Here is a 226144-nt window from a genome sequence, read left to right as displayed (position 1 = left end):
GTCAGCTGGGCGAACTCCACCGCCCAGCTGAAGGCCAGCGCCACCCCCGCCACCGGCAGCGGACGCGCCCTCGGTGCGACGATCACCACCAGGACGTGGATCAGCACCGTGTACAGCGCGTCCCCGGCGTACTTGGCGACATCCCCGCCCGCCGCCGACCGGATGCCGAGCCCGGCGGCCACGGTGAGCACCGCGCCACCCGCCGCCAGCGCCCTCGTACGCGCGGCCGACGCCCGCCCGGCCACCGGCGCCGTCATCCGATCCGCTCCAGCCGCCGGATCGGCCGCGCCATCAGCAGCACGCCCACCACCAGCATGTTGATCACCGCGCCGGCCAGCAGCACTTCCGGTGCGCCCACCGCCTCCGCCACCGGTCCGGCCAGCGCCCGGCCCGCCGCCACCATCAGGAGCGAGCCCGCCACGTCGTAGGCGTGCAGACGGTTCAGGGCCTCCGGCGGGACATGGGTCTGCACCGTCGTCGACCACATCACCAGCCAGAACGCGAACGCCGCGCCCGCCACGAACTGTCCGGCCCCCAGTGCGAACACCGGTGTCCCGAGCGCCAGCACCACCAGGTTCACCACCACGGCGGACAGCGCGAGGGCCCCTGCCGCGAGCGGTCTGCGCGGGCGCAGCCGCAGGGCGAGCAGCCCACCGGCCACGCTGCCCGCGCCGTTCACCGCCATCATCACGCCGTACGTCCCCGAGCCGTGCTCCTCGGTGACCAGGACGGCGGTGAGCGGGAGCATCGGGCCGAGCACCATGAACCCGTACACCGTCCAGATCGCGATCACGCCCCACAGCCAGGAGCGGGCCCGGAACTCCCGCCATCCGTCGGCGAGCTCCGCGACGAACGTGCCGCGCACCGCGTCGTCGGCCGGGGCGGGGGCGAGCCGCATCAGGAAGAGGCAGATCCCGGAGACGGCGAAGGTCGCCGCGTTCGCCAGGTACACGGCCCCTGCGCTGGCCAGCCCGACGAGTACGCCCGCGAAGGCCGGGCCCGCCATGGTCATCAGCGCCTCGGAGACCCGGAGGACCGCGTTGGCCCGCTGGATGTCGGAGGAGACCCGGGGCACGGTCGAGGCGACGCCCGGCTGGAACAGTGCGGCGCCGACCCCGGCGACGGAACTCAGCACGTAGACCGACCACAGCGGCGGGTTGCCCGTCGCGAAGGCCACCGCGAGCACCGACGCACCGGTCAGCCGGAGCGCATCGGCGATGATCATCATGCGGCGCGGGGTGAAGCGGTCCGCCAGCACCCCGCCGAACAGCACGAAGAACGCCAGCGGCCCCATCCAGGAGGCCAGCGCGAACCCGACGGACGACGTGGGGCGGCCCGCGCCGAGCAGACCCGCGGTGAGCGCCACGGGGATCATTCCGTCGCCGAAGAGCGCGACGGTACGGGCGACGAAGAAGTACCGGAAGTTTCGGTTCCAGAGCTCGCCGGGACCAGAGCCGAGCCCCGCGCCGAACCCGGATCCGGAACCCGCGCCGGGACCCGCGCCGACCGTCACCCCCCGCAGCGCGAAAGGCGTGGGCGGCGGAACTATGCCGTCCGGTGCGTCGGGAACGGGCGCGGTTTCTGTGGGCTTCTCCATCACAGCAGTGACATGTATCAGCTTTTGGTCTATACCAGCTAGTGAGTTATAGGAGGTCCGTCATGCCGCACCGTGTCGTCGTTCTGGCCCTCGATGGGCTGCTCCCCTTCGAACTGGGCATCGCCCAGCGGATCTTCGGCCGGTCGCTCGGCGCGGAGCCCCGCAACAAGGGCAAAAAGCTGTACGAGGTCGTGACCTGCTCCGTCCGCCCGCCGGGCCCGGTCCACACCGACGCGGACTTCACGATCACCGTCGAGCACGGGCCGGAGGCGCTCGCCACCGCCGACACCGTCGTCGTCCCCGCCTCCTACGAGCTGGGTCCCGTCCACACCGAGGGCAGACTCACCGAGGAGCTGGCCGCCGCGTTCGCGCTCGTCCGGCCGGGCACCCGGATGGTCTCCATCTGCACCGGCAGTTACGTCCTGGCCGCCGCCGGATATCTGGACGGCCGGCCCGCGACCACGCACTGGTCCTCCGCCGAACACTTCCAGCGGATCTTCCCGAACGTCCGCGTCGACCCGGACGTCCTGTTCATCGACGACGGCGACGTCCTCACCTCCGCCGGGGTCGCCGCGGGGATCGACCTCTGCCTGCACATCGTGCGCCGCGACCACGGTGCCGCCGTCGCCAACGAGATCGCCCGCCGCACCGTCGTCCCCCCGCACCGCGACGGCGGGCAGGCCCAGTACATCCACCGGCCCGTCCCCGAACCGCAGTTCGCGACCACCACCGGCGCCCGCGCCTGGGCGCTGGGGCGTCTGGACCGGCCGATCCTGCTGCGTGACATGGCGCGGCAGGAGGCGATGAGCGTACGGACGTTCACCCGCCGCTTCCGCGAGGAGGTCGGGGTCAGCCCCGGCCAGTGGCTGGCCCAGCAGCGGGTGGAGCGGGCCCGGCAGCTGCTGGAGTCCACGGACCTCTCGATCGACCAGGTGGCGCGGGACGCGGGCTTCGGCACGGCCACCTCGCTGCGCCAGCACCTCCAGGCGGCGCTGGGCGTGCCACCGACCGTGTACCGCCGCACCTTCCGCACGACGGCGGACCAGGGCCACTGACCCACAACGGCGCGGGCGCCGCACACTCCGGCGCAGCACACCCGGCGCCCGCCGGACGCGACGCGCTCCCCCGGCGCCACGGAAGCCGCGCGGGCGCCACGCGGAAGCCGGGCCCGCCACGGAAGCGGCGCGGACGCCACGCGGACGCCACGCGGAAGCCGGGCCCGCCACGGACGCGACGTGGACGCGTCGCGCCGCGTGGCCTCTGCCTCAGAACACCAGCACCCCCCGCGCCACCCGCCCGTGGTGCGCGTCGTCCGCCGCCTTGTCGAAGTCCTCCACCGGGTAGGTCCTGGTCACCAGCTCGTCCAGGAGCAGCCGCCCCTCGCGGTAGAGGTCGGCGTAGAGCGCGATGTCGCGCTGCGGGCGCGACGATCCGTACCGGCAGCCCAGGATCGACTTGTCCAGATACATCGACGAGACCAGGAACGACGCTTCGGCCGTCGCCGCCGGAACCCCGAGCAGGATCGCCTGGCCGTGCCGGTCCAGCAGGTCGATCGCCTGCCGGATCAGTTCCGTGCGGCCCACGCACTCGAAGGCGTGGTCGGCGCCGGCCGGCAGGATCTCGCGCACGCCCTCGGCCGAGGTCAGGAAGTGCGTGGCGCCGAACTGCCGGGCCACCGCCTCCTTCGCCGGGTTCGCGTCGACGGCCACGATGGTCAGGGCGCCCGCGATCCGCGCCCCCTGGATCACGTTGAGACCGATGCCGCCGGTGCCGATGACGACGACCGTCTCGCCGCGGTCGACCCGCGCCCGGTTGAGTACGGCGCCGACTCCCGTGAGGACCCCGCAGCCGATCAGCGCCGCCGAGGTCAGCGGGATCTCGGCGGGGATCTTCACCGCCTGTACGGCCTTGACCAGGGTGCGTTCGGCGAACGCGGAGTTGGAGGCGAACTGGAACAGCGGTGTGCCGCGCCGCGAGAAGGGGCGCCCCGGCATGCCGATCGCCTTGCGGCACATCGTGGGCCGGCCCCGGTCGCACTGGGCGCAGGCCCCGCAGTTCGCCAGCGTCGACAGCGCCACATGGTCCCCCGGCGCCACATGCGTGACACCCGCGCCGACGGCCTCCACCACCCCGGCACCCTCGTGGCCGAGAACCACCGGCGCGGGGAAGGGGATCGTGCCGTCGATCACCGACAGATCGCTGTGGCACAGGCCCGCCGCGGCCACCGCGACCAGCACCTCACCGGGCGCCGGATCGCGTATCTCCAGGTCGTCGATGACCTCGGTCCGCTTGCCGTCGAAGACGACGCCTCTCATCTCGGCTCCCTCGGTAGGCCGAGCACCCGCTCGGCGATGATGTTCCGCTGGATCTCGTCCGAGCCGCCGTAGATGGTGTCGGACCTGGTGAAGAGGAACAGGCGCTGTGCCTCGTCGAGTTCGTACGGGCTCCGCTCGGACCAGGCGGCCGGCCCGACGGCCCCCGCCGGGCCCTTGATCCGTACGGCCAGCTCGCCGAGCCGCTGGTGCCAGCCGCCCCACAGGAGCTTGGCCACGCTGGGGGCGCCGGGGTCGCCCGTCGTGCCGAGGGTGCGCAGCGCGTTCCAGCGCATGGTCCGCAGCTCCGCCCACTGCCGCACCAGCCGCTCCCGTACGACCGGGTCGGTGACGGCGCCGCTGTCGACGGCGGCGCGCACCACCCGCTCCAGCTCGGCGGCGAACCCGATCTGCTGGACGAGCGTGGACACCCCGCGCTCCAGGGCAAGCAGCCCCATGGCGACGGTCCAGCCGTTGCCCTCGCCCCCCACCACCTCCTCGGCGCGCGCCCCGTCGAAGAAGACCTCGTTGAACTCGCTGGTCCCCGACATCTGGCGGATCGGCCGCACCTCGACGCGGCCCGGCTGGTCCATCTCGACCAGCAGGAACGACAGCCCGTGGTGGCGCGACGATCCGGGCTCGGTGCGGGCCAGGACGAAGCACCAGTCGGCGTCCCGCGCGAGTGACGTCCAGATCTTCTGCCCGGTCACGGCATAGCCGCCCGCCCCCTCCCGTACGGCGGCCGTGCGCACCGAGGCGAGGTCGGAACCGGCGCCCGGTTCGCTGTACCCCTGGCACCACAGCGTCTCGCCGCGTGCGATCCCGGGCAGGAAGCGCCGCCGCTGCTCCTCGGTGCCGTACGCGATCAGGGTCGGGGCGAGGAGGTTCTCGCCGATGTGGCCGACGCGTGCGGGGGCGGCGGACGCGGCGTACTCCTCGGCCCAGAGCACCTGCTGGGCCGGGCTCGCGCTCCGGTTGCCGTAGCCGGGGGCCGGGGTCTCCCAGCCGAGGCCGATCCAGCCGTCGCGGCCGAGGGTGCGTTCCCAGGTGCGGGGGGTGGTGGCGGTGGGGAGGTTGGCCTCCAGCCAGCCGCGGGCCCGTGCGCGGAACGCCTCGTCCTCGGGACCGGAACGGAAGTCCATGCGTGCCTCCTGCTTCTCTCCTGGGGGCTCCGCCCCACGGGCGGGTCGGGCGTCGGGCCGGGTGCGGCCCCTGGGGCGGTCAGGCGTTGGGCCGGGTGCCCGCCCTGGCCGCCGCCGCCATCTCCTCCAGCCGCGCCAGCATCGGCATCGGGTCCACCCCCACCGTCCCCGGCAGGAAGTCGGCGATCTTCTCGGGAGTCCAGGCCCCGTCCGCGTACCCCGCGCGCAGTTCCCTCGGCTGGGCCCAGACCGCGATCTTCGGGCCCGCGATCGTGTACACCTGACCGGTGATCCGCTCGGCGCGGGCCCGTTCGCTCAGCAGGTACACGACGAGCGCCGCCACGTCCTCCGGCTCCCCGATCTCCGCCAGTTCCATCGGTACGTTGGCGGACATCCGGGTACGGGCCACCGGGGCGACGGCGTTCGCCGTGACGCCGTACTTGTGCAGGCCGAGCGCCGCGCTGCGGACGAGCGAGATGATCCCGCCCTTGGCCGCGCTGTAGTTGGCCTGGGCCACGCTGCCCTGGTGGTTGCCGCTGGTGAAGCCGATGAGTGTGCCGCCGCCCTCCTGCTTGCGCATCACCGCGGACGCGGCGCGGAATACCGTGAAGGTGCCCTTGAGATGGGTGGCGAGAACCGGGTCCCACTCCTCCTCGGACATGTTGAACAGCATCCGCTCGCGCAGGATCCCGGCGACGCACACGACCCCGTCGATCCGCCCGAACCGGTCGAGCGCCGTGTCCACGATCCGCTGCCCGCCCGCCATCGTGGAGATGTCGTCGGCGACCGCGACCGCCTCTCCGCCCGCCGCCTCGATCTCCTTCACGACGGACCGCGCGACATCGCTGCTCGGCTCTCCGCCCTCGATGGAGACGCCGTAGTCGTTGACGACGACCCGTGCCCCCTCGGCGGCGGCGGCGCGTGCGACCGCCCGCCCGATGCCCCGGCCGGCCCCCGTGACGGCGACCACCTTGCCTGCCAAGAAGTTCCCCATGCCCGGCCCCTTCCCGCGGTTTCTGACGGACCGTTAGATTTTATGGGTAGTCGGATGCTCCGGCACAAGACCCAGGAGGCCCCCATGTCCCTGCCGGCCGAGTTCCACGAGATCGCCAAGCGCGTCAACAACTGGGGCCGTTGGGGCGCGGACGACGAGATCGGCACGCTCAACCTGATCACCGACGCGGTCGTACGGGAGGCCGCCGCCACCGTCCGCACGGGCCGCCGGATTCCGCTCGCGCTGCCGCTCCAGCAGGACGGCGTACAGAGCGGGCTGATCCCGGGACGGGTCAACCCCCTGCACACCATGGTCCAGATCAACCAGGAACTCTTCGGCCCCGGCACGGTCGCCACCAGCGACGACGCCGTCACGATGGGACTCCAGGCGGCCACCCACTGGGACGCGCTCACCCATGCCTCGCACAGCGGGAAGATCTACAACGGCCGCCCCGCCGCCACCGTCACCGCCCATGGCGGCGCGGAGTTCAGTTCGATCGCCGCCGTGCCGCACCTCGTCTCGCGCGGAGTCCTGCTGGACGTGGCCCGCGCCCGGGGCGTCGACCGGCTGCCGGGCGACCACGCCGTCACCCCGGAGGACCTGGACGCGGCGGAGGATTTCGCGGGCCTGCGGGTCCGGGCCGGAGACATCGTGCTCGTACGGACCGGGCAGGTGCAGGTCTACCTGGCGGGCGACAAGCACGGCTACGGCTATCCGTCACCCGGCCTCTCGGTGCGGACGCCCGAGTGGTTCCACGCACGCGATGTGGCCGCGGTCGCCAATGACACCCTCACGTTCGAGATCTTCCCGCCGGAGACCGAGGACCTGTGGCTGCCGGTGCACGCGCTCCATCTGGTCGAGATGGGCATGCTCCAGGGCCAGAACTGGAACCTCGAAGCTCTCTCCACCGCCTGTGCGGAGGAGCGGCGCCACGCCTTCCTGCTCTCGGCGATGCCGGAGCCCTTCGTCGGGGCCACCGGCACCCCGGTCGCCCCGGTCGCCATCCTGTGACGGCCGGAGTGCCGTGGCGCCGGAGTCCCGTTGGCGCACGATGTCCCGCGGTGGCGCCCGTCGCTGCCGCCCGTGCCGCCGGCGCCCCTTCTACAGGAAGGGGGTGAAGACGGCGCGGGACGGTTCGCGCACCCCGGCACCCTGTGCGCCGACGCTCTGCGCGCCGACACCCGTCGCTCCGACGCCCTGCGTGCCGACACCCTTTGCTCCGACGCCCTGTGCTCCGATGCCCCCGGAGGTGACCCCGGCCCCGGAATCCGCGACGGCGCCCGGTCCGGACAGGTCCTGGAGCACCGGGACCAGCACCGGGCCGCCCCGGTCGACCTCGCACCAGATCCGCTTGCCCGCGCCCTCGGGCTGCCAGCCCCAGCGGTCCGCGAGACCGTCCACCAGCTCCAGACCGCGGCCGTTGGTGTCGTCACCCTCGGCGTGACGCTGGAGGGGCGGGCGGGCGCTGGCGTCGGCGACCTCGACGCGTACGGTCCCGGCGGCGCAGGTGCCCCCGGTCGAGCCGAAGAGCATCCTCAGCACGGCCGGACAGCCGGTGTGGACGACCGCGTTGGTGACCAGCTCCGAGATGAGCAGGATGAGCGTCTCGGCAAGCGGCTCGTCGTCCCCCATCCCGGACCCGACCAGGCGCGACCGCGCCCATCTGCGGGCCCGCCCCACCTCCGCGGGATCCGGCCCGACCTCCAGCTGAACCTGAAGCACCTGCACCGCTCACACCATCCGAACCGGCGGACACATCGCCTCGCGCCTCCTCAGGGTCACGGAACGTGATTCCCTCGGGATACAGCATGGTTGACGTACAGTCACCGCAACAAGCGCTTCGGGCATATTCCAGCGCGAAGGAGTACGCGTGGTGCATACTGTGCGACGCACGTTGCGGGGAGTCGAACAGGAGCGCGTCGACGCCTCGGGAATCGCTTCCCGGACAGGCCCCGCCGATCTCCTTGAGGTATGCGCGGGGCATCTCTCCCGGTCCGGAGCAGCCGCACAGGCCGCACCCGGATCGCCCGGTTCCAGAACCACTCGCATCCCACGGAGCGTACCCGAGCCCGGCGCCGACTCCGGCCGGTGACGAATCACGCAACGGACACAACCCGGTCTCGGCACGGTCCGGCTGCGCTGAGTCACCCCTCACCCGCAAGCTCGGATGCCTCCTACACGGGTATCACCGGGGCCCGGTCCTGCGGTCCGCCACCGCCCAGATCGGCCGCCAGAATCTCCTCCGCGGCCGCCGCCGTGAGCCACCGGGCCGAACGCACCCAGGCCCGTTTCAGGTGGAGGTGAACATCTGCTTCCCAGGTGAAGCCCATGCCGCCGTGGATCTGGAGGCAGTCGCGCGCATTGCCGACGGCGGCCTCGTCGGCGAGCAGTTTGGCGCCCGCGATCTCTGCGGGGTCGCCCGTCACGGCCGCCGCGTACACGGCGCAACGCGCCGGTTCGAGCCGGGCCAACATCTCGGCGCAGAGATGTTTGACCGCCTGGAACGACCCGATCGGGGTACCGAACTGCTCACGCTCACGGGCGTGTTGGACGGCCATTTCCAGGGTGCGGGCGGCACTTCCGAGCTGTTCGGCGGCGGTGAGCACCGCTCCCTCGCCGCGCAGCCGCGCCGCGTCGCCGGGCAGCGGCTCCCCCTGTCCGGCCAGGTCCGTCGACCGGTGGAGCGGGGTGAACGGATCGAGCGAACGTACGGGGCGGGCCCCGCGCACCACGGCGCGCAACGGCTCCCCGGTCAGCACCCGCACGCCCTCCCCCAGGACGAGCACCGCGTCGGCGTCCGCCAGGTCCGCCACCGGACCGTCGCCGTCCGCCGCGGTCACCGCGGTCCGCCCCTCCGCGGCCCCCTCCACCGCACCGGCGGCGAGGTGGGTGGCCACCAGCGGTCCGGGCAGCAGCACCCGCCCCGCCTCCTCGAAGAGCAGCGCGGCCTCGGGCAGCCCGAGGCCCACCCCGCCGCTGTCCTCCGGCAGCCGCAGCGCGAAGAACCCGGCCGCGCCGAGCTCCCCCCACAGGCCCCGGCCGGGGCCCTCGCCCCGGTCCAGGGCGGCCCGCATCCGGTCCCTGCCGAAGCGTCCCGCGAGCAGGTCGCGCACCCCTGTCCGCAGCGCCCGCTGATCCTCCGAGAGCTGGAAGTCCACAGTCCGCTCAGCGCCCCTTCGGCAGGCCGAGCATCCGCTCGGCGACGATGTTCCGCTGGATCTGCGAGGTGCCCGCGGCGATCGTGTACGAGAGGGAGGACAGCCGGTCCAGGACCCACTCCCGGTCCAGATCGAGGCTGTCCGCACCGAGCACCTCGGCCGCCGCCCCGTACAGCTCCTGGCGGGCCTGCGAGTAGCGCAGTTTGAAGACCGATCCGCCGGTGCCGGGGACGCCGCCGCTGCGCTGGGCCTCGCTGACGTTCCACTGGGTGAGCCGCCACAGCGCCCGGAATTCCGCGTTCAGCCTGCCGAGCCGGCGGCGCAGCACCGGGTCGTCCCAGCGGCCGTTCGCCCGCGCGGCCGCCGCCAGTTCACCGAGGGTGCGGCGGCAGGCGACGACCTCGCCGACGAAGGCCGTACCGCGTTCGAAGGAGAGGGTGACCATGGTGACCCGCCAGCCGTCGTTCTCCGCGCCGACGCGGTGGGAGACCGGCACCCGGACCTCGTCGAGGAACATCTCGGCGAACTCCGTGGACCCGGCGAGGGTCCGCAGCGGGCGGACGGTGATCCCCGGCGCGTCCATCGGCAGGGCGAGCCAGCTGATGCCGCGGTGTTTCGGCGCCTCCGGATCCGTACGCACGAGCAGTTCGCACCAGTCGGCGACCTCGGCGTGCGAGGTCCAGATCTTCTGTCCGCTCACCACGTAGTGGTCGCCGTCCCGTACGGCCCGGGTGCGCAGCGCGGCCAGGTCGGAGCCCGCGTCCGGTTCGCTGAACCCCTGGCACCAGATCTCGTCGCCGCGCAGGACGGGCGGCAGCCAGCGGGCCCGCTGACCGGCCGTGCCCTCGGCGGCGATGGTGGGCCCGGCGTGCAGCAGCCCGACGAAGTTGGCGCCGACGTACGGGGCACCGGCCCGCTCGGTCTCCTCCAGGTAGATCAGGTGCTGGGTGGGGGTGGCGCCCCGGCCGCCCGCGTCGAGCGGCCAGTGCAGACCGGCGTACCCGGCGTCGTGGAGCATCCGCTGCCAGGCGGTGTCGTACGCGCGGCGGGCGGGCCAGTCGTCGGGCGGGGGCTTCGCGGGCAGCCCGGGGAGCACCGAGGCGAGCCACTTCCGCAGCCGCGCCCGGAACTCCTCCTCTTCCTCCGTGTACGTGAGGTCCACGGCGCGGCCGCCTACTCGACCCGGTCCCGGTCGAGATCCAGACCGAGCATCCGGATCGCGTTTCCGCGCATCAGTTTGTAGACGGTCTCCTCGTCCAGTCCCTTGACGTGGTCGAGGGCGACCTCCTTGGTGTGCGGGAAGGTCGAGTCGACGTGCGGGTAGTCGGTCTCGAAGGTGGCGTTGTCGCGGCCGACGACGTCGAGGGACGCGATCCCGTGCTTGTCGCGGAAGAAGCAGCAGAAGATCTGCCGGTAGTAGTACGTGGACGGCGGCTCGGGGATCAGGTCGCGCACCCCGCCCCAGGCGCGGTGCTCCTCCCACACGTCGTCGGCGCGCTCCAGGGCGTACGGGATCCAGCCCATCTGGCCCTCGCTGTAGGCCAGCTTGAGGTGCGGGTGCTTCACCAGGACCCCGCTGAACAGGAAGTCCATCATGGAGGCCATGGCGTTGTTGAAGGAGAGCGACGCCTGGACGGCGGGCGGGGCGTCGGGGGAGGCCGCGGGCATCTGCGAGCTGGACCCGATGTGCATGTTCACGACCGTTCCGGTCTCCTGGCAGACCGCGAAGAACGGGTCCCAGTACCCGGTGTGGATCGAGGGCAGACCGAGGTGGGTGGGGATCTCGGAGAAGGTCACCGCCCGCACCCCGCGGGCGGCGTTGCGCCTGATCTCCGCGACGGCCAGGTCGATGTCCCAGAGCGGGATGATGCAGAGGGGGATCAGCCGGCCGCCGCTGTCGCCGCACCACTCCTCGACCATCCAGTCGTTGTAGGCGCGCACACAGGCGAGGGCGACCTCCTTGTCGTGGGCCTCGGCGAAGGTCTGGCCGCAGAAGCGCGGGAAGGTGGGGAAGCAGAGGGACGCCTCGACATGGTTGAGGTCCATGTCCTTGAGGCGCTCGGCCGGGTCCCAGCAGCCGGGCCGCATCTCCGAGCGGGTGATGCCCTCCAGGGTCATGTCGTCGCGGTCGAAGCCGACGGCGGCGATGTTGCGCTTGTACGGGAACTTCAGGTCCTCGTAGATCCACCAGTCGGTGGGCGGTCCGTCGGGGTCCATCGTGATGACGTACTTGCCTCCCGTGTACGCCAGCTCGCCGATGCCCGCCGTCAGCGGCTGCGGGCCGCGCTCGCGGTACTTGGCGGGCAGCCAGGTGGAGAAGAGGTGCGGTGGCTCGATCACATGGTCGTCGACGCTGACGATCCGAGGCAGTTCCGTCATGGTGTCCCCTTCGGCGCACTCGGCCAATATCTGATGACCCGTCAGATTCACTTCGGCACCCAGGCTAGCCCCGCACCCCTGGACCGACAAGGCGCAGCGCTCTACGCTCTCCGCACTATCTGACTATCCGTCAGTTCAGAGGGGATCACCGTGGGAGCCGTGAACGACGGGAACACCGGAGACGCACCGGCGGGGGACGCGTCCGCGACGGAGATCGCGCACGGCCTGGGCGCCTCCCGCACCTTCTGGGAGCTGATCGAGCGCCGGGCCGCCCTGACCCCGGACCGTCCCGTACTCCTCCAGGGCGACCGCGGCCTCACCTTCGGCGAGCTGCGCAACCGCGCCGAACGGGTCGCCGCCGGACTGTACGAACTGGGGGTGCGCTCCGGCAGTGTGGTCGCCTGGCAGCTGCCGACCCGGCTGGAGACCGCCCTGCTGTCCTTCGCGCTGACCCGGCTCGGGGCGGTGCAGACACCGGTCATCCCGTTCTACCGGGACCGCGAGGTGGGGTTCGCGCTGCGCGAGTCACAGGCCGCCTTCTTCGCCGTACCGGGCCTGTGGCGCGGCTTCGACCACACGGCGATGGCGCACCGCCTCGCCGGGGAACTGAAGCGCCCGCCGCTGGTCTTCGAGGCGTACGGGACGCTCCCGGACGCCGATCCGGCGCTGCTGCCGCCCCCTCCCGCGCCCGCCGACGGGACCGCGGTGCGCTGGATCTACTGGACCTCGGGCACCACGTCCGACCCGAAGGGCGTGCTGCACACCGACCGCAGCCTGATCGCGGCCGGCTCCTGTCTGGCGCACGCCCTGCACCTGTCGGCGGACGACGTGGGCTCGATGGCCTTCCCGTTCGCCCATGTCGCCGGGCCCGACTACACCGTGATGCTGCTGCTGTACGGCTTCCCCGCGGTGATGTTCGAGCACTTCGCACTGCCGGACGCGCTGGCGGAGTACCGGCGCCACGGGGTGACGGTGGCGGGCGGATCGACCGCGTTCTACTCGATGTTCCTGGCCGAACAGCGCAAGGACCCGGACCGGAGGCTGATCCCCACCCTGCGGCTGCTCGCGGGCGGCGGGGCACCGAAACCTCCGGAGATCCACCGTGCGGTCGTCCACGAGATGGGCGTCGTGCTGACCCACGGCTACGGGATGACCGAGGTCCCGATGATCACCATGGGCACCCCGGACGACACGGCGGAGCACCTCGCCCTGACGGAGGGCCGCCCCCCGGCGGGCATGGAGATCCGGATCACCGACGAGCGGGGGACGCCGCTCCCGTACGGCGAGGAGGGGGAGGTACGGCTGCGCGGCGAAGCGGTCTGCCGGGGCTATCTGAACCCGGACGCCTCGGCCCCGGCCTTCGACGACGAGAACTTCCTGATCACCGGAGACGTCGGCCGGCTCCAGGAGAGCGGCCACCTCACCCTGACCGGCCGCCTCAAGGACATCATCATCCGCAAGGGCGAGAACATCTCCGCCAAGGAGATCGAGGACCTGCTCCACCGCCACCCCGGCGTGGCCGACGCGGCGGTGATAGGGCTGCCGGACCCGGAGCGCGGGGAGCGGGTCTGCGCGGTGGTCGAACAGCCCGCCGGGGCGCCGGTCCTGACCCTGGCCGAGCTCGCCGGACACCTGCGCACCGAGGGCCTCTCGGTGCACAAGGTGCCGGAACAGCTGGAGGTGGTGGACGCTCTGCCGCGCAACGAGACGCTGCGCAAGGTGCTCAAGTACAAGCTGCGGGAGCGATTCGCCTGATCCGAGCGGGACCGGACCGGCCGCCCGCGGGCGAACGTCCGCTACAGGGATTCCAGTTCGGCCTGGAGGTCCGGGTCGTCCAGGCCCGGCAGGGTGTAGCCCACCGGCTCCTGCCACTCGACCGCGCCGTCGTCGATCGCCACGCGCCACTCGGCGTCGGGCACGGCCCGGCGCAGCTCGGTCATGGAGCCCAGCAGATGGCGGAGCTGCGGGAACATGCGGGCGGGTTCGAAGGAGAGCTTGGTGGATCCGGCCAGGATCTGCCCGGGCTCGTCCCCACCTGTGTCGTACAGGTGGAGTCCTTCCTCGTCGTCGTAGGGATACGTGGCTCCGCGCACGGTCACGACCCGCTGGACGGCAACGGTCTCGGCCGGGCTCAGGGGCGTGTCGCGGCGGGCCGAGTAATAGAGGGAGACGCTCATGGGTGGAGCGTAAAACGGGGCACTGACAATGCCCGGGTCCGGGCGCACGGGGGCGGGGCACGGACGGCGGCTCGGCACGTCCGCACCCCGCCCCCGGCCGGAAAGCCGGAAACCGGGAATCCGGGAATCCGGGAATCCGGGCGGGGAAGACCGGGAAGGGGGCAGGGGAAGGGGTTACGCGTCCGGCTCGATCACCGTGAAGTAGCTGGCGAACGCGGCCACCGCGTCGCTCTCGGCGACCCGGCCGTCCCGGTCGGTGTCCAGGCTCTGGGCGGCGACGCTCGCGATCTCGCCACTGGCGCCGAGGACTCTCAGCGCCCGCTCCACGGCCGCCACCGAGGCCGCCCCGCCGTTCTCGCCGTCCGCGACGGCGATGGCCGCCCGCAGGAAGGGGCGGGCGATCTCCGCGAAGCGCTCGGGGTTGTCGCGCAGCCGTTTCACGGCCCCGCCCACGAACTCCTCACGGGTGACACGCTGGTCCCCGTCCACATCGGCGATCCCCGCCATGCCCTGCCAGAACGCCTCGGCCCCGGTGTAGAGCGCCTGGCCCTTGTCGCAGCGGGCCGTCGTACCGAACTCGGCGAGCAGACGGGCCGCGGCTGCGTTGAAATCGGCGCGATCGATGTATCCGTTGCCGTCCTGGTCGAAGGCGGCGAACCGGTGCGCGATCTTGCGCTCGTACTCTGCGCTGTCCATGCGGGGAGCGTACGACGCCCGGAGCCCTCACGTGTCACTAACGCACGCCACCCATGTGACAACCTGGTATTCACCAGGGCTTCAGGCGGAGAGCGGCTGGGCTTCCTCGTCGACGGCGGCCGCCGTGTCGGAGAAGACCGCGAAGAGCCGGCGCACCCCGAGCGCGGCGAGCACCCGGTTGACGTGGGAGCCGTCCTCGGCCCCCCGGGCCGGGAGAATCAGCCGCAGCCGGCCGCCGCAGGACTTCATCAGACGGCGCGAGGCGATCAGCACGCCGACCCCGCTGGAATCGCAGAAGAAGACGTCCGACAGGTCGAGCACCACGTCGTGGCGGCCCTCGGCGACCGCGTCGTGCACGGACTGACGGACGACGGGTGAGGTCACCAGATCCAGTTCACCCCGGATCCTCAGCACGGTCCACGCGCCCTGTTCGGTCTCGTCCACCTTCAGTGTCACGCGGCTGGACCTCTCGTTCCGGGGGGCTCCCGACCATGCGGAAGTTTCCGTTCCTCCTCGCGGCTGCCCCACCGCTCATCCATGAAACACCGACCCACTCAAAAAGGAACAGAGGGTTTCCTGCGGAAATGATCACTTCGGGTCCATTTCTCCCGCCGAGAGCACGGGCGGTTGACACATTCCCTACCATCCCTGGCCCTTCACCGTGCGGAGTTGAGGGAAACGTGCGTGATTGAGCGGTGCCGCCGACTACATTCGGAGTGACGAGCGGCACAGGACAGGGCAGATCAGGACAGAGCAGGGCACGGAGCAGGGCACAGGGCTGGGGGTTTCATGGCGAAGGACGCACCTCCCCGCTGGGACCGCAGGATGCAGCAACGGCTGGCACGCGGCGAGGCGGCGGCACTCGGCGAGCTCTACGACCGGTTCGCCGCGCTGGTCCACAGCCAGGCGAACCGGATGCTCGACGACGAGGACGCCGCCGACCTGGTGACCCGCGAGGTCTTCGGCCAGGTCTGGGAGAACCCCCACGCGTACGACCCCCAGCAGGGCTCGATGCGGTCCTGGGTGGCCCGGCTCACCCACCGCCAGTCCGTGAAACGGCTGCGCACGACGGAAGCCTCCTCCTACGAGGAGGAGCACGGGCACGGCGCCGTACTCGACCCGGAGGAGCTGGAGCGGCGCGTGCGCAGGGCCACCGCCGCGGCCCGCGCCGACTACATCGTCGCCTCCATGCCCGCACCCCTGCGCGCCGCGCTGGAACTCGCGTACATCCAGCGCCGGGACTACCGGCAGACCGCGGCCGACCTCGGAGTGACCGAGGACGAGGCCAGGCGACGGCTCCGGCTGGGACTCCAGCTGCTGTCCACCGCGAACGCCCGGCCACTGGAAGGGTCCTCGCCACCCGGATACGGTCGGACACTGTGACCGGCGAAGACGACAACGGCCGCGAGAGCCGCGGGCGCGACGACGAGGTACGGGGTGCGCCGCGCATACCGGCACCCCGTGGCGCAGCGGACGACCTCGACGACCTGGACCTCGCCGCCGTCATGCGCAGGGCCGCCCTCCAGGACGTACGGCGCGAGCCCCCGCCGGAGGAACCCGCGCCCGAGGAGCCCGCGCCGCAGGCGCCCCCGGCCGTCGAACCCGTGCACGAGGCGCCGCCGGCCGCGGCATCGGCGCCGGTCTGCCCCGCGCCGGACGAGCACCCACCCGAGGCGCCCTCGGCCGAAGCGCCCGCCGCCCCTACGGAACCGGAGCCCGAGGTGATGTCGGCCGCGCCGGTCCTCTCCCACCAGGTCCTCAAATCCCTCCTCGGCGCCTGGGCCCTCTCGGCCTGCTCGGCCGGGGAGACCGCGGCCGTCGAGGATCACCTCACCGAGTGCGCCGTCTGCGCGGACGAGGCCCTGCGGCTGCGCGACGCGGTGGGGCTGCTGCACACCGACCGCTCCCTGGACCTCGACCCGACGCTGCGTTCCCGGGTGATCGACGGCTGCCTGGGGCGTCGTCCGGCCGAGATCCCCGTACCGGGCTGGGCCGCACCGTACGACGCCGAGACCGCGCGGCTGGATGCCCTGCTGCGGGACATCGGCGACGCGGAATGGCACGCCCCGGTGCGGCTGAAGTGGTTCGAGAGCGAGCGCGCGGTCCACCGCAGAACGACGGTCGCCGGGGTGATCGGCCATCTCATGGCCGTCGACGGGCTGGTCTCCGCGGCCCTCGGCCTCGACGACCCGGTCGGGACCGGCGACGTGCCGTTCTCCCCCACCGAGCGCACCGAGACGTACTGGTCGGCCGCGCGCCTGCCACCCACCCGGACCGTCCGTGAACCCTGGCGCGACCAGACCCACGAGCTGATCCGCACGGTGTCCTTCGCCGGCCGCGACATCGCGGACCACTCCGTCTCCTACGGGGACTTCGCCCTCCCGCTCCGGGACTCGCTGCTGGACCGGGCGTTCGAGTGCTGGATGCACGGCGGGGACATCGCCGACGCGGTGGACTACCCGTACGGGGCACCGTCCGCCCCGCATCTGCACCGGATGATCGACCTGGCGGCCCGGCTGCTCCCCGCCGCGCTCGCCGGTCGCCGTCGTACGGGCCTTGCCGCACCGGCCAAGGAACTGGTCATGGCCGGTTCACCGGGCCGCTCGCTCCATCTGGAGGTCGAGGGACACGGCGGCGGCAACTGGTACATCGCACTGGACTCCCCGGCCGCCGTCGGCTCCCCCGATCACGCGGTGGCACAGGTCGCGCTCGACGGGGTGGAGTTCTGCCGGCTGGTCGCGGGCCACATCTCCCCGGTGGACGCGGCGGCGGGCCAGGAGGGCGACCGCGAGGCGATCCGCGACGTACTGTTCGCGGCGGCCTCGCTCAGCCGCCTGTAGACAGCCCCGCTCCCCGGAGCCCGACCGACAGGCGCGACCGGCCCGACCGGTCGAGCCGTTCGCGCCGGTCACGGTCCCGCTACGCGAAGACCACCGTACGGCGGCCGTTGAGCAGAATCCGCCGTTCCGCGTGCCACTTCACCGCGCGCGCGAGCGCCTGGCACTCCACGTCGCGGCCGATCGCCACGAGCTGGTCCGGCGTCACGTCGTGACCGACCCGCTCGACCTCCTGCTCGATGATCGGGCCCTCGTCGAGGTCCGCGGTCACATAGTGCGCGGTCGCGCCGATCAGCTTCACACCGCGCGCATGCGCCTGGTGGTACGGCTTCGCACCCTTGAAGCTCGGCAGGAACGAGTGGTGGATGTTGATGATCCGGCCGCTCAGCTGCTTGCAGAGGTCGTCCGAGAGGACCTGCATGTACCGGGCCAGGACGACCAGTTCGACATCCTCCTCGCGCACCAGCTCCAGCAGCCGCGCCTCGGCGTCCGCCTTGTTCTCCCTGGTCACCGGAAGGTGCCGGAAGGGGATGCCGTACGAGGCGACGAGCTCGGCGAACTCCGTGTGGTTGGAGACGACGGCCGCGATCTCGACCGGCAACGCGCCGATCCGGGAGCGGAACAGCAGGTCGTTCAGGCAGTGCCCGAACTTGCTGACCATCAGCACGATCCGCATCCGGTCCGAGGACCGGTGGATCTGCCAGTCCATCCGGAAGGAGTCCCCGATGGCCGCGAAGCTGGCCCGCAGCTTGTCCACCGTCACCGGGGAGTCCGCCGAGAAGTGGACGCGCATGAAGAACAGACCCGTGTCGTGATCGCCGAACTGCTGACTGTCCTCGATGTTGCACCCGGTCATGAAGAGGTAGCTCGACACGGCGTGCACGATGCCCTGTTTGTCGGGGCACGAAAGAGTGAGGACGTACTGCCCGGATACGGCGTCCGAGGCGGCGGGAGAGGCGGGCTGCGGCGCGGTCATCCCCGTAGGGTGCCACACCCGCCCGGTCTCAGGCGGCCCTGGTCATGATGCGGATGACGTCCAGGGAACGGGGCGGGATGTCCGGATCCTCGGCGTCGTTCGTGGCGAGCATCACATGCGCCTCGCGGGCCGCCCGGACGGCCTCCGGCCAGCCGTGATGTTCCAGATAGGCGGATACGGGGGCGTCCGCGCCGACCTGGTGCATGATGCGCAGCACCCGCAGCGCGGCGACATCGACGGCGGCGGCCTCACCGGAGTCCCGGAAGATCGTCCCGACGTATTTCTCGGCGGACCAGTTGTCGAGCCAGGTGTCCTCGACCAGGCGGTACACGGCGTCGGTGACGTCCCCGTACCCTTCCCGGCCGGCCAGCCAGCACTCGTGGTGGAAGGTGGGGTCGGAGAGCATGTGCAGCGCCGAGCGCACGTTGGTGCGCCAGCGCCACCACGGCATGTCATTGAGCGGCATGCCGCCCATGGTGGAGGAGCGACGGCCGCGACGGGAAGTGTTCTCCGAACCTTGCTGCACGGTTGTCGATCGTACGTTCCCTTTTCCCGTGTGCGTACGGGCCCCCGCAATTCACCTCGATGTCACCGAGCGTTGAACGGAGCACTCTGCGGCGTTACCCGAGGGGCGGAAATGTACAGACCTATGACCGGACGGCGACGCCCCACCTCCCCCCGCCCCTACAGGTTCCTCACATGTACGGCGGCGGCCGGGGCAGTGCTGATATCCGGCTGCGGTGTGCTCCCTGGGGCCTCGGGGGGCTCCAGGGAGCCCGTCACCGTGATGACGTGGGCGCCCGACCGTTCGGACGACGCCGACGCGGTGAACATGTCGGGGATGCCGGCGATGGCGAAGACGTACGCCCGCTGGGTCAACGAGCGGGGCGGCATGGGCGGGCACGAGCTGCGCGTGATCGTCTGCAACGAGGGCGACACCTCCGTCGGCGCGGAGAAGTGCGCCCGGGACGCGGTCCGGCGGAAGGTGACCGCGGTCGTCGGGTCCTACAGCCGGCACGGGCGGTCCTTCATGGCCCCGCTGGAGGCCGCCGGAATTCCGTACATCGGTGGGTACGGCGCCTCCGACGAGGAGTTCACCAGCTATGTCTCCTACCCGGTCAACGGCGGCCAGTCGGCGCTCCTGGCGGGCAACGGCAAGCAGCTGGCGGCCGGATGCGGCCAGGTGTCGCTGGTGCGGCCCGACTCGATCGCCGGCGACGGCATGCCGTCGCTCCTCAACACCAGCCTCCTGGCGGCCGACCGGCCCGAGTCCGTGGACATCCTGGCTCCGGAGACGGCCACGTCCTACGCCGACCAGGCGACGAAGGCGCTGGAGCAGGCGGGCGACGGCTGTGTGACGGCGGTGCTCGGCGAACGCACGGAGACCTTCTTCGACTCCTTCCGCCGACTCGAACCGGAGGGCAGCGGGGTGCGGATCTCCTCCGTGCTCGGCAGCGTCGGCCAGCCGCTCATCGACCGCACGGGCGGCCGGAACAGCCCGTTCGAAGGGGCCTACGTCACCGGCTGGTACCCGGATTCGGGCGACGCGCGCTGGGACGGGATGCGCGAGGTGATCCGGAAGCACGCGTTCGGCGACAACCGCGTCGACCCGGAGGACACGGGCGTGCAGACCACCTGGATCGCGTACACGGCGCTGAGGGCGGTCGTCGAGTCGCTCGGCGACTCCACGGTCACCTCCGGCCGGGTCACCGCCGCCCTCAACCACGGTGTGCGGGTCGACACCGGCGGACTGACGCCGGTCCTGCGCTGGCGCTACAAGGACATGGTCGGCTCGTCCGCGTATCCGCGCATCGTCAACGGGAAGGTGACGTTCCAGGTGGTCCGTGAAGGCCGTCTCGTCGCCGACAGGAAGGGCTTCGTGGATGTCACGGAGACCCTGTCCGACGCCCCGAACACCCTGGGCTGAGCCGCCGGCCGGCTCACCGGCGGACCTTCGGCGGCTCTTCCGGACCTCCTGCGCGCCTACGGGCCCCCGGCGGCCGGTCGGCTCCCCGGCCGGAGAGCCGGAGAGCCGCAGGAGAGCCGGAGACCCGCAGGAGAGCCGGAGACCCGCAGGAGAGCCGCCGCGGCTCAGAGCTGGGTCGGGGCGTGCTTGGTCAGGCCGTACTTCTCGGCGATGGCGTTCCACAGCGGCGACGCCTTGGCCTTGGCCTTGCTCGCGTCACCGCTGCGCATGGTGGCCTGCACCGTCTCGTCGGTCGACCTGGCCTTGCCGCCCTTGCACACCTTCTTGTTGTTCTTGGCCTGCCCGGCCCACGCGGCGTAGTGGTCGTCGGCCGACGCGGACGCCTCCCACGCCTTGGTCAGTGAGGCGGTCAGCGCGGCGTGGTCGGGCAGCTTGTCGACGGTGAGCCCCTGGAGCCTGGTCACCAGATCACGTCGCTGCTGGGCCGCGCCCTTGAGATCGGTGGCCGCCTGGTCCAGCGCCCGGCAGGACTTGATCTTCTCCACGGCGCCGATCACCGCCGAACGGCTGTTGTTGCTGTCGGCCAGCAGCTTGTCGAGCGCCTGGGCCTGCGGCTCGGCGGGGTCGGCCGCCTGGGTGCCGGTCTTCTCGGCCGAGGGACTCTGCGCGGACACCGGCTGCTTGTCGTCCTTCTTGTCGTCCTCGCCACCGCTCATCAGCGCGCCCGCGCCGAGCCCGATGACGGCGCAGCCGGCGACGACCGCGGCGATCAGCGCGACGTGCGGGCGTCGCTTGCGCGGCGCGGGACCGCCGTCCTGATGCTGCTGCGGCGGCTCCTGCGGCCCGCCCGCCCCCGGGAAGGCCTGGGGCCCCGGCCGGTACGCCTGCGGGGCCTGCGGCGGCAACTGCCCGCTCTGCGGCCCCTGCTGCTGCGCCTGGTACTGCTGCTGCGGAGCCTGCTGCTGCCCCTGCTGCTGTGCGGGGTCGAAGTGCGGCATCTGCTGCGTGGCACCCGCGGGCGCCTCGTTGCGGAACAGGTTGTCGAACTCCGCGGGCGGCTGCCGGTCCCCCGGCGCCCCCGGCCTGATCCCGTACGGGGCGCCTCCGGGCACCGGCGGTATGTACTGCGTCGCGTCCGCGTCCGCCGCCTGCGGGGCGGGGCCGGACTGCGGCACGTGCCCCAGGTACGCCGTGGACTCGGCGGGCCGCTCGGGCGGCAGCCCACCGGCACCGGGCCCGCTCGGAACCGGTCCGGGTCCACCGGGTACGGGCGCGATGAACTGCGTGGCGTCCGCGTCCCCGCCGGGCGCGCCGGCGACGGCGCCCGGTCCCGCCTCGGGCGGCAGCGGCTGCGCGTACGGCTGGGGCCGTCCCTGCTGCGGAGGCTGCTGGTACGCGCCCGGCTGCTGCTGCGGCGCCTGCTGGTACGCACCGGGCTGCTGGGCCTGCTGGTACGCACCGGGCTGCGGAGGCTGCTGATACGGGTCGGGCTGCTGCGGCTGGTACGCACCCGGCTGCTGCGGCTGCTGGTACGGCCCCGGCTGCGCGGGCGGCAACTGCTGCGCCTGCGGATATCCCTGCCCGCCCGGCCCCTGCTGCCCCGGTGCCTGGGCGTCCGGGTGCGGTGGCTGAGCGGTCTGCGGCCCCCAGGGCTGCCCCCATGGCTGCCCGCCCGCCGGCACGGCCTGCTCGGCCGGGCCGCCCGCGTCGCCCCCCGGGATCCACGGGGCACCGCCGTCTGCGGGCAGCACGACCCCTTCGTGCGCGGGCCGTACAGCAGGGAGCTGCCGCTCGTCACCCTGTCCGCTCTGCGTCACCGGGACTCCTACGTGTAAACCTACGGAATCGTCGGCTCACGCTATCGGGTGGCCGCCCGCCTCCGCCAAGCGCGTGATGCCACTCACCACCCCTTCACACGCCGGGTAACACCGAGCGCTCTTAAGACGCTGTTAAGGGGCGACTTCGCGATTCCGCGGTTCGGACCGCGGATCGGCCGCAGTTCGGACCGCGGTTCCGCCGCAGTCCGGGCCGCGTTCCGGGCCGCCCCCGTGACCCCTTCTCAGGCCGCCTGAAGCTCCAGTCGCGCGCCGAACTCCCGTACCGCCGCCTCGTCCCCGTACGGCAGGAGCCGCTGCTGGAGGTCATCGAGATATTCCGCACCTCGGCTGGAGCGCACCGTCCCCAGCAGCTCCATCGCCCGCATCCCCGTGTGGCAGGCCCGCTCCACCTCGCGCTGCTGCACCTGAGCCGTGGCCAGGAGCACCAGCCCGATGCCGCGGCGCCGCGTCCGGGACTCCGGCAGGGCGGCCAGGGCCTCCTTCGCCCGGCGCGCCGCGGGCTCCGCCTGCCCCAGGTCGCGGTGGCAGTGCGCCAGCTCGTCCGCGAGGTACCCCGCGTCGAAGTGGGCGATCCAGTCCGGGTCGTCACCGGTGTCCGGGTCGGCGTGCTCCATGGCCGCCAACGCCCGGCCCGCCACCGCCTGGCAGGTGCGGGCGTCGCCCAGCAGCGCGTGTCCGCGGGCCTCCGCCGCGTGGAACATCGCTTCCGCCCTCGGCGTCACCCGTCCGCGCGCCCCCTCCTGCGCGGCCCGCGCCAACTGGGCGATCTCCCTGGGGTTGCCGAGCTGCGCGGCGAGGTGGCTCATCGACGCGGCCAGCACATATCCGCCGTACGCCCGGTCCCCCGCGGCCTGGGCCAGCCGCAGCGCCTGGATGTAGTACCGCTGGGCGAGGCCCGGCTGGCCGGTGTCGATCGCCATGTAGCCGCCGAGCTCGGTGAGCCGTGCGACCGCGCCGAACAGCTCCCGGCCGACCGCCTCGCGATACGCCCCCGAAAGCAGCCCGGAGACCACGCTGTTGAGGTAGTGGACCAGCACCGGACGCACATGTCCGCTGCCGAAACGGTGGTCGAGGTCGACGAGCGCGGCCGTCATCGCCCGTACCGCCTCCACGTCCGACATACCGACGCGTGCCCCGGCCGTCCGGGCGACCTGCGGATCGGCACCCGTGATCAGCCAGTCCCTGCTGGGTTCCACGAGGGCGGAGGCGGCCACCGTGGAGCCGGTCAGCAGATCGCGGCGGCCCACGTCACTGCGCCACAGCTCGCAGACCTGCTCGATCGCGCCCATGACCGTCGGCGCGAACTGGAGGCCGACGCCGGAGGCCAGATTCTTGCCGTTGGCCATGCCGATCTCGTCGATCGTGACCGTACGGCCGAGCTTGCGTCCGAGCGCCTCGGCGATGATTCCCGGTGCCCTGCCGCGTGGTTGCTGACCGCGCAGCCACCGGGCCACGGACGTCTTGTCGTAACGGAGATCGAGTCCGCGTTCGGCGCCGACCATGTTGACGCGTCGCGCGAGACCCGCGTTGGAGCAAGCCGCTTCCTGAATGAGTGTCTGAAGCCGTTCGTTCGGCTGGCGGGCTACGAGTGGCCTGGCTGCCATGTTTCCCCCTTGATGGACAGAGATGGATGCGCGTGATGCGCGGAGACAGAGATGGTTACGCGGTGATCGATGAACGGATCACTGCCCGGCGGATACACAAGAAATGCGCATATTCCAACGGCATTCGGTACGAGAACGGCGAGTTGCTCAGTTCTGCATGGGGCTACCCACACACTGACGCACCGCCGCACGCGCGCCCCCGCCCATGCATCCATGCGCCCCGTACGGGGGACCGATGCGCCGTGACGCGTATGCCGCGCCCGTAACCCCAGGTGGCGGGGGGAGTTGTGCTCTTCGTGGAAGAGACCATCGGAGTCACGAAGCACGCGCACGTCCCCCAACAGCGAGGCGAGCAACTGCTCGACGCCGCCGTGCGGTACACGGAAGAGCGCCACTGGGACGTGTTCCCCGGCACCTGGCTGGAGGCGGTGGGCGGCCGGGAGCGCTGCTCCTGCGAGGACGACGGCTGTGCCGCCCCCGGAGCGCACGCTCCCCGGCCCGACTGGGCGGGCCAGGCGACCGGCAGCGCCGCCGCCGCCCGCCGGATGTGGTCCAAGCACCCCAGGGCCTCGGTCCTGCTGCCGACCGGCCGGACCTTCGACGCGATCGACGTTCCCGAGTCGGCGGGCTTCCTGGCGCTGGCCCGGATGGAACGGATGGGTCTGACGCTCGGCCCGGTCACCTGCACCCCCGACCGCCGGATGCTGTTCTTCGTCCTGCCGGGCGCCGCGGTCAAGGTCGCCGAGCTGGTACGGACCCTGGGCTGGAACGCCGAGGCGATCGACCTGGTGGGCCGCGGCGACGGCCATTACGTGGCGGGACCCCCGACCCGGATCGGGGGACGCGGCGCCGTGCAGTGGGCGCGCCGCCCCACCCACGCCAACCGGTGGCTGCCGGACGCCGAGGAGCTGATCAGCCCGCTCGCCTACGCCTGCGCACGCGAGGCGGCGGACGCTCGGGCACGCCTTTCGTAGGGTGGTCCCCAAGGATGGGGATATCGAAAGGCTGTGCCATGCCGGACCGGGCAGATGCACGAGACGTAGCGGATGAGCAGAACGCACAGGGCGCGCGGAGCACCCGGAGCGCGCAGGAGGACCGGGCGGGCGGGGCGGGGAACGGGCCGCCCGCCGTTCGTGTGGACGGCCTGTGGAAGCGGTTCGGGGATCAGATCGCGGTGGCCGGGATCGACCTGGAGCTGCCCGCCGGCAAGTTCATCGGCCTGGTGGGGCCCAACGGGGCGGGGAAGACCACCACGCTGTCGATGGTGACGGGGCTGCTCCGGCCCGACATGGGAAAGGTCGAGGTCGCCGGGCACGACGTGTGGACGGACCCGGTCCAGGTGAAGTCCCGGATCGGGGTGCTGCCGGAGGGACTGCGGCTCTTCGAACGGCTCTCGGGGCGTGAACTCCTGGCATACACCGGCCGGTTGCGTGGGCTGCCGGGGGACGAGGTCGACAAGCGGGCCACCCAGCTGCTGGACGTACTCGATCTCGCGGGCTCGCAGCACAAGCTGGTCGTGGACTACTCGACCGGTATGAGGAAGAAGATCGGTCTGGCCGCGGCCCTGCTGCACAACCCCGAAGTGCTCTTCCTCGACGAGCCCTTCGAGGGCGTCGACCCGGTGTCGGCACAGACCATTCGCGGGGTTCTGGAGCGGTACACCCGGTCCGGGGCGACCGTCGTCTTCTCCAGCCATGTGATGGAGCTGGTCGAGTCGCTGTGCGACTGGGTGGCCGTCATGGCCGCGGGCCGGATCAAGGCGCAGGGCACTCTCGCGGAAGTGCGCGGCGACGCCCCCTCGTTGCAGAGCGCCTTCCTGGAGCTGGTCGGCGCGGGCGGCCGGGACACCGGGGACTCCCTGGACTGGCTGGGCGGCACCCGATGAGCGTGCTCGACGTCCCCGGGGGGACCGCGGCCCCGGCCGCCCGGAGCGAGGGCATCGTCTCCGTCTTCGTACGGCTCAAGCTGACACTCCTGCGCAACGGGCTGCGGCAGTCCTCCGGGCGGCGGGCCGTGTTCATCACCTCCCTGGTGTTCACGCTGCTGATCGCCGCCGGCCAGGTGCTCGGGCTGATCCTGATGCGCGGGCAGGCCGGCGCGGGCACTCTCGTCGTGCTGCTCACGGCGGTGGTGGCGGCCGGCTGGGCCGTGCTGCCGCTGTTCTTCCCCAGCGGCGACGAGACCCTCGACCCGAGCCGGCTGGTGATGCTGCCGCTGCGTCCCCGCCCCCTGGTCCGGGCGCTGCTGGTGGCCTCCCTGGTGGGCATCGGCCCGCTGTTCACGCTCTGCCTCGCCCTGGGTTCGGTGCTGGCCCTGGCGCACGGGGCGGCGGGCGTGGTGTTCGGGGTGATCGCGGTCCCGCTGACGCTGCTGATCTGTGTGGCGCTGGCCCGCTCCGTCGCCACCGCCAACATCCGGCTGCTGACCTCGCGCAAGGGCCGCGATCTGGCGGTGCTGAGCGGTCTGGTGATCGCGGTGGGCATCCAGTTCGTCAACTTCGGCGCGCAGCGGCTCGGCCGGGCGGGCGGGCTCGACGCGCTGGACCCGGTGGCGGACGTGGTGCGCTGGCTGCCGGGTGCCTCGGCCATAGGGGCGGTGGACTCCGCCTCGGACGGTTCGTACGGGCAGGCCCTCGTGCAGCTGCTGATCTCGGTCGCGGCGCTGGTGGCGCTGTTGTGGCTGTGGCAGCGGAGCCTGGTGAAGCTGATGACCTCGCCGGACGGTTCGACGCTGGCCGCGTCCGCCCCCGCCCGCAAGGAGTCGGCCCCGGGCCGCTCGGGGCTCGCCGCGCTGCTGCCGGAGGGCCGCACGGCCACGGTGATGCAGCGCAGTCTGCGGTACGTGGCACGGGACCCGAAGACCAAGGCGGCCTGGGTGACGGCGCTGGCGATCGGGCTGATCGTGCCGGTGCTCAACGCGGTGCAGGGCGCCGGCTCGGTCTACTTCGCGTGCTTCGCGGCCGGGATGCTCGGGATGCAGATGTACAACCAGTTCGGCCAGGACACCTCCGCCTTCTGGATGGTGGCGCTGACGATCTCCTCGACCCGGGACGCCTACCTCGAACTGCGGGCGCGGGCACTGGCGTTGCTGATGGTCACCTTGCCGTACACGATTCTGGTGACCTTGGTGACGGCCGCGGTCATCGGCGACTGGACGGCGATGCCGGGGGCGATGGGGCTGTCGTTCGCCCTGCTGGGCGCGATGCTGGCGACCGGCGCGGTGGCCTCCGCCGCGTGGCCGTACTCGATCCCGCAGGACGGCGCGTTCAAGAACGTGGTGCCGGGGCAGGGCGGGCTCGCCTGGATCTCGATCCTGGGCGGGATGGTGGCCTCGGGGCTGCTGGCGGCGCCCGTGATCGCGCTGACGATCTGGCTGCATGTGTCGGACCAGCACGAAGCGTTGTGGCTGGTGGTGCCGGTGGGGGCCGTATACGGGACGTTCATCGGCTGGGCGGGGCTGCGGGTGGCGGCTCCGCGCACGGCGAACCGGCTGCCGGAGATCCTGACCGCGGTCAGCAAGGGCTGACCGGCAGGCAGCGGCGGGGCGGGGGGCTCGGGGCCGGGTGGCCAGGGGCAGGTGGCTGGGGCGGGGGCAGGTGATCGCGGGAGCTACGGGGCGACCGGCTCCCGGTCCTCGTGGGACTCCTCCGCCAGCTGCTCCAGGAACGGCTCCACCGCCGCCCGCCAGCCCTCCGGCTGGTCGTAGTGGACGAGGTGGCCGGCGTCCGCCACCTCCGCGTACTGGCCGCGCGGCAGGACCCGGACCATCTCCTGGGCCTCGGCCCGGCCCAGCTCCCCGTCCAGCCCGCGCAGGACCAGGGCCGGGCACCGGACCTGTGTCAGCTCCTCCCAGTGCGCGTCGAAGACCCAGGTCGCCCGGGACGTGAGCATCTGACGGCGCGAGAACACCGGGCGCCAGCCGTCGGCCCGCTCCGCCATCACCTCGGCGTAGAACTCGCCGCGGGAGGGGCTCGGCCGCTCCACCCAGGGGTCGTCCTCGCCGAACCACTTCCGTACGTCGGCGAGGGTCGCGAACGGGACGGGCCAGGAGTCGAACCAGTCCCCCCACTCCCGCTGGGAGGCGGCGCCGAGTGCGGAGGCCCGCATGTCGGAGATGACGAGCGCCCGGACGAGATCGGGGCGCTTCGCGGCGAGCTGCCAGCCGGTGAGGGCGCCCATCGCATGACCGATGACGGTCACGGGGCCGAGGTCCAGCTGTTCGATGGCGGCCTCGGCGTCGGCGACGTAGGCGTCCCGGGTGTACGGGCCGTCGCTGGGCTTCTCGCTGCGGCCGTGGCCCCGCTGGTCGAGGCCGACCGCCCGGTGCCGCTCGGCGAGCCAGCGGGCGGTGGCGGCCCAGTGCGAGGCCCGGCCCATCAGCCCGTGGAGCAATAAGATCCCGGGCACGCGCTCCGCCTCCGCGCGCGCTTTGGGTGGATCCGCGAACTCCCACGCCGCGAGGCGTGCACCGCCGGATCCGGTCACATCGATGCGCTGCACCATAGGTTCTGGCACCCCCTTCTGGGTTCTCGATCACCGTGTGGTCGCGTCACGCCAGACTATCGAACGTTTATTCGAAAACCGGGTTCCGCCACATAACACCCCACCTTCGAGTGACCGCACCCAAGGATTGACGGCCGCCGCCGGGGGGAGATCTTCAGCGGGAGGCGGGCCGCTCGGGGATGACGGTTCGTGGGGATTGACCTTGAGAGCTCGGGGCTCCGGGTCAGCGAAGGGGAGGACCGGCCCCGGCGCCCTCGGGCGCCGGGGCCGCCCCCTGTTCCCCGGGCGCCGGAAACGCCCTGCCGGCCCCGTACGACAACGATGGCAACGAGCGGGCGGAAGCGCATCGGAGCATGCGTACGGGCCCGGGCCCGTGCACGGACAGCGGTGCGGGAACAGCCATGGGCACGGGGGCAGCCACGGGCACGGGAACGGACAGGGGCCTGGGCAGGGGGACGGCCACCGGCCGTGGATCGGCGAACGGCATGGGCATCCGGGCTCGTGGCAGCCGCCCTTCGGCGCACCTGCCAGTACGACGGGCGCATTCCCTGCTCCCTCCCCGACCGCGCGGCCGAACCCGGCCGGCACCCTCAGGTCATATGCCTGGCCTCAGCCTGGCACGCGATGCGCGCGGGCGCTGCAATTCCGGACGGAAATCAGAAAGCGGGCGTTACGGTTCGGTTTCCGTAGCGCCGCGCTTCCCGTTCCGTACGCGCCGTCCGCGCGCCGTTTCCCTACGCCGGGCGTGCGCCCCGCGTAGGGCCTGCGCGTCGGTCCTCCCGGCCGGGCCTGCGCGTCACCGCTCGGTGCCGGTGCCTGGGGCCGGTGTTTCGTGCCGGTGTTTCGTGCCGGTGCTCAGCGCCGTGTCAGCGCTTCGCGACGAACACGTGCGAGGCGACCTCGGCGTCCAGCTCGGCCGCCTCCCCACTGGAGCCGACCAGCACACCGCCGGGCGACTCCGTCACGCTGACCACGGAGCCGGGCTGCACGCCCGCGCGCCGCAGTGTGTACATCAGCTGGGCGTCGGTCTGGATCGGCTCGCCGATCCGCCGCACCACCACCGTCTTGCCCTCCGCGCCCGGGTCGAGCTCGGCCAGGCTCACCATGCCCTCGTCCAGGAACGGATCGGCCTCGGCCTTCTCGCCCAGCTCCTCCAGGCCCGGGATGGGATTCCCGTACGGAGACTCCGTGGGGTGCCGCAGCAGCTCCAGCACCCGGCGCTCCACGGCCTCGCTCATGACGTGCTCCCAGCGGCACGCCTCGGCGTGGACCTGCTCCCACTCCAGGCCGATCACGTCGACGAGCAGGCACTCGGCCAGCCGGTGCTTGCGCATCACGCGCGTCGCGAGCCTGCGGCCCTCGTCCGTCAGCTCCAGATGGCGGTCGCCCGCGACCTGGACGAGTCCGTCGCGCTCCATGCGCGCCACCGTCTGGCTGACCGTCGGACCGCTCTGGTCCAGCCGTTCAGCGATCCGGGCGCGCATGGGGACCACGCCTTCCTCTTCGAGTTCGAGGATGGTGCGGAGATACATCTCCGTGGTGTCGATCAGTCCGGACATACGTGCCCCTCGATGCTGTGACAAGAAAAACGTCGTGCGATGGCCCTGCACCAATTCTGACGCATACCGCCGACAACCGTGCCGCACGGACCGAAGACCATGCGGCGGAGCGGCCCAGGCGCTATTGACAGGCCACTGGTCCAGACCGCAACGTGATCGGCGGCACGGACATCCCACCCCGCCGAAAGGGCTCTCCCCGATGAGCGAAAGCAAGCTGGCCGGTCAGTTCTTCGACGCAGCGATCGGCCTGCTGACGCGCGTGCGGGACGAGGAATCCGGCAATATCGCGGCCGCCGGTGCCGCCATCGCCGACACCGTCGAGGCGGGCGGCCGGCTCTTCGCCTTCGGCGCCGGGCACTCCTCCCTCGCCGCGCAGGACGTCGTCTACCGGGCGGGCGGGCTCGCCCTGATGAACCTGCTCACGGTGCCGGGCACCATGGGCGTCGACGTCATGCCCGCCACGCTCGGCTCCGCGCTGGAGCGGGTGGACGGGCTCGCGTCGGCGGTACTGGACACCAGCCCCGCCACGTCCGGCGACGTACTCGTGATCATCTCGCTGTCCGGGCGCAACGCGCTGCCCATCGAGATGGCGCTGAACGCCCGTGCGCTCGGGCTGAAGGTCATCGGCGTCACCTCGGTCGCGTACACGGAGGGCACCCGGTCCCGGCATGTGTCGGGCGGCTTCCTGCGGGACCACTGCGACATCGTGCTCGACAGCAAGATCGCTATCGGCGACGCCGAACTGACGACGGACGGCATCGAGGCGCCGTTCGCGCCCGCGTCGACGGTGGTCACCAGTGCGGTGATGCAGGCGATGATGGCGGCCGCCGCCGAGGAGCTGGTGGCCAGGGGGATCGAGCCGCCGCTGCTGCGGTCGGGCAACGTCGACGGCGGACACGAGTGGAACGGCCGCGTCATGACGGAGTACGCGGACCGGGTCTTCTACCGCCACTGAACCAAGGGGTCCGAACCCTCCGCGGCCACTGAACCAAGGGATCCGGATCCTCCGCCGCTCCTGCCGCGCGAGCCGCCCCGCCCCCTCTGGGGGCCGGGGCGGGGCCCCGGCCCCCTCACACCCCGGACGGGCCCCCGGTGCCGCTGCCCGCGCCCGGCCCGCCGGCACGCAGCAGCTGGTGCAGATCCACCGCGGACGCGACCCGGACCGCCACACTCTCCGCGTACATCGCGTCCGGGCGTTCGAACGCGACCCGGTTCGCCGCGCGCAGGAACGTCACCACGCCCAGCGTCCTGCCCCGGCTCCGGAGCACCGCGCACAGGGCGTGCGCCGCGTCCCGGGGCCACTGCCGCTCCAACGCCCACGCCCCGTCCGCCGCACCCGCCGCACCCGCGCTCACCCGTACCGAGCCGGTGCGCTCCACCGCCTGGAGGACCGGGTGGCCGGGGCCGTAGCGCGCCGGGACGGCACCGCCCGACACCGGAAGGCACGGGCCCGGCGCGTCGGACGGCGTCGCCGCGGCCCGCACCAGCCGCTCCCCCGCCACCAGGTCGACCAGCACATGGTCGGCGAACCCGGCCAGCGCGAAGTCCAGCGAGGACGTCGCCGCCTCCATCGGGTCCTCGCACTCGGACGCCGCCCGCGCGGCCCGGTGCAGCTGGTTGGCCCGGAAGCGCACCCGGTCCGCGTCCTGCTCGGCCAGCTTCGCCCGGGTCACGTCCTGGAACAGCCAGCCCACGCCCAGGGGCACGGGCTCCTCGGCCAGCGGTGAGGCCAGCCGCAGGAATCCGCTGCGCCAGCAGCGCCGCCGGTCGCCCTCCGCCGTCCGCAGGGTCACCCAGATCTCGGTGGGGGCGGTCGGCGCCCCCTCGGCGAGCACGTGCTGGAGCGCGCCCTCCAGGTCCTCGACGCCCTGCACGACGAGTTCGCCCAGGGGGCGCCCCAGCAGCGTCGTACGGCCGCCGCCCAGCGCCCGTGCCGCGTGGGAGTTGACGACCGTGGGCCGCAGATCGACGTCGACCAGCACCACACCCCACGACGCGTCCTCGAACAGTGCCTCGCTGAGCGCGATCGACCGCTCCAGGTCGATCTGCGCGTGCACCTCGCTGAACGCGCAGTAGACCCCGGCCGGCTTTCCGTCCGCGCCCCGCACCCCGGCCGACTGGGTCCGTACGAGGACCCGGCCGCCGTCCTTGCGCAGCAGCGCGAACTCGTGCACCTGGCGCCCCGGAGAGGCCATGGCGGACATCAGCCGCCCCTGCACCTCGTCCGCGTCGGCCCTGCGCACGGCCCAGCCGGCGAACCCGGTCCGCCCGACGGCCTCCTCGGCGGACCAGCCGAGAATCCGCTCGGCCTCGCGGTTCCAGTGGGTGATCGTGCCGCCCGCGTCGAACGCGCACAGGGCGGCGTCCATCCCGTCGAGCAGTGCCGCGAGCAGTTCGGACCCGGGGATCGCCCCGGCCTCCGGGGACCCCGCGGCTGCTCTGCCGGGGCCCTCGTCCGGCCCGAGAGCGTCGGTGGTCCCACTGCTCCTGGAAGCACTCATTCCGTACCCCCCGCAGGACGTGTCGGCCCTTGCCGTACGTATTTCCGCACGTATCGCTGTACGTATTTCCGCACGTATCGCTGCACGTCACACCATTCAACTGGAACGTGACCCGGAGCACATCCACTTCACCGAAATCCGGCGGCATCCCGGGCTCCGCCCCCCGTGCGGCGGGCGTTCACCCAGGGGCGGGCGTTCACCCCGCGACAGGAGTTCACCGACGGCACGGCGGAGTGTGCGCGGCCCGTCACTCCGTGTCCACCGCGCGCACCCACCCTGGGGGCGCATTCGTCATGTCCGCGACACCAAGGAGCCGTTCTCGTGACGACCTTCCGTCCCGCACGTCCGGCGGCAGCGGCGGCGCTGGCCGTCTGCACCGCGCTGGCGACACTGACCGCCGCCCTGCCCGCCCGGGCGCACAGCGGCGCCACCGGCTCCCTCCCCGCGGTCACCCCGCGGGCCGAGACCCCCGCGCTGTACGACGACGAGGCGGGCGGCAACGCCAACGCCGACGACCCCGCGATCTGGCGCAACGCCGCCGACCCCGGCCGCAGCCTGGTGATCGCCACCGCGAAGGAGGGCGGGCTGCGCGTCTACGGCCTGGACGCCCGTCCGGTGCAGTCCGTCCCGGCCCCCGCCGCCCCCGGCCCCGAGGACGCCCCCGGCCGCTTCAACAACGTCGACCTGGTGCACGGGCTGCGGCTGGGGTCCGGCCGCACGGACCTGGCCGTCACGACCGACCGGGGCCACGACCGGCTGCGGGTCTACCGCATCGACCCGAACCGTCCGGGCGGCCCGCTCACCGACGTCACCGACCCGGCCGCGCCGCGCGTGTTCTCCGCCGGTCAGGACGAGGTCAACGACCAGGCGACCGCCTACGGCCTGGCCACCTGGACCGACCGGGCCACCGGCCGCTCGTACGCCCTGGCCAGCCGCCGCGGCCGGACCTCCGTCGCGCTGCTGGAGCTGACCGCCACCCCCGCCGGCACGGTCACCTACCGCAAGGTCCGCACGCTCGACCTGCCCGCCGCCTTCCGGCTGCCCGACGGCACCTCCTGGAGCCCCTGCGGGGAGCCCGGCGAGCTGCCCCAGATCGAGGGCATGGTGGTCGACCCGGCCAACGGCACGCTCTACGCCGGGCAGGAGGACGTCGGCATCTGGCGCCTGCGCGCCGACCTCACCGGCACCCCGGTGCTCGTCGACAAGGTGCGCGAGTACGGCGTTCCCGGTACGTACGACGAGGAGACCGAGGAGTGCGCCCCCGGCACCGACCCGGGCTTCGGCGGCACCCGTGTCGCGGCGGACGTCGAGGGGCTGACCCTGCTCACCGAGCCGGACGGCGACGGCTACCTCCTGGCCTCCAGCCAGGGCGACAACACCTTCGCGGCGTACGACCGCGAGCTCGCCGACCACAACGAGTACGAGGGCGGCTTCCGTGTCACGGCCGCCTCGGCCGCCCTGGACGGCTCCGAGGAGTGCGACGGCGCCGCCGTCCTGAACGCGCCCCTGGGCAGCCGGTATCCGAACGGTCTGCTCGTCGTCCAGGACGGCCACGCCACCCCCGGGGACGGCGACCGCGAAGCCACCGGCTTCAAGTTCGTCGACCTGGGCGAGGTCCTCGACGCCATCGAGGACTGACGGCGGCGCGAATTAAATCGGTTGAGGGCCCCGACGGGGTTTCCTAAGCTGATGGCACACAAGAGAGGAGGTGTTCCGGAAGTGATTTATCTTCGGACTCGTGAGGTGACTGCGGGCTGACGCCCGTCGTCGCGCTCTTGCAGTGCAGGCCGGTCGCCGGCCAATCCCAAGCAGTCACCGACCCGCAGGCTCGCCGGTAAGTCCGGCCGGCCCCTCCGCAAGGAGGGACCAGAGCCTGCGGGTTTCTGCGTGTCCGGGGCCGTACGGGCTCCGCGCGCCGTACGGCCCCGGCCGCGGGACCCCCGGGCCTACGGGACCCACGGGGCCTACGGGGCCTACAGAGCCCACGGGGCCTACGGGCAGAGCCGCTCCACCCGCCACCCCGTACCGCCGGCCTCCGCCCCCTGCTCCGCCGCGTCCTCGCGGACGTACCGCAGCCGGTCGTGCAGCCGGTTCTCGTGGCCCTGCCAGAACTCGATGGTGTCCGGGACGACACGGAAGCCGCCCCAGTGCGGCGGGGCCGGGACCTTCTCGCCCTCGGGGTAGCGCGCGGCCAGCTCCTCGTACCGGGTGACCAGCTCCTCGCGCGAGCCGATGACCGTGGACTGGGCGCTCGCCCAGGCGCCCAGCTGCGAGCCGTGCGGGCGGGTGCGGAAGTAGGCGACCGTCTCCTCGCGGGAGACCCGGGCCGCGGTGCCGGTGACGATGACCTGGCGGGCCAGCGGGTGCCAGGGGAAGAGCAGCGAGACATACGGGTTCGCGGTCAGCTCGCGGCCCTTGCGGGACCCGTAGTTCGTGAAGAAGACGAAGCCCCTGCTGTCGTACCGCTTCAGCAGGACCGTGCGGGAGGACGGGCGGCCCTCCGGGGTGGCCGTGGAGACCACCATGGCGTTCGGCTCGTGGAGCACGCCACCCGCCGCGACCTGGCGGAACCAGCGGGCGAACTGGTCCATCGGATCGGGGCTGAGGTCCTGCTCGGCGAACCGCTCCGAGCGGTACTGCTCGCGCATGGCCGCCGGATCGGTGGTGCAATCGAAACCGGGGGCGCGAACGGAGGTGGGAGCGGAGGAAGCAGCGGAAGGGGCCTTGTCGTCTCGTGTGGGCACGGGGTCATCCTGCCGCAGCGGCCGAGTGTGCCCGGCGGGGAGGGGTGGTAACCGCCGGCCGCCGAAATGAGGTCCTGTGCCGGATGTCACGCTTCCCCGCATCGTGGGAACCCGCCAATATCTTGTGGCAGGCCCCTGTGGCCTTCGTACAGCCACCGCCCGCCGCCGAACTGAGGGAGCCGCCTGATGTCCGACTTCGTACCGGGACTAGAGGGAGTCGTCGCCTTCGAGACGGAGATCGCCGAACCGGACAAGGAAGGCGGCGCGCTCCGATACCGCGGGGTCGACATCGAGGACCTCGTCGGCCATGTGTCCTTCGGCAACGTCTGGGGTCTGCTGGTGGACGGGGCGTTCAACCCCGGTCTGCCGCCCGCCGAGCCGTTCCCGATCCCCGTCCACTCCGGTGACATCCGGGTCGACGTGCAGTCCGCGCTGGCGATGCTCGCCCCCGTGTGGGGCCTGAAACCGCTGCTGGACATCGACGAGGCGACCGCCCGCGACGATCTGGCGCGGGCCGCCGTGATGGCCCTGTCCTACGTCGCCCAGTCGGCACGCGGCCAGGGACGGCCGATGGTGCCGCAGAGCGAGATCGACAAGGCCGGCTCCGTGGTGGAACGGTTCATGATCCGTTGGCGCGGCGAGCCCGACCCCCAGCACGTCAAGGCCGTCGACGCGTACTGGACCTCGGCCGCCGAGCACGGAATGAACGCCTCCACGTTCACCGCCCGGGTCATCGCCTCCACCGGCGCCGATGTGGCCGCCGCGCTGTCCGGTGCGGTGGGCGCCATGTCGGGGCCGCTGCACGGCGGCGCGCCCTCCCGCGTCCTCGGCATGATCGAGGAGATCGAGCGCACCGGTGACGCGTCCGCGTACGTGAAGCAGGCCCTGGACCGCGGCGAGCGTCTGATGGGCTTCGGACACCGGGTGTACCGGGCCGAGGACCCCCGCGCCCGCGTCCTGCGCCGCACGGCCAGGGAGCTGGCCGCACCGCGCTTCGAGGTGGCGGAGGCCCTGGAGAAGGCCGCGCTGGAGGAGCTGCACGCGCGCCGCCCCGACCGGGTGCTGGCGACGAACGTGGAGTTCTGGGCGGCCATCGTGCTGGACTTCGCGGAGGTCCCGGCGCACATGTTCACGTCGATGTTCACCTGTGCCCGTACGGCGGGCTGGTCGGCGCACATCCTGGAGCAGAAGCGGACGGGCCGCCTGGTGCGCCCCTCGGCGACGTACATCGGCCCCGGCACCCGCAACCCGGCCGAGATCGCCGGTTTCGACCAGCTGGCGGACCTGGGGAACTGACCGCAGCGGCCCGGCGCGCCCGCTCCCCCTCAGCCCAGCGCCTCGTCCAGGACCGACGCCCACTGGGTCACCACGCGGTCGCGGCGGGTCGTGTCGTCGGTGAGGAGGTTGGCGAGGCCCAGGCCGCGGGCCATGTCGAGGAGGCCCTGGACCGTTTCGCGGACACCGGGGCGGGTCTCGTCGGCGTCCAGGAGTTCGACGGCGATGCGGTGGGTCTCACGGCCCACGCGGGCTTCGAGTTCGGTGACGCGGGGGCGCAGTTGCTCCTCGTTGGAGGCGGCGACCCAGAGGTGCAGCGCGGCCCGGAAGAGCGGGCCGGTGTACAGGTCGACCAGGGCCGCGACGACCTCGCTGCGGCCCTGGACGGGCAGGGCGCGCAGGGCGGCGGAGCGTTCCTCCGCGACGTACTCGACGGCTCCGGTGAACAGGTCCTCGCGGGTCGGGAAGTGGTGCTGGGCCGCGCCGCGCGAGACTCCGGCCCGTTCGGCGACGACGGAGACGGTGGAGCCCGCCCAGCCGTGTTCGGCGAGGCAGGCGACCGCCGCTTCCAGGAGCCGCTGCCGGGTGGCCCGACTGCGGTCCTGTTTGGGGGCGTTGGGGGTCTTGGGGGGTGTCACCACACCCATGCGGGGTCCCGTCGTTCGAGGAAGGCCGTCATCCCCTCCCGTGCCTCGGCGGAGGCGAAGAGCGCCGCCGAGCGGGCGATGAGGTCTTCGGCGTGCTGGTCGAAGCTCTTCAGAACCGTAGCCGTGAGCAGTTCCTTCGATGCCATCAGCCCCTGTGGCGAGGCCCTGCGCAGTCCGTCCAGTACCGGTACGAGCGCCTTGTCCACGTCCTCGGCCGCCAGGGTGACGAGCCCGGTCCGGGCGGCTTCGGTGGCGTCGAAGCGTTCTCCGGTGAGGTAGTAGCGGCTCGCGGCGGCCGGGTCCAGGCGCGGCCGCAGGGTGAGGGAGATGACGGCGGGGGCGAGGCCGAGCCGGGACTCGGTGAGCGCGAAGCTCGCGGCGGGACCGGCCACCGAGATGTCGCAGGCGGCCAGCAGGCCGAGGCCGCCGGCCCGGACGTGTCCGGTGACCCTGGCGACGACGGGTTTGGGCAGCGCGAGGACCCGCCGCATCAGGGCGACGAACGCCGCGGGGTCGGGCGGGGAGGTGAGGTCGGCGCCCGCGCAGAAGGTGTTGCCGGTGTGGGTGAGGACGACCGCGCGTACCGAGTCGTCGGCCGCGCAGGCGTCGAGCGCCGTGGAGAGCTCGGAGACGAGCCGCGCGGAGAGCGCGTTGCGGTTCGCCGGTGAGTCCAGGGCGAGGGTGGTGACACCCCGGTCGTGGGTGGGCTCGGAGAGGGCCCTGAGGGTCATGCGGACGTTCCCTTCTCACGGTCGCGCAGTTCGCGCCTGAGGATCTTCCCCGAGGTCGCGCGCGGTACGGCGGCGATGAACTCGGCCCGCCTGACCTTCTTGTACGGGGCGACGCGCTCGGCGACGTACGCCATGACGTCCTCGGCGGTCAGGGCCTCGGAGGCGGCGGACGCCCCGCGCACCAGGTACGCCTTGGGGACCTCGTTGCCCTCCTCGTCGTACACCCCGATGACGGCCGCGTCCGCGAGGTGTTCGTGGCCGATCAGCAGGGCCTCCAGTTCGGCGGGGGCGACCTGGTAGCCCTTGTACTTGATGAGTTCCTTGACCCGGTCGACCACGAACAGCCAGCCGTCGGCGTCGATGCGGCCGATGTCGCCGGTGTGCACCCAGCCGTCCGCGTCGATCATCTCGGCGGTGGCCTCGGGGCGGCCGAGGTAGCCCTTCATCACCTGCGGGCCCCGGATGAGGATCTCGCCGTCCGTGCCGGTGTCCGCGTCCTCGCCGGGGTCCTCCAGCGACACGATCCGCATCTCGGTGCTGGGCAGCAGCTTCCCGACCGCGCCGGGCGGCGGGTGCTCGGCGGAGAGCGGCACGACATGGGTGCCGGGCGACAGTTCCGTCATCCCGTACGCCTGGCGGACGGGCAGTCCCAGGCGCGCGGCGCAGGCGGAGGCGAGCGTGGCGTCCAGCGGGGCCGCGGCGCTGATGAGGTATTCGAGCGACGACAGGTCGTACTGGTCCACAGCGGGGTGTTTGGCCAATGCCAGGACGATCGGCGGGGCCACGAACAGGCCGGTGATCCGGTGCTTCTCGATCACGGAGAGGAACTGCGCGAGGTCGAAGCGGGGCAGCACGACGACGGTGGAACCGCAGCGCAGCGGGGCGTTCATCAGGGCGGTGAGGCCATATATGTGGAAGAACGGAAGCACGGCCAGGATGCGGTCTCCGGGGCCGGTGGGGACGAAGGGCTTCAGCTGCTCCAGGTTGGTCGCGATGGAGCGGTGCGTGAGCATGACGCCCTTGGGGGTGCCGGTGGTGCCCGAGGAGTACGGGAGGGCGGCCACGTCCTCGGCGGGGTCGAACGTGATCTGCGGTTCGGGGGCGGTGGAGGCGGCCATGTCCTGTACGGAGCGGTGGCCCTCGGCCCGGTCGCAGACGAAGATCTCCTGGATGCCGCCGACGAGTTCGGCGGCGCGGCGGGCGGATTCGAGGAGCGGGGACACGGTGACGATCCAGCGGGCCCCGGAGTCGCTGAGCTGCTTGGCGAACTCCTCGGCCGTGGCGAGCGGGTGGACCGTGGTGACGGAGGCTCCGGCGCGCGTGGCCCCGTAGAAGACGGCGGGGTAGGCGATCGTGTTGGGGCTGTGCAGGGCCAGCACGTCGCCCTTATGGAGTCCGGCCTCGGCGAGGGCGGCGGCGATCCGCCGGTGGAAGCCGTCGAGCTGGGCGTAGGTGAGGGTGGCGCCGTTCGTCCCGTCGATGAGGGCGACGGTGTCACCGAACTCGGCGGCCCTCCCGAGGACCGCTTCGTGGATGGGTGTGTCGAGGGCCTGGACATCTGCGTACTCGCTGCGGAACACCATGGCAGTCCCCTGTTGTCGCGGTGTGGCCGGACCGGCGCCCCTGCCGGTGGCGAGGGCGAGGGGCGCCGTGCGGATGTGGTGGGTCGGGTGGGTCGGGAGTCAGAATCGCCCCTGACGGCGGGGGTTGGGGAGACCTGGGACCGAACACCTTCTCCGGTGGGGGCCCGTCAGTACGACTTGGGCAGTCCCAGCGACTGGTGGGAGACGTAGTTCAGGATCATCTCGCGGCTGACCGGGGCGATCCGGGCCACCCGGGAGGCCGTGATCAGCGAGGCGAGCCCGTACTCACGGGTGAGGCCGTTGCCGCCGAGGGTGTGGACGGCCTGGTCGACGGCCTTCACGCACGCCTCACCGGCCGCGTACTTGGCCATGTTGGCGGCCTCGCCCGCTGCGACGTCGTCGCCGGCGTCGCAGAGCCCGGCGGCCTTCTGCATCATCAGCCGGGCCAGTTCCAGCTCGATGTGGGCGATGGCGAGCGGGTGCGCGATGGCCTGGTGGGAGCCGATGGGGGCCTTCCACACCTGGCGGGTTCCGGCGTACTCGACGGCCCTGCCGAGCGCGTAGCGCCCCATGCCGATGGCGAACGCGGCGGTCATGACGCGCTCGGGGTTCAGTCCGGCGAACAGCTGGAGCAGCCCGGCGTCCTCGTCCCCGACCAGCGCGTCGGCGGGCAGCCGTACGTCGTCCAGGACCAGCTCGAACTGCTTCTCCGGCGCCTGGAGCTCCATGTCGATCTGCGAGCGCCCGAAGCCGGGGGCCTCGCGCGGCACGATGAAGAGGCAGGGCTTGAGCGTGCCGGACCTGGCGTCCTCGGTGCGGCCGACGATCAGGGTGGCGTCGGCGATGTCGACGCCGGAGACGAAGACCTTGCGGCCGGTGAGCAGCCAGTCGGCGTCGGGTCCCGTGCCGTCGCGGCGGGCGGTGGTGGTGATGCGGTGCGAGTTGGAACCGGCGTCCGGCTCGGTGATGCCGAAGGCCATGGTGAGCGTGCCGTCGGCGAGACCGGGGAGCCACTGCCGCTTCTGTGCCTCGGTGCCGAAACGGGCGATGACGGTGCCGCAGATCGCGGGCGAGACGACCATCATCAGGAGCGGGGAGCCCATTGCGCCCAACTCCTCCAGGACTATGGAGAGTTCGGCCATGCCGCCGCCACCGCCGCCGTACTCCTCGGGCAGGTTCACCCCGAGGTAGCCGAGCTTGGCGGCCTCGGCCCACAGCTCGCGGGGGTGGGCGCCCTCGCGTATCACGGAGGTCATGTAGTCGCGCCCGTAGCGCTTTCCGAGGGAGGCGACGGCGGCGCGCAGCGCCCGGTGCTCTTCGGTTTCGAGGACGGTGCTCATACGTTCTCCTCCGGTGCGGCGGGTTCGGTGACGACGGCGAGCAGGGCTCCGACCTCGACCTGGAGGCCGGGGGCGGCGTGCAGTGCGGTGAGGGTGCCGGTGGCGGGGGCGAGGATGCGGTGCTCCATCTTCATCGCCTCCAGCCAGATCAGCGGCTGTCCGGCCTCGACGGCGGCGCCCCGCGCCAGTCCGTCCGCGAGGCGCACGACGGTGCCGGGCATCGGGGCGAGCAGCGAGCCGGGTTCGCTCTGTGCGCTCGGGTCGGTGAAGCGGGGCAGGGCGGTGAAGGTGTACGAGCCGCCGGCTCCGTCCACGTACACCCGGTCGTGGTGGACGGCGATGTCGAAGTGGCGGGTGACGCCGTCGGTTTCGAGGGTGACGCGGTCGGGGCGGACGGCGAGGACCCGGACGCCGGGGGCGTCGTGCGGGACCGGTCCGCCCCGTGCGGTGCGGTAGGCGACCTCGTGTTCGGTGCCGTCGGGTTCGCCCCGGTAGCGCTTGGTCTGTGGCTGCGAGGTGACGTTGCGCCAGGCGCCGAAGCGGGCGGGGCCCGGTCCGGTGCCGGGCCGGGATTCGGGTCCGGTGCCGGGTCCGGGTCCGGCGTGCACGGCCTGGGCCAGGGCGGCGGCGAGGGCGGCGGCACGGGTCCGGTCGGCGTCGGCCGGGGCGGTGAGGTCCGCCAGGTGCCGGTCGTAGAAGCCGGTGTCCACGCGGGCCGCGACGAAGTCCGGGTGGCGCAGGGACCGTACGAGCAGATCGCGGTTGGTGACCGGGCCGTGGATGCGGGCGCGCTCCAGGGCGCGGGCGAGCAGGCGCACGGCTTCGGTGCGGGTGGGCGCGTGGGCGATGACCTTGGCGAGCATCGGGTCGTAGTGCACGCCGATGGTGTCGCCACCGGTGTACCCGGTGTCCAGGCGGAGTCCGGGCTCGTCCGGCACCGCGAGCGTGAGCAGTGCTCCGGTCTGTGGCTGCCAGTCACGCGCGGGGTCCTCGGCATAGAGCCGGGCCTCGACGGCGTGCCCCTCCGGCTGCGGCGGGCCGGCGGCGGGCAGCGGCTCCCCCTCCGCGATCCGCAGTTGCAGCGCGACCAGGTCGAGCCCGAACACCGCTTCCGTCACCGGGTGTTCGACCTGGAGCCGGGTGTTCATCTCCAGGAAGTACGGGCGGCCCCCGGCCGAGAGCAGGAACTCGACGGTGCCCGCCCCCGTGTATCCGACCGCCCGCGCGGCGGCGACGGCCGACTCGTGCAGCCGGGCCCGCACCGTGTCGTCCAGACCGGGCGCGGGGGCCTCCTCGATGACCTTCTGGTGGCGGCGCTGGAGCGAGCAGTCCCGCGTCCCGAGCGCCCAGACGGTGCCGTGCCCGTCCGCCATGACCTGGACCTCGACATGCCGGCCGCGCTCCACGTACGGCTCGGCGAACACCTCCCCGTCCCCGAAGGCCGCCGCCGCCTCGGCGGACGCGGCCGTCAACTCGGCTTCCAGTGCGTCCAGCTCCCGGACGACCCGCATACCGCGCCCGCCCCCGCCCGACGCGGCCTTCAGCAGCAGCGGCAGATCGGCGGCGGTCACGCTCCCGGTGTCCAGGGGCGCCAGCAACGGGACCCCGGCGGCCCCCATCAGCTCCTTGGCGCGGGTCTTGGACGCCATCAGCTCGATGGCCTTGACCGGCGGCCCGACCCAGCGCAGCCCGGCGTCCTGGACGGCGGCGGCGAAGGCGGCGTTCTCGGAGAGGAAGCCGTACCCGGGGTGCACCGCGTCGGCGCCCGCCGCCAGCGCGGCGGCCACCACCAGATCGCCGCGCAGATACGTGTCCGACGGTGCGGCCCCCGGCAGCCGCACGGCGAGGTCGGCCTCGCGGACGTGCAGGGCGTCCGCGTCGGCGTCCGAGTACACGGCGACGCCGGTGATGCCCAGGGCGCGGCAGGTGCGGAAGATCCGGCAGGCGATCTCGCCCCGGTTGGCGACGAGCAGAGTGGTGATCATCTGGGGCCTCACATCCGGAATATGCCGAAGCCGCCACGGACGCCCTCGACCGGTGCGGTATGGATCGCGGACAGGCACATCCCGAGGACGGTCCTGGTGTCGCGCGGGTCGATGACCCCGTCGTCGTACAGCCGCCCGGAGAGGAACATCGGCAGCGACTCCGACTCGATCTGCTGCTCCACCATGGCGCGCAGTCCGGCGTCGGCCTCGTCGTCGTACGGCAGCCCCTTCGCGGCGGCGGAGGCGCGGGCGACGATCGACAGGACGCCCGCCAGCTGCTGGGGTCCCATGACGGCCGACTTGCTGCCGGGCCAGGCGAAGAGGAAGCGCGGGTCGTAGGCACGGCCGCACATGCCGTAGTGCCCGGCCCCGTAGGAGGCGCCCATCAGCACGGACAGATGCGGGACCTTCGAGTTCGCCACCGCGTTGATCATCATCGCCCCGTGCTTGATGATGCCGCCCTGCTCGTACTCCTTGCCGACCATGTAGCCGGTGGTGTTGTGCAGGAAGAGGAGCGGGATATCGCGCTGGTTGGCGAGCTGGATGAACTGGGCGGCCTTCTGCGACTCCTCGCTGAACAGCACGCCCTGCGCGTTGGCGAGGATGCCGACGGGATAGCCGTGCAGCGTGGCCCACCCGGTGACCAGGCTGGTCCCGTACAGCGGCTTGAACGCGTCGAAGTCCGAGCCGTCCACGATCCGGGCGATGACCTCGCGCGGGTCGAACGGCACCTTCAGGTCCCCCGGCACGATCCCGATCAGCTCGTCCTCGTCGTACGCGGGCGGCTCGGCGGGAGCCGGATCGGGGTGCGCCTTGCGCCAGTTGAGCCGGGCGACGATGCGGCGGGCCTGCCGCAGCGCGTCGTGCTCGTCCACGGCGTAGTGATCGGCGAGCCCGGACGTACGGGCGTGCATCTCGGCGCCGCCGAGCGATTCGTCGTCGCTCTCCTCGCCGGTGGCCATCTTCACCAGCGGTGGCCCGCCGAGGAAGACCTTGGACTGCTCCTTGATCATGACGGTGTGGTCGGACATGCCGGGGACGTACGCGCCTCCGGCCGTCGAGTTCCCGAAGACGACGGCGACGGTCGGGATTCCGGCGGCGGAGAGCCGGGTGATGTCGCGGAACAGCGCCCCGCCGGGGATGAAGATCTCCTTCTGGGACGGCAGGTCCGCGCCCCCCGACTCCACCAGGCTGATGCAGGGCAGCCGGTTGGCGAAGGCGATCTCGTTGGCGCGCAGGGCCTTCTTCAGCGTCCAGGGGTTCGACGCGCCGCCGCGCACGGTCGGGTCGTTCGCGGTGATCAGGCACTCGACGCCCGACACCACCCCGATCCCGGTGACCAGCGAGGCTCCCACCGCGAAGTCACTGCCCCAGGCGGCCAGCGGCGACAGCTCCAGGAACGGGGTGTCCGGGTCGAGGAGCAGCTCGATGCGCTCCCGGGCCAGGAGCTTGCCGCGCTTGCGGTGCCGTGCGAGGTACTTCTCGCCGCCGCCCGCGAGGGCCTTGGCGTGCTCGGTGTCCAGCTCGGCGAGCTTGGCGAGCATGGCCTCGCGGTTGGCGGCGTATTCGGGGCCGGCGGTGTCGAGCCCGGTGGGCAGGACGGTCATGCGGTCACCTCCGGGGCGGGGGCGGGCTCGTTTGCGGCTGCGGGGGCGGGCTCGGTTCCGGCTGCGGTCCCGGTCTCGGCTGCGGACTCATGGGCGCGGAGAAGGGCTTCGGGGATCGGGAGGCACCGGGACCGCAGCCACTCCCCCACCGCCTTGGCCTGCGGGTCGAAGCGGGCCTGCGCGGCCACGCCCTCGCCCAGCAGACCCCGGACGGTGAAGTTCAGGGCGCGCAGGTGCGGCAGGACATGGCGTACGACGGTGAGCCGGGCGGTCTCCGGGAGCAGCTCCCGGAACCGTTCGACGGTCAGCTCATGGGCGAGCCAGCGCCACGCGTCGTCGGTGCGCACCCAGACACCGACGTTGGCGTCGCCGCCCTTGTCCCCGCTGCGGGCGCCCGCGACCCACCCGAGGGGGGCGCTGCGGGTGGGGCCCGGCTCCAGGGGCTCGGGAAGCTCCGGGGCGTCCGCGAGATCGTCCGGTACGCGGGTGACGGGGGCGGGCGGCACGGCTTCCCGCGCCCCGTCCGGCAGCACGGCGATGTGCGGGACGTCCCCGGCCGGTACGTACAGGGCCTCGAACACTCCGTAGGGCGCGCCCTTTCCGGGCGGGGCGGTGACATGGAAGCCGGGGTAGCTGCCGAGTGCCAGCTCCACGGCGGCGCCGGAGACGGCCCGCCCGACGGTGGCGGCGTCCTGGTCGCGCACGACGAGCCGGAGCAGTGCGCTGGCGGTCTCCTCGGTGGGCGCGTCCGGCCGGTCGGTACGGGCCAGCTCCCAGCGCACCTCGGCCGGCCGGCGTCCGCCCCGGTCCAGGGCGTCCTCGAACTGCTCCCGCACGAGCCGTGCCTTGGCCTCGATGTCGAGGCCGGTGAGCACGAAGACGACCTCGTTGCGCCAGCCGCCGAGCCGGTTGAGCCCGGCCTTGAGCGTGGGCGGCGGGGCCTCGCCCCGTACCCCGTGGACCCGGACCCGGTCCGGCCCGTCCTGGGTGAGCCGTACGGTGTCGAGCCGGGCGGTGACGTCGGGCCCGGCGTACCGGGCGCCCCCGGTCTCGTAAAGGAGTTGCGCGGTCACCGTGCCGATGTCGACGACGCCGCCCGTACCTTCGTGCTTGGTGATGACGGACGATCCGTCGGCGTGGATCTCGGCGAGCGGGAAGCCGGGGCGGCGCACGTCGTGCTCGCCGAAGAAGGCGTAGTTGCCGCCGGTTGCCTGGGTGCCGCACTCCAGGACGTGCCCGGCGACGACGGCTCCGGCGAGCGCGTCGAGGTCGTCCGGTCCCCAGCCGAAGTGGGCGGCGGCGGGTCCGGTGACGAGGGCGGCGTCGGTGACCCGCCCGGTGACGACGACATCGGCCCCGGCGCGCAGACAGGCGGCGATGCCCGCGCCGCCGAGGTAGGCGTTGGCGGTGAGGAATCCTTCGGGCACGGGCAGGCTGTCGCCCTCGACATGGGCGACGCGCACGGGCACACCCACCTTGTCGGCCAACTCCCGTACGGCGGCGGCCAGTCCGGCGGGGTTGAGCCCCCCGGCGTTGGCGACGATCTTCACGCCGCGCTCGTGGGCGAGTCCGAGCCCTTCTTCGAGCTGGCGCAGGAAGGTGGTGGCGTATCCGCGCCGCGGGTCCTTCAGGCGGGCGCGCCCGAGGATGAGCATGGTCAGTTCGGCGAGATAGTCGCCGGTGAGGACGTCGAGGGGGCCACCGGTGAGCATGTCGCGTACGGCGTCGAAGCGGTCGCCGTAGAACCCGGAGGCGTTGCCGATCCGCAGGGGTCCGGACCGCGCGGGGCGTATCGGTGGGGGCTGCATCAGTGGCCCTTCCGGGGTGATCGTCCGGTTCCCGCCGGTCCCGCGAACGCCTGGGCGATGTCCAGCCACTGGCCGGCGTCGGGCCCGGTGGCGGTGACGGCGAGGTCGTCGCGGTGGGCGCGCTGGGTGACCAGGAGACAGAAGTCCAGCAGCGGCCCGGTGATGCGCTGCGGGGCACCCTCGGGCCCGTACGCGATCAACTCACCCTCGGGTGAGGTCAGTTCCACCCGGAACTCGCTCTCCGGCGGCTTGATCCCCCGTACCGCGTAGGCGTAGTCACGGGCCCGGACCCCGATCCGCGCCACGTGCCGCAGCCGGGCGGTCGGGGTGCGGGTGACGCCGAGGGCGTCGGCGATGTCCTGCCCGTGCGCCCAGGTCTCCATGATCCGGGCGGTGGCCATCGACGCGACACCCATGGGCGGCCCGTACCAGGGGAAACGGCTCCCGGCGGGGGCGGCGCGCAGCACCTCCTGGAGCCGTTGCCGTCCCGCCCGCCATCGCGCGAGCAGCGCGTCCGGGCCATGGGCGGCCACCAGCTCCCCGGCCGCCTCGTCGACGAAGGAGTCCGGGCGCTCCAGCGCCTTCGCCACCTCGTCGGCGAACCGGTCCGGTTCGGTCGCGGCCACCAGCGCGACAGCGTCGGTCCAGCTGAGGTGGGCGATCTGATGGGCGACGGTCCACCCCTCGGCGGGCGTCGGAACGGCCCACCGCTCGGCGCTCAACCCGCTGACCAACCGGTCGAGTTCGCCGCTCTCCTCGCGCAGATCGTCGATCACGGCTACGGCGTCGAACACATGCGCCCCCTCGGACCGGGTGTGGTGCCCAGGAGCATGGCAGCGGGCGGGGAAACAATCAAGCACGCTTGCATGATTTTCCGATTTCCCCGCCCAGGTGTCCCCGGTGTCCGCCGACACGGTCCGGCGGCCGGGCCGCGTCGGCGAGGACATGCGGGGGACGACGTCACCGCCGCCACCCGCACGCACCGCCGTCCCTCGCAGGCGCACCGCCGTCCCCCGTACGCACACCGCCGTCCCCCTACGCGCGCCGACGCACCCCGCACGCGCTCAGAGCGTCAGACGCACCGTCCGTCCAGCCAGGACGCGAACTCCTTGGTCCAGGTGGTGGCCATCGGCACCGGGGTGGTCGGGAGCCCGTTCCGGGTCAGCCTGTCCAGCCAGGAGGCATGGTTGCCGGAGGCCGCCGGAGCGGGCTCGTCCCAGACGATGCCGTCGACCCAGTAGGGGCGGCTGTTGAACGCGGCGCCGAGACCGGCCGCCGCGATGCGCTTCTTGAGCTCCTCGTCCAGCTTGGGGTACCCGTCACTCGTGTAGATCATGATCTTCTGCTGGGAGAGGCGTTCCTTGATGGGATCGATGACTTCCTTCCACGCGGCCTCGCGGATCGACGCGTCGGTGTTGAGGAGGGACGGTTCGGTCTCACCCTTGAGCTCGACATAGGCGTCCATGTTCTGGGCCTTGGCGCTTTCGAGCCACTCGCGGAAGGTGTACACGGTCTCCCCCGCGTACGGGCCCCGGTCGATCGTGCGGCCCTTGAGCTGGTCGGCACCGGTGGCCCACCAGAGGTCCGTGATCTCCGCACTCGTGCCCGTCAGTCCCCTGGTCGTGGCGTTGTGCCACATCACGCCCTTGGTGCCGTCCCTGGTGAGCTGGAGGTCGGCCTCCACACCGCCCGCTCCCCAGCTCTTCTGCTGTGCGAGGCCCTTGGGATGGTTCGGCTGACGGATCTGGTCGCGCCCCCCGGTGTCCGCCCCGACGGGGTAGCCGCCGTGTCCGAAGATCGTCGGGCAGACGGGCAGCCCCTCCGAGTGGCGCTCGACCAGGTGCGCCCGGTCGAAGTTCCAGCCGGTGGGGTCCTCCCAGCCGTGCAGGTCGCCCTCAAGAATGCCGTCGGCCCCGGCGGTGAAGGTGATGGTCTTCACGGTCTTCACCCGCAGGTCGCTGTATCCGTAGAGAGCGGCGAGGTCGTCGCGGCCGTCACCGTTGTAGTCACCGGTGACGATCTTCATGCGGGCCCGCTCGTACCAGCCCGCGAGCCTGTTCAGGATCTCGCGACGGTTGCCGAACGTGCCGTCGGCGCCGAGGCTGAAGGCGATCAGGGCATCGTGACCGTCGCTGTAGTCGTACCAGGCCGCGATGGAGTCGCGCCCGTCACCGTCGAAGTCACCGGAGTGCACGGTCGCCCGGCTGAACGTCCAGCCACTGGTGGCCTCCCAGCCGCGGACGACCTCGTTGAACCCGCCGTCGGGCCTGGTGATGAAGGACATCAGCGTCACGGTGCCGGAGGCGTAGCCGTACAGGGCACCGATGTCGTCACGGCCGTCACCGTTGTAGTCGCCGGTGGCGAACTTCATGCGCGCGACGTCCCATCCGTCGGCGGCGGTGCGCTCGAAGGACGAGAAGGGGGCGGCGAAACCGCCATCGGCGTTGGCGAGGAAGGTGAAGAGCTTGTCGTCGCCGTTGCTGTAGTCGTACCAAACGGCGAGGTCGTCACGGCCGTCACCGTTGAAGTCACCGGCCTCGGCGGTCATGGCGTCGAACCACCACATCTTGGGAGCCACGGACCAGGAGGAGAAGGGGGCGGCGAAGGTGCCGTCGCCCTTGCCGAGCCAGGTCCAGAGCTTGACGCTCCCGTCGTCGTAGCCGTAGAACGCGGCGACGTCACCCGTCCCGTCACCGTTGAAGTCACCGGTGAGGCGCTTCATGTGCTCGGCCCAGTAGTGGCCGGGGAGCCCCTCCCACCCCTTGCCGGGCTGGAGCAGGGCACCGTCCGCACCGGCGGGGAGGACGTGCAGGGCGTCCTTGCCGTCCGTCTGCCCTGCCACCTCGGCGTAGTCGTACCAGGCCGCCAGGTCGCTGCGGCCGTCGCCGTTGTAGTCGTGGCGGGCGGCGGTGCCGCTGGTCCACCGCGACGCGTCGGACGCGTCGTAGATGACGAGGTTGCCGCGGTCCTGGAGGACGGCCTCGCCGCCGGGAGCGGAGGTACCCGACTCCCACAGGACGGTGGTGGTGGCGTCGTCGTCGAGGACGCGGAGATTGCCGCTGTTCTCGAACCGGGCGGTGGCACCGGGGTTGCCCGCGGTGCCGGTGGACCACACCGTCGCCCCCGTGCCCGAGACGATGACGAGATTGCCGTCGGTCCGCATCGTCATCCGTACGCTCCCGGAGCGCACGCTCTCTCCGGGGGTGAGCGTGGTTCCGGCCGCGATCCGCGTCCCGTCGACGGCTTCACCGCCGCGCGGCGAGGCGGCAGGCGGCTCCACACCGGCCGGGCAGTTGTCGGCGCACACCCGGTCCGCGTCGGTGCCGCCGACGCCCGCGGTGGACTCGACGCCCACCTGGGGACCCTGTCTCGCCACGGCGCCCGCACTGCCGGTACCGGCGTGCAGACCGAGCAGAGCGCACACAACTGCGGCGCTTATTATGCCAAAAGGTTTCTTCATCCGGCTGTTCGTGCCCCTTGTCACTGGACGGGAGAACGCACCCGCGACCTGCGGGCGCACATCGCTCCGCCGTGAAGAGACCGCCCCCCGACCCTCGGTAGGGCATACGTTCGACCCGACAGAGCGCCGCTGATTAGACCACCGGCGCGCTGTCGTGAGCCAGCCTTTATGTCGCGGACCGGACGTGTCGGGCCGCCCTCCCACCGCCCGTTGACCGCTGCCGTCGTAGGTCGACTGCTGTGCGGCTCAAGGGCTGTGACATCGGCACATCCAACTCGCCGCGTGCGGTGGAGGAATGCGCGGGGACTCCCCCTGGCCACAGCGGCACTGCGTCAACCTCCTGACCGGCCCTGCCATCGGCCCGTATCCGGGCCGGTCGGAACGCCCGGCCCTGTGGACGATCCCGCAGGCGGGCGTCGACACGCTTCGCCGCACCCCGCACAGATGGAACCGAAGGCCGTCTCCCGCCAACGGCTGGTGCGCCGACCGCGAAGGTTCGTCAGGTCGGTTCGGTCGGGACAAGTCCAGCGGCAGTCCGAGTAGCCTCGCCCTGTGGTGGATGAAGAGGCGTACGTCCGGTACCGGGCGGACTCGAAGGTGCTGGCAGCGATCGGGAAGCATGTCGACGCGCAGGTCGACCGGGTCACGGTGCGACTGCCCAGGGCGGTCGCCGAGGCCGCGGTGGACGCCTGGGAGCGTGACGAGTCGGGCGACCTCGGTGAGGAGACCTCCGAGCAGTCCGCCCTGCGGGATCAGGCCGGTGATCTGGCACTGATCGGCCTGGTGATCTCGGAGCGTGGCCGCAGGGAGGGTGAGGAGGTCGTGATCGACCTCGATGTCGTCTTCGCCGGGGCAGCCGTGCGGGCGTCGCTGTAGTCGGGCCGCGGCGGCACGGCCGGGTCCGCCGCCCCGCCGGAGGCCCTTCTCGCCGCGACCCGCGCCCGCGCCGGCCCGCCCGACGACCACGCCACGGAGCGAGGCGGCGGCCGTTGGCCCGAGCGCCCGGATCGCGGTCGGAAAGTCACTCCCCGCGCGAGGCGGCCTCCGCCATCCGCGCGGTGGTGCTGGCACCGTCCAGGGCTTCGCGGACGATGTCCGCGTGGCCGCTGTGGTGCGCGATCTCCCGGAAGACGTGCAGCAGAACGTGCCGGACGGTCCAGCTGACCGGCTCCGGCGGCGACCACGGGTACTGGGGCAGCGTCACCGTACGGTTGAGATCGGTCTCCTCCCGGACCGTGCGGTCGAACTCCCCGGCAGCGGCGTGAAAGGCGTCGACCGCTCCGGCCAGCGACTCGGACTCGGTCAGCCGGTTGCCGTCGGGGTCGAGGTCGGACCACTCGACCTTCACCGGCGCCGTGCCGTCGACCACTTCGAGCCAGCCGCGCTGGACCTGCGCGAGGTGCTTGACCAGCCCGCCGAGTGTCAGCTCACTCACCGTCGTACGGGAGCGTGCCTGCTCCTCGGTGAGGTCCGCGACGGTGTAGAGGAAGTTGGTGCGCTGGTCGGTGACCAGCGCCAGCAGGTCCTCGCGCTCCACGGACTGCGGGAGGTCGGGGCCGTTCGACGTCATGGTGATGTCCTTCTGGTCGTTCTGGATCAACCAGGCGATTCTGCGTCGCGCGACCGGGCGGACGATGGCGTTCCGGCAGGTCCGCGCCAGGTACACCCGCGTGGCCCTGGTAGCCCGCCTGCACAGCGCGTTGCTCGCTGGTGTTGCTGTACGCGTGGCCGACCGGATACCCGTCCGCGTACGCGAGGGCAGCTGCGAACCCTGGCACGGCGCTGTGGGAAGGAGGACGCGGCGGCGGCTGGTAACTCCCTTCAATCCCTGTGCTCGACGCCGACTGAAAGCCGTGCCGCGACCCGAACAGCACGAAGCCCCACCATGCGGAGCACGACGGGGCTGTCCGGCTCGGTGAGGAACCGGGTGTTCAGACGGTGCCGAACTCTCCTGCCTTGACGCCCGCCACGAAGGAAGCGAACGCATCGGCACGAAGATCCAGGGTGGGACCGCTCAGATCCTTGGAGTCACGTACGGGGACCATGCCGCGCGAGGCGGCGAGGTTGGTGGCAACTTCGATGCACTGGCCGCCGTTCTCACTGAATGAGGACTTGAACCAACGAGGGGATTCGGTCATCACGGGTTGCCCTTTCGTAACCGGCTGATCATGGCCATGGACGCCGCTCGGGGCAGCGCTTCGGCCTGTAGTTGATGGTAGTCCGTCAGAAGAGGCAGCACCGATGTGCTGTCTCGCTCAAGGTGGCCCCGATTGGCTGACTCTGCGTACGACATGAGCGATCGATCCGGCATCGTGAGCACAGTCACGGGCAACGTCATCGGCCGACGAACCCCAATGGCAAACGGGGCGACTTGAAGCACGGTGTTCGGCTGCTCGGCAAACTCCACCAGGCGCGTGAACTGCGCGTCCATGAGTGCGCTGCCCCCGATGGGGCGGAGAAGGCAGCTTTCGTCGAGCACCACGAACACCAACGGGGCTGGTGTTCGCGCGAGCGACACTTGCCGCTGCGTAACCAGCGCAATCCGTTCGTCGGCCTGCTCCCGTGAGGCAACACCGCGTTTCACGGCGCTGTCTCCCAGTGCTGATGCATACGCCTGCGTCTGAAGCAGACCAGGTATCACGCCGACCTCGTAGAGCCTGATCTCTACTGCGCGCCCCTCGTGAGTGAGGTACTCCGGGAACCCCTCCAGCAACGCCCTATGCCTGACGGCGCGGCTCTGGCGTTCCAGTCGATCGCCGGTTCCGAGCGCCCTGTCAGCACTTACTGCAAACTGCTGAGTTGGAGTACGCCGACCAGTTTCGACGGCCGAGATATGCGCTCCGGAGCACCCCATGCGCTCCCCCAGCTCGTCCTGTGTCCAGCCTCGTTCATCCCGCAAACTGCGAAGACACGCTCCGAACGCCGCACTGGGCGACTGCTCGGGGTCAAGTTCCTTTCGGTTCACCATCTAGCACCTAACTTGCCTGTCAATCTACGTAAGTTGAAGACATCCGAACCGTAGGTCACCCTCGTCTCACCTGGTAGCGAAATGACCACGGAGAGGAACGATCGTGTCTACGGAAAACGGTTCTCCGAACGGACGTACCCCCCACGCACCCGCCCCCGGCACCCTCTTGATGGACACCAGCCGCGCCGGTCGCGTAGGTGAGTTCCGTGGGCTCGCCGGCCCGTACTGGTCGCTCCGGCCGGTCGGCGGTGGCTCCGAGTGGGAGGTCGACCCCAAGCGCGTACGGCCGGTCGTCCACGACGGCCTGACCGCGCCGGAGCCGTGCCGGGGCTGCCAGGAGATCGACCACGCCGAGGCCGTGGCCGGAGCCGAGCGCGACGCCACCAAACAGGCCGCCTGCCGGGCCTCACGCCGGCGCCACGAGACGGCCGAGCACGGAGCACCGTCATGACACCGGGGTTCCTGACGGTCCGGCTCGCCCTCACCCTCGGAGCCGCCGCCATCCTCCTGCGCCGGTACCTCCCCCGGATCATCCGGGCACTCGCCCCACAACCATCACCGCCACAACCCCTGTTCGCCGAGCTGCAACGCATCGAGTCGGACCTCGCCTACCGGGCCCTGTTCCTCGCCGGGCTGGACGCCGCGCTCGCCCGGCACGACGCGGAACGCACCGCCCGGCTGCACGCGGCCGAAGCAGCCGCCGACCTCCTCCGGCGCCTGGTCCGCCCCGCCCCCGGCCCCCGCCACGACGAACACGCCACCACCACGACCGGCACGGACTACGTCGCCGAGATCACCGTGAGCGCCGGGACGAGACGCGCGGTCCCGATCGGCCGGATCACCGCACCCAACCGCCGCCTCGCCCTGCGATGGCTCCGCAGACAGGCCCTCCGCCTCGCGGACGGCCACGGACACCTCACAGCCCCCGACACCACCCCCTGGACCCAGGCGAAGAACGACGTCCGGCCGGTCACCTTCCACAGCTCCGACGCCCCCGAAAACCTCCGCGCCTGGGCCACCGACAACCAACGCCAGACCGACGCACTGCACCAGCTGGAAACCGGCCCCGGCACCCTGCTCACCGTCACCGACCCCGCCGTCGGCCTCCACATCACCCTCACCGGCCGGGCTGCCCGACGCCCCCGGCCACACCGGACCAGCCCCTACCAGCGCCCCTTCCCCCTTCCCGTACCAAGGCATGGAGCGATCCCCATGGAAAACAACCCCGAGACCCGAATCCAGGACTGCCCCCACTGCAACCTCTGCACCGGCACCAAACCCGGCTGCCCCTACGCGAAACCCACCCCGCCCATCGCAACGCCCCGCACCCCCGGCACACACCCGGCAGCCCACTAACCCCCAAACCCCGCCCGGCTGCCCCCTGTCATGGGGACGGCGGCAGCCGGGCGGCACCACCCCCACAAGGAGGAACCCATGCCTCTCCTGACCCCGTACGTCGCCTCACGCAGCACCGACAGAGGCATGCCGGAATCCGCCCTGACCGTCGAGTTCACCCCGAACGGACCCCGACTCGCCTACCGGGACACACGCCCCCAGGACCGCGACAGGCACGGCAACCTCTGGGTCCGCATCGAGGAATCCCCCGACCCCGGCCACGTCCAGTACGACTCCCTGCACTCCACCCGCCAACGCACCTGCATGGAAAACCTGCTGTGCCAGATCTGCGCCCAGCCCGCCGACCGCAACAAAGAAGGCTGGCTCTTCATCGACTGGCGGCGCGAGGACTCACCCCCCACCTGGCCCGAGAAATCACTCACCACCATGCCCCCGCTCTGCACCGAACACGCCCGCATCTCCGCCCGCCAGTGCCCCTTCCTCCGACGCGGCGAACACGTCCTCCTACGCGTCCGCAAACCCCACCTCTACGGGGTCTCCGGCACCCTCTACCGCCTCACCACCACCGGCTGGACCTCCACCGAAAACGGACAACTCTCCCCCTACAACAAACCCCGCTACCCCGGCATGCTCGCCTTCCTCCTCCTCCGCGAACTACGCGGAGTCACCCTCGCCGAACTCCCCTGACCCCCGGTCGACGGACGGTGCGGGTCCGGCGGGTTGCCGCCGGAACGCCGGAACGACGTCACCGCGCGCACAACCGGTCCAGGGCCGCCCGGCTCTCCTCGTCCGCGGCGCGGTAGATCACCAGTCGCTGGTCAGGATCTTCGAGTGGCGTGAGGACTTCGAAGTGCACGGCGATCACTCCGGCGTCGGGGTGGTGCAGCACCTTGCGCCCGCGGCCGTTGACCCTGATGTCCTCTTCGGCCCACAGCCGCGCGAACTCCTCGTTAGGAGCGTCCGAAGCGGGGCCATGGGATGCCCGTGTTCAACAGCGGCCGCCCGCTCACCGCCGAGGCCATGGACGACACGCTGTACGAGCACATCAAGGAACGAGCGGCCCGCCGTTGATCATCGTCTCCGATGCATCCGCCCTGTACGCCGCGTTCGATGCCGCCCAGGAGGTCCGGCAGAGTCCCGAAGGACTGCGGCTGGACCTCGCGGACGCGGTGGGGGTGGTCCTCGCGGACCGCTACCGGACGAACCGCATCTTCACACTGGACCAGCGCGACTTCCGGGCCATGACGCCGCTGGCCCCGGGACTGGACGCCTTCCGCGTCCTGCCCGCCGACAACTGAGCCCCGGCCGCGCGGGCCCGCTCCGGCTCAGCCCTTCCTGCCGCCGCCCACCTGGCTGCGTACCGCGCCCACGCTCGCGCCGATGACCAGGGCGATGGCGAGGGCGTCGGTGGTGGACAGGGCCTGGTCCAGGATCAGGAAGCCCGCCGCCGCCGCGATCGCCGGTTCCAGGCTCATCATCACGGCGAACGTGGGGGCGGGGAGCCGTCGCAGGGCCATCAGTTCCAGGGTGTACGGGAGGACCGAGCTCAGCATCGCCACCGCCGCGCCGAGCGCCAGCGTGGAGGGGACCACCAGCTTGCTGCCCGACTCGACGATGCCCAGGGGCAGCGAGAGGACCGCCGCGACCACCATCGCCAGGGCCAGGCCGTCCGCCTGCGGGAAGCGGCGGCCGGTGCGGGCGCTGAAGATGATGTACGCCGCCCACATCGCGCCCGCGCCCAGGGCGTACGCCGCGCCGACCGGGTCCAGGCGGTCGAAGCCCCCGCCACCGAGCAGGACGACCCCGCCCACCGCGAGGCCCGCCCACAGGACGTTGATCAGGCGGCGGGAGACGATGACGGAGAGGGCGAGCGGGCCCAGCACCTCCAGCGTCACGGCGATACCGAGCGGGATGCGGTCCAGCGCCTGGTAGAAGAGCGTGTTCATCCCGGCCATCGCGACGCCGAAGGCCAGCACCGTGCCCCAGTCCGCCCGCGAGTGGCCGCGCAGCCTGGGGCGGCAGATGATCAGCAGGACCAGCGCGGCGACGGCCAGGCGCAGGGTGACCACGCCGAGCGCACCGGCCTTCGGCATCAGCAGCGCCGCGACCGCCGAGCCGAACTGGACCGAGAGGCCGCCCGCGACCACCAGCGCGACCGGGGCGAGTGCGGCCCGTCGGCCACCCGGGCGTGCCGCACCGCCGCCGGTCCCGTCGAGCGCCGACACCGCCTCGGGTACGGCGACGGCCGCTGCGGCGGATTCTGCGGCGGTGCGCCGGTCGTTCACGGGTGGCCTTCCGGAGGGAGAGAGTCCGGTGCAAGGGAATGCACCGGGCACGTGGCGGTACTGGACCGACCGCCTTGCTGCGTCTCTCCACCGTAAGGACCCCGGCGCGTCCCGTGAAATGCCTGTTGGGCTCCCGTTATGCTCCCCGCGCATGAGCATGGAACCTACCTCCGGCCGCCCCGTGGAGCTCCGGCACCTGCGGGCCTTCCTCGCCGTCGCGGACGAGGGCAACGTCACCCGCGCCGCCGCCCGCCTCCGGCTCACCCAGCCCGCCGTCTCCCGTACTCTCGCCGCCCTGGAGAAACACCTCGGCGTCCGGCTCGTCGACCGCTCCACCCACCACCTCGCCCTCACCCCCGAGGGCGTCGCCTTCCGCGACAAGGCCGCCGCCGCGGTCGCCGCCTTCGACGAGGCGCTCGACTCCGGACGGCTGCGCCACTGGCCCCTGCGCGTGGGGCACGCCTGGTCCGCCTTCGGCCCGTACACGACACCGCTGCTGCGGGCCTGGCAGGAGCGGTACCCGGACACCCCGCTCGAACTGCTGCGGATCGACGACCGCACCGCCGGGCTCACCCGGGGCGAGGTCGACGCGGCCCTGCTGCGCGGACCGGTGGACGCGCCGGGGCTCGTCACCGAGGTGCTGTTCACCGAGGAACGAGTGGCCGCCGTGGCCGCCGACGGACCCCTCGCGGCGTACGTCTCCCTCTCCCTCGCCGACCTCGCGGGTGCGGGCCGCACCGTCGTCCTGAACACCGTCTCCGGTACCACCGCCCTCGACCTGTGGCCACCGCACGCCCGGCCCGCCTCCACCCTCACCGTCGCCAACACCGACGACTGGCTCACCGCCATCGCGGCCGGGCGCGGCAGCGGGGTGTCAGGTGCCTCCACCGCCGGCATGCATCCGCACGCCGGGGTGGCCTACCGCCCGCTCCACGACGCACCGCCGCTGCCCGTGCTGCTCGCCCGCCGGGACGCCCCCGGCCACCCCGCGCTGCCGAAACTCGCCGCGCTGGCCCGCGAGATCGTGGGAGGGGACCACCACGCCCGGCCCTGAGGGCCCGCGCACCGGACGACGGGCCGGGAGCCGCATCACCGGCTTCTCATTCGTCCGGAACCGGAAGCGGCCACGACCAGACCACATCGGCGGCGTCCCGTTCCCTGATGATCCGCCGCTGCCGGGAGGCTTCGCGTTTCGTCCCCGAGTTGAGCGGGCGGTACCGGACCCAGTCGACCGGGACGATGTGGAGGGCCAGGGTTTCCCACGCACGGTGCCGATCGACGGAGTGCGCCAGCACCACGGCGAAGCGCTGGATGCACCACACGCACTCCCAGGGCGGTCCGGTGACGACGGCTCCGGCGTCAGCGAGCTTCCGGCCGTACCCGTCCTCGGCATCGAGCGCCATCTCCGCATGGAAATCGTCGCCCCCGAAGAAGTGGACGCAGTTGCGCCGCAGGCTGTGCGTCATCTCCGACAGGCGCTCGGCCGTTCCGGAATCGCCGTCCTCCCGCACACGGGCCACGGCGAGCGGGAAGATCGCGTACGCGCCCCGGTCGATCACGGGGAAGCCGAGGTCCGCCCACTGCGGAGTCCTCTCGGAGTACCGGTGGCCGAGCGTGCGCTCAAGCGCGTGCATGATCGACAGGCCGTCCGAGATCCGGTGCTCGTCCTGTCCGGCCCCGGTCACGGGGCCCCCGTCCCCGCCGCGGGGTCGTTCTGTGCCATGTCCAGCCCCTCCGCCAGCACTTCCGCGAGATGTCTGGCCCGGCGTCCGGCCAGTTGTTCCAGCTGGGTCCGGCAGGAGAATCCGTCCGCCAGGATCTCCGTACCGGGCTCCGCCGCCCGTACGGACGGCAGGAGTTGTTCCTCCGCGCAGGCCACCGACACCTCCCAGTGCCCCTTCTCGAAGCCGAAGTTCCCGGCGAGCCCGCAGCAGCCGCCGCTCAGTTCGCCGGTGAGCCCCATCCGCTCCCGGAGCCGCCGCTCGGCGTCGTCGCCCAGTACCGCGTGCTGGTGGCAGTGCGTCTGGCCCACGACGGGGCGCTCGGTGCGGGGCGGGGTCCAGTCGGGGGCGTACTCCTGGAGGTACTGGGCCAAGGTGCGTACGGACGCGGCGAGTTCGGCGGCCCGCGGGTCGTCGGGGAACAGTTCGGGGAGGTCGGTGCGGAGGGTGGCGGCGCAGCTCGGTTCCAGGACGACGAGCGGTTGACCGGGGAAGAGGTCCACCCGGTCCAGGGTGCGGCGCATCACCCGGCGGGCCGCGTCGAGCTGCCCGGTCGATACGTAGGTGAGGCCGCAGCACACGCCCCGGGCCGGGAGGTATGCCCTGCGGCCGGTCGCCTCCAGGACGCGTACCGCCGCCCGCCCCACCTCCGGGGAGAGGTGGTCGGTGAAGGTGTCCGGCCAGAGGGCCACCACCCGGTCGGCCGGGAAGATCCGGGTCCCCCTGCCCGCCCGCGCCCGCATCCACCGTGCGAACGTCTCCGTCGCCAGGACCGGAATCGTCCGTTCCGGTGCGATGCCCGCCAGCCGTCGGGCGAGCGCGGCGAGCGGGCGCATCCGGGCCAGGGCGTTCAGCGGGCGGGCGAAGGGGGCGGCGAGCCGCAGCCACCTCGGCAGCCGGCCCATCGCGTAGTGGGACGCGGGGCGCAGCCGCCCCCGGTAGTGGTGGTGCAGGAACTCCGCCTTGTACGTGGCCATGTCCACCCCCACCGGACAGTCGCTGCGGCAGCCCTTGCAGGACAGGCAGAGGTCGAGCGCGTCGCGTACCTCCGTCGACCGCCAGCCGTCCGTGATCACCTCGCCCGCCAGCATCTCGTGCAGCAGCCGGGCCCGGCCCCGCGTCGAGTGGGCCTCCTGCCCGGTGGCCCGGAAGGACGGGCACATCACGTCCGTGCCCGCTCCGGCCGCGGCCGTACGGCATTTCGCGACGCCCACGCAGCGGCGGACGGCCGCCGGGAAGTCGCCGCCGTCCTGCGGGTAGCCGAAGACGACGTCCACGGGGCGTTTCGGCAGCACGGCGAAGCGGAGGTTGGCGTCGAGGCGGTCCGGGCGGGCGAGCATGCCGGGGTTCAGGCCGCCGTCCGGGTCCCACAGGTCCTTGAAGCGGTGGAAGACACCGACGAGTTCGTCCCCGTACATCCGGGGCAGCAGTTCGGCGCGCGCCTGGCCGTCGCCGTGCTCCCCGCTGAGGGAGCCGCCGTGCGCGACGACGAGATCCGCCTGCTCCTCGGAGAACCGGCGGAAGCGGGCCACGCCTTCGGTGCTCAGCAGGTCGAAGTCGATCCGGACGTGGATGCAGCCGTCGCCGAAGTGGCCGTAGGGCGTGCCGCGCAGCCCGTGGTCGGTGAGCAGGGCGCGGAAGTCACGGAGGTACGGGCCGAGCCGGGCGGGCGGAACCGCGCAGTCCTCCCAGCCCGGCCATGCCTCGCTGCCGTCGGGCATCCGGGTCGCCGTGCCGGCGGCGTCCTCGCGGATGCGCCACAGGGCGCGCTGTGCGGCCGGGTCGGTGACGACCGAGCCGTCGAGCGCGCCGGCCGCCCGCAGGACGCGTTCGGCGCGGGCGCGGGCCTCGGCCGGGGTCGCCCCGCCCGTCTCGACGAACAGCCAGGCCCCGCCGCGCGGCAGTCCGGCCGGTTCGCGCACGAGGTCGGCGGCCATGCCCTCGACGGTGAGCGGACCGTACGGCAGGAGACCGGCGGCGGCTTCGGCGGCCTCGGACTCGTCGGCGTACCCGAGGACGGCGAGCGCACGGGAGCGCGGGACCTCGACCAGGCGGACGGTCGCCTCCGCGACGACGGCCAGGGTGCCCTCGCTGCCGCAGAAGGCGCGGGCCGGGTCCGGGCCGCCCGGGTGTTCGGGGAGCAGGGCGTCGAGCGCGTAGCCGGAGATGCGGCGCGGGAGGTCGGGGTAGCCGGTGCGGAGCAGGGCGAGGTTGGCGTCGACGAGTGCGCGCAGGCCCGGCGGGGTGTCGGCGGGGAGCCGGTCCTGGCCGGTGTGCCGGTCCTGGCCGTCGTGCCGGTCCTGGCCGTCGTGCCGGTCCTGGCCAGGGAGCCGGTCCTGGCCGGGGAGCCGGTCCTGGCCGATGTGCCGCCCCCGGTCGCTGCCGCCCACGCCCCGGCCCGCGTTCCGGTCCAGCCGCAGTCTCTCGCCGCCGTGGCGGACGACCGTCAGCGCGTGCACGTTGTCCGCGGTGGTGCCCCAGGCCACCGAGTGCGCGCCGCAGGAGTTGTTGCCGATCATGCCGCCGAGCGTGCAGCGGCTGTGCGTGGACGGGTCCGGGCCGAAGGTCAGCCCGTGCGGTGCCGCGGCGGCCCGCAGATCGTCCAGGACCACGCCCGGCTGGACGACGGCGGTACGGGAGGCGGCGTCCAGTTCCACGATCGACCGCAGGTGGCGGGCGAGGTCCAGGACGATGCCGGTGCCGGTGGCCTGCCCGGCGATGGAGGTCCCGCCGCCGCGCGGCACGACCGGAACCCCGTGTTCACGGCAGACGGCGAGTGCGGCGGCGATGTCGTCGGCGTCGCGCGGGGCGACGACGCCGAGCGGCACACGGCGGTAGTTGGAGGCGTCCATCGTCATGAGCGCACGCGCGGAGGCGCCGAAATCGACCTCTCCGCGCACGGCGGCACCGAGGTCGTGCCTCAGGTCGCCCGTCTGTCCGGAAATCCCCTCGCGCTGTTCGGCCATGCCCTCAGGATGCCTTCGACGGGGTGAACTCTTGGGACAGGACCGGGCGCAAAGGTGCATTCGGAATATAAAAGCCCACAAGAACTTCCCAAACCAATCGTCAATTCTCTTATAGTGACCAAGACTTGAGCAGGAATTATCAGCTCCAGTTGTCACGATCATCCATACTCGTGATGAACTGTCCCGATCTGACCTGTCCCGCACCGTCCGCTCCCAAGGACTCCGATTGCGCCCCTCATTCCGGCCGACCGCACTCGCCTTGCTGATCTCGGCAATCGTCACCGGCTCACTGACCCTGTGGGCCGTCGCCGTCGCCCCCGATTCGGTGAGGACCCCGCTGGCCTGGGGGGCGGGCGCCGCCTCCGTGCTCCTGAGCGTCGCCCTGGCCGTCATCGTCCGCTCCCTGGGCACCGCCCGCGCGCTCCGTGCCCAGCGGGCCGCCGAGGCCCAGCGGTTCACCGCCGAGACCTCGCGTCTGGTCTCCGCCTCGGCCGCCGACGCCCAGCGCTTCACCGCCGAGACCGCCCGGATCAAGGCGGCCGCCTCCGCCGAGACCGCCCGGGTCACGGCCGAGGCGCGGGCCGAGATGGCCCGGATCACCACCGCGACCGCCGCGGAACGGGCCCGGCTGACCGCGGAGTCCCAGCAGCTCACCGCACGCGCCACCCGCGCCGAGACCGAACGGTCCGCCGCCGTCGCCGCCTGCGCCAACGCCGCCGGCCGCATGCAGGCCCTGGCCACCAGCATGCTGGCCGACCTGCGGGACATGGAGCACCGGCACACCTCGGAGGACGTACTCGGGGATCTGCTGCACCTGGACCACCGCACCGCCCAGGCGGGCCGGCTCGCCGACTCCATCGCCGTGCTGACCGGTGCGCGTTCCGGCCGCCGCTGGGCGAAGCCCATCGTCATGGAGTCGATCCTGCGTGGCGCGATGGGCCGGATCGGCAGCTACCAGCGGGTGCGCCTGCACTCGACGAGCGACGTCGCCATCGCCGGGCACGCGGCCGAGGGCGTCATGCACGCCCTGGCGGAGCTGCTCGACAACGCCGCCAACTTCTCGCCGCCCACCGCCGAAGTGCATGTGTACGTCGAGGAGGTCCCGGCGGGCATCGTCATCACCGTCGAGGACAGCGGCCTGGTCATGAGCGATGTGCAGCTGCGCCGCGCCGAGCGTGCGGTGTCCGCCGAGAACCAGGACCTCACCGGCCTCTCCGGCACCCGGCTCGGCCTCGCCGTCGTCGGCCGGCTGGCCCGTAAACACGGACTCACCGTCTCTTTCCGGCCTTCCGCACGCGGCGGCACCGGCGCGCTGATGATGCTGCCTCAGGACCTCATCTCCCGCACCCCGTCGCCCACGGCAGCCGCGCCCGCCCCGGCACCCGCCCCGCTCGCGCCCGCCGCCGCGCCCGCGCCGGTGACCGGACCCCCCGGGCCCGCCGAGCCGGAGCCCGCGCACGCGGGGGCCACGTACCCGGACGCCTCCCCCGCGTCCCTCCCCGCCGCCCGGCCCGCGCCGGACCCGGCCCCCGGCGCGCAGGACCCCGACCAGGACACCGGGCCCCAGGGTCCGGAGTCCGAATCGACCGGCGCCGTTCCCCAGTTCGGCGAGAGCGGCCTTCCCAAGCGCCGCCGCGGCCGCACGCTGGCCGCCGCCGAGTCCCGTACCGGCACTGCCGCCCCCGGCGAAGCCGAAAGCCCCCGGCCCCGTACCACCGATCCGAAGGTCCAGGCAGCCCGCTTCAGCACCTTCAGCAAGGCGGTACGAGCCAACTCCCCGCACCCGGAAGGCAACACCCGATGACCGCGACCACCGACGAGAAGCTCAACTGGCTGCTGGAGGGGCTGCTCGAACGCACGCCCGGCACCCGGCACGCCCTCGTCCTGTCCCGGGACGGCCTCAAGCTGTGCCGCACCCCCGAGCTCTCCGTCGACCAGGCGGACCAGCTGGCCGCGATCTCCGCCGGGATCCAGAGCCTGTCGCACGGCGCGTCCATCGAGTTCGGTGACGGCACCGGCGGCGTACGGTCCGCGATGACCGAGTTCTACGGCGGTGTGCTGTTCATCGTCGAGGCGGGCGCGGGCGCCCACCTCGCGGTCGTCGCCGCGGAGGACTCCGACGTCGGCCTCGTCGGCCACAACATGAGCGAACTCGTCGAGCAGCTCGGCGAGCACCTCGTCGCCCCGCCGCGCTATCCCGCCGAGGGCCCGGCCACGGCCGAAACCACGGTCGTATGACGACGGCGCCCCGCCCCCGCCCCGGTCGCGACGACGATCCGGACCGGCTCTACACCCTCACCGGTGGCCGCAGCCGCTCCGACTCGGCCGCCTTCGACCTGGTGACCCTCGTCGTCTCGGAATGCGATCCGTCTCCCGGCATGCAGTCGGAACACGTCGCGATCCTGCGGATGTGCGAGCGCCCCACGGCGGTCGTCGAGATCGCCGCGAGCCTGAGCCTGCCCGTCAGCATCGTCCGCATCATGCTCTGCGACCTGCTCGACACCAGCCGGATCAGTGCCCGCCACCCCCGTACCGCCCGTGTCGCGGACCGGCTCCCCGACCCCGACATCCTGGAACAGGTGCTCGTTGGACTCCGCAACCTCTGACCGTGCCGCCCTGCGGGCGACGGCCGACAACGGACTGAAGATCGTCGTCGTCGGCGGCTTCGGCGTCGGCAAGACCACCATGGTCCGATCCGTCAGCGAGATCCGCCCGCTCAACACGGAAGAGACCATGACCCGCGCGGGCGAGGCCGTCGACCACCTCGACGGCGTGCACGCGAAGACGTCCACCACGGTCGCGTTCGACTTCGGCCGCATCACGCTCGACGCACGCTCGGTGCTCTACCTCTTCGGCGCGCCCGGACAGGAACGCTTCTGGTTCCTGTGGGACCGGCTGTTCTCCGGGACGCTGGGCGCCGTCGTCCTCGTCGACACCCGGCGGCTCGCCGACTCCTGGTACGCCATCGACCGGCTGGAACACCACGGCACGCCCTTCATCGTCGCGTGCAACGACTTCGGCGGCCCGCTCCACACCGAGCAGCAGATAAGGGAGGCCCTGGACCTCTCCGAGGACATCCCGCTCGTCGAGTGCGACGCCCGGGACCGGTCCTCCAGCAAGTACGTGCTGATCACGCTCGTCGAACACCTGCAGACGCTGGCGGCCCGCGCCCGGACCCCGCAGGCGACCCTGACGGCGACCTCGGCGTCCCCGCCGGCCAAGACCCCGGAGCCCACCCCGTGACCGCTCTCCCCGTGACGGGCTGCCCCGTCACCCACGGGTCCGTACCGCTGTCCGGACCCCGCTTCCAGACCGACCCCGTGCAGCTGTACCGGGACATGCGGCGCGACCACGGCTCCGTGGCCCCGGTCGTCCTCGACGGCGACGTGCCCGCCTGGCTGATCCTCGGCTACCGCGAACTGCACCAGGTCACCGGTGACCCGGTGCTCTTCAGCCGGGACTCGGACCTCTGGAACCAGTGGGCCCGCATCCCGGCCGACTGGCCGCTGCTCCCGATGATCGGGCGCAAGCAGCCCTCGATCCTCTACACGGTCGGCGAACGGCACAGCCGGCGCGCCATGATGATCAGCAATGCCCTGGAGGGCGTCGACCCGTTCTCGCTGAAGCGGTACGCGGAGGAGTTCGCCGACGGACTCATCGACCGGTTCTGCTCCACCGACGGGACGGACATCATCGCCGAGTACGCGATGCTGCTCCCGGCACTCGTCCTGGCGAAGCTCTACGGCTTCTCCAACGAGACCGGTGCCGCGCTCGTCGGCTCGATCAACGACATGATCGACGGCCGGGAGCGGGCGCTCGCCGGACAGCAGCACCTCGCCTCGTCCATGGTCCAGCTGCTGGTCGACAAGCACGCCGCGCCGGGCGACGACGTCGCCAGCCGGATGCTCGCCGACGACGGGGGCTTCACCGACGAGGAGATCGCCCAGGACCTGATGGTCATGATGGCCGCGGGCCACCAGCCGACCGCCGACTGGATGGGCAACTCGCTGCGCCTCATGCTCACCGACGACCGGTTCGCCGCCTCCCTCTCCGGCGGCCGGCACAGTGTCGCCGAGGCGATGAACGAGGTGCTCTGGGAGGACACCCCCACCCAGAACGTCGCCGGGCGGTGGGCCTCGCGCGACACCCACCTCGGCGGCCGGCACATCCGCGCCGGGGACCTGCTCCTCCTCGGGATCGCCGCCGCCAACGGCGACCCGCAGGTACGGACCCACGCCTCGGCCCTCACCGGCGGCAACAACGCCTTCCTCTCCTTCGGCCACGGCGAGCACCGCTGCCCGTTCCCCGCCCAGGAGACCGCCGAGGTCATCGCCCGTACGGGCATCGAAGTCCTCCTGGACCGGCTGCCCGACGTGGACCTCGCCGTCCCCGCCGAGGCGCTGACCCGCCGCCCCTCGCCCTGGCTGCGCGGTCTGACCGACCTGCCGGTGCGTTTCACTCCCACCCCCGCCCTCGGAGGAAGACCATGACCCGGATCGCCCTGGACCCCTTCGTCGCGGACCTCGACGGCGAGGGCGCCGTACTGCGGGCGGCCGGACCACTGGCCGAGGTGGAGCTGCCGGGCGGGGTGCACTGCTACGCCGTCACGCACCACGCCGAGGCGAAGGCGCTGCTCACGGACAGCCGGATCGTGAAGGACATCAACGTCTGGGGCGCCTGGCAGCGCGGCGAGATACCGATGGACTGGCCCCTGATCGGCCTCGCCAACCCGGGCCGCTCCATGCTGACGGTCGACGGCACCGAGCACCGCAGGCTGCGCACCCTGGTCGCGCAGGCCCTGACCGTGAAGCGGGTGGAGCGGCTGCGGGCGGGGATCGAGGCGCTGACGAACGCGAGCCTGGACCGGCTGGCGGCGCTGCCCGAGGGGCAGAGCGTCGACCTGAAGGCGGAGTTCGCCTACCCGCTGCCGATGAACGTCATCAGTGAGCTGATGGGCGTGGACGCCGCCGACCACCCCCGCCTCAAGCAGCTGTTCGAGAAGTTCTTCTCGACGCAGACGCCGCCCGAGGAGGTCCCGCAGATGATGGCGGACCTCGGCGCCCTGTTCACGAAGATCGTCGACGGCAAGCGGACGAACCCGGGCGACGACCTGACCAGCGCCCTGATCGCGGCCTCCGAGGACGGTGACTTCCTCACCGACGAGGAGATCGTCAACACGCTCCAGCTGATCATCGCGGCCGGTCACGAGACCACGATCAGCCTGATCGTCAACGTCGTCGAGGCGCTCCAGACCCACCCCGAGCAGCGCGAGCGGGTGCTCAACGGGGAGATCGCGTGGGAGAGCGTGATCGAGGAGACACTGCGCTGGAACACCCCGACCTCGCACGTCCTGATCCGGTTCGCCACCGAGGACGTGGAGGTCGGCGACAAGGTGCTGCCGAAGGGTGAGGCGCTGATCGTCTCCTTCGGCGCGCTGGGCCGCGACGAGGCGCAGTACGGCCCGACGGCGGGCGAGTTCGACGCCGCCCGCACGCCCAACCGCCACATCGCCTTCGGCCACGGCCCGCACGTCTGCCCGGGTGCGGCCCTGTCCCGCCTGGAGGCGGGGATCGCGCTGCCCGCGCTGTACGAGCGCTTCCCGAAGCTCGATCTCGCGGTGCCCGCCGCCGAACTGCGCAACAAGCCGATCGTGACGCAGAACGACCTGTACGAGCTCCCGGTCGACCTCGGCTGACCCCGCGCCGCCGCCCGCGCGACGCCCGGCCCACGGGTCGGAGCCCCCGTCTCATCCGACGGACACGGTCTTACGCCGTGCCGCCGAGGGACTACGCTCCGACTCGTGGCCGATATCAAGATTCCCGCTGACATCAAGCCCGCCGACGGACGTTTCGGCGCCGGACCCTCCAAGGTGCGGACGGAGGCGCTCGACGCGCTGGCCGCCACCGGCACCTCTCTTCTCGGTACGTCCCACCGCCAGGCCCCGGTCAAGAACCTGGTCGGCGAGGTGCGTGACGGTGTACGCAGCCTCTTCTCCCTCCCCGAGGGATACGAGGTGATCCTGGGCAACGGCGGCTCCACCGCCTTCTGGGACGTCGCGACGCACGGTCTGATCGAGTCGAAGTCCCAGCACCTGAACTTCGGCGAGTTCTCGTCGAAGTTCGCCAAGGCCGCGAAGCTCGCGCCGTGGCTGGCCGACCCGACGGTCATCGCCTCCGACCCGGGCACCCACCCGGACCCGCGGGCCGAGGTCGGCACCGACGTCTACGCCTTCACCCACAACGAGACCTCGACGGGTGTCGCCGCGCCGGTCAAGCGTGTCGCGGGCGCCGACGAGGGCTCCCTGGTCCTGGTGGACGCCACCTCCGGCGCGGGCGGCCTGCCGGTCGACATCACCGAGTCGGACGTCTACTACTTCGCCCCGCAGAAGTCCTTCGCCTCCGACGGCGGCCTGTGGATCGCGGCGTTCTCCCCGGCCGCCCTGGACCGCGCCGCGCGCGTCCACGCGTCGGGCCGCCACATCCCGGAGTTCTTCTCGCTCCCGACGGCGATCGACAACTCCCTGAAGAACCAGACGTACAACACCCCGGCGCTGGCCACCCTCTTCCTGCTGAACGAGCAGCTGAAGTGGATGAACACCCAGGGCGGCCTGGACTTCACCACCGGCCGCACGGCCGCCTCCTCGCAGCACCTGTACGGCTGGGCCGAGGAGTCCAAGTACGCGACCCCGTTCGTCACCGACCCGGCGAAGCGCTCGCAGGTCATCGGCACGATCGACTTCGCGGACGAGATCGACGCCGCCGCCGTCGCCAAGGTGCTGCGCGCCAACGGCATCGTGGACACCGAGCCGTACCGCAAGCTGGGCCGCAACCAGCTGCGCGTGGCGATGTTCCCGGCGATCGACCCGTCCGACGTCCAGGCCCTGACGGCCTGCATCGACTACGTGATCGAGAAGCTGTAACCGGACGTACGGAGACGGCCCGGCACACGACGTGTGCCGGGCCGTTTCTGCTTCACTCGACCGGGTGGCGGATCGCCTGCGGGACACCCGGAGCGACTCCGTCCTACGATGATGTTCTCGACACCAGCCATTCCAGGAGGCCCGCAGTGTCTGCAGCAGCAGTCGAGCACCCCTGTGACGGTGAACCGGAGATCTCGCTGCTGGAGAGTGCCAACGAACTCTCCGAGCAGCTCCCGGGGCGCCGCGTCGAGATCATCGGAGGCGTCATCACCGTGGCTCCATCGCCGGACGGCCGACATGGCCACGCACTGACCAAACTGATGCGTCCGTTCATTGCCGCAGGTCTCGACGACGGCGAATCCGCCATCATTCAAGGTATCGGCGTATGGCTGCCCAGTGGCCCGCACGACTACGCCATTCCTGACCTGGCCCTGGTGGATGAAGACTTCGACGACCACCTCGCCGAGAACAGCTGCTACGACCCCAGCGTCTTCCGTCTGGTCGCGGAGGTCACCTCCGGGAACTACCAGAACGACCTCCGTATCAAGGTCGTCGCGTATGCCCAGGCCAAGATCCCCGTCTACGTCATCCTCGACCGCAAGCACAGCCGCATCCATGTCCTGACCGAGCCGCTGGCCGGAGGATACGACCGGCACGAGGTGTACGCCCCCGGTCAGGAGGCCCCGCTCCCCGCCTCCATCGGCGCCGAAGTCTCCCTCGATGTCGCCGAGCTGGTGCAGGCGGGCCGCCCGAAACGCTGAGGTCCGGGGCGGGACCCCGCCGCCCCCATGTCACCGCTGAGCCGTCACTCCCCCGGTGCCGCCGCCAGTACGGCGCGCAGGGCGGCCACCCCGGCCAGCCACTCCTCGCCCGCACCGCCGTCCGTCCACAGTTCCAGCGTCTCCGAATTCTCGGCGGTGACCCGGTCCAGGGCCCGGACCGCGAGCGGGCGCAGGTCCGCGGGGAGCGGGGGCAGGGGCTTCTTCGGGCCGTAGGCGGTGGTGACGGGCTCACCGCCGGGGCACTGGGCGGCTATCAGCGCCGCGGCGGCCACCGCCACCTCGCCGTCGTCCACATAGTCCTGCGGCGACATGCCCGCCACCGCTGTCAGCGCGCCCCTGAGGACATCCGCGCGCTTCTCCGGCGGTGCGTCGTCCACCCGGCCCCCGAAGTCCGCCGCGGTGTCGTTGTCGAAATGGCCGATGTCCCAGGCGCCCATGAGGGTCCCTTTCTCAGTTGGTGTCCTCATCCTGACGCCCACCACTGACAATCGGCCTACGGGCCAGTACGAAACCCTGCGGCGCCCGTTCCGGGAACGCGCCGTCGGTGTCCCGCTCCCGCCACAGCCGCGCCCGTACCTCCAGGCCCGCCCGGCGCAGCAGTTCGGCGATCCCCTCCACCTGACGCCGGTGGAAGACGAGCGAGATCTCATGGCCCCAGCCGTCGTTCATCGGCAGGGGTTCGTCGCCCACCTGGAAGCCCAGTTGTACGTGGGCGCCCGGCGCCAGCACACGGTGGAACTCGGCGAAGACCCGCGGGAGTTCCTCGTCCGGTACGTGGATGGTCGAGTACCAGGCCAGCAGTCCGCCCAGCGACGCGTCCGGGAGGTCGAGGCCGAGCATGGACCCCTCCTCGAAGCGCAGCCCGGGGCAGTTCTCGCGGGCCACGGCCAGCATCCCCGGGGACAGGTCGATCCCGAACACGTCGACGCCGAGACCGTGCAGATACTCCGTGATCCGGCCCGTCCCGCAACCGACATCGGCCACCGGGAGACCGCCGCCGCCCCCCTTGCCCACCAGTTCGGCGAAGGCGTCGAGCACGGCCCGTTCGATCGGCTTGGCGGCCAGCTCACCGCGGCTGCGGGCGGCGTAGTCGACGGCGAGGGTGTCGTAGGAGTCGCGGGTGGCATGCAGGAAAGCGGGTTCGGTCATGGCGAGGACCCTAGGCCGCGCCCGCGGCTCCGGGCACGTCATTGCGCCACCGGACCTCGCCGTCCTCCCACTCCTCGGTCGGGGCGAGCCCGGCCGCCCCGGCCACGGCGGCGGACGCGGTGTGGTCGGGGTGGATGTGCGCGATGACCGTACGCACGGAACACTCCTCCCGCAGGTGCGCGACGAGGCCCACCGCCGCCTCCTTCGCGTAGCCGTGCCCCTGCCACGGGGTCCCCACCACCCAGGCGATCTCCGCCTGCGCCCCCCGTACCGTCGCCTGGACGTAGCCCGCCAGACGGCCGTCCTCGCGCACCCGCAGGACCCAGTTGCCCCACATCTCCGCGGGGTCCGGCGAACCGGCGCTCTGGCGCTCGTAACGGGCGCGCAGCGCGGCCACGTCCTCCGGGGCGCCGCCGGTGTACGTGTGCAGGGCCGGGTCGGCGAGGACGGTGGCCATCTCGTCCGCGTACGCGGCCTCCAGGGGCAGCGCGTCGAGACGTTCGGTGGTGAAGGGCAGGGGCTTGTTTCTATGCATGAGGCCCGACCTTACGCCGGGCCTCCCACCTGCGGCATCACCATTTCCCGGCTGCCCTGATCGTGCTCGGCGGCCCGTCCCCGCGCGGCTCGGCGGCCCGGCTCAGCGGTTCAGCCGCTGGAACCTGCGCACGGCCAGCGGCAGGAACACCAGCGTGATCACCAGCGGCCACAGCAGAGCCATCAGCAGCGCGTGCTCCTCGACCCAGGTGCCGCCGCCGGCCACCGGGTTGCCGAACAGTTCGCGGGTCGCGGTGGCCGTCGAGGAGATCGGGTTCCACGCGGCGACGGTGCCGAGCCAGCCCGGCATCAGGGACGGCGCGACCAGGGCACTGGAGATCATCGTGACCGGGAAGGCGACGGCGTACAGACCGCCCGCCGCCTCCGCGTTCGGGACCAGCAACCCCAGCCAGACGCCCACCCAGATCAGGCTGAACCGCAGCAGCAGGAGCAGTCCGAAGGCGCCGACCGCCTCCATCGGGCTGCCGCCCGCCCGCCAGCCGATCGCGAGGGCGGTGGCCGCCAGGATGGCCAGCTCGGCGGAGGCCACCACCAGGTCCGCCACCCCGCGTCCGGAGGCGACCGCCGACGGGGCCATCGGCATGGAGCGGAACCGGTCGATGACGCCCTCGCCCGAGTCGGTGACCACGGCCATCGCGGTGTTCATGAAACCCATCGTCATGGTCGTGACGAACATGCCGGGCATCAGGAACTCCCGGTAGTCGCCCCCGCCCGGCACCTTCATCGCGCTGCCGAAGACATAGCCGTACAGCAGCACGGACAGGATCGGGAAGCCCAACTGCCAGATGATGGAGGCGGGTTGACGCTGATAGTGGGTGAGGCTGCGCCGGGTGACGTTCCAGCTGTCGGCGAGCGCCCAGTAGGCCCGGCCGTGCCGCGGACCCGCGTGGACCGGGCCCTCATCCAGTTCGAGCACGGTCATGCCGCCACCCCCGTCTTCCCGTTCGCGTTCTTCGCGTTCTCCCCGTTCGCGGTCTTCGCGTCCGGCGCCGTCTCCTCGTCCGCGCCGCGCCCCGTCAGCCGCAGGAACACGTCGTCCAGGCTGGGCCTGCGCAGCCCGATGTCCTCGACCGCGATCCCCTCGTCCCGGAGCGTCCGCGCCACCTCCGTCAGCGCGGCCACCCGGTCGGAGACCTGCGCGTGCACGCGGTGGACCGTGTCGTCGGTGACGACGAGACCGCCCCCGGCCACCCGGTCCACCGCCCTCACCACCGCCGGGAGATCGCCCGCTTCGGCGGCGACGACCTCGATCCGGTCCCCGCCGATCCGGTTCTTCAGCCCGTCCGGGCTGTCGTCGGCGATGGCGCGGCCCCGGTCGATCACGGTGATGTGCGAGGCGAGCCGGTCCGCCTCGTCCAGGTACTGCGTGCTGAGCAGGACCGTCGTGCCGCCCGCCACCATCGCCCGTACCGCGTCCCAGACCTCGCCCCGGCCGCGCGGGTCGAGCCCGGTCGTGGGCTCGTCCAGGAAGAGCACGGCGGGCGCGAGGACCATGGACGCGGCGAGGTCGAGCCGCCGCCGCATGCCGCCGCTGTACTCCCTGACGCCCTTGTCCGCGGCCTCCACCAGGTCGAACCGTTCCAGCAGTTCCCCGGCCCGCCGCCGGGCCCGGCCGCCGCCGAGGTGGAAGAGGCGGCCGAACATCTCCAGGTTCTGCCGGCCGGTGAGGACCTCGTCGACGGCGGCGTACTGGCCGGTGAGCCCGATCCTGCTCCGTACGAGCCGGGGTTCGCGCCGCACGTCGAGCCCCGCCACCTCCACCCGGCCGCCGTCGAACCGCAGCAGGGTCGCCAGGACCCGCACGGCGGTGGTCTTGCCCGCACCGTTCGGCCCGAGCAGACCGTGCACGGTGCCGGGGCGGACGGCGAGGTCGAGCCCGTCGAGCGCCCGTTTCCCCCCACCCCCGCCCCTGCCCCGGCCCTTCTCCCGGTATCGCTTCACGACCCCTTCGGCCAGCACCGCGTATCCGGACGCAGACATGGCAACCCCCTCCGCAGCATCAGAACTGAGTACGCTGTACCCGAATGAGAGTACACCGTACCCAGTTCCTGTCCGGAGCATTACCCTGGTGCCCATGACGAGAAACGGTTCGACAGCGGAAGCGGACGGCACAGCCACCGGCAGCGGCGATATCGCGCGCAGCCTGGAGCTCCTGTGGAAGACCGGCGACCGCCCCAGCCGCGGCCCCAAACCGGGCCTCACCCTGGACCGGATCGTCACCACCGCCGTCGCCGTCGCCGACGCGGAGGGGCTGGGCGCCGTCTCGATGCGCCGGCTCTCCACGGAACTGGGCGCGGGCACGATGACGCTCTACCGGTACGTCCCCGGCAAGGCCGAACTCCTGGACCTGATGCTCGACCGGGTCCTCGGCGAACCGCTCACCGCTGGCACCGCCGACGTCCCCGACGACTGGCGCACCGCCATCGACTCGATGGCCCGCACCTACCTGGACAACCTGCGGACCCACCCCTGGCTGCTCAAGATCAACCAGGCCCGCACCGTGCTCGGCCCCAGCGCCCTGCGCGGCCTCGAACTGGCCCTCACCGGCCTGCGGGGCATGGGCCTCAGGGACCCCGAGCTGATCGCCGTGATCATCACCGTCAACAGCTTTGTCGAGGGCCTCGCCCGCACCCAGAGCCATGCCGTCGAGGCCGTGCAGCAGACCGGACTGAGCGACGCCGACTTCTGGGAGGACCAGCGCCCCTACCTGGAACGGGCCATGCTCAGCGGCGAGTACCCGATGATGGCGGGCATGGCGGAGGACACCTTCAGCGCCGACTTCGACCACTTCGAGTTCGGGCTGCGGCGGCTGATCGACGGGTTCGAAGTGCTGGTCGGGGAGCGCGCGGGAGGATGACGGCGAGCCCGGTCCGTGTGCCGATGGGGATGGGGATCGTCCGTGTGCCGACGGGGATACGGAACCACCCGTAGGCGGGGATCGTCCCGTGCGCGTTGCGGGACGGGGCAGTGCGCGGCGGGACAGTGCGCGGCGGGGCAGTGCAGTACGAGGCAGTGCGCGGCGGGCTCACGGGGCCGCAGATCACGGCCCCACGGGATCACGGCCCCACCCTCGCCTCAGCCCCGCCCCCCACGCCGCCTGCGCAGGGCGAACCAGACCACGGCCACCCCGGCGAGGACGACCGCGCCCAGGGTCATGCTCCCCTTCTCCCCGTCGCCGTCCGCCCCGTCCCCGCCGGACCCGCTCCCGGCACTCCCGGAGCCCCGTCCCGCGTCCTTGCCACCGTCCCCGCTCCCGCCCCCGCCCTTGACGTCGACCCGCTCCACCTCGCTCCCCTCGCCCTCCGAGCCGAACATCAGCGCAGAGCCGTCCGCCGTGTACGTCACGGACTCGGCCTGCCGCTGGAACGGGGCGCTCACCGCGTGGTCCTCGCCGAGCCTGCCGCCCTCGAAGGCGTACGCGCGGGCGCTGAAGTAGGACCGCAGCAGCAGTTCGCGCCCGTCCGGCGAGAACGCCCCGTCCGTCACCCACGGCACCTCCCCCACCCGCCGGAACACATTGGTCCCGCCGGTGGAGAGCTTCGCGGGCCCCTCGTACAGCCCGCCGCCGTCCTCGTTCTTCGAGGCTATGTACACCCGGCCGGTCTTCGGGTGGACCATCAGCGCCTCGGCGTTGCGCGCCCCGTCCGCGTACTTCACGTCGAACTGGGTCGCGGTGACCGTGGCGTCCCGCAGCCGCTTCGGCTCGGGGAAGCGGTAGATCCAGACGTGGTCCCACGTCCCGTCCAGGTTGTCGCCGATGTCACCGACGTACACATTGCCGTCGGGCCCGATCGAGATGGCCTCGACATCGCGGGGCTCGCCGACCCCGCGCATGGTGATCGTCGCGACGGTCTTCCCGGTGCGGGAGTCGACGGCGTAGATGTACGGACCGTCGTCGCTGTCGTTGTGCGTCCAGTAGATGCCCGGATGGGTCGGGCTGGCGGCGAGGCCGCTGGACTCGGTGATCCGGGGGTCCTCGATCGTGAAGGTCCGGTCGGCTCCGCCGTCGTCGGCCACGGCCGTGGCCGCCCCCGTCAGCACGAGCAGGAGGGCGGCACCGGAGGCTGTCAGATACGAGCGCATGACCCCAGTGTCCATCGTCACGTCGCAGGCCGAAGGGGTGATCGGCCATGATGTCGCCATGCGTTTCCTCTTCGTCGGCGACTCCATGACCGTGGGCAGCGCCGGGGACTTCACCTGGCGCTTCCGGATGTGGCAGCACCTCGAAGCGACGCTCCCCGGCCGGTACACGATCGTCGGCCCGCGCAGCGCGCTGTACGACACCGAGGCACAGGCCCCGCTCTCCCACGCGTACGGCGCCCCGTCCTTCCCCGCCGACGCCCGCCGCCACCTCGCCGGCTGGGGCGAGGGCTGGCTGCACATGGCCCCGGTGATCGCGGACGCGGTGAGCGGGGCCCGCGCCGACGTCCTGCTCGTCTCGCTCGGGCTGATAGACCTCGGGTTCTACACCGACAGCGCGCAGACCGCCCGGAACGCCCGCGCGTTCGTCGCGGCGGCCCGCACCGCCAACCCGCACATCAGGATCGTGTTCCTGCCCGTCATACCGAACATCAGGGCCGAGTCGGACGCCCCCTTCGCCGCCGAGTGCGAGCGCTTCAACGAACTTCTCGCCAAGGCCGTCGCCGACCTCGACGGACCGGCCTCCCCGCTGCTGCTGGCCTCGCGCCCGGCCTCGTACGACATCCACACCGACACCTACGACGGCACGCACCCCGGCCCCAGCGGTGAGCACAGGCTCGCGGCCGCCTTCGCCGACGCGATGCACCAGGCGTGGGGGCTGGGCGGCCCGTACGCCGCCCACGGCTGAAACCGCTGCGCCCGCCGGACCGGCCACCGTACGGTGGTGCCTGATCGGTGAAGTGACGAGCTGTTACGGGGGTGGGGTCCATGGACCCGATTTCGCTGGGTGTGCTGGCGGCGCTGGCAGGCGGCGCGGGCGGGGAGATCGGCCGTCAGGCGTGGTCCGGGCTGACGGGCCTGGTGCGCCGCCGGGACCCCGCGCCGGGGGCGCCCGACGGCGCGGCCCCGGAACCCGACACCTCCGAGACCGCGCTCACCGCGCTGGAGGGGCAGCCCGGGGACCAGGAGTGCGCCGGGGAGCTCGAACGGGCGCTGCGTACGCGGGTCGAGGCGGACGAGGTGTTCGCCCGCGCGGTACGGGTGTGGGAGGCGATGTTCCAGGCTTCGCTGACCGCGGACCCGGACGCGGCGGCGGACCTGGAGGCGGCCGTCCGGGCGATCGACCCGGAGGCCGCGGTGCCGGGGTCGGTGCACAACGACTTCCGCGACAGCACGTTCAGCGGGCCGGTGCAGGGCAGCGGCACCCAGAACAACACGTTCAACGGATAGGTTCCGCTGGTTCCGCTCTCGGCCCCGTCACGGGGTGAGGGCGTCCGCGGACACCAGCGTGTCGTCCCGGAAGCAGACCCGGTAGGCGTCGCCCGACCGGTCGTCGAACCGGTCGGCCGTCATCGCGTAGTAGGCGCACGTCGTGCCGGGTCCGCCCGGCTCGGCGGCGACCGGCCGGTGGTCGGTCCGGCGCTCGGGCAGCAGGGACTCGGCCTCGGAGCGCTCCATGCCCACCCGCAGCCGGGCGAAGTCGCCCGGCTCCAGGACGGAGCGGGACGCCGACCACATCTCCCACCCCATGAGCACCGTGCTCAGCAGCGCCCCCGCCACCAGGGGCACCACGACGGCGGCGGCGAGGGTCCGGCGTATCCGGCGGCCGGCGCGGCGGTGCTCCTGGGGCAGCGCGACGGATGTGCCGGAAGCGAGGGGTGAGGCGGGCGCGGCGGATGAGGCGCGTGCCGAGGGGCCGGGGGCGTGCGGCATCCGCGCGACCACCGCGAAGCCCCCGTCGCGGGGACCGTGCTCGAACGTGCCCCCGGCCAGCCGCACCCGCTCATGAAGCCCGACGAGTCCGCGACCGCCGTGTCCGCCGGGCCGTCCTCGCTCTCCACGGCGGGGCGGCGCGGCTGAGGGGCCGTCCGACGGCGGCCCGTTCTCGACCACCACCTCGGTCCCGGTGTCCGCGTACGTGACGCGTACGTGCGCCGTGGCGTGCGGGGCGTGCTTGGCGACGTTGGTGAGCGCCTCCTGCACGACGCGGTGGGCGGCCCGCGCGACAACCGGGGGGACGGCGCCCGCGGGGCCCTCGATCCGCAGGTCGACCGCGAGCCCGGACGCGGAGGCCTCGCCGGTCAGCCGCTCGATGGCGGAGGCGGAACTCCCCTCACCGGCGCCCGGTTCAGCACCGGCACCGGCATCCGTACCCGCACCGGCTTTCGTACCGGCGCCGACATCCGCACCCGCACCCGTACCGGCACCCGCCTCCGCAGCGCCGTCCGTCCGCGCCGCCGGGCGCATCGGTGCCTCGTCCGCCTCTTCCCGCAGGACGCTGATGACCTCCCCCAGCCGCTCCACCGCGGCCGCCGCCCTGACCCTGAGGTCCCCGGCCGCCCGCCGGTGCCGGTCGTCCAGGTCGGGGGCGAGGCTCAGGGCGCCCGCCGACAGGGCGATCAGGCTGAGGTCATGGCCGAGGACGTCATGCATGTCCTGGGCGATCCGGGCCCGTTCGCGCAACCGGGCCTGCTCGGCCACCAGTCGCTGTTCGCGCTCCAGCCGTTCGGCCCGCTCCCAGCCGGCCCGGACGAGCTCGCGGTACTGGCGCCAGAACCGCCCGGCGAACCACGGCAGCATCACCACGACGACCACCACGCCCACGAAGCGGCTCCCCAGCGGCAGCCAGGACGGCACCAGGGCCACCGCCACCACCCCGGCAGCGACGACCGCGACCAGGGCGAGCACCGTGGGGCGGGCCCGCCCGGACCGCCGCCCGTCGAGGAACGCGGCGAGGGCGGCGGGGACGGTCCACCAGGAGCCGGCCATGCTCAGGCCGACGCAGAGGGCCGCACCGGCGGCCGGGGCGGCTGCCGCGAACGGACCGGCCCACCCCGCCGCACCGCCACGCTTCGTACTGTCCATGACGAGGACGGTACTGAGCCGGTGTCCCGCCCCCGCCCGCCCGGGGTCGCTCCCGGGTCACTCCCCCTGCTGCGACCCCAGCATCGTCAGCGCGAGCTGGGTCAGCTCACCGGACACCTCGCCGGGCCGCGCCCGCCGGGGCCGCCTGCTGTGGTGCGCCATGAGCTCATGGACCGTACCGACCATCACCATCACGTCGACCCGGTGATCCCGGTCCTCCGCCTCCCCCCGGTCCACCGCCCGCTCGGCCTCCCCCGTCAGGAACTCCGTCCACAGGGCCCGCCACAGCTTGCAGTGCTCGTCCACGGTGGCGCTCACGCCCAGCACCTCGACGAAGGTCACCCGCGCCTCACGCGGATCGCGGGTGACGGCCTCCACGTAGGCGTCGAAGAGGCGCTGGACCCGTTCCGCCGTTCCGCACTTGCTTATGTCGTCCGCGTGCAGGGCTCTCTCCGCCGCCCGCAGGCCACTCGTCGTCACCCGGTTGTGCAGGGCGATGAGCAGCCCTTCCCGGGAGCCGAACTCCTGGCGCAGCACGTCGGCCGGTACCCCGGCAGCCTCGCAGAGCGCCATCTCGGTGGTCTCCGCGTAGCCGCCGACGCCGAACAGTTCCCGCGCCGCGTCGAGGAGTCGCTCGCGCGCCTGGTTACGGAGCATGTCACCGGGCCCGGTGCGCTGAGCCGGCCAGTTGTCCATCACCGGTCCTCCTTCAGCGGAAGAGGTGCGGGAGAGGGCCTCAGGCACCTCTGCACAGACCGCCCGCACCATTGTGCTCGCCCCAGCGCCCCGGTTCCGACTGCGCCACACCTCCATCGGGAGCGCGGCACCCGCCTTCACACCCCTGTCGCGCTCCTTCAGCGGATCGGCGTGCCCGTGGTGGCGGGCGCACTCCTCGGTCATGTGCACGATCCACCCGAAGCAGCGAGGCCGGGCGTCGTGGCCCTCGGCATCGAGACCGGGGACGTCGGTGACATACCGTCCGGCGAACGCCACTTCCGCCCGCCATGCCCTCCAAGCACCGGATATGACAGCGGTATGGGCGCACGGGCCGCCGAGATCCCCGTCCGGATCGGCTTCCGGGGAGAGGAGCGGCGGCGCGTCCTGTCCGGCCATGTCCTTCCGGAAACACCGGCGTTCCGTGTCGGCGGGACGGCGGACGAGGCCGGGCGGCGAGAGCGGGGACGGCTCCACGGACCGCCGCGCCGACTCGTCACCCGGCCGCGCACACCTTCATCTCAAGGGTGGTGCGCCGGGCGGACAGGAAGTTGACGAGCAGGACGCGTCCGGGACCGGAATCCCGGCCGTACCGCCGCCCGCGAGGGCGAACGGCGCCCCGGGCCGGACGCCGCCGCGGGTCCGGCGCCCTCAGCGGCCCGCGACGATATCGGCCAGGTGGTCCAGCGAGTTGCCGAGATGCTCGGGGCCGAACGGCGGGAACGGGAAGACCTCGCGTAGGGACGGCGGCACCGCCGACCAGTCGTAGGTGAGCGTGACCCCGGTCCGGGACGGGCCGAGCGACACGAGGTCGTAGCGCCAGGTCCAGCCGCCGTACTCCACCTGCCCGTCGTCCTTCTCCTGCCCCGTCAACCAGCCGATGGCGCGCGCCCGGTCGAAGACGTGGACCTTGTTGGCCACCCGGTAGTCGACCTTCGGGTGGTGGGAGTGGTGCATGTCCATCCGGAAGATCTGCCCCACCTCGGCCAGCGGCGCCCGGTCGCCGACTTCCTGGATCCAGCCGGTGCCGTCGATCGCGGCATGGGTCGTCGGGTCCGCCAGCACCGCGAACACCTTCTCGGCGGGCGCGGCGACGGTCAGGGTGGCGCTCACATTCTCCTGGTCCACGGTGTTCACCGCTCCTTGTCGTCTCATCCCGGTTCTCCCGCGGGCGCGGAAGGCTGAAGGGGGACGTTCCCCACGGGACGTTCCCCTACGCAGACGGCGCGGCGGGGCAGAACTCATCGGTCGAACGTTCACCAACCGCGCCCGGATGGCGACCAGCGACGTCACTCGGGCCCCCACGTTCTCTTGTACATAACGTGACTCTTCCTCATCTTCCTTTTGAACGAGGTCACTTATAAGTTGTGGCGCGCGAAGGAGGCTTCGCGCGCGGCCGAGGGGCGGGCGGAGTCCGGCATGGCAGTGCACAACCCTGATCTCGAAGTTCCGGAAGACGACGGGCTGACGAAGCTCGCCAACGATCTCGACGCCATGCAGCGGCATCTGGACAGCCAGGTGCGGCAGATGGACGGCATCGTGGACCGGATCCAGTCCCGCTGGCGGGGGGCGGCCGGTGAGGCCTACCGCACCCTGCAGAAGGGTGCGGCGGAGGACGCCGTACGGATCCGTGAGGATCTGCGGCTGCTGGAGGAAGCGGCAAGGCTCGCTAGGGACGGCTTCACCGAGCAGGAGCTGGACGTCCTGGCTCAGATGCGGCGGGTACAGGCCGACACCGACATCGCACGGGAGGCCGCCGCTCTTCAGGCCCCGCCCACCACGCCGGTGCCACCTGCTCCCCGCAGCCGGATCAACGACCTATAGCGGGGGGGGGCGGGACGTGACGAGCGACGATCACATTGGTGTCGACATCATCGCCTTACAGGCGCTGGCGGGCGAGTTGGAGGAGATCCTCCGGAAGCTCAACGAGGAACTGGGGCTGCTGTACGAGCGCACGGAGAAGGTGGTGCTCGGGTGGCAGGGCGACGCGCGTGATTCCTTCGTCCTCACCCTGGACCGGTGGAGCGCCGAAATGGCCGATCTCAAAGCCCGCCAGACCTGGCTGCACGAGGTCGTGACCGGCGCCCACACCAACTACAGCGCCGCTCATCAAGCGGTACTGCGCGGCTGGGGGGCTGCCTGATGGCCACTCCCCCACCGCCACCGCCAGGCTCAGGCGGGAACAGCGGCGGTCCGCCGACCACGCCCGCGGTTCCGTCGCCCGCCCCGGGGAAGCTCTACGACCCCCAGGGCAACGACATCTCCCAGGCTCAGCCCAAGCCCGACCCGGTGAAGGAGGTCCAGTCACTCAAGCCGTCGGTGGACCCCGGGGGCTATGTCAGTGGCTTCGACGTCGACCCGGGTCACGTCTGGTACACCTCGTACCTGATCCGGAACCATCAGTCGGACTTCCACAAGGCCCCGAAGTATCTGCTGGACGCCCTGGAAGGCCACAAGCACGTCTGCGGCATCGGCTCGGGGCCGTCGGAGTTCGTGGAGCAGTACAACGCCGTCACCGCCCTCTATCTGGAGGTGTGGGCCAAGGCCGTGGTCGCGGTCGGCGGTGTCTCCACCGGCCTGACCATCACCGCGAACAACTACGTCAGCGCGGAGTACGCCTCCCATCCCAGCTGGGGCGCCCCGACCACCCTGAAGGCCGTACCGGAGGTGATCCGGACCCCACCGCCGTACGGAAAGGTGGCGGACCTCGGCTGGGGAGGCGGGGACGGCGGCGGCGCCTGGGGCGACCGGATCATCGACAACGTGATGGGCGAGGTGGGCCGGGCCCTGCACTGGCTCCTGGAGCAGGCTCTGAGACGGGCTCTCCGGCACGGCAAGGTCGCCGACATCACCCCCGGCGGCAACGACGACGATCTGCCGAAGGTGGCCGCGCTCTGGCGCAAGGTCGCCGAAGACGCAGAGAAATCCGGCCGGGACCTCGACGCGGCCATCGGCTACCTGCGAGACCCCGGTCCCTCGCCGGTCAGCGGCGAATGGCAGGCGGCCATGGGCCAGTTCACCGGAAGCCTGTGGGGTACGAGGTTCTGGGGGAAGAATGCGCCCAACCCCGTGGCCAAGGGGTACCGCTGGAAGCACATGTCCGGCCAGCAGCCCGTTCTCCAGATTCTGATCGATACCGCGCGCAAGATCGCCGATCTCCTGGACCGGTTCGCCGACGCGGTGAGGGCGGTCCGCAAGGTGATCGAGCAGGTGTACATCCAGGCCGCCAAGGACTGCATGGAACTGGACAATTTCAAGGGTGCGGCCGAGGACATCTTCCGTCTCGTCATCGGCAACGTGGTGGGCCTGGCCGAGCAGTTCATCGAGAACATCGACACTCCGAAGCTCGACAGCGGGGTGAACCGCTACAACGCCGACACCCAACTCCTGGCACAGCAGATGAAGGGGCTGACCGACGCACTGGAGGAGGCGAGGAAGAGCGTGCCGACCTTCCTGGCCGAGGAGGCCCGCGCTCAGTCGATCGGTGCGCGGAGCATCGAGGGCTACGAGCCGAAGCACAACTGGACGGTGCCCGGGGACAGTGCCACGAACCACACGTACCCCATCGACCTCGCCAACCAGGAGGACATGAAGGTCGGTACGCAGAGCACACACCCCATCGACCGGCACGTGGCTCTGACCCCCGAACAGTTGCAGATACGTATGCGGGACCAGCACCCTCCGGCCGCGTCCTCGTTCACGGACCTCACCAGCGCGCAGCGGTTCGTCCAGTCGACGATCGACCGGAACGAAGCGGAGATCACCCAAAAGCTGACGGCCAACCCCACCGGGCAGTTCGTGCTGCCCAAGACCCCCTTCACGGATGTCACCGGATCAACCGTGACCAGTGCCACCGGGCTCCCGGCCGACACGCACAATGTGATCGTCCGCATCCAAGGTGTCGACGACGGCAGAGTGCCGCCGTTCATCGTGGTCACCGCCTTCCCTGAGTCCCCCTAGCCAGGTCAGGAACCGCCCCGTGCACGAGAACCACTTCCGCTACTCGGCCGCCCGCACGCTGCTCAGCCCCTTCCTGCCCTTCACCTCCCCCGGCGTTCCCGCCGACCCCGAGGTGAGGGCCGAGGCGTTGCAGGCTCCGCTGCGCGTGTTGTGGGACCGGTGGGAGCGGGGCGGAGTGACGGTCCACGAGGCCGCCGCCGAGGTGCGGGCCATCGGGGAGGCGCTGTCGGCGGGCGGTTCGGCGGTGGAGCGGGTGCCCAAGGATCTGCGGGAGCTGGCGGAGAGGTCCGGAGCCGGGGGCGAGCCGTCGGTGTTCCTCGACATCGCCTCCTACGCCGACGAGTGGCCGGCCGGTCTGTACGCCAGGCTCGGCAGCATGGTCCCGACCGTGTGGGAACTGGGCCTGCGGTTCCCACAGCTGACCCAGATGCTGTCGCTGTACTTCGGGCAGGACGGCATCGCGCTGGAGGACCCGGACCTGACCGACGTCGAGGGGATCGGGCTGTTCGTCGCCGAATGCCACGGGGGTGGGCTGTGCCAGTGGCGGCTGCCGCCCCTCGTCGCCGAATGCGCGGAGGCCCTCGCGCTCTTCCCCGATGACGGTGCCCTGCGCCGGTTCTTCGCCTTCGAACTCGGCCTCGGCTCCGGGTCCCAGGAGTCCTGGACCACCTGGCTGACCCTGATCCCCGATACCCTGACCGACCATCTGCGCCGGGAGCACGGGCCGATCGCCTGGACCGGCGGCCGAGAGGAGCCGACGCCGTGCTGACGCGTTCCGCCACCTATACCGACCGGGAGACCGCCCAGTGGGCCACCCAGGCGGTGGTCAGCCAGAACGAGCAGTCGGTACACCGATGGCTGGCCCTGTCGACACGGCAGCGGCTCACCATCGAGGCGTCGTGGCCCTCCCGGCCCGAGCCGGTCGGGCAGGTACTGCTCCAGGCGATGATGCTGGCCGGACTCGGACCGGTGGACGCGCGGGCCGCGCGGGTGGTGCTGAAGACCGCCCCGGACAGTCCGCTCGGCTTCGCCGTGCACGCCACCTTCCCGATCCACCTCTGAGAGGAAGGGCCCGCCATGGCGTTGACCCCGCTCCAGCACGACCGTCAGTACGGCGAGATGGACCAGGTGCTCCGGGCGTATGCCGGGCTGCCCGCCGACGACACCGAGGAGAAGCCCGGCGAAGCCCTCACCGCCTATCTGCGGCACACCTGGCACACCCGGCCCTGGGCGATCGGCGCCGCCGAGACTCAGCTGCGCGAGTACGCCCGCAACCCTCCGGGGCCGCTGCGGCTGCGGCTCGGCGAGGTCTATCCGCTGCCCGACACGGGTCTGGACAACGCGGCGGTTCAGTCCTGGCTGCTGATGGTCGCCGGCCATCTGCGGCGCAGCCTGGCGGAAGGTGACGTGCCACCGCCCGGGGCACCTCGTACGCCATGGGAGTGGCAGGCCCGGTTCCCTGAGCTGGGGCAGTTCCTGGGCGGCTGGTTCTCGCAGGACTTCGGGGCGGAGTTCGAGGAGCACGAGGAGGCGCTGCGCGACTACCTGGACACATCGGACCGCGGCCTCACGGCCCGAATGCTCGGTGAGGTGCACGAGCTGCTCGCGCTGGGCCTGGACGAGGCGGACCTTTCCCTGGGCCTGGCGGTCCTGGGCCTGGAGGTGGACCCTCCGGCTCCGTACAGCCATCGCGCCTGGCTGGAGATGATCGCGGAGGACGTGGCACGGGGCTGAGCGCCTCGGGGGTTAGCCCCACCCCGCACCGGGCGGGTAGCAGGATCGCCCCGTGAGGCCGCCTCCGGAGATGCTGGGCCCGGCGGACATCGCCGGTTTCCCCGACAGTTCCAGAGGAGTTGGCGCGTGCGTGAGCAGGCATGGCAGAGGTTCCGTTCTCCCGGCCGGCAGGGCGGGCGGCGTGGCAGTCGGCGCGTGGCCGCAGCCGCCGCGGTGGTCGTCGGCGTCATGACGATGGGTGCCCTGGCGCCACCCGCGGCGTTCGCCGCCTCGGGGCGGACCGACACCGTCCAGCGGGGCCTGAACACGCTGGTGCACCCGGACGGGCCGCCCGGCGCGCTGGCGAGCGTCACGGACCGCGACGGCCGCACCCGTGACTACACCGCGGGGATCGGTGACCTGGCCACCGGAGCGAAGGTGCCCAGGGACGGCCGGATACGGATCGGCAGCAACACCAAGTCGTTCACCGCGGTCGTCGTGCTGCAACTGGTCGGTGAAGGGAAGATCCGCCTGGACGCCCCGGTCGACACCTATTTGCCGGGCCTCGTCCGCGGGGAGGGGATCGACGGAAGCCGCATCACCGTCCGTCACCTCCTCCAGCAGACCAGCGGGCTCCCCAACTACAGCAACTACCTGGGCGAGGAGGTCCGTTACTTCGCCCCCCGCGAGCTCGTCGACATCGCGCTCCAGCACAAGGCCGGCTTCGAGCCGGGGAAGAAGTGGGAGTACAGCAACACGAACTACGTACTGGCGGGCCTGATCGTCGAGAAGGTCACGAGGAACCCCCTCGCCAAGGAGATGGACCGGCGCATCATCAAGCGCGTCGGGCTGCGCCACACCTACTTCCCGGCCCCCGGTGACGCGACCGTCCGAGGGCCCCATCCCAAGGGCTACTACCAGGATTCGGTGGGCGCGCCGCTGACCGACGTCACGGAGATCGACCCCTCCTGGGGCTGGGCGGCCGGGCAGTTGATCTCCACCGACTCCGATCTCAACCGCTTCTTCGGCGCGCTCCTGCGCGGCCACCTCCTGCGCCCGGCCCAGCTCGCGGAGATGCGCGGCGCCACCCGCCCCGCGGACAAGACCTTCGGCCCCGGCGCCCGCTACGGACTGGGGATCGTGAGCAGGCCGCTGCCGTGCGACGGCGGAATCTACTGGGGCCACGGCGGCAGCTTCCCGGGGTACGAGACCCGGGGCGGCGCCACCGACGACGGCCGCGCCGCCCATGTCGCGGTCACCGTCCAGCTGTCCGACGAGGCGTCCAGGAAGCGTGTCGACAACGTCGTGGAAACGGCCCTGTGCCGGTGAGGTCCCGGACGCGGAGCGCGTGCGCCGCCGCGTCCGGGCTGCGAGCGCCCGTGGTGGCTCCGGCTCAGGAGTGAAGGATCGTCTGCCCCTCCGGCACCCGGTAGCAGCCGGACGTGACGTCGATGCCGATGCTCGGGGTGTCGCGCTTGCTGTACGCGACGACCCAGACGCTCACCTTCCTGGCGTCGTTGTCCGCGACGAGGTTGAGGTTCTTGTTGGGGCTGTTGTCCCGGAAGGAGTCCTTGACCACCCAGCCGTCCGTACTCAGCTTCTCCTTGAGGTTCGCCATGGCGGTGTCGTTGTCGGCGCCGGACGTCGGGAGGAAGTTCCAGGGGTGGTGGACCCGGAAGTAGGTGTCCGGGTCCTTGCCCTCGCACTCCCGGACGCCGGGCCCCGGTACGGATGCCTTACCCGGCACCCCCACGAAGTCGTACAGCTGGCTGGAGACCTCCTTCACGGCGGCGACGGCCTCCGTGGTGCCCGCGGTGCCCGCGGACGGGATCTCCCGTGCCGTCGTGCCGGACGAGGACTTGCTGGTGTCGTTGTCAGTCATGCCACATCCGGTGAGGAGGAGTCCGGTCAGTGCGAGGGCCAGGCAGGTGCCGCCGGGCCGGTACCGACGCGGGACGGGGAGTGGTGCACGGAGCATGAAGTTCCTCGGTGTTCCTGGGTGGGTCGGTGACGGTGCCGCCGCACGGCGGCACCGTCAGGGGCGCCGCGCTACTGGGGAGCGGTGACGTCTCCGTACCGGCCGACCACGACCAGCGCCTGGTTCTTCAGCGCGGTCGAGCCCGGGCTCCAGTACTCGCTGTGGCCTTCCGACTTCTTGTGATCGTTGGGCCCACTGCCCTCGGCGTGGGTGTTCATCTGGTTCGCGCCGAAGAGGTCGTCGCTGGGGATGACGAAGGTTCCGCCGCCGAATTTCCACTGGCTGCCGCCGTGACCGTAACGGCCGATGTCGGGAACCTTGTCACCATCGGCCTCCTCGTTCCACACATGCCCCTTCGGCACGTCCATCTGCTCGGCCGAACCGACCTTGACCCCCGGGCTTCCGGCGAAGATCACGTCGTCGGCGTTGAGATCGCCCTTCTCCGCCGCCGCCCCGATGAGGGTCGTGCCGTACGAGTGGCCGATGGCCGTCCGGTGCGGCTCCCCGGAGCCGCTGTGGGAGGCGTCGAGGCCGTCCATGAACTGACGGTAGGCCGGGGCGCCGTCGTAGGCGTAGTGCTCGAAGGGAGCGTCCTTGACGGGGTCCTGCGGAGCGTCGTAGCCCAGCCAGGTGATGGTCGACACCGAGACCCCGGGGGACGCCTGGTTGGTCTCGCGCCAGAGATCCGTCATCCGGTTGATGTTGCCCCCGACGCCGTCCAGGTCGGACCCCGTGCCCGGCACGTACACCGCCTGGTGCTGCGCCGTGTCCGGGTTTCCGGTGGCGACGATGGCACGGCCGTGCCCTTCGGGGCTGAAACCGAGCAGGTACGCCTCCGGCAGCCCTTCGGTGCCGGTGGCGTCGAAACGCTTCCCGATGGCGTCCATGCCCTTGAGGGAGTCGGTGAGGTGACGGTAGTCGTCGCCGTACTTCCGGTCCCAGTCCATCCATTCGTCGGTATGGATCCTGGAGCCCCCGGCGAGGGTCATCAGAATGGTCCACTCCTTGGCGGGTGGCTTCGGGATCGCGTCCAGCCTGATCCGGTATTCGGCCTGCTTCTCGTCGAGCACGATCCGGTTGGCCTCGTCCCTGACCTCGGCGGGCAGACCGTCCAGCTTGCCCACGAGATCGGGGTGGAGGGAAAGGTACGCCTCCTGTTCCTGGGGGGAGAGCCCCTTCCACCAGTCGGCGTTCTGCACGGGGGTGGCGTCCTTCGGCGGCCCGCCGATCGAATCCAGGTAGCCCCGGCCCGCTTCCCGTACGCCTGCCGCGTCCGACTGGGCATCGGCGAGGTCGTGCGCGGAGACGGTGAGGTCGTCGTCGGCCTTCAGCGCCCGAATCTTCGGCTCCCACTTGGCGTCCGCCTCCGTCGCCTCCTTGAGGGCGGCGGCGATACGGTCCGCGAGGGCGATCGCCTCGGCGCGATGGGGGTTGGGGTTGGGGTCGAGGCTCAGACGGGCGAGCGCGGACCGGCCGCCGGGGGCCAGGGGTCCGGGGGCCTGGGGCGCCGCACCGGCGGCGACCGTGCCGCCGGGGGGCGGCAGCTCGACGCTGTTGCGCGACTCTCCGGCCGGGTAGGTGACGCTGCCGTCCGCCCCGACCGCGAACTTGAGCGCCTCCGCGTCACCGAGCGCCGACACGAGCTTCCTGCGGGCCACGTCCATGTCGTGGGCGAACCCGTTGAGCGCGGTGCTCGCCAGCCCGCACTCGATCTGCGTGTAGTGGAAGTTGGCCGCCAGCTTCTTCAGCTCCGCGAGCGCGGCGTCCATGGCTTCCCCGCTGAGGGAACCGCGCATGCCGGCCGCGACGACATTGTCGAGGTGGTCCTTGGACGCGGCGGCCATGTCGCTGGTCGCGCGGTAGCCGTCGGCCGCCTGGGTGAACTCGGACGGCTTCAGTGCGTTGAGCGTGGCGAGATCCATGGCGGCCCGTCACCGCCCCGGGGCTTGGCCACCGACGGCGTGCGTATCGGCGTACCGGCTGTCGATGGCGGTGAACGCGCCCCTGACGGCGTCGTCGGTCCGCAGGAGGTCGTGCCCGGCCCTCTCCAGTGCCTCCTTGACGCTGCCGCAGCGCTCGTCGACGCTTCTGACGTACCGGGCCCAGGAGCTGTACACGTCCTTCTGGGCCCCTGCGGTCAGGCACCCGGCGGCGTCGGCCCCCTGCTGCCCGTCCGTCAACCGGGTCAGGGCCTTGCCCAGCCCTTCCCGCAGCCCTCCGACGCCCTCGCCCGCCTTGTTCCACGCCTGCTTGTTGGACTGCAGGCCCGCGGTGACGGCGCTCGTCGACGGTGCGGCCGGCCCGTCACCGGGCAGGTACTGGTTGAGCTGCATCTGTGTCCCGTGCCGCTGGGCGGCTTCGTGCTTCAGCTGTTCCCACTCGTCCCACGCCATGTGTGGTCTCCTCCCCCGTGGCCCCGGGACCTGCCCCGGGGTGTGTGGTCCCGCTGTCCCGCGCCCCCATGGGAGCGCCGCCGCGGACGGTACGGACGGGAGCCGGGTCCGCCCTGGTGCTCCCATCGAGCGGCCCCGAGTGTCCGTACGTGGCGGCAGCGTGGCCCATCCCGGGGTCTGCCGGAGACCGGACCGGCTCAAACCGCTCGGTGCGGACGGGACCCCTCCGCACGGGAGGAACAGCTCGGACCCCATCGATCGGAAGAAACCAACTACCGCCCATGGAAAGGAGATTGGCTTGATGAACCTCCAGGAAAGCCAGGGTCTTCCGTGGAGATCGGACCGGCCGGGACAGCGGGGCCGGGCGCCGGGCGCCGCCGTCGTACGGGTGGCGCCCCTCTCCTCTTCCGGACAAGGTACTGTGCATTGCATGGAACCGGTCGAAGCGAGCAGCCGCCCCGGAAGCAAGGCCGTCAGCCAGCTCCGTAAGGGCGTGCTGGAGTACTGCGTGCTCGCACTGATGCGCGACGGTGCGCGGTACGGGGTCGAGCTGCTGCGGGAGCTGGAGGAGACGGGTGCGCTGGCGACCAGCCAGGGCACGGTCTACCCCCTGCTGTCCCGGCTGCGACGGGACGAGCTCGTCGTCACCACCTGGCGCGAGTCGGCCTCGGGTCCGCCGCGGCGCTACTACGAACTGACCGAGGCCGGACACGCCGCCCTCGCCGAGTTCACCGGCACATGGCCCGCCTTCCGCAACGCCGTCGACCACCTTCTCGCACCGAAGACGCGCACCCAGGCACCTGGAGAGACAGAACGATGAACAGCCAGCAGACGGGGCAGACCGACGGCGCGTTGGTCCAGCAGTACCTCGCGGCCGTCGAGCGCGAGACCTCGGCGCTCCCCGCGGACCGCCGTCAGGAGCTGGTCTCCGATCTCGCCGAGCACATCGAGATCGCGCTCGCCGAACGGCCCGGCAGCAGCCGGGACATCCTGCGTGAACTGGGTGACCCCCGCACCATCGCCACCACCGCGCTCCAGGAGGCGGGGGCCGGGGCCGACGCCGGGGGCTCCACCGGGGCACCGGTGAAGGCGGGTAACGGGAAGACCGCCAGACGCCGTTCGCCCGCGTGGGTCGCGGTGGCGCTTCCGGTACTCACCATGGTGCCCGGTCAGTTCTGGGGGCCGCTGGGCTTCGCGTTCAGGATCGCCGGGATCATCGTGCTGTGCAGGTCCCCGTACTGGACGCGGGACCAGAAATGGGCCGGCGTGGCGATCACCGCGGCCCTGCCCACGGCGATGGCCATGGCCTTCAACTTCGGTCTCGCCCCCAGCGATCCGCCCGCAGCCGTGGGCTGGACGGTCGTCGCGGTGATGGCGGTCATGACCTTCGGCGGCGCGGGCTGGCTCTGGAAGGTACGCGACGACCGGGACCCCGCCGCGTAGGCCGAAGCCCGGCGGACAGCCCGGCGGACAGCCCGGCGAACCGGCCCGGGGCAACCGGCCCGGGGCAACCGGCCCGCGAACGGCCGGCGCCCCGCACGCGACGGCCTAGAAGATCCCCCACAGCAGTCCCACGAACTGGTGCACCAGCACCGCCAGCAGCACAAGGATCCCGACGATCACCACGGTCACCCAGGAACAGCCGGAGCCCGCGGGCTCCACCCCGTGACTGTCGCGCCCGCCACCCAGCTCCCCGTCGAACAAGTCCACGGCCGCCCCCTCTTTCTCCCGCGCCCGGAGCCCCCCGGCTCCATCGGCATGTACTGTCGCACGCCCCAGCGCTGCCGGGGAGCCGTGCACCGTACTCAGAGGCCGGGGAGAACGTACTCAGAAAGAGCCCCTCAACCTCGCTGTCCCGCAGCGGGGTTGACCTGCCACGGGGTCAGTCGTCGCGGTCCCTGGCGGCCAGCCAGATCGTGAGGTCGTTGGCGATCCGGTGGATGCTGGTCTCGGTGGCGACCTCGTGCTCGCGCCGGGCCGTATCGCGGCGGACGACCTCGTAGCCCCCGTCGCGGACGGTGACCGAGGCGCACCAGGTCGGATCATCCGCGGGGGGCCGGATGACGACGAAGGTGTTGTGCGCGTCGTTGAGGTCGCTGAACAGCATGAACAGCGCGTCCTCGGACGGGTCGTCGATGAAGTCGCCGTCCTCGCTCTGCGCGCGGTAGTACGAAGCCTCCATGAGCTGTCCCCTCTGCGACATGCCGAGCCGATTGCGGTCAGCCTTGCACGCCGGTCCGACAACCCCACGGCGCGAACGACAGCGCGAAGGGCGCAGAAGGAGCGGGGCAGAGCGAAAGGGCAGGAAGAAGGGGGCGGAGAGCGAAGCGGCAGGAAGAGAGGGCGGGGAGAGGGGCGGCCCGGACAGTGAGCCGGCAGGCCGCCCGTCCGTACCGCTCAGGCGGCCTGCCGCTCCACGGGAATCCACAGCTCCGCGTCCGCCCGCGCCCCGTCGTCGAAGACGCGCACGCGCAGGATCTCGGGGCCCGGCCTGCTCCGGTACGGATTCGACGGGAACCACTGCGTGAACACGTCCCGCCACAGGTACTGGAGTGCCTGCGGGAAGGCACCCGAGTTCTCGAAGACGGCCCACGCCCCCGCCGGAACATCCAGGGCCGCCATGCCCGCCGGAGCCTCGGCACACGTCACCACACCGTGGTAATAGTCGAGTTCGGTCCCCTCGGCCCGGCTCGGATCGATGTGGTCGCTCACACCGACGATCCCCTTCGGCTCCTGGTCCGACAGCTCCGCGAGACGCCGGAGCTCCTCCGGGTCCATGCCCCGGATGAACGCGGCGATCGCCGGGTTGACCCCTTCATGGACGAGCGGTACGCGGACCTTCCCGCCCACCACGCAAAACGCCCCCTTGTCCACGATCCGGTAGCGCATGCTGCTGCTTCCTTCGATGACGAGGCGGAAGGACATCCGTGGCTGGGACCGCAGAGCCGCACCGGTCCGCCGGGCCTCGCCCGGACCCACACCGTGCACGGCGCGGAACGCACGGGCGAACGCCTCGCCCGAGCGGTAGCCGTAGCGCATGCCGACGTCCAGCAGCGTCCGCTCTCCGGCGAGTACCTCGGCGCCCGCCACGGTCAGCCGCCTGCGCCGGATGTACTCCGACAGCGGCATGCCCGCCAGCGCCGAGAACATCCGGCGGAAGTGGTACTCCGACGTCACCGCGATGCGCGCGAGATCCGCCACGTCGATCGGCTGATCGAGGTGCGACTCCACGTGCTCCATGGCCTGGTTCAGCCCCTCCAGCATCCCGGCCCCTTCCCGTTCGCTCCCCCAGGCTAGGAGAGAGCCCGCACGCCGCACCCGACATCCTGTGCCCGAACCGGTCGGGTCGGGGCACAGGGGCGTCGGGAACGGGCGTCGGGGGCCGGGAGAAGGCGTCGGACGGCCGGGGCGGGCTTCGGGAGCGGCCGTCGGGGGCGCGTGACGCCCTGCCCTCAGCCCTTCAGCTCTTCAGCCCTCAGCCCTCAGCCCTTCAGTCCCTCAGCCCTTCACCGTGAAGTCCGCCCGCAGCAGCGCCTCGTCACGCGACGACGGGCCGACGAGCAGTTCGAAGCGGCCGGGTTCCACGATGCGGTGGCCCTCGGCGTCCACGAGGGTGCAGTCCGCGGCCGGCAGCTCGACCCGAACCTCCCGCGACTCCCCCGGAGCCAGCGCCACCTGCCGGTACGCCTTCAGCTCCTTCTCGGCCCAGGTGACCGACGTGACCGTGTCGCTGACGTACACCTGCACCGTCTCCAGCGCGGGCCGCGCACCCGTGTTGGTGACCGTGACACGCGCCCGCACCGTGTCGCCCGCCCCCACGACGGAGGTCAGCACCTCCAGGTCCGCGTACTCGACCGTCGTGTAGCTCAGGCCCTCGCCGAACACGAACGCCGGGCTCTGCGTGAGATCCGCGTACCGCGTGCCGTGCTGGCCGCGCACCTGGTTGTAGTACGTCGGCTGCTGACCGGCGTGCCGGGCGAAGGACAGCGGCAGGCGACCGGTGGGCTCGACCAGGCCGAGGACGAGTTCGGCCACGGCCCGGCCACCGAGCATGCCCGGGTTGAACGCGTGCACGATCGCCGCCGCACCGCGAGCGGACGGCGGCAGCACCAGCGGCTTGGAGCTGATGACCACGACGACGAGCGGCTTGCCCGTCGCGGCGAGCGCGTCCAGCAACGCCACCTGGCCGCCGACCAGTTCCAGCGTCGCGGTGGACTTCCCCTCGCCGACCAGTTCGATACGGTCGCCGACGACCGCGACCACGTAGTCGGCTGCCCGCGCCGCCGCGACCGCCTCCTCGATCAGCGCCGCGTCGGCCTCGGCGGGCACGACGACCTCCGGCCGGGGCTGCCCGTCCGGGAAGAACGCGCCCTCCGGGTCGGGCCCCACGGTGAGGATGTCGGCACCACGTGCGTACGAGACGTTCCACCCGGCGGGCACATGGTCGCGGAACCCGTCCAGCACCGTACGGATCATGCGGCGCGGCTGCCCGTCCGGCAGCCAGTCGGCCTGACCCGATGACCCCGCCCAGTCCCCGAGCTGGGTCTGCGGGTCGTCGGCGTTGGGGCCGACGACGGCGACCGTGCGCGGTACGGGGCCCAGGGCCCCCGGCGCGGAGGACGACCCCGGCGCGGCCACCGCCCGCCCGTCGTCACCCGCCTCGAACCCGCCGGACAGCGGCAGCGTCCCGTCGTTGGCCAGCAGCACCAGCGAGCGACGGGCCGCCTCCAGGTTCAGCGCGGCGTGTTCGGCGCTCCCGATGAACTCCGCCTGCCGGGCGGCGTCCGGGCGGCGCGGGTTCTCGAAGAGGCCCAGCTCGAACTTGAGCGTCAGGATGCGGCGTACGGCGGCGTCGATCTCCGCCTCGTCGAGCGTGCCGGCCGCCACCGCCTCCTGCGCCCCTTCGAAGAAGGCGGGCGTCGTCATCACCATGTCGTTGCCCGCGCGCACCGCCGCCGCCGACGCCTGCGCGGCATCGGCGTACACCTTCTGCTCCCACACCATGCGGCCGACGTTGTCCCAGTCGGTCACCAGCGTCCCGGTGTACCCCCACTCGCCGCGCAGCACCTCGTTCAGCAGCCAGTTGTTCACCGTGATCGGCACGCCGTCCATCGACTGGTAGCCGAGCATGAACGTCCGGCAGCCCTCGCGCGCCACCCGCTCGAACGGCGGGAGGAACCACGACCGCAGCTTGCGCCGCGAGATGTCCGCCTCGCTCGCGTCACGGCCGCCCTGCGTCTCGGAGTAGCCCGCGAAGTGCTTGGCACACGCCAGGATCGCCGTCGGGTCGGCCAGACCGTCGCCCTGATACCCGCGCACCATGGCCGAGGCCAGCTCGCCGATGAGGAACGGGTCCTCGCCGAACGTCTCGCTCACCCGCCCCCAGCGCAGGTCCCGTGTGATGCACAGCACCGGCGAGAACGTCCAGTGCACACCGGTCGCCGCGACCTCGACGGCCGTCGCCCTGGCGATCCGCTCCACCAGCTCCGCGTCCCAGGTCGCGGCCATGCCGAGCTGCGTCGGGTAGATCGTGGCGCCCTCCCAGAAGGAGTGCCCGTGAATGCAGTCCTCCGCGACGAGCAGCGGAATCCTCAGCCGGGTGCGCCCGGTGAGCTCGGCCGCCTCCAGGACGCGTTCGGGCGAGGCGTGGAGGATCGATCCCACGTGCAGGTCCTCGACGAGGTGCCGCACCCCGTCCTTGGCGTTCAGCTGGAGCATCTGGCCGGTCTTCTCCGGCAGCGTCATCCGGCCGAGAAGGTCACTGACCCGCTCCGCCACAGGCAGCGCGGGGTCGAGGTAGGGCGGGAAGAGACCCACAGGAGTTCCTTTCAGGACGTCACTCCACACATCACCGCATCACCGTACGCTCAATACCGACCGAGTGGTAAGTATCTGGCTGTGACAGCCTGGCGGGACAGCCGTCCGGGGGACCGGGAAGAAGTCGGGAGCGTGCGAGTGACCGCAGAAGCGGGGCGTGGCTACGCCAAGGGCCGGGCGAAGCGCCGCGAGATCCTCGACCAGGCCATGGCCATGTTCGGCGAGGCCGGGTACCGGGGCGCCTCACTGCGTGTCATCGCGACCCGCTGCGGCATCTCGCACCCCGGCCTCCTGCACCACTTCCCGACCAAGGAGTCCCTGCTCCTCGCGGTCCTCGAACACCGCGACGACGTGGACGGCGAGTGGCTGGCGCTCGGCGTCGCCACGGGCGTCGACCATCTGCGCCGGCTCGCCGACCTGGCCGCCCTGAACGCCACGCGGCGCGGGATCGTCGAGCTGTTCTCGGTGGTCGCCGCCGAGGCGACCGCCGCCGACCATCCCGCCCACGCGTACTTCGTCCGCCGCTACCGGACCTCCGTCACGAACACGGAACGCGCCTACCGCGAGGCCCGCGACGAAGGCGCCCTGCGCGCCGACATCGACCCGTCGGCCGCCGGCCGGCAACTGATCGCCCTCATGGACGGCCTCCAGGTCCAGTGGCTTTTCAGCGACGGCGAGACGGACATGGCGGGCGTCCTGCGCGCCCACGTCCGGGCCCAGCTCACCGTCGACTTCTGACGCCTCCCGGTCACGGGGCGTCCCCGGCCACCTTCACCGCCCGTTCGTGCAACAGCCCCGCGTCCACGAACGGCGCCTCCACCGTCGGCCGCGACCGCCAGTCCAGCGGCCAGGTCGCCCCGTCCAGCGCGGGCACCCCGATGAAGGCCGCGCCCTGCATCGAGGGGCAGGGCGGCAGCTTCTTCATCACCGAACAGCCTGAATGGGGGCACCTGTTCGGGAAGTATGGGGTACTGCGAGCCCAGGCATACACTCCCGAAGGGTCTCTGGAAATGATCGAGAAGATGGCAGAGGAACTATGAGTACCGACCTCCACTGGTTCAAGTCCAGCTACAGCGGCGACCAGGGGGGCGACTGTGTCGAGATGGCCATGACGTGGTCCAAGTCGACGTACAGCGGGGACCAGAGCGGCAACTGCGTCGAAGAAGCCGCCTGTCCCCACACCGTCCGCGTCCGGGACTCCAAGGACCCCGCCGTCCCCGCGCTCTCCCTCTCCCCCGGGGCATGGTCCTCCCTCCTCGGTTACGCGGCCGGATCAGCTGTCTGAGCCGTGACTGCGACAGCGGGGGAATGCCTCGCCTGCGGACGGGAAATCGAGAAGACCGCCGGGCCGGGCCGGGCGCCCGCGTACTGCACCCAGGCCTGTCGGCAACGCGCGTACCGGGAGCGAAAACAGCCGTCCGTCCTACCCGTGCAGGAACTGATCACCGATCTCGGGGACCGGCTGCGGAAGCTGCGGCCGGTGCCCGGCGACACGTTCCATACCGACGTCGAGGCGCTGTCCGGCCCGTTCACGCAGCTGCGGCGCATCGCCCGGCAGGCACGTGCGGACGAGCCCGGGGGAGAAAGCGTCACATCTGAACCCGTGACGAATTCGTCGGCCGCCCCCTCCACCGACGACGTGTTCGCCGCACTCTCCGAGCAGTACGGGCGTGAGCTGCGGGTGCACTGCTACCGGCTCCTCGGTTCGTACGACGAGGCCGTGGACCTGACCCAGGAAACGTTCCTCCGGGCCTGGCGGGCGCGGGACGCGCTCAGCGGTGTCGCCGATCCCCGGGCCTGGCTGTACAAGATCTCCACCTGGCTGTGTCTGGACTTCCTGCGCGAGCACGACCGGCGGCCCACGACGTACACGCCCGTCCCCGGCGTGGACTCCGGTGTCGGGCCGCCACCGGTACGGGTGACCTGGTTGCAGCCCTTCCCCGACGATCAACTGCCCGACAGGACCGCTCCGGCGCACGAACCGGACGCGGCGGCCGTGGCGAGCGAGACGCTGGAACTGGCCTTCCTGACCGCCGTGCAGAGGCTCCCCGCTCGGCAGCGGGCCGCCGTGATCCTGCGGGACGTCGCCGGGTGGTCCGCCCAGGAGACGGCCGATCTGCTCGGCTCCGGTACGGCATCGGCGAACAGTGCTGTCCAGCGTGGCAGGGCCGCCCTGCGGCAGGCCCTGCCGGGAGGCCGGGAGGACTGGTCGGTACGCGAACCCAGCGCCGGGAAAACGGCGTTGGTCAGGCGTTACATGGACGCGGTGGCGCAGTGCGACATCGAGGCGATGGTGGAACTGGTGCGGGAGGATGTGGTGCTGACGATGCCGCCGAACCCGTTCTGGTTCACGGGGCGCGAGGCGCTCTTCACGTTCCTGCGCCCCAACCTCGATCCCGCGTCACCGAAGTTCGCGGGGCACTGGCGGACCGTGCCGGTGCGCGCCAACGGGCTGACAGCGGTGGCCGGTTACCTTCAGCGGCCCGGCACCAGCGTCTACCGGGCGCAGATCATCGACGTCCTGCGCATCGAGGCGGGCGAGGACCGGATCGCGGAGATCACCACCTTCGAGCCTCATCTGTTCCCGGCCTTCGGTCTCCCGATGACACTGTGAGGCGTGGCGGGCGATGAGTTCGCCGTTCGCGCGCGTCCTATGAGTGACAGGGCGCGCAGGGCGCCCCGGCTGATAGGGCGGGAATCATGCTCAAGGACAAGGTCGCGGTCATCTACGGCGGCGCGGGCTCGCTGGGCTCGGGCATCGCTCAGGCGTACGTGGAGGCGGGGGCGCGGGTGTTCCTCGCCGGACGTACGCGGGAGACGCTGCGGACGGCCGCCGCCGGGACCGGTGCCGGGTACGACGTACTCGGCGCCATGGACGAGGCGGCCGTCGAGGCGCACGCCACGTCGGTGGTCGAGCGGGCGGGACGTATCGACATCTCCCTCAACCTCGTACCGCGCGGGGACCTCCACGGGGTGCCGCTCACCGAGATGTCGGTGGAGGACTACACCCGGCCGGTCGTGCGGGGCATCACCTGCCAGTTCATCGGTCCTGCCGGCTCTGCCGGTTCGTGTCGCCGGGTGCCCGCACCCTCGCCCTCGCCCGCGCCCTCGCCACAGCCTTCTACGGCGCGGGCGCGATCGTCCCGACCCGCAGGTACTTCGCGAAATCGATGTGTCCCAGCGGCGCGTAGTCCTCGTCGCCGGTGCCCGGCGGCTTCGATCCGTACTCGGACGTGAAGCTGAACTCCCCGGCGTTCTTGACGTTGAACGCGCCGTACTCCTGAAGTGCCTTCGCGACCATCCGCTCGTACGGCGCGAGCGAGGTATCGGCGTCGATGTCGTACGAGCGGTCCAGCCAGATGAACTGTCCCAGCCGCCAGGGGCCTTCACCCTTGCTGTCGCTCCCCACCGCGGGGAAGACATACCGGCCGTTGTTGTCCGGGGTGCCGAAGCTCAGGGCGTGGTCGATCCGGCCGGCCTTCCACTCCGCGCGGGTGATCATTCCGGCGAGGCGGGACAGGCCGCTGCCGGTCTCCCGGCCCGTGACCGAGACCGACGAGCCCCGGACGTCGGAGACGGCTCCCCATTCGCAGCTGGGCCTGCCGTCCCGCACCTGGGCCCGCCAGCACTCCACGGCCCGCCCGTCCGGTCTGATCACCACCGCCCACTCGCGCTCCGCCGCCGGGGCCTTCCACGAGGGGTCCCAGGGCAGGTCGACACCTTGGAAGGGGTTGGGCCCCCATTGACCGACGTGCTTGCGCGGGGTGACTTCGTAGGCCGGAGTGCCGGAGGTGGCCCGGTACACCAGGGAGCCCGCCGTGCCGGTGTACAGCTCGACCCGGCCCGGAGCGAGCAGGTCGGCGACCATCCGCGCGGAGTCGGGCGCCGGGCGGGGGCGCGGGTGCCGCTGGTTGAAGGCATCGTCGGCGGCGAAGAGGCGGGAGGAGCCGTCGGCGGCGTCCGGCGGGGGCGGCTCCTGCCCGCGCCGGCTCACCAGGACCGCTCCGGCGACCACCAGGGCGAGCGCGAGGGTTCCGGCAGCCGCGACGTACGGCCACCGCCGTCCCGGCGTCGGTGCGGCTGCCGTATCGAGCTCGGCCTGCGCCGCCAGCCACCGTCGCTCCCATTCCGTACGATCGCCGCCACAGGCTTCCACATACGCCAGGGCGACTTCGAGAGACGGCAGTTGGCCGCCCTTCGCGGCGTGGGACAGTGCGCCGGGCGACTGGCCCGTACGTGCGGCCATCTGGCGGTACGTCGGACCGTCCGCCGCACTGCGGAGGGCTCGTAACCCGAGGGCGAACCTCTCTGCCGCATTCCCCGCCGGATCGTCCGGGAGTTGCTGTGATGCTGCGACCACCTGTCCGTCCTCCCAGCCATGGCCGGTGACCGGTCATATGTGACGTCTGGTCCGCTCCCGCCGAGTTTAGGGGCCGCCCCGCAGGACGTGTCGCGAAAGCGGACCTTGGGGCTGGTTTCAGGCCATCCTCTGCCGGAACGCCCCACCGCCCCCTTCCGCCCCTTGCCGGACGGCGTGTTACGAGCGGTGGAGAGAGGCTTGTTCCGGGCGTGTGACGTTCGATCACCAGGAGATGCATAGGGTGATCGACCGCGAGCAAGAAGGTCTACGCCGGCGAGGTCAACGCGGACCTCGGCGACCAGTACGGCTACTGGAAGCAGCCTCCCGGACCGGGGTGTCGTAGCGGGCATGCGGGAGCACGATGTCCGTCGGTTCAGGCCCTGTTGACACGATGCTGGTCGCAGCCGCTCGTCGCGGCGGCGACCGGCACGGCCTCCTCGCGGCGGACGCGAGTTTGTCGTAGCGGGTCACGACGGCTCCGTCCACGGCGGAATATGGACCGCATGGACCAAGGATGGGCAGCCTTGTTCGGAGCCGCGGTGGGCGTCGTCGGAACCCTGTGCACCTCGGCGTTGACGTATGCGTCCACCCGGCGGCAGGCGCGTGACCAGGGGGCGGTCGATCACGACCGGGCGCTGCGGACCGAACGCCGCGAGGCCTACCTCGTGTTCATGCAGGCGGCGGAACCGGTCGACGACGTGCTGCACCGGGTCGCGCACCAGGACGGCGTACCGGTCTCCGCTCGGGACGCCCCGCCTTCGCCCGAGGTGCTGGGCGCGGCCGTGGCGGAGCTCGGTGGCGCGGTGGACGCGCTCTACAAGGCCCAGGCACGGCTCGATCTCATGGGTCCGGAAGCCGTGGCGGCGGAGGCCGTGAACGTGTGGTCGGACGTACGGGCCCTGCGCGCCTACCTCGAAAGGGTGCTCCACGGGGTGTGCGAAGGGCTGCCGGACGCGGCTTACCGCACCGGCCTCGAAGACGCCGTCGACGCGGTGGAGATGAGCCGGGAGAAGTTCACCCGGCGCGCCCGCGAGGTGATGGTGACGCCGCCGTGAGACCGCCGGGAGGCCGGCGGGAGGTCCGCTGCCACCGGCCACGCGCCTCAACGCGGGCCGTCTCAAATGCCGTTGACCCGCGCCGTGCCCGTAACAGAGCATCGCCTCATATGACTACCACCGAACCGCACTCCCCCACGTCCGCGTCGCCGCGCCCCGTCGCCCTGATCACCGGGGTCGGCCGCACCGTCGGGATCGGTGCGGGCATCGCGCGGCGGCTGGCCGCCTCGGGCTGGGACATCGCCTTCACCTACTGGACGCCCTACGACAAGCGCATGAGCTGGGGGGTCGAGCAGGGTGCCACGGACGCCATCACCGAGAGCCTGCGCCCGACCGGGGCGCGGTCGGCCGCGATCGAGGCCGATCTCTCCGACCCCGACGCGCCCACGAGGATCTTCGACGACGCGGAGCGGCGCCTCGGCCCGGTCACCGCACTCGTGATGAGCCATGCCGAGTCCGTCGACTCGGGCCTGCTGGACACGACCGTCGAGAGTTTCGACCGGCATTTCGCCGTCAACGCGCGAGCCACCTGGCTGCTGATCCGCGAGTACGGGCTGCGCTTCCGCTCCGCCCCGGGCACCGGCCGGATCGTCGCCCTGACCAGTGACCACACCGTCGGCAACCTCCCCTACGGCGCGAGCAAGGGCGCCCTGGACCGCATCACGCTGGCCGCCGCCCACGAGCTGGCCCAGCTGGGCGTCACGGCCAACGCCATCAACCCCGGCCCGGTGGACACCGGCTGGATGACCGACGACGTGCGCGACGCCTGCCTGGGGGCGACACCGCTCGGCCGTCTCGGCACCCCGCAGGACACCGCGCATCTGGTGGACTTCCTCTGCTCGCCCCAGGGACAATGGGTCAACGGCCAGCTGCTGAAGAGCAATGGCGGATCCGCTTCCTAGGCTGTCCCCGAGACCGCGGGACGCGTTGGCATGTGCGCCTTCGGCCGAACGTCTACGGTGGCCTGGTCCAGTAGTGCACAGGGGGGCGCATGCGCAACGAAGGTATGGCCGACGGCAGAGCGGACGACGGAGCGGCCGGCGGTCCCGACGACCGCTGGGTGGCCGACGACCTCCAGCGCGCCGACGCACAGGCGCCGCAGGAGTGGCCGCAGACGCCGCCCCGGGCGGAGCCCCACGCCGGCGACACGGTGATCGACGGCCGCTACGAGCTGCTGTCACCGATCGGCAGCGGCGGCATGGGCGAGGTCTGGAAGGCGCACGACAGGCGCCTCCGCCGCTTCGTCGCCGTGAAGGGTCTGCTCGACCGCCACTCCATGACCCCCACCACGCAGGCCGAGGCGATGCAGCGGGCGCGTCGCGAGGCCGAGGCCATCGCGAAGATCGAGCACCAGAACGTGGTGACGGTCCACGACCAGGTCGAGACCGACAACCAGGTCTGGATCGTGATGAAGCTGCTCGAAGCCAGGTCCCTGGCCGATGTGCTGAGCAGCGAGAAGGTGCTCGCCGTACCGAGGGCGGCGGACATCGGGCTGCAGATCCTCCAGGGGCTGCGGGCGGTGCACGGCGCGTCGGTCGTCCACCGTGACGTGAAGCCGGGCAATGTGCTCGTCCGCGACGACGGACTCGTGATCCTGGTGGACTTCGGCATCGCCAAGTTCGACGGCGGTGCGCAGGTGACCCAGCACGGCGGCGTCCTCGGCACGCCCCCGTACCTGGCGCCCGAACTCTTCGCCCCCGGGGCCCCGGCGCCCACGCCCGCGTCGGACCTGTGGGCACTGGGGATCACGCTGTTCCTGATGGTCGAGGGGCACGTACCCTTCGCCGGCAACGAAGTCTGGGAAGTCCAGGAACAGATCAGGAACTCCCCGACGCCCGCCTTCCGTTACGCCGGTCCCCTGGCGCCGGTCATCCAGGGTCTGCTGGCCACGGACCCGCAACGCCGGCTGGACGCCGCGGGCGCGGAAGGGCTGCTCCGGGGCGTCCTGGGGGCGCCCGCCGCGCCGAACACCCCATCGCCGACGGGCGGACAGGCCGCCGAAGCCCCCCACCCGCCGACAGCCGCGGCCTCGTCCGGCCCGCCGTCCGTATCGGGTCCCGCGTCCGTGCCGGGCCCCGCGGCCTCGTTCGGCCCCGCGCCCGTATCCGGTGCAGGGGCGTCGTTCGGCCCGCCGCCCTCGTTCGGCCCCGCCGCGCCCGACCCGGGCCCCTCGGCCGGTCCCGTACCGCCCGCACCCGCCTCCTCCCCGGGCCCGCAGGCCACTCCCCCGCCCCCTTCCGTACCCGCGTCGCCCGCCACTCCAGCGGCGGGCGGGAAGAGGCGCCGGACCTGGCTGAAGGTGACGACGGCGGCCGTGTGCGTCGCGCTGCTGGCCACCGCCGGCTGGCTCGTCGCGAACAACTACGGATCGAAGACGGACGACAAGACCGGTGGAGGAGTCGCCGGCTCCGGTCAGGGCCGGGGCGGCGAGCAGGAGACGTGGAAGGCCACGCACCCCACGCTGAAGGTCGGCGTCAAGGACGACCAGCCCGGACTGAGCAAGCGCGACAAGAAGACCGGCACGTACACGGGTTACGACATCGACCTGGCCTACGAGCTCGCCAAGCGCATGGGCTACACCCGGGAGGAAGTCGACTTCACCACGGTCGCCACCGACTACCGCAGCACCGCCCTGAAGACCAAGAAGGTCGACCTCGTCATCGCCTCGTACAGCATCACGCCCGAACGCAAGACCGCGGCGCCGGGTGGATACAGCGTCGAGTTCGCCGGCCCGTACTACGAGGCGAGCCGGGAGTTCCTGGTACGCGAGAAGTCGGCCAAGTACGACATCCGCGACACCAGCGACCTGCGGAGACTCAAGGTCGAGGTGTGCACCGCCCGGGACTCGACGTACGAGAAGGAGCTCCCCAAGAAGGGCTTCACCATGGCGAAGACGCAGCCCAACACGTACCAGGACTGCCTGGACAGGCTCCTGGACAAGAAGTCGGACGTCTACGCGGTGGCCTCGGACGACGTCATCCTCGCCGGATACGTGAGGGACAACCCGGGCAAGGTGCGGCGGCTGGAGCCCATCGAGGGCGCGGAGGGCTACGGCGTCGCCATGCGGCCCAAGACCCCGCTCCTGAAGGGCGAGGTGTGCACCGCGCTGAAGGGAATCCTGGACAGCAAGGTCTGGGACGACCTGTACATGCACAACCTGTCGCCCCTGATGGGCGGCGGAAACCCGCCCGGCCGGCCGGACCTGGACGAGTGCCCCGGCTCCTGACCCGCGCACGTCACCGTCCGGGGCTCCGCACCGTCGCGGCCCCGGACGCGGCCCCCGCCGATGCCCCCGTCACCGCCCCCGTCACCGCTCCGGGAAGCGCTCCCCGCACGCGCCGCAGAACATCGGCGCGGAATCCGCCGAGAGCCGCCCGCACGCCGGGCAGACCCGGTCCAGCAGGCAGGGAGCCTCGCCGCCCTCGTACGCGACCGGCGGGGGCTTGACCGTCAGGCCGGGACGGCGGCGGTGGACGGTGAGGTACGTGAGCCCGTCCGGGCCCGCCGCGAGAGCGCGCCGGGAGGTGCGGGGCAGCCAGGTGACCGTGCTCGGGGTGAGCTCCAGGGTGTCCGGCCCGGTGCGGAGACGGCCGCTTCCCGCGACGACGACCAGAAGCACGTCCAGGACGTCCTCCTGGTGCTCCCCGACCTCGGCGTCCGGCGGCAGCCGCACCAGATTTGCGTCCAACTCACGTTCTGGTGAAGCAAGTTGCCACAGAGCGCCACGCTCGTCCGGGGCCGCGGCGGCGAGCAGATCGTTCAGTACGGTCAGCACCTGCGGGGTCGCGTTCACGGCGACCAGGCTACGTGGAGGACCGTGCGGAGGACCGGCGCCGGGGCCGCGTTTGCCGCGATCGGGTAACCGTCCCGCCGCACAGGCCCCCACAACACCCTGCTGAGCCATCATGTCCCGTGCAGGTCATACGAATTGAGTGGGGGCTCGATCGATGCGTGGCGAGACACTCGACGGCAGGTACCGGCTGACGGAGCCGATCGGTTCGGGCGGCATGGGACAGGTGTGGCGCGCCGAGGACGAACGCATCGGCCGCGAGGTCGCGGTGAAGGTCCTCTCACGGATCGACGAGGACACCTCCGCGAGCCGGTTCGCCCGCGAGGCGCGGGTGGTGGGCCGTCTGTCGAGCCCGCACATCGTCACCCTGCACGACTTCGGGGAGGCGCAGGTCGCCGGGGAGCGGGTGCTCTACCTGGTCATGGAGCACCTCAAGGGCCGTGACCTGGGCGCCGTCCTGGAGAGCCGGCGCCCGGAACTCCCCACCCCCGCCGAAGTCGTGGGCTGGGCCGTAGAGATCTGCGCGGGCCTGGAGACGGCGCACAGCGCGGGCATCGTGCACCGGGACATCAAACCGGCCAATGTGCTGCTCACCGATTCGGGGACCGTGAAGATCCTGGACTTCGGGATCGCCCGGCTGCTGTCGGTCACCTCGTCGGCCGCGGCGGATCTGACCGGTACCGGCTTCGTGATCGGCACCCCGCTCTACATGTCGCCCGAGCAGATCCGGGCGCCCGACGTCCTCGACAGCCGCAGCGACCTGTACTCGCTCGGCTGCCTCCTCCATACGCTGCTCACCGGCCGCCCGCCGTTCACCGGCGCCGGTACGACGGTGCTGGCGCGGCACCTCAGCGACGTCCCGGAGCCACTGAGCACGCACCGTCCCGGCGTTGCGGGACTGGCGGAACTCGAACCGCTGATCGGGGGGTTGCTGGCGAAGGACCCCGACGACCGTCCGGAGCACGCGGCGGACGTGGCCCGGCTGCTGCTGGAGAGCGGCGTGGGGGACTCCGGTTCCGGGAGCGGCCGAAGAAGCGCCGCAGGGGCGAGTCCGGGTGTGGGAGCGGCAGCGCCCTCGCCGGACGTCTCCCCGGACGCCTCCTCCGGCTCCGTCCCCGAGCCACCGGCCCCCGTGCCCCCGCCCACGCGGACGCCGACGGCCGTGTCCACGCCCGCGCCCTCGGCACCGGACCCCTCCGCCGTCACGGTCACCGGTTCCCTCCCGTACGCCCGGATTCCCCAGGCACCGACGGCTCCGGTCGCCGCGGCCACCCCACCACCGGCAACGGCGCCGTCGCCACCGACCACTCCCCCGCCGTCGGCACCCACCACTCCACCGGCCGCCCCCTTCCCGCCTCCTTCCGCCACCGCCCCGACTCCCGCCCCCGCTCCCGTCCGGCGGCAGCGGCTCCGCATCACCCAGCGGGCCACGCGGAACGGCGGCACCGCCTCCACCCGCTCCGTCGCCGCCACCTGGCTGGCCGGGGCGGGCACGGGGCTGCTCACCGGGGTGCTGGTCTTCGCCCTGACCCCGCTCGGCCTGGGCGCGGTGGCCCTCATCGCCGTGGGTTCCTGCCTGGCGGGCATGGGGAGCGCGCAGGTCTTCGCCGACATCTTCAACCCCGTGGGACAGCCCTTCGGGAAGCGGCTCAGTTCCACGGTGGCGCTGATGTTCCCCCTCGGCATCGGCGGCACGGCGATCCAGCAGGCGGCCGAGGGCCACACGTCCCTGGTCTTCCTCCCGCTCTCCCTCTGCGCCTCCGCCGCCGCGATGACGCTGGGGGTCCTCCTGGCCGACGGGCTGATGGCCCTGTTCCGGATTCCGGCCCGCGCGGCCCTGCTCCTCTCGATGAGCGGCTGGACCAACGGCCTCGTCGTCTGGGCCCTGCTGACCTACCGCACGCCGCTGCACGGGATGGGGGCGCTGCCGATCGCCTGCGCGGTCTGGGGCCTGACCGCCCTGGCGCTGGGCCGTCTGCTGTCCCGCGCCGACCGCGGCAGCCGCCCGGCACCACCCGCGTAACGTAGGCCCCTTCGCCCTGGCAGACCGACAGCCCGACCGTCCGGCCTTCTGGCCTTCTGGCCGACCGCGCGACAGCCCGACCGTCCGACCGCACGAGGAGAACGCCGCCGTGGACCGCAAGCCGGACGAGAAGTACCCGCCGGTCGAACCGTACGAGCACGGGATGCTCGACGTGGGCGACGGGAACCTCGTGTACTGGGAGGTCTGCGGCAACCCGGACGGCAAGCCCGCGCTCGTCGTCCACGGCGGTCCGGGCTCGGGGTGCACCGAGCGGCCCCGGCAGTACTTCGACCCGGAGCGCTACCGCGTCGTGCTCTTCGACCAGCGCAACTGCGGCCGCTCCACCCCGCACGCGAGCGACCCGGCCGCCGACATGCGGCACAACACCACGCACCACCTGATCGCCGACATGGAGCGGCTGCGGGCCCATCTGTCGATCGACGCCTGGCTGCTGTACGGGGGTTCCTGGGGCTCCACGCTGATCCTCGCGTACGCCGAGCAGTACCCGGAACGGGTCTCGGAGATCGTGATCCCGGCGGTCACGACGACCCGGCGCAGCGAGATCGACTGGCTGTACCGGGGCGCGGGGCAGATCTTCCCGGAAGCCTGGGACCTGTTCCGGGCGGGCGTCCCGGAGGCGGCGGGCCCCGGTGACCTGGTCGCCGCCTACGCCCGGCGGATGGAGAGCCCGGACGCGGCGGTACGGGAGCGGGCGACGGCCGACTGGTGCGCGTGGGAGGACGCGGTGCTGTCCCAGGAGGCGTACACGGGCCCGCTCCCGTACAGCGGCAGGCCCGCCGTCGCGCGGCAGGCGCTCGTCCGGATCTGCTCGCACTACTTCTCGCACGGCGCCTGGCTGGAGGAGGGGCAGCTGATCCGCGACGCGGGCCGGCTGGCGGGGATCGACGGGGTGCTGGTGCACGGCCGGTTCGACCTGGGCGGCCCGCTGACCACCGCCTGGGAGCTGAGCAAGGCGTGGCCGGACGCCGAGCTGACGGTCATCGAGGACGCGGGGCACCTCGGCGGGGCCTCGACCGGCCGGGCGGTGCTCGCCGCCCTGGACCGCTTCGCCCGGCGCGGCTGAGGGCTGCCCCGTCCGGGGCGCGGATCTCCCCTTGCTTCGAGCGCGCTCGAAGGCGTTGGCTTGGGGGTCATGAAGTACACGCAGCTCGGACGCACCGGACTCAAGACCACCGTACGTACGGCTACCTGATCACCAGGCGAAGGCCTCCGGGGACGGTCCCGGTCCGGGGAAGATCTCGTCCAGCCCGGCCAGCACCTCCTCGCTCAGCTCCAGTTCCAGCGCCCGCAGGGCGCTCTCCAGCTGCTCGGCGGTGCGCGGGCCGACGATGGGGCCCGTCACGCCCGGCCGGGTGAGCAGCCAGGCCAGGGCGGTCTCACCGGGCTCCAGGCCGTGCTTGTCCAGCAGGTCCTCGTACGCCTGCACCTGCGCCCGTACCGAGCTGTTGGCCAGCGCGTCTGCCGACCGCCCCGAGGCGCGGCGGCCGCCCTCGACCTCCTTTTTGATGACGCCGCCGAGCAGGCCGCCGTGCAGCGGGGACCAGGGGATGACCCCGAGGTCGTAGTCCTGGGCCGCTGGGATAACCTCCATCTCCGCGCGCCGCTCGGCGAGGTTGTAGAGGCACTGCTCGCTGACGAGTCCGACCATCCCGCGCCGGGCGGCGGTCTCGTTGGCCTGGGCGATCTTGTAGCCGGGGAAGTTGGAGGAGCCCGCGTAGAGGATCTTGCCCTGCTGGATGAGCACGTCGACGGCCTGCCAGATCTCCTCGAAGGGGGTCCGACGGTCGATGTGGTGGAACTGGTACAGGTCGATGTGGTCGGTCTGGAGTCGCTTGAGGCTGGCCTCGACGGCCCGTCGGATGTTCAGCGCCGACAGCCGGTCCTCGTTCGGCCAGGTCTCGCCCTCGCGGGACATCGATCCGTACACCTTGGTGGCCAGGACCGTCTTCTCGCGCCGGCCACCGCCCTGGGCGAACCAGCTGCCGATGATCTCCTCGGTACGGCCCTTGTTCTCACCCCACCCATACACATTGGCCGTGTCCACGAAATTCAGACCCGCGTCGAGGGCGGCGTCCAGGATGCTGTGGCTGGTCGGTTCGTCTGTCTGCGGACCGAAGTTCATCGTGCCGAGAACGAGTCGGCTGACCTTGAGTCCGGTGCGTCCGAGCTGCGTGTACTTCATGGGACCCAAGCCAACTGCTTCGAGTCCACTCTAGGCAAGAGCAGCCCGCGCAGCCCTCGATTTACGCGACAACGCGCATAGCCGCGTTGACGCATGTACGTCTGACCACCGCCGTCCGTACGCTCTTGCTGGTCGGCCCTCATACAGCATCGACCAGCCGGTAGAAGCCCTCGGCGGCGTCCGGGGAGACCAGCAGGAGCCGGATGTCGTCGACGATGGTCAGGTCGATGGACATCAGCAGAAGCATCGCTGAGCAGTTCGGCGGCGTCGAGCCGGCGGCCTCGGAGGAAGAGATCGCCGAGGGCATGCTCAAGAAGTCGGCAGCGTTCGCGGCCTCGGGCAACCGCCGCGACCTCCCATGGCGACTGACCTGGAACCACCGGCCGGGCCCGCGACCCTATGGGGGAGTCGCGGGCCCGTTGGAAGGCTCACTCTTCAAGAACAGGTCAGGGCAGTCACAGGGGTTGGGCTACGCCCCAGAAGTTGATGGTCTCAGCCCGTCCGGTTTGCGTAGCGGCTCTCCTTGTAGCCGGAATTACAGTACGGGTGAGTCAGGGCTGCGTTACTCGCCGATCCTGTTCCCCCGTCTTCTTTGCGAATCTTGTGGTCTACGGTGACTGATTTGAAGTGCAGGCGCGCCCGGCAAATTTCACACCTGGTGGCTTCGGCAAGCGCGGCTTTCAGAAATACCGAATTCTTCGTTTCCGCAGAGAAGTTCCGACGGTTGATTCGGTCGTCTTCTGTGAGTACCTTCACTGGCGCTCGCAGTGCACCGTTCTCCTGAAGGCGCGCGATGATCGCGTCTCCTTCCAGCCCTTCAAGCATCGCCTCGAAAACGATACGGTACATCGTCAGAATCGGTGGTACGGATCGCTGGAGGCTTCCGTACGCGCGGACGATCTGATTCAAGAAGTACTTGTAACCGATCAGGAATTCTTCGAAGTCCTTCCGGACGTCGGTAAACTTGAGGAGACGGTTCTTTTCTGAAAGCTCCTGGATGAGGGCCGTCGCGGCCAAGAAGGCCGCTGGTTGAAACCTTCCAGTCGCGCTATAGAAGTAGACTGCGGGGTGGAGTCCCAGTGATGCGGGGCCGTTTCCTGCAATCCTGCCAGCGGTCCTTTTCACCGCCCGCATATATTCCAGTGTAGTTGCGCCGTCAGGATCGTCGTCCAAGGTGATGATTTGTTGTTGGTTCCGACCCTTTCGCTTGGCGGCCGGGACCTCGCTGCGCCACATGTCGGGGTGGAGTTTGTTGACGAAATTGACGAGCTCGAAGACCATTTTGACGCTATCGGAAGAGTACCCTCTCCCGGCCACGGGCAAGTCCGCTGAGCGGATGGCCATATCCAAATTTGGCTTAAAGATCAGATCGTAGACATCCTTGGCGAGGGTTTCGATTTCGGACTGGATCGACTCATCGAAGGATGACCAGTACTTGTGACCTGTGCCCGCTCGAATAAAAGCCCGCGTGGCCAATGCGTTGGGCTTGCGGCGCGCCTTGATCATCTCAAGTTCGGTCGGATCGATAGGCGTGGCTTGCTGATTGATCCTGAAGAATGAGCTCTCTGCCTTCTCGGCTTCCCCGTTGACCCACTGCAGGTGGATTGCGAAAGCGCTCAGGTTTCTGGCGAGCTGCAGTTTCTCCTTGGGAGTGGTATCGGTATTGCGTAGAGCGAGGCCCAAATCGGCGTACGCTCCCACGCTTTCCTGGATGAGCCTGCGCGTAGCTTCGGCCGCCTTCTTTTGTTCATTCGGGATGACGTTGTCGAAAAATCGCATCGAAGTGTGCTTGTCGCCGTAGTCGTCTTGGACCCAAGCGGCAAGTGCGCTCAACCTGTGGGCGCCATCAATTACGAAGATGTTTCCACTGGTGGGTGAGCGCCACAGGATGATGGATGGGATCAAGTCCCCGGCAAGAAAACTACGGACCAGTTCGGCGACCTTTTCGGGTGTCCAGTTCGCCGTTTCACGCTGAAAGTCCGGCTTTCGCAGGACGTTGTACATCAAACTGTCCTGTGTCAGGTCCGTGATTTTCATCGTGGTGCTGAGAATGGAGGTCTGGGTTGCCTGCTCAGAGGTGATGGCCTCGAAGTCTTCGCGAGGGATCAACGCATCGAGGTTGACCATATGAGTCGCCATTTCCCGCCCCTTTCCTGTGCTGCGCGATTAGCCCATCCGTCGGTATCGAGCGATCACCACACTAGCGGTGTTGAACTCCACGGGGGTGGGATAGTCAGTTCGGGCGTTATCTGGGGATTGCAGTCTTGTGGGGTTTCTCCGGGTGCAGAAGGAAAGTTCCGTTTGTGTGTATTTTGTCTAGATCGGCCAGATTGGCCGGTAAGGGCATCTGTTTGGAAGTCTGGGTGGGACGGTTTCCCGTTGTGGAAACTTGAAGCCCTTGCCCTGCTCTCCCTTTGATCGGGAGCATGGAGCGGTACGCAGGGCAGCCGTAGCGAGGGGGCAAGGCGTGGAGGTCAGGAAGCTCGTCACGACCTGTGAGAACGGGGACTGTCCCACGCTGTACGCGACTGACCGGGACACTCTTCTCGTGCAGGGTGAGGTGCCGGACGGCCACGGGCTGGCGATCCCGGCGCACGAGACCCTGGTCGAGATCCCCATGGAACTCATCCGGAAGGCCATCCGTGATCAGCTCATCTAGCAACCTGGTGGAGCGGTTCAAGACGTTCGAGCGGGAAGCGTTCCGGTTGGAGATCCTGGACGACTACAACGTGCCGTCGAGCGCGGAGAACCTGCGTGCGTTCCTCGCCGGTGAGCCGCAGCCGGAGGACTACAACGCTGGTTGGGTCGAGACCGTTCGATCCGCCACGCAGGCCGGCAAGCGGATGTACCGGGTGCACATCGCCTCCCGACCGTTGACGGACTACCTCCGCTACGAGCTCGGCTGGGGGTATCTGAAGAACATGACGGGCGGTGAGGAGTTCTTCATCCTGGACATCACCGAGAAGCCGAACCCCCTGGAAGGGGTGCCGGACTTCTGGCTGTTCGACGAGACCTCCCCGGTCGTCATGAACTACGACGACACGGGTGCGTTCCTCGGGCCGGATTTCCTTGATGCCGGGCGCGCGGCGGACTTCGTCCGCTACCGGGACACGGCTCTCGCTCATGCCGAGCCGTTCTCCGAATGGTGGGCGAAGTACGGCGGGTGAACAGAACCGAACTGGGATCGGCGCTCCGGGCGCTCCGGCAGGCATCCGGCAAGGAAGCCAAGGCCGTCGCACGCAGCGCCGTCATGTCCACCGCCAAGCTGTCGAAGATCGAGAACGGCCATGTGGCGCCCAGTGTGGTGGACGTGGAACGCATCCTTACGGCCTTGGACGTGTCCGAGCAGGTCAAGGCCGAGTACATGGCCGCGGCGCGTGCTCAGGCCACGGAGGCGACGGCCTGGCGGCTGTTCCGGCGTATGGGCTTCCACCGGAAGCAGGAGGAGATCCGGGCGCTGGAAGCCTCGATGAAGCTTCTGCGGCTGTTCCAGCCGTCCCTGGTCCCTGGGCTGTTGCAGACACCCGAATACGTACGCGCCGTGTTGCAAGGCAAGGGACTGAGCGAGGACCAGCTTGCTCGCACCATCGGAGCTCGGATCGAGCGTCAACGGGTGCTGTACGACACCGGCAAACAGCTCCGCTTCGTCATCACGGAACCCGTACTGCGCTGGCGTCTTCTCCCGCCCACGATGATGGCCGGACAGCTGGACCGCATCGCATCCGTCTCCCGCCTGCCGAACGTGGACGTCCGAGTCGTCCCCCTGGACCGTCCGCAGACCGACGTGCCGGGGCACTCCTTCGTTATTCGGGGCGACCGCATGGTGACGGTCGAGACCACGCACGCCGAGGTGATTGTGACCGATCCCAGGGATGTCGCCCTGTACGTCGACAAGTACGAGCGCTTCGCCTCAGCGGCCACCGTCGGCGACGCAATGCGAGCGATGCTCGCTGACATCCGGGACGGATTCTTGCGCGAACGGGAAACAGGCTAGATCCCGCTGATCAGCGGCTGGACCATCGTCTCCACCGAATGAGCGAGCGGGGAGGCGTACGGCGTGAGCAGAGCACAGACGACGATGTCGGGCCCGATGCACCTGTCGTTGCCGAACCTGCCGCCGAAACCGGCGGACGGGTGTGGGGTGTGCTGTGCCCTGGTCGCGCAGCGGCAGGAGGCTCGGGATCTGGGTGACCTGTCGGCGGCGACGGACGCCGACGTGGAGATCCGCAACCATCCGCACCGCACTCGGAGGTCGCGATGACGCGCTCGGTACTGCGGTACGTGGAACACCGCATCAGCCGTCACCCGGGGACGGACGTGACCTTCGAGGCCGAGTGCCTGCGCTGCGACTGGCAGGCGCCGGCCGCGGACGACGGAGCAGCGGTGGACATCGAGTGCATGAGCCACACAGGCCGAACGGGGCACCAAGGTTTCCGCCGCTGGTGCACGTCCTTCGCGTGGGTTGAGCGCGCGGGATAGCCCACGGTCTCATCGTGGGAGGCAGCCCTTCAGACGTCCTCGGTCAGATGGCGGTACAAGGTGGCGCGGGAGATGCTGAGGGCCTTGGCGGTGGCGCTGACGCTCTCACCCTTCGCCTTCCTGGCACGGGCGACGGTGAGGACATCCTCGTTCACGACCGTCGGCCGACCTCCGGTGCGCCCCTGGGCCCTGGCCGCGTCGAGTCCGGCGCGGGTGCGTTCCTTGATGAGGCTGCGCTCGAACTCGGCCATCGCACCGAACACCTGAAGCATGAGTCGGCCGTCCGCCGTACCTGGGTCGATGCTCGCCAGTGCGCCCGTCAGCACTTTGAAGCCGATTCCTCGCTCCCCGAGCGTGTCAACCATCGTCACGAGGTCGATGAGTGACCGCGCGAAGCGGTCCAATTTCCACACGCACAAGGTGTCGCCGGGGCGGGCGTAGTCGAGGGCAGCTCGTAGTTCCGGACGGTCGGTGTTCTTGCCTGATGCTCTGTCCTCGAAGATCCGGGCGCACCCTGCTGCCGTCAGCGCGTCGAGCTGGAGCTGTGCCTCCTGGTCGTCAGTCGAGACGCGGACGTATCCAATGAGATGACCGGTTGTCGTGGTGGTCTCTGCCATGACGAGACTGTCGCACAACTCGTCTCAAAACACCAAGGTCGATAGTCAGGTTATGAGATGGGTTTTGAACATGACTGGCCCCCCATCAGGTTCCTGGTGGGTTCGTCTCACAAACCTTGGTTATTGAGACCACGTTCCGTAGTCACGCTTCGTAGCGAAGCTAGGCTCCCGCGCATGACCAACGATCTCGGTTACACCTGCTCATGCTGCGGCGAGTACCACGCGGAGCTTCCGATGGGCTACAGCACCACAGCTCCCGACGTCTGGGACGAGAGCTTCGAGGGCCGGCCCGACAGCCTGCTCTCCTCGGACCAGTGCGTCATCAACGCCGAGCACTACTTCGTCAGGGGTCTGATCGAGATACCGGTCATCGGCAGCGATGAGGTGTTCTCGTGGGGGGTCTGGGTTTCGCTCAGTCGGGACAACTTCTCCCAGGCTACCGACATGTGGAACACGCCGGGACGCGAAGCGGAGAAGCCGTACTTCGCCTGGCTCACCACCGAGCTTCCGATCTACTCGCCCAGCACCATCAACCTGAAGACGAACGCCCACACCCGCCCGGTCGGCCAGCGCCCCTACATCGAGCTCGAACCCACCGACCACCCCCTCGCAGTCGAGCAGCGCACCGGCATCACTCTCGACCGCGTGCGTCAGATTGCCGAAGCCGTCCTCCATGGCAACGCCGAGAACGGCTGACCGGCACAGCCGTTCAGGTCGGCGTCGGAGCGGTGGGGTATGACCCCCCGGGCCTGACAAGGCAGACCGCCACGTCTTGGCTGCTGAGATCCTGCCACGGTTCCAAAGGCCGTCAGGTGATGGCGAAGGGAGGCGACTGTGAAGAACACGCAGGTCAAACCGCCTCACCCCATCCGACCGTCGGCCAGGGGGCTGCACAAGAGTGCAGCCCTTTGGAGCTCATCTTTCGAGGCTTCGCTCTTTTGGGGCGCGCAGCGCCCCACCTGGTTAGCTTCTTGTCCTTCGCTTTTGGGCCCCTGCGGGGCCGCTCTGTCGAAGCAGGCTCGGGCGACGGCGGTCTGATGACCGCCCCTTGCCTCTGCCGCTGAGGGCGCTGCCGCGCCTCGCTTCCCTTCGCCGTTGCTCAGCATGCCGCTTTGCGTTGCCGCCCCGGCAGGGGCCGTACTGGGAGGCCAAATAGATAAGAGAGACAGCCTGCGTTTCCGCAGCTCAGAGGCGCTATGGGTACACGCGAGGCGTGTGTGGACTACACGCGGGAACGGCGCCTATCGGTCTTGGTGGATGCGGCAAGGGACCGGGGCGCCCTTCCTCTTCTGGAAGAGGTGAGGAGGGACAACGAGGCAAGCGGCCCCGGATCGCGGTGACACGAGCTCCAACCGCTTCGCTCGGATGACGGCATTGGTCGCGCTCTGGTCCGACAGGGGCTGGTCCTCCTTGCCCAGCAGAGCGGCCAACTTCCCCGGACCGAAGCTCGCGTGGCCCTGGCAGTCGGCCCACCCGAGGGCGGCGAAGTGGACGCGGTAGGCGAGCTGGTGCCGGGAGTCCTGGGCCATGCGCCGGTACTCGTGCTGGGAGATCCCGCCCCAAGAGCGGCCGGTACCGAAGTGGATAGCCACTGAGCGCGGCTCCTTCCTGTGCGGCGCACGGATGCGCCAGTTACCCCCGCCTGGTGGCGGGACATGTGCCTCCTTTTCTTCGCGGGGGTGGACCAGCCATGGCCGGCATGGTCCTCACAGGGTGCCCAGGCTTCGGGCCTGGACTCGGTCTCGTGCAGTCGGGAGCGACGGCGGCGACCTGGCAGGAATCCTACAGAGCAGGGGAGGGCCCGTAGCGGGGCCCTCCTGTCGTCCAAGGAGGAGACGGTCAGCTCTCGCTGTGCACCGCCGCCAAGTCCCGGACGCGGCGCTTGAAGTCCATCGGGATCAAGACCTGCACGCGGCCCTTTCCTTCCTGCCACATGCCGTCATGTCCTTCCGGGGGCATGGCCTGCACAGCAGTCAGGGGCGGCAGCTTCTCGGCGTGGATGACCGCCCTGACTCCGGCTGCCCGGAGTTCCTTGCCCTTCTCGTGCTGGGTCGACAGCTTTGCCCAGCGCTCGCGGTAGGTCTCATTCGTCGGGATCTCGTCCCAGCCGTCCGGCCGGGTGGGCTGGGCCATGAGTTGCTCGCGTCGTGCGTCCAGCCGTTTGTACGTCTCCCGGTACTCCTGCTTGCCCAGCTCACTGGAGTAGAGACCGGCTTCGCGATCCTCCCGGAGTTCTGCCAGCGCGCGGTTGACCTCCTCGATGTCCCGCGTGAAGTCGACGCCCGGGCGGAAGACCTTCCGCACGATCTCGACATCACCGGCCGCGCGCAGGAAGACCTCCTCGACGGCTCCCTCCAGCACATGAGCCGCAATGCCCTTGCTGCCTGTAGGGCAGGGCTTGTGCGTGGTCCGGGACGCACAGCGGTAGTAGGGCCAGTTCCGCCCCGGGCCGAGATACGCGGGTTCACCGCAGGTGCAGAAGGCGACCCTGAGCATCGGGGAGCCGCCCTTCCGGTTGCCGTTGCGCTTGCTGGTGTTCTCGTCCAGCTTCTTGTTCGCTAGCTCCCACTCCTCTTGAGTGATCAGCGGCTCCGCCCGCTGGAGAGGGCGCCCCTCCGTGTCACGGACGACGCGGGTTCGCTTCGTCTTCTGGCCGTCGATAACAACTTCCTCCGTCACCTCCATCTGACCGAGAACGTTCAGGGAGCGCACCACCTTGGCTGTGTTCGCAGCGGTCCACCGGCCGCCCTTCGGGGGCTTGCCGTTCCTGATCAACTGAGCGTCGAGCGATACCGGAGTCTTGGTCGGGTCCTCGTTGAGCCACTGGGCGATGCTGTTCGCCGACTCGCCCTCGATAAGCCGGCGGACGATTTCGCGCAGCGTCCCGGCGGTGTCCGTTCCGTAGTCGTCCAGGACCAGACGCCAGCCGTCACCGGTGTCCTGCTTCTCCGCCCGGTAGCCGTACGGGATCCGACCACCGCGCCAGCGCCCCTCCTTCACCAAGTGGTTGTACGAGGACTTCGCCCGGGCCTTGATGGCTTCGAGCTCCCCTTCCGCGAAGGAGGCGATCAGGCTGAACAGCAGCTTGCCCATCTGCGTGTTCAGGTTGATCCCGTCCTCGACGGTGGCGACCTCCTTGCCGTGCTTCTCACACCACTCCACGAGTGTGTGCACGTGGAGCACACGCCGGGAGAGGCGGTCGAGCTTCAGCGCGCAGATGATGTCGTACTCGTCGGCCCGGGACTCCTCCAGCGCGATCCGGTGCTCGATCGAGCTCACCTCTTTGCCGATCGTAGAAGGCAGCCACTTACTGAACTCCGGGCGCTTCCAAGGCTCGACACCGCCGGATACGTCGATGTCCTCGACCCACCCGACAACGACGTGCCCTTCCTGGTCAGCCCATCGTTGAACCGATCGGCGCTGGCGCTCCGGCGATGTGGTCTCGTCCGACACCTTCGACAGGCGGACTACTCCCAGGACTCTTGCCACTTGCTCTCCCCATCCCCTGTGGTGCTTGGAGATCGACGCTAGGGCCCCGGCAGGCACGGCGTCAAAATGAATTGTTTGGTACGGCAAATGTCTACGGGTGGGGCGAGAACAAGGGGCGCACCGAGGAGATCCTCGGCACCTGGTTCGCCCAGGGCGGCGACCGTCGTGACAAGGTCGTCCTCGCCACCAAGGTCTACGGCAACATGGGCCCGGACGGCGAGGCGTGGCCCAACCACGACAAGCTCTCCGCACTCAACATCCGGCGGGCCGTCGACGCCAGCCTCAAGCGGCTCCAGACGGACCACATCGACCTGTACCAGTTCCACCACGTCGACCGGTCCACCCCGATCGACGAGATCTGGCAGGCCATCGACGTACTGATCCAGCAGGGCAAGATCCCCTACGCGGGCTCGTCCAACTTCTCGGGCTACAAGATCGCCCAGGCCAATGAGCGGGCCCGGCAGCGAGGCAGCTACGGCCTGGTCAGCGAGCAGTGCATCTACAACCTGATGCAGCGCGAGGCCGAGATGGAGGTCATCCCGGCCGCCCAGGAGTACGGCCTCGGGGTCATCCCGTGGTCGCCGCTGCACGGCGGACTGCTCGGCGGCGCGATCCGCAAGGAGCGCGAGGGCGGTGGCGCCCGGTCCACCACGGGCCGGTCCGCCGACGCGCTCGCCGACCCGAAGGTACGGGCGCAGATCCAGGCGTACGAGGACCTGCTCGCGAAGCACGGTCTGGAGCCCGGCGAGGTGGGGCTGGCCTGGCTGCTGACCCGGCCGGGCGTCACCGGTCCGATCTCGGGCCCGCGCACGGGTGAGCAGCTCGACTCGGCGCTGCGCGCGGTCGAGCTGGAGCTTTCGGACGAGGTGCTGGCCTCGCTGGAGGAGATCTTCCCCGGTCCGGGCCCGTCGCCGGAGAACTTCGCCTGGTAGCCGGGTGCCGGTGCCGTCAGGCGGCCGTCGTCATCCTCCGAGGGCGGCCGCCACGGCGACAACGGCGAACATCAGCACGAGTACGGCGGCCATGATGCGGTTTCTGGTCTTCGGATCCACGCTTCGAGCCTAACCGCACCGCTCACCGGCCCAGCGGCCAGGCTCGCGTCACCTCGTACCGCGGCTGCTCCCCGGGCACTCCCGCCACGGGCAGGTTGCTCCGTACGAGACTCAGCTCACCCGCCTCCCAGTGCTGCCCCTCGAAGCCGTCGAGCACGGCCGTGAACGCGGTCAGGTCGGCCGGGGTCCGGCTGCGGGCCAGGGTGAGGTGCGGGGTGTAGCGGCGGTGCTCCTCCATCGGCAGCCCGGCCCGGCGGGCGGCGGCGTCGGCGCGCTCGGCGAGCAGCCTGAGCGTGTCGAGCCCGCCCGCCGCCCCGGCCCACAGCGCCCGTCCGTCGAACCGTCCGCCGCCGTGCACGCGGAGGGGGAACGGCTCGGTGCGGTGCGCGGCGCGCTCCATCCGCCCGTACAGCTCGGGCAGCACGTCCTCGTCCACCTCGCCGAGGAACGCGAGCGTGTAGTGCCAGCCCTCGGGCGCCGTCCAGCGCAGGTCCCGCGCACCGGGCAGCTCGTGGAGCGGGGCGACGGCCCGCCGCAGCTCCGCGACGGCCGGGGCGGGCGGCAGAACGGCCGCGAAGAGTCTCTGACTGCTCATGCGCGCGAGTCTGGCAGCTCCCGGCGTGTCCCGGGGCCCGTGCGTATCGTTGCACTACGCGGCTGCCCGCACGCCCGTGCGGCGGCGGGGAGGAGCGTCACGATGACCGTCGTAGACACCGACAGGATCGAGATGGCCGAAGAGAGCGACGAGCGCACCCTGGACATGATGTTCGAGTGGCTTGAGCCCACCCCCGAGGGATTCAAGGTAGAGATCGTCGAGGGGAACGTCTACATCTCGCCGCAGCGGGACACCCACTGGGAGATCATCTTCGACATCGTCGAGCAGCTGCGTGCCGCGTACTCCCGCAAGCAGCTGAAATCCGACGTACGCATCGATTTCCCCGGGCGGCTCAACGGCTTCGCCTCCGACGTCGTCGCCCTGACCGAGGGCGCCGCGAAGGACGAGAAGGGCCGGTGGCGATACCAGGACATCGAGTTCATCGCCGAGGTGATCTCCAAGGACACCGCCGCCAACGACTACGGCTCCAAAAAGGCCACATACGCCACCGCCGGTGTACCCGTGTACCTCATCGTCGACCCGTACAAGGGCACGTGGCATCTCCACACGCTCCCGAAGGACGACGAGTACCGCGGTGTGGTGGGTTTCGACTTCGGCACCCCGGTCGACCTGACCGACACCCCCGTCGGCCTCACCCTCAGGACCGACGCGTTCCCCCGCGACTGACCGCACGCCCATATGCGCGGAACCGCCCTCCTCCCCGTGGGGGAAGAGGGCGGTTCCGGTGTGCTCACGCAGCCGTCGCCAGTTGCTCGCGCGGGACGAACCGAACGTGCGGGCGGCCCGGACGGAGGTCGACCTTGAGGCGCAGGCCGCCGACGCGGGCCAGCATGAAGCCGACCGCCAGGGCGGCGACCATCGAGATCGCGCCGCCCGCCGCGAAACCCGTGCGGGCGCCGTACGTGTCGCTGATCCAGCCGACGATCGGGGCGCCTACCGGCGTGCCCCCGGCGAAGACCATCATGTAGAGGCTCATCACCCGGCCCCGCATCTCGGGGTCGGCGGCCATCTGGACGCTGGTGTTCGCGGTGATGTTGGTCGTCAGGCCGATCATGCCGATCGGGACCAGCAGGATGGCGAAGAGCCAGACCGAGGGCGACAGGGCCGCGGCGATCTCCAGCAGCCCGAAGGCCGTGCCCGCGGCCACCAGCATCCGCAGCCTGGTGGAGCGGCGGCGGGCGGCGAGCAGGGCGCCGGCCAGGGAGCCGGCCGCCATCAGGATGTTGAAGAACGAGTACATCCCGGCCCCGCCGTGGAAGATCTCGTCCGCGAAGGCGGTGAGCCAGATCGGGAAGTTGAAGCCGAACGTGCCGACGAAGCCGACCAGGACGATCGGCCAGATCAGGTCCGGGCGCCCGGAGACGTAACGCAGTCCTTCGCGCAGCTGGCCCTTGGCGCGGGGGACGGTCACCGAGGCGTGCATCTCGTCCGTGCGCATCATCAGCAGGCCGATGAGCGGCGCGAGGAAGGACAGGCCGTTGAACATGAAGGCCCAGCCGCTGCCGACCGTGGTGATCAGGACACCCGCGACGGCGGGGCCGATGAGCCGGGCGGACTGGAAGTTCGCCGAGTTGAGGCTGACGGCGTTGCGCAGCTGCGCGGGGCCGACCATCTCGGAGACGAACGACTGGCGGGCCGGGTTGTCCACGACCGTCACCATGCCGAGCAGGAACGCGATCAGATAGACGTGCCAGACCTCGATGGCGCCGGAGAGGGTCAGGACGGCGAGTGCGATGCCGCAGAGACCGAGCATGGCCTGGCTGACGAGCAGGATCTGCCTCTTCGGGAGGCGGTCGGCTATCACTCCGCCGTACAGACCGAAGAGAAGCATGGGGAGGAACTGCAACGCCGTCGTGATACCGACGGCGGTGGCGGAACCGGTGAGGCTCAGGACGAGCCAGTCCTGCGTGATGCGGGACATCCAGGTACCGGTGTTGGAGATCACGGCGCCCGTGGCGAACAGGCGGTAGTTGCGGATCTTCAGCGACGAGAAGGTCCCGCCGGTCTTGCTCTCGTGGGTGGACGTCGGTGCGGGGGCGGAGTCTGCTCCGGATCCCGTACTCAAAAGGGTTCGCCTCCTCGGGCGTATACGGCGTGCTGTCCGACGGGGACGTGACAGCGGGCGCTCCGGCTGTGGTCCGGGGCGCCCGTGGGGTCACAGGTGGGCAAGCTTCTCCAGCACGGGCGCCGCGGCCCGCAGCGTGTCCCACTCGTCCTCGTCCAGGCCCTCGGCGAGGGTGGTCAGCCAGGCGTTCCGCTTGGTGCGGCTCTCCAGGAGCATGGCCTCGGCCTGCTCGGTCTGGCTGACCATCTTCTGCCGACGGTCATCGGGGTGCGGTTCGAGCCGGACCAGTCCCTTGGCTTCGAGCAGGGCGACGATGCGGGTCATCGACGGCGGCTGCACGTGCTCCTTGCGGGCCAGCTCACCGGGGGTGGCGGAACCGCAACGGGCAAGGGTGCCGAGCACCGACATCTCTGTCGGGCTCAGCGACTCGTCGACACGCTGGTGCTTCAGACGTCGGCTCAGCAGCATCACGGCGGAGCGAAGGGAGCTCACGGCGGCGGCACTGTCGCCGTCGTGGATCAGGTCAGGCATGTTTGTTAGCGTAACTCATTACCTACCCTAAATACCACTCGGGTGGTACACGCGCGAGAATCTGCTCACCCGAACGAGTGATTCGGAAGCGGAAAGTGACACCGAGCGTGCGCCAGGGCGGCGACCCTGCTTGTCATGGGATCGACAGTGCTCAGCCTGCGGATAGACGGTGAGCTGCTCGACCGGCTCCGGCAGCACGCCGCAAAACGCGGAATGAGCGTCCAGGACTATGTGGTCCGGACGCTCATTCGCGACGACTTCGACGAGCGCTTCCACGCGGCCGTCGACGAAACGGAGAAGTTCTACGGGGCCGAGGCCCGGGTCGACCCGGCGAACCGGCTCACCTGAGCCGCTCCGGGCAGGACGCCGCCACCGATCATGTGAGGCCGAGAGCCGGCATCGCGTAGTAGAAGACGAACACCGCCGACACCACGTACATCGCCACCGGGACCTCACGGCCTCGGCCGGCCGCCAGCCGCAGCACGCTGAAGGCGATGAAGCCGATGCCGATGCCGTTGGTGATCGAGTACGTGAACGGCATCATCACCATGGCGAGGAAGGCCGGGATCGCGAGCGTGTAGTCGCTCCAGTCGATGTCCCGCACCGAGCCCGCGATGATCAGGAAGCCGACCGCCAGCAGGGCGGGGGTGGCCGCCTGCGACGGGACCATGGTCGCCAGCGGCGTCAGGAACAGCGCCACCGTGAAGAGCAGACCGGTCACCACACTCGCGAACCCGGTGCGGGCACCTTCACCGACACCGGCCGTGGACTCCACGAAGCAGGTCGAGGCGGAGGAGGAGCTCGCACCGCCCGCGGCCACCGCGATGCCGTCGACGAACAGCACCTTGTTGATGCCGGGGAAGTTGCCGTCCTTGTCCGTCAGCTTCGCCTCGTCACCGACACCGAGGATGGTGCCCATCGCGTCGAAGAAGCAGGACAGCAGCACGGTGAAGACGAACAGGACGCCCGTCAGAACGCCGACCTTCTCGAAGCCGCCGAACAGGCTGACCTCACCGATCAGCCCGAAGTCGGGCGAGGCGACCGGGTTGCCCGGCCACGCGGGAACGGTCAGCCCCCACGCCTGGCCCGGCAGATCGGCGATCGCGTCGATGATCAGCGCGACGACCGTCATGGAGACGATGGAGATCAGGATCGCGCCCGGCACCTTGCGGACGATCAGCGCGAGGGTGAGCAGCGCGCCGAGGACGAAGACCAGGACCGGCCAGCCGTTGAGGTGACCGTCGCCGCCGAGCTGGAGCGGCACGGTGGTGTGCGCGGCGTCCGGGATGCGGGAGACGAAGCCCGAGTCGACCAGGCCGATCAGCAGGATGAAGAGACCGATGCCGATCGCGATGCCCTTGCGGAGCGACTTCGGTACGGCGTTCATCACGCGTTCGCGCAGCCCGGTCGCGACGAGGAGCATCACGACGAAGCCCGCGAGGACGACCATGCCCATCGCGTCCGGCCAGCTCATCCGGGGAGCGAGCTGGAGGGCGACGACGGTGTTGACGCCGAGTCCGGCGGCCAGCGCGATCGGCACATTGCCGATGACGCCCATCAGCAGCGTGGTGAAGGCCGCCGTCAGCACCGTGGCGGTGACCAGCTGGCCGCTGTCGAGCTGATGCCCGTACATGTCCTTCGCGCTGCCGAGAATGATCGGGTTGAGCACGATGATGTAGGCCATCGCGAAGAACGTGGCGAATCCGCCCCGGATCTCACGGGCGACCGACGACCCCCGCTCGGAGATCTTGAAAAACCGGTCCAGGCTGCCGTGCGGCTGCGGGGCCGGAGGCTGCTCGGGGTCGACCTGAGCGGTAGCCGCGGGGGACATGGTGACCTCAGTCGTACGTAGGGGGGTTCAAGGAACGAAAAGCGATCAACTTTGGACTTTCAGACGAATAATTCGAGCCAGCCAAAGCAGATTCAGTATGAATACATAAGGCGAAGATCGCTATCTCCGCGCGTAGACCCTTGGGCCGACTGGCCCGGCGGCACTGGTGTATACGGCCCCGGGGACGTCCGACGGGCGTCCTTGGGCCGTTCCCGAACGGCCCATACACTGAGCTCATGGAGAAGTGGACACCGAAGCACGAGGCACCCGAGCCCCTGGAGGGTCCCGTCGTCGCCACCATCACGGGCGGCACGATCCTCTGGTTCATCCTCTTCCTCGCGCAGCTCCCCTTCTACGGCTGGTTCGCCGACCACGGACACACCTGGTGGGTGTGGACCCCGCTGGCCGGTGCCGGCCTCGGGCTGATCGGCATCTGGTACGTGCGGGGCCGGGACGCGGCGCTCAAGCGGCACGCGGCCGAGGCCGCCGCCTCCGCCCACGGCGGGACCCCGGGCGGGGCCTCGGGTGCCTCTCCCGCCTCTCCCACCACCTGAAGCGCCCCCCGCCTCCTGAGCGCGTTCCGTACAACCACAGGACCGACTTGATCCTCCGCTGGTCTGATCTTCCGACCCCCGGCGGGTAATCCGGCGCACCCACCCGTACCGTCGGAACCATGACACAGCGGGCACTCGACTCCTCCGGGGAGCAGACCCCCGGACCTCCCCGGCCGGCCATGATCGACGCCGGAGCCGAACTCGACCCCGTACACCCGATGCGGCCACCACCCTCGGCCCGGCACAGCGGCGGGCTCACGACCGCCGAGGTCGCCGAACGGGTCGCCCGCGGCGAGGTCAACGACGTACCCGTACGCTCCTCGCGCTCCCTCACCGAGATCGTCCGCGCGAACGTCTTCACCCGGTTCAACCTGATCATCGGCGTGCTCTGGGTGATCATGCTGTTCGTCGCGCCGATCCAGGACAGCCTCTTCGGCTTCGTGATCGTCGCCAACACCGGTATCGGCATCGTCCAGGAGTGGCGTGCCAAGAAGACCCTGGACAGCCTCGCGGTCATCGGTGAGGCGAAGCCGACCGTGCGGCGCGACGGGACCGCCGCCGAGATCTCCACCTCCGAGATCGTCCTGGGCGATCTGATCGAACTGGGCCCCGGTGACAAGGTCGTCGTGGACGGCACGGTCGCCGAGGCGGACAGCCTGGAGATCGACGAGTCGCTGCTCACCGGCGAGGCGGACCCGGTGATCAAGCGGTACGGCGACCCGGTGATGTCCGGCAGCTTCGTCGTCGCGGGCGGCGGCGCGTTCACCGCCACCAAGGTCGGCCGCGAGGCGTACGCCGCGCAGCTCGCCGAGGAGGCGTCCCGCTTCACGCTCGTCCACTCCGAGCTGCGCAGCGGCATCAGCACCATCCTGAAGTACGTGACCTGGATGATGGTGCCGACCGCGATCGGCCTGATCATCAGCCAGCTCGTCGTCAAGGACAACAACTTCAAGGAGTCCGTCGCGCGGACCGTCGGCGGCATCGTCCCGATGATCCCCGAGGGCCTGGTCCTGCTCACCTCGGTCGCCTTCGCCATCGGTGTCGTACGGCTCGGCCGCAAGCAGTGCCTGGTGCAGGAACTGCCCGCCATCGAGGGGCTGGCCCGCGTCGACGTCGTCTGCCTGGACAAGACCGGCACCCTCACCGAGGGCGGCATGGACGTCACCGAGGTGCGCCCGCTGAACGGTTCGGACGAGGCATACGTGTCCCGGGTCCTGGGCGCCCTCGGTGCCTCCGACCCCCGGCCCAACGCCAGCCTCAAGGCCATCGCCGACGCCTACCCGGACGGTGGGGGGTGGGCCGTCACGGACACGCTGCCGTTCTCCTCGGCGCGCAAGTACAGCGGGGCGGCGTTCGACGAGGGCGACGGCGACGACACCGGCAGCCCGGACGGCGGGACCGGCGGGACCGGCGGGAGCGGCAGCCGGCAGTCGGCCTGGCTGCTCGGCGCCCCCGATGTGCTGCTCCCCGACCAGGACCCGACGCTCGCCGAGATCGAGCAGCTGAACGAGCAGGGTCTGCGGGTGCTGCTGCTGGCCCGCGCCTCCGGCGCTCTCGACGGGCCCGGCGTCGGCGACGGGGCCGTACCCACCGCCCTGGTCGTCCTGGAGCAGCGGCTGCGGCCGGACGCCGCGGAGACCCTGGCCTACTTCGCCGACCAGCGGGTCGCCACGAAGGTGATCTCCGGTGACAACGCGGTCTCGGTCGGCGCGGTCGCCGGGAAGCTCGGTCTCGCGGGCGCCGAGAACACGATGGACGCGCGCCGGATGCCCACCGACCCCGACGCCATGGCCACGGCCATGGAGGAGAACGCGGTCTTCGGCCGGGTCACCCCGCAGCAGAAGCGGGACATGGTCGCGGCCCTCCAGTCGCGCGGCCACACGGTCGCGATGACCGGTGACGGCGTCAACGACGTCCTCGCGCTGAAGGACGCCGACATCGGGGTCTCGATGGGTTCGGGCTCCGAGGCGACGCGTGCCGTGGCGCAGATCGTGCTGCTGAACAACAGCTTCGCGACGCTGCCGTCCGTCGTCGCCGAGGGCCGCCGGGTGATCGGCAACATCACCCGGGTCGCCACGCTGTTCCTGACGAAGACCGTGTACTCGGTGCTGCTGGCGGTCCTGGTGGTCTGCTTCCAGGTGGAGTACCCGTTCCTGCCGCGCCATCTGACACTGCTGTCCACGCTGACGATCGGCGTACCGGCGTTCTTCCTCGCCCTCGCGCCGAACAAGGAGCGGGCCCAGCCGCACTTCGTCCGCCGGGTCATGCGGTACGCGATCCCGTCCGGGGTGATCGCGGCGGCCGCCACCTTCGTGACGTATCTGCTGGCCCGGCACCACTACTCGGGCGCGGGCGCGCTGGACGCCGAGACGAGCGCGGCGACGCTCACGCTGTTCCTGGTCTCGATGTGGGTGCTGGCGATCATCGCCCGCCCGTACACCTGGTGGCGCGTCTGCCTGGTCGCGGCGATGGGCCTGGGGTTCCTGATCGTGCTGGTCGTGCCGTGGCTCCAGAACTTCTTCGCCCTGAAGCTGGTGGGGACGACCATGCCGTGGGCGGCCGTGGGAATCGCGGCAGCGGCGGCGGCGGCCCTGGAGTTCGTCTGGCGCTGGGTAGGCCGCCGCTTCGGGGCGTAGGAAAGCCGCGAGGCACCCCGCACCTGGACGGTGCGGGGTGCCTCGGAAGGTGACTCGGGCGGTGCCCGGACGGGCACCTCGGGCAGCTCCTGGGAGACGCCCGGTGCGTGACTACTTCACGTCGAGGTAGTCGGCGCCGGCCGAGACGGCCGGGGTGGTGGAGGTGCCGCCGAAGCTGTAGCGCCAGTAGCCGTCGACCGAGGCCTTGACCGTGGTCTTCAGCGCGCCCGTGGAGCTCGACTTGATGGTCTTGATCGTCGTGTAGGTCTTGCTGCTCTTCTTGCGGAACTGGAGCTTCACGGACTGCTTGCTGTAGCCCTTGTACGTGCTGGTGTCCCAGTTCGCACGGGTCAGCTTGCCGGTGACCGTGATGGTCTTGCCCTTCTTCACGGGCTCCGGGGAGGCGTTGACCGTCAGCTTGGAGAGCCGCTGCATCTTGACCCAGGCGAGCGAGTCGTGGTCGTACTCCTCGCCGTTGTCGTCCACGCCGGAGACGCCGACGTGCCAGTTACGCGCGTCGGAGTTCATCAGCCAGCCCGGGTCGACCGTGAGGGCCGTCGTGCACGTGGTGGTGGTGGCGTTGACCGCCTTGCACTTCACGCCACCCTCCTCGGGTCCGAACCCGAAGCTGTCCTTGTCGTCGATGTTCTTGCCGACCCAGATGAACGCGGCGACGCCGCCCACACCCGCGGCGTCGGTGGCGGTCACCGAGACGGAGATCTTCTTCTTCGCCGTGGTGCCGACCACGATGGGCTTGCCACCGTTGGTGACGATCTTGGTCACCTTGAAGGTGTCGGCCGCGGCGGCGCGGGCCCCGAGGCGCGCCTTCGCGGTGTCGGAGCCCTTCGGCGCCGAGAACTTGTAGTCGTGGGACCACGAACGACCGTCGTCGGCCTGCGCGGCCTGCGCGGCCGGAAGGGTGAGAGCGGACAGGGCCAGGGCGCCGGTAGCTACGGCAACAGTGGCACGAATGCGCATGCGTTCCCCAAATGTGGAGCAGGGGGCCCACGGTTTCGCGTTCACCCGGTGGGACCCGTCTGGTCTGCGAGTCTGCTGACTCGACAGACCAGACCTCCGACACGTGTGAACGGTTGTACGAACCCATGACTTTTCTGTGAAAGTCACACCGCACCCGTCGCTCCGGACCCGTCACTCCCGGCCCGTCCCCGCCCAGCCCGTCCCCGCCCGGCCCCGCCCGGCTCAGTCGAACCAGCGGTCCCGCGCCAGCTCCTCCGTACGCGAGGGATCCTCCAGCAGCGCCGCCACCTCGAAGCGGCGCGGCCACTGCCCGGCCGCCCAGGCCAGGCCCGCGGCGACGCCCTCCAGCGTGGCGGCGTGCACGGCGCCGTCCGGGGTGCGGCGCCAGTCCAGCTCGACGCCGCCCGCCCGCAGCTCGGCGTGCTCGATGTACACGTCCGGGGTCCCGGCACCGAGCAGGACCCGGACCGATTCCGGTACGCGGTGCTCCTCGCCCTCGCTCGTCACCTCGGCATCGATCGTCTCGCCGAGCCGCCGCACCTGGAAGAGGTCGGCCAGTTCGGCGGCGCGCGCCGGGGCGACCGGCAGCAGGGCCACGCCCTCGGTCAGCGGCAGGACGTCGGGGGCGTCGGCGATCACGGCGTCCGCCGCGTCCACCACCCGTACCTCGCCGTCCACGACCGCACGCAGCTCGTCGACCAACGTGACCTGCTGCGGGTCCAGTTCGGCCAGGGCCGTGTAGAGCGCGTGCAGCTGTACGGGGCCGACCGGGCGGTCCTCCTCCGCGAGCCGCCCCAGCAGTTCCGCGGCGCCGCCCGGCTCGTCCAGGAGCGCGGCCACCGAGGTCCGTACGCCCAGCGCGCGCAGCACCTGGGCATCGTCGAACCCGGACGCGTCGACGGCGTCGTAGAGCCCGTTGAGGCGCGGGTCGCCCCCCGCCGCGCGCAGGCCCGCCGGGCGGCGGCCGTCCAGCACCGGGTGGTCGCGCAGCCACCAGGCGGTGTACGGGCGCACGGACTGCGTCGTGCCGTCCGGGAGCAGCACCCGCACCGGGTGGGTCAGGGCGTCGCGCAACGGCGGCCGGGCGAGCATCGCGAGCGCCTGCGGCCAGGCGTCGTCGTCGACGAGGTCCAGGTCGCGGACGGCGACGAGTTCGGTGGCGACGGGCGGCACGGGGGTGTCGGGCAGCTGGTCGAGGATGTCCTCGCACCACACGTCGACGGCGTCGAGCAGCCCGGCGTCGTCCGGTTCGGCGAAGTCCCCCTCGCGAGGCTCCAGTTCATCGGGGTCGAGCACCACATCGGTGGCCCGCACCAGCGCGAAGGTGGCCAGCACCCCGCACGCGGTGAGCGGCTGCTCGCCCCAGCGGCCGGCCAGCTCCTCGTCGCACAGAGCCAGTTCACCCTCGCGCATGACCTGGGCGAACGGGCTTCCCGGCAGGACGAGTTCACCGGCGGGCGCGGGCTCGCCGTCCTCGTCCGGCAGGGCCAGCGCGCCGAGCCACGGCTCGTCGCCGGGGGCCAGGTCCGCGTCCCGTACGAGGGTGAGGACGGTCTCCGCGAGCTCGTCGCCGTCCAGCGCGTCCTCGTCCCAGATCTCCCCCGCGTCCAGCGAACCGGCGACGGCGGCCCGCACCTGCGGGGTCCTCAGCACGGCGCGCGGGGTGGCGGGCAGGGCGCCCAGCTTCTCCAGGAGCGGATGGGCGGCGTCCGGGTGGGCGACCTTCAGTCCCAGCCGGGCCAGCCGGGCCATGACGGGGCCGGGGAGGGCGTCCGGGAGCGGCAGCAGGACCTGGCGGGGGCCGATGGTGGTGCGGGGCGCCTGGTCCGCGGGGGCGTCGGGGGCCCCGGCGAGCGGGACCGGGAGGCCGGAGAGCCGGTCCGGGTCGATGCCCGTCAGGCTGTCGTAGAGCCGACGCCACCAGGACGGGTCGCGCTCCAGTCCGGCGAGGCGGTCGACGGCCTCGGTGAGCGGGACGCGGGCGACGCCGAGGGTGCGCAGCTCGGTGCGGCGTTCCAGCCCGGCGGGCAGGAGGCACGGCAGCACCTCGGCGAGCACCCGCACGGTCGCGGCGCCGACGCCCTCGACGATCTCGGCCTCGACGGGCCGCAGGGCGGTGGTGGCCCCGCGCGGTGCGGACGGGGCGTCGTCCTTGTCCCAGTCGTCCCAACGGTCGGGCTCGGTCGCCGGGTCCCGGGGCGCGGCGGCCTCCAGGAACGCGATCCGGGGCAGCCGGGAGAGGATCGCGCCGCGCAGGGCGCCGTCCAGCTCGCCCTTGCCGAGCGGCCCGGGGACCAGGTCGACGGTGCCCGTGGACACCGGCTGCCACTGGGCGAGCAGTTCGGCGTACGCGTCGGCCGCGCGCTCCACCAGGAAGTCGGTGAGGGGGCCGGGCGCGGGGTGGCGGCGGCTGGTGTCCAGCGGCAGCGAGGCGATGAGGAGCGCGGGGATGCCGAGGGGTTCGTCGGTGGGGGTGGGCGCGTGGACGACGGGGGCGGTACGGGGGTGCTGCGGGGCGCCCTGTTCGTCCACGGGCACGGCCCAGGTGACCGACCAGTGCGGACGCAGCCGCTCCTCCACGGGCCGGTCGGCGAGCAGGGCGGGCTCGACCGGGCCGTGGTCGAGGATGGTGCGCCAGCGGTTCGTCCCGTGCGCGGAGTCGTCGATGTGGATGTACGGGCCCTGCTGGGTGCGCCGCAACGTCCGTACGCCGTCCGGGGTTTCGATGACGATCTCATCGAGTCCGGAGAGGGTGAGCAGGAGTGCGTCGTCCACCGCGGTGAGCAGCCGGCCGACGAGGTCCTCGGCCGTGCCGTCGCGCAGCGGCAGCACCACGACGGTGTCGTACCCGTCCGGTGCGGTGCCCTCGGCGGGCAGCGGGAGCCGCAGCAGCGGTACGTGGCCGTCGCGGCGGCGCAGTTCGTCGCCGAGACCGGGGGAGCCGATGGCCGCCTGCCGGGCCAGGTCGCGGGCCTCGGCCAGGGACCAGCGGACGCCGCCGTGCCGGCCGATGACCGCGGGCTCGTCGCTGACGGCGAGGACGGCGGCGAACCCGACGCCGAACCGGCCGACGGCGGACTCGTGCCCCTCCCGCTTGGCGGAGGCGCGCAGCGTGCTCAGGGACTCGACGCCGGTCGCGTCCAGCGGGGCGCCGGTGTTGGCGGCGGCGAGGACGGCGCGGGCGTCCGGATCGCCGGGGGCCGCCGGGTGCAGGGTGAGCCGCAGCCGGCCCGGGACACGGGCGCGGGCGGCGGCGTCGGCGGCGTTCTGGGCCAGCTCGACCACGAGGCGGTCACGGTAGCCGCCGAGCGCGAGGTCCTCCTCGGCGTTGGCGTCCTCCCGGAAGCGGGCCGGGCCGGCCCCCCAGGCGTCGAGCACGCCGCGCCGCAGCCGTGCCGTCCCGAACGGATCGGCCCCCTCGGTCGCATTCATGCTCACGCTCTCGACTCCGCTCTGTTCCGGTGACCCGTGACCTGTGCGCGGCGGGCACGACGTGTGCCGCGTACTGCCGTGTGGCACGTGTGCCCGTGCCGCCCAGTGTGCGCCCGAAGGTACCGCGACGGCGGGCAGGCACAGAATCAAGCCCGCCCGGCGATGTCCTCCATCGCCGGGCGGGCCGGGTCCTTTGCCTGTCGAGCCCGTCAGGAGTGGCCGAGATCCTCCGTGGGCGCGTCCGCCTCGTCCGGTACGGACCCGCTGTCACGCGCCGGGCGCAGCGCGTACTCGTCCACCTGGAGGGTGTCCAGCGCGTGCGGCGCGGGCTTCGCCGGCTTCGGCATCACCGCCGCCTCGGAGTGACCTCCGCAGCCGTACGCCAGCGACACCACATGGCCGTCGGCCGGGCCGAACTCGTTCGCGCACACGCCGAACGCCTGCTTGAGCGAGCCCGCCATGGGCACCAGGAACGCACAGGTCACACAGGTGGCCGGAGCTGCCTGCGCCATGGGGGTCTTCGCCCCGAACTCCTCGTCCCAGCGGTCCGCGGCCGCGTACAGCCCGTACCGGGACAGCACCCGCGCCCGCCGTGTGCCGAGCTCGTCCGCGACCGCGGCGATCGAACCGCGGCGCGTCGCGCCCGGCCGGGCCGTCGGCTCCGCGTCCTGCGACTCGACGAGGTCCGCGAGGTCCGCGGAGACCGCGGAGTTCGGCGGGGGCTCGTCCTCGCCCGTGTAGCCGGGCTCCAGGCGAAGGTCCTCCGCCTCGGTGGGCAGCAGGTCGCCGGGGCCCATGTCGCCGGGGCGCAGGCGCTCGCTCCACGGCACCCACTCGGGGGCCAGGAGCGCGTCCGAGCCCGGCAGGAGCACCGTCTCGTCCAGGGTGACGTTCTTGGCGCGGGAGGCCCTGGCGACCGTCACCGCCCAGCGCCAGCCCCGGTAGCCGGGGTCCTTGCACTCGAAGTAGTGGGTGACGACCCGGTCTCCCTCGGAGACGACCCCCACATGCTCACCGACCACTCCTGGCGCGGCGGCTTCCTCGGCCGCCGCGCGGGCGAGGTCTACGGCCTCGGCGCACAGGCGGTCGGGAACGGGGGTACGGGCCGTACGGCTTCGCGTCGTCGCAGCACTCACAGGTCTCGCTTCTCTCCATACGCCAGTCTCACGAGCGCGCCAGCTGCTGTGCGATTGCTGTTTTCGGCCATGACAGCTGTGGGCGGAGCGGACCTGGGGGCCGCGTCGACGTCCACACCCGTTGTGCCTGCCTCGGGCGCGCCTTCTGCCATCCATTCTGCGGGATCGCGGAGAGGCGCGCGGCCAAGAACAACCGCCGGTGGCGCGTTACGCACGCTACCCTCTCCGCCGCTCCGCGCCCACCTGCCGTCCCAAACGTGCCGTATCCATTCTGCCGATCACCGGTCCGATCACCGGTCCGGTGACTGGTCCGACGGGGCGCCCCGCGCCGCGTCGGTGCCCGATCACGGTTCACCGGGGCGAGGGTTGGGGCACTATGACGAGGTGGCTGCCGCCAGGTCGCACGACGGTTCCGGCCCGCTCCGCAGGGCAGGCCGGTCGATCGGTCATGCCCTGCGCTCCCCGTTCACGGGCACCGCGAAAGGCATTCGAAAGGCGACACACGCCCATGGGGCCGGGGAATCCGGCCTCGGCAAACTGATCGAACTGCACGCGGTGAACGGCGCGGGCGACGTGATGATCACGGTCGCGCTCGCCTCCACGGTGTTCTTCTCCGTCCCGACGGACGAGGCGCGCGGCCGGGTCGCGCTCTACCTGGCCATCACGATGGCCCCCTTCACCCTGCTCGCCCCGGTGATCGGCCCGCTGCTGGACCGGCTGCCGCACGGCCGACGCGCCGCGATGGCGGGTGCGATGTTCGCGCGGGCGGTGCTGGCGATCACCATGTCGGGCGCGGTCGCCACCGGCGGCCTGGAGCTGTACCCGGCGGCGCTGGGCGTCCTGGTCGCCTCCAAGGCGTACGGGGTCGTCCGCAGCGCCGTCGTGCCGCGTCTGCTGCCACCCCGCTTCTCCCTGGTGAAGGCCAATTCGCGGGTCACCCTGGCCGGACTCCTGGCGACGGGTGTGGCGGCCCCGATCGGGGCGGGTCTCCAGACCATCGGATCGGGCTGGCCGCTCTACGGCGCGTGCGCGATCTTCCTCGGGGGGACGTTCCTGGCCTTCACGCTGCCGCCCAAGGTCGACTCCGCGAAGGGCGAGCGCAAGGCGCGCCTGATCCTCCCGCACGGCGCGGACGGCGAGCCCACCGCCGCGAAGGCCCGCACCGGGCGCGGTGGCCGGCGCCTCGGCAGGAAGAACGGCGACAAGCCGGTCCGGGACAAGCGCCCCGGGCTGCGCTCCGTCGGCGGTTCCGTCCTGCACGGGCTCCAGGCGAACGCCTCGCACCGGGCCCTCTCCGGCTTCCTGATCTTCTTCCTGGCCTTCCTGCTGCGCGAGCACCCGCTCGCGGGCCAGAGCGCCGCCGTCTCGCTCGGCATCGTCGGTGTCGCGGCCGGCGCCGGCAACGCCTGCGGCACGGCGGTGGGCGCCTGGCTCCGGGCCCGCGGCCCCGAGGTGATCATCGCGACCGTCCTCGGGCTCGCCCTGGGCGTCGCCGTGCTCGCCGCGCTGTTCTTCTCCACCGTGATGGTCGCCGCGCTCGCCGCGGTGGCGGGTTTCACCCAGGCCCTGTCGAAGCTGTCGCTGGACGCCATGATCCAGCGGGACGTCCCGGAAGAGGTCCGTACGTCCGCTTTCGCCCGGTCCGAGACATTGCTCCAGATGGCCTGGGTAGTCGGCGGCGGCATCGGCATCGCACTGCCCCTCAACGGAGTACTCGGCATGTCGGTCGCCTCGGCGATCCTCGCCCTGGGTGCCGCCACCTCCGTACGGGGGCTGCTGGGCGCCGCACGGCGCGGCACGCCGCACCCCCGCGTGGCATGAGCGGGGGCGACCGATAGCCTTCGGCCCATGACCGTTGCGTTCTTCTCCGGTAAGGGCCGTCGAATCGGCGTCGCTCTTGGTGCCGTGTCCGCGGGACTCCTTGTCCTGTCCGCCTGCGACAAGCCGACGCCGCTCGCCACCGTGACGGTCGGCGACAACTCGGTGAACACCGAGGCGTCCTGCTACAACGACGGCAAGGCCCTCAAGGAGTCCGACATCCAGGGCTGCCTCAACAAGAAGGCCGAGAAGTCCGTCAAGGTCGCGATGGACGACAAGGTCCGCTTCGGCGTCGACCCCGAGATCGCCGACAACGGCTGGACGCTCTTCATCAACGGCCAGCAGGCCGAGCAGGAGCCGTACAAGAAGACCTACCGGTCGATCCCCGGCAGCGCCTTCTTCGCCAGCCAGACCGGTGAGACCTCGAACAAGACCCAGATCTCCATCGTGGAGACCAAGGGCAAGAAGCTCACGGGCATCTGGCACTTCGAGCTCAAGAAGACGTCCTGACCCCCTCCTGATCCCGCCCGATCCCGGAGGCTCCCTTCCGTGCGTGTGCTTGTCGTGACCGCTGTCCCGGTGGAACGGGACGCGGTCACGCGTGCGTTCGGGGCCACCGCGGCGGTGGCTGACGTGCCGGGCGGCGAACTGCACCGCACGGGTGCCTTCGACGTCCTGGCGGGCGGTGTGGGACCGGCCGCCGCGGCGGCATCGGCCGCCTTCGCGCTGGCCTCGGCGCCGCCCGGAGAACCGTACGGTCTGGTCGTCTCGGCCGGTATCGGCGGCGGTTTCGCCCCCGCCGCGCCCATCGGCTCGCTCGTCGTGGCGACCGAGCTCGTCGCCGCCGACCTGGGCGCCGAGACCCCGGACGGTTTCGTGCCCGTCACCGGACTCGGCTTCGGCCGGGACCGCTTCCTGCCGCCGCCCGCGCTGGTACGGGAGGTGGCGGCGGCCACCGGAGCGGCGGCCGGACCGGTGCTCACCGTCTCCACCGTGACCGGCGGGGCCGCCCGCGCCGCGGGCCTGCTCGCCGCGCACCCGGGTGCGCTCGCCGAGGCGATGGAGGGCTTCGGGGTGGCCGAGGCCGCCGACCGGGCCCGCGTCCCGGTACTGGAACTGCGGGCCGTCTCGAACGCCGTCGGCCCCCGCGACCGGGACGCCTGGCGCATCGGCGACGCGCTGGCCGCGCTCACCGGGGCGTTCGGGAAGACAGCAGCCGTACTGGAAGGTTGGACCCGGCATGACCGAAACGACTCACTCAGCTGACGCGGCGTTGCGCATCGCGTTCTCGCCCTGCCCCAACGACACCTTCGTCTTCGACGCCTGGGCGCACGGACGGGTCCCCGGCGCGCCCGCCCTCGACGTCACCTTCGCCGACATCGACATCACCAACGGCATGGCCGAGCGAGGTGAGCTCGACGTGCTGAAGGTCTCGTACGCCGTGCTGCCCTGGGTGCTGGAGGAGTACGCGCTGCTGCCGTGCGGCGGCGCGCTGGGGCGGGGCTGCGGGCCGCTCGTGCTGACGAAGGAGCCGGGTACGGATCTGACCGGCCGGACCGTCGCCGTACCGAGCGAGCGCTCCACCGCCTATCTGCTCTTCCGGCTCTGGGCGGCGGAGGTCGTACCGGGCGGGGTCGGCGAGGTCGTCGTCATGCCGTTCGACGAGATCATGCCCGCGGTGCGGGACGGCAAGGTGGACGCCGGTCTGGTCATCCACGAGGCGCGTTTCACGTATCAGAACTACGGCCTGCACAACCTGGCGGACATGGGACGGCACTGGGAGGAGACCACCGGTCTGCCGATCCCGCTCGGCGCGATCATCGCCAAGCGCTCGCTGGGCGCCGAAAAGCTGGAACGGCTGGCCGAATCGGTGCGCACATCGGTGCGGATGGCCTGGGACGCGCCGGAGGTCTCACGGCCCTACGTCCTGGAGCACGCCCAGGAGATGGACCCGGCCGTGGCCGACCAGCACATCGGGCTCTACGTCAACGAGTTCACGGCCGGCCTCGGCGAGGACGGCTACGCGGCGATCCGCGGTCTGCTGACGCGCGCCGCGGCCGAGGGGCTCGTTCCGCCCCTCGGCCCGGACGCTCTGGCATTTCCCTGACGGCGCTCCGTCGTTCCCCTGACGCGGCCCGCGGTGCCGGGCCGCGCGCCGGACTACACGTCGAGCTGGTCGGCGACCGCCCGCAGCAGACCCGCGATCTTCCCGCCCGCGACCTTGTCGGGGTAGCGGCCCCGCTCCAGCGTCGGCGTGATGTTCTCCAGGAGCGTGGTCAGGTCCTGGACGATCGACGCCAGCTCGTCCGGCTTGCGGCGCTGCGCGGCCGCGACGGACGGTGTGGGGTCGAGGATCGCCACGGACAGTGCCTGGTCACCGCGTTGGCCTGCGACAACGCCGAACTCCACCCGCTGGCCCGGCTTGAGCACCTCGACGCCGGCAGGGAGTACCGACGAGTGGACGAAGACGTCGCCGCCGTCGTCGCGGGAGAGAAAGCCGAAGCCCTTCTCGCTGTTGAACCACTTGACCTTGCCGGTGGGCACGTCTGTCCTCGTCCTCGTACTCGTCGGTGCGCGGGAGAGCCGGGAAAACGGCTCCGGATAGCAGTACAGCGGGTCCCCATGACCCGCCGGGTCCCAGGCTAATGGCCCTGGGGCCGGTGACAAGACGTCGCCGGACGGTTCCTCCGGGCTGGGAACTACCCTGGCGGGGTGAGTACTACTCCTTCTGGCGCAGGTGACCGGCTGGTTCAGGTCGGCGCGATCGTTTTCTTCGTCGGCGCACTGGCCACACTGGTCACAGTGGCCCCACTTTTCCTGGGTACGGACCCGTTCCCCTCGATCGCGTACGCGGTCTGCATGCTGATGGGCGTGGGGTTCCTGATCGCGGCGGCGGGGGTCGTGCGGTCGGCCTGGACCAGCTCCCCGAAGCGAGCCGCGAGCCGCTCGTAACGCGGCACGGGACGGACGCCCCGCACCGCCCCCGAAGCGTCGTCCCGCGTCAGCCGCGCACCGGGCCCGGCGCGCGGCGTCCCGCCCGTCCCGTCGCGGTGCGTCCGGTCGCGGTGCGTCCGGTCGCGGTGCGTCTCGCCTCAGCCGCGGGTCTCCGCGAACGTACGCAGCCAGGCCGGGAACTCCGTGAGATCCGAGAGGATCACGTCCGCGCCCGCCTCCCGCAGTTCGGCCGCGTCGCACGGGCCCGTCGTGACGCCGACCGACAGCGCGCCGGCCGCGCGGGCTCCCCGCACGTCCCCGGTGTGGTCGCCGACGTACACCTGCGCGCCGTGTTCGAGCAGCGCCCGCGCCTTGGCCTCCGCCCAGAGCCGTCCGATCAGCGCGTCCGGCTCGATCCCGAGGTGGGAGAGGTGCAGTCGCGCGCTCGGCTCGTACTTGGCGGTGACGACGAGCGTCCGGCCGCCCAGCGCCCGCACCGCCCCGATGGCCTCCCGCGCGCCGGGCAGGGCCGGGGTCGGGGTGATCGCGTGTGTGGGATAGATCTCCCGGTAGCGGTCGGCGGTCGCGGCCACCTCGTGGGCCGGGTACCAGTTCGCCAGCTCGTCCTCCACGGGCGGGCCGAGCCTGCTGACGACCAGGTCGGCGTCGATCGGCACGCCCGTCTCGACCGACAGCGCCCGGTAGTTGGCCCTGATGCCGGGCCGGGAGTCGATGAGCGTCATGTCGAGGTCGAAGCCGACCGTCAGGGGATGCGAAGACGTGTGCGAAGCCATGGTGGCCATTGTGCCGACCGGCCCCCTGGGCCCACGAAATCGCGCCGCTTAGACTGATGACTTAGCTAAGCCTTACTTGTCCCGCACCCGTGCCCGCGGCCGACGTGCCACACCACCACACGTCCCGTGCCCGTCCCGCGCGCGCCCGTGTCCGTTGCCGATTGGGTCAGATGTCAGCCGCCGCACCACGCCTCTCCAGACGCGCCTTCGCGACGGCGGCGGCCGTCGTGGCGCTGTTGCTGGCCGTTCTGCTCAGCCTCGCCGTGGGGGCGCGCTCCATCGCCCCGTCCGAGGTGTTCGACGCACTGCTGCACGGCGGGCACTCCGACGCCGCCGAGGTCATCCGGAACATGCGGGTGCCGCGCACCCTCATCGGGCTGATGGTCGGTGCGTCGCTGGCCCTCGCGGGCACGGTGCTCCAGGGCATCACCCGCAACCCGATCGCCGACCCCGGCATCCTCGGTATCAGCCAGGGGGCGTCGGTCGGCGTGGTGCTGGCCATCGCGTACGCCGGGATCCACACGCTCACCGGCTACGTCTGGTTCGCGTTCGCGGGCGCCGCGGTCGCCTCCGTGGCGGTGTACGCCATCGCGTCCAGCGGACGCGGCGGCGCGACGCCGGTGAAGCTCGCGCTGGGCGGCGCCGCGATCAACGCGCTGCTGGTGTCGGTGACCATGGCGGTGCTCACGACGAAGGCGTCCGCGCTGGACGAGTTCCGCTTCTGGCAGGTCGGTTCCATCGCCGGACGCGAGGCGGAGGTGGCCCAGCAGATCTGGCCGTTCCTCCTCCTCGGCACGGTCCTCGTGCTCTCCGTGGCGCGCGGGCTCGACGCGCTCGCGCTGGGCGAGGACATGGCGAAGGGCCTGGGGCAGAAGGTGGCGACGGTACGGATCGTCGGCGGCATCGGGGCGACCGTGCTGACCGGCGCCGGGGTCGCCGCCGCCGGACCGATCGCCTTCATCGGCCTCGCCGTCCCGCACATCGCCCGCGCGATCGTCGGCAACGACCACCGCTGGGTGCTGCCGATGGCGGCCCTGATCGGCCCCGTGATGCTGCTCGTCTCCGACGTCATCGGCCGCGTCCTCTTCCCGCCCAGCGAGGTACCGGCGGGTGTGATGACGGCCCTCATCGGGGTGCCGTTCCTGGTGGCGCTGGTGCGCCGGAAGGCGGTGCCCGCATGACCGGGACCACGAACGGGACCCTGGCCGGGACCACCGCCCCGGTACGCCCCCCGGTGCGGCCCGCCGGCTACTCGGTCGTCCGGATCGGGGCGCGCGGACGGTTCCTGCTGCACCGCCGCGCCGCCGTCGTCGCGGCCGCCCTCGCCGTCCTCCTCGCCCTGATCTGTGTCGCGTACCTCTGTGTCGGCGAGAGCTTCGTCGCTCCCGCCGAGGCGGTCAGGGTGGTCCTCGGGCAGCCGTCGCCGGACGAACTGGTCGTGGGCACGCTGCGGCTGCCGCGCATGGTCGTCGGGCTCCTCGTCGGCGCGGCCTTCGGGATCGCCGGGGCGCTGATCCAGACCGTGGCCCGCAATCCGCTCGCCAGCCCGGACATCATCGGCATCAGCCAGGGCGCGAGCGCGCTGACGGTCGGCGCGATGACGTTCGGCCTGACCTCCTACACCGTCCTGCCCTATCTGTCGGTGATCGGCGGTGTCGCCGCGGCGGCCCTCGTGTACGCCTTCGCCTGGCGCGGCGGGCTGCACGCCACCCGCTTCGTGCTCATCGGCATCGGCTTCGCCATCGCGCTGCGGTCGGTCACCACCCTGTTCCTGACGAAGGGCGACTACCTGGTCGCCCAGCAGGCGCAGATCTGGATGACCGGCTCGCTCAACGGCCGCGGCTGGGAGGAGGCGGCGCCGATCGGCTGGACGCTGCTGATCCTGCTGCCCGCCGTGCTGTGGGCCTCCCGCGCGCAGCGCACCGTCACGATGGACGACGACACCGCGACCGCGCTCGGGGTGCGCCTGGGGCGGGTACGGCTGGGGCTCGTCGCACTCGGCGTGATCCTGGCGTCCGTGGCGACGGGGACGGCCGGGCCGGTGGACTTCGTGGCGCTGCTGGCCCCGCAGATCGCCCGCCGGATGACGCGCACGGCACAGATCCCGCTGTTCTGCTCGGCGCTGCTCGGCGCGGTGATCGTCGTCTTCGCCGATCTGCTCGCCCGCAGGCTCTTCTCCCCCACCGAACTCCCGGTGGGTGTTCTGACGGCGGCGGTCGGCGCCCCGTATCTGATCTGGCTGATCATCCGTGGCCACGGCGGCCGCAGTGGAGGCAAGGCATGAGCACGACGACCCGTCCGACCGAGGTGGCGGAGGCGACGAGCAGGCTCGCGGCCCGCGGACTGACCCTCGCCTACGAGGACCGCACCGTCGTCCACGAGCTGGACCTCGCCGTGCCCGACGGCCGGGTCACCGTCATCGTCGGCCCGAACGCCTGCGGCAAGTCGACCACCCTGCGGGCGCTCGGCCGGCTCCTCAAGCCGCGCGGCGGGGCCGTCCTCCTGGACGGCACCGAACTCGCGAAGATCCCCACGAAGAGGATCGCCCAGTCGATCGGGCTGCTCCCGCAGACCCCGGTGGCCCCCGAGGCGATCACCGTCTCCGACCTGGTCGCCCGCGGTCGCCAGCCGCACCAGCACTGGTGGCAGCAGTGGTCGCAGGAGGACGAGCGGGCGGTCACGGACGCCATGGAGCGCACCGACGTCTCGGCGCTCGCGGACCGTTCGGTGGACGAACTCTCCGGCGGCCAGCGCCAGCGGGTGTGGATCGCGATGGCGCTCGCCCAGGACACCGATCTGCTGCTGCTCGACGAACCGACGACGTATCTCGACATCGCGCACCAGGTGGAGGTCCTCGACCTGGTGCGCCAGCTCTCCGCCCCGGCGGCGGACGGCACCCGGGGCCGGACCGTGGTGACCGTGCTCCACGACCTCAACCAGGCCGCCCGGTACGCCGACCACCTGGTCGCCATGAAGGCGGGCCGGATCGTCGCCGAGGGCCACCCCGGCGATGTCGTGACCGCCGAACTCGTACGCGAGGTCTTCGGCCTGGACGCGGTGATCGTCCCGGACCCGGTGACGGGTTCGCCGCTCGTCGTGCCCGGCGCCCCCTGGACGCCGTCCCCCTCCCCTCTCCGAAAGGCTCCCCAGACATGACCGCCTCACTCCGCAACCGCCGCGGCCTGGTCGCCGGCTCGCTCGCCGTGACCGCCGCGCTCGCCCTCTCCGCGTGCGGCTCCTCGGACGGGGATGGGGATTCCGGTTCCAAGGCGGCCGGGAGCGGGACGCACACGGTCAGCACCGTGAACGGGAACGTCGAGGTGCCCGTGGCGCCGAAGCGGGTCGTCGTCCTGGACAGCGGCGAGCTGGACTCCGCGCTCAGCCTCGGCGTCCGGCCGGTCGGCGCGACGCACTCGGCGGCGGAGGACAGTTTCCCCTCCTACCTGCCCGCGAGCGAGACGAAGGACATCAAGCAGGTCGGTGAGATCGCCAACCCGAACATGGAGGCCGTCGCCGCCCTCAAGCCCGATCTGATCCTCACCAGCAAGGTCCGTGACGGGGACCGTTACGAGCAGCTCAGCAAGATCGCCCCGACCGTGATGACGGAGGCGACCGGCAGCGCCTGGAAGGAGAACTTCCAGCTGCACGCGGACGCGCTCGGCAAGAAGGCCGAGGCCAAGAAGGTCATCGCGGCGTACGACGCCCATGTGGCGAAGGTGACGGAGGCGATCGGCGGCAAGGAGAAGGCGGCGGCCACGGAGGTCAACTTCGTCCGCTTCGTCGAGGGCGCGGAGATCCGTATCTACGGCAAGCAGAACTACATCGGTTCGCTCCTCGCCGACCTCGGCATGGGCCGCCCCGCGATCACGGACAAGGCGAAGGACGGGTTCTCGTACGACGTGTCCCCCGAGAAGATCGACCTGGCGGACGCGGACGTCGTCTTCACGTCCACGTACGGCGACCCGGGCAAGGCGGGGACCACGAAGACGATGAACAGCGGCCTGTGGAAGAACCTGAAGGCGTCGAAGAACGGCAAGGTCTTCAAGGTCGACGACCGGCTGTGGATCGCGGGCATCGGCTACACCGCCGCGGGCCTGATCCTGGACGAGTTCCAGGCCGACCTGACGAAGTAAGGCCCTTCGGGCGGGCCGCGCCCGGCAGAGGGGGCGCGGCCCGCCCGGACACTGCGGGCGGGGCTCAGGTCGTGCGTCTCCGGCCCCGCCACACCAGGTACAGCGCCGAGGCCACCGCCGCCGTCCTGACCACCACCGGCCACGCCCCCACCAGCGCGTCCCGCATCTGGCCCTCAAGGATGGGCTCCCCCCAGCGCCCCTCCATCCGGCCCCACACCCACACCACCGCCGCGGCCACCACCACGCCCGGCAGGCCCATCGCGGCCCACTTCGCCTCGGCCCGGGAGAGGGTGCGCGAGCTGTACGCGAGCAGCCAGCCGCCCGCCAGGGCCAGCCAGGAACCGGTCAGCGCGCCGCCGGCCAGCAGGGCCGCGGCCAGCAGCAGCAGCGGATGCGAGGTGCGGCCCTTCGGCGCCGCGGCGGACGGCTCGGCGGCGGCGGGCCTGCGGCGGCGCAGCCTCGGCAGCCGGCGACGTACGAGACCGCGCTTCGCGGGCTGCCCGTCGCCCTCCCCGGCCTCGCCCGCAGTGTTCTCGCCGTCTCGGCCGTCCTCGCCGCCGTCGCCCTCCTCGCCGTACTCGTCCTCGAAGCCGTCGGCCTCCTCGTCCTCGGCCGGGTCACGGCGCCTCGGCGGCCTCAGGATCTCGGGGATCTCCACACCGCCGACGAACCCCGGCACGCGCTCGCCGTCGCCGAACGGCCCCGGTTCGATGCGCCACCAGTCGGGCTCACCGCCGGACGGACCCTGCTGGTCGCTGCCGAGCACATGCGGTGCGGAGGGGTCCGGCCAGGCGTACGCCGGGGCGGCGACGGCCTCCTCGGCCGCATCCGCGCTCTCCGGGCGCTCGCGGTTCTTCCCGCTCTCGCGGTTCTTCCCGCTCTCGCGGTTCTTCCCGCTCTCGCGGTTCTTCCCGCTCTCGTGGCTCTTCCCGCTCTCCCGGTTCTTTCCGCTCCCCCGGGTTTCGCCGCTCTCCCGCAAGCGGCCGGGCCCCTCCGACGCGCCCCGCCCGGAACCGGCTTTCGGCTCCTTGCGGAGCAACCCGCTCCGGGGCCGGGGAACGCCCCGCCGCTGCCCGCCACCCGCACCGCCGCCCGCGCCGCGCGGCGGATCGGCCGCGGCCCGCGCCGACGGCAGCGGCACCGATCCGTCGCCCGACTCGACCGCCGCGGCCACCAGTTCGTCCGGCGTACCGAGCCTGCCGATGATGCGCCGCACCGACGCCGGGGTGTCCGTACCGTCCCTGTCGCGCTGCCGGTCGATCTCGCCCCGCAGCGTCGAGACGAGCCGCATTCTGGTGCCCGACGGCAGCTGCTGTTGCTGGGCCAGGTCCCCGACCCGGCTCAGATAGTCGTAGACGAGCTGGTCGCTCTCGATCCCCACTCGATGGTTCCCCTCTACCGGCCCTGCCCCGACGGTAGCGTTCCAGGGGCTACCGTGGGACGGATGGGGACGACCACACCACCGCGCACGCTCGCCGAAGCTCTGCGCGCCCGGGGCGACGAATCGCTGGCCGGGCTGCTGCGTGCCCGCCCCGATCTCCTCAGCCCCGTACCGAACGACATCACCCAGCTCGCGACGAGAGCGGGCACCCGTGCCTCCGTCGTCCGTGCGCTGGAACACCTCGACCGGTTCGCGCTCCAGACCGCGGAGGCGCTGGCCGTGGCGCCCGACCCGGCGCCGTACGACACGCTGCTCTCGCTGCTCACCGGTGACGGCCAGGACGATGGGGACCACCGCGACGACGCGGGCACCGCGATCACCGCCGCGCTGCCCGCCGCCCTGGCCACCCTGCGCGAACAGGCCCTCGTCTGGGGTGAGGACGACCGGCTGCGCCTGGTCCGCACGGCCCGGGAACTGCTCGCCCCTTCCCCGCAGCACCCCTCCCCCACCGGTCTCGGCCCGACCGTCGCCGAGGCGACGGCCGGCATGTCGCCCGGCCGGCTCCAGGAGATCCTGACCGCGGTCGGGCTGCCCGCCACCCACGACCCGGTCTCGGCCGTCACCGCGCTGGCCGGGCTGTTCACGGACCGGACCAGGATGGCGGCGCTCCTGGACACCGCCCCGGTCGAGGCGCTGTCCGTGCTGGACCGGCTGGTGTGGGGGCCGCCGTACGGGGAGATCACACCGAACCCCGCGCCGCCCGTGCGGTGGCTGCGCGACCGGGGGCTGCTGCTGCCGGTGTCGACGCGCACCGTCGTGCTGCCGCGCGAGGCGGCGCTGCATCTGCGGGCCGGGCGCGCCCACCGCGTACCGGAGCCGGTGCCACCAGTCGTCGCGGCGTCCGCCGAACGTGATCCCCAGGCCGTGGACAGCGCGGCGGCCGGTCAGGCGTTCATGGCCCTGTCCACGATCGAGGACCTGCTGAAGCTCTGGAACGGCGGCGGCCCCGCGATCCTGCGCGCGGGCGGGCTGAGCGTGCGCGAACTGAAGCGGGCCGCCAACGCGATGGACGTGTCGGAGCCGATCGCCGCGTTCTGGGTGGAACTCGCCTACGCGGCCGGGCTGCTGGCCGCCGACGGGGAGAGCGACGAGCGGTATGCGGCGACACCGGCGTACGACGACTGGCTGGAACTCCCCGCCCAGGACCGCTGGGCACAGCTCGCCGCCGCCTGGCTCGCCGCCACCCGCACGGCCGGTCTGGTCGGCGGCCAGGACGCCAAGGGCCGGGCGCTGTCCGCCCTGGGCCCGGAACTGGACCGCTCGGCCGCGCCGGAGGTACGCCACCGGGTGCTGGCCCTGTTCGCGGCGCTGCCGCCGGGGACCGCGCCCGACCCGGTGACACTGCTGGCCCGGCTGCGCTGGGAACGCCCCCTGCGCGGAGGCGCCCGAACCCCCGGTGCGCCCGGGGTCCCCCGTACCGCCGAAGCCTCGCCCTCCTCGCCGGGGGACACCTCCGACCTGCGGTCCCGGCTCGCCCTGTGGACGGTCAACGAGGCGGAACTGCTGGGCATCACGGGCCGGGGCGCCCTCTCCTCGCAGGCCCGCGCGCTGCTGGCCGACGGACCCGCCGCGGCCGCCGCCCGGCTCGCCCCGCTGATCCCCGAACCGCTCAGCCACGTCCTGCTCCAGGCCGACCTGACGGCCGTCGCCCCCGGACCGCTGGAACGCCCGCTGGCCGAGATGCTGTCGGTCCTCGCGGACGTCGAGTCCAAGGGCGGCGCGACGGTGTACCGCTTCACGCCCGGTTCCGTGCGCCGCGCGCTGGACGCCGGGCAGGCCGCCTCCGACCTGCACGCGTTCCTGGCCGCGCACAGCCGTACGCCGGTGCCCCAGCCGCTCAGCTACCTCATCGACGACGTGGCCCGGCGCCACGGCCATCTGCGGATCGGCGCCGCTTCCGCGTACGTGCGCTGCGACGACGAGGCCGTACTGAACGAGATCCTCGCCGACAAGCGCTCGGCCACCCTGCGGCTGCGCCGGCTCGCGCCGACCGTGCTGGCCGCCCAGACCGACCCGGCGTCCCTGCTCGAAGGGCTGCGCGAGATGGGCTACGCCCCGGCCGCCGAGTCGGCCGAGGGCGACGTCCTGATCACCCGGGCGGGCGCCCGCCGCACCCCTCCCCGGACGGCCCCCGTGCCCGTACCCGAGGGCCCGCCCGTACCGGACGGGACCCTGCTGGGCGCGGCGGTGCGGGCGATCCGGGCCGGGGACACGGCCGCGACGGTCGTCCGCAAGGACTCCGGGGAGGGCCCCGCCGCCCCGACGGCCGCGGGCTCCCTGCCCCGTACGACGTCGGCGGAGACCCTGGCCACGGTCCAGGCCGCCGCCATGACGGGCTCGGCGGTCTGGATCGGCTACGTCAACGCGGAGGGCGCGGCCAGCCAGCGGGTGATCGCGCCGGTCCGGGTGGAGGGCGGCTTCGTCACGGCGTACGACCACACGGCCGACGAGGTCCGCACCTATCCGCTGCACCGCATCACGGGCGTGGCGGAACTGGCCGACGACGCGAAGCCGTAGCACCTGCCGGTGCGGCGCACGCGGGGCCGTGCGGTGGAAGCGCCCGTACGTCTCCGAGCCCGTGGCGCCCTCGTTCCACGTGACGGTCAGGGTGTCGCCGCTCCGGTCCGGACGGCCGACCCGCTCTCCCCACCCGCGGCCGGCGGGGCTCTGTGGCCTGAGCCACGCGCCATCCGGCCCGCATGCGGCACACTGGACGTTTGGCCACATCGGTGGCCGCCCCCCGCAGAAAGGGCCGAAGCGCGTGACCGGACCCCTCATCGTCCAGAGCGACAAGACGCTGCTCCTCGAAGTCGATCACGAGCAGGCGGACGCCTGCCGCCGGGTGATCGCGCCCTTCGCGGAGCTGGAGCGTGCGCCCGAGCACATCCATACGTACCGGTTGACCCCGCTCGGGCTGTGGAACGCCCGCGCCGCCGGGCACGACGCCGAGCAGGTCGTCGACGCGCTGGTGGAGTACTCCCGCTACCCCGTGCCGCACGCGCTGCTCGTCGACATCGCCGAGACGATGGCGCGGTACGGGCGCCTCACCCTGTCCAAGCACCCGGTGCACGGTCTGGTGCTGACCAGCACCGACCGGCCCGTGCTGGAGGAGATCCTCCGGTCGAAGAAGGTCGCGCCGCTGGTCGGCGCCCGGATCGACCCGGACACCGTGGCCGTGCACCCCTCCGAGCGCGGGCAGATCAAGCAGACGCTGCTGAAGCTGGGCTGGCCGGCCGAGGACCTCGCCGGGTACGTGGACGGCGAGGCGCACCCCATCGAGCTGGACCAGGACGGATGGGCGCTGCGGCCCTACCAGCGGCAGGCCGTCGAAGGGTTCTGGCACGGCGGGTCCGGAGTCGTCGTACTGCCCTGTGGCGCGGGGAAGACGCTGGTCGGCGCCGGGGCGATGGCCGAGGCCAAGGCGACCACACTGATCCTGGTCACCAACACCGTCTCGGCCCGGCAGTGGAAGCACGAGCTGGTGAAGCGGACCTCGCTGACCGAGGAGGAGATCGGCGAGTACAGCGGTACGCGCAAGGAGATCCGGCCGGTCACCATCGCCACGTACCAAGTGCTCACGACGCGGCGCAAGGGCATCTACCCGCATCTGGAGCTCTTCGACTCGCGCGACTGGGGCCTCGTCATCTACGACGAGGTGCATCTGCTGCCCGCCCCCGTCTTCAAGTTCACCGCCGACCTCCAGGCCCGGCGGCGGCTCGGGCTCACCGCGACGCTGGTGCGTGAGGACGGCCGCGAGTCGGACGTCTTCTCGCTCATCGGGCCCAAGCGGTTCGACGCCCCGTGGAAGGAGATCGAGGCGCAGGGCTACATCGCGCCCGCCGACTGCGTCGAGGTCCGGGTCAATCTCACGGACTCGGAGCGGCTCGCGTACGCGACGGCCGAGGCGGAGGAGAAGTACCGGTTCTGCGCCACCACCGCGACCAAGCGGAAGGTGACGGAGGCGCTGGTGCGCAAGCATCAGGGCGAGCAGACCCTCGTCATCGGGCAGTACATCGATCAGCTCGACGAGCTGGGCGAACACCTGGACGCGCCCGTCATCAAGGGCGAGACCAGCAACGCGCAGCGGGAGAAGCTCTTCGACGCGTTCCGGCAGGGCGAGATCAGCGTCCTCGTCGTGTCGAAGGTCGCCAACTTCTCCATCGACCTGCCGGAGGCCACCGTCGCCATCCAGGTGTCGGGCACCTTCGGGTCACGTCAGGAGGAGGCCCAGCGGCTGGGCCGGGTGCTGCGGCCGAAGGCCGACGGGCACGAGGCGCGGTTCTACTCGGTGGTCGCCCGCGACACGATCGACCAGGACTTCGCCGCACACCGCCAGCGGTTCCTGGCCGAGCAGGGGTACGCGTACCGGATCGTCGACGCGGACGAGCTGCTGACCGACAACTGAGCGGCGCGGCCGGGGGCGAGGGCCGCGGCTCGGGGGCGGCCGCACGGAGCGGCCGGGTGGCGAGGGCGGGGACGGGGGCGGCTGTGCGGCGTCTGCGGCCTCGCACTCATGCCTGCGGGATCTGCGGACGCCTGAGGAATCTGCGGACGCACGCCGGAGCGATCCGCGTACTCATCGTGTGCGGCGGACTCCCGCCTCCTCCGCGTACTCCCCCAGGACGACGACGCCGAAGGCCGATCGCGCGAAGACTTTGACGGCGCGCAGCGCGTCGCCGACACGGTGGGGCCGGTGGTGACCGGTGGCCGCGGTCGCGCCGTGCGCGGGGCCGGTCCTGCGTGGGTTCAGGGTGACTGTGCTCATGTATCCATGGTGCTCCGGTCACCCCCGTGAACGCGTCGGCCTGCGGGCGGAACCGGCCGCCCCCACGGGTAGACCTCCGGTCGCACGCCGTCCCCTACGGGTCGCCGACCCGCTGTACGCCCACCGGCCGATACCGTCCGGGCCACGAACGTGCGGACACCGTGCGCGGATACCGTTTCGACGGGACGGGCGGTGATCGATACAATCGCCGGTCTGCCCGCCTCCCGCACCGTGGTACCGGCCTCATGCCGGCAGCCGGGGGAGCGCCGCCGGCCGGACGGAAACCGGCCGACAGCCCGTACGCGCGTCCCAGCGCGTACCCCATGCGAACGCCCCTTGAGAGCGGACCGCCCGACTCCGTCGTCACCGGAGCGGCACGGTCCGCCGTCCTGCGTTGAAGAGCCGGAGGCAACACCGTGCCCGCGCACGTAGCAGAAAGCGATTCCACCACCGACCCCCTGGCACACGAACGCGCCCATCTCGCCGCGTCCCGCGCCGCCCTGCGCGCCATGCGCGAGGACGTCCAGGCCCTCGACATCCGCGATGTCACCGCGAACTGGGTCAACGCCGTCGTGCTCCAGGCCCAGATCGACGACCGCATCAAAGCGCTCGCCGACCTCTCCCACACCCCGCTGTTCTTCGGCCGCCTCGACTATCTGCACCCCGTCGGCGGCGAACTCGCCGAGGGCGCGGAGGGCGAGCAATTCTACATCGGGCGGCGTCATGTGCACGACGCCGTCGGAGACCCGATGGTCATCGACTGGCGTGCGCCGGTCTCCCAGCCGTACTACCAGGCGTCCCCGAAGAACCCCCAGGACGTCGGCCTGCGCCGCCGGTTCGGTTACACCGGCGGCGAGCTGACCGCGTACGAGGACGAGCACCTCACCGACCCGACGGAGGCCGCGCAGACCAGCAGGCTCCTCCAGACGGAGATCGAGCGTCCTCGCGTCGGGCCGATGCGCGACATCGTGGCCACGATCCAGCCCGAGCAGGACGAGATCGTCCGCAGCGACCTGGGCGGCACGGTCTGCGTCCAGGGAGGTCCCGGCACCGGCAAGACCGCCGTCGGCCTGCACCGTGTCGCGTACCTGCTCTACGCGCACCGCGACCGGCTCGCGCGCACCGGCACGCTCGTCATCGGGCCGAACCGGTCCTTCCTGCACTACATCGAGCAAGTCCTCCCCGCCCTGGGCGAGCTGGAGGTGAAGCAGGCCACCGTCGACGACCTGGTGACGGCGCACGTCGAGGTCCGGGGCACCGACGAGGCGGCCGCCGCCGTCATCAAGGGCGACGCCCGGATGGCACAGGTGCTGCGGCGGGCGATCCGTTCGCATGTGACGCCGCCGACGGAACCGGTCGTGGTGGTGCGCGGGTCGCGCCGCTGGCGGGTGCCCGCGTACGAGCTGGCGGAGATGGTCGACGAACTGCTCGCCCGCGACATGCGCTACGGCGCCGCCCACGAGGCGCTGCCGCAGCGGATCGCGCACTCCGTCCTCGTACGGATGGAGGAGGCCGGCGAGGCTCCCGACGACCGGGTGCAGAACGCGGTGGCCCGCAACCCCTCGGTGAAGGCGGCCGTGAAGGCGATCTGGCCCGCGGTGGACCCGGCCAAGCTGGTGCTGCGGCTGCTGTCGGACGCGGAGTTCCTGGCCGCTCACGCCAAGGGGCTGCTCAGCGAGGACGAGCAGAAGCGGATCCTCTGGGCGAAGCCGGCCCGGAGCGTGAAGTCCGTGAAGTGGTCGGCGGCGGACGCGGTGCTGATCGACGAGGCCGGTGACCTGGTGGCCCGTACGCACTCGCTCGGCCATGTCGTCCTCGACGAGGCGCAGGACCTGTCCCCGATGCAGTACCGGGCGGTGGGGCGCCGCTGTTCGACCGGTTCGGCGACCGTGCTCGGCGACCTCGCGCAGGGGACGACGCCGTGGTCGACGGAGAGCTGGGCGCAGGCGCTGTTCCACCTGGGCAAGGCGGACGCGGTGGTCGAGGAGCTGACCGCGGGCTTCCGTGTGCCGCGCGAGGTGATCGCGTACGCCTCGCGGCTGCTGCCGGAGATCTCACCGGGCCTGGCCGCGGTCGAGTCGGTACGTGAGTCGCCGGGCTCGCTCGTCGTACGGGAGGTGGCGGGCGCGGACGTCCTGGACGCGGCGGTCGTCGCGGCGTGCGAGGAGTCGCTGGGCCATGAGGGGTCGATCGGGCTGATCGCGGCCGACGCCCGGATTCCGGCACTGGCCGAGGCGCTGACGGCGGCGGGGCACGCCTATCTGTCCCCCGGCGAGGAGACGACCGCCGAGTCACGGCTGACGCTGGTGCCCGCGTCGCTGGCCAAGGGCCTGGAGTACGACTACGTGGTGCTCGACGAACCGGCGGCGGTGGTCGACGGTGAGCCGGACGAGCGGACGGGGCTGCGGCGGCTGTACGTGGCGCTCACCCGGGCTGTGTCGGGGCTGACGGTGCTGCATGCGGGGGGGTTGCCGGGGGCGCTGCGGTAGGTGGGGCGGGGGTGCCTGCGGTAGATGGGGCGGGGCGCCTGCGGCGGGCTGTCCCCTGCCCGCCCCTTCCCGAAACCGGGGGCTTCGCCCCCGGGCCCCCTTTTGTCCTCAATCGCCGGACGGGCTTGAGGTGGCCGTGGTGGTCCGGACGGGCTCGAAGTGGCCGGAGTCGCCCCGCTCCTCAAGCCCCTCCGGCGCTTGAGGAGCGGAACCGGTGCGTCAGCCGTCGAGGGCCTCGCGCCACTCGCGTACCGCTGCCGCGGCCACCGGGTGCGACCAGCCCCGCGGGCGGGCGGCGCCGCCGATGTGGACCGCGTCGATGCCCGCCGCGAGCAGGCGCGGCAGGTGGTGGAGGTGGAGGCCGCCGCCGACCAGGATCTGCGGCTCGTAGCCCGGCTCTCGCGTGCGGGCCGCCTCGGCGAGGAGTGTCGGGATGCCCTCCTCGACCCCGGCGGCCGAGCCCGCGGTGAGGTACGTGTCGAGGCCGGGCAGGTCCGCGAGCTGCTTGCGCAGGGCGTCGCGGTCCGCGGCCCGGTCGATGGCACGGTGGAAGGTCCACCGGCAGCCGTCCAGCTCCGCGAGAATCCGCTCGACGGTCACGAGGTCGGGGTAGCCCTCCTCGTCCAGGAAGCCGAAGACGAACTCGTCGGCCCCCTCCGCCCGCATCTCCCGCGCCTTCTCCAGCAGGAGGTCGATGTCACCGGCGGCGAATCCGTCGACCACCCTGAGCATCACGCGCAGGGGGATGTCCACGGCGGACCGGATCGCCGCGAAGGTCTCCCGGGACGGGGTCAGGCCGTCGGCCGCCATATCGGTGACCAGTTCGAGGCGGTCTGCACCACCCGCCTGTGCGGCGACCGCGTCCTCAGCGTCGAGGGCGATCACCTCCAGGACTGCACGGTTGCTCATGGATCCCCATTCCTCCAGATAACAGCTATAGGTCTAGTCCAATAGTCAGCCTACGGGTCAGCCACCTGAAGGCGCAGCTCTCCATGTGAACGCGTGACCGCGAAGATACGCGAGCGCACGCCGCAGACGAGTGAGGGCGCCTCCCCGGAACCACTTGCCTTTCACACCCCTCAGGGGTATACATGAAGCAGCATTAGATACCCCCTAGGGGTATCCAGGACCACGCCAGGGAGGAACCCGTGTCCGCGCACCCCGCCGCACCCGCAGCCAGCAACGCGGCCCGTACCACCGGCGCCGCAGCAGAGGTCGAGCTCGCCATCGGTGGCATGACCTGCGCCTCCTGCGCGGCCCGCATCGAAAAGAAGCTGAACCGGATGGACGGCGTCGAGGCCACCGTCAACTACGCCACGGAGAAGGCCAGGGTCAGCTACCGGGGCACGGACATCTCCGTAGAGGATCTGATCGCCACCGTCGAAGCCACCGGGTACACCGCGCAGGAGCCCGCCCCGGTCTCACGCGCCGGGGACGACGGGCCCGGCGAGAGCGCCGAGGACGACGCGCTGCGGCCCCTGCGGCAGCGGCTCCTCACCGCCGTGGCGCTCGCCGTGCCGGTCATCGCGATGGCGATGATCCCGGCCCTCCAGTTCGACTACTGGCAGTGGCTCTCGCTGACCCTCACCGCGCCCGTCGTCACGTACGCCGCCTGGCCGTTCCACCGCGCCGCCTGGACCAACGCCAAGCACGGCGCGGCCACCATGGACACCCTGATCTCGGTCGGTACGTCGGCCGCGTTCCTGTGGTCGCTGTGGGCCCTGTTCTTCGGCACGGCGGGCATGGTCGGCATGACCCACCCGTTCGAGCTGACCATCGGCCGCAGCGACGGCGCCGGGAACATCTATCTCGAAGCCGCCGCCGGGGTCACGGCCTTCATCCTGGCCGGGCGCTACTTCGAGGCCCGCTCCAAGCGGAAGGCGGGCGCCGCGCTCAAGGCGCTCCTGGAACTGGGCGCCAAGGAGGTCACCGTTCTGCGCGACGGCCGCGAGGTGACCATGCCGACCGCCGACCTCCAGACCGGTGACCGCTTCCTGGTCCGCCCCGGCGAGAAGATCGCCACCGACGGCACCGTGGTCGAGGGCGCCTCGGCCGTCGACGCCTCCATGCTCACCGGCGAGTCCGTCCCCGTGGAGGTCGGTGTCGGCGACTCCGTCACCGGAGCCACGCTCAACGCGGGCGGCCGGCTCGTCGTGGAGGCGACCCGGGTCGGCTCCGACACCCAGCTCGCCCGCATGGCGAAGCTGGTCGAGGACGCCCAGAACGGCAAGGCCGCTGCCCAGCGCCTCGCCGACCGGATCTCCGCCGTCTTCGTCCCCGTCGTGATCGCCCTCGCGCTCGGCACCCTCGGCTTCTGGCTCGGCAACGGGGCGGGACTCACCGCCGCGTTCACCGCCGCCGTCGCCGTCCTGATCATCGCCTGCCCCTGCGCCCTCGGACTCGCCACCCCGACCGCCCTCATGGTCGGCACCGGACGCGGCGCCCAGCTCGGCATCCTCATCAAGGGACCCGAAGTCCTCGAAACCACCCGACGCGTCGACACCATCGTCCTCGACAAGACCGGCACCGTCACCACCGGCAAGATGACGCTGCTCGCCGTCCACACCGCCGAAGGCACCACCGAAGCCGACGTCCTGCGCCTCGCCGGAGCCCTGGAACACTCCTCCGAACACCCCATCGCCCAGGCCGTCGCCGCCGGAGCCACCGCCGAGGTCGGCGAACTCCCCACCCCCGAGGACTTCGCCAACGTCCCCGGTCTCGGAGTCCAGGGCATCGTCGAGGGCCACGCGGTACTGGTGGGCCGCGAGAAGCTCCTCGCGCAGTGGGAGATCCACCTCACGGTGGAGCTGGAGCGCCTGAAGCTGCAGGCGGAGGCCGCGGGCCGTACGGCGATCGCGGTCGCCTGGGACGGCGAGGCGCGGGCGGTCCTGGAGGTGGCGGACGCGGTCAAGGACACCAGCGCGGAAGCCATCGTCCGGCTGAGGGCCCTCGGGCTCACCCCGATCCTGCTCACCGGCGACAACCGGGCGGTGGCGGAGTCGGTCGCGGCCGAGGTCGGCATCGACGAGGTCTACGCGGAGGTCATGCCGGAGGACAAGGTCGACGTCGTCAAGCGCCTCCAGGCCGAGGGCCGTTCGGTCGCGATGGTCGGCGACGGAGTCAACGACGCGGCCGCCCTCGCCCAGGCCGACCTGGGCCTGGCGATGGGGACCGGGACGGACGCCGCGATCGAGGCCGGCGACCTGACGCTGGTGCGGGGCGACCTGAGGGCCGCCGCCGATGCCATCCGGCTGTCGCGCAAGACGCTCGGCACCATCCGGACGAACCTGTTCTGGGCCTTCGCCTACAACGTCGGCGCGCTGCCGCTGGCCGCGGCCGGACTGCTCAACCCGATGATCGCGGGGGCCGCGATGGCCTTCTCCTCGGTCTTCGTGGTCGGCAACTCGCTGCGACTGCGCGGGTTCAGGGCGGGATCGTAGAAAGCGAGATCACAGGGAGCGGGGGCGCGGAAGCGGGGCGTTGCGACGAAGAGGCCCCTGTCCGCCCACCACGAACCGGACCCGCGTTCCCGGCACGGCCTGCGCCGCCGCCGGGAGCGCGGGTTCCGGCACGACCCCGACGACCGGGTAACCCCCGGTCGTCGGATGGTCGTTGAGGAACACCACGGGCCGCCCGTCCGGCGGGACCTGAACCGCCCCGAGCACCACGCCCTCGCTGGGCAGCTCCTCCTCGCGGGCCCGCACCAGAGCCGGGCCCTCGGTGCGCAGGCCGATGCGGTTGCTGTGCGGCGAGACCCGGTACACGGCGGTGGTGAACGTACGCAGCGCGGCGTCGGTGAACCAGGTGTGGCGGGGGCCGAGGCTCACGGGGAGCACCAGCTTGGTGGGCGCGGCGGGCCAGGGCACGGCGTCGGGGAGCGGTGGGCCGTACGCCGCCGGGACGCCGAGCGGGAGTACGTCGCCGTCGCGCAGGGGCGGGGGCCCGAGCCCCGAGAGCAGGTCGGCCGAGCGGCTGCCCAGCACCGGTTCCGGCACGAGGCCGCCGGCGAACGCCAGATAGCCGCGCAGGCCGGACGCGGCGGGCCCGACGTCGAGGACCGCACCCGCCGGTACGCGTACGGGGGCGCCCCAGGCCACCGGCCGGCCGTCCACCGTCACCCGGCACACCGCACCGCCGACGACGGCCACCACGGTCCGGTCCGGACGGACCGCGCAGCCGGTGACCGTGGTCTCCAGGACGGCCGCACCGGGCGGGTTGCCGGCCAGCCGGTTGGCCAGGCGGGCCGCGGGCGCGTCCAGGGCCCCGGCCCGGCCCACCCCGAGGTGCGCCCAGCCGGTCCGCCCCTCGTCCTGCACGGTGGTCAGGGCACCGGCCCGGATCACCTCCAGTACCTGGGTCATCGACGCGCCTCCGCCCCGACGTCCGCGTCCCGCTCGCCCGTCCGCTCCACCGTGACGTCCCCCGTCCCCGTCACCGTCACCGTCCCCGTCTCCGCCGCCGCCGCCGCGACGAACCTCACGCGCGTGCCCGGTCCCAGGAGCGCCGCCGGTTCGCGGGCCGGGTCCCACAGGGTGTCCGGGCCCGGCATCCGGCCGATGAGCTGCCAGCCGCCGGGCGAGGGACGCGGATAGACCCCGGTGTAGGGCCCGGCGAGGGCCAACGCCCCGGCCGGGACCTTGGTGCGCGGGGTCGTGCGCCGGGGCACGTGCAACCGCTCGGGCAACCCGGTGAGATAGCCGAAGCCGGGCGCGAAGCCGCAGAAGGCCACCCGGAATTCGGTACGGGAGTGGATGCGGGCGACCTCGTCGGCGGCGACGCCCCAGACCGCGGCGACCTCGGCGAGGTCCGGGCCGTCGTAGACGACGGGGATCTCCACGGCCGCACCGGTGTCGCGGCGCAGTGGCGGTATCCGCCAGGAGGCGAGAGCGCGGGCGAACCTGGCCATGGCGTCGGGGGTGTGGTCCGCGATGCCGTCGAGGAGGACCGTACGGGCGCCGGGGACGATCTCGCGGACGGCGGGGAGCTCACCGCGGGCGCGGCGGCGGAGCAGTTCGGCGTGGAACGCCTCGGCGTGTTCGCCGCGGGACAGTTCGACCAGGAGCGCCTGCCGCCCGGCGGGGAGCACCCGCACCCCGCCCTCGTGGCCCCCGGCCTCACCGAGAGCCGCAGGCACCCCGGACGCCCCACGCGCCCCGCTCACATGAACGCCCGCACCGAGACGCCCGCCTCTTCCAGCGCCACCCGTACCCGGCGCGCGAGTGCCGCGGCGCCCGGGGTGTCGCCGTGGACGCACAGCGAGCGCGCCGCGACCGGTATCCGGCTGCCGTCGGCCGCGGTCACCGTCCGCTCGACGGCCATCCGGACGCTGCGGCGTACGACCTCGTCCGCGTCGTGCACCACCGCGCCCGGCTCACCGCGCGGGACCAGGGTGCCCCGCGCGGTGTACGCCCGGTCGGCGAAGGCTTCCTGAACGGCGGGCAGGCCCGCGGCCCCGGCGTGGGCGAGCAGCCGGGAGCCGGGCAGACCGAGGACGCCGAGGCCGCCGCCCGCGAGCCGGACGCCCTCGATGACGGCGGCGGCCTGGTCGTCGTCCCACACTGCGCGGTTGTAGAGGGCGCCGTGCGGCTTGACGTAGGAGACCGTGGCACCGGCCGCCTCCGCGAAGACCCGCAGAGCACCGATCTGGTACGCGATCTCGGCGGTCAGCTCGGCGGCGGGCACGTCCATCGAGCGTCGCCCGAAACCGGCCAGATCCCGGTACGAGACCTGGGCCCCGATCCGTACGCCGCCGGCCGCCGCCGCGTCGCAGACCCGCCGCATCACGGAGGCGTCGCCCGCGTGGAAGCCGCAGGCCACATTGGCGCTGGTGACACAGGCGAGGAGCGCGTCGTCGTCGGTGAGGGTCCAGTGCCCGAAGCCTTCACCGAGGTCCGCGTTGAGATCCATCATCACGGGCGCACGCTAGCGATTGTTCAACAATCTGACAAGGCCCGGTCCGGGGAACGGGACGCCCGTACGGTTCACTGGGCGTGCACAGCACGCACACGCACCACACACGGCACAGCGGACACGGCGACAAGCAGGGGCGGGGCATGGCAGGCGCGACGTCAGGGACCGGAGCGGGAGCAGGGGCAGCGGGGCGGACCGGAACTCCCGATCTCTCCGAACTGGCGGCCGACAGCGCCTCCCTGTCCCGCTCCGGCACCGCCGAACGCGTCGCCGCCATCCTGCGTGACCGGATCTCGCAAGGCTACTTCCCGCCCGGCAGCCGGCTCTCCGAGGAGTCCATCGCCGGTGCGCTGGCCGTGTCCAGGAACACCCTGCGCGAGGCGTTCCGGCTCCTTTCCCACGAGCGCCTCCTGGAACACCGCCTGAACAAGGGCGTCTTCGTCCGCATCCTGGCCGTCGACGATCTGGTGGACATCTACCGCGTACGCCTGCTGGTCGAGTGCGCGGCCCTGCGGGCGCTGGGCGAACCGCCGTACGACGTGACGGAGGTCGAAGCCGCCGTGGCGACCGGTGAGAAGGCCGCGCTGGCGGACGACTGGGCCGCCTGCTCGACCGCGAACATCCGTTTCCACCAGGCCCTGGCCGGGCTGGCCGGCAGCGCGCGCACCGACGAACTGATGCGCAACGTCCTGGCCGAGCTGCGGCTGGCGTTCCATGTGATGGCCGACCCGCGCCGCTTCCACGAGCCCTACCTGACCCGCAACAGGGAGATCACGGACAGGCTCGCCGCGGGCGACGCGGCGGGCGCCGAACGACTGCTGGCCTTCTATCTGGAGGACTCCCGCCGCCAGCTCGCGGAGGCGTACGCGGAACGGCTCACGGGCCAGTACAGCTAGCCCGAGGAGCGTCGAGACGGCCCCGACGCGGCACACGGACCCGACGCCGCACAAGGCAGGCGGCGGACAGCGGGCCGCAGGCGACGGACGGCAGACGGCAGGCGGCGGACGGCGGACGGCGGACGGCGGAAAACGGCCAGGCTCCTCATGCCTCCCTCCACCCCCTCACTCCGCCCGCACGTACCACCCACCCGGGCGGATCCCGAGCGCACCCCCCGCTTTCCGATCCATGCACCCCACACTCTTGTGGGCTTGTTCAACAATCGCCTAACGTCTCCGCGATACCTCGTCTGATCAGGACCCCGCGAGCCCCTGTGCCCGCATGTCCATACGCGGAAGAAGGCCGACGCGTGATCGTTCTCCTCGGCGTGCTCGTGGTGATCCTCGGATTCGCCACCCGCCGCAATCCCCTCCTCGTGGTGGGTGTCGCCGGCATCGTCACGGGCCTGCTCGGCAAGCTCTCCCCGCAGGAGGTGCTGGCCACCTTCGGCGAGAGCTTCGCCTCCGCGCGCTCGGTGACCGTCTTCGTCATCACCCTCCCCGTGATCGGGCTGCTGGAGCGCTACGGACTCCAGGAACAGGCCCGCACGCTGATCGGCAGGCTCGGCAGCCTGACCACCGGCCGCTTCCTGGCCCTGTACCTGCTGATCCGCCAGCTCACCGCCTCCGTCGGCCTCACCAGCATCGGCGGGCCCGCCCAGAGCGTGCGCCCGCTGATCGCCCCGATGGCCGAGGCCGCCGCCGAGGCGAAGGCGGGCGGCCCGCTGCCGGAGAAGCTGCGCGAGAAGGTCCGTTCGCACGCCTCGGGGGCGGACACCATCGGAGTCTTCTTCGGTGAGGACTGCTTCATCGCCATCGGCTCGATCCTGCTGATCACCGGGTTCGTCAACTCGACCTACGACCAGCACCTCGAACCCCTGCACCTGGCGCTGTGGGCCATCCCGTCCGCGATATGCGCCTTCCTGATCCACGGCGGACGACTGCTCAACCTGGACCGTCAGCTGGAGCGCGAACTGGCCGTCGCCGCCGCCGAGAACGCATCGTCGGCGCACGCCGCCCGCCGGACGGAGGACTCCAAGTGATCAAGTCCGAGTACTTCTTCTGGCTCGTCGGCGCGGTGTTCCTCGTCATGGCCGGGCAGATGGCCATGGACCGCACCAACCCCAAGCGCTTCGGCTCGGCCGGATTCTGGGGCCTGCTGGGTGCCGCGTTCTTCTACTCCACCGGAGTCGTCGAGGACTCCCTGCCCGCCGAACCCCTCGGCGTCGCCGTCCTGGTCCTGATCGTGCTGGGCGGCTTCGGCCTCACCGGCAAGGGCGAGTCGCGCACCCCCTCGCGCGAGAAGCGCGCCGCGACGGCCGCCCGCTTCGGCAACAAGCTGTTCCTCCCGGCCCTCACCATCCCCGTCGTCGCGATGATCTGCGCGACGCTCGTGAAGGACTGGAAGATCGGCGGCGAACCGGTCCTGGAACCGGGGTACGAGACCATCCTCGGCCTGGGCGTCGGCGCCATCGCCGCACTGGCCGTCGGCATGGTGGTGCTCCGCGAGCGCAGCATCGCCGTACCCCTGCACTCCGGCCGCAACATGCTCGAATCGATGGGCTGGGCACTGCTCCTGCCGCAGCTCCTCGCCGTCCTCGGCTCGATCTTCCAGTCCGCGGGCGTAGGCGAACAGGTCCGCAGGATCAGCGAGGCGGTGCTGCCCGAGGGCCGGCAGCTGGTGGCCGTGGTGGTCTACTGCTGCGGCATGGCCCTGTTCACCATCGTCATGGGCAACGCGTTCGCGGCCTTCCCGGTGATGACGGCGGCCATCGGCTGGCCCGTCCTGATCGAGCAGATGAACGGCAACGCGCCCGCCGTCCTCGCGATCGGCATGCTCTGCGGCTTCTGCGGCACCCTCGTCACCCCCATGGCCGCCAACTTCAATCTGGTCCCCGCGGCCCTCCTCGAACTCAAGGACCAGTACGGCCCGATCAAGGCACAGCTCCCCACGGCCGCCGCGCTGCTGGTCTGCAACATCGCGATCATGGCGCTGTTCGCCTTCTGAACCACCGAACCGCCGGGCCACCGAACCACTGGGGCCGGTGCCTGTTCGCGTCCTGACCCGAGCCGCCGAACAGCCGCCCCGGCACAACCCCGGAACACCCCGGCACCCCCGCACACCCGTACCCTCACCCGCCCGCACCCCCTCTGGAGTGATCTCGATGCCCTCCGCGTCCCTCAGCCCGGTCCCCGCTCCGTTCCCCGCCCCGTACGCCGTTCCGTTCGCCGAACTCGCCCTCGCCAACGTCGTACGCGAATACCCCAACGCCCCGGCCCACCTGTACGCGGGCCCCGAGGAACTGGTCGCGCCGCGCACCCTGCATCCCGCGTTCTACGGGGGCTTCGACTGGCACTCCACGGTGCACATGCACTGGCTGCTCGTCCGCCTCCTGCGCCGCTTCCCGGCCGGCGGCGAGCTTCCGGCCACGCTCACCACCCGTATCCACGAAGTCCTGAACACCCACCTCACCCCGCGGAACCTCGCCGTGGAAGCGGACTACCTGCGCGGCCGGCCCCACTTCGAGCGCCCCTACGGCTGGGCGTGGCTCGTGGCGCTGGCCGCGGAGTGCCGGGTGCTCGGCACCCCCGACGGCGACCGCTGGGCCGACGCCCTGGCCCCCGCCGTCGACACGGTCGGCGACCTGCTCACCGGCTGGCTGCCCCGGGCCACGTACCCGATCAGGCACGGGATCCACGGCAACAGCGCGTTCGGGCTGGGCCTGATCCTGGACGCGGGCGAGCGTGCCGGACTGACCGCACCCGTGCTCGACGCGGTGGCGGACCGGATCCGCGACTGGTTCAGCGCCGACCACGACGCGCCCACCCACTGGGAGCCCTCCGGCCAGGACTTCCTCTCCCCGGCCCTGACCGAGGCGGACGCGGTGCGCAGGGTGCTGCCCGCCGAGGAGTTCCGCGGCTGGCTGGCCGCGTTCCTGCCGGGTCTGGCCACCTCCTCGCTGCTCACCCCGCCCGTGGTCTCCGACCACGCGGACCCCTACATCGGCCATCTGCTGGGCCTCACCCTGAGCCGGGCGGCGGCTCTCCGGACGATCGCCGCGGCGCTGCCCGAGGGCCCGGAGCGCACGGCACTGACCGAGTCCGCCGAGGCACACCTGACGGCGGGCCTCCCCACGGTGTCGTCGGGCGACTTCACGTCGGACCACTGGCTGGCCACGTTCGCCGCGCTGGCCCTGGACACCGCGCCGGGCCACTGACGATCCGGCCGGCGCTCCCCCGACCCGCGCGCACGGTCCGCGCGGACGGGGGCTCTAGGGTCGGCCCATGACCGACACCACACCCTCCGGACCCGACGACGACGGCGCCCGCACCGCCGCACTCCGCGACCGCTGGCGGGAGGCCCTCGTCGCCGCCCGGTCCGGGGCGCCGGGCCCCGATCCGCTGCCGTACGCCGACAATCTCCTGGCCCGCTGGGCGGAACCGCAGCGCCGGTACCACACGGCCGCCCACCTGGCGGCGGTCCTGGACCACGTCGACACGCTGGCCGCCCATGCCGACGACCCGGCGGCGGTACGGCTCGCCGCCTGGTTCCACGACGCGGTGTACCGCCCGGACCGCACGGAGAACGAGGAGCGCAGCGCCGCACTCGCCGAGCGTGCGCTGCCCGAGGCGGGCGTCCCGGCGCCCGTCACCGCGGAGGTCGCCCGGCTGGTCCGGCTGACGGTCACCCACGACCCGGCGGACGGCGACCGCAACGGCGAGGTGCTGTGCGACGCGGACCTGGCGATCCTGGCGGGCGGCCCGCGGGAGTACGGGGCGTACGCGGCACAGGTGCGCGAGGAGTACGGATTCGTGCCGGACGCGGCGTTCCGGGAGGGCCGGGCGGCGGTGCTGCGGCAACTGCTGGAGCTGCCGCGCCTGTTCCGTACGCCGCACGGGGTGGCGGAGTGGGAGCCGAGGGCGCGGCAGAACCTGACGACGGAGCTGGACCTGCTGTCGTCGGCACGCGCGTCGGAGGAGTAGGACGACGGCAGGCGGCAGCTCGGGCCCGAGGACCGGGCCAACCGGGCCAACCGTGTCATCCGTGTCATCCGTGTCATCCGGGAGGCGACTTTCCCGGCCCGAGGACCGGGACAAACCGGGAGGCGACAGCTCGCGTCCGAGGAGTGGGACGGCCGGGAATGCAACGGGCATGATCCGTGTTGGGGCCTGTCATGCCCGACTCTGCCTCTCGCCGCACCCGTATGCCACTGGCCGTATACATCCTCGGCCTCTCGGTCTTCGCTCTCGGCACCAGTGAGTTCATGCTGTCCGGGCTGCTGCCGCCCATCGCCGACGACATGAACGTGTCCATTCCGCGCGCCGGACTCCTCATATCCGCCTTCGCGATCGGCATGGTGGTCGGCGCACCGCTGCTCGCCGTGACCACGCTCCGGCTGCCGCGCAAGACGACGCTGATCACCCTGATCTCGGTCTTCGGCCTCGGTCAGATCGCGGGTGCGCTGGCTCCGACGTACGAGGTGCTCTTCGTCTCCCGGGTGGTCAGCGCGTTCGCGTGCGCGGGCTTCTGGGCGGTCGGGGCGTCGGTGGCCATCGCGATGGTGCCGGTGAACGCGCGGGCGCGGGCGCTGGCGGTGATGATCGGCGGGCTGTCGATCGCGAACGTGCTGGGTGTGCCGCTGGGGGCGTTCCTCGGTGAGCACCTGGGCTGGCGGTCGGCGTTCTGGGCGGTGGGTGCGGCGTCCGCCGTGGCGCTGGTCGGGGTCGCGACGCGCATCCCGCACATCCCGCTGCCGGACCGGAAGCCGGAGCTGCGGCAGGAGCTGTCGATCTACCGGGACCGGCAGGTCTGGCTGTCCATCGTGATCACGGCGCTCGCGGCGGGCGGTGTCTTCTGCGCGTTCAGCTATCTCGCGCCGCTGCTGACGGATGTGGCGGGCCTGGACTCGGGCTGGGTGCCGTGGATCCTCGGCCTGTTCGGGATCGGTGCGCTGGTCGGTACGACGATCGGCGGCCGGGTCGCGGACGCGCACCTGTTCGGGGTACTGCTGAGCGGTGTGACGGCGTCGACGGTGTTCCTGACGGCGCTGGCCCTGTTCGCCTCCAGCCAGATCATGGTGATCGCGCTGGCCTTCCTCCTGGGCCTGTCGGCGTTCTTCACGGCGCCCGCGCTCAATGCCCGGTTGTTCAACGTGGCGGGCGCGGCCCCGACACTGGCCGGTGCGACGGCGACCGCCGCGTTCAACCTGGGCAACACGAGCGGCCCGTGGCTGGGCGGCACGGTGATCGACGCGGACTTCGGCTACGCGGCCACGGCCTGGGCGGGAGCGGCGATGACGGTGCTGGCCCTGGTGGCGGTGGTCGTCTCGCTGCGGCTCCAGCGCGGCGGCGGTTCCCCGTCCCGCGAGGTGGCGAAGAGCGTGGTCCCCGCTACCCGGGAGCCGGCCGCCCCTTCGGTCTGCGCAGCCCCGCAGCAGTGAGGCGCCGGACCAGCTCCTTGGAGCCGATCTCCCGCGCCCCGGCCCGCACCGCGTCCCCGTACCGGGCCTCCGGTATGTCGTAGTGGTCCCGCTCGAAGGCGCGCGGGGGGCAGCCGATCGCGGCGGCGAAGACATGCAGTTCCTCGAAGGACACATCGCTGACCAGGTGCGACCAGAGCCGGCCGTGCCCCGGCCAGTCCGGCGGATCGATGTAGACCGTCACCGCCGCAGCACCCCGCTCAGCGCCCCCACCGGCGCCACCCGCACGGTCGCCTTGGTGCACACCCAGTGCGGATCGGGCCCCAGCTCCGGCTCGACGTCCAGGGCATGCGGCCCGCCCTCGTCGGCACACACGGGACACAGCGGCCACCGCCCGTACCGCTCCAGCAGGGCGTCCTGCACATCCTGAGCGATCAGCCCGACGACGAACCCCGCCCCCTCGGGCCACTGCTCGACCCACCAGCGCCGGTGCGTCACCGCGTCCTCGACGAGCGAGACGATCTCGGCCTCGGCCACGTCTCCGGCGGCGAGATCGGCCATGACGAGCGCGCGAGCGGTGTGCAGTGCCTGCTCCAGGGGGTTCAGCTCCATACAGCCATTGTCCCCCCACGACGCGGTACGCCCGTGCCTCCGGCGGGTGGGGACGGGGCGGCCTGCCGCTCCTTGATCAGCGAACTCGTCGGACGTGTCCTGCGAGAACCAGCTTCCGAGGAGTTGGGCGAGCTGTCCGGCCGGGGGGATTGCGCGCGTACTCCCGGATCTGCTGCTCCGCGACGGACAGGGCCCAGGGCCGGGCATGCCAGGTACTCGCGTCCGGCGAGCGCCATGGCTTGCGACAGCACCCGGCCGACCGGCTCGGCCCGCGACGGCCAGGCGGCCTTGATGGCAAGACGGGGCCGGGTGCCCTGGGCCAGCCGGCGGTGGATGGCCTGTTCCTTGCGGGTGACGACCTGCTGGGTCGCCCAGTGGGCGGTTCGGTGGGTGGTTTCAGGTGGCGTCGAAGGACCAGAAGAGGCCGACCTCGTCGTCGGAGACAGCTATCAGACCGGCGTCCCAGTCGTAGCGGCTGAGCGGATTGGTCGAGCGGACCGGCTGGGCGTAGAAATCTGGCTCCTCGCCTTCCCATCCAACATTCGAATAGAAACGGGTCTTTGACGGGAATCGCGAGAGAACGACGCGAGCACGGTGCTCCATCTCGGGTCTCCGCCGGTCGAACTCCCATTCACGCGAGACGTCAAGCCAATTGGTGGCGAGCGTGACCAGCAGCGATTCCACCGAACTGCGGGGCAGCTCGAACACCCTCCTGCTCCACAGGGACGCGTCCGACGACGTATTCGTGGGTGGCGGAACGAAAGGGAACGCCGGGTCATCCGTGCGCTCCTCCTCTTCGGCATCAGGATCAAGGGATGCCCACCCCCTGGGGTCCCGCGCCTCACCACGCATGATGGACCAGGCGTCGTGCCACCATTCCTCGTGCTCACGTCGAGTGACAGCAACGAATGTATAGCGATAGAACAGAGCGAGAGCATCGGCCCAATCCTCCGCATCCGCATCTCTCATCATTCCCCCCTCCTCACCCATCAGCACCCGGCTGCCCGTACTCCGCCCGGAAGCCCCCGAGCCGGTCCGCCACCAGCGCGAGCCAGGCGCCGGGTGTGTACGGAGCCTGCGGATCGACCTCCATCCCCAGCTCGGCTACGGCGAGGGCGTAGTCGGCCTCATCAAGGCGGAGGGCAAGCAGTTCGTGCAGTTCGCCGACGAGTCGGGCCACGAGCGTACGGTCCACCGTGCTGCCGTAGTCGTCGATGGCCGCATCGTGGTCGGCGAACTCGTCGGGCATGTCCTGCGAGAACCAGCCTCCGAGGAACTGGGCGAGCTCGGGAAAGCGCGCGCGCCATTCCCAGTGCGTCTCCGGTACGGCCGACGGAGGCGGGACTTCGCCTTCCTCGACGCTGTGCTTGATGTGGTCGGCGAGCAGGAAGAACCAGCCCTGGATCTCGGACTCGGGCAGGCCCACATCCGGCACCGAATAGAACTCGCCGAGGCGCAGCCGCAGCCGGCCGGGGGGATTGCGCGCGTACTCCCGGATCTGCTGCTCCGCGACGGACAGGGCCCAGGGCCGGGCATGCCAGGTATGCCGCAGGTACGCCTGGAGGGCGCGACTAGGCATCTCCGGGGCATCATCGGCGTTCTCACCGAGGTACGCGCCGGCAACCTGGTCCAACTCGCCGTACCGGCGGTCGAATTCGAGTGGCTTCATGGACACGCGGTCAGCCTCTACACGTAGATCGGAAAGGTGGCGAGCACAACGAAGCCGTGCGGGCTCGTCGGCTCACGTCTGAGCACCACCCGCGCGGCCCGCACATCGATGGGCTCGCGCCCGGCGAGCGCCATGGCCTGCAACAGCACCCGGCCGACCGGCTCGGCCCGCGACGGCCAGGCGGCCTCGATGGCAAGACGGGGCCGGGTGCCCTGAGCCAGCCAGCGGTGGATGGCCTGTTCATTGGTGGTGACGACCTGCTGGGTGGCCCAGTGGGCGGTTTCCCTGTCGGGGTAGGTCGCGGAACGGGTGAGCACGGTGTCCTCGGTTCGGTGGGTGGTCAGCGGGCGTCAAAAGACCAGAACATGCCGACCTCGACGTCGGAGACGGCAATCAGACCGGCATCCGCGTCGTACTGGGTGAACGGGTTTACACCAGTAGCCGCCATGACGTAAAAGTCTGGATTCTCGCTCCCCCATCCGGTGTTCGCGTAGAAACGGGTTGCCGCCGGAAAGCGAGAGAGCAGGGCTCTGGCCCTCTCCTCCATCTTCGGTCTACGACGGTCGAACTCCCACTCACGCGTGACGTCCAGCCAAGCACTGGCGAGTGTGACCAGCAGCCTCTCGACCGAGGTTCGTGGGATCTCCTTTACGCGATTCCGCCACAGGTCCACCTCAGCCGCGTTCGCAGGAGGCTGCTGAAAAGGGAAAATCGGGTCCTCCCGTCGCTCGTCCTCACCCTCATGAGGGTCGAGCGACCGCCACCCCCGAGGGTCCCGCGCTTCGCCCCGCATGATGGACGCGACGTCGTACCACCACTCCTCGTGCTCGCGATGAGCAACGGAGACAAACGTGAAACGCTCGAAAAGCACCAAGGCCTCCGCCCAAGCCTCTTGTCCGAGATCGGTCACTACACGCTCTCCTTCATGCAGGCATCGATGTCACAACAACAAAGGGCGGGTTGAGATCGGGGTCCCACTTGAGCCTGGTCTGCACCCCGTAAACGTCCTTGACCGGTGTGGCCTGATCGTTCACGACTCTCGAGTTCCGGCCGGTCACCGCTGATCCTGAAAGAGGGCCAAGGTTCGGCACCGAGTCGACGGTGAAGACATCCGTAGGAGGGTCGGGGGGCGGATTCTTCAACCAGTTCTGAATGTGCGTGGTGTTCTTTCGCACACAGTATTGGGTGTATCTCTGCGCCGACTCCAGGTCGGGAAAGCTCGAAGCCGCAGGAATGGTGGGCTTGCCCGCCCCATTGGCCTGGTCCTCCAGACGCAGGAGCAGTTGGCTGTCGGTCTTTCCCACATGCTTGTCGATCGTGTGCCCGCCAACGAGCTCTTCGTTCGTCGCCAGATCCAGCGAATACACATAAGGAACCTGGCTCTCGGGCCGCTGCCAGCTGTGCTCCTTCTTGAACTCGTTGAGCGACCTGGCACCATAGCCCTGAGCACGCGCCTGCTCCGCCTGGAACGTGGGTGCACTGCGCAGCGCGAAATCCAATTCCGGCTTGAGGTTTTTCAGCTTGTCGGCAGCTTCGTGGAACTGGCGATGATGATCCTCGACCACCGCATTCATGCCGGTCTTGTCCATATGGGACCGAAAAGTGATGACGATTTCAGCAAATGCCATCGTCGCCGCAAGTCGGGTCAACTCCATCAGGTCGAGGCCGACCGTCAGATCCTTTACCGTCGCGTCAGCCGCCTCCTTGGCATACCTCACCTTCAAGCCACGGTTCTTCTCGGCAAGGTCGGCCAATGGGTCCAGGATTCCCTGGACAGCGTCCGCCGTCTTCCGCAGCACGTCGATGATGGGGCGGCGCCCGGCGGGGACCGTTCCGCGACTGGTCTTCCAACTACGCCCCTGCGGTGCCCGCTGCCCTTCTTCGTTGCGGGTGCGCCCCCATTCGGTGGTTCCCCAGATCGTCTGGCAGAACGCTCGCATCGCCCCCTGCCACTCGCTGTCCCCCTGAGGGTCGGTGAGGTACGCAATGGCGTCGGTCAGCTCCTCGGCGGACTTCGCCGCGTCCTTGGCGATCTCCCGCCACGCGACCGCCATTCCTCGGAGTTCATCGTCCCTGGCACCCGGGGTGATCTCATGGACCTTACCGAGGCGGAGGCCATGCTCGATCGCCGGCCGGATGACGTCCGCGAGGAAGTCGGGGATCTCGCCGAGAATCCCCGATATCTGCCAGGAATCGGCGTCCTCACCCGTACCCGTCCACTTGATTTCGTTGACCGGGCCGTAGGGCGGGGTCTTATTGATGACCACAGGCTCGGGCCGCTTCACCGGTGGAGGGCCCTTCCGCCCCCGAGCCTCCCAGTCGGCCTGGGCGTAGTTGTTCGCGGTGACGGTCAGGCCCACCGCCGCGCCTCCGATGCTCACCACACCCCTCCCCCAGACCTCCAGGAACTTTCCCACCACCGCCATGTACTCGGCGGCGAACGCTTCGGCACCCGACCCGGCCCCTGCCGACTGGCTGTACTTGTTCAGGGCGTCGACCAGCTTCACACCGCGCTGATCGTGGGCATCCTGTCCGTCCCGCACCAGCTCCGAGGCGTGGTAGACGTGTGGGGGCCGAATGTCGAAGCCCCCTCCCTGCGAGGGCGGTGGAGGCGGCGGGCCGGCCATCAGGCAGCCCCCCAGCCGCGCAGTACGGCCTGGTGAGCCGCCGCGTAGTTGATATGGCCGGCGACCACCACCTCTTGAAGCCAGGCCTGGGCAGCCTCCAGGTCCTGCGCCGAGTGATCCCACTTGTCGAGTTCATCGACAAACGCCTGGCGCGCCTCGCCCTCCCACGTCAGGACCACCTGCTCCACCCGGGGGTAGAGCAGGTCCAGCTTCTCGTTGAGTTTCTTGAGTATGTCCTCAAGATCAGCGGAGAGGTTTCGCAAAGTCGCAAAATCCACGGCTATGGAATCGTCGTCCGATGGCATGTGTCCCCCGATGTCACAGGTCGTTGATACGGCTGCGCGGCGTCGCTCCGGTGTGCACCCCGCCGTTCTGGTTCGGTGTGGAGAGCGCGTTCGCCTCTGCGGCCACGTCGACGGCGTTCTGCATCCGCCGGAATTGGCCCATGATCTCCAGCTCCTGCTCCGTGAAGCCGTCCCGACTCAGGCGCACGGCCTGTTCCAGGATCTTCATGACGCCCCTGATCCGCACAGCGTCTTCCGCGGCTCCCCGATGGAGCGCCCTGTACGCCTTGGCTGCGGGGCCACGCCAGCCCGCCTCGATCACATCGACGATCTCGTCCATGCGTTTTACCTGTTTGGTCAGGTATTCCTGCATTTCGTCGAGATCGTCAGCCAGGTCGGTCAATCGGTGATCGACCACCCGGAGGATCTGCCCGTCCACCGGATTCCCCCCATCCGTCAGCCCATTAACGCCCATTCGCCACGGGCCGTGCGACCAAATTAACAACTCGCACCCGGGCGCCCCCGCCAGGTCCCGCACATTTCGCCACGTACATTCCCGACACCGCCCGCCACCGAAAAGAATCGGCCCGGATTCATCTGAAATCGCGCCACCCACGCGCCCACCCCAGCGGCCCACCCCGTCGGCCCGGCCGGGCCGCCCGGCCGGGCCGACGGGGCCTACGGGGCCTACAGGGCCGACGACCGACAGGACCTGCGCCCGCCCCGACCCCCGCACCCAAGGACCCTCCAGAGGTAGGGACCAAAGGGGGGTTGACGGACCGCAGGGCTGAAAATATCTTTCAAGAGTGACCAATGACGTGAAGGAAATTTTCAGCGGCGACTCCCCGCCCGCTCCCGCGGCCCTCGCCGCCAAGGTCCGGACCCTTGCGCCCTCCATGACCCGCTCCATGCAGCGCGTCGCCGAAGCCGTCGCGGGGGACCCGGCCGGATGCGCCGCCCTCACCGTCACCGGTCTCGCCGAGCTCACCGGCACCAGCGAGGCCACCGTGGTCCGCACCGCCCGGCTCCTCGGTTATCCCGGCTACCGGGACCTGCGCCTGGCGCTCGCCGGGCTCGCCGCGCATCAGGAGTCCGGCCGGGCGCCCGCCGTCACCGCGGACATCGCCGTCGACGACCCGATCGCGGACGTGGTCGCCAAGCTCGCCTACGACGAGCAGCAGACCCTCGCCGACACCGCCGCCGGGCTGGACACCGTGCAGCTCGGGGCCGCCGTCGCCGCCGCGTCGACCGCCCGTCGCATCGACATCTACGGCGCCGGGGCCTCCTCCCTCGTCGGCCAGGACCTGGCGCAGAAGCTGCTCCGGATCGGGCTGATCGCGCACGCCCACATGGACCCGCACCTCGCGGTGACCAACGCCGTGCAGCTCCGTTCCGGTGACGTGGCCATCGCCATCACGCACTCCGGGTCGACCAGTGACGTCATAGAACCGCTCCGGGTCGCCTTCGACCACGGGGCGACGACCGTCGCGATCACCGGCCGGCCGGACGGCGCCGTCACGCAGTACGCGGACCATGTGCTGACCACGTCCACCGCCCGCGAGAGCGAGCTGCGGCCGGCCGCCATGTCGAGCCGTACGAGCCAGCTCCTCGTCGTGGACTGCCTGTTCATAGGGGTGGCCCAGCGGACGTACGAGACGGCCGCCCCGGCACTCGCCGCGTCCTACGAGGCGCTCGCCCACCGCCACAACCCCCGCACCCGCTGAACCGTACGAGACCGAGAAAGCAGAGCCGCTCCTCATGACCTCCACCACCGACGCCAACACCGACGCCAACACCGGCGGCTACGGTGAGCTGCGCGCCCAGCTGGCCACTCTCACCACCGAGGCATTCCGACCCGAGCTCGCCGAGATCGACCAGCTCCCCACGCGGGAACTGGCGCGCATCATGAACGGCGAGGACAACAGCGTCCCCGCCGCCGTCGCCGCGCGGCTGCCGGAGATCTCGGCCGCGATCGACGCCACCGCCGAGCGCATGGCACGCGGCGGCCGGCTGATCTACGCGGGCGCGGGCACCGCGGGCCGCCTCGGGGTCCTCGACGCCAGCGAGTGCCCGCCCACCTTCAACACCGACCCGTCCGAGGTCATCGGCCTGATCGCGGGCGGCCCGTCCGCCATGGTCAAGGCCGTCGAGGGTGCCGAGGACAGCAAGGAGCTGGCCGCCGCCGACCTGGACGCGCTGAAGCTGACCGCCGACGACACGGTGGTCGGCATCTCCGCCTCCGGCCGCACCCCGTACGCCATCGGCGCCGTCGAACACGCCCGCGCCCTGGGCGCGCTGACCATCGGTCTCTCCTGCAACGCGGACTCGGCGCTCGCCGCCGCCGCCGAGCACGGCCTGGAGGTCGTCGTCGGCCCCGAGCTGCTCACCGGCTCCACCCGCCTCAAGGCCGGTACGGCGCAGAAGCTCGTCCTCAACATGATCTCGACGATCACGATGATCCGGCTCGGCAAGACGTACGGGAATCTGATGGTCGACGTCCGCGCCTCCAACGAGAAGCTGCGGGCCCGCTCCCGCCGCATCGTCTCGCTGGCCACCGGCGCCTCCGACGCCGAGATCGAGGCCGCGCTCGCCGCCACCGACGGCGAGGTGAAGAACGCGATCCTCACCATCCTCGGCCGGGTCGACGGACCCACCGCCGCCACGCTCCTGACCGACTCCGACGGTCACCTCCGCGCCGCCCTCGCGGCCGTACGCACCACCTGACCCACCGGCACCACTCCCGCACCCCCGCACAGCAAGGCACCACGCACATGGCCACAGAAGACAAGAACCGCGCCACTGCCGCCGCGATCCTGCCGCTCGTCGGTGGCGCCGCGAACGTCAGCTCCATCGCCCACTGCATGACCCGGCTCCGCCTCGGTCTGCACGACCGTTCCCTCGTCGACGACGAGGCCCTGAAGGCCGTCCCCGCCGTCATGGGCGTGGTCGACGACGACACGTACCAGATCGTCCTCGGCCCCGGTACGGTCGCCCGCGTCACGCCGGAGTTCGAGAAGCTGGTCGAGGAGGGCCGGGCCGCCGCTCCGGAGCCCTCCCCCGCGGCCGGCCCCGTCTCCGCCGACGAACTGGCCGCGCAGGGCGCCGCCATCAAGGCGCAGCAGAAGGCGAAGAACGCCACCCCGTTCAAGCTGTTCCTGCGGAAGATCGCGAACATCTTCGTCCCGCTGATCCCGGCCCTCATCGGCTGCGGCATCATCGCGGGCCTCAACGGCCTGCTGGTCAACCTGGAGTGGCTGCCCTCCGTCACCCCCGCACTCGCCGCGATGGCCTCCGGCTTCATGGCGCTGATCGCGGTGTTCGTCGGCTACAACACGGCGAAGGAGTTCGGCGGTACGCCGATCCTCGGCGGCGCGGTCGCGGCGATCATCGTCTTCCCGGGCGTCGCGAACATCGACGCGTTCGGCCAGACCCTCTCCCCCGGCCAGGGCGGTGTGCTCGGCGCGCTGGGCGCGGCGGTGCTCGCGGTGTACGTGGAGAAGTGGTGCCGCCGCTGGGTGCCCGAGGCCCTGGACGTCCTGGTCACCCCGACCCTGACGGTCCTGATCTCCGGCCTGGTGACCATCTTCGGCCTGATGTACGTGGCCGGTGAGGTCTCCTCCGCCATCGGTACGTTCGCCGACTGGCTGCTGTCCAACGGCGGTGCGGGCGCGGGCTTCGTCCTCGGCGGTCTCTTCCTCCCGCTGGTGATGCTGGGTCTGCACCAGGCCCTGATCCCGATCCACACCACGCTGATCGAGCAGCAGGGTTACACGGTCCTGCTCCCGATCCTCGCGATGGCAGGCGCGGGCCAGGTCGGCGCGGCGGCGGCCGTCTACTTCCGCCTCCCGCGCAACGAGTCGATCCGCCGCACCATCAAGTCCGCCCTCCCCGCAGGTCTGCTGGGCGTCGGCGAACCCCTGATCTACGGTGTCTCGCTGCCGCTGGGCCGCCCCTTCATCACGGCGTGCGTAGGCGGCGCGTTCGGCGCGGGCTTCGTGGGTCTGTTCAACCAGCTCGGCGACACGGTCGGCTCCACGGCCATCGGCCCGTCCGGCTGGGCCCTGTTCCCGCTGCTCGACGGCAACCACGGCCTGGGCTCGACGATCGCCATCTACGCGGGCGGCCTGCTCGTCGGCTATGTCGCCGGGTTCCTCGCCACGTACTTCTTCGGCTTCAGCAAGGACCTGCTGACGGAGTTCAACGTCTCCCAGGAGCCCGCCCCCTCCGCGGTCACCGCCACGGGCGGCCACCCCGCGGCAGCCCCGGGAACACCCCCCGGCGCCGCTGGCCCCGAGACCGGCCCCGGCTCCCCCACGAAGGAACCCGCGGGGGTCTGACCGCCCTTCGTACGGCAACGGCTACGGCACCGGGTCATGTGGCAGCGCTGCACATGACCCGGTGCCGTAGCCGTCGGTGGCGCCGTGCGGTTACGGAGCCACGGGGCCCGGGAACTCCGAGGTCGGCAGCGACACAGCGAAGGGCGCGGGGAGCACGAGAGTCTTTCCGAACGGCACCGGGTCGGACCGCTTGTACGTACCGTCCTCGTTCGGCTCGGTGAACAGCGTGGTCATCGGGCCCCGCATGTCGAACCTGTCGATCAGCAGGTACATCGGGACACCGGCGCGCGCGTAGGCGCGGTACTTCTTCGTCCGGTCCTCCCGCGCGTTCCCCTTGGAGGTGATCTCCACGATGAGCAGGGCTTCCGACGCATCGAGCGGGTCGCTGGTCTCCGGGTCGGCCGCCGCGATCAGCTCGGTCGGCATGACCACGAGATCCGGCACATACAACTTGTCGAGCGGGGCGACGTGGACGCCGAGAGTCTGGTAGATGCCCAGTTCTTCCGGAATCCCCCGGTACAGACAACGCTGCACCGCCTCGGCGATGCCGTTGTGGTGTGCATGTGGCGGTGGTACCAAGACGATCTGCCCCTCGTCGATCTCGGCGCGCCATCCCTCGGGCACGTCCAGTTCACGCCATGTCTGCAACAGGTAGTCCCACGCGCGCCCTTCGGATGCCTGGTCGTTCTCGACCAACGCTGCGGTCATCGCGGGTCCCTTCTTCCGTGGCCTTACGGGGGGAGAGTAGATCGAAGATCTCACGGCAGTCGTCGTTCCCACCAGCGTCCCACGAACGGGTGGCGACCGGCGAGAGGCGCCGTCCCGCAAGGCGCACGCGCCACCGCCCGCATCCCCTCACGCGGTAATCACGACGATGCCCGGGAAAATTATTTCGCCCAGGGTGTGTAGGGATTTCGTTCACGGGCACCAGATGCATCGGAGGTTGATACATATGGTTCCCCTGATACTCGTTCTTCTGCTCGCCCTGATCCTTTTCGGTGCCGGTTTCGCACTCAAGGCACTGTGGTGGATCGCCATAATCGTGCTGGCGATCTGGCTGATAGGATTCTTCGTCCGTCCGACCGCGAGCGGCGGCGGGCGCGGCCGGTGGTACCGCTGGTAGCCGCGCCTGACCTGCACGGACAGTCTCCTCAGTGCAGACGTCAGTACAGATGACGAGTGGGCCCGGACGGATCTCCGTCCGGGCCCACTCGCGTTCCCGCGCCCCCTGGACATACGAACGGAAGAAATCACGCATGAGATCCGCAGACCCGGGCACCCGATAAACCGAGAGCCGCTCACCACCATTTCGGTGGGGGCCCTCACGCCGAATTGGACCGTCTGGAAAGGAGCCTTTTCATGAGCGACAACCTGTGGGGTTACCGGCCTTCGAGCGGTCACACCGCCGGAGCGGATCTGACCGGATATACGGTCGAGGCGACCGACGGCAGCATCGGCAAGGTCGACAAGCACTCGGACGATGTCGGCTCGGCAAGTCTCGTGGTCGACACCGGGATATGGATCTTCGGCAAGGAAGTCCTGTTGCCCGCGGGAACGGTCACGCGCATAGACACGGAGGACCGGAAGGTCTTCGTGGAGCTGACCAAGGACCAGGTCAAGGACTCACCGGAGTTCGACCGGCACAAGCACACGGGTGACCCCGGCTATCACGCGCAGGTCGGCGGCTACTACGGCGCCTTCCGCATCATGTGATCCCTCGCGCCACCCGGAGGCGGCGGGCCCGACCCTGAAGAAGGGCCGGCCCCGCCGTCCGGCATGTCGGCTCCCCGCACATCGACCGCGCCCCGCACATCGGCTCGCGGCACGTCGTCACGTCCGGCTTGCCGGCTCCCCGCGCATCGACCCCGCTCCGCCCCCGCCCGCCGGCCCCCTCGCCGATCGCCCCGTCAGCTGACCAGGTCCGACCAGAAGCGCACGCTCGGCGGTACGTCCGAGGCGTCGCCCTCCGCCGCCTCCCACCCCACGAACTCACGGTCCACGTAGTCCCGCAGGTCACGCCCGTAGCAAATGGTGTCCGCGCCGTGCACCGACAGGACGGGGTGCCCGAACGTCCCCCGGCCCGGCGGAAGGTACCGGTGCGAGTACACCGGAATCAGCTGCGGCACCGAAGCCAGTTCGTCCCGCGCGACGATCACGGCCAGATCCGTGTCCGACGGCCGGGGCCCCCACGCCTCCCCGTGCCACCACCCGTGCTCGACCGAGAACAGCAGCCCCTCGACCGGCCATGACAGCCGCCGTCGGATCTCCGCGGGATCACCGTCCCGCCAGTCCACCCAGGGCTGACGCCGGGACGCGCCCTCCTCCGGAGGGGACACGGACCCGACGGGCAGACCGGCGGCGAGGAAGGCGCGGTGGTCGTCGGCGAACTCGATTCCGTACTCCGCCTCGATGCGGCCGAACTCCCCTTCACTCAGCCCCGGCCGCATCACGCAGTCGCCGATCTCCGCCAGGCGGCGCGCTGCCCGCGCACCCGCCCGCTGTCCCGCACCGGTCATCACCTCAGCAGCCTAACGACCACCGCGCCACCGCCGGTCCGTCCTCAACGCGGCAGCTGCCCCTCCCGGTTGATCTCGGTCACCCGGGCCCGCAGGACCGCGCCCGGCGGGGCCGGTTCGACGGCCTCCGGCGGACAGTCCCACTCCGGTCCGCCTCCCGGCGGCCGCAGTTGTACGTACGGCCCGACCCGGCCCATCACCCGTCCGACCCGCCCGTCCCGGACATCCACCGCGTACGACCCCGGCTCGGGCATACCCGCGTCAAGTCCCTCACCCGTCATGACCGCTCTCCTTGTCCGCCAGCACCTGGCACAGCCGCAGCGCGGTGTCGAGGTTGCACCGGCCCAGGTCGACCAGTGGCGCCGGTTCGTTCCCGGCGCACGACACCGGATCGATCCGCAGCGACGGCAATGTGACACCGACCCCGCCGAGACCGTCCTTCAGCCGCGCCACCACGTCCTCCGCCATCCGCACTCTCTCCGCCGCCGCTTTGCGCCGCTCTGTCGCTTCCATGCTGCACACCTTCCACGCTGAGTGAGGGAAATGCCTACCCAGCGTGTCCAACGCGCAGCTGCCCCGGAAGAGGCGCAGTTCCGGCAAACGCGCATGTGTCACAGCCAGTTGCCATAAGGCCCGCCATCACCCGGGGAATGTCGTACGAACTGGCCTACGATCCAAGGGTGGCCGACACGATCCCGGCGGCCGCGTCCTGGCCCTGATCGCGCCGGCGGCAAAGGATGACGACGATGAGACCCAGCAGCTCCGACCACGATCTGTCCACGGCGACCTGGCACAAGTCCTCGTACTGCGGGGCAAGCGGTGGGAACTGCCTCGAAGTCGGTGTCTGGCGGCCGTCCCCGCACGGCGACGGCGAGAACGTGAGCCGCGGCGAGAACGCGGGCGACGGCCCCGACGCCCCCACCCGCTTCGTCCCCGTACGCGACTCCAAGAGGGCCGACGGCCCGGCGATCCTGTTCGGGGCCGGTGCCTGGGAGCCCTTCCTCGGCGACCTCAAGCGCGCCTGACGGTCTCGGCCCTCGGGTGGATCCGCCGCGCGGCCTCCCGAAGCTCAAGCAGCGAGATCCGAGCGCTCTTCACAGTGATGGGGTGGATGGGTCAGTTGTCCCACCCACCCACCCTGCCTGCGAAGTTGACCATTTGTGACCGGTTTGCCACGGACGGTTGTCACGCTCTAGCGTGCGTCACAGACAACGGAAAATGGACGACCCCCGCCGGTGCAACGAACACCGAACGAGGGTCTGGCCCACTAGATCGAAAAGGCGTCGATCCATGGTTACCGAACAGCTTAGTGCTGCCCCTGCCCCGCCGCACGTAACCCCGCCCGTCGCATCGCCCGCCGCGCCCCACCCGATGGCGAATCCGGGCTACGGCAAGCGCTCGGCCCCGTACCAACGTCCCCGTACCGATCGGGACTTCGCACACCTGCTCCCCCGTGACGCCGCCATCGCCGCCTACATCGACCGGCTGCCGGACGGCTCCGACATCTCCGTGAAGACGCTGGCCAAGGTGCTCCCGTACGGACAGTGCGCGATGCGCACCTCGCTCAACCGGCTCCAGGACGCGGGGCACCTGCGCCGGGGCAGCGAGTGCGTCGCCACCGAGGACGTCCTGTTGTGGGTGACCCGGTCGTTCTTCTCCCGTACCGCACGCGACGACGACTGGTGGGCGGCGTTCACACGGGGCGACGTACCGCAGGAGCAGCAACGGCCGACCCGCTCAAAGGCGTTCATCCTGCTGGCGGCGCTGGGGCGCACGGTACCCGCGCTGTCCCTGTCCGCCGCCGACTGCGTGAACCTGGAACCGCAGGTCAGCGAGTGGTTCGAGCGGGGCGCCACCGAGGCGGAACTGCTGCACGCCCTCACCTCCGGCCTCCCCAGCCCCGTCCACCACGCCGCGTCCCTGGTCCGCCGCCGCCTCACCGACAAGATGCCGCCCGAGCGGATCGCCCCGGTCCACCGCACGGTCCTGCGGAGTCTCGAATGCGGCGAGTGCCGTCGCCCCGGCACCCCCGAAACCCTCCTCGGCGGCCGCTGCAAACCCTGCCGCGGCGCCGTACCCGACAACGACTTCGGCCCGCCCGGGGCCGTACAGGCGCCAGGTGTCCGCGACCGCATGAGCGAGGTGCGCGCGGCGGTGGTCCCCCGATCGGAAAGGACATACCGATGACCGTGCAGCTCATCCGCGGCAGAAGCGGGGCACGGTGGAGGGGAGGAGGCGACGCCATGACCCCCAGCACAGCCGATCACGCCCAGATGTCCGTCGAGGAGTTCGAGCAGCTCGCCCGCACGGCCCCGGAAACCGTGACGCTCGAATTCATCAATGGAAGGCTGGAGGTCAAGCCCGCGCCCGACGGTGACCACGACGAGATCATCATGTGGGTGGCCGTGCAGTGCGTGCACCACCGACCGGACCTGCGGCTGTACCGGGAACGTGGGCTGCGGGTGGAGGAGTACCGCAACGGCCGGGCTCGCCCCGATGGGACTTTGGCGCGTGCCCGGCGCTTCGCGGGCGACGGTGAGTGGTCAAGTTCCGATGGTGTCCTGATGACCGTCGAGGTCACCTCGTACGGCTACGACACCGACCGCCGCGACCGCACCGAGAAGCGCGACACATACGCGGCCGCCGACATACCCGTCCATCTCCTCATCGACCGGGACAACGACACCCTCGTCGTCCACAGCGAGCCGGAGAAGGGCCGCTACCGGCAGCAGACCACGTACGGATACGGCGACACCGTCACCCTCCCCGCACCCGTCGATGTCACCCTGGACACCGAAGAGCTCAAGGACTACGCCCGCTGAACCCGCCCACCGGGGCAGCACCGTACCGCCGACGGATCAAAGGACCCGATGACCGACCCCGCCGAGACCGCCGACGCACCCGCCGCGACCGAGGACGACCACTACGGCGAGATATCCGTCGAACTCACAGGCGAGCACGGCGAGGTGCTCGTCGTGAGCGGCGAGAACATCCCCCGCGTCACCCTCACCCGCGCACCCGGAGCCGGGATCGACGACCACATCGCCATCGGCACCCGCGTCCCCGATGACCTCACGCTCACGGTGGACGGCCGCGACGCGACGATCAGGCCGGCCAAGGGCAGGCTCAGCCGCCGCTCCTACCGGGTCGACGTCACCTACGCGGGTACGTCCTACCGGCTGGTGCCCGACTCCATCCCCAGCAGTCGGCTGACCCGCGACGGGAAGCGCATCGGTGACTTCTCGTCGGACGGCGACAGGCGGGTCGTCGCCGAGTGGCGGGCGGAGGCGGCGGGGGCCGCGATCGAGCCGCTCGACGCGGCGATCGGCTACGCGCTGGCCGCCGCGTTCGGCACGGGCGGCCAGCCGATGTGGATGATGGCGGTCGATGTCGTCAGCGAGGCGCTGCCGTAGGTCCGGACCGTCGAGCTGTTGGCCGTCGGACCGTCGAGCTGTTGTCCAGTGAAGCCCCGGCCCGTGCTCCGCCCCCCGGCCCGTGCTCCACCCCCGGCCCGTGCTCCGTCAGCGTGCGTCCGCCGTGAGCTGGGTGGTGGCCAGTTCGCGGTACAGGTCGTCGGACTCCACCAGTTCCTCATGGGTCCCCGCCCTACGGACACGTCCGTCCTGAAGGACCACGATGCGGTCCGCGTGCACCACGGTGGACAGCCGGTGGGCGATGACGAGGACCGTGGTCTCCTGGGCGAGTTCGAGGATGACGTCGCGCAACCGGTGTTCGTTGACCGCGTCCAACTGCGAGGTCACCTCGTCCAGCAGGAGCAGACGCGGCTTGCGCAACAGTGCGCGGGCGATGGCGATCCGCTGGCGTTCACCACCGGAGAGGGTGACGCCCCGGTGACCGACCGCCGTGTCCAGCCCGTCCGGCAGCCGGCCGACGAGGTCGTCCAGCCGGGTGCGTTCGACCGCCGCGCGCAGTTCGTCCTCCGTGGCACGGGGGGCGGCGAACAGGAGGTTGTCCCTGAGGGTCCCGGCGAGGACCGGGGAGTCCTGTTCCACGTACGCGAGGGAGGCGCGCAGCTCGGCCAGCGGCCAGTCCCGGATGTCCCGGCCGCCGACGGTGATCGTGCCCTCGTCGTGGTCGTAGAACCGTTCCAGCAGGCCGAACACAGTGGACTTGCCCGCTCCGGAAGGGCCGACCAGCGCGACGAGCCCGCCGGTGGGGATGTCGAAGCTGACGCCGTTGTGGGCCGGGGCGCGCTCGTCGCCGTAACCGAAGACGACGTCCCGGAAGGTGACGCCGAGGGGCGTGGGGGGCAGGGGGTCCGGCGTGGTGGCGGACGGCGCCGGTTCGCCGGGCAGGGATTCGATCTCGTCGATACGCCGTACGGCGGCGAGGCCGCTCTGGAGACCTGTCCAGCCCTCCACAAGGCCGCCGATCGGGCCCATCAGATAGAAGAGGTAGAGCAGGAAGGCGATCAGCGAGGAGATCTCCAGCGATCCCGACGCGACGCGGGCCCCTCCGACACCCAGCACCGCCAGGAAGGCCAGCTGGATCGCCATCATCATCGTGACCTCGGAGACCGAGGACCAGCGGGCCACCGACACACCCCGGTCGTGGGCGCGGCGCGCGGCGTCGGCGACGAGGGCGCTCTCGCGTTCCTCGGCGCCGCTCGCCTTGACCGTACGGAATGCCTGGAGCACCCGGTCGAGCGAAGCGCCCATCGCGCCGACGGCCTCCTGGGCACGGAGCTGGGCGCGCTGGATCCGGGGCATCAGGAGCGCGGTCATGGCGCCGATGACGACGATGACGAGCAGGGTGACGCCGAGGAGCACCGCGTCCATGTACGCCATGAACGCGAGGGTGCCCAGCAGCATCAGGACGCTGTTGACCGACTCGACCACACTGCTGGACAGGACGGTGCGCAGCAGGGTGGTGTCACTGGTGACGCGGGACTGGAGGTCGCCGGGGGTCAGACGGTCCACGGCGGGGACCTTCAACCGGAGTATGCGGCCCACCAATTGGTTACGGGCCCGCAGGACGACGCCCTCTCCGGTACGGGCCATGAGGTAGCGGCCGGTCGCCGACAGACAGGCCCCGGCGAGGACGACGGCGGTGAGGGCGACGAGCGGGGCGGCGGGTGAGCCGCCCTCGGCGAAGGCGTCGACGGCGTACTTCGCCATCAGCGGCATGGCCAGCCCCGCCCCGGAACCGGCGAGCGACAGCAGACCGGCCCACAGGAGCATCCGCCAGTGCGGCCGGACACGTCCCAGGAGGAGGCGCAGGGGGGTGGGTGCGGAGGGGCCGTCCGCCGCACCGTCCGCTTCTACGTCCGCCACGCCTTCCGCTTTTGCGCCCGCCGCACCGCCCGCTCTTCCGCCCGCCGCACCGTCCGCTCTTCCGCCCGCCGCACCGTCCTTCGCGGCAGTCGTCGCCCCGGCTTTCGCCTCGGGCGTCTGCTCGCCCGCCGCCTCTGTCGTCGTACTCATCCGGATCCCCCTTCGCGCACCGAAACCACCGTCAGCGGGCGGAAGTCGGCCGCCTCAGCACGCCCGCCCACCGTCCGACCCCGTCCCCCTGTACCCAAGCATGCGGCTGTACCCAAGGATGCGGCGAGAACGGCGGTACGGTCCCCGCACCCGGGCGAGGCTCACCGCGCCGGAGGGAGCACCGAGCACCGCGCGCGAAGTGCGCCGCGAACGCCCGAGGGCGGCACCCCCTTGCAGGGGGTGCCGCCCTCGGTATGTCGGACAGCTCCGATCCACCGGTCTCCCGGAAGGATCAGAAGTCCATGTCACCGCCCGGCATGCCGCCCGGAGCGGCCGCAGAGGCCTTCTCCGGCTTGTCGGCGATGACGGCCTCGGTGGTGAGGAAGAGCGCGGCGATGGACGCGGCGTTCTGCAGAGCGGAGCGCGTGACCTTCGCCGGGTCGAGAATGCCCTCGGCGATCATGTCGACGTACTCGCCGGTCGCGGCGTTGAGGCCGTGACCGATCGGCAGGTTGCGCACCTTCTCCACGACGACGCCACCCTCAAGACCACCGTTGACGGCGATCTGCTTGAGCGGGGCCTCCAGCGCGAGCTTCACGGCGTTGGCGCCCGTGGCCTCGTCGCCGGTCAGGTCGAGCTTCTCGAAGACGGCCGAGGCCTGGAGCAGAGCCACGCCACCACCGGCGACGATGCCCTCCTCGACAGCGGCCTTGGCGTTGCGCACCGCGTCCTCGATGCGGTGCTTGCGCTCCTTGAGCTCGACCTCGGTCGCGGCACCGGCCTTGATGACGGCCACGCCGCCGGCCAGCTTCGCGAGGCGCTCCTGGAGCTTCTCGCGGTCGTAGTCCGAGTCGGAGTTCTCGATCTCGGCACGGATCTGGTTGACGCGACCCTGAACCTGGTCGCTGTCACCGGCGCCGTCGACGATCGTGGTCTCGTCCTTGGTGATGACGACCTTGCGGGCACGGCCGAGCAGGTCCAGGCCGGCGTTCTCCAGCTTGAGACCGACCTCCTCGGAGATCACGGTGCCACCGGTGAGGATGGCGATGTCCGCGAGCATGGCCTTGCGGCGGTCACCGAAGCCCGGAGCCTTGACGGCGACGGACTTGAACGTGCCCTTGATCTTGTTGACGACCAGGGTCGACAGGGCCTCGCCCTCGACGTCCTCGGCGATGATCAGCAGCGGCTTGCCCGACTGCATGACCTTCTCCAGCAGCGGGATCAGGTCCTTGACGCTGGCGATCTTCGAGTTGACGATCAGGATGTACGGGTCGTCGAGCGACGCCTCCATACGCTCCATGTCGGTGGCGAAGTACGCCGAGATGTAGCCCTTGTCGAAGCGCATACCCTCGGTGAGCTCCAGCTCCAGACCGAAGGTCTGGGACTCCTCGACGGTGATGACGCCTTCCTTGCCGACCTTGTCCATCGCCTCGGCGATCTTGGCGCCGATCTCGGTGTCGGCGGCGGAGATGGAGGCCGTCGAAGCGATCTGCTCCTTGGTCTCCACGTCCTTGGCCTGCTCCAGCAGAGCGGCGGAGACGGCCTCGACGGCCTTCTCGATGCCCCGCTTGAGCGCCATCGGGTTGGCACCGGCGGCAACGTTGCGCAGGCCCTCACGGACGAGCGCCTGAGCGAGAACGGTGGCGGTGGTCGTACCGTCGCCGGCGACGTCGTCCGTCTTCTTGGCGACCTCCTTGACCAGCTCCGCACCGATCTTCTCGTACGGGTCCTCGAGCTCGATCTCCTTGGCGATGGAAACACCATCGTTGGTGATCGTGGGCGCGCCCCACTTCTTCTCGAGGACGACGTTACGGCCCTTGGGGCCGAGGGTGACCTTGACGGCGTCGGCGAGCTGGTTCATCCCGCGCTCGAGACCGCGCCGTGCCTCCTCGTCGAACGCGATGATCTTGGCCATGTGAAGTGGTCCTCCCGGACAGGGGTGGATTTCTCCGGACCGAGTGGCGCCCGCGACGGACGGCCTGCGTGCCCGGTGGTTCCTTGCCCCACCGCGCCTGCGGGCCTCACCGGCCCGGTCCAAGTTTCTGTCACTCTCACCTGGAGAGTGCTAACGCCAATGATTAGCACTCGACCCCTGCGAGTGCAAGCAGGTGCCATGGTTTGTGGACAGCCACAGGCCCCTCGCAGGACCGCCACGCGCCGGTCACGGGACAGCGGCGGGACAGCAGTGGGGCCACCCTCCGGGGGCGGCCGGAGCAGTCACCCGGCGCGCGGGCGGCGCACATCGTGGCACCACATCGCGGCGGATGCCCTGGCACAGGTGGTGGCGGATACCGCGGCTCACACCACCGGCACACATCGCCCGGCACGCACGGAGGGCCCGTACCCCATGGGGTACGGGCCCTCCGTGCGTGAGTAGTGTCGTTGGCCGACCGCGCCGAGCTCAGCCGACGGCGAGCTTGACCATGTCCGCCTGCGGCCCCTTCTGGCCCTGCGAGATCTCGAATTCAACTCGCTGACCCTCTTCGAGGGTGCGGTACCCGTCCATCTGGATCGCGCTGTAGTGGACGAAAACATCCGCACCACCGTCGACCGCGATGAAGCCGTACCCCTTCTCCGCGTTGAACCACTTGACGGTGCCCTGAGCCATGCCTAACTCCCCTATTACTGGCCCTTGCACAGGACCGCACTTCGCGGGCCCGGGTCAGAACTCACCCTCCGAAAGGAGAGGGTGCGTGCGCCGTAGCGCGTCGACCGCGGCCGAATGTATCTGCCCAACTGCCCTCTGCAACAGGTCAATCGGACGAGAATTCTGGGCATGGCTGAACACTCGAATATGAGGAATACGTGAGGATCCTGGGCAAGTCGGGCCCGACAAAGGGAACTTACGTCGCAAGGTGCTCAACCACATTGGCTGCTTCTTGTCGTGACCGGGCGCATTCTCATATGCGGGCGGCACGGGCAGCGGAGGGCGCTTCCCCAACTCTACCCCGCTCAACCATGCAGAATTGCCCCCTCCGCTTCTCTCGCGGAGGGGGCAATCGGGGTCACGCGGTGAAGTCAGCAGCCTCCGGCCACTGCCGGAATGATCGAAATGCCCGCGCCGTCCGGGGTGGCCGTCTTCAGGCCGCCCTCGAAGCGCACGTCGTCATCGTTGACGTACACGTTGACGAAGCGGCGCAGCTTGCCCTGGTCGTCCAGGACACGGGCGGCGATGCCCGGGTGGTTCTTCTCCAGGGACTCGATGACCTCGGAGAGGTTGGTGCCCTCCGCAGCGACCTCGGCCTGGCCGTCCGTGTAGGTGCGGAGGATGGTGGGGATGCGGACCTTGACGCTCATGGTGGGGTGCCTTCCTTCGGTCTCGGGGTGATCAGAGGGCGGCGAGGCCGGCTTCGCGGAATGCGTCCAGGCTCGGCCGGATGGTCGCGGTCGCCTGCGAGGTCGCGGCCACCGCGTCGAGCGTCTTGAGGCCGTCACCGGTGTTCAGGACGACGGTGGTCAGCGACGGGTCGAGCAGACCGGCCTCGATCAGCTTCTTCGTCACGCCGACCGTCACCCCGCCCGCCGTCTCCGCGAAGATGCCCTCGGTGCGGGCCAGCAGCTTGATCGCGTCGACGACCTGCTCGTCGTTGACGTCGTCGACGGCACCACCGGTGCGGCGGGCGATGTCCAGGACGTACGGGCCGTCGGCCGGGTTGCCGATCGCCAGGGACTTGGCGATCGTGTTCGGCTTCTGGGGACGCACGACGTCGTGACCGGCCTTGAAGGCGGTGGAGACCGGGGAGCAGCCCTCGGCCTGGGCACCGAAGATCTTGTACGGCTTGTCCTCGACCAGACCGAGCTTGATCAGCTCCTGGAGGCCCTTGTCGATCTTCGTGAGCTGCGAGCCGGACGCGATCGGGATGACGATCTGGTCGGGCAGCTGCCAGCCGAGCTGCTCGCAGATCTCGTACGCCAGCGTCTTGGAGCCCTCGCCGTAGTACGGCCGCAGGTTGACGTTGACGAAGCCCCAGCCCTCGCCGAGCGGGTCGCCGATGAGCTCCGAGCAGAAGCGGTTGACGTCGTCGTAGTTGCCCTCGATGCCGACCAGCTCACCGCCGTACACAGCGGCCATGACGACCTTGCCCTGCTCCAGGTCGTGCGGGATGAACACGCAGGACCGGAAGCCGGCGCGGGCGGCGGCGGCGCCCACCGCACCGGCGAGGTTGCCGGTGGAGGAGCAGGACAGGGTGGTGAACCCGAAGGCGCGGGCGGCCTCGACGGCGATGGCCACGACGCGGTCCTTGAAGGAGTGCGTCGGGTTCCCGGAGTCGTCCTTGACGTACAGGCCACCGGTGACGCCCAGTTCACGGGCGAGGTTGTCGGCCTTGACCAGCTTGGTGAAGCCGGGGTTGATGTTGGGCTTGTCCGCGACATCGGCGGGGACCGGCAGCAGCGGCGCGTAGCGCCAGATGTTGTTCGGTCCGGCCTCGATGCGCTTCTTCAGCTCGTCCGGGGTACCGCTCGGCAGGTCGTACGCCACTTCGAGCGGCCCGAAACAGGACGCGCAGGCGAAGAGGGGGCCGAGCTCGAAACGCTCACCGCACTCGCGGCAGGAAAGCGCGGCGGCGGGGCCGAGATCCACAGCGGAGACAGCAGAATCGGTGGATGCGGCAACAGTCTGAACAGCCATGATGGCGGAGGTCCCTTTCTCCTCATCTTCCTTGCGACGCATTTCGCCACAAGACGGAATTGGCACCTTCCCCACCGTGACCTCAACGGTCGGCGGGAGGGTTGCCGGGACTTCAACGGGCCGTTCCCTCAGTCCCTCTGGATGAGCGCTGTGGCACTGGATCTTCGATCCAGGCATTTATTGGCGGACGGACCCCGACATGCGACGGTCATCCGCGTTGTTCAAGACTGTAACCGAAGCACCGGACCGTTGAGATAGTCGTCCGAACCGCGAGATGAATCACATACAGGGAGTATCGACCGTGCTGGAAGAGGTGGAACGCTGGCTGACCAGGCGTTCCTGGTCGGCCGCCGACCGCCCGCTGGACCGGCTCGTCGCCGCGCGGGCCAGGGATCCACACCGGGCGAGCGTGAGTGTCGTCCTGCCCGCGCTGAACGAGGAGGCGACGGTCGGCGCGATCGTGTCGACGATCCGGCGCGAGCTGATGGAGGAGGTCCGGCTCGTCGATGAGCTGGTGGTGATCGACTCCGGCTCCACCGACGCCACCGCCGAGGCCGCCCGCCGCGCGGGCGCCCGGGTGGTGCACCGGGACGCGATACTCCCGCGGATACCGGCCCTGCCCGGCAAGGGCGAGGTGTTGTGGCGGTCACTGCTGGTGACGAGCGGTGAGATCGTCTGCTTCATCGACGCCGACCTCAAGGACTTCTCCGCCGACTTCGTCTCCGGCATCGTCGGACCGCTGCTCACCGACCCGTCCGTGCAGTTCGTCAAGGCGATGTACGACCGCCCCCTGGGCGAAACCGCAGGTCAGGGCGGTCGGGTCACGGAGCTGGTGGCGCGCCCCCTGCTCAATCTGCACTGGCCGCAGCTGGCCGGGTTCGTCCAGCCGCTGGGCGGCGAATACGCGGTGCGGCGCTCCCTGCTGGAGCGGCTGCCCTTCCCGGTCGGCTACGGAGTGGAGCTGGGGCTGCTCGTCGACGCCCTGCACACCGTGGGCCTGGACGCGCTGGCGCAGGTCGATGTCGGCGTACGCAAGCACCGCCACCAGGACGGTCAGGCGCTGGGCCGGATGGCGGCGGCGATCTACCGCACCGCGCAGCTGCGGCTCTCCCGGGGACATCTGGTGCGGCCCGCGCTCACCCAGTTCGAGCGGGGCGAGAACGGCTTCGTACCGCGCACCCATGCGGTGGACACGGAGGAGCGGCCGCCGATGCGGGAGATCGCGGAGTACACCGAGCGCCGGGCCGCGTGAGGCACCGGGCCGCGTGGGGCACCGGGCGGCGAGCGCCGGGTGGCATGAGGCACCGGACGGCACGGGACGGGGGCGGTCCGGTACCGGCCGTGTTCGGTGTGGCGTAACCAATCGCGTTTGACGGCTTCCCGAACGGGCTAGGTTCCGCTACATGGTCTCCGAGCACGCTGCCCAGGTTCTCGTCGCGTCCAACCGCGGCCCGGTGTCGTACTCGCTGAGCGAGGACGGCTCGCTCGCGTCGAAACGGGGCGGGGGCGGCCTCGTCTCGGGCCTGAGCGCCGTCGACGACAAGCTGTGGGTGTGCGCCGCCCTGGGCGACGGCGACCGCGAGGCGGTCCGGCGCGGGGTCGGTGAGCCGGGCGTACGGATGCTCGACATCGACGCCGATGTGCACGCCGACGCGTACAACGGGATCGCGAACTCCGTCCTGTGGTTCGTCCACCACCTGCTCTACCAGACACCCGTCGAGCCGGTCTTCGACGCGGAGTTCCGGCGCCAGTGGGCCTCCTACGAGACGTACAACCGGGCCTTCGCCGAGGCGCTCGCCGAGGAGGCGGGGCCGGGGGCGGCCGTCCTGGTGCAGGACTACCACCTCGCCCTGGTCCCCGGCCTCCTCCGGGAACTCCGCCCCGACCTGCGCATCGGCCACTTCTCGCACACCCCGTGGGCGCCCGTCGACTACTTCCGCCTGCTGCCCGACGACATCGGTGAACAGCTGCTGCGCGGCATCCTGGGCGCGGACCGGGCGGCGTTCCTGACCCGGCGCTGGGCGGACGCCTTCATCAGCTGCTGCACGGAGATCCTGGGCGGCACGGGGCGGACCCGCATCGGGGTGCACGGGCTCGGCGCGGACGCGGAGTTCCTGCGGCGCCGCGCGCACGAGGCGGACGTGGACGACCGGATGGCGGCGCTGCGGGAGCAGGTGGGCGGCGACGGCGACCGCCGCACGATCGTGCGGGTGGACCGTACGGAACTCTCCAAGAACATCGTCCGCGGCCTGCACGCCTACCGCGCCCTGCTCGACACGCGCCCCGAGTGGCGCGAACGGGTCGTCCATGTCGCCTTCGCCTACCCCTCACGGCAGGACCTCGCGGTGTACCGGGAGTACACGGCGGCGGTGCAGACCCTGGCCGACGAGATCAACGCCGCCTACGGCACGCCCGGCTGGACCCCCGTCGTCCTCCACGTCAAGGACGACTTCGCGCGTTCCCTGGCCGCGTACCGGCTGGCGGACGTGGCCCTGGTCAACCCGATCCGCGACGGCATGAACCTGGTCGCCAAGGAGGTCCCCGTCGTCTCCGACCGCGGCTGCGTCCTGGTGCTGTCGCGGGAGGCGGGGGCGTACGAGGAGCTGGGCGCCGACGCGATCGTGGTGAACCCGTACGACGTGACCGCGACGGCCGCCGCCCTGCACGAGGCGCTGTCGATGGAGAGCGGCGAACGGGCCGAACGCTGCGAGCGGCTGGCCGCTGCGGCGACCGCGCTGCCGCCGCAGCAGTGGTTCCTGGACCAGCTGGAGGCGCTGCGGCGCGACTGACCGGGGGCCGGGGCCCCGGACGGGACCTGGAGCTACCGGGCCAGGGCTTACCGGGCCAGGGCTTACCGGGGCTGGGCGTGCCGCGCCAGGTCCGCGAGGAAGCCGACGACGGCCGCCGGTCCCGGCAGCAGCAGATCGGCGCGTTCGGCCAGTTCGGGAACCTCGGCACTGCCGCTGCACACCAGCAGACCGGGGATCCCGTCCGGCCCCTCGGCGCGCAGCTTCTCCACGGTGGCGAACGCCGCGAGGTCACCGAGGTCGTCACCCGCGTACAGGACGGACTCGGCGTCCATTTCCCGTACGTACTCCGCCAGCGCGACGCCCTTGTCCATGCCGGGCGGGCGCAACTCCAGCACCAGGCGTCCCGGTTCCACGATCAGGCCGTGCCGGGCCGCGAGCTCTCCGAGGGGCCCGCGCAGCGACTCGAAGGCGGCCTGCGGGTCCTCGGCGCGGCGGGTGTGGACGGCGAGGGCCTGCCCCTTCTCCTCCACCCAGGTCCCGTGCCAGGCACCGAACTCGTGGAGCACGCCGGGCAGTTCCGCCCGGACCGCGGCGACGCCGGGGTGCGGGGCGGGGGCGTGGACGGTGCCGGTGACGGCGTCCCAGCGCTCGGCGCCGTAGTGGCCGAGGACGACGAGGTGATCGAGGCCCGGCACTCCGGCGAAGCCGCCGTGGCGGACCGCGACACCGGCCGGGCGCCCGGTGATCACGGCGACCGAGGCGACCTTCGGAGCGAGCGCGGCGAGCGCCGGAACGGCGTCGGGGTGGGCGCGGGCCTGCTCGGGGTCCGGGACGATGTCGGCGAGCGTGCCGTCGAAGTCGAGAGCGACGACCGCGCGGTCGGGCCGGGCGAGGAGTGCGGCGAGGCCCTCACGGCCGGCGGGAGTGCTCGGGGTCGGCAGGAGTTCGGGGTGTCTGCCCATGCTTCGACCCTATAGCGCCCGAAGCCCCCGGGGGCGGGAAAAGCCCGTACGCCGTGTACGCCCGGCCCGTACGCCCCGTACACCGTGTACGCCGTGCCTGTACGCCATGTACGCCGTGCCTCTACGTCGTGTGCGCCCGGCCTGTACGTCGTGTGCGCCCGGCGCCTGTACGTCGTGTGCGCCCGGCCTGTACGTCGTGTGCGCCCGGCCTGTACGTCGTGTGCGCCCGGCCTGTACGTCGTGTGCGCCCGGCCTGTACGTCGTGTGCGCCCGGCCTGTACGCCGACCCCGCGTCGGCCCCGCGCCGGCCCCGTGCCCGTCCGGCGGTGCGGGGCGCGCCTCAGCGGCGATCCCGCCTCGCGTCCCGTATCCGGCGCAGCCGATTCACCGTGACGGGGTCCTCCGCCAGCGCCCGACGGTCCTCGATCAGCGCGTTCAGCAGTTGGTAGTAGCGCACCGGCGAGATCCCCAGCTCCTCGCGGATCGCCCGCTCCTTCGCCCCGGGGCCCGCCCAGGAGCGCCGCTCCAGGGCCAGCAGCGCGCGGTCCCGGTCGGACAGCGCGTTGTCGGGTCCGTTCTCGGGGGCGGTCATATCAACCAACCTAGCTCCCGCCCCGGACACCGCCACCGGGCCGCTACTCGGCGCTCTCCGCCCGGCCCGCCGCACTGGCGATCGCGGAGAGGACGCTCCGCGGGCTGCCGTCCGGGGCGACCGCGTCGCCGATGTTCTTCTTGAGGCCCTCGCTGACACCGGCCCAGGACGTCTTGGCGTACGGGTAGAACTGCGAGTTCGGCAGCGCCGCCAGGAAGCCCCGCAGCGGCTTGTGCTCGGCGTCGCTCTCCATCACGGCGGACGCGCTGCCGGTCACCGGCAGCATGTCGTACTCGTCGGCGAAGGCCAGCACGTTCGCGTCCGAGTACGCGTAGTCGAAGAACGTACCGATCTCCCTGCGGTGGTCGTTCTGCTTGAAGCCCATCATCCAGTCGGCGACGCCCATCGTGCCCTGCGTCGGACCGTCGATGCCGGGCAGCGGCACCATGCCGACGTCGATGCCCTTCGCCTCGGCCTTCCGCATCAGCGTGGGATGCCCGTTGAGCATGCCGACCTCGCCCTTGGTGAACGCGGCGAACGCCTTCGCCCGGTCGAGCTTGCCGGGCTCGACGGGGCCGGTGAGCCCCTTGCCGACCAGGTTGTCCTTCAGCCACTGGAGCGTGGCGACGTTCTTGTCGGAGTCGATGTCGTACGAGCCGACGTCGTCCGTGTAGCCGCCACCCCCGCTGAGCAGCCACATCATGGTCTCGGCCTGGGATTCCTCCTGGCCGAGCGGCAGCGCGAACGGGTAGCCGACACCACGCTGCTTGAGCGCGGAGGCGTGGTGCTGGATGTCGGTCCAGGTCTGCGGGGCGTCGAGACCGGCCTGCCGGAAGAGCTCCTTGTTGTAGAAGAGCAGCCGGGTGCTCGCGACGAACGGCAGCCCGTACTGCCGGCCCTGGATCTTGCCCGCGTCGCTCAGCACCGGGAGGAAGTTGGCCTGGGTGCGGATGGCGAGCATCTGGTCGGCGGTGTAGATCTTGCCGGCCTTGGCGTAGTCGGCGTACGCCCCGATCTGGGCGATGTCCGGCGCCTTCCCGGCCTTCACCATCTCGGCGACCTCGCGGTCGACGTCCGTCCACGGGTAGATGCGGACATCGACCTCGATGCCGGGGTGGGACTTCTCGAAGCCCTCGGCGACACGGTTCCAGTACTTCTCGGAGCTGTTGGCCGCACTGGTGCCGTAGTCGGCGGCGACCAGTGTGAGGGTGACGTCCTCCGAGCCGCTGTCACCGCCACAGGCAGACAACGCCGCTGTCATGCCGAGTGCCGCCACTACCGCGGTCCAACCCATAAAGCGCCGCTGCACAGCCCCGCCCATCCTCGTCGGTCGCATCGCTCCTGCACGCATCGCTCACGGACCGACGGACTCCCGCCGTCATCGCGCCCCGCGGCGGCCGCGGCTCCGGCACTCACGCGGACGTCGTCCGGAAGAACTGCGATTTTCCCCCATCCGCGTCCCAAAGGTCTACACCACCGGCGTATCACTTCGGCAACGTACGCAAAGGGGCAACCCGGGCCACCGGGTCCGATCATTTTGTATGGATGCGCAACAAACAGCCCTAGTGGACTAGACCTTTTAGGGGTCGGCGGGCGAAACTGTCTCCCGTGAGACATGTCATCGCCCTCGATGTGGGCGGCACAGGAATGAAGGCCGCGCTGGTCGGGACCGACGGCACGCTCCTCCACAAGGCGCGACGGGCCACCGGGCGCGAGCGCGGTCCCGAGGCGGTCGTCGAAACCATCCTCACGTTCGCCGCGGATCTGCGCGCGTACGGCGAGGAGCACTTCGGCGAGAGCGCCGTCGCCGCCGGGGTCGCCGTGCCCGGCATCATCGACGTCGAGAACGGGATCCTGGTCTACGCCTCGAACCTGGGCTGGAGCGACGTACCGCTGCGCGACCTGCTCGGCAAGCGGCTCGGCGGCGTACCCGTCGCGCTCGGCCACGACGTCAGGACCGGCGGTCTCGCCGAGGGCCGGATCGGGGCCGGGCAGGGCGCGGACCGCTTCCTGTTCGTACCGCTGGGCACCGGGATAGCCGGGGCCATCGGGATCGACGGCTCCATCGAGGCGGGCGCCCACGGTTACGCGGGCGAGATCGGCCACCTCGTGGTCCGGCCGGACGGCCCGGAATGCGGCTGCGGCCAGCGCGGCTGCATGGAGACCCTGGCGTCCGCGTCCGCGGTGACCCGGGCCTGGGCCGCTGCCTCCTCGAACCCCGAGGCGGACGCGGCGGACTGCGCGAAGGCCGTCGAGGCGGGCGACCCCGCGGCGATCCGGGTCTGGACGGACGCGGTCGACGCGCTCGCCGCCGGACTGGTCACCGCGCTCACCCTGCTGGACCCCCGCATGCTCATCATCGGTGGCGGTCTGGCCGAGGCCGGGGAAACCTTGTTCACACCACTGCGTGCGGCCGTCGAGGAACGCGTCACGTTCCAGAAACTGCCCCGCATCGTCCCGGCGGCCCTCGGGGACACCGCCGGATGCCTGGGCGCAGGGCTGCTCGCCTGGGATCTACTCTCCACGGAGGTATCCGCCTGATGGCCGGACGCGCAGACAGCACCGTTCTCGCAGGGGCCCGGGTGGTACTTCCCACCGGCACCGTCGAGAACGGCCGGGTGATCGTCGAAGGCACCCGGATCTCCGGCAGCTCGCCGGAGGGCGCCCGGACCGTCGACCTCACGGGCCACTGGGTGGTCCCGGGCTTCGTCGACATGCACAACCACGGCGGCGGCGGCGCCTCGTTCACCTCCGGCACCGTGGACGAGGTCCTCAAGGGCATCCGCACGCACCGCGAGCACGGCACCACCACCCTGGTCGCCTCCACCGTCACCGGTGAGATGGACTTCCTCGCCCAGCGGGCCGGAATCCTCTCCGAACTGGTCGAGCAGGGCGATCTGGCCGGGATCCACTTCGAGGGCCCGTTCATCTCCCCGTGCCGCAAGGGCGCGCACAGCGAGAAGCTGCTGCGCGACCCGGACCCGGCCGAGGTCCGCAAGCTGATGGACGCGGCGCGCGGCACGGCGAAGATGTTCACCCTCGCCACCGAGCTGCCCGGCGGCATCGACTCGGTGCGGCTGCTCGCCGAGCACGGGGTCATCGCCGCGATCGGTCACACCGACGCGACGTACGAGCAGACCGTCGAGGCCATCGACGCGGGCGCCACCGTCGCCACGCACCTCTACAACGCGATGCCGCCCCTCGGTCACCGCACCCCCGGTCCGATCGCCGCCCTCCTGGAGGACGAGCGGATCACCGTCGAGCTGATCAACGACGGTACGCATCTGCACCCGGCCGCCCTGCAACTGGCCTACCACCACGCGGGCGCCGACCGCGTCGCGCTGATCACCGACGCGATGGACGCGGCCGGTTTCGGCGACGGCCAGTACCAACTGGGCCCGCTCGCGGTCGAGGTCAAGGACGGCGTCGCCCGACTGGTGGAGGGCAACTCGATCGCGGGCTCCACCCTCACCCTGGACACCGCCTTCCGGCGGGCCGTGACGGTCGACCGGATTCCGGTGGACGACGTCGTACGGTCCATCTCCGCCAACCCGGCGCGGCTGCTCGGCGTGGACGACAGGGTCGGCTCGCTGGACCCGGGCAAGGACGCGGACCTGGTGGTCCTGGACGCGGACTTCGCGCTGAAGGGCGTCATGCGCAAGGGCGAATGGATCATCGAGCCGTAGAACGGCACATACCGCCCGCCGCCGACGGCGGGCCGAGCACGTAACGAAGAGACGGCGGTTGGCCCCGGGGACTGGGCCGGCCGCCGTCTCTTTGGCATGATCGTCAGGGCTTCCGCGGCAGTGCGGGTAAGCGCGTTCTATCAAGGCAGCAAAGGGCCGAGGCACCAAAGGATGGGGGGTCGGCGCGGATGATCCTGACCGTCACGCTGAACACCGCACTCGATGTGACGTACGCCGTTCCGGCACTCGTCCCGCACAGCAGCCACCGCGTGGGCGAGATATCCGAACGCCCCGGCGGCAAGGGGCTGAACGTGGCCCGGGTGCTCTCCGCGCTCGGCCACGAGACGGTGGTCACCGGATTCGTGGGCGGCTCCACCGGGGCCGTGCTGCGCGAGCTCCTGGCCGGCCCTTCCGCCGAAGCCGGGGCCGGGCGGTCCGCCGCAGCCGTAGCCGCAGCCGGTCCTGCCATCGGAGCCGGCCCTTCCGCCGCAGCCGGGGCCGGGCGGTCCGCCGCAGCCGTAGCCGCAGCCGGTCCTGCCATCGGAGCCGGGTCTTACGCCGAAGCCGGAGCCGGACCCGATCCTTCCGCCGAAGCCGGGGCCGGACCCGCAGCCATCGCCCCACCCCCGCGCGACGCCCTGGTCACCGTTGCCGGGAACACCCGTCGCACACTCGCCGTCGTCGACCGCTCGACCGGTGACACCACCCAGTTCAACGAGCCGGGACCGCAGGTGAGCGCCGGTGAGTGGGCCGCCTTCCTCCGGACGTACGGGGACCTGCTCACCGGAGCCGACGCGGTCGCCCTCTGCGGCAGCCTGCCGCCCGGTGTCCACGTCGGCGCGTACGCGGAACTGATCCGTCTCGCCCGCACCGCCGAGGTCCCCGTGCTGCTGGACACCAGCGGCGAACCGCTGCGCCGCGGCATCGCGGCCCGCCCCGACCTCGTCAAGCCGAACGCCGACGAGCTGGCCCAGCTCACCGGCGCCCGCGAACCGCTGCGCGCCGCCCGGGACGCCCGTCGCCGCGGCGCCCACAGCGTGATCGCGTCACTGGGGGCGGACGGCATGCTCGCCGTCACCCCGGACGGCGTCTGGCGGGCTTCCCCGCCGGCCGCCGTACAGGGCAACCCGACCGGCGCGGGCGATTCGGCGGTGGCCGGACTGCTGTCCGGCCTCGTCGAGGGCCTGAGCTGGCCGGACCGGCTGACCAGGGCGGTGGCACTGTCGACGGCGACCGTGCTGGCCCCGGCGGCCGGGGAGTTCGACGGCCCGGCCTACGCCGGGCTGTTGCCGCGCGTCGGCGTCGAACGCCTCGCACCCGCGGCCTGAGCCGCGGGCCCGGACGACGCCGCGGACACGACGCGGGAGTCCAGCACCACTCAGCACAACAGCAAGCAGGGGGCATCATGCCGCTCGTCAGCACCGGTGAACTCGTCTCGGCCGCGCAGGCCGAGGGCCGCGGGATCGCCGCCTTCAACGTCATCACGCTGGAGCACGCCGAGGCCATCGCGATGGGGGCGGAGCGCGCCGGAGCGCCCGCGATCCTCCAGATCTCCGAGAACGCCGTCAAGTTCCACGGCGGGCTGCTCTCCGCCGTCGCCGCCGCGGCCGCCGCCGTCGCCCGCGCCTCGACCGCACCGCTCGCCCTCCACCTCGATCACGTCGAGTCCGTCGAGCTGCTGCACCGGGCGCACGGGGAGGGCTTCGGCTCGGTGATGTTCGACGCCTCCAAGCTCCCGTACGACGAGAACGTGAAGACCACCGCGGAGGCCGTCCGCTGGGGCCACGAGCGCGGTCTGTGGATCGAGGCGGAGCTGGGCAAGGTCGGCGGCAAGGAGGGTGAGGCGCCGCTGGACGCCCACGCCCCCGGCGTCCGCACCGACCCGGCCGAGGCCGCCGCGTATGTCTCCGGCACCGGGGTGGACGCCCTGGCCGTCGCGGTCGGCTCCTCGCACGCGATGACCGAGCGCACCGCCGCCCTGGACCACACCCTGATCACCCGGCTGCGCGACGCGGTCCCGGTCCCCCTGGTGCTGCACGGCTCCAGCGGCGTGCCCGACGCGGAGATCCGGCAGGCGGTGACCTCGGGCATGGTCAAGATCAACGTGGGCACGGCCCTGAACACCGCGTTCACCGGCGCGGTACGGGCGTACCTGGCCGAACACCCGACGGGCGTGGACCCGCGCAAATACCTCGTCCCGGCTCGCGAGGCGATGGCCGGGACGGTGGCGGGTTTCCTGCGGCTGATGGGCTGACGGGCTGACGGGCTCTCGGGCCGACAACGGCGACGGGCTGACAGCGGCGACGACCGGGGCCGGCCCGGACCGGCACGCCGACAGTCCGCCGGGGGGCCGGGCACAGAACCGGCGCCGCCCCGGTCCCCCGTCACAGTGGTCGTCGCCGCTGTGACGGGGCCGGGGCGGCGCCGCCGAACCGAACGGTCAGTTCCTGGGCGGGGTGACCTCGACCCAGTCCAGGATCACGTTGCACTGATTGCCGTCCTCGCACGAGATCTTGATCTCGTTCTCGCCCTTCTGGAGGGTGACCGGCGCCCAGGTGGTCTGCCAGTTCTTCTCCCAGTTGGCGTCGGAGGACTTGATGAAGTTCTTCAGTCCGATCGGCTGCGAGTTCGCCTTGCCGTTGACCGTGAGGGTCGCGAAGGCGTCCACCGCCGGAATCGCGTAGCGCACGGTCAGGGCGTACTCACCGGAGTCCGGCATGTTCGCCTTCCAGGTCGCCGATGCGCCGACCTGGTTGAAGCCCGTGATGTACGTGCCCCCGGCGCCCTGTGCGCCCTTGACCGTCTTCTCGGTCAGGGCCGAACCACCGAGCGTCAGCGTCGCCGCGTCCTGCTTCGGCAGTTCGGCCGACTCCTCCGGGTCCTTGGAATTCTCGGTCTTCGGAGATTCCTTGACCTCACCGGCGGGACCGGCCGACGATCCGGCCTCGCTCTTCTTCTTGTCACCGTTGTCGCCCGTCGTCAGGGCGACGCCGATGCCGATGAGCACGACCGCGACGACGGCGACCGCCACGATCAGCAGGGCCTTGGTGTTGGGGCCGCCGCGGCCCGGACCGCCGTCCCTGCCGCCCTGGCGCGGGACCTGGGAGGTGGGCGCGCCACCCGGGTAGGTCTCGGGGGCCGCGTACTGCGCGTTCGGCTGGCCGTACTGCGGCGGGGCCTGCTGGCCGTACGCCTGCTGCTGATGCGGAACCTGCTGCCCGTACTGGCGCTCGCCGACGGTCCGCACCTGGTTGTACGAGGTTCTGGGCACACCGGGCTGCGCGGCCGGGCCGGGGTAGCCGTAACCGCCCTGACCGGGCGGCTGGGCTCCCGCCGCTTGTCCGTCCGCGTACAGGTAGCCGAACGGATCGTCGTCCTCGGGCTTGCTCGCGCCGTTGTTTCCGGCCGTCATCCCTGGGTCACTCCTCACCATGTCGCCAGCCGTCGCCGACCGGCCGAGCCTACCTCGAACGGAGCACTCGCCGAATTTGCCGTCACTCCACCCGTGCGGTCCCGCGGACCGATACGGGGCAGGGGAGGGACCATGCCGTGAACGTCAGCCCGCCCTGCGGTGAACCTTCGACCGGGACCGCTTCTCCACGTACATCCGCTGGTCGGCGGAGCGCAGGACCTCTTCCACCGTCATGCCGCACTCGGCCCATCCGATGCCGAAGCTCGCCCCGACCCGGACCGCCCTGCCATCCACCCGAATGGGCGGAATGATGGCATTTCGTAGACGTACAGCCAGGTCAGCGGCGTCCGCGGCGCCCAGCCCGTCCGCGAGCACGACGAATTCGTCACCCCCGAGCCGCGCGACGGTGTCCCCGTCACGCACACAGGTGGTGAGCCGCCGGGCGACCTCGATCAGTACGGCGTCCCCTGTGTGATGCCCGAAACGGTCATTGATGGACTTGAAGCCGTCGAGGTCGCAGAAGAGGACAGCGAGCCCCTTCGCCCCGTCGTCCTTGTCCGCGTCCGGTGCCGCCGTGTGCACATGGTGGTCGTACGGGCCGCCGCCCAGCACCGGGTCCGTCTCGTAGCCGTCGGGCTGGAAGCCATGCGTACGGGAGGTCTCGACATCGCCGTACGCCGCGTCCAGCGCCTCGATGGCGGTGGTGGCGGTGGAGTGCGGGCGCTCGCAGATGCGGGCGCTGAGCCGGGACTTGAGCTCGGCACTGTTGGGCAGCCCGGTGAGGGCGTCGTGCGAGGCGCGGTGCGCGAGGTTCAGCTCGTGGCGCTTGCGCTCCTCTATGTCCTCGACATGGGTGAGCAGGAAGCGCGGGCCGTCCGCGGTGTCGGCCACCACGGAGTTGCGCAGCGAGACCCAGAGGTACGTGCCGTCCCGGCGCCCCAGCCGCAGCTCGGCCCGGCCGCCCTCGGCCGACGTGCGCAGCAGGGTGCCGATGTCCTCGGGGTGGACCAGGTCGGCGAAGGAGTAGCGGCGCAGTACGGAGGCGGGGCGGCCCAGCAGCCGGCACAGGGCGTCGTTGGTGCGCAGCAGCCGGCCGTGCTGGTCCCCGCCCATCTCGGCGATGGCCATCCCGCTGGGGGCGTACTCGAACGCCTGGCGGAAGGACTCCTCGCTGGCCCGCAGCGCCTGCTGTTCCCGTTCGAGCCTGACCAGTGCGCGCTGCATATTTGCTCTGAGGCGAGCGTTACTGATCGCAATCGCCGCCTGTGATGCGTACATCTGAAGGGCTTCGCGCCCCCACGCGCCGGGGCGGCGACCGTTGCGGGGGCGGTCGACCGAGAGAACGCCCAGAAGATCCTGCCCACCGCCGGACGCGTACATCGGGGCGTAGAGCCGGTCCAGGGGATGCCACTCGTCCTCGAACCGGGGTTCGGGCCCCTCGGTGTGCCACTGCGGTACGTCGTCGTCGAGGAGGACCCAGCCCTCGGTGTGCGGTATGAACCGGAGCTCGTCCCAGGCTTCGCCCATGGTCAGCCTGCGCTCCCACGAGGAACGGGAGCCGACACGTCCGGTGATCAGGGCTTCGGCCGCGGAATTGCCCGCGAAGGCGGCGATGACGAGGTCACCGTCGGGCCGGACGAGGTTCACACAGCCCAGTTCGTAGCCGAGACCGGCGACGATGCCGTCGGCCACTGTCTGCAGCGTGTCCGCCAGACTCCGCGCCGTATTGAGATCAGCGACGGCCTGGTGCAGCTGCCGCATGGTCGCAAGACGAACGTACGGTTCCGACTCGGCCTCCATTGCTCGCACTCCCCGAGACCTCGACAGCAACTCCAGGTTTCATATCGACGTACTTCTTGCAGTGTCACGCTCACTGAATCACAGTGAGCTGTGCACCCGGTACACAGGGTCAACAAATACTGCACTCTGTGACTCAAGTCACAACAGATGGTAAAGGGTTGCCAGTGACTCTCCCAAGTCGCCCATCGTTTTCTTGAACGCAAATCCTCGGCGTTGCAGCGGCCCCCGCCACGCCGTGGAGCCCCCCGTGGTTCCGGAGTCCTAGGACCCGGCTGGTCCCCTGGCCCGATGCGGTCGCCCGGCGCTCGCGGCTAGCGTGCCCCGTGTGTTGCAGACAAAGCCCCCCGCCCCGCGTCCCGAGCCCGTCCCCCATGCTGAGGGGGTGAGCAACGACGAGTTCCGTGCCGCCCTCGCGCGGCTGGCCGCAGGAGTGGTGCTGGTCACCGCGCAGGAACCACCGCTCGACGAGCACGGCCGGGGCGAGGACGTCGGGATGACGGCGACCGCCTTCATGTCCGTGTCCCTGGACCCGCCCCTGGTGCTGGTGAGCCTGCGCAACGACTCCCGGATGGACGACCTGCTGTCGGAGCAGCCGCTGTGGGCGGTCTCCGTACTGGCGGGGAGCCAGCGGCACATCGCGGGCCGGTTCGCCATGAAGGGCCGGATCAGCGACCGGCTGCTCTTCGAGGACATCCCCTACATCAGGGGAGAGGTGACGAACGCGCCGCTGGTCGGCGGGGCGCTCGCGACACTGGAATGCCGCACGGAGCAGCGCGTCCCCGCCGGTGACCACACGCTCGTGATCGGGCGGGTGCTGACGGCGGCCCTGCCGAGCGCGGACGGCGACCCGCTGGCGTACTTCAAGGGGCGCTACCGCCAGCTGGACTGACGCACACCCGGACCGGCGCGCACCCCCGGGGTCGACGCACCCCCGGGGTCGACGCCCACGTGGGCCGACGCGCCCCCGGGCCGACGCACACGTGGGCCGACTCACACGCGGGCCGACGCCCACCGGGACCGGCACGCGGGGCAGCCGTCGGCGGCCCCGCCACCGGCCCGGCTACCAGTCGCGGCCCGACCGGCCGCGCTTCGTGTCGCCGCGCTGCTTCTTCTCCCGCAGTCTGCGCTCGTTGATCCCGCGCGGGATCCGGCTCTTGCGGCGCGCCTTGGGCGGTGGCGCCGTGGCCTCGGCCAGCAGCGCGGCGAGCCGGACGGCGGCCGTCTCGCGGTTGCGCCACTGGGAACGGTGCTCGGAGGCCCGTACCGCCACCACGCCGTTGACCAGCCGGCCCGCCAGCCGCTCCAGCGCCCGCGCCTTCCACACCTCGGGGAGCGACTCGGTCGCCGCCACGTCGAAGCGCAGCTCCACCTGGGAGTCGCTGGTGTTGACGTGCTGTCCCCCGGGCCCGGAGGACCGCGAGAAACGCCACATGAGCTCGGCCTCCGGCAGGGAGACCGAACCGCGGATGACATAGGGCCCGGACATGACACCCATGTTCCCTGCCCCACGGGCCGTCCGTCACCTTCTTTTGCCACACCCGTCCGGCCCATTGGGCCAGAAGTTCGGCAAAGAAAGTAAAGCGACCAGGAACCTCGTGGTCCATTGCCTGCGTTATGACGGGTGACGGTAGCTTTCGTGATGACACGAAGCCCGTACACGACGAAGGAAAGGGACTTCCCATGGCTGTAAGCCTGTCCAAGGGCGGCAACGTCTCGCTCACCAAGGAGGCACCGGGCCTGACCGCCGTTACGGTCGGCCTCGGCTGGGACGTCCGCACCACCACCGGCACCGACTTCGACCTCGACGCCTCGGCGATCGCGGTCAACCCGGCGGGGAAGGTCGTCTCCGACGGCCACTTCGTCTTCTTCAACAACAAGTCGACGCCGGACCAGACAATCGTCCACACCGGTGACAACGTCACGGGCCAGGGCGAGGGCGACGACGAGCAGATCAACGTCAACCTGGCGGGTCTGCCGGCCGACGTGGACAAGATCGTCTTCCCGGTCTCCATCTACGACGCCGAGAACCGCAGCCAGAACTTCGGCCAGGTCCGCAACGCGTTCATTCGCATCATCAACCAGGCCGGCGGCACCGAGCTCGCCCGCTACGACCTGAGCGAGGACGCCGCCACCGAGACCGCCATGGTCTTCGGCGAGCTCTACCGCAACGGTGCCGAGTGGAAGTTCCGCGCGGTCGGCCAGGGCTACGCCTCGGGCCTGCGCGGCATCGCCCAGGACTTCGGCGTCAACCTCTGACGCGCTCCTGACTGTTCCGCGGGAGCCCCCGGCCGTACCCCGGCCGGGGGCTCCCGTGCGTCGCGAGCGGTTGGCACCGCGCCTCCCGGAGCTCCCGTACGTCGCGGAGTCCCCGTACGTCGCGGAGTCCCCGTGTCTCCCCGAGCTCCCGTACGTCGCGGAGTCCCCGTACGTCCCAGTCGCCGTACGTCCCGGAGCTCCCGTACGTCGCGGACGGCGGCGGCACGGGTGCATGCCTCAAGGGGCCCGGTACACCCCCCGCGTAGGGTGCGCCGCATGATCATCGAACCGCTGGGCCTCGACACGGTGACCCACGACATCCCCGGTCCGCTGCTCACCGAACTCGCCGCGCTCTACGCCTCCAACCGGGCGTTCCATCAGCTCAGCGGCGACTTCCCGGACCCGGACGACATCCGCCCCGAGCAGGTCGCCGCCGCACTCGCCGACGACCTGGCCCACCCGGACGCCGAGGTGCTGCTCGCCCGCTCGCACGGCGCGCTCGTCGGCGTCGCCGTGACGCTCGCCCACCATCCGGACCCGGCCGACCCCGACCCCTGGATCGGCCTCCTGATGGTCGACGCCGGGCGGCAGCGCTCCGGGTACGGGCGGCAGTTGGCCGGATTCGTCGCCGAGCGGTTCCGGGCGGCGGGACGGGACGGCCTGCGGATCGCGGTCCTGGAGAACAACCCCCGCGCGCTCGCCTTCTGGACCTCACTCGGTTACGAAGTCATCGGCCATCGGCCGGACCGTCAACTGGGCCGCCCCTGCGCGGTGCTGCGCACCTCACTGCACCCTCTCAAGTCCGCCGAATAACGGACACACATGGACTCCAGTCGGACAAGAACTGGTCAAAAACTTGTGAGGCAATTGTCGGCACACCGTCAAAGACGGTCATTCGGTGGCACGCTCTCCGCTCGTAGTCCCCCCACAGGACGACCTACGGAGAACTCAGATGACCCTCCACATGAACACTCGTCGTGCCGCAACCCTGGCAGCAGTGGCCGCCATGGTGGTCGCGGGCGTGCAGGCCGGTTCGGCCGGCGCCGCCCCCAAGGCCGCGGACAACGGAGACTCCTCGTCCCGCACCGCCTCCGCCTCCGCGCTCGGTGTGAACACCGCGTCGCAGCGTGGCACGGCCATCAAGTCCGCCCAGGCGGACGCGGCTTCGGCGGCCGACTCCCTCGGGCTCGGCAGCCAGGAGAAACTGATCGTCCGTGATGTGATCAAGGACGCCAGTGGCACGGTGCACACCCGCTACGAGCGCACCTACGCCGGACTGCCGGTCCTCGGCGGCGACCTCGTCACCCACATCGCGAGCAACGGCAAGCTCAAGAGCGTCGACAAGGCGACCAAGGCCCCGATATCGGTGCCGTCGACCACGCCGAAGGTGAAGAGCGCCGCCGCCGCGCGCAAGGTGATCTTCGCGGGCAGCGGCAAGCCCGTCCTCGCGTTCGAGACCGTGAAGACCGGTGTGCAGAAGGACGGCACGCCCAGCAAGCTGCACATCATCACGGACGCCGTCACCGGCAAGAAGCTGCACTCCTTCGAGGCCATCGAGACCGGCACCGGCAACAGCCAGTACAGCGGCGAGGTCGAGCTGTCCACGACGCAGGGCGGCTCGGGCTTCGAGCTGACCGACGGCGAGCGCGGCGGCCACAAGACGTACGACCTCAACCAGGGCGAGAGCGGCACCGGCGACCTCGTCACGGACGACGACGACACCTGGGGCGACGGCACCGGCAACGACCGCCAGACCGCCGCGGTCGACGCCCACTACGGCGCCGCGAAGACCTGGGACTTCTACAAGTCCGCGCTCGGCCGCGACGGCATCGCGGGCGACGGCAAGGCCGCGTACTCCCGCGTCCACTACGGCGACGCGTACGTCAACGCGTTCTGGGACGACAGCTGCTTCTGCATGACGTACGGCGACGGGGCCGACAACAAGAGCGCCCTCACCGCCCTCGACGTCGCCGGTCACGAGATGAGCCACGGTCTGACCGCGGCCACCGCCAACCTCGACTACGTCGGCGAGTCCGGCGGTCTCAACGAGGCGACCAGCGACATCCTCGGCACCTCGGTGGAGTTCTTCGCCGACAACGCCACGGACGTCGGGGACTACCTCATCGGCGAAAAGATCGACATCAACGGCGACGGCACCCCGCTGCGCTACATGGACAAGCCCAGCAAGGACGGCGGCTCGGCGGACTCCTGGGACTCCAGCGTCGGCGACCTGGACGTGCACTACTCGTCCGGCGTCGCGAACCACTTCTTCTACCTGCTGTCCGAGGGCAGCGGCGCCAAGACCATCAACGGGGTCGACTACGACTCCCCGACCTCCGACGGCTCGACGGTCACCGGCATCGGACGCGAGAAGGCCTACCAGATCTGGTACAAGGCCCTCTCCGTCTACATGACGTCCTCCACCGACTACGCGGGCGCGCGCGTCGCGACCGAGAAGGCGGCGACCGACCTGTTCGGCGCGGACAGCGCCGAGCTCAAGGCCGTGGGCGACGCCTGGACCGGCGTCAACGTGAAGTGAACCAGTGCATGCAGTGCAGTGGTGCAGTAGTGCGGTGACGTAGTCAACAGCTGTTCCGCAGCTGGTGAGTGCGGTGACGTGTGGTGGGAGCCGGTCAGCCCTCGGGCGGCCGGCTCTCGCCGTACAGCCAGGTGTCCCACAGCTCCGTCAGGTCCTGCCCGCTCTCCTCCTCCACGTACGCGATGAAGTCCTCGGTCGACGCGTTGCCGTGCCGGTGGGCCTTCGGCCATCCGGCGATCAGGTCGAAGAACGCCTCGTCGTCGTCCATGGCCAGCCGGATCTCATGGATGACCATCGCCCCGCGCCCGTACACCGGCGACTCGGAGATATCGGCGGCCGACGGCGGTTCGGCGGGCGGGAAGGCCCAGTTCTCGTCGTCGTCGAACGCCTCGTCGAAGCTGTCCTGGGCCGGGGTGTCCTCGAAGTCCTCGCTCCAGATCCACTCCGCGTACGTCGCGAAACCCTCGTTCAGCCACATGTCCTGCCAGGTGGCGGGCGTGACGGAGTTCCCGAACCACTGGTGGGCCAGCTCGTGGACGAGGAGCCCGATGTCGGGCGGGCCCGGGAAGAACGGCCGGTTCTGGGTCTCCAGGGCGTACCCGGCATCGTCCTCGCGGTCGATGATCACACCGGTGGAGGTGAAGGGGTACGGGCCGAAGTTCTCCGCCGCCCACTCCATGACCTCCGGGAGCCGGCCGAGCACCGGGGCGCTCTCCTCCGCCACCTCCGGGTCCACGGCCGTGAACACCTCGATGCCGTCCGGGGTGACCGACTCCTTCGTCTCGAACTTCCCGATGGCGACGGTGGCGAGGTAGCTCGCCATGGGTTCGGGCGTGTGCCAGCTGTACGTGGTGCGGTCCCCCTCCGTCCGGCGGGCGGCCGGCTCTCCGTTGGAGACGGCCGTCAGCCCCTTCGGCACGGTGACCTCGATGTCGTACGTGGCCTTGTCGCTCGGGTGGTGATTGCCGGGGAACCAGGCCATGGAGCCGGTCGGTTCGCCGAGGGCCAGCGAACCGTCCGCGGTCCGCAGCCAGCCCTCCTCCGACTCGTCGGCGTCGGTGATGGTCTGCGGGGAGCCGGAGTAGCGGACGACCGTACGGAACGTCCTGCCCTCGCGCAGCCGGTCCTCGACGTCCGCGTCCGGGCGCAGGGTCAGTTCCCTGCCCGCCCGGTTGACGGCGGCCGGGCGGCCCTCGACGGTGGCGCTCTCGACGTCGAGCCCGGCGAGGTCCAGATGGAAGGCGCTGAGATCCTGGGTGGCGCGGGCGGTGATCTCCGCCGTGCCCCGCAGCCGGTGCGCGGTGGGATCGACGTCGAGGGTCAGACCGTAGTGCGTGACGTCGTAGCCGCCGTTGCCCAGCTTGGGGAAGTACGGGTCGCGCAGCCCGGCGGCACCGGGGGTGCCCGTCACCCCGCCCGTGCAGGCGGAGACGGTGCCGAGGACGGCGAGCGCGAGCAGCAGGGCGGCCGCGGGCGTCGTGCGCCGTATCGAGCTGTGCCCCGTCGGGGCTCGCCGTATCGGGGTTCGTTGATCCACACCGATGATCCTATGTGCGGAATGTCGGAGTCGGCAGGTGGTCGTCGGAGTGAGCGGGGTGACCGTCGGCGTCGGCAGGTGGTCGCCGGGAGTCGGCGGGTGACCGTCGGCGTCGGCGGGGCGAGCGGAGTGAACGGAGTGATTCAGAGGACGGCGATACCCAGGGGCCGTTCGCCCGCGTCGATCCGCACCGGTGCGCTGTACCCGTCCCCGTCCCCGTCACCGTCACCGTCACCGTCGTCGTGGAGGTCGACCACCGTGATGCCGTTCCAGTAGCCGTCGCGGGTGAAGCCCCCCGTGACGTACGCGGTACGGCCGTCCTCGGACACCGCCACATCCTCGTGCGGGCCCTCCAGGGGGACGACGCGCTCCTTGCCGTCCGGGCTGCGGACGGTGAGGGAGGGGTCCTCGTCGTCCGCGGCGATCGGGCCGGTTCCGACGACGAGGAGGGTGCCGTCGGGGGCGAGGGCCGCCCCGTGCTGGTGCGTGTCGGCGGTCATCCTCTCGGTCGTCACCTTGCCGGTGCGCGGGTCGAGGACCGCGAGCCGTTCGCCCTCGAAGGGCAGGAGCAGCTTTCCGTCCGCCGGGCGCACGACGGCGTAGTGCGGCTTCAGCCAGGAGCCGAGACCGCCCTCGGTGCCGTACGGGGCGACTTCCCTCCGCCGCGGTTCCAGCGTCGTCGTGTCCACCACCGTCACGTCGAAGGAGTCGTGGCCGGTGGCGTACACCTCGCCGCCGTCGGGCGAGACGTCCACGTCGAAGGGGCGGCGGCCGACGGGAACGGTGCCGGTCACCTCACGGGTCGCCGTGTCGATGACCTCCAGCGTCCCGTTGCCGCCGGGGACGTTGACGCCGACATAGACGTGCCTGCCGTCGGGGGCGAGGGCGATACCCATCCCGCCGCCCCGGTACTCGCCGGTCGTGACCGGGCCGCTCTCCGTCTCGTACGGGACGAGTGCCAGCCGGGTCCGGGTCGCGGTGTCGATGACGGCGACCCCTTCCGCGGTCGCCACCCAGGCCCGCCCGTCCTTGCCGACGACGAGCCCGTACGGGGCGGTGCCCGCCTTCACCGTGGCGATGGGTCCGCGGCCCTCGCCGGGCCGCGGGTCAACGAAGGTCACGGTGTCGCCGCCGAAGTCGGCGACGAGAAGGGTGCCCCGGGGAGTGGTGACGGCGGGCCCCGGGCCCGCCGGGGCGCTGCCTGCGGCACGGGGCTCCTCCGGGGCGCGCGAGGCGGTGCCGTCCGCCGCCGGACCGGCAGCACCCGTCGTGCTGTCCGTCGCGCACCCGGCGAGTACGGCGGCCGCGGCAAGGGCCAGGGCCACCCGGCGTACGGTGCCGGCCCCGAGTGCCACACGGCGTGAGGTGCCGGCCGCCAGGACCGCCCGGCGTGCGCCGGCCCGGCGCCCGGCCGTCGTCACCGGTCGTCCCGGAGCAGTGCCGCGATCTCCGCGAAACCCCGCCGTTCGGCGTGGGCCAGGGCCGTGACCCCGTCGCCGTCCGGCAGACCGGGCGTCGCCCCGGCCGCGAGGAGCACCTCCACGATCTCCTGGTGCGCCCGGCCGCCGTCGCCGAGGATCACCGCTTCCAGCAGGGCGGTCCAGCCGAGCCGGTTGACGTGGTCGACGTCGATGTCCGTGACCCGGAGCACCTCCCGTACGTACGCGACATGGCCGCGCTCGGCGGCGGGGATGAGCGAGATGCCGCCGAACCGGTTGCGGAGCGTCAGATCCGGACCGGCCGGAAGCAGGACGTGCAGCATCGCGACGCTTCCGGTCACGCCGGTGGCGAGCCAGGGGCTGTCCTCGCGCCGGTCCTGGGCATCCGGATCGGCACCCGCCGCCACCAGCAGCCGGGCCGCCTCGACCTGGTCGCCGTGGACGGCGAGGAGCAGCGGGGTGCGCAGTTCCTCGTCGCGGGCGTCGACGCGTGCGCCGCCCTCGATCGCGGTCCGCACTCCGGCGGTGTCGCCGGTGCGCGCGGCGGTGAGCAGGTCGTGATCGAGGGCGTTCATGCGCTTCTCCGTACGTGGGTCGGTGGGGTTGCCGCCGCGACGGGGCGGTCGCGGCGGCGGGCGGTCACCGTAGCGGGCGGTTACCGGGCGAGGGCGGCGACGCCCGCCGCGGCGAACTTCTCGTCGAGGTCGCCGCTGGGGGCGCCGGCCACGCCGATGCCGGCCACCGGGGCGCCCTTGACCTGCACCGGGGCACCGCCCGCGAGGAACAGGGTGCCGGGGATGTCCTTCAGGTTCGGGGCCTGCTCCAGGCGCTTGACCAGCTCGGAGGTGGGCGCGTTCCAGGAGACGGCGGTGTACGCCTTCTTCACGGCCGACTCGGGGGACTGCGGGCCCGCGCCGTCGCCGCGCAGGGTCACGATGGTGTTGCCGTTGCGGTCGACGACGGCGACGGAGACGCGCTGGTTCTCCTTCTTCGCGGCGTCCAGGGTGGCCTGCGCGGCCTTGGTCGCGGCGGCCACGGTCAGGTGGGTGCTCTGCTGGAGGTTCCGGTCGGCGGCGTCCGCCTTGACGGCGGCGGCGGGGGCGGCGGCCGGGGTGGAGGCGTTCGCGGACATCGCGCCGAAGGTTCCGGCACCGAGGGCGGCGGCGGCAACGGCACCGGTCAGGACGCGGGTGCGCAGCGACATCTTCTTCATGGTGGGCTCCTTGTGGCTCTGGTGACTGGGGGTGGGGTGCGGCTCTGATGGCCGGGTGGCTCTGGTGATCGAGGTGGCTCTGGTGACCGGAGTGGCTCTGGTGGGGCGAGCGGGCCTGTGGCTTTTCGGTGTTCCGCTGTTCCGCTGATCCGCCGTTCCGCTCTGCTATCGATCCTCCGGCCGGATCCGGGCGCGTACGGTCGGCGTACCGGCTGGAGGAGCCGCGCAGGTCGGCTGACGGCCCCATCGGCCGATCGGTTGATGCGGGGGTGGTCGGTTCGGGCCACCATGGAGAGGTCTGCGCAGGTCAGCAGCGGTCAGCAGCGGTCAGCGACAGGCGGCGGCTGACGGCAGACGGCAGGCAGCAGCGGGTCGTCCACCGGATCGTCGACGGGGAGTGCGAGGTACGAGGTGCAGCACCGCAGCGAGCCGCCGCACCCCGACCGTGCCCCGGGCCCGCATCCCGGTCGTCCCCCGGACGCCGGCCCCGTCCGTCCCCCCGGCGCGGATCCCGACCTGACCGCCGGCGACCCCGACGCCCGCTGGCTGGCGCTCCTCATGCACGCCGCGTTCTTCCTGCTGCTCGGCGCCTCGCTCACCCGGTTCCTGATGCGGCACCCCGGCGAGGACCGCACCCCGTGGATCATCGCGCTGTCGGTCGTCCTCGCCGCGCTCTACCTGGTGGGGCCGGTGCTCGGTTCCCGCCCGACGCCCCGCAGGCTGACCTGGCTCGGGATTCTCGTCGTCGTCTGGATGGTGCTGGTCGTCCTCGCGCCGAGCTTCGCGTGGTGTGCGGTGCCGCTGTTCTACACGGGGCTGCGGATACTCCCACCGCGTGCCGCACTCGCCCTCGTCGCGCTGCTGACCGCGTTCGTCGTCGCCGCACAACTGCGGCTGGCGACCGGTTTCGACCCGAATCTGGTGCTCGCCCCGCCCGCCGTCGCGGCCGTGGCGACCGCCGTCTTCGTCCATATGCAGCGCCAGGCGGTACGCCAGCGGGAACTGGCCGCACGGCAGCGCGAGCTGATCGACGACCTGCTGCGTACGCGGCGCGAACTGGCCGCCACCGAACGCCGCGAAGGCACCCTCGCCGAACGCCAGCGGCTCTCCATGGAGATCCACGACTCCCTCGCGCAGGGTCTCTCCAGTCAGCAGATGCTGCTCCAGGCCGCCGACCGCACCTGGGAGAACGACCCGGCCGCCGCCCGCCGCCATGTCCGTACGGCGACCGGTATCGCGGAGCGCAACCTCGCCGAGGCCCGCCGCTTCGTCCACGACCTGGCCCCGGCCGATCTCGCGGAGGGCGGCGGTCTGGAGGCGGCGCTGCACGCACTCGCGGCCCGTGAGACGGCCCAGACACAGGGCGCGGTCGCCGTCCGCTGCCATGTGGAGGGCACCGCGCACACCGCGCTGCCCGACCGGGTGCAGTCGGCACTGCTGCGGATCGCCCAGGGGGCCCTGGCGAACGTACGCGAGCACGCGGGAGCGACGGCCGCCGGACTGACCCTGACGCACCTGGACGACCGGGTGGTCCTCGACATCGCCGACAACGGCCGGGGCTTCACCCCCTCGGCGCCGGAGCCGCGCCCGGCGGGCGGCGTACGCGGCCACGGGCTGCCCGCGATGCGGGCCCGGGTGCGCCAGCTCGGCGGAACACTGACGATCGAGTCCGCACCGGGCGAGGGAACGGTGCTCTCGGCTGTCGTCCCGCTCACCCCCGTACCGCCCCCCGTTCCGCGCAACGGCCCGCAGAACCCCCCGGAGGAATCCGCATGACCGCGACCGCGACCGTCCGCATCCTGCTCTGCGACGACCACGCCGTCGTCCGCGCCGGGCTGCTCGCCCTGCTCGGCAGCGAACCGGACATCGAGGTCGTCGGCGAGGCGGGCAGCGGCGAGGAGGCGGTGGCCCTGGCGGCCCGGCTCGCTCCGGACGTCGTGCTGATGGACCTCCAGCTGGGCGAGGGCATCGACGGCGTCGAGGCCACCCGCCGGATCACCGCGGCCGGAAGCGGAACCGTCCATGTGCTGGTGCTCACGACGTACGACACGGACGCGGACATCACCCGCGCGATCGAGGCGGGAGCCACCGGCTACCTGCTGAAGGCCGAACGCCCGGAGGAACTGTTCGCCGCGATCCACTCGGCGGCCCAGGGCCGCACGACGCTCTCCGCCCCGGTGGCCAGCCGGGTCATGGCCCGGATGCGCAAGCCGGTGCCCACCCTCACCGAACGCGAACTCGACATCCTGGGTCAGCTGTCGCGGGGGCTCGGCAACCGGGACATCGCCCGCGCCCTGTTCATCAGCGAGGCCACGGTCAAGACCCACCTGGGCCGGATCTACGACAAGCTCGGCGTCGACACACGGGCGGGCGCCGTCGCCGTCGCGAAGGAACAGCGCCTGCTGCCCTAGGCGAGGACGGCAGGCAGGACAGCAGGCAAGGGCCGCAGGCACAGGCGACGGCGTAGGCACCGGCACCGGCACCGGCACCGGCGTAGGCGACGGCGATGGCAGTGCGCACCGGCGATGGCAGTGTGCACCGGCGGCGGGCACATCAGGCGGGCACGTCAGGCGGGCACGTCAGGCAGGCACATCAGGCAGGCACGTCAGGCAGGGCGCCCACCGCCCGGCCGCGTCAGGCGGAGCGCCCACCGCTCACCCGATCGTGTCGGCCTCCCGTCACCGGGCATGACACCATCGACCCGTGCTCGACATCGGCTACTCCCTCTCCCGGCGCTTCCCGGATCCCCCGCAGACCGACTACCGCCGTGCGGACGTCCATGCCCTGCGGCACGACCTGTTCTCCGGGGACGTCTATCTCGCGGACACCAAGGCGGACCGCGAAGTATCCACAGCCTGGGGATGGGTTCCGGTGCTCGACTTCGCGTGGGCGCTGTGCGACATCGTCGAGCAGATCGACCAGGACCCCCGGGGCAACCGCTCGCACCGGCAGCAGTACGCCGAGCTGGACTTCACCGAGTCCACGGACCGGATGATGTTCGAGCGGCGCTTCGGCTGGGTCGACGTCGAGGCCGACTGGATGCCCGGTGACGAGCCCCCGCTGACCTTCAGCCACTCCGTCCTGCGCCGTGAGGCCCGCGACTTCCTGCACGACCTGATCGCCGATCTGGCCGACATGCACGACGGTCTCACCGAGAACCCCGTGATCTGGGACCTCCAGGCCCGCTTCCCCCGTATGTGACCGCCCCCGCGCCCCGCCCCCGGAACCGGCCACCCGAACGCCCCGGCAGCGGGCGGCGCGCGGCACCGTCACGCGCCCCGGCGCCCCGCGCCCGTCATGCCTCCACCCGTACTCCGATCTGCGCCGCGAACGCCGGTGCCAGCTCCATCAGCTGGACCGGGCTGATCACCGCACCCGCCAGCCGTTCCACCCCCCGGGCGATGTCCAGCTCGGCGACCGCCCGCAGGTCCACCGACTCCATCCGCGCCGCGCTGAAGTCGACCCGCTTCAGCACACAGTCCCGGAACTCCACCCGCACCAGCTGCGCGTCCCCGAAGTCCGGCTCGGACAGCACACAGCCCTCGAACACGACGTCCTTCAGCCGCGCCTTCCGCAGATTCAGGTAGTCGATCTTCCCGCCGCGCACCACCACCCGCTCCAGCACCGCTCCGTGCAACTGCACCCCGCCCAGCCGCGCGTCCACGATCTCCACGTCACGCAGCGACGCCCCCGCGAGATCGGTGCCCACCCCCCGTACCCCCGTGAGCACCGAATCGATGAAGCGGGCCCTGACCAGCTCCGTACGGTCCAGGGCGCAGCCCTCCAGCGCGCAGTCCATGAAGCGGGCGCCCGGACCCGACTGGTCCGCGAGGTCCACCGCGTCGAACCGCACACCGTCGTAGTCCCCGTCCGGCTCCAGCTCCGCCCCCTCGTACGGAACGAGCGGCGGCAGCCGCACCTCCGGACGCCGAGCCGCCGTCACGGTGTCCTTCTTGCCTCTGGTCCTGCCCGCGCTTCCTGCCATGCCCCCATCGTGACGCACCGCACTGACAACGCCCCGCCCCGATGTCACAAACCACCACCGCCCGACCGTCACGTACGCAGAAGCGCCCACAGCCAAGGGAGAAACCCAGCCATGCAGCGCATCCACGTCATCGGCGGCGGCTTCGCCGGGCTCACCGCCGCGGTCACCGCCGCCGAATCCGGCGCACAGGTCACCCTCCACGAGGCCCACCACACCCTCGGCGGCCGGGCCAGGACCGCCGAGGGCCCGTACCGCACCAACGAGGGGCCGCACGCCCTGTACAACGGCGGGCCCCACTGGACCTGGCTCGCCCGACGCGGCCTCCTCGGGCCCGTCGCCGCCGTACCGCTCCTCGAAGGCACCCGCTTCCGCTTCCGCCGCGACGGCGTCTCCCGCCGGACCCCGCCCCTCGGCATGCTGCGCCTCGCCCGCCGCAGCGCCCGGCACGCCCCCGTCGACGCGGACTACCTCGGCTGGGCCGGCGGCCAGGTCGGCGAGGAGGGCGCCCGCGCGGCGGCGCACTACATGGGTGTGGCGCTCTTCCACCACGACCCCGGTTCGCTCTCCGCCGCCTTCGTCCAGGAACGCTTCCGCCGCGCCGCCGCGCTCCCGCCCGAGGCGCGCTACCCGGTCGGCGGCTGGGCCCAGGTCGTCGACCGGATGGCCGCCCGCGCCCGGAACCTCGGCGTGCGCGTCGAGACCACCGCCCGGATCGACGCCCCCGCCCTCGCCGCCCTGGCACGGACCGGCCCCGTCATCGTCGCGACCTCCCTGGACGCCGCCCGTACCCTGCTCGACGATCCCGCCCTGACCTGGGACAGCGGCCGTACGGCCCTGATCGACCTGGCGGTACGGACCCGGCGGGGCGACGCTTTCGTGGTGTCCGACCTGGACGCTCCGGGCTGGATCGAGCGGTTCAGCGCCCAGGACCGGACCCTCGCCCCGGCTGGCGAACAGCTCGTGCAGGGCCATGTGCCGATCGCTCCCGGCGCCCCGAAAGCGGACGGTGTCGCCCGCGCCGAACAGCTCCTCGACCTCGGCTTCGACGGCTGGCGCGACCGCGTCACCTGGCGTCGCGAGGCCCTCGCCACCGGGCGTACGGGTGCGGTCGACCGGCCCGGCACCACCTGGCGGGACCGCCCCTCCATCATCCGGGGCGACGGCGTCTTCCTCGCGGGCGACCAGGTGGCGGCCCCGGGGCTCCTCAGCGAGGTGTCGTTCAACAGCGGCATCGAAGCGGCGACGCTCGCGCTGAAGGCCGCCGAACGGCGCACGGACACCGGAGCGGACCTCAGGAGCGCCTGACACGCCGTGACACCCGTGACGCGTATGACGCGGAATGAGCCGCCAACCGTCCGATGGACCGGGTTGACCTCAAGGGCGATTGAGGTCACAGACTGAGGACAACCGACAGCGACCACCCCGGGGAGACCACCATGTACGCCGTCCGCCTCCATGCCTTCGGCCCCGCCGAAAACCTCACCCACGAGTCGGCCGAGGACCCCGTACCCGGCCCCGGCCAGGTACGGATCGCCGTGGCCGCGGCCGGCGTGCACCTCCTCGACACCGCCCTGCGCGAAGGCATGACCGGCCCGTACCCGGCGCCGGCCGAACTGCCCACCATCCCCGGCCGGGAAGTCGCCGGAACCGTCGAATCGCTCGGCGAGGGCACCGACCCCGGCTGGCTCGGCAAGCGCGTCGTCGTGCACCTCGGCATGGCCCCCGGCGGTTACGCCGAACTCACCGTCGCCGACGCCGACCGGCTCCACGAGATCCCGGCCGGGCTCGACGAGGCCGAGGCCGTCGCGATGATCGGCACCGGCCGCACGACCCTGGGCATCCTCCGGTTCACCGAACTGGGCCCCGACTCCGTCGTCATCGTCCCCGCCGCCGCGGGCGGCATCGGCACGCTGCTGGTGCAGTACGCCAAGAACGCCGGAGCCACCGTCATCGGCCTCGCGGGCGGCCCCTCGAAGGTCGCCGCGGTCAAGGCCAACGGCGCCGACCTCGCCGTCGACTACACGCTCCCCGACTGGCCCCGCACGGTCCGCGGCCACCTGGAGTCGCTCGGCCGGCGCGCCACCGTCGTCTTCGACTCCGTGGGCGGAGTCACCGCCCGCGCCGCCGTCGACCTCCTCGGCGAAGGCGGAGCGCACATCGTCTTCGGCTGGTCCGGCGAGGACCTCCACGACGGAAAGCCGCTGTCCTTCACCCCCGAGGAACTCGCCGAGCGCGGCATCACGTCCGAGAACGTGCTCGGCCCCGCCATGATCCGCAAGGGCGGCGGGCTGCGCGCCCTGGAGACCCTGGCCCTCGCCGAGGCCGCGGCCGGCAGGCTGCGGCCCGCCGTCCAGCGCTACCCGCTCGCCGAAGCGGCGGCGGCCCATCGCGCCCTGGAAACCCGCGGCACGATGGGCAAGGTCGTCCTGGAACCGTAACGGCGCGACGAACAGTGGGGCGTGGACCGGGACCCGGTCCACGCCAGGACGCGAAGGCGGGGCTGCGAAGCCACGAGGGCCTGAGGACACGAAGGCCCGGGAAGCCATGCCTCCCGTCTCCGCGCCGCCAGAACCCGTCGCCCCAGGCCCCGTTCAGCGCCCTCCGAGCTCCGCCAGCGCCCCGTCCGTCAGCCGGTACACCGTCCACTCGTCCTGCGGCCGGGCGCCCAGCGACTCGTAGAAGGCGATGGACGGGGCGTTCCAGTTGAGCACCGACCACTCCAGGCGCTCGTACCCGCGCTCGGCGCAGATCCGCGCCAACTCCGTCAGCAGCGCCTTCCCGTGGCCGCCGCCGCGCCGCTCCGGACGTACGTACAGGTCCTCCAGGTAGATGCCGTGGACCCCGCGCCAGGTCGAGAAGTTGAGGAACCACAGCGCGAACCCGACGACCTCGCCGTCCTCGTCCGACACCGCGACGTGCGCGTACGCGGCGGGCCGCTCGCCGAACAGCGCCTCGTGCAGCTGCTCCTCGGTGGCGTTCGCCTCGTGCAGGGCCTTCTCGTAGTCGGCCAGGTCCCGCACCATGGCGTGGATGACCGGGACATCGTCGGGAGTAGCGGTACGAATCATGGGGGCAGCGTAAACACGTCTCCCCCGCGCCCCACGACTGGCCCCGCCCGGTACAGCCCCTGTCCCTATCCCCGCTCCAGCAGCTGCCGGCCGATCTCCACATGCCTCTCCGGCAGCCGTACCTCGCCGTCCTTGATGTCCCACAGCCCGTCCTGGAGCACCCGGCCCAGCGTCCAGGCCCGCGCCCGCCCCCGGTCCCGCTCCATGCCCAGCGCCTCGGTCAACGCGTCGAACCGCCACCGCACTTCCGCCGCGTCGAACCGGTCGCCCAGGGCCGGGAACAGATCGAAGCCCGGGTGCCCGGCCAGCGGCTTCGGGTCCAGCGCCAGCCACTCGTGCGCCCGGCCCGCCTCCGCCCGGCCCGCCAGGATGTTGTCGTAGTGCAGGTCCCAGTGCAGCAGCCGGTCGCCCGGCTCGCCCACCACCTCACGTACCGCCGCCGCGCAGTCCAGCAGCAGCTGCCGTTCCGACTCCTCCACCAGCGAACCGACCGCGCCCGGAACCGCGTCCAGCATCCGCGCCGCGATGTCCCCGAGCCCGCGCAGTCCTTCCGGAGCCGGTACGGCCACCAGCCGGGACAGGACCTGTGCGAGGACGCCGACCGCCTCCCGCGTGTCGGCCACGGCCGACAGCGGGCGGCGTTCGTCCAGCCGCTCCAGCAGCATCGTGCCGGTCAGCGGATCGTGGTCGAGCAGCCCCACCGCCCCGGACCCCGCCGCACCCCAGACCCGCAGGGCGACCGGCTCGCCCACCGACTCCTCGTCCAGCAGCTGGAGTTTGAGGGCCGCCGGGCACCCGTCCGAATCCCGCACCACCGGCAGCACCAGCGCGCTCACGCCGTACATCGCGGCGCCGTCCCGCCGCAGCCCCCACTCCTCCAGGAACCGGGCGGCCAGCGACGGCAGCGTGGCGATGAACGCCCGCCCGGCCTCCCCGTTGTACTTGGACTGGGTCTCGATCAGGGCATCCGGAATGTCGATCACGCCTCCGATCGTAGGCCCGTGCGTCAATCGGTTATGCCCCAGAACCAGCCGGAGGACGAGCCGGAGCACATCCCGGCCAACGTCCCGGAGCACGTCACGGCGAGCCATCAGGAGAGCGGGCCGGAGAGCGGGCCGGATGCCCGTGCGGCCGGCAGCCTGGCCACCACCGCCCGCGCTGCCAGCACCGCCCTCCGCCGCTGGATCACCACCGCCCCCGGCACGTACGTCTGGCTGGCGATCCTCTTCGCCACCACCGTCGTGATGCACCGGATGTCGCCGGACTTCGAGGAGGACTTCCTGCGCCAGCGCTCGACCAACATCCACGAGCTCTCGCAGAACCCGGTCCGGGTCCTCGTCTCCAGCGCCCTGTGGATCGACGGCGGCCGATGGCTCCCGTACGCCGTCCTGTTCACCGTCTTCCACGCCACCGCCGAACACTGGCTCGGCACCCTGCGCTGGCTCACCGTCGCCGCCGCCGCCCACGTCCTCGCCACCCTCGTCAGCGAGGGCGTCCTGGCCTGGGCGGTCCGGCACGGCCACGCACCGCAGTCCTCCGTCAACACCCTGGACATCGGGGTCAGTTACGCGCTCGCGGGGGTGGTCGCCGTCCTCGTCTACCGCGTCCCGCGCCCCTGGCGGCACGTGTATGCCTTCGCCGTCCTCGTCTTCTACGGCATCCCGCTCGTCACCGGCCGCTCCTTCACCGACCTGGGCCACTTCACCGCCGTACTGATCGGGCTCGCCTGCTACCCGCTGACCCGTCACCCCCACCCCCGGGGCCCGCGCACCTCCTGAGCTCCGCACGAGACGAAACGCCCCGCGGCGCAGTAACGTCCGGCCACACGTACTCTCGGCGCACATCGGACAGCAGGGGCATCATGAACACCGTCAGTACCGTCAACGGCGGCATATCGTTCTGGTACGCGCAGGAGGGCACCCCCACACCCCGCGAACCCCTGCCGGGCGACGCGACCGCCGACGTCTGCATCGTCGGCGGCGGTTACACCGGACTCTGGACGGCGTACTACCTCAAGAAGGCCGTCCCCTTCCTCAACATCACCGTGCTGGAAGCGAAGTTCTGCGGGTACGGCGCCTCCGGGCGCAACGGCGGCTGGCTCTACAACGGCATCGCGGGCCGCGACCGGTACGCGAAACTCCACGGCCACGACGCGGCGGTCCGGCTCCAGAAGGCGATGAACAGCACCGTCGACGAGGTCATCGCCGTCGCCGCCGAGGAGAACATCGACGCCGACATCCACCGGGGCGGCGTCCTGGAAGTGGCCCACACCCCGGCCCAGCTCGCCCGCCTGAAGGACTTCCACTCCGTCGAGATCGCGTTCGGCGAGACCGACCGCGTCCTGCGCGGCGCCCGCGAGACCGCCGAACGCGTCAACGTCACCGGAGCCATCGGCTCCACCTGGACCCCGCACGGCGCACGGCTGCACCCGGTCAAACTGGTCAAGGGCCTCGCCGACACCGTGGAAGCCCTCGGCGTCACCCTCCACGAGTCCACCCCCGTCACCGAGATCAGACCCAAACACGCCGTCACCCCGTACGGCACGGTCCGCGCCCCCTACATCCTGCGCTGCACCGAGGGCTTCACCGCGAACCTCAAGGGACACAAGCGCACCTGGCTCCCGATGAACTCCTCGATGATCGCGACCGAACCGCTCCCCCGGTCCGTCTGGGACACCCTCGGATGGGACGGCCGCGAAACGCTGGGCGACCTGGCGCACGCCTACGTCTACGCCCAGCGCACCGCCGACGACCGCATCGCCCTGGGCGGCCGCGGCGTCCCCTACCGCTACGCCTCGGCCGCCGCGCGGTCCGGCGACGGCCGCACCCGGCCCGCCACCGTCGAGGCCCTCCGCGACCTCATGGTCCGGCTCTTCCCCACCACGGCCGGCGCCCGTATCGACCACACCTGGTCCGGCGTCCTCGGCGTGCCCCGCGACTGGTGCGCCACCGTCTCCCTGGACCGCTCCACCGGTCTCGGCTGGGCGGGCGGCTACGTCGGTTCCGGCGTCGCCACCGCCAACCTCGCCGCCCGCACCCTGCGCGACCTGATCCAGCAGGACTCCGGCCAGGCGGGCCCCACCGACCTGACCACCCTGCCCTGGGTCAACCACAAGGTCCGCCGCTGGGAACCCGAACCGCTGCGCTGGCTCGGCGTCCACGGCATGTACGCCGCCTACCGCGCCGCCGACCGGCGGGAGGCCACCTCCCCGCGCACGGGCACCGACCCGATCGCCAAGGTGGCGGACCGCATCGCCGGGCGGCACTGAGACACGGACGCCCCCGGCCGCCCTTCGAGCTCCGCCGGGCGCCCGTCAGCCGTTGAGGTGCGCGCCGATCCGGAGGAACGCCTGGACCAGCGGGGCCGGGGGCACCGTCGGCGGCATGACCTGCGAGGCGAAGTGCGTGACGACCAGGCCGAGTCCGGGCGGGACGAACAGCCGATGACCGTGGATCCCGCTCGCCATGAAGGAGCCGTACGGGTCGTTCGGGATCCACCACAGGTCGTGGTACGAGAGGGTGGCGGGCGTCGTCCCGGGGGCGCCGGGAAAGCGGACGCGCCGGGGGTAGCCGTCGGGAACCCCGGTCGCGATGGCTGAGGCGACGGATTCCGGCACCATCTGGAGGCCCCCGACAGCACCGCCGCAGCGGATCATCTCGCCGAGCCGGGCCCACATCGCGTGCGGTCGCGCTGAAACCGCCGCGGGCCGACTCGGCGCCTTCGGAGTCGAGGTCTCCCGGCTCATCGACGCCCTCAAGGCGCGCGGCCTGACGAGCCGCTGGTCGAGCGGTGCTCTACAGGGCACCGCCGTATGTGTCGCGGGGACGGCGATGGCCTCCTTCCCCTTCGTCGACGCGTCGGGCCCCCGCCTCCTGCTGATCGGCATGACCTTCGGCTGCACCGCCGTCGCGATCCCCCCGCACTACATGACCACGGCCGAGGTGGTCCCCACCGCCCAGCGCGGAGCGGTGTTCGGCATCGTCGCCGCGACCGGCACCCTCCCCGGCCTCATCGCGCCGTCGCTCACCGGCCACCTCATCGACGCGGCAACCACGCAGGCGGCGGGATACCGGACCGCGTTCCTCGTCACCGCCGTCGTCATGGTCGTCGCCGGGGCGTTCGCGGTCGCCGCGATCCGGCCGGAGCACGACGCGCGACGCCTGGCCTCGGCCCCCGGCCCGCGCACGAAGCACACGGAGGGGTGACCGGCACGCGCCCCTCCACCTCACGAGCACCGCCGCACGCCCCCGTACGCCCCGCCTCACGTCGCGTTCAGAGCCACCGTCGGGTGGAGACGGGAGGCGCGGATCGCCGGGTAGAGGCCCGCGACCACGCCGATCAGCAGGGTGGCGGCCAGGCCGCCCGCCAGGGACCAGGGCGGCACCACCGCCGTCCACCCCTGGACCTGCGCGAAGCCGTACGTCGCCGCCGCGCCGAGCAGTGCGCCCGTCGCCCCGCCCAGCGCCGACAGCAGCAGCGACTCGGTGAGGAACTGGAGCCGGATCGCGTTGCGGGTCGCGCCCAGCGAGCGGCGCAGGCCGATCTCCCGGCGGCGTTCCAGGACGGAGATGACCATGGTGTTGGCGACGCCCACACCACCGACCAGGAGGGCCACCGCGCCCAGACCGAGCATCAGGGTCGTCAGACCCTTGTCGGTGGCGGCCTTGGCGGCCAGCGCGTCCGAGGGGCGGGAGACCTTGACGCCCGACTCGCGGCCGGGGCTGATGGTGCGGGCCAGGATCGCCCACACATCCTCCACCGAAGCGTCCGTGGAACGCTCGAAGATGGTGGTGGGGTGGCCGTCGAAGCCGAAGTAGCGCTCGGCGGCGGGGAATCCGACCATGGCCACCCGGTCCAGGGTGGGGACCAGTTCGATCGGTTCGAGGATGCCGACGACGACCACGCGCGTGTCGTTCATCATGATCGTCCCGCCGGGGCGGGTGATGCCGAGGCGTTCCGCCGCCACCGCGCCGAGGACCGTTGTCGGGAGGCGTTCGCCGACCGGGTTCAGCCAGACGCCCCTGGCGACCTCGCCGCCGAGCGTGGACAGCAGGTCGGTGCGCACCGCCTGGGTGATGACACCGGCGGTCCGCTCCTCGGGGACCACATCGCTGCGGCGGATACGGGCGTCGACGTCGGCGGTGGCCGTGGCGTGCCGCACCGGGCCGACCCTCTCGACCATCGCGACCGCGTTCTTGGGGAGCTTGACCGGGTTCCCCGTCTCGTCCTCGCCCGCCTCCGCGGTGAGGAGGTTGGTGCCGAGCCGGTCGAGCTGGGCCATCAGGTCCGCGCGGCTCGACTCGGACAGGCCGACGACCGCGACCATGGTCGCGATACCGATGGCGATCCCGAGCGCCGAGAGCACCACGCGCGCCCGGCGCGCCCGGAGGCCGACCGCGCCGACCCGGAAGATGTCGCGGAGGGAGAGACGGGAGGGCTTGAGGTCGTTCCTCATGAACCGGCCTCCTCCGTACGGGAGACGGCGCGCGCACCGGAATCCGGGACGGCGCGCAGATCGGCATCCGGAACGGCGCGCACACCGGGACGCACACCGGAACCCGGGACGGCACGCACATCGGGACGCGCGCCTGGGTCCGTACCGGGTCGCACACCGGGAGGCGCGCCGGCGCGCCTTCCGGTACGGGCGTCCGCGACGATCTCGCCGTCCTTGAACCGGACCCGGCGCGGCAGCGAGTCCGCGATCCCGCTGTCGTGGGTGATCACGCAGATGGTGGTGCCGGACGCGTTCAGCTCGCGCAGCAGCTCCATGACGATCTCGCCGGACGCCGTGTCCAGCGCCCCGGTCGGTTCGTCCGCCAGCAGCAGCCGGGGGTTCCCCACCAGGGCGCGGGCGATGGCCACGCGCTGCTTCTCGCCGCCGGACAGCTCGCTCGGCGTGTGCGAGCAGCGGTGGTCAAGTCGCACCTTGGCCAGCGCGTCCCGGGCACGGGCCCGGCGTTCCTTCAGCGGGACGCCCGCGTAGAGCAGCCCGTCCGCGACGTTGTCCACCGCGTCGCGTCCCGCCGCCAGGTGGAAGTGCTGGAACACGAAGCCGATGTGGCGGGCGCGCAGTGCGGAGAGCCGGGAGTCGGAGAGTTCGGAGACGTCGTACCCGGCGATCCGGACGGTTCCCGTGGTGGGTCTGTCCAGGGTGCCCATGACGTTGAGCATCGTGGACTTGCCGGAGCCGGACGGGCCGACGACGGCGACCAGTTCGCCCGCTCCGACGGTGAGGTCCACCCCGCGCAGGGCATGGACGCCACCGGGGTAGGACTTGGTGACATCCCGCAGTTCGATCACCGGGTCCGCCGGTAGTGTCATGACTTCGCCACCCCGACCTTCATGCCCTCACGCAGCTCCGGGCCGCTGACCTCGATCAGCCCGTCGGCGGTCATCCCGGTCTCCACCCGCACCATCGTCGAGGTGGTGCCCCGGACGACCTGGAGGCCGTAGCCGCCCCTCTCGCCGCGCAGGGCGACGACCGCCTCGACGGGGACCGCGAGGACCCCCCTGCGCGCCTCGCTGACGAACTTCACGCTCAAGGGCGCCTTGACGTCCTCGCCGGACACGGCGTCCGCCCCGCCGTTCAGGACGACCTCGACGGTGATGCCCTCCTGGGCGGCCGCACCGCCCCCGGCGGCCGGCTCCTCCGGGCGCACCGTCCCGGCGACCCGGCCGGGCGCGGTCCTCCCGCTCGGCAGGATGACGTCGACCTTGGTGCCGCTCGATGTGAGCGCGCCGTCGGTCTGCTCCAGTTCCGCCCTGACGACGGGTTTGGTGGAGGCGATCGTCAGGACCGCGTCACCGGGGCCGACCGAGTCGGCGAGCGCGGCGTCGGCGGCGGCCACCTTGACCTGGCCGGGCTGGAAGACGACATCGCCCTTGCCGACCCTGCCGGTGCCGTCACGGTTCAGGGACTTCTGCCACCGCTCGACGGCGGCCGCGGTGCCCTCGTCGTACCGGACGTCGACGTACACCCCGGCCCCGTACCCCAAGTCACGCAGATTGCGCTCCAGTTGGAGTACGTCGCTGCCCCGGTCGCCCACCTTCATCTCGCGGAACATCGGGACCGGCCCGTAGAGGAGCGTGACGGGCTTGTCGTTCAGTTCGTACAGCGCCTGTCCCCTGGTCAGCGTCCGCCCTTCGGAAGCGGCCACCGTGACGGTGCCCTCGACGGCGGACTTGACGACGCGGCGCTGCGCGAAGTCGAGTTTGCCGTCGACCGTCCTGGACTGCACGAGGTCGGTGCGCACGACGGCCGTGGTGGCGGGCGGCAGGTCGCCGCCCCTGCCGGAGGCACCCGCGTCGTCACCGCCGCCGAGGAACAGGACTCCCCCGGTGACGGCGGCGGCGACGGTCAGCGCGCCCAGCGCGAGGAAGGCCGCGCGGCGCTTCACTGCATGCCGTCCAGACCTTCGAGCAGCTTCGACTCGCACGCCTTGCGGGCCTGCTTGTACGACGGCGACTCCTGGTCGATGGACGGGGAGCCCGGGGTCGGGTCGCCGCCGGGGATCGCCTGGCCGCCGGACATCGTCGGGTTGGTGAACTTGGAGACCCCGTTGTCCCGCATGCACTGGGCGTGCGCCAGCATCGACTCGTAGGCCTTCTGCTGGTCGACCTTGGGCGCGGCGTCCGACGCGGCCAGCAGCTCGGGGACGCAGGCGCGGTTCTTGCCCCCCTTGAAGGCGTCGTTGCTGCCGGGCCGGGAGGCGATCTCGTTGATCTTGGACCAGTCGAGGTATCCGCTGAGCTTGGGGTCGGGGAAGTCCTTGTAGCCGCCCTTGACGCGCATGCACTGGACGTACGTCATCTGGGCGTCGTAGAAGGCGCTCTTGGCCGCGGGCTTGGCGCTCGGCGAGCTCCCGCTCTTCGCGGTGCTCCCGGCCGGGGCGTCCGGTACGTCGGCGATCGCGTCGTCCTTCTTCGCTCCGTCGGCGCTGTCCGCACCACCACCGCAGGCGACGGAGAAGGCGAGTACGGGCACGGCCACCAGGGTGGCCACACGGAGCCGGGCGGTGGCGCGGAGCCGGCTGGCGGCACGGGAATCGGTCCTGAGGAAGCTCATGCGCTTCACGTTCGCCGTCGCGGATGATGACGGGTCCATGGCCACATGATGGGAACGTAACAATGCCCCCGACCTGCGGATCCATCCCGTACGAAGCAGGCGGACCCGGTCCCGGCATGCCCATAATCGGCCCCATGCCGCATGTGCTGCTCATCGAGGACGACGCGTCCGTACGGGACGGAATGGAGCTCGTGCTGCGCCGGCACGGGTACGGCGTGGACACCGCCGCCACCGGCGAACAGGCCCTCGCCCTGCTCGCCGGGGAGCAGGGTGCGCGGGTCGAACTGGCCGTACTGGACCTGATGCTGCCCGGCATGGACGGCTTCGAGGTGTGCCGCCGCATCCGTGCCCGCTCCGCGACCCTGCCGGTCATCATGCTGACCGCACGCGGCGACGACTCCGACATCGTGACGGGCCTGGAGGCGGGCGCCGACGACTACGTCGTCAAACCGGTGACCGCGCCCGTGCTGGAGGCCCGCATCCGGGCCGCGCTGCGACGCGCGGAACCGTCGCCCTCCGGGTCCTCACCCGCGCAGGCGGGCGGCCCGCCCGGCCTCGGGGGCCTGCTCATCGACCGCGCCGGCCTGACCGTCACCAAGAACGGCACACCGGTCCCGCTGCCGCCCACCGAACTGCGGCTGCTGCTGGAGCTGTCGGCCTGCCCCGGCCGGGTCCTCAGCCGCGAACAGCTCCTCGAATCCGTCTGGGACCACAGCTTCCTGGGCGACTCCCGGCTGGTGGACGCGGCGGTCGGCCGGCTGCGGGCCAAGCTGGAGGACGTACCGGCGAAGCCGCGTTACGTACAGACGGTGCGGGGCTTCGGCTACCGCTTCGGGCCGCTGTGACCCGGAGGGACGAGGGAGGCACGTACGGTGCCGCTTCGGCGCGGCGCTCCCTGCGGCTCCTCGTCGGGCTGCGCAGCCGGCTCGTCGTCGCGTTCGTCGTCGTCGCCCTGATCAGCGCGGTGACCGCGACCGCCCTCGCCTACCGGGAAGCCCGCACCGCCGTTCTCCAGCGCGCCCAGAACGCGACCGTGAACGACTTCCGGGAACGGGTCGGCACGGTGGCCGCCGACTTCGACGTACCGCCCGACCAGCGGTCGCTGTCCCGGTTCACGGCGCAGGTGTCGGAGGGCATCGGCGGGAAGATCGTGGTCGCCCACTACCAGGACCTCGTCGCGGTCTCCGACTCGCTCGCCGATACGGAGGGACGGATCACCACCGAACTGCGCACCGCCGTCATGACCGGCGACGACGCCGAGTTCCAGCGGGTGGTCTGGCGGGGCGAGCCCTACCTGGTCGTCGGCACGCCCGTCACGTTCGCCGACGGCGACCGCAGCGCCTCCGGCCTGGAGGTCTTCGCGATTTCCGACCTGCGGGCCGAGCGCGACGACACGGCCGCCCTGCTCGACTCCGTGCGCGACGGCATCGCGCCGGTGGTGCTGCTGGCCGCCGTGCTGGCGCTGCTGGCCGCGAGAACCGTCCTCCGTCCGGTACGGAAGCTGGGCCGCGCGACCCGTGAACTCGCCTCCGGAGACCTCGGCAGCCGGGTCGCCGTCTCCGGCCACGACGAACTGGCCGAACTGGCGAGGACGTTCAACGAGACCGCCGACGCGCTCCAGCACTCCGACGCGGAACTGCGCGAGCAGGAGGCGAAGGCGCGCCGCTTCGTCGCGGACGTGTCGCACGAACTGCGCACGCCCCTCGCGGCGATGACGATGGTGGCGACCGTCCTGGACGAGGACGCCGACCAGCTGCCGCCGGACGCGGCGCGGGCGGCCCGTACCGTCGGCGCGGAGACGGCCCGGCTGTCCCGGCTGGTCGAGGACCTGATGGAGATCTCCCGCTTCGACGCCAAGGCGGTACGGCTGAACGCGGCCGGGACGGACCTCGCCGACACCGTACGCGCGTCGCTGGCGCTGCGCGGCTGGACGGACCGGGTACGGACGCACCTCCCCGAGGGCGTACGGGCGGTGGTCGACCGGCGCCGCATCGACGTGATCGCCGCGAACCTGGTGGGCAACGCGCTGCGGCACGGGGCCCCGCCGGTCACCGTGACCCTCGGGACGGCCCTCGCGGCGGACGGGGAGTGGGTGACGCTGGAGGTCGCCGACCACGGTCCGGGGCTGCCGCCGGAGGCCCGGGAGCGGGTCTTCGACCGCTTCTACAAGGCGGACGCGGCCCGCACCCGTGGCGCGGCCGACGACAGCGGCCAGGGCAGCGGTCTCGGCACGGCGATCGCACTGGAGAACGCCCGGCTGCACGGCGGCACGATCGATGTGACCGCGGGCCCCGAGGGCGGGGCGGTGTTCACGCTGCGGCTGCCCCTGCGACGTACCGAAGGGAGCCCGGAGTGCCCGGAATGAAGGTCCGGCAGGGGGTCGTGGCCGCCGTGCTGGGGGCCGCCCTCATGGGCTGCGGCGTCCAGCCGACCGGAGTGATAGGCGCGGGCGAGCCCGCGTCCGGACTGACGCGCGGCATCCGGCTGTACTACGCCTCCGCCGCCGGGCTGCGCGGGGTGCCCCTGATCGACGTAGAGGTCGAGGACCTCAACACGGTGATCAAGTACCTCGCCCAGGGTCCCCCGCCCGCCGAACAGCGCGACGGCCTCACCTCGCTCGTCCAGCTGGGCGGCTACCGGGCCACCGGAACGGGCACCCGCGTCACGGTGCGCATCGACGGCGCCTACACGGCGACGGGCCGCGACCAGGGCACCGGCCAGCTGGTGTGCACCCTGGCGCGTGCCCAGTCCGTCATCGACCCGAAGGTGCGGACCGACGACGTCGAGGTCACGCTGCGCCCCTCCGAAGGAACCACGCTGGGCCCGTACCGGTGCGCGGAGTTCCTCGACGGGTGAGGCGGACCGCGGCAGATCCCGGCTCGGAGGGGACAGCCCTCAGCGGGCGGCCGAGGACGCGAAACCGAAGCCGCCGTGGTCGCGCATCCGGTAGTTGTCCCCCTCGACGCCGATGATCTCGCAGTGGTGGACGAGGCGGTCGATCACGGCCGAGGCCACCGCGGCGTCGCCGAGGACGAGGTCCCAGCCGCTCAGGGGCTTGTCGCTGGTGACGACCAGCGAGCCGCGCTCGTAGCGGTGCGCCACGAGTCGGGAGAGGAGCTGGGCCTCTTCGGCCTCCAGAGGGAAGCAGCCCAGCGCGTCGACGATCAGCAGGGGGTACCGGTCCAGCAGGGCCAGTTCCTTGGTGAGGCGGCCCGCGGCCTTGGCGTCGGCGAGCCGGGCGGCCCATTCGGCGGCGGTGGCGAACAGCACCTGGTGGCCGGCCTGGCAGGCGCGCGTACCGAAGGCGACGGCGAGGTGGGTCTTGCCGGTGCCGGGCGGACCGAGGAGCACCACGTTCTCCTTGGCGGTGATGAAGTCCAGCTTCCCGAGCGTGTCCACCGCCTCCCGGTCGAGCGACCTGACGAAGTCGTGGTCGAAGTCCTCCAGGGTCTTGGGGGCGGGGAAGCCCGCGGCGCGGATACGGGAATCGGCGCCCGAACCTCCACGCGAGGCGGCCGGCATCGCCGCCGACGCGGAAGGCACCGCCCGCCCCACCGACGTGACCTCGCCGTGCGTCCCGCCGGACTGCTTCGGGATCAGCTGCGGATTCCCTCCCCCGTGACCCTCCGCATGGCCACCGCCCCCACCGTCCCCATGACCGCCCTTCCGCGACTCCAGCATGGGGCCCGACATATAGGCCAGAATCGCGGCGGACAGGATGAAGGCCATGTGGATCACGGTCCCCCACAGCAGCGCGTGCCGGGAAGTGTGGTGCACATCGACGAACATCTGAAGCAGATGTACGGACGAAATACCCACGATGGCGGTGGCGAGCTTGACCTTGAGCACGTTCGAGTTGACGTGCGAGAGCCATTCCGGCTGATCTCGATGACCCTGGAGATTGATGCGCGAGACGAAGGTCTCGTAGCCGCCGACGATCGTCATGATCAGCAGATTGGCGATCATCACGACGTCGACCAGTTTGAGGACGGCGAGCATGACATACGTCTCGTCCGCGTAACCGTTGATGACATGACCGATTAATTTCCACAGCTCGTTGAAGAACTTGTAGACATAGACGCCCTGCGCGGCGACGAGTCCGAAATACAGCGGGGCCTGGAGCCAGCGGGTGGCGAAGAGGGCGTATCCGAGCGCGGCGGGCGCGAAACTCGCCGCGTCCCCCGGACCGCGGAACAATCCCGGAGCCGGAGCCCGGGACGAGGCGTTGTGGTCGTGGGCGGGCATGTCATAACTGGTCAACAGCATCTCCAACGACTGCAACAACGGGAGGCTCCACCATTCTTATGGGCCTTCCACCGCCCTTCTGAATTCGGTGCACTCGTTGGGATGAATAGAATTTCGGTAGGACAAGAGCCAGTTCATGGGGCCGCGCGCCATACGTCCATCGCACGCTGTTCCCGGAAGGGCGAAGGCGACTTCATCACACCGGAATCCGAACCCGGTCCGTTCGCGCATTTCCGAGCGATCCAGGGAAAGGCTTCGCATCCGGAGCCGACCCGGTGGCGAATCACGCCCATTTCGCCGTGACCCAACGCCTTCTCCCCGCCGACCCGGAACTCCGGCACGCACCGAATCCCCGAGCACGGCCGATCCCCCGCGGATCCGCGCACCCCGCACCCCGGGACAGCACTTGGGCCCCCGGCGACCGCCGAGCCGCACGTGAGCAGGCCCACCGCCCGGATCGATCGCGTACGGAGCCCCGACCACGGCGGTTCCACTCGGCTCCCGAACGGCCACCCCTGGCACCGTCGCCTCCGCCGCCCCTTCGCACTCAAGGGCACGGAACGGAAAAGGACCAGGTCAGAGGGTGTCTGACCTGGTCCTTCAGCGAGCCCCCTGTCGGATTCGAACCGACGACCTACGCATTACAAGGGCCCGAAAGATCATCCCGGGTGGTGCCGGACGATGCCACAGAATCCCGTATCCCCAGGTCAGAGACACCTGACCTTGATCACTATGACGCTGGGTCCACCCTAGTGCTACCCAGTCCGCTCACGCAGCGCTCACGCAAGCGAGACGTTCGACGACCGAAAAACCGCAGGTCGCTGGCCTTCGAAAGGCGACCATCCGTACGGGCCCTCACTCCTGGCCCTGCGTGACTCGCCCCCGAGCCGGGGGCCTCAAACCTCACCCCTCGGCTGGAGCCCAGGGGCCCCGGGCGCTTCCTTCCGATCATCGCGCTGACCGATGAAGATGGCGGCGAGGTGGTGGTGGCTTTGTCGTAGCGGGTGGCCGGCCCCACCGCCGCTTCAGGGTGAAGCGGTTGCACGCATGCGGTGAGGCAGGGCCCGTCCAGCGAGATCCGGAAGGGCCCTGTCTGGCCTTGCCGGGATCATCAACCCTTGCTGATCACGAGCCCTGCCATCGCGGCGCTCAACGTGAGACAGGCTCCGAACGCCGTGCCAGCCTTCAGCAGGACAGCCGGAAGAGGGTTGCCGCCGAGGTGGTGCAGTACGCCCGTGATCCCTCCGCAGATCACGGCCGTTTCCACGGCTACCACCCCGCTCAACACCCAGATGACGATGTACTCGTATGACACCTGCAGCCCTCCTTC

The 226144-nt window shown here is 71.4% G+C and carries 214 protein-coding genes, 7 pseudogenes and 1 riboswitch (1 of these 222 only partly in view); of the genes and pseudogenes, 106 read left to right on the top strand and 115 right to left on the bottom strand.

What is annotated here, in order from left to right:
• Both OG251_RS23270 and OG251_RS23265 read right to left on the bottom strand, forming a co-directional pair.
• Nucleotides 1-257, bottom strand: the 5' portion of a protein-coding gene (locus tag OG251_RS23270) for a ribosomal maturation YjgA family protein (RefSeq protein ID WP_326678975.1). 181 nt of this gene lie to the left of the window's left edge; 257 of the gene's 438 nt are visible here — the first part of the coding sequence; it begins with the start codon at nucleotides 255-257; its stop codon lies beyond the left edge, outside the window.
• The gene (locus tag OG251_RS23265) at nucleotides 254-1597 is read right to left on the bottom strand and encodes an MFS transporter (protein ID WP_326678974.1); all 1344 of its coding nucleotides are present in this window, start codon (nucleotides 1595-1597) and stop codon (nucleotides 254-256) included. Before OG251_RS23265 ends, OG251_RS23270 begins: the two co-directional genes overlap by 4 nt.
• A 62-nt stretch (nucleotides 1598-1659) precedes the next feature.
• Between OG251_RS23265 and OG251_RS23260 the strand changes: the two genes are divergently transcribed.
• Nucleotides 1660-2652: a GlxA family transcriptional regulator gene (locus tag OG251_RS23260; RefSeq protein WP_326678973.1), complete on the top strand. Its 993-nt coding sequence runs from the start codon at nucleotides 1660-1662 to the stop codon at nucleotides 2650-2652.
• A 210-nt stretch (nucleotides 2653-2862) separates the two neighbouring features.
• Here OG251_RS23260 and OG251_RS23255 read toward each other — a convergent pair whose 3' ends face one another.
• The 3 genes from OG251_RS23255 to OG251_RS23245 all read right to left on the bottom strand — a co-directional run bounded on the left by OG251_RS23255 (nucleotide 2863) and on the right by OG251_RS23245 (nucleotide 6045).
• Nucleotides 2863-3912, bottom strand: a complete 1050-nt coding sequence (locus tag OG251_RS23255; protein ID WP_326678971.1) for a Zn-dependent alcohol dehydrogenase — start codon at nucleotides 3910-3912, stop codon at nucleotides 2863-2865.
• Nucleotides 3909-5051 (bottom strand): acyl-CoA dehydrogenase family protein, encoded by a 1143-nt coding sequence (locus tag OG251_RS23250; protein ID WP_326678970.1) that lies wholly within the window; start codon nucleotides 5049-5051, stop codon nucleotides 3909-3911. The genes OG251_RS23255 and OG251_RS23250 overlap by 4 nt, the downstream gene beginning before the upstream one ends.
• A gap of 79 nt (nucleotides 5052-5130) precedes the next feature.
• Nucleotides 5131-6045 (bottom strand): SDR family oxidoreductase, encoded by a 915-nt coding sequence (locus tag OG251_RS23245; RefSeq protein WP_073718528.1) that lies wholly within the window; start codon nucleotides 6043-6045, stop codon nucleotides 5131-5133.
• Nucleotides 6046-6129: 84 nt separating this feature from the next.
• Between OG251_RS23245 and OG251_RS23240 the strand changes: the two genes are divergently transcribed.
• Nucleotides 6130-7056, top strand: coding sequence for a cyclase family protein (locus OG251_RS23240; protein WP_326678969.1), 927 nt, complete (start codon nucleotides 6130-6132; stop codon nucleotides 7054-7056).
• Nucleotides 7057-7323: 267 nt separating this feature from the next.
• On the opposite strand, the pseudogene OG251_RS23235 reads toward OG251_RS23240, so the two are convergent.
• The 4 genes and pseudogenes from OG251_RS23235 to OG251_RS23220 all read right to left on the bottom strand — a co-directional run.
• Nucleotides 7324-7773, bottom strand: a pseudogene (locus OG251_RS23235) (ATP-binding protein); the annotation flags it as partial.
• A gap of 446 nt (nucleotides 7774-8219) precedes the next feature.
• Complete coding sequence (locus OG251_RS23230; RefSeq protein WP_326678967.1) at nucleotides 8220-9203, bottom strand: acyl-CoA dehydrogenase family protein; 984 nt, start codon at nucleotides 9201-9203, stop codon at nucleotides 8220-8222.
• A 7-nt stretch (nucleotides 9204-9210) separates the two neighbouring features.
• A complete protein-coding gene (locus OG251_RS23225) occupies nucleotides 9211-10365 on the bottom strand; it encodes an acyl-CoA dehydrogenase (protein ID WP_326678966.1) in 1155 nt (384 codons plus the stop codon).
• A gap of 11 nt (nucleotides 10366-10376) precedes the next feature.
• Nucleotides 10377-11582, bottom strand: coding sequence for an amidohydrolase family protein (locus tag OG251_RS23220; protein ID WP_326678965.1), 1206 nt, complete (start codon nucleotides 11580-11582; stop codon nucleotides 10377-10379).
• Nucleotides 11583-11741: 159 nt separating this feature from the next.
• Between OG251_RS23220 and OG251_RS23215 the strand changes: the two genes are divergently transcribed.
• On the top strand, nucleotides 11742-13337 hold the full coding sequence (locus tag OG251_RS23215; protein WP_326678964.1) for a class I adenylate-forming enzyme family protein: 1596 nt from the start codon (nucleotides 11742-11744) through the stop codon (nucleotides 13335-13337).
• Nucleotides 13338-13378: 41 nt separating this feature from the next.
• On the opposite strand, the gene OG251_RS23210 is transcribed toward OG251_RS23215, so the two are convergent.
• From OG251_RS23210 to OG251_RS23200, 3 genes are all read right to left on the bottom strand, one after another.
• Nucleotides 13379-13759, bottom strand: a complete 381-nt coding sequence (locus OG251_RS23210) for a hypothetical protein (protein ID WP_326678963.1) — start codon at nucleotides 13757-13759, stop codon at nucleotides 13379-13381.
• A 174-nt stretch (nucleotides 13760-13933) separates the two neighbouring features.
• A complete protein-coding gene (locus tag OG251_RS23205; RefSeq protein WP_326678962.1) occupies nucleotides 13934-14455 on the bottom strand; it encodes an EF-hand domain-containing protein in 522 nt (173 codons plus the stop codon).
• Between the two features lie 81 nt (nucleotides 14456-14536).
• Nucleotides 14537-14911, bottom strand: coding sequence for an STAS domain-containing protein (locus tag OG251_RS23200; protein ID WP_326678961.1), 375 nt, complete (start codon nucleotides 14909-14911; stop codon nucleotides 14537-14539).
• A 333-nt stretch (nucleotides 14912-15244) separates the two neighbouring features.
• Between OG251_RS23200 and OG251_RS23195 the strand changes: the two genes are divergently transcribed.
• On the top strand, nucleotides 15245-15838 hold the full coding sequence (locus OG251_RS23195; protein ID WP_326678960.1) for an RNA polymerase sigma factor: 594 nt from the start codon (nucleotides 15245-15247) through the stop codon (nucleotides 15836-15838).
• Nucleotides 15835-17295 carry a maleylpyruvate isomerase N-terminal domain-containing protein gene (locus tag OG251_RS23190; protein ID WP_326678959.1) on the top strand — a complete coding sequence of 487 codons (1461 nt, stop codon included), beginning with the start codon at nucleotides 15835-15837 and terminating at the stop codon, nucleotides 17293-17295. The genes OG251_RS23195 and OG251_RS23190 overlap by 4 nt, the downstream gene beginning before the upstream one ends.
• Nucleotides 17296-17374: 79 nt before the next feature.
• Here the strand turns inward: OG251_RS23190 and purU are convergent, their stop codons facing one another.
• Entirely contained in the window at nucleotides 17375-18268 is an 894-nt protein-coding gene (gene purU / locus OG251_RS23185; RefSeq protein WP_326678958.1) for a formyltetrahydrofolate deformylase, read from the bottom strand.
• Between the two features lie 28 nt (nucleotides 18269-18296).
• Entirely contained in the window at nucleotides 18297-18743 is a 447-nt protein-coding gene (locus OG251_RS23180; RefSeq protein ID WP_073718538.1) for an SCO4402 family protein, read from the bottom strand.
• Between the two features lie 174 nt (nucleotides 18744-18917).
• Here OG251_RS23180 and OG251_RS23175 point away from each other — a divergent pair, with 174 nt between their 5' ends.
• Nucleotides 18918-20195 carry an ABC transporter substrate-binding protein gene (locus tag OG251_RS23175; RefSeq protein ID WP_326681377.1) on the top strand — a complete coding sequence of 426 codons (1278 nt, stop codon included), beginning with the start codon at nucleotides 18918-18920 and terminating at the stop codon, nucleotides 20193-20195.
• A gap of 164 nt (nucleotides 20196-20359) precedes the next feature.
• Here OG251_RS23175 and OG251_RS23170 read toward each other — a convergent pair whose 3' ends face one another.
• Together OG251_RS23170 and OG251_RS23165 are read right to left on the bottom strand one after the other, a co-directional pair.
• Nucleotides 20360-22012: a hypothetical protein gene (locus OG251_RS23170; protein ID WP_326678957.1), complete on the bottom strand. Its 1653-nt coding sequence runs from the start codon at nucleotides 22010-22012 to the stop codon at nucleotides 20360-20362.
• A 242-nt stretch (nucleotides 22013-22254) separates the two neighbouring features.
• Nucleotides 22255-23637, bottom strand: coding sequence for a transcriptional regulator (locus tag OG251_RS23165; RefSeq protein WP_073718541.1), 1383 nt, complete (start codon nucleotides 23635-23637; stop codon nucleotides 22255-22257).
• A 287-nt stretch (nucleotides 23638-23924) separates the two neighbouring features.
• Between OG251_RS23165 and OG251_RS23160 the strand changes: the two genes are divergently transcribed.
• The 3 genes from OG251_RS23160 to OG251_RS23150 are packed head-to-tail and all read left to right on the top strand — an operon-like array spanning nucleotide 23925 to nucleotide 27162.
• Complete coding sequence (locus tag OG251_RS23160) at nucleotides 23925-24611, top strand: bifunctional DNA primase/polymerase (RefSeq protein WP_326678956.1); 687 nt, start codon at nucleotides 23925-23927, stop codon at nucleotides 24609-24611.
• 38 nt (nucleotides 24612-24649) lie between these two features.
• Nucleotides 24650-25522, top strand: a complete 873-nt coding sequence (locus OG251_RS23155; protein ID WP_326678955.1) for an ABC transporter ATP-binding protein — start codon at nucleotides 24650-24652, stop codon at nucleotides 25520-25522.
• Nucleotides 25519-27162, top strand: a complete 1644-nt coding sequence (locus OG251_RS23150) for a transporter (RefSeq protein WP_326678954.1) — start codon at nucleotides 25519-25521, stop codon at nucleotides 27160-27162. Before OG251_RS23155 ends, OG251_RS23150 begins: the two co-directional genes overlap by 4 nt.
• Before the next feature lie 83 nt (nucleotides 27163-27245).
• Here the strand turns inward: OG251_RS23150 and OG251_RS23145 are convergent, their stop codons facing one another.
• Both OG251_RS23145 and OG251_RS23140 read right to left on the bottom strand, forming a co-directional pair.
• Nucleotides 27246-28139 (bottom strand): alpha/beta fold hydrolase, encoded by an 894-nt coding sequence (locus tag OG251_RS23145; RefSeq protein ID WP_326678953.1) that lies wholly within the window; start codon nucleotides 28137-28139, stop codon nucleotides 27246-27248.
• Nucleotides 28140-29005: 866 nt separating this feature from the next.
• Complete coding sequence (locus OG251_RS23140) at nucleotides 29006-29698, bottom strand: metal-dependent transcriptional regulator (RefSeq protein WP_326678952.1); 693 nt, start codon at nucleotides 29696-29698, stop codon at nucleotides 29006-29008.
• Nucleotides 29699-29897: 199 nt separating this feature from the next.
• Here OG251_RS23140 and OG251_RS23135 point away from each other — a divergent pair, with 199 nt between their 5' ends.
• Nucleotides 29898-30653 (top strand): SIS domain-containing protein, encoded by a 756-nt coding sequence (locus tag OG251_RS23135; protein WP_073718547.1) that lies wholly within the window; start codon nucleotides 29898-29900, stop codon nucleotides 30651-30653.
• Nucleotides 30654-30768: 115 nt separating this feature from the next.
• On the opposite strand, the gene OG251_RS23130 is transcribed toward OG251_RS23135, so the two are convergent.
• The gene (locus tag OG251_RS23130) at nucleotides 30769-32199 is read right to left on the bottom strand and encodes a PAS domain-containing protein (protein ID WP_326678951.1); all 1431 of its coding nucleotides are present in this window, start codon (nucleotides 32197-32199) and stop codon (nucleotides 30769-30771) included.
• A 321-nt stretch (nucleotides 32200-32520) separates the two neighbouring features.
• Between OG251_RS23130 and OG251_RS23125 the strand changes: the two genes are divergently transcribed.
• Entirely contained in the window at nucleotides 32521-33837 is a 1317-nt protein-coding gene (locus OG251_RS23125) for a phytase (protein WP_326678950.1), read from the top strand.
• Nucleotides 33838-34190: 353 nt separating this feature from the next.
• Here the strand turns inward: OG251_RS23125 and pdxH are convergent, their stop codons facing one another.
• The gene (pdxH, locus tag OG251_RS23120) at nucleotides 34191-34847 is read right to left on the bottom strand and encodes a pyridoxamine 5'-phosphate oxidase (protein WP_326681376.1); all 657 of its coding nucleotides are present in this window, start codon (nucleotides 34845-34847) and stop codon (nucleotides 34191-34193) included.
• A gap of 282 nt (nucleotides 34848-35129) precedes the next feature.
• Between pdxH and OG251_RS23115 the strand changes: the two genes are divergently transcribed.
• A complete protein-coding gene (locus tag OG251_RS23115) occupies nucleotides 35130-36239 on the top strand; it encodes a citrate synthase 2 (RefSeq protein ID WP_326678949.1) in 1110 nt (369 codons plus the stop codon).
• 29 nt (nucleotides 36240-36268) lie between these two features.
• On the opposite strand, the gene OG251_RS23110 is transcribed toward OG251_RS23115, so the two are convergent.
• The 9 genes from OG251_RS23110 to OG251_RS23070 form a co-directional block, all read right to left on the bottom strand.
• Nucleotides 36269-36865 (bottom strand): TetR/AcrR family transcriptional regulator, encoded by a 597-nt coding sequence (locus OG251_RS23110; RefSeq protein WP_326678948.1) that lies wholly within the window; start codon nucleotides 36863-36865, stop codon nucleotides 36269-36271.
• Complete coding sequence (locus OG251_RS23105) at nucleotides 36853-37596, bottom strand: enoyl-CoA hydratase family protein (RefSeq protein WP_326678947.1); 744 nt, start codon at nucleotides 37594-37596, stop codon at nucleotides 36853-36855. The genes OG251_RS23110 and OG251_RS23105 overlap by 13 nt, the downstream gene beginning before the upstream one ends.
• Nucleotides 37593-39179, bottom strand: coding sequence for a 4-coumarate--CoA ligase family protein (locus OG251_RS23100; protein WP_326678946.1), 1587 nt, complete (start codon nucleotides 39177-39179; stop codon nucleotides 37593-37595). Before OG251_RS23100 ends, OG251_RS23105 begins: the two co-directional genes overlap by 4 nt.
• Before the next feature lie 167 nt (nucleotides 39180-39346).
• On the bottom strand, nucleotides 39347-40519 hold the full coding sequence (locus tag OG251_RS23095; RefSeq protein ID WP_326678945.1) for an acyl-CoA dehydrogenase family protein: 1173 nt from the start codon (nucleotides 40517-40519) through the stop codon (nucleotides 39347-39349).
• The gene (locus OG251_RS23090; protein ID WP_326681375.1) at nucleotides 40516-42504 is read right to left on the bottom strand and encodes an ATP-binding protein; all 1989 of its coding nucleotides are present in this window, start codon (nucleotides 42502-42504) and stop codon (nucleotides 40516-40518) included. The genes OG251_RS23095 and OG251_RS23090 overlap by 4 nt, the downstream gene beginning before the upstream one ends.
• A gap of 8 nt (nucleotides 42505-42512) precedes the next feature.
• Nucleotides 42513-44111 (bottom strand): acyl-CoA carboxylase subunit beta, encoded by a 1599-nt coding sequence (locus OG251_RS23085; RefSeq protein WP_326678944.1) that lies wholly within the window; start codon nucleotides 44109-44111, stop codon nucleotides 42513-42515.
• Nucleotides 44108-45919, bottom strand: a complete 1812-nt coding sequence (locus OG251_RS23080; protein WP_326678943.1) for an acyclic terpene utilization AtuA family protein — start codon at nucleotides 45917-45919, stop codon at nucleotides 44108-44110. The genes OG251_RS23085 and OG251_RS23080 overlap by 4 nt, the downstream gene beginning before the upstream one ends.
• Nucleotides 45919-46713 carry a TIGR03084 family metal-binding protein gene (locus tag OG251_RS23075; protein WP_326678942.1) on the bottom strand — a complete coding sequence of 265 codons (795 nt, stop codon included), beginning with the start codon at nucleotides 46711-46713 and terminating at the stop codon, nucleotides 45919-45921. The genes OG251_RS23080 and OG251_RS23075 overlap by 1 nt, the downstream gene beginning before the upstream one ends.
• A 278-nt stretch (nucleotides 46714-46991) precedes the next feature.
• Entirely contained in the window at nucleotides 46992-49379 is a 2388-nt protein-coding gene (locus tag OG251_RS23070) for an FG-GAP-like repeat-containing protein (protein WP_326678941.1), read from the bottom strand.
• A 552-nt stretch (nucleotides 49380-49931) separates the two neighbouring features.
• On the opposite strand from OG251_RS23070, the gene OG251_RS23065 reads away from it, so the two are divergent.
• A complete protein-coding gene (locus OG251_RS23065) occupies nucleotides 49932-50255 on the top strand; it encodes a hypothetical protein (RefSeq protein ID WP_326678940.1) in 324 nt (107 codons plus the stop codon).
• Between the two features lie 145 nt (nucleotides 50256-50400).
• Here the strand turns inward: OG251_RS23065 and OG251_RS23060 are convergent, their stop codons facing one another.
• From OG251_RS23060 to OG251_RS23050, 3 genes are all read right to left on the bottom strand, one after another.
• The gene (locus OG251_RS23060) at nucleotides 50401-50979 is read right to left on the bottom strand and encodes a DinB family protein (protein WP_326678939.1); all 579 of its coding nucleotides are present in this window, start codon (nucleotides 50977-50979) and stop codon (nucleotides 50401-50403) included.
• A 331-nt stretch (nucleotides 50980-51310) separates the two neighbouring features.
• The gene (locus OG251_RS23055; protein WP_326678938.1) at nucleotides 51311-51520 is read right to left on the bottom strand and encodes a DUF397 domain-containing protein; all 210 of its coding nucleotides are present in this window, start codon (nucleotides 51518-51520) and stop codon (nucleotides 51311-51313) included.
• The gene (locus OG251_RS23050; RefSeq protein ID WP_326678937.1) at nucleotides 51517-52347 is read right to left on the bottom strand and encodes a helix-turn-helix domain-containing protein; all 831 of its coding nucleotides are present in this window, start codon (nucleotides 52345-52347) and stop codon (nucleotides 51517-51519) included. The genes OG251_RS23055 and OG251_RS23050 overlap by 4 nt, the downstream gene beginning before the upstream one ends.
• A 103-nt stretch (nucleotides 52348-52450) precedes the next feature.
• On the opposite strand from OG251_RS23050, the pseudogene OG251_RS23045 reads away from it, so the two are divergent.
• The 3 genes and pseudogenes from OG251_RS23045 to OG251_RS23035 form a co-directional block, all read left to right on the top strand.
• A pseudogene (locus OG251_RS23045) lies at nucleotides 52451-52642 on the top strand (hypothetical protein); the annotation flags it as partial.
• A gap of 152 nt (nucleotides 52643-52794) precedes the next feature.
• On the top strand, nucleotides 52795-53703 hold the full coding sequence (locus OG251_RS23040; protein WP_326678936.1) for a hypothetical protein: 909 nt from the start codon (nucleotides 52795-52797) through the stop codon (nucleotides 53701-53703).
• 78 nt (nucleotides 53704-53781) lie between these two features.
• Nucleotides 53782-54390: a hypothetical protein gene (locus OG251_RS23035; RefSeq protein WP_326678935.1), complete on the top strand. Its 609-nt coding sequence runs from the start codon at nucleotides 53782-53784 to the stop codon at nucleotides 54388-54390.
• A 58-nt stretch (nucleotides 54391-54448) separates the two neighbouring features.
• On the opposite strand, the pseudogene OG251_RS23030 reads toward OG251_RS23035, so the two are convergent.
• A pseudogene (locus OG251_RS23030) lies at nucleotides 54449-54643 on the bottom strand (MmyB family transcriptional regulator); the annotation flags it as partial.
• Nucleotides 54644-54818: 175 nt separating this feature from the next.
• Here OG251_RS23030 and OG251_RS23025 point away from each other — a divergent pair.
• Nucleotides 54819-55001, top strand: a pseudogene (locus OG251_RS23025) (VapC toxin family PIN domain ribonuclease); the annotation flags it as partial.
• A 27-nt stretch (nucleotides 55002-55028) separates the two neighbouring features.
• Here OG251_RS23025 and OG251_RS23020 read toward each other — a convergent pair.
• Complete coding sequence (locus OG251_RS23020; RefSeq protein WP_326678933.1) at nucleotides 55029-55988, bottom strand: EamA family transporter; 960 nt, start codon at nucleotides 55986-55988, stop codon at nucleotides 55029-55031.
• Nucleotides 55989-56139: 151 nt separating this feature from the next.
• Here OG251_RS23020 and OG251_RS23015 point away from each other — a divergent pair, with 151 nt between their 5' ends.
• Nucleotides 56140-57042 (top strand): LysR family transcriptional regulator, encoded by a 903-nt coding sequence (locus OG251_RS23015; RefSeq protein ID WP_326678932.1) that lies wholly within the window; start codon nucleotides 56140-56142, stop codon nucleotides 57040-57042.
• A 46-nt stretch (nucleotides 57043-57088) separates the two neighbouring features.
• Here the strand turns inward: OG251_RS23015 and OG251_RS23010 are convergent, their stop codons facing one another.
• Nucleotides 57089-57673: a hypothetical protein gene (locus tag OG251_RS23010; protein WP_326678931.1), complete on the bottom strand. Its 585-nt coding sequence runs from the start codon at nucleotides 57671-57673 to the stop codon at nucleotides 57089-57091.
• A complete protein-coding gene (locus OG251_RS23005; RefSeq protein WP_442818365.1) occupies nucleotides 57670-60675 on the bottom strand; it encodes an FAD-binding and (Fe-S)-binding domain-containing protein in 3006 nt (1001 codons plus the stop codon). Before OG251_RS23005 ends, OG251_RS23010 begins: the two co-directional genes overlap by 4 nt.
• Before the next feature lie 226 nt (nucleotides 60676-60901).
• On the opposite strand from OG251_RS23005, the gene OG251_RS23000 reads away from it, so the two are divergent.
• The 8 genes from OG251_RS23000 (at nucleotide 60902) to OG251_RS22965 (ending at nucleotide 68355) form a co-directional block, all read left to right on the top strand.
• The gene (locus OG251_RS23000; RefSeq protein WP_326678930.1) at nucleotides 60902-62479 is read left to right on the top strand and encodes a sensor histidine kinase; all 1578 of its coding nucleotides are present in this window, start codon (nucleotides 60902-60904) and stop codon (nucleotides 62477-62479) included.
• Nucleotides 62476-62913 (top strand): roadblock/LC7 domain-containing protein, encoded by a 438-nt coding sequence (locus OG251_RS22995; RefSeq protein WP_326678929.1) that lies wholly within the window; start codon nucleotides 62476-62478, stop codon nucleotides 62911-62913. The genes OG251_RS23000 and OG251_RS22995 overlap by 4 nt, the downstream gene beginning before the upstream one ends.
• Nucleotides 62910-63281 carry a DUF742 domain-containing protein gene (locus tag OG251_RS22990; RefSeq protein WP_073718580.1) on the top strand — a complete coding sequence of 124 codons (372 nt, stop codon included), beginning with the start codon at nucleotides 62910-62912 and terminating at the stop codon, nucleotides 63279-63281. The genes OG251_RS22995 and OG251_RS22990 overlap by 4 nt, the downstream gene beginning before the upstream one ends.
• A complete protein-coding gene (locus OG251_RS22985) occupies nucleotides 63262-63918 on the top strand; it encodes a GTP-binding protein (RefSeq protein WP_326678928.1) in 657 nt (218 codons plus the stop codon). The genes OG251_RS22990 and OG251_RS22985 overlap by 20 nt, the downstream gene beginning before the upstream one ends.
• An 11-nt stretch (nucleotides 63919-63929) precedes the next feature.
• On the top strand, nucleotides 63930-65165 hold the full coding sequence (locus OG251_RS22980) for a cytochrome P450 (protein WP_326681372.1): 1236 nt from the start codon (nucleotides 63930-63932) through the stop codon (nucleotides 65163-65165).
• Nucleotides 65162-66370: a cytochrome P450 family protein gene (locus tag OG251_RS22975; RefSeq protein ID WP_326678927.1), complete on the top strand. Its 1209-nt coding sequence runs from the start codon at nucleotides 65162-65164 to the stop codon at nucleotides 66368-66370. Before OG251_RS22980 ends, OG251_RS22975 begins: the two co-directional genes overlap by 4 nt.
• A gap of 105 nt (nucleotides 66371-66475) precedes the next feature.
• A complete protein-coding gene (serC, locus tag OG251_RS22970; RefSeq protein WP_326678926.1) occupies nucleotides 66476-67594 on the top strand; it encodes a phosphoserine transaminase in 1119 nt (372 codons plus the stop codon).
• 146 nt (nucleotides 67595-67740) lie between these two features.
• Nucleotides 67741-68355, top strand: coding sequence for a Uma2 family endonuclease (locus tag OG251_RS22965; protein WP_326678925.1), 615 nt, complete (start codon nucleotides 67741-67743; stop codon nucleotides 68353-68355).
• A gap of 44 nt (nucleotides 68356-68399) precedes the next feature.
• Here the strand turns inward: OG251_RS22965 and OG251_RS22960 are convergent, their stop codons facing one another.
• The 5 genes from OG251_RS22960 to OG251_RS22940 form a co-directional block, all read right to left on the bottom strand.
• Nucleotides 68400-68813, bottom strand: coding sequence for a DUF4259 domain-containing protein (locus OG251_RS22960; protein ID WP_326678924.1), 414 nt, complete (start codon nucleotides 68811-68813; stop codon nucleotides 68400-68402).
• 13 nt (nucleotides 68814-68826) lie between these two features.
• Complete coding sequence (locus OG251_RS22955) at nucleotides 68827-69525, bottom strand: class I SAM-dependent methyltransferase (RefSeq protein ID WP_326678923.1); 699 nt, start codon at nucleotides 69523-69525, stop codon at nucleotides 68827-68829.
• A gap of 10 nt (nucleotides 69526-69535) precedes the next feature.
• Nucleotides 69536-70060 (bottom strand): GNAT family N-acetyltransferase, encoded by a 525-nt coding sequence (locus OG251_RS22950; RefSeq protein WP_326678922.1) that lies wholly within the window; start codon nucleotides 70058-70060, stop codon nucleotides 69536-69538.
• Between the two features lie 102 nt (nucleotides 70061-70162).
• Nucleotides 70163-71002 (bottom strand): ABC transporter permease, encoded by an 840-nt coding sequence (locus OG251_RS22945; protein WP_326678921.1) that lies wholly within the window; start codon nucleotides 71000-71002, stop codon nucleotides 70163-70165.
• Nucleotides 70999-72060 carry an ATP-binding cassette domain-containing protein gene (locus tag OG251_RS22940; protein ID WP_326678920.1) on the bottom strand — a complete coding sequence of 354 codons (1062 nt, stop codon included), beginning with the start codon at nucleotides 72058-72060 and terminating at the stop codon, nucleotides 70999-71001. The genes OG251_RS22945 and OG251_RS22940 overlap by 4 nt, the downstream gene beginning before the upstream one ends.
• 94 nt (nucleotides 72061-72154) lie before the next feature.
• Between OG251_RS22940 and OG251_RS22935 the strand changes: the two genes are divergently transcribed.
• Entirely contained in the window at nucleotides 72155-72937 is a 783-nt protein-coding gene (locus OG251_RS22935; RefSeq protein WP_326678919.1) for a TetR/AcrR family transcriptional regulator, read from the top strand.
• Nucleotides 72938-73155: 218 nt separating this feature from the next.
• Here the strand turns inward: OG251_RS22935 and OG251_RS22930 are convergent, their stop codons facing one another.
• On the bottom strand, nucleotides 73156-74163 hold the full coding sequence (locus tag OG251_RS22930; RefSeq protein WP_326678918.1) for a WD40 repeat domain-containing protein: 1008 nt from the start codon (nucleotides 74161-74163) through the stop codon (nucleotides 73156-73158).
• Here OG251_RS22930 and OG251_RS22925 point away from each other — a divergent pair.
• Both OG251_RS22925 and OG251_RS22920 read left to right on the top strand, forming a co-directional pair.
• Entirely contained in the window at nucleotides 74162-74908 is a 747-nt protein-coding gene (locus OG251_RS22925; RefSeq protein ID WP_326678917.1) for a GDSL-type esterase/lipase family protein, read from the top strand. The genes OG251_RS22930 and OG251_RS22925 overlap by 2 nt on opposite strands.
• Nucleotides 74909-74988: 80 nt before the next feature.
• A complete protein-coding gene (locus OG251_RS22920) occupies nucleotides 74989-75450 on the top strand; it encodes a hypothetical protein (protein WP_326678916.1) in 462 nt (153 codons plus the stop codon).
• A 27-nt stretch (nucleotides 75451-75477) separates the two neighbouring features.
• Here the strand turns inward: OG251_RS22920 and OG251_RS22915 are convergent, their stop codons facing one another.
• The 4 genes and pseudogenes from OG251_RS22915 to OG251_RS22900 all read right to left on the bottom strand — a co-directional run bounded on the left by OG251_RS22915 (nucleotide 75478) and on the right by OG251_RS22900 (nucleotide 78954).
• Nucleotides 75478-76989 (bottom strand): sensor histidine kinase, encoded by a 1512-nt coding sequence (locus OG251_RS22915; RefSeq protein ID WP_326681371.1) that lies wholly within the window; start codon nucleotides 76987-76989, stop codon nucleotides 75478-75480.
• A gap of 153 nt (nucleotides 76990-77142) precedes the next feature.
• Complete coding sequence (locus OG251_RS22910; protein WP_326681370.1) at nucleotides 77143-77781, bottom strand: TetR/AcrR family transcriptional regulator; 639 nt, start codon at nucleotides 77779-77781, stop codon at nucleotides 77143-77145.
• 210 nt (nucleotides 77782-77991) lie between these two features.
• A pseudogene (locus OG251_RS22905) lies at nucleotides 77992-78276 on the bottom strand (Mini-circle protein); the annotation flags it as partial.
• 174 nt (nucleotides 78277-78450) lie between these two features.
• Nucleotides 78451-78954 carry a polyketide cyclase gene (locus OG251_RS22900; RefSeq protein ID WP_326678915.1) on the bottom strand — a complete coding sequence of 168 codons (504 nt, stop codon included), beginning with the start codon at nucleotides 78952-78954 and terminating at the stop codon, nucleotides 78451-78453.
• Between the two features lie 264 nt (nucleotides 78955-79218).
• On the opposite strand from OG251_RS22900, the gene OG251_RS22895 reads away from it, so the two are divergent.
• The 7 genes from OG251_RS22895 to OG251_RS22865 all read left to right on the top strand — a co-directional run bounded on the left by OG251_RS22895 (nucleotide 79219) and on the right by OG251_RS22865 (nucleotide 84801).
• The gene (locus OG251_RS22895) at nucleotides 79219-79623 is read left to right on the top strand and encodes a WXG100 family type VII secretion target (RefSeq protein WP_326678914.1); all 405 of its coding nucleotides are present in this window, start codon (nucleotides 79219-79221) and stop codon (nucleotides 79621-79623) included.
• A gap of 16 nt (nucleotides 79624-79639) precedes the next feature.
• Nucleotides 79640-79942 carry a WXG100 family type VII secretion target gene (locus OG251_RS22890; RefSeq protein WP_073718597.1) on the top strand — a complete coding sequence of 101 codons (303 nt, stop codon included), beginning with the start codon at nucleotides 79640-79642 and terminating at the stop codon, nucleotides 79940-79942.
• A complete protein-coding gene (locus tag OG251_RS22885) occupies nucleotides 79942-81759 on the top strand; it encodes an RNase A-like domain-containing protein (protein WP_326678913.1) in 1818 nt (605 codons plus the stop codon). The genes OG251_RS22890 and OG251_RS22885 overlap by 1 nt, the downstream gene beginning before the upstream one ends.
• Before the next feature lie 19 nt (nucleotides 81760-81778).
• Entirely contained in the window at nucleotides 81779-82528 is a 750-nt protein-coding gene (locus OG251_RS22880; protein WP_326678912.1) for a hypothetical protein, read from the top strand.
• On the top strand, nucleotides 82522-82821 hold the full coding sequence (locus OG251_RS22875; RefSeq protein ID WP_073718600.1) for an RNase A-like domain-containing protein: 300 nt from the start codon (nucleotides 82522-82524) through the stop codon (nucleotides 82819-82821). The genes OG251_RS22880 and OG251_RS22875 overlap by 7 nt, the downstream gene beginning before the upstream one ends.
• A 15-nt stretch (nucleotides 82822-82836) precedes the next feature.
• The gene (locus tag OG251_RS22870) at nucleotides 82837-83493 is read left to right on the top strand and encodes a contact-dependent growth inhibition system immunity protein (RefSeq protein ID WP_326678911.1); all 657 of its coding nucleotides are present in this window, start codon (nucleotides 82837-82839) and stop codon (nucleotides 83491-83493) included.
• Nucleotides 83494-83619: 126 nt separating this feature from the next.
• Nucleotides 83620-84801, top strand: a complete 1182-nt coding sequence (locus OG251_RS22865; RefSeq protein ID WP_442818364.1) for a serine hydrolase domain-containing protein — start codon at nucleotides 83620-83622, stop codon at nucleotides 84799-84801.
• 64 nt (nucleotides 84802-84865) lie between these two features.
• On the opposite strand, the gene OG251_RS22860 is transcribed toward OG251_RS22865, so the two are convergent.
• The 3 genes from OG251_RS22860 to OG251_RS22850 all read right to left on the bottom strand — a co-directional run bounded on the left by OG251_RS22860 (nucleotide 84866) and on the right by OG251_RS22850 (nucleotide 87843).
• Nucleotides 84866-85354 (bottom strand): hypothetical protein, encoded by a 489-nt coding sequence (locus tag OG251_RS22860; RefSeq protein WP_326678910.1) that lies wholly within the window; start codon nucleotides 85352-85354, stop codon nucleotides 84866-84868.
• A 167-nt stretch (nucleotides 85355-85521) separates the two neighbouring features.
• Nucleotides 85522-87372 carry an alpha/beta hydrolase gene (locus OG251_RS22855; protein ID WP_326678909.1) on the bottom strand — a complete coding sequence of 617 codons (1851 nt, stop codon included), beginning with the start codon at nucleotides 87370-87372 and terminating at the stop codon, nucleotides 85522-85524.
• A 9-nt stretch (nucleotides 87373-87381) separates the two neighbouring features.
• On the bottom strand, nucleotides 87382-87843 hold the full coding sequence (locus OG251_RS22850) for a hypothetical protein (protein WP_326678908.1): 462 nt from the start codon (nucleotides 87841-87843) through the stop codon (nucleotides 87382-87384).
• Between the two features lie 430 nt (nucleotides 87844-88273).
• Between OG251_RS22850 and OG251_RS22845 the strand changes: the two genes are divergently transcribed.
• Together OG251_RS22845 and OG251_RS22840 are read left to right on the top strand one after the other, a co-directional pair.
• Nucleotides 88274-88663, top strand: a complete 390-nt coding sequence (locus tag OG251_RS22845) for a PadR family transcriptional regulator (protein ID WP_266803715.1) — start codon at nucleotides 88274-88276, stop codon at nucleotides 88661-88663.
• Entirely contained in the window at nucleotides 88660-89286 is a 627-nt protein-coding gene (locus tag OG251_RS22840; protein WP_326678907.1) for an HAAS signaling domain-containing protein, read from the top strand. Before OG251_RS22845 ends, OG251_RS22840 begins: the two co-directional genes overlap by 4 nt.
• Nucleotides 89287-89391: 105 nt before the next feature.
• Here the strand turns inward: OG251_RS22840 and OG251_RS22835 are convergent, their stop codons facing one another.
• The 4 genes from OG251_RS22835 to OG251_RS22820 all read right to left on the bottom strand — a co-directional run bounded on the left by OG251_RS22835 (nucleotide 89392) and on the right by OG251_RS22820 (nucleotide 93660).
• Nucleotides 89392-89553, bottom strand: a complete 162-nt coding sequence (locus OG251_RS22835) for a hypothetical protein (protein ID WP_198952986.1) — start codon at nucleotides 89551-89553, stop codon at nucleotides 89392-89394.
• 172 nt (nucleotides 89554-89725) lie between these two features.
• Nucleotides 89726-90025 (bottom strand): hypothetical protein, encoded by a 300-nt coding sequence (locus OG251_RS22830; RefSeq protein ID WP_326681367.1) that lies wholly within the window; start codon nucleotides 90023-90025, stop codon nucleotides 89726-89728.
• A gap of 215 nt (nucleotides 90026-90240) precedes the next feature.
• Nucleotides 90241-91107 (bottom strand): AraC family transcriptional regulator, encoded by an 867-nt coding sequence (locus OG251_RS22825; protein WP_326678906.1) that lies wholly within the window; start codon nucleotides 91105-91107, stop codon nucleotides 90241-90243.
• 234 nt (nucleotides 91108-91341) lie between these two features.
• Nucleotides 91342-93660, bottom strand: coding sequence for a glycoside hydrolase family 3 N-terminal domain-containing protein (locus OG251_RS22820; protein WP_326678905.1), 2319 nt, complete (start codon nucleotides 93658-93660; stop codon nucleotides 91342-91344).
• A 138-nt stretch (nucleotides 93661-93798) separates the two neighbouring features.
• Here OG251_RS22820 and OG251_RS22815 point away from each other — a divergent pair, with 138 nt between their 5' ends.
• Entirely contained in the window at nucleotides 93799-94398 is a 600-nt protein-coding gene (locus OG251_RS22815; RefSeq protein ID WP_326678904.1) for a TetR/AcrR family transcriptional regulator, read from the top strand.
• Nucleotides 94399-94408: 10 nt separating this feature from the next.
• Here OG251_RS22815 and OG251_RS22810 read toward each other — a convergent pair whose 3' ends face one another.
• Nucleotides 94409-94585: a hypothetical protein gene (locus OG251_RS22810; RefSeq protein WP_326681541.1), complete on the bottom strand. Its 177-nt coding sequence runs from the start codon at nucleotides 94583-94585 to the stop codon at nucleotides 94409-94411.
• Between the two features lie 111 nt (nucleotides 94586-94696).
• On the opposite strand from OG251_RS22810, the gene OG251_RS22805 reads away from it, so the two are divergent.
• The 3 genes from OG251_RS22805 (at nucleotide 94697) to OG251_RS45020 (ending at nucleotide 96897) form a co-directional block, all read left to right on the top strand.
• Nucleotides 94697-94945 (top strand): DUF397 domain-containing protein, encoded by a 249-nt coding sequence (locus OG251_RS22805; protein WP_326678903.1) that lies wholly within the window; start codon nucleotides 94697-94699, stop codon nucleotides 94943-94945.
• Nucleotides 94946-95089: 144 nt separating this feature from the next.
• Nucleotides 95090-96274, top strand: coding sequence for an RNA polymerase subunit sigma-70 (locus OG251_RS22800; protein WP_326678902.1), 1185 nt, complete (start codon nucleotides 95090-95092; stop codon nucleotides 96272-96274).
• Between the two features lie 86 nt (nucleotides 96275-96360).
• Complete coding sequence (locus tag OG251_RS45020; protein WP_442818363.1) at nucleotides 96361-96897, top strand: SDR family NAD(P)-dependent oxidoreductase; 537 nt, start codon at nucleotides 96361-96363, stop codon at nucleotides 96895-96897.
• On the opposite strand, the gene OG251_RS22790 is transcribed toward OG251_RS45020, so the two are convergent.
• Nucleotides 96782-98020: a helix-turn-helix domain-containing protein gene (locus tag OG251_RS22790; protein WP_442818362.1), complete on the bottom strand. Its 1239-nt coding sequence runs from the start codon at nucleotides 98018-98020 to the stop codon at nucleotides 96782-96784. The genes OG251_RS45020 and OG251_RS22790 overlap by 116 nt on opposite strands.
• Before the next feature lie 524 nt (nucleotides 98021-98544).
• Between OG251_RS22790 and OG251_RS22785 the strand changes: the two genes are divergently transcribed.
• From OG251_RS22785 to OG251_RS22775, 3 genes are all read left to right on the top strand, one after another.
• Nucleotides 98545-99075: a hypothetical protein gene (locus OG251_RS22785; protein ID WP_326678899.1), complete on the top strand. Its 531-nt coding sequence runs from the start codon at nucleotides 98545-98547 to the stop codon at nucleotides 99073-99075.
• 110 nt (nucleotides 99076-99185) lie between these two features.
• Nucleotides 99186-99977, top strand: coding sequence for an SDR family oxidoreductase (locus OG251_RS22780; RefSeq protein ID WP_326678898.1), 792 nt, complete (start codon nucleotides 99186-99188; stop codon nucleotides 99975-99977).
• Between the two features lie 89 nt (nucleotides 99978-100066).
• On the top strand, nucleotides 100067-102301 hold the full coding sequence (locus OG251_RS22775) for a serine/threonine-protein kinase (protein ID WP_326678897.1): 2235 nt from the start codon (nucleotides 100067-100069) through the stop codon (nucleotides 102299-102301).
• Between the two features lie 81 nt (nucleotides 102302-102382).
• Here OG251_RS22775 and OG251_RS22770 read toward each other — a convergent pair whose 3' ends face one another.
• Nucleotides 102383-102868, bottom strand: coding sequence for a hypothetical protein (locus OG251_RS22770; protein ID WP_326678896.1), 486 nt, complete (start codon nucleotides 102866-102868; stop codon nucleotides 102383-102385).
• Nucleotides 102869-103022: 154 nt separating this feature from the next.
• Here OG251_RS22770 and OG251_RS22765 point away from each other — a divergent pair, with 154 nt between their 5' ends.
• Entirely contained in the window at nucleotides 103023-104888 is a 1866-nt protein-coding gene (locus OG251_RS22765) for a serine/threonine-protein kinase (RefSeq protein ID WP_326678895.1), read from the top strand.
• Between the two features lie 109 nt (nucleotides 104889-104997).
• A complete protein-coding gene (gene pip / locus OG251_RS22760) occupies nucleotides 104998-105972 on the top strand; it encodes a prolyl aminopeptidase (protein WP_326678894.1) in 975 nt (324 codons plus the stop codon).
• Between the two features lie 129 nt (nucleotides 105973-106101).
• Here the strand turns inward: pip and OG251_RS22755 are convergent, their stop codons facing one another.
• From OG251_RS22755 to OG251_RS22750, 3 genes and pseudogenes are all read right to left on the bottom strand, one after another.
• Entirely contained in the window at nucleotides 106102-107091 is a 990-nt protein-coding gene (locus OG251_RS22755) for an aldo/keto reductase (protein WP_326678893.1), read from the bottom strand.
• 145 nt (nucleotides 107092-107236) lie between these two features.
• A pseudogene (locus OG251_RS45015) lies at nucleotides 107237-107317 on the bottom strand (ATP-binding protein); the annotation flags it as partial.
• A gap of 266 nt (nucleotides 107318-107583) precedes the next feature.
• On the bottom strand, nucleotides 107584-109230 hold the full coding sequence (locus OG251_RS22750; protein WP_326678892.1) for an HNH endonuclease family protein: 1647 nt from the start codon (nucleotides 109228-109230) through the stop codon (nucleotides 107584-107586).
• A gap of 328 nt (nucleotides 109231-109558) precedes the next feature.
• Between OG251_RS22750 and OG251_RS22745 the strand changes: the two genes are divergently transcribed.
• From OG251_RS22745 to OG251_RS45010, 4 genes are all read left to right on the top strand, one after another.
• Nucleotides 109559-109750 carry a hypothetical protein gene (locus OG251_RS22745; RefSeq protein WP_326678891.1) on the top strand — a complete coding sequence of 64 codons (192 nt, stop codon included), beginning with the start codon at nucleotides 109559-109561 and terminating at the stop codon, nucleotides 109748-109750.
• Nucleotides 109734-110258 (top strand): DUF6879 family protein, encoded by a 525-nt coding sequence (locus tag OG251_RS22740; protein ID WP_326678890.1) that lies wholly within the window; start codon nucleotides 109734-109736, stop codon nucleotides 110256-110258. Before OG251_RS22745 ends, OG251_RS22740 begins: the two co-directional genes overlap by 17 nt.
• Entirely contained in the window at nucleotides 110255-111085 is an 831-nt protein-coding gene (locus OG251_RS22735) for a helix-turn-helix domain-containing protein (RefSeq protein ID WP_326678889.1), read from the top strand. The genes OG251_RS22740 and OG251_RS22735 overlap by 4 nt, the downstream gene beginning before the upstream one ends.
• Nucleotides 111086-111348: 263 nt before the next feature.
• The gene (locus tag OG251_RS45010) at nucleotides 111349-111570 is read left to right on the top strand and encodes a DUF7848 domain-containing protein (RefSeq protein WP_442818361.1); all 222 of its coding nucleotides are present in this window, start codon (nucleotides 111349-111351) and stop codon (nucleotides 111568-111570) included.
• 29 nt (nucleotides 111571-111599) lie between these two features.
• On the opposite strand, the gene OG251_RS22730 is transcribed toward OG251_RS45010, so the two are convergent.
• Nucleotides 111600-112187 carry a recombinase family protein gene (locus tag OG251_RS22730; RefSeq protein WP_326678888.1) on the bottom strand — a complete coding sequence of 196 codons (588 nt, stop codon included), beginning with the start codon at nucleotides 112185-112187 and terminating at the stop codon, nucleotides 111600-111602.
• 234 nt (nucleotides 112188-112421) lie between these two features.
• On the opposite strand from OG251_RS22730, the gene OG251_RS22725 reads away from it, so the two are divergent.
• Nucleotides 112422-112883 (top strand): DUF2199 domain-containing protein, encoded by a 462-nt coding sequence (locus OG251_RS22725; protein ID WP_326681366.1) that lies wholly within the window; start codon nucleotides 112422-112424, stop codon nucleotides 112881-112883.
• A 1143-nt stretch (nucleotides 112884-114026) separates the two neighbouring features.
• On the opposite strand, the gene OG251_RS22720 is transcribed toward OG251_RS22725, so the two are convergent.
• Nucleotides 114027-115676, bottom strand: a complete 1650-nt coding sequence (locus OG251_RS22720) for a recombinase family protein (protein ID WP_326681365.1) — start codon at nucleotides 115674-115676, stop codon at nucleotides 114027-114029.
• A 71-nt stretch (nucleotides 115677-115747) separates the two neighbouring features.
• On the opposite strand from OG251_RS22720, the gene OG251_RS22715 reads away from it, so the two are divergent.
• A complete protein-coding gene (locus OG251_RS22715) occupies nucleotides 115748-116608 on the top strand; it encodes an aldo/keto reductase (RefSeq protein WP_326678887.1) in 861 nt (286 codons plus the stop codon).
• Between the two features lie 142 nt (nucleotides 116609-116750).
• On the opposite strand, the gene thpR is transcribed toward OG251_RS22715, so the two are convergent.
• Entirely contained in the window at nucleotides 116751-117323 is a 573-nt protein-coding gene (gene thpR, locus OG251_RS22710; protein ID WP_326678886.1) for an RNA 2',3'-cyclic phosphodiesterase, read from the bottom strand.
• 102 nt (nucleotides 117324-117425) lie between these two features.
• Here thpR and OG251_RS22705 point away from each other — a divergent pair, with 102 nt between their 5' ends.
• Nucleotides 117426-118010: a Uma2 family endonuclease gene (locus OG251_RS22705; RefSeq protein ID WP_326678885.1), complete on the top strand. Its 585-nt coding sequence runs from the start codon at nucleotides 117426-117428 to the stop codon at nucleotides 118008-118010.
• A gap of 64 nt (nucleotides 118011-118074) precedes the next feature.
• On the opposite strand, the gene OG251_RS22700 is transcribed toward OG251_RS22705, so the two are convergent.
• Both OG251_RS22700 and OG251_RS22695 read right to left on the bottom strand, forming a co-directional pair.
• Nucleotides 118075-119409, bottom strand: coding sequence for an MFS transporter (locus OG251_RS22700; protein ID WP_326678884.1), 1335 nt, complete (start codon nucleotides 119407-119409; stop codon nucleotides 118075-118077).
• Nucleotides 119410-119499: 90 nt separating this feature from the next.
• Nucleotides 119500-119940, bottom strand: a complete 441-nt coding sequence (locus tag OG251_RS22695) for a MarR family winged helix-turn-helix transcriptional regulator (RefSeq protein ID WP_073718624.1) — start codon at nucleotides 119938-119940, stop codon at nucleotides 119500-119502.
• 135 nt (nucleotides 119941-120075) lie between these two features.
• Between OG251_RS22695 and OG251_RS22690 the strand changes: the two genes are divergently transcribed.
• Nucleotides 120076-120288 carry a ribbon-helix-helix protein, CopG family gene (locus OG251_RS22690; protein ID WP_326678883.1) on the top strand — a complete coding sequence of 71 codons (213 nt, stop codon included), beginning with the start codon at nucleotides 120076-120078 and terminating at the stop codon, nucleotides 120286-120288.
• A gap of 28 nt (nucleotides 120289-120316) precedes the next feature.
• Here OG251_RS22690 and OG251_RS22685 read toward each other — a convergent pair whose 3' ends face one another.
• On the bottom strand, nucleotides 120317-121771 hold the full coding sequence (locus OG251_RS22685) for an NCS2 family permease (RefSeq protein WP_326678882.1): 1455 nt from the start codon (nucleotides 121769-121771) through the stop codon (nucleotides 120317-120319).
• A 236-nt stretch (nucleotides 121772-122007) separates the two neighbouring features.
• Between OG251_RS22685 and OG251_RS22680 the strand changes: the two genes are divergently transcribed.
• Nucleotides 122008-122325, top strand: a complete 318-nt coding sequence (locus OG251_RS22680; protein WP_326678881.1) for a DUF2530 domain-containing protein — start codon at nucleotides 122008-122010, stop codon at nucleotides 122323-122325.
• Nucleotides 122326-122444: 119 nt separating this feature from the next.
• Nucleotides 122445-124961 (top strand): HAD-IC family P-type ATPase, encoded by a 2517-nt coding sequence (locus OG251_RS22675; RefSeq protein ID WP_326678880.1) that lies wholly within the window; start codon nucleotides 122445-122447, stop codon nucleotides 124959-124961.
• Between the two features lie 111 nt (nucleotides 124962-125072).
• On the opposite strand, the gene OG251_RS22670 is transcribed toward OG251_RS22675, so the two are convergent.
• The 3 genes from OG251_RS22670 to OG251_RS22660 all read right to left on the bottom strand — a co-directional run bounded on the left by OG251_RS22670 (nucleotide 125073) and on the right by OG251_RS22660 (nucleotide 130507).
• On the bottom strand, nucleotides 125073-125939 hold the full coding sequence (locus tag OG251_RS22670) for a DUF5707 domain-containing protein (protein WP_326678879.1): 867 nt from the start codon (nucleotides 125937-125939) through the stop codon (nucleotides 125073-125075).
• A gap of 222 nt (nucleotides 125940-126161) precedes the next feature.
• Nucleotides 126162-129371: a sacsin N-terminal ATP-binding-like domain-containing protein gene (locus OG251_RS22665; protein WP_326681364.1), complete on the bottom strand. Its 3210-nt coding sequence runs from the start codon at nucleotides 129369-129371 to the stop codon at nucleotides 126162-126164.
• Nucleotides 129372-129580: 209 nt separating this feature from the next.
• On the bottom strand, nucleotides 129581-130507 hold the full coding sequence (locus tag OG251_RS22660; protein WP_326678878.1) for a DUF3027 domain-containing protein: 927 nt from the start codon (nucleotides 130505-130507) through the stop codon (nucleotides 129581-129583).
• A 384-nt stretch (nucleotides 130508-130891) separates the two neighbouring features.
• Between OG251_RS22660 and OG251_RS22655 the strand changes: the two genes are divergently transcribed.
• The 4 genes from OG251_RS22655 to OG251_RS22640 are packed head-to-tail and all read left to right on the top strand — an operon-like array spanning nucleotide 130892 to nucleotide 134432.
• The gene (locus tag OG251_RS22655) at nucleotides 130892-132328 is read left to right on the top strand and encodes an MFS transporter (protein ID WP_326678877.1); all 1437 of its coding nucleotides are present in this window, start codon (nucleotides 130892-130894) and stop codon (nucleotides 132326-132328) included.
• Nucleotides 132329-132355: 27 nt separating this feature from the next.
• Nucleotides 132356-132835: a DUF2771 domain-containing protein gene (locus tag OG251_RS22650; RefSeq protein ID WP_266803758.1), complete on the top strand. Its 480-nt coding sequence runs from the start codon at nucleotides 132356-132358 to the stop codon at nucleotides 132833-132835.
• Nucleotides 132836-132874: 39 nt separating this feature from the next.
• Nucleotides 132875-133591: a futalosine hydrolase gene (locus OG251_RS22645; protein WP_326678876.1), complete on the top strand. Its 717-nt coding sequence runs from the start codon at nucleotides 132875-132877 to the stop codon at nucleotides 133589-133591.
• Nucleotides 133566-134432 (top strand): 1,4-dihydroxy-6-naphthoate synthase, encoded by an 867-nt coding sequence (locus OG251_RS22640; RefSeq protein ID WP_326678875.1) that lies wholly within the window; start codon nucleotides 133566-133568, stop codon nucleotides 134430-134432. The genes OG251_RS22645 and OG251_RS22640 overlap by 26 nt, the downstream gene beginning before the upstream one ends.
• A gap of 53 nt (nucleotides 134433-134485) precedes the next feature.
• Here OG251_RS22640 and OG251_RS22635 read toward each other — a convergent pair whose 3' ends face one another.
• A complete protein-coding gene (locus OG251_RS22635; RefSeq protein WP_323137823.1) occupies nucleotides 134486-134869 on the bottom strand; it encodes a cold-shock protein in 384 nt (127 codons plus the stop codon).
• A gap of 168 nt (nucleotides 134870-135037) precedes the next feature.
• Between OG251_RS22635 and OG251_RS22630 the strand changes: the two genes are divergently transcribed.
• Nucleotides 135038-135277, top strand: coding sequence for a hypothetical protein (locus OG251_RS22630; RefSeq protein ID WP_266803777.1), 240 nt, complete (start codon nucleotides 135038-135040; stop codon nucleotides 135275-135277).
• 140 nt (nucleotides 135278-135417) lie between these two features.
• On the opposite strand, the gene OG251_RS22625 is transcribed toward OG251_RS22630, so the two are convergent.
• A complete protein-coding gene (locus OG251_RS22625) occupies nucleotides 135418-136062 on the bottom strand; it encodes an HAD family hydrolase (RefSeq protein ID WP_326678874.1) in 645 nt (214 codons plus the stop codon).
• A gap of 161 nt (nucleotides 136063-136223) precedes the next feature.
• On the opposite strand from OG251_RS22625, the gene OG251_RS22620 reads away from it, so the two are divergent.
• Genes OG251_RS22620 through OG251_RS22605 form a run of 4 tightly spaced genes read left to right on the top strand, consistent with a single transcriptional unit; the run spans nucleotide 136224 to nucleotide 140186 of the window.
• Nucleotides 136224-137234, top strand: a complete 1011-nt coding sequence (locus OG251_RS22620) for a FecCD family ABC transporter permease (RefSeq protein WP_326678873.1) — start codon at nucleotides 136224-136226, stop codon at nucleotides 137232-137234.
• On the top strand, nucleotides 137231-138337 hold the full coding sequence (locus OG251_RS22615; RefSeq protein WP_326678872.1) for a FecCD family ABC transporter permease: 1107 nt from the start codon (nucleotides 137231-137233) through the stop codon (nucleotides 138335-138337). Before OG251_RS22620 ends, OG251_RS22615 begins: the two co-directional genes overlap by 4 nt.
• On the top strand, nucleotides 138334-139209 hold the full coding sequence (locus OG251_RS22610; protein WP_073718639.1) for an ABC transporter ATP-binding protein: 876 nt from the start codon (nucleotides 138334-138336) through the stop codon (nucleotides 139207-139209). Before OG251_RS22615 ends, OG251_RS22610 begins: the two co-directional genes overlap by 4 nt.
• Nucleotides 139206-140186, top strand: a complete 981-nt coding sequence (locus tag OG251_RS22605) for an ABC transporter substrate-binding protein (RefSeq protein WP_326678870.1) — start codon at nucleotides 139206-139208, stop codon at nucleotides 140184-140186. Before OG251_RS22610 ends, OG251_RS22605 begins: the two co-directional genes overlap by 4 nt.
• Before the next feature lie 64 nt (nucleotides 140187-140250).
• On the opposite strand, the gene OG251_RS22600 is transcribed toward OG251_RS22605, so the two are convergent.
• Nucleotides 140251-141567, bottom strand: a complete 1317-nt coding sequence (locus OG251_RS22600) for a hypothetical protein (protein WP_326678869.1) — start codon at nucleotides 141565-141567, stop codon at nucleotides 140251-140253.
• A 63-nt stretch (nucleotides 141568-141630) separates the two neighbouring features.
• Here OG251_RS22600 and OG251_RS22595 point away from each other — a divergent pair, with 63 nt between their 5' ends.
• Nucleotides 141631-144144, top strand: a complete 2514-nt coding sequence (locus OG251_RS22595; RefSeq protein WP_326678868.1) for a helicase C-terminal domain-containing protein — start codon at nucleotides 141631-141633, stop codon at nucleotides 144142-144144.
• Nucleotides 144145-144388: 244 nt separating this feature from the next.
• Nucleotides 144389-146032 carry a DNA repair helicase XPB gene (locus tag OG251_RS22590; protein ID WP_326678867.1) on the top strand — a complete coding sequence of 548 codons (1644 nt, stop codon included), beginning with the start codon at nucleotides 144389-144391 and terminating at the stop codon, nucleotides 146030-146032.
• 171 nt (nucleotides 146033-146203) lie between these two features.
• Here OG251_RS22590 and OG251_RS22585 read toward each other — a convergent pair whose 3' ends face one another.
• Nucleotides 146204-146392 (bottom strand): hypothetical protein, encoded by a 189-nt coding sequence (locus tag OG251_RS22585; protein ID WP_326678866.1) that lies wholly within the window; start codon nucleotides 146390-146392, stop codon nucleotides 146204-146206.
• A 416-nt stretch (nucleotides 146393-146808) separates the two neighbouring features.
• Between OG251_RS22585 and OG251_RS22580 the strand changes: the two genes are divergently transcribed.
• A complete protein-coding gene (locus OG251_RS22580; RefSeq protein WP_326678865.1) occupies nucleotides 146809-148881 on the top strand; it encodes a HelD family protein in 2073 nt (690 codons plus the stop codon).
• Nucleotides 148882-149100: 219 nt separating this feature from the next.
• On the opposite strand, the gene OG251_RS22575 is transcribed toward OG251_RS22580, so the two are convergent.
• Nucleotides 149101-149790, bottom strand: a complete 690-nt coding sequence (locus OG251_RS22575; RefSeq protein ID WP_326678864.1) for a copper homeostasis protein CutC — start codon at nucleotides 149788-149790, stop codon at nucleotides 149101-149103.
• 239 nt (nucleotides 149791-150029) lie between these two features.
• Here OG251_RS22575 and OG251_RS22570 point away from each other — a divergent pair, with 239 nt between their 5' ends.
• Nucleotides 150030-152321 (top strand): heavy metal translocating P-type ATPase, encoded by a 2292-nt coding sequence (locus OG251_RS22570; RefSeq protein WP_326678863.1) that lies wholly within the window; start codon nucleotides 150030-150032, stop codon nucleotides 152319-152321.
• A gap of 9 nt (nucleotides 152322-152330) precedes the next feature.
• Here the strand turns inward: OG251_RS22570 and OG251_RS22565 are convergent, their stop codons facing one another.
• The 3 genes from OG251_RS22565 to OG251_RS22555 are packed head-to-tail and all read right to left on the bottom strand — an operon-like array spanning nucleotide 152331 to nucleotide 154788.
• On the bottom strand, nucleotides 152331-153242 hold the full coding sequence (locus OG251_RS22565) for a biotin-dependent carboxyltransferase family protein (RefSeq protein ID WP_326678862.1): 912 nt from the start codon (nucleotides 153240-153242) through the stop codon (nucleotides 152331-152333).
• Complete coding sequence (locus tag OG251_RS22560; RefSeq protein WP_326678861.1) at nucleotides 153239-154015, bottom strand: 5-oxoprolinase subunit B family protein; 777 nt, start codon at nucleotides 154013-154015, stop codon at nucleotides 153239-153241. The genes OG251_RS22565 and OG251_RS22560 overlap by 4 nt, the downstream gene beginning before the upstream one ends.
• A 23-nt stretch (nucleotides 154016-154038) precedes the next feature.
• A complete protein-coding gene (locus OG251_RS22555; RefSeq protein ID WP_326681363.1) occupies nucleotides 154039-154788 on the bottom strand; it encodes a LamB/YcsF family protein in 750 nt (249 codons plus the stop codon).
• 146 nt (nucleotides 154789-154934) lie between these two features.
• Between OG251_RS22555 and OG251_RS22550 the strand changes: the two genes are divergently transcribed.
• The 6 genes from OG251_RS22550 (at nucleotide 154935) to OG251_RS22525 (ending at nucleotide 161167) form a co-directional block, all read left to right on the top strand.
• A complete protein-coding gene (locus OG251_RS22550) occupies nucleotides 154935-155687 on the top strand; it encodes a GntR family transcriptional regulator (protein WP_326681362.1) in 753 nt (250 codons plus the stop codon).
• Between the two features lie 350 nt (nucleotides 155688-156037).
• Complete coding sequence (locus OG251_RS22545; RefSeq protein ID WP_326678860.1) at nucleotides 156038-156769, top strand: DUF969 domain-containing protein; 732 nt, start codon at nucleotides 156038-156040, stop codon at nucleotides 156767-156769.
• On the top strand, nucleotides 156766-157734 hold the full coding sequence (locus OG251_RS22540) for a DUF979 domain-containing protein (protein WP_326678859.1): 969 nt from the start codon (nucleotides 156766-156768) through the stop codon (nucleotides 157732-157734). The genes OG251_RS22545 and OG251_RS22540 overlap by 4 nt, the downstream gene beginning before the upstream one ends.
• Nucleotides 157735-157891: 157 nt before the next feature.
• Nucleotides 157892-158944: a DUF2891 domain-containing protein gene (locus OG251_RS22535; RefSeq protein ID WP_326678858.1), complete on the top strand. Its 1053-nt coding sequence runs from the start codon at nucleotides 157892-157894 to the stop codon at nucleotides 158942-158944.
• A gap of 67 nt (nucleotides 158945-159011) precedes the next feature.
• Nucleotides 159012-159710 (top strand): HD domain-containing protein, encoded by a 699-nt coding sequence (locus OG251_RS22530; protein WP_326678857.1) that lies wholly within the window; start codon nucleotides 159012-159014, stop codon nucleotides 159708-159710.
• A 221-nt stretch (nucleotides 159711-159931) separates the two neighbouring features.
• Nucleotides 159932-161167 carry a Cmx/CmrA family chloramphenicol efflux MFS transporter gene (locus OG251_RS22525; protein ID WP_326681361.1) on the top strand — a complete coding sequence of 412 codons (1236 nt, stop codon included), beginning with the start codon at nucleotides 159932-159934 and terminating at the stop codon, nucleotides 161165-161167.
• Here OG251_RS22525 and OG251_RS22520 read toward each other — a convergent pair.
• The 10 genes and pseudogenes from OG251_RS22520 to OG251_RS22475 form a co-directional block, all read right to left on the bottom strand.
• Complete coding sequence (locus OG251_RS22520) at nucleotides 161118-161390, bottom strand: DUF4031 domain-containing protein (protein WP_326678856.1); 273 nt, start codon at nucleotides 161388-161390, stop codon at nucleotides 161118-161120. The genes OG251_RS22525 and OG251_RS22520 overlap by 50 nt on opposite strands.
• Nucleotides 161387-161758 carry a hypothetical protein gene (locus OG251_RS22515; protein ID WP_326678855.1) on the bottom strand — a complete coding sequence of 124 codons (372 nt, stop codon included), beginning with the start codon at nucleotides 161756-161758 and terminating at the stop codon, nucleotides 161387-161389. Before OG251_RS22515 ends, OG251_RS22520 begins: the two co-directional genes overlap by 4 nt.
• A 215-nt stretch (nucleotides 161759-161973) precedes the next feature.
• A pseudogene (locus OG251_RS22510) lies at nucleotides 161974-162204 on the bottom strand (RNase A-like domain-containing protein); the annotation flags it as partial.
• The gene (locus OG251_RS22505; protein WP_326678854.1) at nucleotides 162155-162730 is read right to left on the bottom strand and encodes a hypothetical protein; all 576 of its coding nucleotides are present in this window, start codon (nucleotides 162728-162730) and stop codon (nucleotides 162155-162157) included. The pseudogene OG251_RS22510 and the gene OG251_RS22505, both read right to left, overlap by 50 nt.
• Before the next feature lie 10 nt (nucleotides 162731-162740).
• Nucleotides 162741-163433: a contact-dependent growth inhibition system immunity protein gene (locus tag OG251_RS22500; RefSeq protein WP_326678853.1), complete on the bottom strand. Its 693-nt coding sequence runs from the start codon at nucleotides 163431-163433 to the stop codon at nucleotides 162741-162743.
• Between the two features lie 11 nt (nucleotides 163434-163444).
• Nucleotides 163445-163771: an RNase A-like domain-containing protein gene (locus OG251_RS22495; protein WP_442818430.1), complete on the bottom strand. Its 327-nt coding sequence runs from the start codon at nucleotides 163769-163771 to the stop codon at nucleotides 163445-163447.
• Nucleotides 163768-164337 carry a hypothetical protein gene (locus OG251_RS22490; RefSeq protein WP_326678851.1) on the bottom strand — a complete coding sequence of 190 codons (570 nt, stop codon included), beginning with the start codon at nucleotides 164335-164337 and terminating at the stop codon, nucleotides 163768-163770. The genes OG251_RS22495 and OG251_RS22490 overlap by 4 nt, the downstream gene beginning before the upstream one ends.
• A gap of 13 nt (nucleotides 164338-164350) precedes the next feature.
• Nucleotides 164351-165934: an RNase A-like domain-containing protein gene (locus OG251_RS22485; RefSeq protein ID WP_326678850.1), complete on the bottom strand. Its 1584-nt coding sequence runs from the start codon at nucleotides 165932-165934 to the stop codon at nucleotides 164351-164353.
• A gap of 119 nt (nucleotides 165935-166053) precedes the next feature.
• Nucleotides 166054-166359, bottom strand: coding sequence for a WXG100 family type VII secretion target (locus OG251_RS22480; RefSeq protein ID WP_073718659.1), 306 nt, complete (start codon nucleotides 166357-166359; stop codon nucleotides 166054-166056).
• A 13-nt stretch (nucleotides 166360-166372) separates the two neighbouring features.
• Nucleotides 166373-166813 carry a WXG100 family type VII secretion target gene (locus tag OG251_RS22475; RefSeq protein WP_385889482.1) on the bottom strand — a complete coding sequence of 147 codons (441 nt, stop codon included), beginning with the start codon at nucleotides 166811-166813 and terminating at the stop codon, nucleotides 166373-166375.
• A 331-nt stretch (nucleotides 166814-167144) separates the two neighbouring features.
• Between OG251_RS22475 and OG251_RS22470 the strand changes: the two genes are divergently transcribed.
• The 3 genes from OG251_RS22470 to OG251_RS22460 are packed head-to-tail and all read left to right on the top strand — an operon-like array spanning nucleotide 167145 to nucleotide 170675.
• Nucleotides 167145-168062, top strand: coding sequence for a MurR/RpiR family transcriptional regulator (locus OG251_RS22470; RefSeq protein WP_326678849.1), 918 nt, complete (start codon nucleotides 167145-167147; stop codon nucleotides 168060-168062).
• Nucleotides 168063-168096: 34 nt separating this feature from the next.
• Nucleotides 168097-169062: an N-acetylmuramic acid 6-phosphate etherase gene (gene murQ, locus OG251_RS22465; protein ID WP_326678848.1), complete on the top strand. Its 966-nt coding sequence runs from the start codon at nucleotides 168097-168099 to the stop codon at nucleotides 169060-169062.
• A 47-nt stretch (nucleotides 169063-169109) separates the two neighbouring features.
• On the top strand, nucleotides 169110-170675 hold the full coding sequence (locus tag OG251_RS22460; RefSeq protein WP_326678847.1) for a PTS transporter subunit EIIC: 1566 nt from the start codon (nucleotides 169110-169112) through the stop codon (nucleotides 170673-170675).
• Nucleotides 170676-170765: 90 nt separating this feature from the next.
• Here the strand turns inward: OG251_RS22460 and OG251_RS22455 are convergent, their stop codons facing one another.
• Complete coding sequence (locus OG251_RS22455; RefSeq protein WP_326678846.1) at nucleotides 170766-171383, bottom strand: Uma2 family endonuclease; 618 nt, start codon at nucleotides 171381-171383, stop codon at nucleotides 170766-170768.
• Between the two features lie 244 nt (nucleotides 171384-171627).
• On the opposite strand from OG251_RS22455, the gene OG251_RS22450 reads away from it, so the two are divergent.
• Complete coding sequence (locus OG251_RS22450) at nucleotides 171628-171798, top strand: hydrophobic protein (protein ID WP_326678845.1); 171 nt, start codon at nucleotides 171628-171630, stop codon at nucleotides 171796-171798.
• 236 nt (nucleotides 171799-172034) lie between these two features.
• Nucleotides 172035-172388: a PRC-barrel domain-containing protein gene (locus OG251_RS22445; RefSeq protein ID WP_326678844.1), complete on the top strand. Its 354-nt coding sequence runs from the start codon at nucleotides 172035-172037 to the stop codon at nucleotides 172386-172388.
• A gap of 194 nt (nucleotides 172389-172582) precedes the next feature.
• Here the strand turns inward: OG251_RS22445 and OG251_RS22440 are convergent, their stop codons facing one another.
• From OG251_RS22440 to OG251_RS22430, 3 genes are read right to left on the bottom strand one after another with little or no spacing between them, the layout of a single operon-like run.
• Nucleotides 172583-173191, bottom strand: coding sequence for a hypothetical protein (locus tag OG251_RS22440; protein WP_326681359.1), 609 nt, complete (start codon nucleotides 173189-173191; stop codon nucleotides 172583-172585).
• A gap of 44 nt (nucleotides 173192-173235) precedes the next feature.
• On the bottom strand, nucleotides 173236-173472 hold the full coding sequence (locus OG251_RS22435) for a hypothetical protein (protein ID WP_326678843.1): 237 nt from the start codon (nucleotides 173470-173472) through the stop codon (nucleotides 173236-173238).
• The gene (locus OG251_RS22430; protein ID WP_326678842.1) at nucleotides 173462-173704 is read right to left on the bottom strand and encodes a hypothetical protein; all 243 of its coding nucleotides are present in this window, start codon (nucleotides 173702-173704) and stop codon (nucleotides 173462-173464) included. Before OG251_RS22430 ends, OG251_RS22435 begins: the two co-directional genes overlap by 11 nt.
• A gap of 233 nt (nucleotides 173705-173937) precedes the next feature.
• On the opposite strand from OG251_RS22430, the gene OG251_RS22425 reads away from it, so the two are divergent.
• The 4 genes from OG251_RS22425 to OG251_RS22410 all read left to right on the top strand — a co-directional run bounded on the left by OG251_RS22425 (nucleotide 173938) and on the right by OG251_RS22410 (nucleotide 176604).
• Entirely contained in the window at nucleotides 173938-174216 is a 279-nt protein-coding gene (locus OG251_RS22425) for a DUF397 domain-containing protein (protein WP_326678841.1), read from the top strand.
• 346 nt (nucleotides 174217-174562) lie between these two features.
• Nucleotides 174563-175378 carry a hypothetical protein gene (locus tag OG251_RS22420; protein ID WP_326678840.1) on the top strand — a complete coding sequence of 272 codons (816 nt, stop codon included), beginning with the start codon at nucleotides 174563-174565 and terminating at the stop codon, nucleotides 175376-175378.
• A 56-nt stretch (nucleotides 175379-175434) separates the two neighbouring features.
• A complete protein-coding gene (locus OG251_RS22415) occupies nucleotides 175435-176013 on the top strand; it encodes a Uma2 family endonuclease (protein WP_326678839.1) in 579 nt (192 codons plus the stop codon).
• Between the two features lie 48 nt (nucleotides 176014-176061).
• Entirely contained in the window at nucleotides 176062-176604 is a 543-nt protein-coding gene (locus OG251_RS22410; RefSeq protein ID WP_326678838.1) for a hypothetical protein, read from the top strand.
• 108 nt (nucleotides 176605-176712) lie between these two features.
• Here the strand turns inward: OG251_RS22410 and OG251_RS22405 are convergent, their stop codons facing one another.
• From OG251_RS22405 to thrC, 5 genes are all read right to left on the bottom strand, one after another.
• Entirely contained in the window at nucleotides 176713-178392 is a 1680-nt protein-coding gene (locus OG251_RS22405; protein WP_365194481.1) for an ABC transporter ATP-binding protein, read from the bottom strand.
• Between the two features lie 535 nt (nucleotides 178393-178927).
• Complete coding sequence (gene groL, locus OG251_RS22400; RefSeq protein ID WP_266932109.1) at nucleotides 178928-180550, bottom strand: chaperonin GroEL; 1623 nt, start codon at nucleotides 180548-180550, stop codon at nucleotides 178928-178930.
• Nucleotides 180551-181036: 486 nt separating this feature from the next.
• Nucleotides 181037-181243 carry a cold-shock protein gene (locus OG251_RS22395; protein WP_003967346.1) on the bottom strand — a complete coding sequence of 69 codons (207 nt, stop codon included), beginning with the start codon at nucleotides 181241-181243 and terminating at the stop codon, nucleotides 181037-181039.
• A 410-nt stretch (nucleotides 181244-181653) separates the two neighbouring features.
• Entirely contained in the window at nucleotides 181654-181932 is a 279-nt protein-coding gene (locus OG251_RS22390) for a MoaD/ThiS family protein (RefSeq protein ID WP_073718673.1), read from the bottom strand.
• 31 nt (nucleotides 181933-181963) lie between these two features.
• Nucleotides 181964-183265, bottom strand: a complete 1302-nt coding sequence (gene thrC / locus OG251_RS22385) for a threonine synthase (RefSeq protein WP_326678836.1) — start codon at nucleotides 183263-183265, stop codon at nucleotides 181964-181966.
• A gap of 19 nt (nucleotides 183266-183284) precedes the next feature.
• Nucleotides 183285-183413, bottom strand: a riboswitch (SAM riboswitch).
• A 153-nt stretch (nucleotides 183414-183566) separates the two neighbouring features.
• Here thrC and OG251_RS22380 point away from each other — a divergent pair.
• Nucleotides 183567-184517 carry a glucosyl-3-phosphoglycerate synthase gene (locus OG251_RS22380; protein ID WP_326681358.1) on the top strand — a complete coding sequence of 317 codons (951 nt, stop codon included), beginning with the start codon at nucleotides 183567-183569 and terminating at the stop codon, nucleotides 184515-184517.
• A gap of 151 nt (nucleotides 184518-184668) precedes the next feature.
• The gene (locus tag OG251_RS22375) at nucleotides 184669-186054 is read left to right on the top strand and encodes an alpha,alpha-trehalose-phosphate synthase (UDP-forming) (RefSeq protein WP_326678835.1); all 1386 of its coding nucleotides are present in this window, start codon (nucleotides 184669-184671) and stop codon (nucleotides 186052-186054) included.
• Nucleotides 186055-186116: 62 nt separating this feature from the next.
• Here OG251_RS22375 and otsB read toward each other — a convergent pair whose 3' ends face one another.
• The 3 genes from otsB to OG251_RS22360 all read right to left on the bottom strand — a co-directional run bounded on the left by otsB (nucleotide 186117) and on the right by OG251_RS22360 (nucleotide 188890).
• Nucleotides 186117-186977, bottom strand: a complete 861-nt coding sequence (gene otsB / locus OG251_RS22370) for a trehalose-phosphatase (RefSeq protein WP_326678834.1) — start codon at nucleotides 186975-186977, stop codon at nucleotides 186117-186119.
• 340 nt (nucleotides 186978-187317) lie between these two features.
• Nucleotides 187318-187569: a DUF3263 domain-containing protein gene (locus OG251_RS22365; RefSeq protein WP_326678833.1), complete on the bottom strand. Its 252-nt coding sequence runs from the start codon at nucleotides 187567-187569 to the stop codon at nucleotides 187318-187320.
• A 43-nt stretch (nucleotides 187570-187612) separates the two neighbouring features.
• Complete coding sequence (locus OG251_RS22360; protein WP_442818429.1) at nucleotides 187613-188890, bottom strand: ABC transporter substrate-binding protein; 1278 nt, start codon at nucleotides 188888-188890, stop codon at nucleotides 187613-187615.
• A 326-nt stretch (nucleotides 188891-189216) separates the two neighbouring features.
• Between OG251_RS22360 and OG251_RS22355 the strand changes: the two genes are divergently transcribed.
• From OG251_RS22355 to OG251_RS22340, 4 genes are all read left to right on the top strand, one after another.
• The gene (locus OG251_RS22355; RefSeq protein ID WP_385889479.1) at nucleotides 189217-190110 is read left to right on the top strand and encodes an ROK family protein; all 894 of its coding nucleotides are present in this window, start codon (nucleotides 189217-189219) and stop codon (nucleotides 190108-190110) included.
• Nucleotides 190110-191255: an N-acetylglucosamine-6-phosphate deacetylase gene (gene nagA, locus OG251_RS22350; RefSeq protein WP_326678830.1), complete on the top strand. Its 1146-nt coding sequence runs from the start codon at nucleotides 190110-190112 to the stop codon at nucleotides 191253-191255. Before OG251_RS22355 ends, nagA begins: the two co-directional genes overlap by 1 nt.
• 188 nt (nucleotides 191256-191443) lie before the next feature.
• Nucleotides 191444-192583 carry a 1-phosphofructokinase family hexose kinase gene (locus tag OG251_RS22345; RefSeq protein WP_326678829.1) on the top strand — a complete coding sequence of 380 codons (1140 nt, stop codon included), beginning with the start codon at nucleotides 191444-191446 and terminating at the stop codon, nucleotides 192581-192583.
• A 77-nt stretch (nucleotides 192584-192660) separates the two neighbouring features.
• Nucleotides 192661-193509, top strand: a complete 849-nt coding sequence (locus OG251_RS22340) for a class II fructose-bisphosphate aldolase (RefSeq protein ID WP_326678828.1) — start codon at nucleotides 192661-192663, stop codon at nucleotides 193507-193509.
• A 186-nt stretch (nucleotides 193510-193695) separates the two neighbouring features.
• Here OG251_RS22340 and OG251_RS22335 read toward each other — a convergent pair whose 3' ends face one another.
• Together OG251_RS22335 and cdgB are read right to left on the bottom strand one after the other, a co-directional pair.
• A complete protein-coding gene (locus OG251_RS22335; RefSeq protein WP_326678827.1) occupies nucleotides 193696-194667 on the bottom strand; it encodes a CBM35 domain-containing protein in 972 nt (323 codons plus the stop codon).
• A gap of 144 nt (nucleotides 194668-194811) precedes the next feature.
• Nucleotides 194812-196467, bottom strand: a complete 1656-nt coding sequence (cdgB, locus tag OG251_RS22330) for a diguanylate cyclase CdgB (RefSeq protein ID WP_326678826.1) — start codon at nucleotides 196465-196467, stop codon at nucleotides 194812-194814.
• A 382-nt stretch (nucleotides 196468-196849) separates the two neighbouring features.
• On the opposite strand from cdgB, the gene OG251_RS22325 reads away from it, so the two are divergent.
• Entirely contained in the window at nucleotides 196850-197356 is a 507-nt protein-coding gene (locus OG251_RS22325; RefSeq protein ID WP_326678825.1) for a flavin reductase family protein, read from the top strand.
• 171 nt (nucleotides 197357-197527) lie between these two features.
• Here OG251_RS22325 and arfB read toward each other — a convergent pair whose 3' ends face one another.
• Nucleotides 197528-197962 carry an alternative ribosome rescue aminoacyl-tRNA hydrolase ArfB gene (arfB, locus tag OG251_RS22320; protein ID WP_326678824.1) on the bottom strand — a complete coding sequence of 145 codons (435 nt, stop codon included), beginning with the start codon at nucleotides 197960-197962 and terminating at the stop codon, nucleotides 197528-197530.
• A gap of 185 nt (nucleotides 197963-198147) precedes the next feature.
• On the opposite strand from arfB, the gene OG251_RS22315 reads away from it, so the two are divergent.
• The 3 genes from OG251_RS22315 (at nucleotide 198148) to OG251_RS22305 (ending at nucleotide 201262) form a co-directional block, all read left to right on the top strand.
• A complete protein-coding gene (locus tag OG251_RS22315) occupies nucleotides 198148-198723 on the top strand; it encodes a TerD family protein (protein ID WP_326678823.1) in 576 nt (191 codons plus the stop codon).
• A gap of 276 nt (nucleotides 198724-198999) precedes the next feature.
• On the top strand, nucleotides 199000-199536 hold the full coding sequence (locus OG251_RS22310) for a GNAT family N-acetyltransferase (protein WP_326678822.1): 537 nt from the start codon (nucleotides 199000-199002) through the stop codon (nucleotides 199534-199536).
• A 139-nt stretch (nucleotides 199537-199675) separates the two neighbouring features.
• The gene (locus OG251_RS22305; RefSeq protein WP_326678821.1) at nucleotides 199676-201262 is read left to right on the top strand and encodes a M4 family metallopeptidase; all 1587 of its coding nucleotides are present in this window, start codon (nucleotides 199676-199678) and stop codon (nucleotides 201260-201262) included.
• Nucleotides 201263-201356: 94 nt separating this feature from the next.
• Here OG251_RS22305 and OG251_RS22300 read toward each other — a convergent pair whose 3' ends face one another.
• The 4 genes from OG251_RS22300 to OG251_RS22285 form a co-directional block, all read right to left on the bottom strand.
• Complete coding sequence (locus OG251_RS22300) at nucleotides 201357-202799, bottom strand: M1 family metallopeptidase (protein WP_442818360.1); 1443 nt, start codon at nucleotides 202797-202799, stop codon at nucleotides 201357-201359.
• A 143-nt stretch (nucleotides 202800-202942) separates the two neighbouring features.
• Nucleotides 202943-204154, bottom strand: a complete 1212-nt coding sequence (locus tag OG251_RS22295; protein WP_326678820.1) for a YncE family protein — start codon at nucleotides 204152-204154, stop codon at nucleotides 202943-202945.
• A gap of 62 nt (nucleotides 204155-204216) precedes the next feature.
• Nucleotides 204217-204813, bottom strand: a complete 597-nt coding sequence (locus tag OG251_RS22290) for an ankyrin repeat domain-containing protein (RefSeq protein WP_326678819.1) — start codon at nucleotides 204811-204813, stop codon at nucleotides 204217-204219.
• Nucleotides 204814-204893: 80 nt separating this feature from the next.
• Nucleotides 204894-205451 (bottom strand): GlcG/HbpS family heme-binding protein, encoded by a 558-nt coding sequence (locus OG251_RS22285; RefSeq protein ID WP_326678818.1) that lies wholly within the window; start codon nucleotides 205449-205451, stop codon nucleotides 204894-204896.
• 411 nt (nucleotides 205452-205862) lie between these two features.
• Between OG251_RS22285 and OG251_RS22280 the strand changes: the two genes are divergently transcribed.
• The 3 genes from OG251_RS22280 to OG251_RS22270 all read left to right on the top strand — a co-directional run bounded on the left by OG251_RS22280 (nucleotide 205863) and on the right by OG251_RS22270 (nucleotide 208652).
• The gene (locus OG251_RS22280; RefSeq protein ID WP_442818359.1) at nucleotides 205863-207227 is read left to right on the top strand and encodes a sensor histidine kinase; all 1365 of its coding nucleotides are present in this window, start codon (nucleotides 205863-205865) and stop codon (nucleotides 207225-207227) included.
• Nucleotides 207224-207862 carry a response regulator transcription factor gene (locus OG251_RS22275; RefSeq protein ID WP_326678817.1) on the top strand — a complete coding sequence of 213 codons (639 nt, stop codon included), beginning with the start codon at nucleotides 207224-207226 and terminating at the stop codon, nucleotides 207860-207862. Before OG251_RS22280 ends, OG251_RS22275 begins: the two co-directional genes overlap by 4 nt.
• Nucleotides 207863-208154: 292 nt before the next feature.
• Nucleotides 208155-208652 carry a hypothetical protein gene (locus tag OG251_RS22270; RefSeq protein ID WP_326678816.1) on the top strand — a complete coding sequence of 166 codons (498 nt, stop codon included), beginning with the start codon at nucleotides 208155-208157 and terminating at the stop codon, nucleotides 208650-208652.
• A gap of 94 nt (nucleotides 208653-208746) precedes the next feature.
• Here the strand turns inward: OG251_RS22270 and OG251_RS22265 are convergent, their stop codons facing one another.
• On the bottom strand, nucleotides 208747-209436 hold the full coding sequence (locus OG251_RS22265; RefSeq protein ID WP_326678815.1) for a pentapeptide repeat-containing protein: 690 nt from the start codon (nucleotides 209434-209436) through the stop codon (nucleotides 208747-208749).
• A 111-nt stretch (nucleotides 209437-209547) separates the two neighbouring features.
• Between OG251_RS22265 and OG251_RS22260 the strand changes: the two genes are divergently transcribed.
• Together OG251_RS22260 and OG251_RS22255 are read left to right on the top strand one after the other, a co-directional pair.
• Nucleotides 209548-210741 carry an NAD(P)-binding protein gene (locus tag OG251_RS22260; protein ID WP_326678814.1) on the top strand — a complete coding sequence of 398 codons (1194 nt, stop codon included), beginning with the start codon at nucleotides 209548-209550 and terminating at the stop codon, nucleotides 210739-210741.
• A gap of 131 nt (nucleotides 210742-210872) precedes the next feature.
• Nucleotides 210873-211874 carry a zinc-binding dehydrogenase gene (locus OG251_RS22255; RefSeq protein WP_326678813.1) on the top strand — a complete coding sequence of 334 codons (1002 nt, stop codon included), beginning with the start codon at nucleotides 210873-210875 and terminating at the stop codon, nucleotides 211872-211874.
• A 153-nt stretch (nucleotides 211875-212027) separates the two neighbouring features.
• Here the strand turns inward: OG251_RS22255 and OG251_RS22250 are convergent, their stop codons facing one another.
• A complete protein-coding gene (locus tag OG251_RS22250) occupies nucleotides 212028-212504 on the bottom strand; it encodes a GNAT family N-acetyltransferase (protein ID WP_326678812.1) in 477 nt (158 codons plus the stop codon).
• 65 nt (nucleotides 212505-212569) lie between these two features.
• The gene (locus tag OG251_RS22245) at nucleotides 212570-213487 is read right to left on the bottom strand and encodes an aminoglycoside phosphotransferase family protein (RefSeq protein WP_326678811.1); all 918 of its coding nucleotides are present in this window, start codon (nucleotides 213485-213487) and stop codon (nucleotides 212570-212572) included.
• An 18-nt stretch (nucleotides 213488-213505) separates the two neighbouring features.
• Here OG251_RS22245 and OG251_RS22240 point away from each other — a divergent pair, with 18 nt between their 5' ends.
• On the top strand, nucleotides 213506-214282 hold the full coding sequence (locus tag OG251_RS22240; RefSeq protein WP_326678810.1) for a rhomboid-like protein: 777 nt from the start codon (nucleotides 213506-213508) through the stop codon (nucleotides 214280-214282).
• Nucleotides 214283-214365: 83 nt separating this feature from the next.
• A complete protein-coding gene (locus tag OG251_RS22235; protein ID WP_326678809.1) occupies nucleotides 214366-215772 on the top strand; it encodes an NAD(P)/FAD-dependent oxidoreductase in 1407 nt (468 codons plus the stop codon).
• 45 nt (nucleotides 215773-215817) lie between these two features.
• Here OG251_RS22235 and OG251_RS22230 read toward each other — a convergent pair whose 3' ends face one another.
• Nucleotides 215818-216123: a hypothetical protein gene (locus OG251_RS22230; protein WP_326678808.1), complete on the bottom strand. Its 306-nt coding sequence runs from the start codon at nucleotides 216121-216123 to the stop codon at nucleotides 215818-215820.
• On the opposite strand from OG251_RS22230, the gene OG251_RS22225 reads away from it, so the two are divergent.
• On the top strand, nucleotides 216095-216709 hold the full coding sequence (locus OG251_RS22225) for an MFS transporter (RefSeq protein WP_326678807.1): 615 nt from the start codon (nucleotides 216095-216097) through the stop codon (nucleotides 216707-216709). The genes OG251_RS22230 and OG251_RS22225 overlap by 29 nt on opposite strands.
• Nucleotides 216710-216765: 56 nt before the next feature.
• Here OG251_RS22225 and OG251_RS22220 read toward each other — a convergent pair whose 3' ends face one another.
• Genes OG251_RS22220 through OG251_RS22205 form a run of 4 tightly spaced genes read right to left on the bottom strand, consistent with a single transcriptional unit; the run spans nucleotide 216766 to nucleotide 220569 of the window.
• On the bottom strand, nucleotides 216766-217959 hold the full coding sequence (locus tag OG251_RS22220; protein ID WP_326678806.1) for an ABC transporter permease: 1194 nt from the start codon (nucleotides 217957-217959) through the stop codon (nucleotides 216766-216768).
• Nucleotides 217956-218825: an ABC transporter ATP-binding protein gene (locus tag OG251_RS22215; protein ID WP_326678805.1), complete on the bottom strand. Its 870-nt coding sequence runs from the start codon at nucleotides 218823-218825 to the stop codon at nucleotides 217956-217958. The genes OG251_RS22220 and OG251_RS22215 overlap by 4 nt, the downstream gene beginning before the upstream one ends.
• Nucleotides 218822-219901: a peptidoglycan-binding domain-containing protein gene (locus tag OG251_RS22210; protein WP_326678804.1), complete on the bottom strand. Its 1080-nt coding sequence runs from the start codon at nucleotides 219899-219901 to the stop codon at nucleotides 218822-218824. The genes OG251_RS22215 and OG251_RS22210 overlap by 4 nt, the downstream gene beginning before the upstream one ends.
• Entirely contained in the window at nucleotides 219898-220569 is a 672-nt protein-coding gene (locus OG251_RS22205; protein WP_326678803.1) for a hypothetical protein, read from the bottom strand. The genes OG251_RS22210 and OG251_RS22205 overlap by 4 nt, the downstream gene beginning before the upstream one ends.
• A gap of 134 nt (nucleotides 220570-220703) precedes the next feature.
• On the opposite strand from OG251_RS22205, the gene OG251_RS22200 reads away from it, so the two are divergent.
• From OG251_RS22200 to OG251_RS22190, 3 genes are read left to right on the top strand one after another with little or no spacing between them, the layout of a single operon-like run.
• Nucleotides 220704-221414 carry a response regulator transcription factor gene (locus OG251_RS22200; protein WP_326678802.1) on the top strand — a complete coding sequence of 237 codons (711 nt, stop codon included), beginning with the start codon at nucleotides 220704-220706 and terminating at the stop codon, nucleotides 221412-221414.
• Nucleotides 221411-222934 (top strand): HAMP domain-containing sensor histidine kinase, encoded by a 1524-nt coding sequence (locus OG251_RS22195; RefSeq protein WP_326678801.1) that lies wholly within the window; start codon nucleotides 221411-221413, stop codon nucleotides 222932-222934. Before OG251_RS22200 ends, OG251_RS22195 begins: the two co-directional genes overlap by 4 nt.
• Nucleotides 222931-223425, top strand: a complete 495-nt coding sequence (locus OG251_RS22190) for a hypothetical protein (protein WP_326681355.1) — start codon at nucleotides 222931-222933, stop codon at nucleotides 223423-223425. The genes OG251_RS22195 and OG251_RS22190 overlap by 4 nt, the downstream gene beginning before the upstream one ends.
• 39 nt (nucleotides 223426-223464) lie before the next feature.
• Here OG251_RS22190 and istB read toward each other — a convergent pair whose 3' ends face one another.
• Nucleotides 223465-224853, bottom strand: coding sequence for an IS21-like element helper ATPase IstB (gene istB, locus OG251_RS22185; protein ID WP_326678800.1), 1389 nt, complete (start codon nucleotides 224851-224853; stop codon nucleotides 223465-223467).
• 1072 nt (nucleotides 224854-225925) lie between these two features.
• Nucleotides 225926-226129: a hypothetical protein gene (locus OG251_RS22180; RefSeq protein ID WP_228868625.1), complete on the bottom strand. Its 204-nt coding sequence runs from the start codon at nucleotides 226127-226129 to the stop codon at nucleotides 225926-225928.
• Nucleotides 226130-226144: the final 15 nt, after the last annotated feature.

The sequence above is a fragment of the Streptomyces sp. NBC_01237 genome (assembly GCF_035917275.1).
In the GTDB taxonomy this organism is placed as follows: domain Bacteria; phylum Actinomycetota; class Actinomycetes; order Streptomycetales; family Streptomycetaceae; genus Streptomyces.
Note: the sequence above shows the minus strand (reverse complement) of the source record. Positions and strands in the feature narration are given on the sequence as shown.

Bases quoted from the DNA above. Each gene is read 5' to 3' on its own strand.
- OG251_RS23265 (WP_326678974.1), bottom strand. From the start codon at position 1,597: ATGGAGAAGCCCACAGAAACCGCGCCCGTTCCCGACGCACCGGACGGC.
- OG251_RS23260 (WP_326678973.1), top strand. From the start codon at position 1,660: ATGCCGCACCGTGTCGTCGTTCTGGCCCTCGATGGGCTGCTCCCCTTC.
- OG251_RS23255 (WP_326678971.1), bottom strand. From the start codon at position 3,912: ATGAGAGGCGTCGTCTTCGACGGCAAGCGGACCGAGGTCATCGACGAC.
- OG251_RS23250 (WP_326678970.1), bottom strand. From the start codon at position 5,051: ATGGACTTCCGTTCCGGTCCCGAGGACGAGGCGTTCCGCGCACGGGCC.
- OG251_RS23245 (WP_073718528.1), bottom strand. From the start codon at position 6,045: ATGGGGAACTTCTTGGCAGGCAAGGTGGTCGCCGTCACGGGGGCCGGC.
- OG251_RS23240 (WP_326678969.1), top strand. From the start codon at position 6,130: ATGTCCCTGCCGGCCGAGTTCCACGAGATCGCCAAGCGCGTCAACAAC.
- OG251_RS23220 (WP_326678965.1), bottom strand. From the start codon at position 11,582: ATGACGGAACTGCCTCGGATCGTCAGCGTCGACGACCATGTGATCGAG.
- OG251_RS23210 (WP_326678963.1), bottom strand. From the start codon at position 13,759: ATGAGCGTCTCCCTCTATTACTCGGCCCGCCGCGACACGCCCCTGAGC.
- OG251_RS23205 (WP_326678962.1), bottom strand. From the start codon at position 14,455: ATGGACAGCGCAGAGTACGAGCGCAAGATCGCGCACCGGTTCGCCGCC.
- OG251_RS23195 (WP_326678960.1), top strand. From the start codon at position 15,245: ATGGCGAAGGACGCACCTCCCCGCTGGGACCGCAGGATGCAGCAACGG.
- purU (WP_326678958.1), bottom strand. From the start codon at position 18,268: ATGACCGCGCCGCAGCCCGCCTCTCCCGCCGCCTCGGACGCCGTATCC.
- OG251_RS23180 (WP_073718538.1), bottom strand. From the start codon at position 18,743: ATGGGCGGCATGCCGCTCAATGACATGCCGTGGTGGCGCTGGCGCACC.
- OG251_RS23175 (WP_326681377.1), top strand. From the start codon at position 18,918: ATGACCGGACGGCGACGCCCCACCTCCCCCCGCCCCTACAGGTTCCTC.
- OG251_RS23165 (WP_073718541.1), bottom strand. From the start codon at position 23,637: ATGGCAGCCAGGCCACTCGTAGCCCGCCAGCCGAACGAACGGCTTCAG.
- OG251_RS23155 (WP_326678955.1), top strand. From the start codon at position 24,650: ATGCCGGACCGGGCAGATGCACGAGACGTAGCGGATGAGCAGAACGCA.
- OG251_RS23150 (WP_326678954.1), top strand. From the start codon at position 25,519: ATGAGCGTGCTCGACGTCCCCGGGGGGACCGCGGCCCCGGCCGCCCGG.
- OG251_RS23145 (WP_326678953.1), bottom strand. From the start codon at position 28,139: ATGGTGCAGCGCATCGATGTGACCGGATCCGGCGGTGCACGCCTCGCG.
- OG251_RS23140 (WP_326678952.1), bottom strand. From the start codon at position 29,698: ATGTCCGGACTGATCGACACCACGGAGATGTATCTCCGCACCATCCTC.
- OG251_RS23135 (WP_073718547.1), top strand. From the start codon at position 29,898: ATGAGCGAAAGCAAGCTGGCCGGTCAGTTCTTCGACGCAGCGATCGGC.
- OG251_RS23130 (WP_326678951.1), bottom strand. From the start codon at position 32,199: ATGAGTGCTTCCAGGAGCAGTGGGACCACCGACGCTCTCGGGCCGGAC.
- pdxH (WP_326681376.1), bottom strand. From the start codon at position 34,847: ATGCGCGAGCAGTACCGCTCGGAGCGGTTCGCCGAGCAGGACCTCAGC.
- OG251_RS23115 (WP_326678949.1), top strand. From the start codon at position 35,130: ATGTCCGACTTCGTACCGGGACTAGAGGGAGTCGTCGCCTTCGAGACG.
- OG251_RS23110 (WP_326678948.1), bottom strand. From the start codon at position 36,865: ATGGGTGTGGTGACACCCCCCAAGACCCCCAACGCCCCCAAACAGGAC.
- OG251_RS23105 (WP_326678947.1), bottom strand. From the start codon at position 37,596: ATGACCCTCAGGGCCCTCTCCGAGCCCACCCACGACCGGGGTGTCACC.
- OG251_RS23100 (WP_326678946.1), bottom strand. From the start codon at position 39,179: ATGGTGTTCCGCAGCGAGTACGCAGATGTCCAGGCCCTCGACACACCC.
- OG251_RS23095 (WP_326678945.1), bottom strand. From the start codon at position 40,519: ATGAGCACCGTCCTCGAAACCGAAGAGCACCGGGCGCTGCGCGCCGCC.
- OG251_RS23090 (WP_326681375.1), bottom strand. From the start codon at position 42,504: ATGATCACCACTCTGCTCGTCGCCAACCGGGGCGAGATCGCCTGCCGG.
- OG251_RS23085 (WP_326678944.1), bottom strand. From the start codon at position 44,111: ATGACCGTCCTGCCCACCGGGCTCGACACCGCCGGCCCCGAATACGCC.
- OG251_RS23080 (WP_326678943.1), bottom strand. From the start codon at position 45,919: ATGCAGCCCCCACCGATACGCCCCGCGCGGTCCGGACCCCTGCGGATC.
- OG251_RS23070 (WP_326678941.1), bottom strand. From the start codon at position 49,379: ATGAAGAAACCTTTTGGCATAATAAGCGCCGCAGTTGTGTGCGCTCTG.
- OG251_RS23050 (WP_326678937.1), bottom strand. From the start codon at position 52,347: ATGGTGAACCGAAAGGAACTTGACCCCGAGCAGTCGCCCAGTGCGGCG.
- OG251_RS23040 (WP_326678936.1), top strand. From the start codon at position 52,795: ATGACACCGGGGTTCCTGACGGTCCGGCTCGCCCTCACCCTCGGAGCC.
- OG251_RS23035 (WP_326678935.1), top strand. From the start codon at position 53,782: ATGCCTCTCCTGACCCCGTACGTCGCCTCACGCAGCACCGACAGAGGC.
- OG251_RS23015 (WP_326678932.1), top strand. From the start codon at position 56,140: ATGAGCATGGAACCTACCTCCGGCCGCCCCGTGGAGCTCCGGCACCTG.
- OG251_RS23005 (WP_442818365.1), bottom strand. From the start codon at position 60,675: ATGGCCGAACAGCGCGAGGGGATTTCCGGACAGACGGGCGACCTGAGG.
- OG251_RS22995 (WP_326678929.1), top strand. From the start codon at position 62,476: ATGACCGCGACCACCGACGAGAAGCTCAACTGGCTGCTGGAGGGGCTG.
- OG251_RS22990 (WP_073718580.1), top strand. From the start codon at position 62,910: ATGACGACGGCGCCCCGCCCCCGCCCCGGTCGCGACGACGATCCGGAC.
- OG251_RS22975 (WP_326678927.1), top strand. From the start codon at position 65,162: ATGACCCGGATCGCCCTGGACCCCTTCGTCGCGGACCTCGACGGCGAG.
- OG251_RS22960 (WP_326678924.1), bottom strand. From the start codon at position 68,813: ATGGGCGCCTGGGACATCGGCCATTTCGACAACGACACCGCGGCGGAC.
- OG251_RS22955 (WP_326678923.1), bottom strand. From the start codon at position 69,525: ATGACCGAACCCGCTTTCCTGCATGCCACCCGCGACTCCTACGACACC.
- OG251_RS22950 (WP_326678922.1), bottom strand. From the start codon at position 70,060: ATGCATAGAAACAAGCCCCTGCCCTTCACCACCGAACGTCTCGACGCG.
- OG251_RS22945 (WP_326678921.1), bottom strand. From the start codon at position 71,002: ATGACCGTGCTCGAACTGGATGAGGGCCCGGTCCACGCGGGTCCGCGG.
- OG251_RS22940 (WP_326678920.1), bottom strand. From the start codon at position 72,060: ATGTCTGCGTCCGGATACGCGGTGCTGGCCGAAGGGGTCGTGAAGCGA.
- OG251_RS22935 (WP_326678919.1), top strand. From the start codon at position 72,155: ATGACGAGAAACGGTTCGACAGCGGAAGCGGACGGCACAGCCACCGGC.
- OG251_RS22925 (WP_326678917.1), top strand. From the start codon at position 74,162: ATGACCCCAGTGTCCATCGTCACGTCGCAGGCCGAAGGGGTGATCGGC.
- OG251_RS22930 (WP_326678918.1), bottom strand. From the start codon at position 74,163: ATGCGCTCGTATCTGACAGCCTCCGGTGCCGCCCTCCTGCTCGTGCTG.
- OG251_RS22920 (WP_326678916.1), top strand. From the start codon at position 74,989: ATGGACCCGATTTCGCTGGGTGTGCTGGCGGCGCTGGCAGGCGGCGCG.
- OG251_RS22915 (WP_326681371.1), bottom strand. From the start codon at position 76,989: ATGGCCGGCTCCTGGTGGACCGTCCCCGCCGCCCTCGCCGCGTTCCTC.
- OG251_RS22910 (WP_326681370.1), bottom strand. From the start codon at position 77,781: ATGGACAACTGGCCGGCTCAGCGCACCGGGCCCGGTGACATGCTCCGT.
- OG251_RS22900 (WP_326678915.1), bottom strand. From the start codon at position 78,954: ATGAGACGACAAGGAGCGGTGAACACCGTGGACCAGGAGAATGTGAGC.
- OG251_RS22895 (WP_326678914.1), top strand. From the start codon at position 79,219: ATGGCAGTGCACAACCCTGATCTCGAAGTTCCGGAAGACGACGGGCTG.
- OG251_RS22885 (WP_326678913.1), top strand. From the start codon at position 79,942: ATGGCCACTCCCCCACCGCCACCGCCAGGCTCAGGCGGGAACAGCGGC.
- OG251_RS22870 (WP_326678911.1), top strand. From the start codon at position 82,837: ATGGCGTTGACCCCGCTCCAGCACGACCGTCAGTACGGCGAGATGGAC.
- OG251_RS22860 (WP_326678910.1), bottom strand. From the start codon at position 85,354: ATGACTGACAACGACACCAGCAAGTCCTCGTCCGGCACGACGGCACGG.
- OG251_RS22855 (WP_326678909.1), bottom strand. From the start codon at position 87,372: ATGGATCTCGCCACGCTCAACGCACTGAAGCCGTCCGAGTTCACCCAG.
- OG251_RS22850 (WP_326678908.1), bottom strand. From the start codon at position 87,843: ATGGCGTGGGACGAGTGGGAACAGCTGAAGCACGAAGCCGCCCAGCGG.
- OG251_RS22845 (WP_266803715.1), top strand. From the start codon at position 88,274: ATGGAACCGGTCGAAGCGAGCAGCCGCCCCGGAAGCAAGGCCGTCAGC.
- OG251_RS22840 (WP_326678907.1), top strand. From the start codon at position 88,660: ATGAACAGCCAGCAGACGGGGCAGACCGACGGCGCGTTGGTCCAGCAG.
- OG251_RS22830 (WP_326681367.1), bottom strand. From the start codon at position 90,025: ATGGAGGCTTCGTACTACCGCGCGCAGAGCGAGGACGGCGACTTCATC.
- OG251_RS22825 (WP_326678906.1), bottom strand. From the start codon at position 91,107: ATGCTGGAGGGGCTGAACCAGGCCATGGAGCACGTGGAGTCGCACCTC.
- OG251_RS22810 (WP_326681541.1), bottom strand. From the start codon at position 94,585: ATGAAGAAGCTGCCGCCCTGCCCCTCGATGCAGGGCGCGGCCTTCATC.
- OG251_RS22805 (WP_326678903.1), top strand. From the start codon at position 94,697: ATGAGTACCGACCTCCACTGGTTCAAGTCCAGCTACAGCGGCGACCAG.
- OG251_RS45020 (WP_442818363.1), top strand. From the start codon at position 96,361: ATGCTCAAGGACAAGGTCGCGGTCATCTACGGCGGCGCGGGCTCGCTG.
- OG251_RS22780 (WP_326678898.1), top strand. From the start codon at position 99,186: ATGACTACCACCGAACCGCACTCCCCCACGTCCGCGTCGCCGCGCCCC.
- OG251_RS22775 (WP_326678897.1), top strand. From the start codon at position 100,067: ATGCGCAACGAAGGTATGGCCGACGGCAGAGCGGACGACGGAGCGGCC.
- OG251_RS22765 (WP_326678895.1), top strand. From the start codon at position 103,023: ATGCGTGGCGAGACACTCGACGGCAGGTACCGGCTGACGGAGCCGATC.
- OG251_RS22755 (WP_326678893.1), bottom strand. From the start codon at position 107,091: ATGAAGTACACGCAGCTCGGACGCACCGGACTCAAGGTCAGCCGACTC.
- OG251_RS22750 (WP_326678892.1), bottom strand. From the start codon at position 109,230: ATGGCGACTCATATGGTCAACCTCGATGCGTTGATCCCTCGCGAAGAC.
- OG251_RS45010 (WP_442818361.1), top strand. From the start codon at position 111,349: ATGACGCGCTCGGTACTGCGGTACGTGGAACACCGCATCAGCCGTCAC.
- OG251_RS22730 (WP_326678888.1), bottom strand. From the start codon at position 112,187: ATGGCAGAGACCACCACGACAACCGGTCATCTCATTGGATACGTCCGC.
- OG251_RS22725 (WP_326681366.1), top strand. From the start codon at position 112,422: ATGGGCTACAGCACCACAGCTCCCGACGTCTGGGACGAGAGCTTCGAG.
- thpR (WP_326678886.1), bottom strand. From the start codon at position 117,323: ATGAGCAGTCAGAGACTCTTCGCGGCCGTTCTGCCGCCCGCCCCGGCC.
- OG251_RS22705 (WP_326678885.1), top strand. From the start codon at position 117,426: ATGACCGTCGTAGACACCGACAGGATCGAGATGGCCGAAGAGAGCGAC.
- OG251_RS22695 (WP_073718624.1), bottom strand. From the start codon at position 119,940: ATGCCTGACCTGATCCACGACGGCGACAGTGCCGCCGCCGTGAGCTCC.
- OG251_RS22690 (WP_326678883.1), top strand. From the start codon at position 120,076: ATGGGATCGACAGTGCTCAGCCTGCGGATAGACGGTGAGCTGCTCGAC.
- OG251_RS22685 (WP_326678882.1), bottom strand. From the start codon at position 121,771: ATGTCCCCCGCGGCTACCGCTCAGGTCGACCCCGAGCAGCCTCCGGCC.
- OG251_RS22680 (WP_326678881.1), top strand. From the start codon at position 122,008: ATGGAGAAGTGGACACCGAAGCACGAGGCACCCGAGCCCCTGGAGGGT.
- OG251_RS22675 (WP_326678880.1), top strand. From the start codon at position 122,445: ATGACACAGCGGGCACTCGACTCCTCCGGGGAGCAGACCCCCGGACCT.
- OG251_RS22670 (WP_326678879.1), bottom strand. From the start codon at position 125,939: ATGCGCATTCGTGCCACTGTTGCCGTAGCTACCGGCGCCCTGGCCCTG.
- OG251_RS22665 (WP_326681364.1), bottom strand. From the start codon at position 129,371: ATGAATGCGACCGAGGGGGCCGATCCGTTCGGGACGGCACGGCTGCGG.
- OG251_RS22650 (WP_266803758.1), top strand. From the start codon at position 132,356: ATGACCGTTGCGTTCTTCTCCGGTAAGGGCCGTCGAATCGGCGTCGCT.
- OG251_RS22640 (WP_326678875.1), top strand. From the start codon at position 133,566: ATGACCGAAACGACTCACTCAGCTGACGCGGCGTTGCGCATCGCGTTC.
- OG251_RS22625 (WP_326678874.1), bottom strand. From the start codon at position 136,062: ATGGCCACCATGGCTTCGCACACGTCTTCGCATCCCCTGACGGTCGGC.
- OG251_RS22620 (WP_326678873.1), top strand. From the start codon at position 136,224: ATGTCAGCCGCCGCACCACGCCTCTCCAGACGCGCCTTCGCGACGGCG.
- OG251_RS22615 (WP_326678872.1), top strand. From the start codon at position 137,231: ATGACCGGGACCACGAACGGGACCCTGGCCGGGACCACCGCCCCGGTA.
- OG251_RS22610 (WP_073718639.1), top strand. From the start codon at position 138,334: ATGAGCACGACGACCCGTCCGACCGAGGTGGCGGAGGCGACGAGCAGG.
- OG251_RS22605 (WP_326678870.1), top strand. From the start codon at position 139,206: ATGACCGCCTCACTCCGCAACCGCCGCGGCCTGGTCGCCGGCTCGCTC.
- OG251_RS22595 (WP_326678868.1), top strand. From the start codon at position 141,631: ATGGGGACGACCACACCACCGCGCACGCTCGCCGAAGCTCTGCGCGCC.
- OG251_RS22585 (WP_326678866.1), bottom strand. From the start codon at position 146,392: ATGAGCACAGTCACCCTGAACCCACGCAGGACCGGCCCCGCGCACGGC.
- OG251_RS22575 (WP_326678864.1), bottom strand. From the start codon at position 149,790: ATGAGCAACCGTGCAGTCCTGGAGGTGATCGCCCTCGACGCTGAGGAC.
- OG251_RS22565 (WP_326678862.1), bottom strand. From the start codon at position 153,242: ATGACCCAGGTACTGGAGGTGATCCGGGCCGGTGCCCTGACCACCGTG.
- OG251_RS22555 (WP_326681363.1), bottom strand. From the start codon at position 154,788: ATGGATCTCAACGCGGACCTCGGTGAAGGCTTCGGGCACTGGACCCTC.
- OG251_RS22550 (WP_326681362.1), top strand. From the start codon at position 154,935: ATGGCAGGCGCGACGTCAGGGACCGGAGCGGGAGCAGGGGCAGCGGGG.
- OG251_RS22535 (WP_326678858.1), top strand. From the start codon at position 157,892: ATGCCCTCCGCGTCCCTCAGCCCGGTCCCCGCTCCGTTCCCCGCCCCG.
- OG251_RS22530 (WP_326678857.1), top strand. From the start codon at position 159,012: ATGACCGACACCACACCCTCCGGACCCGACGACGACGGCGCCCGCACC.
- OG251_RS22525 (WP_326681361.1), top strand. From the start codon at position 159,932: ATGCCACTGGCCGTATACATCCTCGGCCTCTCGGTCTTCGCTCTCGGC.
- OG251_RS22515 (WP_326678855.1), bottom strand. From the start codon at position 161,758: ATGGAGCTGAACCCCCTGGAGCAGGCACTGCACACCGCTCGCGCGCTC.
- OG251_RS22505 (WP_326678854.1), bottom strand. From the start codon at position 162,730: ATGATGAGAGATGCGGATGCGGAGGATTGGGCCGATGCTCTCGCTCTG.
- OG251_RS22480 (WP_073718659.1), bottom strand. From the start codon at position 166,359: ATGCCATCGGACGACGATTCCATAGCCGTGGATTTTGCGACTTTGCGA.
- OG251_RS22475 (WP_385889482.1), bottom strand. From the start codon at position 166,813: ATGGGCGTTAATGGGCTGACGGATGGGGGGAATCCGGTGGACGGGCAG.
- murQ (WP_326678848.1), top strand. From the start codon at position 168,097: ATGACCTCCACCACCGACGCCAACACCGACGCCAACACCGGCGGCTAC.
- OG251_RS22460 (WP_326678847.1), top strand. From the start codon at position 169,110: ATGGCCACAGAAGACAAGAACCGCGCCACTGCCGCCGCGATCCTGCCG.
- OG251_RS22455 (WP_326678846.1), bottom strand. From the start codon at position 171,383: ATGACCGCAGCGTTGGTCGAGAACGACCAGGCATCCGAAGGGCGCGCG.
- OG251_RS22450 (WP_326678845.1), top strand. From the start codon at position 171,628: ATGGTTCCCCTGATACTCGTTCTTCTGCTCGCCCTGATCCTTTTCGGT.
- OG251_RS22445 (WP_326678844.1), top strand. From the start codon at position 172,035: ATGAGCGACAACCTGTGGGGTTACCGGCCTTCGAGCGGTCACACCGCC.
- OG251_RS22440 (WP_326681359.1), bottom strand. From the start codon at position 173,191: ATGACCGGTGCGGGACAGCGGGCGGGTGCGCGGGCAGCGCGCCGCCTG.
- OG251_RS22435 (WP_326678843.1), bottom strand. From the start codon at position 173,472: ATGACGGGTGAGGGACTTGACGCGGGTATGCCCGAGCCGGGGTCGTAC.
- OG251_RS22430 (WP_326678842.1), bottom strand. From the start codon at position 173,704: ATGGAAGCGACAGAGCGGCGCAAAGCGGCGGCGGAGAGAGTGCGGATG.
- OG251_RS22425 (WP_326678841.1), top strand. From the start codon at position 173,938: ATGAGACCCAGCAGCTCCGACCACGATCTGTCCACGGCGACCTGGCAC.
- OG251_RS22420 (WP_326678840.1), top strand. From the start codon at position 174,563: ATGGCGAATCCGGGCTACGGCAAGCGCTCGGCCCCGTACCAACGTCCC.
- OG251_RS22415 (WP_326678839.1), top strand. From the start codon at position 175,435: ATGACCCCCAGCACAGCCGATCACGCCCAGATGTCCGTCGAGGAGTTC.
- OG251_RS22410 (WP_326678838.1), top strand. From the start codon at position 176,062: ATGACCGACCCCGCCGAGACCGCCGACGCACCCGCCGCGACCGAGGAC.
- OG251_RS22405 (WP_365194481.1), bottom strand. From the start codon at position 178,392: ATGCTCCTGTGGGCCGGTCTGCTGTCGCTCGCCGGTTCCGGGGCGGGG.
- groL (WP_266932109.1), bottom strand. From the start codon at position 180,550: ATGGCCAAGATCATCGCGTTCGACGAGGAGGCACGGCGCGGTCTCGAG.
- OG251_RS22395 (WP_003967346.1), bottom strand. From the start codon at position 181,243: ATGGCTCAGGGCACCGTCAAGTGGTTCAACGCGGAGAAGGGGTACGGC.
- OG251_RS22390 (WP_073718673.1), bottom strand. From the start codon at position 181,932: ATGAGCGTCAAGGTCCGCATCCCCACCATCCTCCGCACCTACACGGAC.
- thrC (WP_326678836.1), bottom strand. From the start codon at position 183,265: ATGGCTGTTCAGACTGTTGCCGCATCCACCGATTCTGCTGTCTCCGCT.
- OG251_RS22375 (WP_326678835.1), top strand. From the start codon at position 184,669: ATGGTCTCCGAGCACGCTGCCCAGGTTCTCGTCGCGTCCAACCGCGGC.
- otsB (WP_326678834.1), bottom strand. From the start codon at position 186,977: ATGGGCAGACACCCCGAACTCCTGCCGACCCCGAGCACTCCCGCCGGC.
- OG251_RS22365 (WP_326678833.1), bottom strand. From the start codon at position 187,569: ATGACCGCCCCCGAGAACGGACCCGACAACGCGCTGTCCGACCGGGAC.
- OG251_RS22360 (WP_442818429.1), bottom strand. From the start codon at position 188,890: ATGGGCGGGGCTGTGCAGCGGCGCTTTATGGGTTGGACCGCGGTAGTG.
- OG251_RS22355 (WP_385889479.1), top strand. From the start codon at position 189,217: ATGAAGGCCGCGCTGGTCGGGACCGACGGCACGCTCCTCCACAAGGCG.
- nagA (WP_326678830.1), top strand. From the start codon at position 190,110: ATGGCCGGACGCGCAGACAGCACCGTTCTCGCAGGGGCCCGGGTGGTA.
- OG251_RS22345 (WP_326678829.1), top strand. From the start codon at position 191,444: ATGATCCTGACCGTCACGCTGAACACCGCACTCGATGTGACGTACGCC.
- OG251_RS22340 (WP_326678828.1), top strand. From the start codon at position 192,661: ATGCCGCTCGTCAGCACCGGTGAACTCGTCTCGGCCGCGCAGGCCGAG.
- OG251_RS22335 (WP_326678827.1), bottom strand. From the start codon at position 194,667: ATGACGGCCGGAAACAACGGCGCGAGCAAGCCCGAGGACGACGATCCG.
- cdgB (WP_326678826.1), bottom strand. From the start codon at position 196,467: ATGGAGGCCGAGTCGGAACCGTACGTTCGTCTTGCGACCATGCGGCAG.
- arfB (WP_326678824.1), bottom strand. From the start codon at position 197,962: ATGGGTGTCATGTCCGGGCCCTATGTCATCCGCGGTTCGGTCTCCCTG.
- OG251_RS22315 (WP_326678823.1), top strand. From the start codon at position 198,148: ATGGCTGTAAGCCTGTCCAAGGGCGGCAACGTCTCGCTCACCAAGGAG.
- OG251_RS22310 (WP_326678822.1), top strand. From the start codon at position 199,000: ATGATCATCGAACCGCTGGGCCTCGACACGGTGACCCACGACATCCCC.
- OG251_RS22305 (WP_326678821.1), top strand. From the start codon at position 199,676: ATGACCCTCCACATGAACACTCGTCGTGCCGCAACCCTGGCAGCAGTG.
- OG251_RS22290 (WP_326678819.1), bottom strand. From the start codon at position 204,813: ATGAACGCCCTCGATCACGACCTGCTCACCGCCGCGCGCACCGGCGAC.
- OG251_RS22285 (WP_326678818.1), bottom strand. From the start codon at position 205,451: ATGAAGAAGATGTCGCTGCGCACCCGCGTCCTGACCGGTGCCGTTGCC.
- OG251_RS22275 (WP_326678817.1), top strand. From the start codon at position 207,224: ATGACCGCGACCGCGACCGTCCGCATCCTGCTCTGCGACGACCACGCC.
- OG251_RS22265 (WP_326678815.1), bottom strand. From the start codon at position 209,436: ATGGCAGGAAGCGCGGGCAGGACCAGAGGCAAGAAGGACACCGTGACG.
- OG251_RS22260 (WP_326678814.1), top strand. From the start codon at position 209,548: ATGCAGCGCATCCACGTCATCGGCGGCGGCTTCGCCGGGCTCACCGCC.
- OG251_RS22255 (WP_326678813.1), top strand. From the start codon at position 210,873: ATGTACGCCGTCCGCCTCCATGCCTTCGGCCCCGCCGAAAACCTCACC.
- OG251_RS22250 (WP_326678812.1), bottom strand. From the start codon at position 212,504: ATGATTCGTACCGCTACTCCCGACGATGTCCCGGTCATCCACGCCATG.
- OG251_RS22235 (WP_326678809.1), top strand. From the start codon at position 214,366: ATGAACACCGTCAGTACCGTCAACGGCGGCATATCGTTCTGGTACGCG.
- OG251_RS22225 (WP_326678807.1), top strand. From the start codon at position 216,095: ATGGCTGAGGCGACGGATTCCGGCACCATCTGGAGGCCCCCGACAGCA.
- OG251_RS22230 (WP_326678808.1), bottom strand. From the start codon at position 216,123: ATGGTGCCGGAATCCGTCGCCTCAGCCATCGCGACCGGGGTTCCCGAC.
- OG251_RS22220 (WP_326678806.1), bottom strand. From the start codon at position 217,959: ATGAGGAACGACCTCAAGCCCTCCCGTCTCTCCCTCCGCGACATCTTC.
- OG251_RS22215 (WP_326678805.1), bottom strand. From the start codon at position 218,825: ATGACACTACCGGCGGACCCGGTGATCGAACTGCGGGATGTCACCAAG.
- OG251_RS22205 (WP_326678803.1), bottom strand. From the start codon at position 220,569: ATGAGCTTCCTCAGGACCGATTCCCGTGCCGCCAGCCGGCTCCGCGCC.
- OG251_RS22200 (WP_326678802.1), top strand. From the start codon at position 220,704: ATGCCGCATGTGCTGCTCATCGAGGACGACGCGTCCGTACGGGACGGA.
- OG251_RS22190 (WP_326681355.1), top strand. From the start codon at position 222,931: ATGAAGGTCCGGCAGGGGGTCGTGGCCGCCGTGCTGGGGGCCGCCCTC.